This window comes from Acidiphilium sp. JA12-A1 (assembly GCF_000724705.2).
Lineage (GTDB): Bacteria > Pseudomonadota > Alphaproteobacteria > Acetobacterales > Acetobacteraceae > Acidiphilium > Acidiphilium multivorum.
In genome coordinates, this window is the sequence record NZ_JFHO01000004.1 from 57,220 (window position 1) to 261,859 (window position 204,640).

196 protein-coding genes, 3 tRNA genes, 1 other RNA gene, 1 pseudogene and 2 riboswitches (1 of these 203 cut by a window edge) are annotated in these 204,640 nt (G+C 66.9%); of the genes and pseudogenes, 125 read left to right on the forward strand and 76 right to left on the reverse strand.

Translation table 11 applies throughout. From position 1 onward, the window contains the following. The 3 genes from RT91_RS00900 to RT91_RS00910 form a co-directional block, all read right to left on the reverse strand. Positions 1–80, reverse strand: partial view of a molybdopterin cofactor-binding domain-containing protein gene (locus RT91_RS00900; RefSeq protein WP_035185161.1) — the 5' end (the start) only. 2,203 nt of this gene lie to the left of the window's left edge; only the first 80 of its 2,283 coding nucleotides appear in the window; the start codon lies at positions 78–80; the stop codon falls past the left edge of the window. Next, the gene (locus RT91_RS00905) at positions 77–562 is read right to left on the reverse strand and encodes a (2Fe-2S)-binding protein (RefSeq protein ID WP_007424001.1); all 486 of its coding nucleotides are present in this window, start codon (positions 560–562) and stop codon (positions 77–79) included. Before RT91_RS00905 ends, RT91_RS00900 begins: the two co-directional genes overlap by 4 nt. Before the next feature lie 119 nt (positions 563–681). Beyond that, complete coding sequence (locus tag RT91_RS00910; RefSeq protein WP_007424000.1) at positions 682–1,230, reverse strand: MarR family winged helix-turn-helix transcriptional regulator; 549 nt, start codon at positions 1,228–1,230, stop codon at positions 682–684. 247 nt (positions 1,231–1,477) lie between these two features. On the opposite strand from RT91_RS00910, the gene ectA reads away from it, so the two are divergent. From ectA to RT91_RS00940, 6 genes are all read left to right on the forward strand, one after another. After that, entirely contained in the window at positions 1,478–1,987 is a 510-nt protein-coding gene (gene ectA, locus RT91_RS00915; protein WP_012040477.1) for a diaminobutyrate acetyltransferase, read from the forward strand. After that, on the forward strand, positions 1,984–3,288 hold the full coding sequence (gene ectB / locus RT91_RS00920; RefSeq protein ID WP_035185165.1) for a diaminobutyrate--2-oxoglutarate transaminase: 1,305 nt from the start codon (positions 1,984–1,986) through the stop codon (positions 3,286–3,288). Before ectA ends, ectB begins: the two co-directional genes overlap by 4 nt. 31 nt (positions 3,289–3,319) lie before the next feature. Beyond that, complete coding sequence (locus RT91_RS00925; RefSeq protein WP_007423997.1) at positions 3,320–3,718, forward strand: ectoine synthase; 399 nt, start codon at positions 3,320–3,322, stop codon at positions 3,716–3,718. Between the two features lie 40 nt (positions 3,719–3,758). Further along, on the forward strand, positions 3,759–4,679 hold the full coding sequence (gene thpD / locus RT91_RS00930; RefSeq protein ID WP_012040480.1) for an ectoine hydroxylase: 921 nt from the start codon (positions 3,759–3,761) through the stop codon (positions 4,677–4,679). Further along, entirely contained in the window at positions 4,676–6,142 is a 1,467-nt protein-coding gene (locus tag RT91_RS00935) for an aspartate kinase (protein ID WP_035185167.1), read from the forward strand. Before thpD ends, RT91_RS00935 begins: the two co-directional genes overlap by 4 nt. A 237-nt stretch (positions 6,143–6,379) precedes the next feature. After that, positions 6,380–7,609, forward strand: a complete 1,230-nt coding sequence (locus RT91_RS00940) for an MFS transporter (protein WP_007423398.1) — start codon at positions 6,380–6,382, stop codon at positions 7,607–7,609. 10 nt (positions 7,610–7,619) lie between these two features. Here the strand turns inward: RT91_RS00940 and RT91_RS00945 are convergent, their stop codons facing one another. From RT91_RS00945 to RT91_RS00965, 5 genes are read right to left on the reverse strand one after another with little or no spacing between them, the layout of a single operon-like run. Then, on the reverse strand, positions 7,620–8,225 hold the full coding sequence (locus RT91_RS00945) for an ABC-type transport auxiliary lipoprotein family protein (RefSeq protein ID WP_013641160.1): 606 nt from the start codon (positions 8,223–8,225) through the stop codon (positions 7,620–7,622). Beyond that, a complete protein-coding gene (locus RT91_RS00950) occupies positions 8,222–9,211 on the reverse strand; it encodes an MlaD family protein (RefSeq protein ID WP_035185169.1) in 990 nt (329 codons plus the stop codon). The genes RT91_RS00945 and RT91_RS00950 overlap by 4 nt, the downstream gene beginning before the upstream one ends. Positions 9,212–9,233: 22 nt before the next feature. Further along, positions 9,234–9,983 carry an ABC transporter ATP-binding protein gene (locus RT91_RS00955; protein ID WP_035185172.1) on the reverse strand — a complete coding sequence of 250 codons (750 nt, stop codon included), beginning with the start codon at positions 9,981–9,983 and terminating at the stop codon, positions 9,234–9,236. Next, positions 9,980–11,068: an ABC transporter permease gene (locus RT91_RS00960; RefSeq protein WP_035185174.1), complete on the reverse strand. Its 1,089-nt coding sequence runs from the start codon at positions 11,066–11,068 to the stop codon at positions 9,980–9,982. The genes RT91_RS00955 and RT91_RS00960 overlap by 4 nt, the downstream gene beginning before the upstream one ends. After that, a complete protein-coding gene (locus tag RT91_RS00965; RefSeq protein ID WP_035185177.1) occupies positions 11,065–11,703 on the reverse strand; it encodes a YjbE family putative metal transport protein in 639 nt (212 codons plus the stop codon). Before RT91_RS00965 ends, RT91_RS00960 begins: the two co-directional genes overlap by 4 nt. A gap of 71 nt (positions 11,704–11,774) precedes the next feature. Here RT91_RS00965 and purB point away from each other — a divergent pair, with 71 nt between their 5' ends. Then, positions 11,775–13,112, forward strand: a complete 1,338-nt coding sequence (gene purB / locus RT91_RS00970) for an adenylosuccinate lyase (RefSeq protein ID WP_012040486.1) — start codon at positions 11,775–11,777, stop codon at positions 13,110–13,112. Positions 13,113–13,125: 13 nt separating this feature from the next. Continuing rightward, complete coding sequence (locus RT91_RS00975) at positions 13,126–13,845, forward strand: NRDE family protein (protein ID WP_035185179.1); 720 nt, start codon at positions 13,126–13,128, stop codon at positions 13,843–13,845. A 66-nt stretch (positions 13,846–13,911) separates the two neighbouring features. Here the strand turns inward: RT91_RS00975 and RT91_RS00980 are convergent, their stop codons facing one another. Beyond that, positions 13,912–15,405: a CoA-acylating methylmalonate-semialdehyde dehydrogenase gene (locus RT91_RS00980; protein WP_035185181.1), complete on the reverse strand. Its 1,494-nt coding sequence runs from the start codon at positions 15,403–15,405 to the stop codon at positions 13,912–13,914. 29 nt (positions 15,406–15,434) lie between these two features. Here RT91_RS00980 and RT91_RS00985 point away from each other — a divergent pair, with 29 nt between their 5' ends. Beyond that, on the forward strand, positions 15,435–16,763 hold the full coding sequence (locus RT91_RS00985) for a Zn-dependent hydrolase (RefSeq protein WP_012040489.1): 1,329 nt from the start codon (positions 15,435–15,437) through the stop codon (positions 16,761–16,763). A gap of 91 nt (positions 16,764–16,854) precedes the next feature. Beyond that, positions 16,855–17,460, forward strand: a complete 606-nt coding sequence (locus tag RT91_RS00990) for a Spy/CpxP family protein refolding chaperone (protein ID WP_007424267.1) — start codon at positions 16,855–16,857, stop codon at positions 17,458–17,460. A gap of 73 nt (positions 17,461–17,533) precedes the next feature. Here the strand turns inward: RT91_RS00990 and RT91_RS00995 are convergent, their stop codons facing one another. Next, positions 17,534–19,336, reverse strand: a complete 1,803-nt coding sequence (locus tag RT91_RS00995) for an NAD(P)/FAD-dependent oxidoreductase (RefSeq protein ID WP_035185184.1) — start codon at positions 19,334–19,336, stop codon at positions 17,534–17,536. Between the two features lie 165 nt (positions 19,337–19,501). Between RT91_RS00995 and RT91_RS01000 the strand changes: the two genes are divergently transcribed. Continuing rightward, the gene (locus tag RT91_RS01000) at positions 19,502–19,990 is read left to right on the forward strand and encodes a DsrE family protein (RefSeq protein ID WP_035185186.1); all 489 of its coding nucleotides are present in this window, start codon (positions 19,502–19,504) and stop codon (positions 19,988–19,990) included. 71 nt (positions 19,991–20,061) lie between these two features. Here the strand turns inward: RT91_RS01000 and RT91_RS01005 are convergent, their stop codons facing one another. Further along, entirely contained in the window at positions 20,062–20,859 is a 798-nt protein-coding gene (locus RT91_RS01005; RefSeq protein ID WP_240314135.1) for an alpha/beta fold hydrolase, read from the reverse strand. Between the two features lie 204 nt (positions 20,860–21,063). Next, positions 21,064–22,902: a heavy metal translocating P-type ATPase gene (locus tag RT91_RS01010; protein WP_240314136.1), complete on the reverse strand. Its 1,839-nt coding sequence runs from the start codon at positions 22,900–22,902 to the stop codon at positions 21,064–21,066. A 157-nt stretch (positions 22,903–23,059) separates the two neighbouring features. Between RT91_RS01010 and RT91_RS01015 the strand changes: the two genes are divergently transcribed. From RT91_RS01015 to RT91_RS01050, 8 genes are all read left to right on the forward strand, one after another. Continuing rightward, entirely contained in the window at positions 23,060–23,317 is a 258-nt protein-coding gene (locus tag RT91_RS01015; RefSeq protein ID WP_007424272.1) for a hypothetical protein, read from the forward strand. Positions 23,318–23,321: 4 nt separating this feature from the next. Beyond that, positions 23,322–24,098: an enoyl-ACP reductase FabI gene (gene fabI, locus RT91_RS01020; RefSeq protein ID WP_007424273.1), complete on the forward strand. Its 777-nt coding sequence runs from the start codon at positions 23,322–23,324 to the stop codon at positions 24,096–24,098. A 30-nt stretch (positions 24,099–24,128) separates the two neighbouring features. Beyond that, complete coding sequence (locus tag RT91_RS01025; protein WP_007424274.1) at positions 24,129–25,949, forward strand: alpha/beta hydrolase; 1,821 nt, start codon at positions 24,129–24,131, stop codon at positions 25,947–25,949. 12 nt (positions 25,950–25,961) lie between these two features. Beyond that, on the forward strand, positions 25,962–27,377 hold the full coding sequence (locus RT91_RS01030; RefSeq protein ID WP_035185192.1) for a bifunctional enoyl-CoA hydratase/phosphate acetyltransferase: 1,416 nt from the start codon (positions 25,962–25,964) through the stop codon (positions 27,375–27,377). A 14-nt stretch (positions 27,378–27,391) separates the two neighbouring features. Next, positions 27,392–27,742, forward strand: coding sequence for a carboxymuconolactone decarboxylase family protein (locus RT91_RS01035; RefSeq protein ID WP_035185194.1), 351 nt, complete (start codon positions 27,392–27,394; stop codon positions 27,740–27,742). Positions 27,743–27,814: 72 nt separating this feature from the next. After that, a complete protein-coding gene (locus RT91_RS01040) occupies positions 27,815–28,318 on the forward strand; it encodes a prepilin peptidase (protein WP_035185197.1) in 504 nt (167 codons plus the stop codon). A 122-nt stretch (positions 28,319–28,440) separates the two neighbouring features. Next, on the forward strand, positions 28,441–29,787 hold the full coding sequence (locus RT91_RS01045) for a cytosine permease (protein WP_007422486.1): 1,347 nt from the start codon (positions 28,441–28,443) through the stop codon (positions 29,785–29,787). 59 nt (positions 29,788–29,846) lie between these two features. Beyond that, a complete protein-coding gene (locus RT91_RS01050) occupies positions 29,847–30,056 on the forward strand; it encodes a hypothetical protein (RefSeq protein ID WP_012040497.1) in 210 nt (69 codons plus the stop codon). Here RT91_RS01050 and RT91_RS01055 read toward each other — a convergent pair. Continuing rightward, positions 30,031–30,516 carry a DUF4188 domain-containing protein gene (locus RT91_RS01055; RefSeq protein ID WP_012040498.1) on the reverse strand — a complete coding sequence of 162 codons (486 nt, stop codon included), beginning with the start codon at positions 30,514–30,516 and terminating at the stop codon, positions 30,031–30,033. The genes RT91_RS01050 and RT91_RS01055 overlap by 26 nt on opposite strands. 48 nt (positions 30,517–30,564) lie before the next feature. Here RT91_RS01055 and RT91_RS01060 point away from each other — a divergent pair, with 48 nt between their 5' ends. Next, the gene (locus tag RT91_RS01060; RefSeq protein WP_035185199.1) at positions 30,565–31,125 is read left to right on the forward strand and encodes a TetR/AcrR family transcriptional regulator; all 561 of its coding nucleotides are present in this window, start codon (positions 30,565–30,567) and stop codon (positions 31,123–31,125) included. Here RT91_RS01060 and RT91_RS01065 read toward each other — a convergent pair. Then, positions 31,113–31,892 (reverse strand): class II aldolase/adducin family protein, encoded by a 780-nt coding sequence (locus RT91_RS01065; protein WP_012040500.1) that lies wholly within the window; start codon positions 31,890–31,892, stop codon positions 31,113–31,115. The genes RT91_RS01060 and RT91_RS01065 overlap by 13 nt on opposite strands. Before the next feature lie 59 nt (positions 31,893–31,951). After that, positions 31,952–32,545 (reverse strand): isoprenylcysteine carboxylmethyltransferase family protein, encoded by a 594-nt coding sequence (locus tag RT91_RS01070; RefSeq protein WP_035185201.1) that lies wholly within the window; start codon positions 32,543–32,545, stop codon positions 31,952–31,954. A 115-nt stretch (positions 32,546–32,660) separates the two neighbouring features. On the opposite strand from RT91_RS01070, the gene soxC reads away from it, so the two are divergent. The 11 genes from soxC (at position 32,661) to RT91_RS01125 (ending at position 41,713) form a co-directional block, all read left to right on the forward strand. Beyond that, complete coding sequence (soxC, locus tag RT91_RS01075; RefSeq protein ID WP_007422492.1) at positions 32,661–33,905, forward strand: sulfite dehydrogenase; 1,245 nt, start codon at positions 32,661–32,663, stop codon at positions 33,903–33,905. Further along, positions 33,889–34,668 carry a c-type cytochrome gene (locus tag RT91_RS01080; RefSeq protein WP_035185204.1) on the forward strand — a complete coding sequence of 260 codons (780 nt, stop codon included), beginning with the start codon at positions 33,889–33,891 and terminating at the stop codon, positions 34,666–34,668. Before soxC ends, RT91_RS01080 begins: the two co-directional genes overlap by 17 nt. A gap of 10 nt (positions 34,669–34,678) precedes the next feature. Then, positions 34,679–35,023 (forward strand): sulfur oxidation c-type cytochrome SoxX, encoded by a 345-nt coding sequence (gene soxX, locus RT91_RS01085; protein ID WP_007422494.1) that lies wholly within the window; start codon positions 34,679–34,681, stop codon positions 35,021–35,023. A 50-nt stretch (positions 35,024–35,073) separates the two neighbouring features. Continuing rightward, positions 35,074–35,565: a thiosulfate oxidation carrier protein SoxY gene (soxY, locus tag RT91_RS01090; RefSeq protein WP_231844445.1), complete on the forward strand. Its 492-nt coding sequence runs from the start codon at positions 35,074–35,076 to the stop codon at positions 35,563–35,565. Between the two features lie 11 nt (positions 35,566–35,576). Next, a complete protein-coding gene (gene soxZ, locus RT91_RS01095; protein ID WP_035185371.1) occupies positions 35,577–35,888 on the forward strand; it encodes a thiosulfate oxidation carrier complex protein SoxZ in 312 nt (103 codons plus the stop codon). 61 nt (positions 35,889–35,949) lie between these two features. Continuing rightward, positions 35,950–36,783: a sulfur oxidation c-type cytochrome SoxA gene (gene soxA, locus RT91_RS01100; protein WP_035185207.1), complete on the forward strand. Its 834-nt coding sequence runs from the start codon at positions 35,950–35,952 to the stop codon at positions 36,781–36,783. Next, entirely contained in the window at positions 36,780–37,082 is a 303-nt protein-coding gene (locus RT91_RS01105) for a hypothetical protein (protein WP_035185210.1), read from the forward strand. Before soxA ends, RT91_RS01105 begins: the two co-directional genes overlap by 4 nt. Positions 37,083–37,106: 24 nt before the next feature. Further along, positions 37,107–38,843 (forward strand): thiosulfohydrolase SoxB, encoded by a 1,737-nt coding sequence (gene soxB, locus RT91_RS01110; protein WP_035185212.1) that lies wholly within the window; start codon positions 37,107–37,109, stop codon positions 38,841–38,843. Next, entirely contained in the window at positions 38,840–39,277 is a 438-nt protein-coding gene (locus RT91_RS01115; protein WP_007422499.1) for a hypothetical protein, read from the forward strand. Before soxB ends, RT91_RS01115 begins: the two co-directional genes overlap by 4 nt. Positions 39,278–39,376: 99 nt before the next feature. Continuing rightward, positions 39,377–40,162 carry a sulfite exporter TauE/SafE family protein gene (locus tag RT91_RS01120; protein ID WP_035185214.1) on the forward strand — a complete coding sequence of 262 codons (786 nt, stop codon included), beginning with the start codon at positions 39,377–39,379 and terminating at the stop codon, positions 40,160–40,162. 51 nt (positions 40,163–40,213) lie between these two features. Continuing rightward, positions 40,214–41,713, forward strand: a complete 1,500-nt coding sequence (locus RT91_RS01125) for a tetratricopeptide repeat protein (RefSeq protein WP_035185215.1) — start codon at positions 40,214–40,216, stop codon at positions 41,711–41,713. Between the two features lie 28 nt (positions 41,714–41,741). Here RT91_RS01125 and RT91_RS22780 read toward each other — a convergent pair whose 3' ends face one another. From RT91_RS22780 to RT91_RS01160, 8 genes are all read right to left on the reverse strand, one after another. Continuing rightward, complete coding sequence (locus tag RT91_RS22780) at positions 41,742–41,864, reverse strand: hypothetical protein (RefSeq protein WP_256363787.1); 123 nt, start codon at positions 41,862–41,864, stop codon at positions 41,742–41,744. Next, positions 41,855–42,226 (reverse strand): TSUP family transporter, encoded by a 372-nt coding sequence (locus tag RT91_RS01130; RefSeq protein WP_012040508.1) that lies wholly within the window; start codon positions 42,224–42,226, stop codon positions 41,855–41,857. The genes RT91_RS22780 and RT91_RS01130 overlap by 10 nt, the downstream gene beginning before the upstream one ends. Positions 42,227–42,280: 54 nt before the next feature. Beyond that, positions 42,281–42,670 carry a DUF302 domain-containing protein gene (locus tag RT91_RS01135; protein WP_012040509.1) on the reverse strand — a complete coding sequence of 130 codons (390 nt, stop codon included), beginning with the start codon at positions 42,668–42,670 and terminating at the stop codon, positions 42,281–42,283. A 145-nt stretch (positions 42,671–42,815) separates the two neighbouring features. Continuing rightward, positions 42,816–44,792 (reverse strand): phospholipase C, encoded by a 1,977-nt coding sequence (locus RT91_RS01140; RefSeq protein ID WP_012040510.1) that lies wholly within the window; start codon positions 44,790–44,792, stop codon positions 42,816–42,818. A gap of 149 nt (positions 44,793–44,941) precedes the next feature. Further along, the gene (locus RT91_RS01145) at positions 44,942–46,120 is read right to left on the reverse strand and encodes an acetate/propionate family kinase (protein ID WP_035185218.1); all 1,179 of its coding nucleotides are present in this window, start codon (positions 46,118–46,120) and stop codon (positions 44,942–44,944) included. Positions 46,121–46,154: 34 nt separating this feature from the next. After that, positions 46,155–47,087, reverse strand: a complete 933-nt coding sequence (locus RT91_RS01150) for an adenylate/guanylate cyclase domain-containing protein (RefSeq protein ID WP_012040512.1) — start codon at positions 47,085–47,087, stop codon at positions 46,155–46,157. 159 nt (positions 47,088–47,246) lie between these two features. Beyond that, positions 47,247–48,680 carry a type I glutamate--ammonia ligase gene (gene glnA / locus RT91_RS01155; protein ID WP_007422507.1) on the reverse strand — a complete coding sequence of 478 codons (1,434 nt, stop codon included), beginning with the start codon at positions 48,678–48,680 and terminating at the stop codon, positions 47,247–47,249. Between the two features lie 82 nt (positions 48,681–48,762). Continuing rightward, positions 48,763–49,101, reverse strand: coding sequence for a P-II family nitrogen regulator (locus tag RT91_RS01160; protein WP_012040513.1), 339 nt, complete (start codon positions 49,099–49,101; stop codon positions 48,763–48,765). A 281-nt stretch (positions 49,102–49,382) separates the two neighbouring features. On the opposite strand from RT91_RS01160, the gene RT91_RS01165 reads away from it, so the two are divergent. Genes RT91_RS01165 through RT91_RS01175 form a run of 3 tightly spaced genes read left to right on the forward strand, consistent with a single transcriptional unit; the run spans position 49,383 to position 52,208 of the window. Further along, positions 49,383–50,558: an aminotransferase gene (locus RT91_RS01165; RefSeq protein ID WP_007422509.1), complete on the forward strand. Its 1,176-nt coding sequence runs from the start codon at positions 49,383–49,385 to the stop codon at positions 50,556–50,558. 37 nt (positions 50,559–50,595) lie between these two features. Further along, the gene (locus tag RT91_RS01170) at positions 50,596–51,450 is read left to right on the forward strand and encodes a carbon-nitrogen hydrolase family protein (RefSeq protein ID WP_012040515.1); all 855 of its coding nucleotides are present in this window, start codon (positions 50,596–50,598) and stop codon (positions 51,448–51,450) included. Further along, positions 51,447–52,208 (forward strand): NAD kinase, encoded by a 762-nt coding sequence (locus RT91_RS01175; protein WP_007422511.1) that lies wholly within the window; start codon positions 51,447–51,449, stop codon positions 52,206–52,208. The genes RT91_RS01170 and RT91_RS01175 overlap by 4 nt, the downstream gene beginning before the upstream one ends. A 508-nt stretch (positions 52,209–52,716) precedes the next feature. Here the strand turns inward: RT91_RS01175 and RT91_RS01180 are convergent. Both RT91_RS01180 and RT91_RS01185 read right to left on the reverse strand, forming a co-directional pair. Beyond that, positions 52,717–53,229: a GrpB family protein gene (locus tag RT91_RS01180; RefSeq protein ID WP_240314137.1), complete on the reverse strand. Its 513-nt coding sequence runs from the start codon at positions 53,227–53,229 to the stop codon at positions 52,717–52,719. A gap of 36 nt (positions 53,230–53,265) precedes the next feature. Beyond that, the gene (locus RT91_RS01185; RefSeq protein ID WP_035185224.1) at positions 53,266–54,249 is read right to left on the reverse strand and encodes a malate dehydrogenase; all 984 of its coding nucleotides are present in this window, start codon (positions 54,247–54,249) and stop codon (positions 53,266–53,268) included. Positions 54,250–54,345: 96 nt separating this feature from the next. Here RT91_RS01185 and RT91_RS01190 point away from each other — a divergent pair, with 96 nt between their 5' ends. Together RT91_RS01190 and RT91_RS01195 are read left to right on the forward strand one after the other, a co-directional pair. After that, entirely contained in the window at positions 54,346–54,933 is a 588-nt protein-coding gene (locus RT91_RS01190) for a regulatory protein RecX (protein WP_035185226.1), read from the forward strand. Positions 54,934–54,980: 47 nt separating this feature from the next. Beyond that, positions 54,981–55,286 carry a hypothetical protein gene (locus RT91_RS01195; RefSeq protein WP_007422515.1) on the forward strand — a complete coding sequence of 102 codons (306 nt, stop codon included), beginning with the start codon at positions 54,981–54,983 and terminating at the stop codon, positions 55,284–55,286. 38 nt (positions 55,287–55,324) lie between these two features. Here the strand turns inward: RT91_RS01195 and RT91_RS01200 are convergent, their stop codons facing one another. From RT91_RS01200 to tssH, 3 genes are all read right to left on the reverse strand, one after another. Then, positions 55,325–56,266 carry a LysR family transcriptional regulator gene (locus RT91_RS01200; RefSeq protein ID WP_007422516.1) on the reverse strand — a complete coding sequence of 314 codons (942 nt, stop codon included), beginning with the start codon at positions 56,264–56,266 and terminating at the stop codon, positions 55,325–55,327. Between the two features lie 798 nt (positions 56,267–57,064). Beyond that, on the reverse strand, positions 57,065–57,550 hold the full coding sequence (locus RT91_RS01205) for a type VI secretion system tube protein Hcp (RefSeq protein WP_035185228.1): 486 nt from the start codon (positions 57,548–57,550) through the stop codon (positions 57,065–57,067). Between the two features lie 29 nt (positions 57,551–57,579). After that, a complete protein-coding gene (tssH, locus tag RT91_RS01210; RefSeq protein ID WP_035185230.1) occupies positions 57,580–60,228 on the reverse strand; it encodes a type VI secretion system ATPase TssH in 2,649 nt (882 codons plus the stop codon). A gap of 153 nt (positions 60,229–60,381) precedes the next feature. On the opposite strand from tssH, the gene tssA reads away from it, so the two are divergent. Beyond that, on the forward strand, positions 60,382–61,500 hold the full coding sequence (tssA, locus tag RT91_RS01215; protein WP_035185232.1) for a type VI secretion system protein TssA: 1,119 nt from the start codon (positions 60,382–60,384) through the stop codon (positions 61,498–61,500). A gap of 21 nt (positions 61,501–61,521) precedes the next feature. Here tssA and tssC (RT91_RS01220) read toward each other — a convergent pair whose 3' ends face one another. The 3 genes from tssC (RT91_RS01220) to tssB are packed head-to-tail and all read right to left on the reverse strand — an operon-like array spanning position 61,522 to position 65,039. Then, positions 61,522–63,015 carry a type VI secretion system contractile sheath large subunit gene (gene tssC / locus RT91_RS01220; RefSeq protein ID WP_035185235.1) on the reverse strand — a complete coding sequence of 498 codons (1,494 nt, stop codon included), beginning with the start codon at positions 63,013–63,015 and terminating at the stop codon, positions 61,522–61,524. Between the two features lie 20 nt (positions 63,016–63,035). Continuing rightward, positions 63,036–64,529, reverse strand: a complete 1,494-nt coding sequence (gene tssC, locus RT91_RS01225; RefSeq protein WP_007422367.1) for a type VI secretion system contractile sheath large subunit — start codon at positions 64,527–64,529, stop codon at positions 63,036–63,038. Positions 64,530–64,532: 3 nt separating this feature from the next. Beyond that, the gene (gene tssB, locus RT91_RS01230) at positions 64,533–65,039 is read right to left on the reverse strand and encodes a type VI secretion system contractile sheath small subunit (protein ID WP_012040523.1); all 507 of its coding nucleotides are present in this window, start codon (positions 65,037–65,039) and stop codon (positions 64,533–64,535) included. Positions 65,040–65,366: 327 nt separating this feature from the next. On the opposite strand from tssB, the gene RT91_RS01235 reads away from it, so the two are divergent. Genes RT91_RS01235 through RT91_RS01255 form a run of 5 tightly spaced genes read left to right on the forward strand, consistent with a single transcriptional unit; the run spans position 65,367 to position 71,154 of the window. Continuing rightward, on the forward strand, positions 65,367–66,182 hold the full coding sequence (locus RT91_RS01235) for a type VI secretion system accessory protein TagJ (RefSeq protein WP_012040524.1): 816 nt from the start codon (positions 65,367–65,369) through the stop codon (positions 66,180–66,182). Then, positions 66,182–66,703 carry a type VI secretion system baseplate subunit TssE gene (gene tssE, locus RT91_RS01240; RefSeq protein ID WP_007422370.1) on the forward strand — a complete coding sequence of 174 codons (522 nt, stop codon included), beginning with the start codon at positions 66,182–66,184 and terminating at the stop codon, positions 66,701–66,703. The genes RT91_RS01235 and tssE overlap by 1 nt, the downstream gene beginning before the upstream one ends. Then, positions 66,696–68,513 carry a type VI secretion system baseplate subunit TssF gene (gene tssF / locus RT91_RS01245; protein WP_035185237.1) on the forward strand — a complete coding sequence of 606 codons (1,818 nt, stop codon included), beginning with the start codon at positions 66,696–66,698 and terminating at the stop codon, positions 68,511–68,513. Before tssE ends, tssF begins: the two co-directional genes overlap by 8 nt. Positions 68,514–68,557: 44 nt before the next feature. Then, positions 68,558–69,619 (forward strand): type VI secretion system baseplate subunit TssG, encoded by a 1,062-nt coding sequence (gene tssG, locus RT91_RS01250; protein WP_007422372.1) that lies wholly within the window; start codon positions 68,558–68,560, stop codon positions 69,617–69,619. Next, entirely contained in the window at positions 69,616–71,154 is a 1,539-nt protein-coding gene (locus RT91_RS01255) for a class I SAM-dependent methyltransferase (protein WP_035185238.1), read from the forward strand. The genes tssG and RT91_RS01255 overlap by 4 nt, the downstream gene beginning before the upstream one ends. 13 nt (positions 71,155–71,167) lie before the next feature. On the opposite strand, the gene RT91_RS01260 is transcribed toward RT91_RS01255, so the two are convergent. From RT91_RS01260 to ftsE, 6 genes are all read right to left on the reverse strand, one after another. Continuing rightward, the gene (locus RT91_RS01260) at positions 71,168–72,277 is read right to left on the reverse strand and encodes a hypothetical protein (protein ID WP_035185239.1); all 1,110 of its coding nucleotides are present in this window, start codon (positions 72,275–72,277) and stop codon (positions 71,168–71,170) included. Then, positions 72,274–72,867 (reverse strand): DedA family protein, encoded by a 594-nt coding sequence (locus tag RT91_RS01265; protein ID WP_007422375.1) that lies wholly within the window; start codon positions 72,865–72,867, stop codon positions 72,274–72,276. The genes RT91_RS01260 and RT91_RS01265 overlap by 4 nt, the downstream gene beginning before the upstream one ends. A gap of 249 nt (positions 72,868–73,116) precedes the next feature. Beyond that, positions 73,117–73,815: a 1-acyl-sn-glycerol-3-phosphate acyltransferase gene (locus RT91_RS01270; protein ID WP_035185241.1), complete on the reverse strand. Its 699-nt coding sequence runs from the start codon at positions 73,813–73,815 to the stop codon at positions 73,117–73,119. Further along, positions 73,815–74,471 (reverse strand): YdcF family protein, encoded by a 657-nt coding sequence (locus RT91_RS01275; RefSeq protein ID WP_013641190.1) that lies wholly within the window; start codon positions 74,469–74,471, stop codon positions 73,815–73,817. The genes RT91_RS01270 and RT91_RS01275 overlap by 1 nt, the downstream gene beginning before the upstream one ends. Continuing rightward, on the reverse strand, positions 74,468–75,394 hold the full coding sequence (locus RT91_RS01280; RefSeq protein WP_035185243.1) for an ABC transporter permease: 927 nt from the start codon (positions 75,392–75,394) through the stop codon (positions 74,468–74,470). The genes RT91_RS01275 and RT91_RS01280 overlap by 4 nt, the downstream gene beginning before the upstream one ends. A 12-nt stretch (positions 75,395–75,406) precedes the next feature. Continuing rightward, positions 75,407–76,078 (reverse strand): cell division ATP-binding protein FtsE, encoded by a 672-nt coding sequence (ftsE, locus tag RT91_RS01285; protein WP_007422379.1) that lies wholly within the window; start codon positions 76,076–76,078, stop codon positions 75,407–75,409. Positions 76,079–76,163: 85 nt separating this feature from the next. Here ftsE and RT91_RS01290 point away from each other — a divergent pair, with 85 nt between their 5' ends. Together RT91_RS01290 and RT91_RS01295 are read left to right on the forward strand one after the other, a co-directional pair. Further along, positions 76,164–76,676 (forward strand): zinc-ribbon domain-containing protein, encoded by a 513-nt coding sequence (locus tag RT91_RS01290; protein WP_007422380.1) that lies wholly within the window; start codon positions 76,164–76,166, stop codon positions 76,674–76,676. Positions 76,677–76,724: 48 nt separating this feature from the next. After that, a complete protein-coding gene (locus RT91_RS01295) occupies positions 76,725–77,756 on the forward strand; it encodes a dipeptidase (RefSeq protein ID WP_035185245.1) in 1,032 nt (343 codons plus the stop codon). 39 nt (positions 77,757–77,795) lie between these two features. On the opposite strand, the gene htpG is transcribed toward RT91_RS01295, so the two are convergent. Beyond that, positions 77,796–79,616: a molecular chaperone HtpG gene (gene htpG, locus RT91_RS01300; protein ID WP_035185246.1), complete on the reverse strand. Its 1,821-nt coding sequence runs from the start codon at positions 79,614–79,616 to the stop codon at positions 77,796–77,798. 137 nt (positions 79,617–79,753) lie between these two features. Between htpG and RT91_RS01305 the strand changes: the two genes are divergently transcribed. From RT91_RS01305 to RT91_RS01325, 5 genes are all read left to right on the forward strand, one after another. After that, positions 79,754–82,267 (forward strand): helicase-related protein, encoded by a 2,514-nt coding sequence (locus RT91_RS01305; RefSeq protein ID WP_035185247.1) that lies wholly within the window; start codon positions 79,754–79,756, stop codon positions 82,265–82,267. Next, the gene (locus RT91_RS01310; protein ID WP_035185250.1) at positions 82,254–82,550 is read left to right on the forward strand and encodes an RNA-binding S4 domain-containing protein; all 297 of its coding nucleotides are present in this window, start codon (positions 82,254–82,256) and stop codon (positions 82,548–82,550) included. The genes RT91_RS01305 and RT91_RS01310 overlap by 14 nt, the downstream gene beginning before the upstream one ends. Positions 82,551–82,627: 77 nt before the next feature. After that, positions 82,628–82,960, forward strand: a complete 333-nt coding sequence (gene fdxA / locus RT91_RS01315; RefSeq protein ID WP_007421477.1) for a ferredoxin FdxA — start codon at positions 82,628–82,630, stop codon at positions 82,958–82,960. Positions 82,961–83,169: 209 nt separating this feature from the next. Next, positions 83,170–83,883 carry a CarD family transcriptional regulator gene (locus RT91_RS20045; RefSeq protein WP_231295313.1) on the forward strand — a complete coding sequence of 238 codons (714 nt, stop codon included), beginning with the start codon at positions 83,170–83,172 and terminating at the stop codon, positions 83,881–83,883. A gap of 201 nt (positions 83,884–84,084) precedes the next feature. Beyond that, positions 84,085–85,386, forward strand: a complete 1,302-nt coding sequence (locus RT91_RS01325) for an Nramp family divalent metal transporter (RefSeq protein WP_007421479.1) — start codon at positions 84,085–84,087, stop codon at positions 85,384–85,386. Here the strand turns inward: RT91_RS01325 and RT91_RS01330 are convergent. From RT91_RS01330 to RT91_RS01370, 9 genes are all read right to left on the reverse strand, one after another. Continuing rightward, complete coding sequence (locus tag RT91_RS01330) at positions 85,383–86,120, reverse strand: ABC transporter ATP-binding protein (RefSeq protein WP_035185253.1); 738 nt, start codon at positions 86,118–86,120, stop codon at positions 85,383–85,385. The genes RT91_RS01325 and RT91_RS01330 overlap by 4 nt on opposite strands. Next, the gene (locus RT91_RS01335) at positions 86,113–88,095 is read right to left on the reverse strand and encodes an ABC transporter permease subunit (RefSeq protein ID WP_035185255.1); all 1,983 of its coding nucleotides are present in this window, start codon (positions 88,093–88,095) and stop codon (positions 86,113–86,115) included. The genes RT91_RS01330 and RT91_RS01335 overlap by 8 nt, the downstream gene beginning before the upstream one ends. Before the next feature lie 6 nt (positions 88,096–88,101). Beyond that, positions 88,102–89,031, reverse strand: coding sequence for a branched-chain amino acid ABC transporter permease (locus RT91_RS01340; RefSeq protein WP_012040538.1), 930 nt, complete (start codon positions 89,029–89,031; stop codon positions 88,102–88,104). Positions 89,032–89,041: 10 nt separating this feature from the next. Then, the gene (locus tag RT91_RS01345; protein WP_035185259.1) at positions 89,042–90,277 is read right to left on the reverse strand and encodes a branched-chain amino acid ABC transporter substrate-binding protein; all 1,236 of its coding nucleotides are present in this window, start codon (positions 90,275–90,277) and stop codon (positions 89,042–89,044) included. 288 nt (positions 90,278–90,565) lie between these two features. After that, the gene (locus RT91_RS01350; RefSeq protein ID WP_035185261.1) at positions 90,566–92,581 is read right to left on the reverse strand and encodes a TonB-dependent siderophore receptor; all 2,016 of its coding nucleotides are present in this window, start codon (positions 92,579–92,581) and stop codon (positions 90,566–90,568) included. A gap of 105 nt (positions 92,582–92,686) precedes the next feature. Next, positions 92,687–92,895, reverse strand: a riboswitch (cobalamin riboswitch). Between the two features lie 35 nt (positions 92,896–92,930). Beyond that, positions 92,931–93,614: a haloacid dehalogenase type II gene (locus tag RT91_RS01355; RefSeq protein WP_007421486.1), complete on the reverse strand. Its 684-nt coding sequence runs from the start codon at positions 93,612–93,614 to the stop codon at positions 92,931–92,933. 14 nt (positions 93,615–93,628) lie between these two features. Further along, complete coding sequence (locus RT91_RS01360) at positions 93,629–94,327, reverse strand: glutathione S-transferase family protein (RefSeq protein ID WP_007421487.1); 699 nt, start codon at positions 94,325–94,327, stop codon at positions 93,629–93,631. After that, positions 94,320–94,583, reverse strand: a complete 264-nt coding sequence (locus RT91_RS01365) for a hypothetical protein (RefSeq protein ID WP_035185264.1) — start codon at positions 94,581–94,583, stop codon at positions 94,320–94,322. Before RT91_RS01365 ends, RT91_RS01360 begins: the two co-directional genes overlap by 8 nt. Further along, complete coding sequence (locus RT91_RS01370; protein WP_231295314.1) at positions 94,580–95,182, reverse strand: TetR/AcrR family transcriptional regulator; 603 nt, start codon at positions 95,180–95,182, stop codon at positions 94,580–94,582. Before RT91_RS01370 ends, RT91_RS01365 begins: the two co-directional genes overlap by 4 nt. Positions 95,183–95,280: 98 nt before the next feature. On the opposite strand from RT91_RS01370, the gene RT91_RS01375 reads away from it, so the two are divergent. From RT91_RS01375 to dnaA, 4 genes are all read left to right on the forward strand, one after another. Next, on the forward strand, positions 95,281–95,946 hold the full coding sequence (locus RT91_RS01375) for a DsbA family protein (RefSeq protein WP_012040544.1): 666 nt from the start codon (positions 95,281–95,283) through the stop codon (positions 95,944–95,946). A gap of 93 nt (positions 95,947–96,039) precedes the next feature. Beyond that, a complete protein-coding gene (metZ, locus tag RT91_RS01380; protein ID WP_035185266.1) occupies positions 96,040–97,224 on the forward strand; it encodes an O-succinylhomoserine sulfhydrylase in 1,185 nt (394 codons plus the stop codon). Between the two features lie 217 nt (positions 97,225–97,441). Beyond that, on the forward strand, positions 97,442–97,714 hold the full coding sequence (rpsT, locus tag RT91_RS01385; protein ID WP_007421597.1) for a 30S ribosomal protein S20: 273 nt from the start codon (positions 97,442–97,444) through the stop codon (positions 97,712–97,714). A 442-nt stretch (positions 97,715–98,156) separates the two neighbouring features. After that, complete coding sequence (gene dnaA / locus RT91_RS01390; protein ID WP_013639118.1) at positions 98,157–99,629, forward strand: chromosomal replication initiator protein DnaA; 1,473 nt, start codon at positions 98,157–98,159, stop codon at positions 99,627–99,629. A 27-nt stretch (positions 99,630–99,656) separates the two neighbouring features. On the opposite strand, the gene fghA is transcribed toward dnaA, so the two are convergent. Next, complete coding sequence (gene fghA / locus RT91_RS01395; RefSeq protein WP_035185269.1) at positions 99,657–100,508, reverse strand: S-formylglutathione hydrolase; 852 nt, start codon at positions 100,506–100,508, stop codon at positions 99,657–99,659. A gap of 313 nt (positions 100,509–100,821) precedes the next feature. Here fghA and RT91_RS01400 point away from each other — a divergent pair, with 313 nt between their 5' ends. The 6 genes from RT91_RS01400 (at position 100,822) to RT91_RS01420 (ending at position 107,456) form a co-directional block, all read left to right on the forward strand. Next, positions 100,822–101,025, forward strand: coding sequence for a cold-shock protein (locus tag RT91_RS01400; RefSeq protein ID WP_007421600.1), 204 nt, complete (start codon positions 100,822–100,824; stop codon positions 101,023–101,025). Positions 101,026–101,249: 224 nt separating this feature from the next. After that, positions 101,250–101,402, forward strand: coding sequence for a hypothetical protein (locus RT91_RS21905; protein ID WP_160321834.1), 153 nt, complete (start codon positions 101,250–101,252; stop codon positions 101,400–101,402). Between the two features lie 285 nt (positions 101,403–101,687). Beyond that, positions 101,688–102,122 (forward strand): MerR family DNA-binding transcriptional regulator, encoded by a 435-nt coding sequence (locus RT91_RS01405; protein ID WP_007421601.1) that lies wholly within the window; start codon positions 101,688–101,690, stop codon positions 102,120–102,122. 24 nt (positions 102,123–102,146) lie between these two features. Continuing rightward, on the forward strand, positions 102,147–103,283 hold the full coding sequence (locus tag RT91_RS01410; RefSeq protein ID WP_035185272.1) for a thiolase family protein: 1,137 nt from the start codon (positions 102,147–102,149) through the stop codon (positions 103,281–103,283). Next, positions 103,283–105,643: a 3-hydroxyacyl-CoA dehydrogenase/enoyl-CoA hydratase family protein gene (locus RT91_RS01415; protein ID WP_035185275.1), complete on the forward strand. Its 2,361-nt coding sequence runs from the start codon at positions 103,283–103,285 to the stop codon at positions 105,641–105,643. Before RT91_RS01410 ends, RT91_RS01415 begins: the two co-directional genes overlap by 1 nt. Before the next feature lie 22 nt (positions 105,644–105,665). Next, positions 105,666–107,456: an acyl-CoA dehydrogenase C-terminal domain-containing protein gene (locus tag RT91_RS01420; RefSeq protein ID WP_011941207.1), complete on the forward strand. Its 1,791-nt coding sequence runs from the start codon at positions 105,666–105,668 to the stop codon at positions 107,454–107,456. Between the two features lie 19 nt (positions 107,457–107,475). Here RT91_RS01420 and RT91_RS01425 read toward each other — a convergent pair whose 3' ends face one another. Genes RT91_RS01425 through RT91_RS01435 form a run of 3 tightly spaced genes read right to left on the reverse strand, consistent with a single transcriptional unit; the run spans position 107,476 to position 109,708 of the window. Next, the gene (locus RT91_RS01425) at positions 107,476–108,033 is read right to left on the reverse strand and encodes a YbhB/YbcL family Raf kinase inhibitor-like protein (RefSeq protein ID WP_007421957.1); all 558 of its coding nucleotides are present in this window, start codon (positions 108,031–108,033) and stop codon (positions 107,476–107,478) included. An 11-nt stretch (positions 108,034–108,044) separates the two neighbouring features. After that, on the reverse strand, positions 108,045–108,758 hold the full coding sequence (locus RT91_RS01430; RefSeq protein ID WP_013639124.1) for an ABC transporter permease subunit: 714 nt from the start codon (positions 108,756–108,758) through the stop codon (positions 108,045–108,047). A gap of 35 nt (positions 108,759–108,793) precedes the next feature. Then, positions 108,794–109,708: an extracellular solute-binding protein gene (locus RT91_RS01435; RefSeq protein WP_011941210.1), complete on the reverse strand. Its 915-nt coding sequence runs from the start codon at positions 109,706–109,708 to the stop codon at positions 108,794–108,796. 120 nt (positions 109,709–109,828) lie between these two features. Between RT91_RS01435 and RT91_RS01440 the strand changes: the two genes are divergently transcribed. The 18 genes from RT91_RS01440 to RT91_RS01525 all read left to right on the forward strand — a co-directional run bounded on the left by RT91_RS01440 (position 109,829) and on the right by RT91_RS01525 (position 124,205). Beyond that, positions 109,829–110,200: a winged helix-turn-helix domain-containing protein gene (locus RT91_RS01440; RefSeq protein ID WP_231295315.1), complete on the forward strand. Its 372-nt coding sequence runs from the start codon at positions 109,829–109,831 to the stop codon at positions 110,198–110,200. A 79-nt stretch (positions 110,201–110,279) separates the two neighbouring features. Continuing rightward, positions 110,280–110,801, forward strand: a complete 522-nt coding sequence (locus RT91_RS01445) for a TspO/MBR family protein (protein WP_007421953.1) — start codon at positions 110,280–110,282, stop codon at positions 110,799–110,801. A 43-nt stretch (positions 110,802–110,844) separates the two neighbouring features. Beyond that, positions 110,845–111,459, forward strand: a complete 615-nt coding sequence (locus RT91_RS01450; protein ID WP_007421952.1) for an ankyrin repeat domain-containing protein — start codon at positions 110,845–110,847, stop codon at positions 111,457–111,459. A 144-nt stretch (positions 111,460–111,603) separates the two neighbouring features. Next, positions 111,604–112,155: an acetate uptake transporter gene (locus tag RT91_RS01455; RefSeq protein ID WP_007421951.1), complete on the forward strand. Its 552-nt coding sequence runs from the start codon at positions 111,604–111,606 to the stop codon at positions 112,153–112,155. A 253-nt stretch (positions 112,156–112,408) separates the two neighbouring features. Then, positions 112,409–112,636: a twin-arginine translocase TatA/TatE family subunit gene (locus tag RT91_RS01460; RefSeq protein ID WP_035185279.1), complete on the forward strand. Its 228-nt coding sequence runs from the start codon at positions 112,409–112,411 to the stop codon at positions 112,634–112,636. Positions 112,637–112,646: 10 nt separating this feature from the next. Then, the gene (gene tatA / locus RT91_RS01465) at positions 112,647–112,904 is read left to right on the forward strand and encodes a twin-arginine translocase TatA/TatE family subunit (protein WP_007421949.1); all 258 of its coding nucleotides are present in this window, start codon (positions 112,647–112,649) and stop codon (positions 112,902–112,904) included. Positions 112,905–112,920: 16 nt separating this feature from the next. Continuing rightward, positions 112,921–113,562: a methylthioribulose 1-phosphate dehydratase gene (locus RT91_RS01470; RefSeq protein WP_007421948.1), complete on the forward strand. Its 642-nt coding sequence runs from the start codon at positions 112,921–112,923 to the stop codon at positions 113,560–113,562. Next, positions 113,559–114,101, forward strand: coding sequence for an acireductone dioxygenase (locus RT91_RS01475; RefSeq protein ID WP_035185282.1), 543 nt, complete (start codon positions 113,559–113,561; stop codon positions 114,099–114,101). Before RT91_RS01470 ends, RT91_RS01475 begins: the two co-directional genes overlap by 4 nt. Before the next feature lie 16 nt (positions 114,102–114,117). Next, on the forward strand, positions 114,118–114,816 hold the full coding sequence (gene mtnC / locus RT91_RS01480; protein ID WP_007421946.1) for an acireductone synthase: 699 nt from the start codon (positions 114,118–114,120) through the stop codon (positions 114,814–114,816). A 41-nt stretch (positions 114,817–114,857) separates the two neighbouring features. Further along, positions 114,858–116,357: an apolipoprotein N-acyltransferase gene (gene lnt, locus RT91_RS01485; RefSeq protein ID WP_240314138.1), complete on the forward strand. Its 1,500-nt coding sequence runs from the start codon at positions 114,858–114,860 to the stop codon at positions 116,355–116,357. 304 nt (positions 116,358–116,661) lie between these two features. Next, on the forward strand, positions 116,662–117,147 hold the full coding sequence (locus tag RT91_RS01490; protein WP_007421944.1) for a helix-turn-helix domain-containing protein: 486 nt from the start codon (positions 116,662–116,664) through the stop codon (positions 117,145–117,147). A 73-nt stretch (positions 117,148–117,220) separates the two neighbouring features. After that, positions 117,221–117,883, forward strand: coding sequence for a ribulose-phosphate 3-epimerase (gene rpe, locus RT91_RS01495; RefSeq protein ID WP_035185285.1), 663 nt, complete (start codon positions 117,221–117,223; stop codon positions 117,881–117,883). 13 nt (positions 117,884–117,896) lie between these two features. Next, positions 117,897–119,471: a heparinase II/III family protein gene (locus tag RT91_RS01500; protein ID WP_035185378.1), complete on the forward strand. Its 1,575-nt coding sequence runs from the start codon at positions 117,897–117,899 to the stop codon at positions 119,469–119,471. A gap of 4 nt (positions 119,472–119,475) precedes the next feature. Further along, positions 119,476–120,474: a UDP-glucose 4-epimerase GalE gene (galE, locus tag RT91_RS01505; protein WP_007421941.1), complete on the forward strand. Its 999-nt coding sequence runs from the start codon at positions 119,476–119,478 to the stop codon at positions 120,472–120,474. Positions 120,475–120,481: 7 nt separating this feature from the next. Continuing rightward, on the forward strand, positions 120,482–121,606 hold the full coding sequence (locus tag RT91_RS01510) for a glycosyltransferase family 4 protein (protein WP_013639130.1): 1,125 nt from the start codon (positions 120,482–120,484) through the stop codon (positions 121,604–121,606). A gap of 11 nt (positions 121,607–121,617) precedes the next feature. After that, positions 121,618–122,085: a CreA family protein gene (locus tag RT91_RS01515; protein WP_011941217.1), complete on the forward strand. Its 468-nt coding sequence runs from the start codon at positions 121,618–121,620 to the stop codon at positions 122,083–122,085. 15 nt (positions 122,086–122,100) lie between these two features. Continuing rightward, entirely contained in the window at positions 122,101–123,642 is a 1,542-nt protein-coding gene (purH, locus tag RT91_RS01520; protein ID WP_011941218.1) for a bifunctional phosphoribosylaminoimidazolecarboxamide formyltransferase/IMP cyclohydrolase, read from the forward strand. 5 nt (positions 123,643–123,647) lie between these two features. Next, positions 123,648–124,205 carry a carboxymuconolactone decarboxylase family protein gene (locus RT91_RS01525; protein ID WP_035185288.1) on the forward strand — a complete coding sequence of 186 codons (558 nt, stop codon included), beginning with the start codon at positions 123,648–123,650 and terminating at the stop codon, positions 124,203–124,205. A gap of 39 nt (positions 124,206–124,244) precedes the next feature. Here the strand turns inward: RT91_RS01525 and parE are convergent, their stop codons facing one another. Genes parE through aroA form a run of 3 tightly spaced genes read right to left on the reverse strand, consistent with a single transcriptional unit; the run spans position 124,245 to position 128,204 of the window. Beyond that, positions 124,245–126,206 (reverse strand): DNA topoisomerase IV subunit B, encoded by a 1,962-nt coding sequence (gene parE / locus RT91_RS01530; RefSeq protein WP_007424232.1) that lies wholly within the window; start codon positions 126,204–126,206, stop codon positions 124,245–124,247. Positions 126,207–126,231: 25 nt separating this feature from the next. Further along, positions 126,232–126,870: a (d)CMP kinase gene (gene cmk / locus RT91_RS01535; protein WP_011941221.1), complete on the reverse strand. Its 639-nt coding sequence runs from the start codon at positions 126,868–126,870 to the stop codon at positions 126,232–126,234. Continuing rightward, complete coding sequence (gene aroA, locus RT91_RS01540; protein WP_007424234.1) at positions 126,867–128,204, reverse strand: 3-phosphoshikimate 1-carboxyvinyltransferase; 1,338 nt, start codon at positions 128,202–128,204, stop codon at positions 126,867–126,869. Before aroA ends, cmk begins: the two co-directional genes overlap by 4 nt. Positions 128,205–128,342: 138 nt before the next feature. On the opposite strand from aroA, the gene RT91_RS01545 reads away from it, so the two are divergent. The 8 genes from RT91_RS01545 to rpmG all read left to right on the forward strand — a co-directional run bounded on the left by RT91_RS01545 (position 128,343) and on the right by rpmG (position 136,227). After that, positions 128,343–128,666 carry a TIGR02300 family protein gene (locus RT91_RS01545; protein ID WP_007424235.1) on the forward strand — a complete coding sequence of 108 codons (324 nt, stop codon included), beginning with the start codon at positions 128,343–128,345 and terminating at the stop codon, positions 128,664–128,666. A 112-nt stretch (positions 128,667–128,778) separates the two neighbouring features. After that, positions 128,779–128,970, forward strand: a complete 192-nt coding sequence (locus RT91_RS01550; RefSeq protein WP_035185292.1) for a hypothetical protein — start codon at positions 128,779–128,781, stop codon at positions 128,968–128,970. 85 nt (positions 128,971–129,055) lie between these two features. After that, positions 129,056–130,285: a CaiB/BaiF CoA-transferase family protein gene (locus RT91_RS01555; protein WP_051788116.1), complete on the forward strand. Its 1,230-nt coding sequence runs from the start codon at positions 129,056–129,058 to the stop codon at positions 130,283–130,285. 14 nt (positions 130,286–130,299) lie between these two features. Next, positions 130,300–131,139: an alpha/beta fold hydrolase gene (locus tag RT91_RS01560; RefSeq protein WP_007424237.1), complete on the forward strand. Its 840-nt coding sequence runs from the start codon at positions 130,300–130,302 to the stop codon at positions 131,137–131,139. Then, positions 131,139–131,990 carry a YihY/virulence factor BrkB family protein gene (locus tag RT91_RS01565; protein ID WP_011941225.1) on the forward strand — a complete coding sequence of 284 codons (852 nt, stop codon included), beginning with the start codon at positions 131,139–131,141 and terminating at the stop codon, positions 131,988–131,990. Before RT91_RS01560 ends, RT91_RS01565 begins: the two co-directional genes overlap by 1 nt. Positions 131,991–132,175: 185 nt before the next feature. Then, complete coding sequence (gene rnr, locus RT91_RS01570; RefSeq protein WP_035185293.1) at positions 132,176–134,413, forward strand: ribonuclease R; 2,238 nt, start codon at positions 132,176–132,178, stop codon at positions 134,411–134,413. An 8-nt stretch (positions 134,414–134,421) separates the two neighbouring features. Further along, the gene (locus tag RT91_RS01575; RefSeq protein ID WP_035185296.1) at positions 134,422–136,014 is read left to right on the forward strand and encodes a S41 family peptidase; all 1,593 of its coding nucleotides are present in this window, start codon (positions 134,422–134,424) and stop codon (positions 136,012–136,014) included. Between the two features lie 45 nt (positions 136,015–136,059). Beyond that, positions 136,060–136,227, forward strand: a complete 168-nt coding sequence (gene rpmG, locus RT91_RS01580; protein WP_007424241.1) for a 50S ribosomal protein L33 — start codon at positions 136,060–136,062, stop codon at positions 136,225–136,227. Positions 136,228–136,390: 163 nt separating this feature from the next. Here the strand turns inward: rpmG and lpxB are convergent, their stop codons facing one another. From lpxB to RT91_RS01600, 4 genes are all read right to left on the reverse strand, one after another. After that, positions 136,391–137,530, reverse strand: a complete 1,140-nt coding sequence (lpxB, locus tag RT91_RS01585) for a lipid-A-disaccharide synthase (RefSeq protein ID WP_035185298.1) — start codon at positions 137,528–137,530, stop codon at positions 136,391–136,393. Then, the gene (locus RT91_RS01590; protein WP_035185299.1) at positions 137,527–138,402 is read right to left on the reverse strand and encodes a carbon-nitrogen hydrolase family protein; all 876 of its coding nucleotides are present in this window, start codon (positions 138,400–138,402) and stop codon (positions 137,527–137,529) included. The genes lpxB and RT91_RS01590 overlap by 4 nt, the downstream gene beginning before the upstream one ends. Further along, a complete protein-coding gene (locus RT91_RS01595; RefSeq protein ID WP_007424244.1) occupies positions 138,399–138,920 on the reverse strand; it encodes a GNAT family N-acetyltransferase in 522 nt (173 codons plus the stop codon). The genes RT91_RS01590 and RT91_RS01595 overlap by 4 nt, the downstream gene beginning before the upstream one ends. Before the next feature lie 88 nt (positions 138,921–139,008). Next, positions 139,009–140,736 carry a cytochrome c gene (locus RT91_RS01600; protein ID WP_007424245.1) on the reverse strand — a complete coding sequence of 576 codons (1,728 nt, stop codon included), beginning with the start codon at positions 140,734–140,736 and terminating at the stop codon, positions 139,009–139,011. A 168-nt stretch (positions 140,737–140,904) separates the two neighbouring features. On the opposite strand from RT91_RS01600, the gene RT91_RS01605 reads away from it, so the two are divergent. Continuing rightward, positions 140,905–140,980, forward strand: a tRNA-Lys gene (locus tag RT91_RS01605). A gap of 175 nt (positions 140,981–141,155) precedes the next feature. On the opposite strand, the gene RT91_RS01610 is transcribed toward RT91_RS01605, so the two are convergent. The 3 genes from RT91_RS01610 to thyX form a co-directional block, all read right to left on the reverse strand. Continuing rightward, positions 141,156–141,230 (reverse strand) — tRNA-Thr (locus RT91_RS01610). 46 nt (positions 141,231–141,276) lie between these two features. Further along, on the reverse strand, positions 141,277–142,503 hold the full coding sequence (gene hemA / locus RT91_RS01615; RefSeq protein ID WP_007424802.1) for a 5-aminolevulinate synthase: 1,227 nt from the start codon (positions 142,501–142,503) through the stop codon (positions 141,277–141,279). A 139-nt stretch (positions 142,504–142,642) separates the two neighbouring features. Next, positions 142,643–143,575: an FAD-dependent thymidylate synthase gene (gene thyX, locus RT91_RS01620; RefSeq protein ID WP_007424803.1), complete on the reverse strand. Its 933-nt coding sequence runs from the start codon at positions 143,573–143,575 to the stop codon at positions 142,643–142,645. 60 nt (positions 143,576–143,635) lie between these two features. Here thyX and ssrA point away from each other — a divergent pair. Beyond that, positions 143,636–143,978: a transfer-messenger RNA gene (ssrA, locus tag RT91_RS20050) on the forward strand. A gap of 295 nt (positions 143,979–144,273) precedes the next feature. On the opposite strand, the gene RT91_RS01625 is transcribed toward ssrA, so the two are convergent. Both RT91_RS01625 and parA read right to left on the reverse strand, forming a co-directional pair. Continuing rightward, entirely contained in the window at positions 144,274–144,714 is a 441-nt protein-coding gene (locus RT91_RS01625) for a hypothetical protein (RefSeq protein WP_035185304.1), read from the reverse strand. Then, positions 144,711–145,340 carry a ParA family partition ATPase gene (gene parA / locus RT91_RS01630; protein WP_007424805.1) on the reverse strand — a complete coding sequence of 210 codons (630 nt, stop codon included), beginning with the start codon at positions 145,338–145,340 and terminating at the stop codon, positions 144,711–144,713. The genes RT91_RS01625 and parA overlap by 4 nt, the downstream gene beginning before the upstream one ends. A gap of 53 nt (positions 145,341–145,393) precedes the next feature. Here parA and RT91_RS01635 point away from each other — a divergent pair, with 53 nt between their 5' ends. The 24 genes from RT91_RS01635 (at position 145,394) to RT91_RS01755 (ending at position 176,219) form a co-directional block, all read left to right on the forward strand. Beyond that, complete coding sequence (locus RT91_RS01635) at positions 145,394–146,800, forward strand: bifunctional ADP-dependent NAD(P)H-hydrate dehydratase/NAD(P)H-hydrate epimerase (protein WP_035185306.1); 1,407 nt, start codon at positions 145,394–145,396, stop codon at positions 146,798–146,800. Positions 146,801–147,135: 335 nt separating this feature from the next. Further along, a riboswitch (glycine riboswitch) is annotated at positions 147,136–147,243 on the forward strand. Positions 147,244–147,389: 146 nt separating this feature from the next. Continuing rightward, entirely contained in the window at positions 147,390–148,490 is a 1,101-nt protein-coding gene (gene gcvT, locus RT91_RS01645; protein WP_035185311.1) for a glycine cleavage system aminomethyltransferase GcvT, read from the forward strand. 11 nt (positions 148,491–148,501) lie between these two features. Beyond that, positions 148,502–148,876: a glycine cleavage system protein GcvH gene (gene gcvH / locus RT91_RS01650; protein WP_035185313.1), complete on the forward strand. Its 375-nt coding sequence runs from the start codon at positions 148,502–148,504 to the stop codon at positions 148,874–148,876. A 14-nt stretch (positions 148,877–148,890) separates the two neighbouring features. Continuing rightward, positions 148,891–151,773, forward strand: coding sequence for an aminomethyl-transferring glycine dehydrogenase (gene gcvP / locus RT91_RS01655; protein WP_011941238.1), 2,883 nt, complete (start codon positions 148,891–148,893; stop codon positions 151,771–151,773). A gap of 91 nt (positions 151,774–151,864) precedes the next feature. Then, positions 151,865–152,443 carry a lipocalin family protein gene (locus tag RT91_RS01660; RefSeq protein WP_240314140.1) on the forward strand — a complete coding sequence of 193 codons (579 nt, stop codon included), beginning with the start codon at positions 151,865–151,867 and terminating at the stop codon, positions 152,441–152,443. An 83-nt stretch (positions 152,444–152,526) separates the two neighbouring features. Next, on the forward strand, positions 152,527–154,269 hold the full coding sequence (locus RT91_RS01665) for a S49 family peptidase (protein ID WP_007422731.1): 1,743 nt from the start codon (positions 152,527–152,529) through the stop codon (positions 154,267–154,269). 298 nt (positions 154,270–154,567) lie between these two features. Beyond that, positions 154,568–155,026 carry a division/cell wall cluster transcriptional repressor MraZ gene (gene mraZ / locus RT91_RS01670; RefSeq protein ID WP_013639164.1) on the forward strand — a complete coding sequence of 153 codons (459 nt, stop codon included), beginning with the start codon at positions 154,568–154,570 and terminating at the stop codon, positions 155,024–155,026. Continuing rightward, complete coding sequence (gene rsmH / locus RT91_RS01675; RefSeq protein WP_035185317.1) at positions 155,023–155,964, forward strand: 16S rRNA (cytosine(1402)-N(4))-methyltransferase RsmH; 942 nt, start codon at positions 155,023–155,025, stop codon at positions 155,962–155,964. Before mraZ ends, rsmH begins: the two co-directional genes overlap by 4 nt. Further along, positions 155,961–156,830, forward strand: coding sequence for a hypothetical protein (locus RT91_RS01680; protein ID WP_035185319.1), 870 nt, complete (start codon positions 155,961–155,963; stop codon positions 156,828–156,830). Before rsmH ends, RT91_RS01680 begins: the two co-directional genes overlap by 4 nt. Beyond that, the gene (locus RT91_RS01685) at positions 156,827–158,923 is read left to right on the forward strand and encodes a penicillin-binding protein 2 (RefSeq protein WP_035185321.1); all 2,097 of its coding nucleotides are present in this window, start codon (positions 156,827–156,829) and stop codon (positions 158,921–158,923) included. Before RT91_RS01680 ends, RT91_RS01685 begins: the two co-directional genes overlap by 4 nt. Before the next feature lie 4 nt (positions 158,924–158,927). Then, on the forward strand, positions 158,928–160,373 hold the full coding sequence (locus RT91_RS01690) for a UDP-N-acetylmuramoyl-L-alanyl-D-glutamate--2,6-diaminopimelate ligase (RefSeq protein WP_011941244.1): 1,446 nt from the start codon (positions 158,928–158,930) through the stop codon (positions 160,371–160,373). Then, positions 160,370–161,725, forward strand: coding sequence for a UDP-N-acetylmuramoyl-tripeptide--D-alanyl-D-alanine ligase (gene murF / locus RT91_RS01695; RefSeq protein WP_035185323.1), 1,356 nt, complete (start codon positions 160,370–160,372; stop codon positions 161,723–161,725). The genes RT91_RS01690 and murF overlap by 4 nt, the downstream gene beginning before the upstream one ends. After that, positions 161,725–162,813, forward strand: coding sequence for a phospho-N-acetylmuramoyl-pentapeptide-transferase (mraY, locus tag RT91_RS01700; protein WP_007422359.1), 1,089 nt, complete (start codon positions 161,725–161,727; stop codon positions 162,811–162,813). Before murF ends, mraY begins: the two co-directional genes overlap by 1 nt. Beyond that, positions 162,810–164,195, forward strand: coding sequence for a UDP-N-acetylmuramoyl-L-alanine--D-glutamate ligase (gene murD / locus RT91_RS01705; RefSeq protein WP_035185326.1), 1,386 nt, complete (start codon positions 162,810–162,812; stop codon positions 164,193–164,195). Before mraY ends, murD begins: the two co-directional genes overlap by 4 nt. Next, positions 164,195–165,358, forward strand: coding sequence for an FtsW/RodA/SpoVE family cell cycle protein (locus RT91_RS01710; protein ID WP_035185328.1), 1,164 nt, complete (start codon positions 164,195–164,197; stop codon positions 165,356–165,358). Before murD ends, RT91_RS01710 begins: the two co-directional genes overlap by 1 nt. Beyond that, positions 165,355–166,461, forward strand: coding sequence for an undecaprenyldiphospho-muramoylpentapeptide beta-N-acetylglucosaminyltransferase (gene murG / locus RT91_RS01715; RefSeq protein WP_035185330.1), 1,107 nt, complete (start codon positions 165,355–165,357; stop codon positions 166,459–166,461). The genes RT91_RS01710 and murG overlap by 4 nt, the downstream gene beginning before the upstream one ends. Continuing rightward, a complete protein-coding gene (gene murC, locus RT91_RS01720; RefSeq protein WP_011941249.1) occupies positions 166,458–167,897 on the forward strand; it encodes a UDP-N-acetylmuramate--L-alanine ligase in 1,440 nt (479 codons plus the stop codon). Before murG ends, murC begins: the two co-directional genes overlap by 4 nt. Then, a complete protein-coding gene (gene murB / locus RT91_RS01725; protein ID WP_035185332.1) occupies positions 167,894–168,823 on the forward strand; it encodes a UDP-N-acetylmuramate dehydrogenase in 930 nt (309 codons plus the stop codon). Before murC ends, murB begins: the two co-directional genes overlap by 4 nt. Beyond that, a complete protein-coding gene (locus tag RT91_RS01730; protein WP_007424257.1) occupies positions 168,820–169,725 on the forward strand; it encodes a D-alanine--D-alanine ligase in 906 nt (301 codons plus the stop codon). The genes murB and RT91_RS01730 overlap by 4 nt, the downstream gene beginning before the upstream one ends. Continuing rightward, positions 169,713–170,591 carry a cell division protein FtsQ/DivIB gene (locus RT91_RS01735; protein WP_035185335.1) on the forward strand — a complete coding sequence of 293 codons (879 nt, stop codon included), beginning with the start codon at positions 169,713–169,715 and terminating at the stop codon, positions 170,589–170,591. Before RT91_RS01730 ends, RT91_RS01735 begins: the two co-directional genes overlap by 13 nt. A 13-nt stretch (positions 170,592–170,604) precedes the next feature. After that, positions 170,605–171,912 (forward strand): cell division protein FtsA, encoded by a 1,308-nt coding sequence (ftsA, locus tag RT91_RS01740; protein WP_007424255.1) that lies wholly within the window; start codon positions 170,605–170,607, stop codon positions 171,910–171,912. Between the two features lie 64 nt (positions 171,913–171,976). Further along, a complete protein-coding gene (gene ftsZ, locus RT91_RS01745; protein WP_011941254.1) occupies positions 171,977–173,545 on the forward strand; it encodes a cell division protein FtsZ in 1,569 nt (522 codons plus the stop codon). Between the two features lie 140 nt (positions 173,546–173,685). After that, entirely contained in the window at positions 173,686–174,063 is a 378-nt protein-coding gene (locus RT91_RS01750; RefSeq protein WP_013639173.1) for a hypothetical protein, read from the forward strand. 62 nt (positions 174,064–174,125) lie between these two features. Next, positions 174,126–176,219, forward strand: coding sequence for a ComEC/Rec2 family competence protein (locus RT91_RS01755; RefSeq protein WP_035185337.1), 2,094 nt, complete (start codon positions 174,126–174,128; stop codon positions 176,217–176,219). Here the strand turns inward: RT91_RS01755 and RT91_RS01760 are convergent. The 3 genes from RT91_RS01760 to RT91_RS01770 all read right to left on the reverse strand — a co-directional run bounded on the left by RT91_RS01760 (position 176,146) and on the right by RT91_RS01770 (position 179,139). Beyond that, positions 176,146–177,171, reverse strand: coding sequence for a glycosyltransferase family 2 protein (locus tag RT91_RS01760; protein ID WP_011941257.1), 1,026 nt, complete (start codon positions 177,169–177,171; stop codon positions 176,146–176,148). The two genes, RT91_RS01755 and RT91_RS01760, sit on opposite strands and share 74 nt — an antisense overlap. Then, positions 177,161–178,474, reverse strand: a complete 1,314-nt coding sequence (locus RT91_RS01765; protein WP_240314141.1) for an exopolysaccharide biosynthesis polyprenyl glycosylphosphotransferase — start codon at positions 178,472–178,474, stop codon at positions 177,161–177,163. The genes RT91_RS01760 and RT91_RS01765 overlap by 11 nt, the downstream gene beginning before the upstream one ends. Positions 178,475–178,698: 224 nt before the next feature. Further along, positions 178,699–179,139 carry a GtrA family protein gene (locus RT91_RS01770; RefSeq protein WP_007422722.1) on the reverse strand — a complete coding sequence of 147 codons (441 nt, stop codon included), beginning with the start codon at positions 179,137–179,139 and terminating at the stop codon, positions 178,699–178,701. Between the two features lie 188 nt (positions 179,140–179,327). Here RT91_RS01770 and RT91_RS01775 point away from each other — a divergent pair, with 188 nt between their 5' ends. The 8 genes from RT91_RS01775 (at position 179,328) to pqqE (ending at position 186,513) form a co-directional block, all read left to right on the forward strand. Further along, positions 179,328–179,825, forward strand: coding sequence for a (2Fe-2S)-binding protein (locus RT91_RS01775; protein ID WP_007422721.1), 498 nt, complete (start codon positions 179,328–179,330; stop codon positions 179,823–179,825). A gap of 65 nt (positions 179,826–179,890) precedes the next feature. Then, the gene (locus RT91_RS01780; RefSeq protein ID WP_007422720.1) at positions 179,891–182,296 is read left to right on the forward strand and encodes a xanthine dehydrogenase family protein molybdopterin-binding subunit; all 2,406 of its coding nucleotides are present in this window, start codon (positions 179,891–179,893) and stop codon (positions 182,294–182,296) included. Between the two features lie 12 nt (positions 182,297–182,308). After that, a complete protein-coding gene (locus RT91_RS01785) occupies positions 182,309–183,103 on the forward strand; it encodes a xanthine dehydrogenase family protein subunit M (protein ID WP_035185339.1) in 795 nt (264 codons plus the stop codon). Positions 183,104–183,325: 222 nt separating this feature from the next. Further along, on the forward strand, positions 183,326–183,403 hold the full coding sequence (gene pqqA / locus RT91_RS22960; protein WP_013639178.1) for a pyrroloquinoline quinone precursor peptide PqqA: 78 nt from the start codon (positions 183,326–183,328) through the stop codon (positions 183,401–183,403). A gap of 59 nt (positions 183,404–183,462) precedes the next feature. Further along, a complete protein-coding gene (gene pqqB, locus RT91_RS01790; protein WP_011941261.1) occupies positions 183,463–184,386 on the forward strand; it encodes a pyrroloquinoline quinone biosynthesis protein PqqB in 924 nt (307 codons plus the stop codon). After that, complete coding sequence (pqqC, locus tag RT91_RS01795; RefSeq protein ID WP_035185342.1) at positions 184,383–185,123, forward strand: pyrroloquinoline-quinone synthase PqqC; 741 nt, start codon at positions 184,383–184,385, stop codon at positions 185,121–185,123. Before pqqB ends, pqqC begins: the two co-directional genes overlap by 4 nt. Further along, positions 185,120–185,395 carry a pyrroloquinoline quinone biosynthesis peptide chaperone PqqD gene (gene pqqD, locus RT91_RS01800; protein WP_035185344.1) on the forward strand — a complete coding sequence of 92 codons (276 nt, stop codon included), beginning with the start codon at positions 185,120–185,122 and terminating at the stop codon, positions 185,393–185,395. Before pqqC ends, pqqD begins: the two co-directional genes overlap by 4 nt. Next, entirely contained in the window at positions 185,392–186,513 is a 1,122-nt protein-coding gene (gene pqqE / locus RT91_RS01805) for a pyrroloquinoline quinone biosynthesis protein PqqE (RefSeq protein ID WP_035185346.1), read from the forward strand. The genes pqqD and pqqE overlap by 4 nt, the downstream gene beginning before the upstream one ends. Here pqqE and rlmB read toward each other — a convergent pair. After that, positions 186,495–187,325 carry a 23S rRNA (guanosine(2251)-2'-O)-methyltransferase RlmB gene (gene rlmB / locus RT91_RS01810; protein ID WP_035185349.1) on the reverse strand — a complete coding sequence of 277 codons (831 nt, stop codon included), beginning with the start codon at positions 187,323–187,325 and terminating at the stop codon, positions 186,495–186,497. The two genes, pqqE and rlmB, sit on opposite strands and share 19 nt — an antisense overlap. Before the next feature lie 65 nt (positions 187,326–187,390). Between rlmB and RT91_RS01815 the strand changes: the two genes are divergently transcribed. Continuing rightward, positions 187,391–187,476: transfer RNA gene (locus RT91_RS01815), tRNA-Tyr, on the forward strand. A 364-nt stretch (positions 187,477–187,840) separates the two neighbouring features. Beyond that, positions 187,841–188,293 (forward strand): hypothetical protein, encoded by a 453-nt coding sequence (locus RT91_RS21225; RefSeq protein ID WP_152982765.1) that lies wholly within the window; start codon positions 187,841–187,843, stop codon positions 188,291–188,293. A 76-nt stretch (positions 188,294–188,369) separates the two neighbouring features. Here RT91_RS21225 and RT91_RS01820 read toward each other — a convergent pair whose 3' ends face one another. Then, positions 188,370–191,456: an AsmA-like C-terminal region-containing protein gene (locus RT91_RS01820; protein WP_240314142.1), complete on the reverse strand. Its 3,087-nt coding sequence runs from the start codon at positions 191,454–191,456 to the stop codon at positions 188,370–188,372. 13 nt (positions 191,457–191,469) lie between these two features. Then, positions 191,470–192,081 carry a bifunctional nicotinamidase/pyrazinamidase gene (pncA, locus tag RT91_RS01825; protein ID WP_035185355.1) on the reverse strand — a complete coding sequence of 204 codons (612 nt, stop codon included), beginning with the start codon at positions 192,079–192,081 and terminating at the stop codon, positions 191,470–191,472. Positions 192,082–192,210: 129 nt separating this feature from the next. Between pncA and RT91_RS01830 the strand changes: the two genes are divergently transcribed. Both RT91_RS01830 and RT91_RS01835 read left to right on the forward strand, forming a co-directional pair. Then, positions 192,211–192,963 (forward strand): SDR family oxidoreductase, encoded by a 753-nt coding sequence (locus tag RT91_RS01830; RefSeq protein WP_007422711.1) that lies wholly within the window; start codon positions 192,211–192,213, stop codon positions 192,961–192,963. 11 nt (positions 192,964–192,974) lie between these two features. Next, on the forward strand, positions 192,975–194,756 hold the full coding sequence (locus RT91_RS01835; RefSeq protein WP_035185357.1) for an IlvD/Edd family dehydratase: 1,782 nt from the start codon (positions 192,975–192,977) through the stop codon (positions 194,754–194,756). 54 nt (positions 194,757–194,810) lie between these two features. On the opposite strand, the gene RT91_RS01840 is transcribed toward RT91_RS01835, so the two are convergent. The 5 genes from RT91_RS01840 to RT91_RS01860 all read right to left on the reverse strand — a co-directional run bounded on the left by RT91_RS01840 (position 194,811) and on the right by RT91_RS01860 (position 201,952). Further along, a complete protein-coding gene (locus RT91_RS01840; protein WP_013639182.1) occupies positions 194,811–195,605 on the reverse strand; it encodes a YiiX/YebB-like N1pC/P60 family cysteine hydrolase in 795 nt (264 codons plus the stop codon). Between the two features lie 132 nt (positions 195,606–195,737). Continuing rightward, positions 195,738–196,151 carry a Cu(I)-responsive transcriptional regulator gene (cueR, locus tag RT91_RS01845; protein WP_007422708.1) on the reverse strand — a complete coding sequence of 138 codons (414 nt, stop codon included), beginning with the start codon at positions 196,149–196,151 and terminating at the stop codon, positions 195,738–195,740. Positions 196,152–196,175: 24 nt separating this feature from the next. Further along, positions 196,176–199,238, reverse strand: a complete 3,063-nt coding sequence (locus RT91_RS01850; protein ID WP_013639183.1) for an efflux RND transporter permease subunit — start codon at positions 199,236–199,238, stop codon at positions 196,176–196,178. A gap of 9 nt (positions 199,239–199,247) precedes the next feature. After that, positions 199,248–200,327: an efflux RND transporter periplasmic adaptor subunit gene (locus RT91_RS01855; RefSeq protein ID WP_233489974.1), complete on the reverse strand. Its 1,080-nt coding sequence runs from the start codon at positions 200,325–200,327 to the stop codon at positions 199,248–199,250. Positions 200,328–200,428: 101 nt separating this feature from the next. After that, positions 200,429–201,952: an efflux transporter outer membrane subunit gene (locus RT91_RS01860; RefSeq protein WP_035185359.1), complete on the reverse strand. Its 1,524-nt coding sequence runs from the start codon at positions 201,950–201,952 to the stop codon at positions 200,429–200,431. A gap of 152 nt (positions 201,953–202,104) precedes the next feature. Between RT91_RS01860 and RT91_RS01865 the strand changes: the two genes are divergently transcribed. Then, a complete protein-coding gene (locus tag RT91_RS01865) occupies positions 202,105–202,833 on the forward strand; it encodes a TetR/AcrR family transcriptional regulator (RefSeq protein WP_035185362.1) in 729 nt (242 codons plus the stop codon). Here RT91_RS01865 and RT91_RS01870 read toward each other — a convergent pair. Continuing rightward, positions 202,789–203,658 carry a PaaX family transcriptional regulator C-terminal domain-containing protein gene (locus tag RT91_RS01870; protein ID WP_011941273.1) on the reverse strand — a complete coding sequence of 290 codons (870 nt, stop codon included), beginning with the start codon at positions 203,656–203,658 and terminating at the stop codon, positions 202,789–202,791. The genes RT91_RS01865 and RT91_RS01870 overlap by 45 nt on opposite strands. Positions 203,659–203,867: 209 nt before the next feature. Continuing rightward, a pseudogene (locus tag RT91_RS22965) lies at positions 203,868–203,984 on the reverse strand (integrase core domain-containing protein); the annotation flags it as partial. A 52-nt stretch (positions 203,985–204,036) separates the two neighbouring features. Between RT91_RS22965 and RT91_RS01875 the strand changes: the two are divergent. Continuing rightward, positions 204,037–204,640: IS256 family transposase (locus RT91_RS01875; RefSeq protein ID WP_035185364.1), on the forward strand; the 604-nt coding region annotated here is incomplete at its 3' end.

Sequence of the window (204,640 nt, forward strand, 5' to 3'; positions counted from 1 at the left end):
CCGAACAGGCTGAAGGCGATGAACAGCCCGCCGCTGCCCTGCAGGAAGACGCGGCGGCCGACGCCGTTGACAGCGTTCATGGGGTGCCTCCCTGGGCGGCATGACCCGTGGTGACGCGCTCGACCGCGCGCAGGATGCGCATGTGCGTGCCGCAGCGGCAGAGATTGCCTTCGAGCGCGGTCTTGATCTCGTCGCGCGTGGCGTGCGGCTTGCGATCGATCAGGGCCTGCGCGGTCATGATCATGCCGTTGATGCAGTAGCCGCATTGCGCGGCCTGTTCGTCGATGAAAGCCTGCTGCAACTTGTTCGGCTTGCCGTCGGAGGACAGCCCCTCGAGCGTGGTGATCTTCTGGCCGACGGCCGCCTGCAGCGGTGTTACGCAGGAATGCACGGCGTTGCCGTTCAGGATGACGGTGCAGGCGCCGCATTCCGAAAGCCCGCAGCCGAATTTCGGACCGTGCAGGCCGAGATTGTCGCGCAATGCGTAGAGCAGCATGCTGTCGGGCTCCGCCTCGACCATATGCACCTGCCCGTTGACGTGGAGTTCCAGCTTCCGGGTCATGGCCCCTCCTTGGTTGACCGGAGCGGCGCCCGACGAGACCCGGCGCCGCATATCGCACCCTCATCTATGGATTGTATCACCTTGTTTCACCGGCAGGCGCCGGCGGAGACCGAAAAAAGTCAGGACGGATGCCCGATTGCCGGGGCCGCGTCCTGGCGGGGCGCCGGTTCGGCCTCCGCCGGAGGGCCGGCGGCGCGGTCGATCGCACCCGCGGCGATCAGTGGCGCGGCGTCGATTCCGCTGGCGTCGAGCAGCGAGCCGACGCGTTCGAGCGCGGCAAGAATCATCGCCCGCTCCCAGAGCGGCAGGCCCTGGAAGCGGTCGCGGAAGCGCTCCTGCAACAGGTCCGGCGCGCGCCCGAGCGCGGCGCGGCCCGCATCCGTCGCCGCCAGGATCACCTGGCGCTTGTCGCGCTCGCCGCGGCGGCGGGTGATCAGCCCGGCGGCAACGAGGCGGTCGGCGATATTGGTGATGGTCGCCTGGCCGAATTGCAGCGCCGTGGCGATGGTGCCCGGCGTGGCGTCGCCCCGGCGGTCGATTTCCTGCAGCACGAGGAATTGCGAGGTGGTCAGCCCCGTCGCCGCGTAGAGGCGGTGGCTGCCCTGGTCGGTGGCCCGCAGGATGCGGCGGATGGCCCGCAGCGTCGCGCTGGTGAGATCTTCGTCCATGCCCGCATGGAGCCTCAGAACGGCGCCGTTTGCAACGGGAATATATTTCAATAATCGAAAGATATTTCATGGACATTATGGGCGCTTCGGCGAAAACATTCACAAAAAAACTTGATATTTTCAAATATTTTCGTATCTCTGGTTTCACGTCGCTGCCTGTGGTGGCGCGACACGGGACAAATCTGTTTCGGAGGATGAAATAATTCCGGGCCATATCGACAATCTGGCGGCACCGTGCGGCAGCGCGGTGGCGCTGCGTCGGCCGACCGCGGCCGATGGTCCGGCGGTGACCGCGCTGATCGCGGACTGCCCGCCGCTCGATGCCAATTCGGCCTATTGCAACCTGCTGCAATGCACCGATTTCGCCGAAACCTGCGTGCTCGCCGAGCGCGAGGGCGCGGTGGTCGGCTGGATTTCGGGCTACCGCCCGCCGTCAGACCTCTCGCGCATCTTCGTCTGGCAGGTCGCGGTCTCGTCCGCGGCGCGGGGCATCGGCCTCGGCGGGCAGATGCTCGATGCGCTGCTCGACCGTCCCGCCATTGCCGGCGTGCGCGCCCTGACCACCACCATCACCGAGGCGAACACCGCGTCGTGGCGGCTGTTCGAAAGCCTTGCCCGCCGGCGCGGCGGCTCGTTCGCCCGGGCGGTGCGCTTCGACCGCGCCGCCCATTTCGCCGGCCTGCACGACACCGAGTTCGAGGTGACGATCGGCCTTCCCCAGCCCGTCGCCGAACCAGCACGAAAGGACATCTCATGACCGATCTGCCGCGCCCCTCCCGGCGCAAGCCGGATACCGCGATCTACGAGCGCATGGAGTCCCGGGTGCGGAGCTACTGCACCGCGATCCCGCGCCAGTTCACGCGGGCCGAAGGCGCCTGGCTGCATGACAGCCACGGCGGCCGCTACCTGGATTTCCTCGCCGGCTGCTCGTCGCTGAATTACGGCCACAATCATCCGGTGCTGAAACGGGCGCTGATCGACTATATCGCCCGCGACGGCATCGCTCATGGACTCGACTTCCATACCGACGCCAAGGCCGAGTTCCTCGACGCGCTGGAAACCGTGATCCTGAAGCCGCGAGGCATGGATTATCGCGCCATGTTCGTCGGCCCGACCGGAACCAATGCCGTCGAGGCCGCGCTCAAGCTCGCCCGCAAGGTGACCGGCCGGCAGACCGTGATCGCCTTCACCAACGGCTTCCACGGCATGACGCTCGGCGCCCTCGCCTGCACCGGCAACGAGGGCAAGCGCGGCGGCGCCGGCGTGCCGCTCGCCCATGTCAGCCACGAGCCTTATGACGGGTATTACGGCCCGGAGATCGATACCGCCGACCTGCTGGAGCAGCGCCTTGCCGACGGCTCCTCGGGCCTCGACGCGCCGGCGGCGTTCCTGGTCGAGACGGTGCAGGGCGAGGGCGGGCTGAACGCCGCCTCCGCCGGATGGATGCGCAAGATCGCCGCGCTCGCGAAGCGCCACGGCGCGCTGCTGATCGTGGATGACATCCAGGCCGGCTGCGGCCGCACCGGCCGCTTCTTCAGCTTCGAGGAGATGGGCATCCGCCCCGACATCATCACCCTCGCGAAATCGCTCTCCGGCATCGGCGCGCCCTTCGCGCTGACCCTGTTCCGCCCGGAACTCGACCAGTGGAAGCCCGGCGAGCACAACGGCACGTTCCGCGGCAACAACCACGCCTTCGTCACCGCCGCCGCGGCGATCCGCCATTTCTGGAGCGATGACGCCTTCGCCGCCGACATCGCCCGGCGCGGCGACCTGCTCGGCCGCCGGCTCGATGCGATCGCGGCGCGGCATGGGATGGGCACGCGCGGCCGCGGCATGATGCAGGGCATCGATGCCGGCACCGGCGAGATGGCCGAGCGCATCACCGGAATCGCCTTCCGCGAGGGGCTGGTGATCGAGACCAGCGGCGCCGGTGGCGAGATCGTCAAGGTGCTGGCGCCGCTCACCATCGATGATGACCTGCTGGCGGCCGGGCTCGACATTCTCGAACGCGCCGTGAACGAGGCCACCGCGCCCACCTACAGCGTCGCCGCCGAGTGACGGGCCGCGACACGAAGCAAGGAGCAGAAACATGATCATCCGGACTCTGAAGGAGGCGCAGGCCTCGGAGCGAAAGGTCGTCACCGATGGCTGGGACAGCGTGCGCATGCTGCTGCGCGACGACGGCATGGGCTTCTCGTTCCACATCACCACGATGTACGCGGGCAAGGAGCTGCGGATGCACTACAAGCATCATTACGAAGCCGTCTTCGTCCTGAGCGGAGAGGGCACCATCGAGGATCTCGACGCCGGCGAGACGCACCAGCTGAAGCCGGGCGTGCTCTATGTGCTCAACAGGCACGACCGCCATGTGGTGCGCCCGAAGACCGATATCGTCACCGCCTGCGTGTTCAACCCGCCGGTCACCGGGCAGGAGGTGCATGACGCGTCCGGCGCCTATCCGCCCGCCCCGGTCGGCGAGGCGGCCTGAGGTCCCGGTCCGCAACGAACGAAACGTGGGAGAACAGACAATGGACGATCTCTATCCGTCGCGCCGCGAACCCACCCCGTCGCTGCTGCCGCGCCATGATCCGGTGGTGCATGGGCGCTGGGCGCCCGGCGCGCCGCTGAGCGACGAGCAGACGCGGTTCTACGACACCAACGGCTATCTCGTGCTGGAGAACGTGTTCGACCCCGCCGAGATCGCGCTGCTGCAATCGGGGTCGATGGATCTGCTGGCCAACCCCGCCGGGCTCGACCGCGAGACCATCATCACCGAGCGCGGCAGCGACGAGGTGCGCTCGATCTTCGCGATCCACGCGCAGAACGAATTGCTCGGCCGTCTCGCCGCGGATTCGCGGATTGCCGGGGTGGCGCGCTTCCTGCTGGATGACGACGTCTACATCCATCAGTCGCGGCTCAACTACAAGCCGGGCTTCGATGGCAAGGAGTTCTACTGGCACTCCGATTTCGAGACCTGGCATGTCGAGGACGGCATGCCGCGGATGCGCGCGTTGTCGATGTCGATCCTGCTGGCGGAGAATACCGCGAATAACGGGCCGCTGATGGTCATCCCCGGCTCGCACCGCAAATATCTCACCTGCGTCGGCGAGACGCCGGAGAACCATTACCGCTCCTCGCTGAAGAAGCAGGAATACGGCGTGCCCGACCGCGAGATGCTGACCGCGCTCGCCAGCGATCACGGCATCGTCGCGCCGACGGGCAAGGCCGGCACCGTGGTGCTGTTCGACTGCAACACGATGCACGGCTCGAACGGCAACATCACGCCGTTCCCGCGCTCGAACGCGTTCTTCGTGTTCAACGCGAAGGCGAACAGCCTGGTCGAGCCGTTCGGCCCGAAATCGCGGCGGCCGGACTTCATCGCCGACCGCGCGTTCACGACCGTCGACATCGTGAAGGGCCCGCTGGTGCGGCGCGAGCGCGCGGCATGAGCATGGCTCCGAGTGTCGAGAAGATCGGCGGCACGTCGATCGCGGCGACGGACGCGGTTGTCGGCAACGTGCTGATCGCCGGCCGCGCCGGCCGCGATCTCTACCGGCGGATCTTCGTGGTCTCTGCCTATGGCGGGATCACCGACCTGCTGCTGGAGCCGAAAAAGAAGACCGACGCCGCGAAACCGCCCGGGCTGTATGCCAGCTTCGCCGCCGATGGCGAGAAGGGCGACTGGCGCGACGCGCTCGATGCGGTCGCCGCCGCGATGCGCGCCCGCAACGAGGAGGTGTTCGGCACGTCGCCCGAGCGCGCTTTGGCGGATGACTTCGTCGCCGCCCGGATCGGCGAGACCCGCGCCTGCCTCGACGATCTCGACCGCCTGCGCGGCCACGGCCATTTCCGGCTCGACGAACCGCTCGCCACCCTGCGCGAGCTGCTCGCCGGGCTCGGCGAGGCGCACAGCGCGCACAACACCGCCCTGCTGCTGCGTGCCCGCGGCGTCAACGCGGCCTTCGTCGACCTGACCGGCTGGCAGGACGGGCGCAACCTCGATCTCGACGAGCGGATCCGCACCGGGCTCGACGGGATCGACTCAGCGACCACCCTGCCGATCGTCACCGGCTATGTGAAATGCAGCGACGGCATGGTCCGCAAATACGACCGCGGCTACACCGAGATGACCTTCGCCCGGCTCGCCGTGCTCACCGGCGCGCGCGAGGCGATCATCCACAAGGAGTTCCATCTCTCCAGCGCCGATCCGAAGGTCGTCGGCGTCGGCAAGGCGCGCAAGATCGGCCGCACGAATTACGACGTGGCGGACCAGCTCGCCAATCTCGGGGTCGAGGTCATCCATCCCGGTGCGGCGCGCGGCCTGCGCCAGGCGGGCATTCCGCTGCGGGTGCGCAACACCTTCGACCGGCACGACGAGGGCACGCTGATCTGCGCCGACTACGTTTCAGCCGCGCCGCGCATCGAGATCGTCACCGGCATCCGCGAGCTGCGCGCGCTTCAGTTCTTCGAGCAGGACATGGTCGGCAAGAAGGGCTATGACGCGGCGATCCTCGACACGCTGACGAAGCACCGCGCGCGCATCGTCAGCAAGTCGTCCAACGCCAACGCCATCACCCATTACCTCGCCGCCGGCGGGCCGACGGTGCGCCGGGTGATCGCCGATCTGGAGGCGCGATTTCCGAACGCCGAGGTCTCGGCGCCGCGCCTCGCCATGGTCGCGCTGATCGGCAGCGATCTCAGCGCGGAGGGCTGTGTCGGCCGCGCGCTCGACGCGCTCGGCGCGGCGGGAATCGGGGTGAAGGCGATGCAGCACCAGATGCGCAATGTCGACATCCAGTTCATTCTCGATACCGACCGCTTCGACGACGCGATCCGCGCGCTCCACGCCGCCCTGGTCGAATGCCGGGCGGCGCAGGACGGCAAAGGCGGGACGCTGCGCACCGCCGCCTGATCGGGCATGCGGGCGAAGCTGACCCGCACCGGCGGCATTGACCGCAGCCGGCCCACCGCCTAGAGCATCACCCGGTCGGGTGGAGTCATCTGATCGGATGATGCTCTATTTATCAATACAATAGAGCACGGAAGCCGACCCGGAAGGATCGGGAAGTGCTCCAGGCGGTGGGCCGGTCCGGGACGGATCGTCGGTCGCCTTGGCGTCTCCTTTGCCTTGCGGCAGGATGAGGTTCTGATGGTCTCCTCGCTGCTTTCCGTCCGCAGTCTGCTGTTCTCCATCTTCATGCTGATGGCCGGCAGCGGCTTTCTCGCGACGCTGATGAGCCTGCGGCTCGAAGCCGCGGGCACGACGCAGCTGCTCATCGGGCTGATCGGCACCGCCTATTACGCCGGGCTGACGCTGGGCGCGCTGCGCGCCGGGCGGATCATCGAGCGGGTCGGCCATATCCGCGCCTTCACCGCCTTCGTCTCGCTGTTCTCGGCGAGCACGCTGGCCTGCACGGTCTGGCAGGAATTCGGCTTCTGGGCGGTGCTGCGCTTCATCGAGGGCCTGTCGCTTGCCGGCGTCTTCATCTGCATCGAAAGCTGGCTGAACGAGCGGGCGACGCCGCAGACCCGCGGCGCCATCCTCGCCTTCTACATGGTCGCGCTCTATGCCGGGCAGGGGGCGGGACAGTTTTTGCTCGACCTTGGCAACCGCGTCCCGGCGCTGCCGTTCATCGCCGCCTCGATCCTGCTTTCGCTCGCGGTGATCCCGATCGCGCTGACGCGGATCCCCGGCCCCGCGCTGGGGGGGGCGACGCCGCTCTCCTTCGTCCGTCTCTACCGGATCTCGCCGCTCGGCATCATCGGCGCGGCGGTGACCGGCGTGATGCTCGGCGGTTTCTACGCGCTCGGCGCGATCTACGCGCACGGGCTCGGCATGGGCAGGCCGCAGACCGCGCTGTTCATGAGCCTCGTGATCCTGGGCGGCGTGGTGCTGCAAATCCCGATCGGGCGGCTTTCCGACCGGTTCGACCGGCGCAAGGTGATCATCGGCACGTTTGCCGGCACCGGGCTGGTCAGCCTCGTGCTCGGCCTCCTGGCCCGGCGGCCGGACGTCGTGGATACGCTCGGCCTGCTGTTCGGCGGCCTCGTCTTCACCCTCTACCCGCTCTGCGTCGCCCATACGAACGACTTTCTCGAGCCCGACCAGCGGGTGGGGGCCAGCGGCGGCCTCGTGCTGGTCTATTCCATCGGCGCGGCAATCGGCCCGATCATCGCGGCGATGGCGATGACGCGGATCGGCCCCGGCGGGCTGTTCTATTTCCTGGCCCTCGCGGCCGCGGCGGCGGTGGGTTTCGGCGTCTGGCGCCAGCGCGTGCGCGAGCCGGTGCCCAACGAGCAGCAGCAGCCCTACCAGATCCTGCCGCGCACCACGCCCATCGCCGCGACGCTCGATCCCAATACCGCGGAAGAGGGCTGACCGGCCGGGCCTACCGGAACCGCGCGACCAGGGCGACCGCCTGGCGCAGCACGCCGGCAAGGGCGGCACGCTGGGCGGCCACCAGGTCGGCCGGGGCGGCGCCCGCGAGCGGTGCCGTCGCGGTCAGGCGCTTCTGCGCGAGCGGCCGCTCGCCGATGCCGACCGGCTTCGCGACCACCAGGGTCAGCGCCGCCCGCGCCTCGCCCCGCGCGGGTGCCGCGAGCAGCGTGTCGAGCGTGCCGCCGACCGTCAGATCCGAGGTCACCGACGATCCATCCCCCACCACCGCGGCGAAATCGCCCGAGGCCTGCAGCCAGGTCATCAGCGCCGCGGTCGCCGCATCCGCCGGCGCCGTGGCCCAGCGGTTGTAATAGCCGCGATGGATGCTCCCATCGGCTTCGAGCGTGATCAGCCCGCGATCGGTCAGCGCCGGGCCGGCATCGAGGCCATGAACCTTCACCACCTTGCGTGAGGGGCGGGATGCCGGGTGGAGATCCGGCGCCGGGGCGAGCGGCCAGTCGGTGCGCGGGCGATAGGGCTGTTCCGACAGCACCGTGCCGCAGCCGGCAAGGGCCAGCGGGGCGGCGAGGGCGAGGCGGCGGGAGATCGGGGTCATGGCGTCTCTCTCGGCGGTTCCCTGCCGCGCAGCGCGGCGGCGGGATTGCGTTTCAGCGTGTCGGACAGGTCTTCGAGATTGGCCGAGGCCTGCTTCAGCGATTGCAGGATCGGCAGCATCTGCCGCTCGACCATCGCCGTCGCCTCGTTGGCGTGGCGGATCGTCGCCTCCGACTGGGCGATCAGCGCCGGCATCGCCGCACTCGCCTTCGCGAGTGCCGCACTCGTGGTTTCGAGCTGCTGCAGGATCTCGCGGGTCTGCGTGCCGTCGGCCAGGGTGCGCATCGAGCGGGTCGTCGCCGGCAGGTCGGCCTGCCTGACCTGGTGCTTGAGCTCGACCAGCAGCCCGTTGACATTGGCCAGCGCCTCGTGAGCGCTGCCGGTGGTCAGTTCGCGGTTCACGGTGTCGATCATCGAGGTCAGCGTGTCGATCGTCCGGCCGAGCTTCACGTGCCGCATGTTGTTGAGGAAGCCCTGCACCGCGTCCTGCACCTCGGTCAGCGTGCTCGGCACCGAGGGGATGACGAGATGATGCGGCGTCCAGGGCACGGACTGCGGCGGGTTGTTCTGCGGGTTGACGAAGCTGAGTTCGAGATAGGCGAGGCCGGTGATTCCCTGCGGCGCGACCTGCACGCGCAGCCCGTGCTGGATCGCTTCGAGGATGTCGGCATCGCGCCCGAGCTTGCGCGGGTCGATCCGGTACTGGACCACGACCTGGTGATAGACCTTCTCGTTCAGGTTCTTCGGGTCGGGCGGCGGATAGTCCGCCGCGACGAGGCCGATCTCGCTCACCTTGCCGATCGTCACCCCGCGGAACTTCACCGCCGAGCCGACATCGAGCCCCTGCACCGATTCGCGGAAATAGGATTCGTAGATCGCGCCCGGCCGGAACATGTTGCCCGACAGCAGGAAGACGAGCCCGACCAGCACGACGATGGCGCCGATCACGAACAGCCCGGTGCGCAGTGCGGCGCCTCTGGGTTCCATCAGCGCCCTCCCGTGATCCGGCTCATGCGGGATCCTCCTCGCGGTTGAAAAACGCGCGCACGCGCGGATGCGTGGCCGCGGCCTTGAGCTCGCGCGGCACGCCGAGCGCGATCATGCCGCGCGCCTCGCGATCTAGCATCAGGCAGCGGTCGGCGATCGCGAAGATCGAGGCGAGCTCGTGGGTGATCACGACGAAGGTGCAGCCGAGGGCAGCGCGCAGGTCGAGGATCAGCCGGTCGAGCCCGGCGCCCGTTATCGGGTCGAGCCCGGCGGAAGGCTCGTCGAGAAACAGGATCGGCGGGTCGAGCGCCAGCGCGCGGGCGATCGCGGCGCGCTTGGCCATGCCGCCGGAAATCTCCGCCGGCAGCCGGTTCGCCGCTTCCGCGAGGCCGACCAGCGCGAGCTTCACCCGCGCGATCTCGGCGCGGGCGGCGGAAGGCAGGTCGGTGAAAACGGTGAGCGGGAGCATCACGTTCTCCAGCAGGGTCATCGAGCCGAACAGCGCGCCGGACTGGAACATCACCCCGATCTCGCGGCGGACCGCCTCGACCTCGGCCACCGTGTCATGCCCGGCAACGGTGATCCGCCCCTCGGTGGGGCGGAGCAGCCCGATCATCTGCTTGAACAGCGTTGACTTGCCGCAACCCGAGCCGCCGAGCACGACGAACACCTCGCCGCGCGCGACCTCGAAGCTCACGTCCTGGAAGATCACCCGCGCATCGAAGCTCTGCGCAACACCTTCGACGCGGATGGCGGGGGCGTCGCCGCTCACTGGCCGAGCCTGTAGAGGATCACCGCGAACAGCCCGTCGAGCAGGATGGTCGCGACGATGCCGCCCACCACCGCCGAGGTCGCGGCCTCGCCCACCGCGCGCGGCCCGCCGCCGGCCGTCAGCCCGGCGCGGCAGCCGATCAGCCCCACCGCGGCGCCGAAGACGACCGATTTCATCAGCCCGAGCAGCACGTCGTGCGGGCTGGTCGCCATCTGCATCTGCGCGACGATCGCCGAGGGCGGAAAGCCGAGAATGCCCATCACGAAGCCCATGCCGAGCACGCCCGAAACGTCGATCCCGAGGGCGAGGGCCGGCATCACCAGCATCGCCGCCGCCATCCGGGGAATGACGAGCATGGTGCCGGGGTCGATTCCCATCGTCGTCAGTGCCGCGACTTCCTCGTTGACCATCATCGTGCCGAGTTCGGCGGCGAAGGCCGAGCCGGTGCGCCCGGCGAGGATGACGGCGGCGAGCAGCGGGCCGAGCTCGCGGAACAGCGACAGCGAGACCAGGGCGGCGACGTAGATGTCGGCGCCGAACTGGCGCATCGGGATCGCCGACTGGAAGGCGAGGATCATGCCGATGAGAAAGCCGAGCATGATCACCAGCGGCAGCGCCTGCGCGCCGGCGCGCTCGGCGATGCGGAAGAAATTGCCGCCGCGCAGGAAGCGCCGCCGGGCCGGCAGGCCGGTCGTGGCGAGGATAGTCTCGCCGAAGAAGGCGATGCGCACGCCCAGCGTCCGCAGCGGCCCGGGGCCTCGCACCGTGCGCGGCGGCGGCGGCGGCGCGCCGGTCTCGGGCAGGGCGGCGCGCAGCCGGGCGATCAGGCCCTCGGCCGCCGGCGTCAGCCCCTGCCAGCGGGTTTCCCCGTCATGGCCGCGTTCGAGGGCGAGCAGCAGCGCCGCGCCCGAGGTGTCGATCCGCGCCGCGCGCGAGAGGTCGAGCGTCATCACCCCCTGCGCCGCGCGGGCGACGGCGATGGCGCGCGGCCAGGCCTCGGTCAGCGCGGCGGCGGTGAGCAGCCCGGTCAGGGCGATCACCGGCCCGTCCGCGCCGCCCGCGATCTCGACCGCGGCCTCGCTCATCCGAACCAGGCCGGAAGGTGCCAGCCCAGACGCGCCGCTACCTGAAGGATGCCGCCATGGATCATCTCAAGCGCTACATATAGGACGATCGCGAGCCCGACCCAGACCAGCCAGCGCCGTTTCGTGAGCAGGCGCGCGACGAGGTTGGCGGCGATGCCCATCAGCGCCACCGAAACCAGCAGGCCGGCGGCAAGCAGGGCGGGGTGGTCGCGCGCCGCCCCCGCGACCGCCAGCACGTTGTCGAGGCTCATCGAGATATCGGCGATGATGATCCGCAGCGCCGCGTCGCGCAGCTTGCCGGGGGCTTCTCCCGCTGCCTCCTCCGGCTGGTGGTTGAACTCGCGCCAGGATTTCCAGACCACGTAGAGCAGCAGGATGCCGCCCGCGAGCGTCAGCCCGATGATCGCCAGCAGCCGGAGCGCGACCAGCGCGAGGGCGATGCGGATGACGGTGGCCGCCGCGACGCCGATCAGGATCGCCTGTTTCTGCTGCGCCTTGGGCAGCCGCGCCACGGCGAGACCGATGACGATCGCGTTGTCGCCCGCGAGGACGAGGTCGATCATCAGGACCTGCGCGAGCACCAGCGCATCGGCGAGCATGAATTCCATTGCATCGGGTTCGCGGAGCCGGCCCATCTTGTCAACCGGACCGCCCCGGCCCAAAACGGCGCCGCGCCGCCTGCCGGCCTGGAAGATGGGAGAATTCGATGGTTCCGCGTTACGCCCGCCCGCAGATGGTCGCGATCTGGCAGGACTTGAACCGCTACCGGATCTGGTTCGAGATCGAGGCGCTGGCCGCCGAGGCGATGGCCGCCACAGGCGACGTGCCGGCCGAGGCCGCCCGCGCCATCCGCGAGAAGGGCGGCGCGCGGATCGCCGCGATGACCGAGGCCGATGTCGAGCGCATCGCCGAGATCGAGCGCGAGACCCGGCACGACGTGATCGCCTTCCTCACCTGGCTGGCCGAGGGAATCGGGCCGGACTCGCGCTTCGTCCATCTCGGCATGACCTCGTCGGACGTGCTGGATACCTGCCTCGCCGTGCAGCTCACCCAGGCGAGCGATCTTTTGCTGGAGGGGATCGATGCGGTGATGGCGGCGCTCAAGCGCCGGGCGATCGAGCACAAGCTCACGCCGACCATCGGCCGCAGCCACGGCATCCATGCCGAGCCGACCAGCTTCGGCCTCAAGCTCGCCGGTCACTACGCCGAATTCGCCCGCAACCGCGCCCGCCTGCTCGCCGCGCGCGAGGAGATCGCCACCTGCGCGATTTCCGGCGCGGTCGGCACCTTCGCGCATCTCGACCCCGCGATCGAGGCGCATGTGGCGCAGAAGCTCGGCCTGCGGCCCGAGCCGGTCTCGACCCAGGTGATCCCGCGCGACCGCCACGCCGCCTTCTTCGCCGCCCTCGGCGTGATCGCCTCCGGGATCGAGCGGCTGGCGACCGAGGTGCGCCACCTGCAACGCAGCGAGGTGCGCGAGGCCGAGGAATTCTTCCACCCCGGGCAGAAGGGCTCGTCGGCGATGCCGCACAAGCGCAACCCGGTGCTGTCGGAAAACCTCACCGGCCTTGCCCGCATCGTGCGCGGCTACGTGGTGCCGGCGATGGAGAACGTCGCCCTCTGGCATGAGCGCGACATCAGCCACTCCTCGGTCGAGCGGGTGATCGGGCCAGATGCGACGATCACGCTCGATTTCGCCCTGCACCGGCTGGCCGGCATGATCGAGAAGCTGACGGTCTATCCGGAGCGGATGGCCGAAAATATCGAATCGCTCGGCGGCGTCGTGCATTCGGGCGAGGTGCTGCTGCTGCTCGCCCGCGCCGGCATCTCCCGCGAGGATGCCTACCGGATCATCCAGCGCAACGCGATGGCGACCTGGACCGCGCTCGGCAAGCCGGATTTCCGCCGCTTCCGCGACCATCTGCTGGCCGACCCGGACGTGGCCGGCCGGATCAGCCCGGAGGCGATCGACGCGGCGATGGACCCGCGCCTGCATCTCGCCCGGGTCGATTCCATTCTCGACCGGGTGTTCGGCTCGCACTGACCGGCGGCGCGCGATGTGCTCGCTGATCCTGTCGTTCCTGCCGGGCGATGCCTGGCCGGTCGTGATCGGCGCCAATCGCGACGAGATGCTGGCGCGGCCGTGGGACCCGCCGGCCGCGCACTGGCCGGAGCGTCCCGGCGTGATCGCCGGGCGCGACCGCACCGCCGGCGGCACCTGGCTCGGCCTGAACCGCCACGGCGTGGTCGCCGCACTGCTCAACCGCACCGGCAGCCTCGGCCCCACGCCGGACAAGGCAAGCCGGGGCGCGCTGCCGCTGATGGCGCTGGAAGAGCGCTCGGCGGCGGCGGCGGCGGCGCGGCTCGCCCGGCTGGATGCCGGGCGCTACCGCAGCTTCAACCTGCTCGTCGCCGATGCCGCCGGCGGATACGTCCTGCGCGGGCTGGAACGCGGCGCGCCGGAGACGATGCGGCTCGACCCCGGCATCACCATGATCACCGCGCACGACCCGAACGATCCGGACAGCCCGCGCATTGCCCGCTATCGCGGTGCGTTCGAGGCTGCCCCCCGCCCCGATCCCGCCGCCGATGCGTGGGAAGCCTGGCGGGCGCTGCTGGCGGATCGCGCCCCGCCCGCCGACACTGCACTCAATGTCGGCCCGCGTGGCGGGTTCGGCACCGTGTCCTCGGCGCTGATCGGCCTCGGCGGCGAACGCGCGCGCTTCCTTTTTGCTCCCGGTCCGCCTGACCGGACCGATTTCGCGTCGGTCATCTGAGGCTGGTCAAGCCGCGGATGGGCCGGCACCGGGCCGGCCCTGCCACAATCGGATCGATGACCCCGTCTACCGCATGGTCGGGATCGCGAATTCGGCGCCGGCGCGGATGCCGGTCGGCCAGCGCGAGGTCATGGTCTTCAGCTTGGTGTAGAAATGCACGCCTTCATGGCCGTGCATGCCGTGATCGCCGAAGGCCGAGCGCTTCCAGCCGCCGAAGGAATGGAACGCCATCGGCACCGGGATCGGCACGTTGATGCCGACCATGCCGACCTCGATCTGGTCGGCGAAGCTGCGCGCGGCGTCGCCATCGCGGGTGAAGATCGAGGTGCCGTTGCCGAATTCGTGCTCGTTGATGATCCTCACCGCGCCATCGAAATTCGCCTCGCGCACCACCGAGAGCACTGGGCCAAAAATTTCTTCGCGGTGGATCTTCATCCCGGGCCGGACATGGTCGAACAGGGTCGGGCCGACGAAATGCCCTTCCTCGTGGCCCTGCAATCTCAGGCCGCGGCCATCGACGACGAGGCGCGCCCCTTCCGCGATGCCGGCCTCGATATAGGATTCGACCTTCGCCTGGTGTTCCCTGGTGATCAGCGGCCCCATCTCGGCCTCGGGGTCGAGCCCGGGGCCGACTTTCAGGCTGCGCGCCCGGCTCGCGATGCGCTCGACCAGCGGGTCGGCGATGCCGCCCACCGCGACGGCGACCGAGATCGCCATGCAGCGCTCGCCGGCCGAGCCGTAGGCGGCGCCGATCAGCGCGTCGACCGCCTGGTCGAGATCGGCGTCGGGCATGACGATCATGTGGTTCTTGGCGCCGCCCAGCGCCTGCACGCGCTTTCCGTGATGCGAGGCGGTGCGGTAGATGTGCTCGGCAATCGGCGTCGAGCCGACGAAGCTGACGGCGGCGATGCGCGGGTCGGTCAGCAGCGCGTCGACGGCGGTACGGTCGCCGTTGATCACGTTGAACACGCCTGCCGGCAGCCCGGCTTCCTTCAGCAGTTCGGCGAGCAACAGGCCGGGCGAGGGGTCCTTTTCCGAGGGCTTGAGGATGAAGCAGTTGCCGCAGGCGATCGCCATCGGGAACATCCACATCGGCACCATCACCGGGAAGTTGAACGGCGTGATGCCGGCAACGACGCCGAGCGGCGCGCGGAACGAGTAGCTGTCGATGTTGGTGCCGACATTGCGCGAATAATCGCCCTTCAGCAGTTCGGGAATGCCGCAGGCGAATTCCACCACTTCAAGGCCGCGCACCACTTCGCCGCCGGCATCGGCAATGACCTTGCCGTGTTCCAGCGTGATCGCCTTCGCCAGCTCGTCCTTGTGCTGCTCGACGAGTTCCTTGAAGCGGAACATGATCCGCGCCCGGCGCAGCGGCGGGGTGGCGGCCCAGGCGGGGAAGGCGGCGCGCGCCGCGGCGATCGCCGCCTCGATTTCCGCCACTGTCGCCACCGCCACCGCGCCGGTCTGCGCCCCGGTCGCCGGGTTGAAGACGGGCAGACGCTCCGCCCCCGTGCCCGCGACGGTCTCGTTGTTGATGAAATGACCGATTGTTTTCATGGCGTATCCCCGTTTTCCGTTGCGTCATAATGTTCCGTGTCGGCGCGGCTGCGCAAGGGGCGGTCTTGCGCGCGGGCGGCGCCGGAGGCCATCATGCCGGCATGACGCAAGGCACGAATTACCGGATCGATGGCGCCCGCCTCTGGCGCGCGCTGATGGACATGGCCGAGATCGGTGCGACGCCGAAAGGCGGGGTCAACCGCGTGACGCTGACCGAGGTGGACCGCGCGGGACGCGCCCGTTTCGCCGAATGGTGCGCCGCCGCCGGGCTCAGCCTGCGCACCGACACGATGGGCAACATGTTCGCCCGCCGCGAAGGGCGCGATCCGAACCGCTTGCCGGTGATGTTCGGCTCGCATCTCGACAGCCAGCCCACCGGCGGCAAGTTCGACGGCGCGCTCGGCGTTCTTGCCGGGCTCGAGGTGATGCGCACGCTCGATGAGCTCGGCATCGTCACCGAGGCGCCCCTCGAGCTGGTCAACTGGACCGATGAGGAAGGCTGCCGCTTCGGCCGCGCGATGATGGGCAGCGCGGTCTGGGCCGGCGTGCAGCCCGAGGCGGCGATCCGTGCCCTGCGCGACGCTTCGGGCGTGACCGTCGCCGAGGCACTGGCCGCGATCGGCGCCGAGGGAGCGGAACCAGCGACCCATCGCCCGGCCGATGCGTTCTTCGAACTGCACATCGAACAGGGGCCGCTGCTCGAGGCGGGAGGTGAGGCGGTCGGCATCGTCACCGGCGCGCAGGCGCAGGTCTGGTTCGATATCGTGCTGACCGGCCGCGACTCCCATGCCGGCACCACGCCGCCCGCCGCCCGGCGGGATGCGCTGGCCGGAGCCGCGGAGATCGTTCTCCTGGTCGAGCGGCTGATGCGCGAATGCGGTGAGTTGGGGCGCGGCACGGTCGGGCGGCTGAGCGTTCATCCCAACTCGCCCAACGTGGTTCCCGGCGAGGTGCGTTTCGCCGCCGAGTTCCGCAACCCGTCGGATGCCGAGATCGCCCGCCTCGCGCGGGAATTCCCCGAACAGGCGGCGGCGCTCGCCGCGGCGCGCGGGCTCGGGATCGTGGTGACCCCGGTTTTCCGCGTCGAGGCGACGCCGTTCGACGCCGCCTGCGTCGATCTCGTCCGCGAGGCCTGCCGGCGGCGCGGGCTGGCGGCGCGGGAGATGGTCTCCGGGGCGGGGCACGATGCCGTGCATATCGCCCGCGTGGTGCCGAGCGCCATGATCTTCACGCCCTGCAAGGACGGGCTGTCGCACAACGAGGCGGAATCGATCACCGAGGATCAGGCGGAGACCGGCGCGCAGATCCTGTTCGACGTGGTTCTGGCCCGCGCCAACCGCCCGCTCACGGCCGCTTGATCGAGGTCAACGACCGCAAATCATCTTGCTCCTAGCCTGTTCGCGTTGATGGACGCCGTTGGCGTCCCGCATCCGATGAAGGAGCATGTCCATGTTCAAGGTATGGAAGACCATGGCCGCCGCAGGCCTGCTGGCGGCGGGCACGGCGATGGCCGTGGCGCAGGGGCCCGGCGCTGGTCCGGGCGCCGGTTACGGCCCCGGAGGCGGCTACGGACCCGGCATGATGCAGGGCTACGGCTGGGCGCGCGGCGGTTTGAGCGGCAAGGCCGGGCGGCAGTTCGCCGGCGCAAGGCTCGACGTGCTGCGCGAGACGCTCAAGATCACCGATGGCCAGCGCCCCGCCTGGGATGCCTACGCCAAGGCCGTGACCGACGCGCAGCAGAACGTGTGGAACGGCGTGCGGGGGGTGATGCGGCCAGGCATGATGTGGTCGCTCTCGCCGGACCAGCGCCTTGCCTTGATGCAACAGATGTTCGACCTGCGGAAGAAGGCTTATGAACGGGAGCAGGCGGCCGCGAAGGCGTTGTTGCCGCATCTGACCGACTATCAGAAAGGCCAGGCCAGCGTGCTGCTGCCGGGGCTTTCGAACATCGGCTACGGCTTCGGCATGGGGTATGGCCATCCCGGCTTCGGCGGTGGCGGTTGGGGCATGATGGGCGGCTATGGCGGGTATGGTCCGGGCATGATGGGGTATTGACGTCCCGCAAACGGCGCAGCCGGTGAGCCGTCCGGACCCGGTCCGGGCGATTCACCGGTGTGCCGGAGCCGGCTCAGCCCTTGTGGTAGACTTCCTGCAGCCCGTAGACCTTGCCGGCGATCCCTTCCATCCGCGCCTTGATCTGCAGCGCGAGGTAAAGCGAATAGTGGCGCGACTGGTGCAGGTTGCCGCCATGGAACCATAGCGCGTCCTGCTGCGTCGGCTTCCACATGTTGCGCAGCTCGCCCTCCCACGGGCCGGGATCCTTCTTCGTGTCCGAGCCGAAGCCCCAGCACTTGCCGACCTTGTCCGCCACTTCCTGCGAAATCAGCTGAGCGGCCCAGCCGTTCATCGAGCCGTATCCGGTTGCGTAGACGATCAGGTCTGCGGGCAATTCGCTGCCGTCGCTGAACAGGACGGAATGGGGCCGGATTTCCTTCACCGAGACGCCCGATTTCAGTTTGATGCTGCCATTGGCGATCAGTTCCGATGCGCCGACATCGATGTAATACCCGGAGCCGCGGCGCAGGTATTTCATGAACAGGCCCGATCCGTCCTCGCCGAAATCGAGCATGAAGCCGGCCTTCTCCAGCCGTTCGTAGAGGCTGGCGTCGCGCCGCTTCATCTCTGCATAGACCGGCTTCTGGAAGTCGGCCATGATCCGGTACGGGATCGAGGCGAAGATCAGATCGGCCTTGTCCGTGGTGATGCCATTGGCCAGCGCCTGTTCGGAATAAAGGCCGCCGAGGGCGAGATCCATCAGCGTTTCCGAACGCGCGATATGCGTGGAGGAACGCTGGATCATCGTCACGTCCGCGCCGTGTTCCCAGAGATCGGCGCAGATGTCGTGCGCTGAGTTGTTCGAGCCGATGACGATGCATTTCCTGCCGCGCCAGGCCTCGCCGCCGGGATGCTTGCTGGAATGGTGCTGCTGGCCCCTGAACTCGTCCATGCCCGGATAGTCCGGCAGGTTCGGCACGCCGGACATGCCGGTGGCCAGCACGAGCTGTTTCGGCCGCAGCGTGACAGGCTGGCCCTCGCGCATCACCTCGACCACCCATTCGCCCGCCGTCTGGTCATAGCGCGCGGAGGTCGCCTCGGTGCGGGTCCAGTAGTTCAGCTCCATGATCTTGACGTAGCTTTCCAGCCAGTCGCCGATCTTGTCCTTGGGCGAGAAGACCGGCCAGTGATCCGGGAAGGGCAGGTACGGCAGATGGTCGTACCACACCGGATCGTGCAGGCAGAGCGACTTGTAGCGCCGGCGCCAGGAATCGCCGGCGCGTTCGTTCTTCTCGATGATGATCGTCGGCACGCCGAGCCGGCGGAGCCGCGCGCCGAGGGCGATGCCGCCCTGGCCGCCGCCGATGATCAGGGCATAGGGCTGCTCGGTGTAGCCGAGGCTGGCGCGCTCGGCCTCGATCCGGTCGAGCCAGGAACTGCGGTCGCGATGCACGCCGTGCTCGGCGCCCATCGGGCGCGTGCGGCCGTGCCGTTCCTCATGGCCTTTCAGTTCGGTCATGGTGGTCAGCAGCGTCCAGCACTTGCCGCCCTTCAGGCGCAGATGACCCCGCCCGCGCGCCACTGCCGTCTCGAAGGTGAACCAGCCCTCGGTCACGCCGTCCGCCTCGGTCGCGATGTCGTCGATCGCGAAATGCCGTGGCTGCACCTCGCTCAGTTTCGCCTGAAGCATGTCGGCAATGCCGTCATGCCCTTCCATCGTCCTGATGTTCCAGGTGAAACTGACCAGATCCCGCCAGTAGCATTCGGTCCCGAACAGGGCGGCGACCTTGGCCGCATCGCCGCTGGCCAAGGCTGCCTCGAAATCGGCGAGCCAGCCGGAAACCGCGGTTGCAGCGGGTGAAACCATTGCGTCCATGGGCATTCCTCCATTCCGTTCCTGTTTTTGCCGATAAGAAACTGCTCCAGCCGGAGCGTCAATTAAGCTGTTCCCCCGGCGATGTTGCGCCTATGATCCACAACAGAACAGTTTTGCCTCGGCGGAACAGTTCTCCATCAACAAACGGATTGGGAGGAACAGTCCATGAAATCCGCTTTCGGTCTCGTGCTTGCCGTCGCCTGTGCCGTTCTCGCGTCGCACGGCATTGCTCGGGCGAATCCCTCGATGCTGAACAACTTCAACTTCGATCATCCGACTTTCGAACATCCGCACGCCTTTGCCACCCATCACGTGGTGATCCAGGTCAGCCAGGGCGATCTGGCACGCTGGAATCTCGTGCTGAACAATGCACAGAACCTGCTGGAAGCATTCGGTAATGACAAGGTGCAAATCGTCGTGGTCACCTACGGCCCGGGATTGAAGATGCTGTTTCCGCACTCGCCCGTTGCGAAGCGGGTCGCGGCGATGGATCAGGAGGGAATCGAATTCGATGCATGCCACAAGACGATGGAGGCGATGGCGCGCAAGCTTGGTCACATGCCGAAACTGGAGCCCACGGCGATGATTGTTCCGGGCGGTCTTGTCCGGATCATGCAACTGGAAAAGGCCGGCTTTGACTATATCAAGCCCTAATGGACCGCCCCAGTAACGTGTCGATATCATAATGAAAACCGTCGCGCAGCATGGTCGCTGTCGCGGCGGGTTCACCTTTCCGGACGGAAAATCCGCATCAGGAAGCGAACGATCAGGCGCAACGCCTCGTCGCGCTGCGAGAGGTGGGGAGCGTGTCCTGCCCTGGCGATCAGATGGGTCTCGACCGGGCAGCGCGCATTCGCCGCCAGGAGCGCGAGTTGCGCCGGCGTGCCGTATTCGTCGTCGCTGCCCTGGACGGCGAGGACGGGTACCCCGATCGCCGGCACATGATCGTCGATCCGCCAGGCGCGGAATGCCGGGCTCAGCCAGGTGCGGTTCCAGCCGTAAAAGGCGTTGTCCGGGTCGCGATGGTGCCGGGCGAGGCGGTCGCGCAGATCGGTGGTTTCATAGGACCCGCGTGCGGCCTCGATCCGCGCGATCGCGATATCCTCGACGAAGAGATGCGGCGCGATCAGGATCGTTCCGCACAGCCGGCCATCCTGCATGCCCCCGGCATGGATGAGCGCGATCGACGCGCCGTCGGAATGCCCGAGCGTGATTGCGCGTGATATCCCGACGGCGTCGAGCAGGCGCGGCAGCACGCCGAGTGCCTCATCGTGCATGTAGTGCACCGGCCAGGGCAGTGGCGCGGGATCGGAACGGCCATAGCCGAACCGGTCATAGGCGAGCACCGTACAGCCGGTCGCGGCCGCGAGGGCGGGCGGGAAATCGCGCCACAGCGTGATGGCGCCGAGCCCTTCATGCAGCAAGACGATGGACGGCGCGTCGTCACGACCCCGCCAGCGCGCCGCGGCGATGCGCCGTCCGCCGACCCGCAATTCGAGATCCTCGCGCGCGGGCAGGGTCATGGCCCGGCCGGCGTGCCGGCGGCCGCAACGCCGCATCCCATCGCCGAGGATCGCCCCGCATCTGCCGTCACGTCATGTCTCCGCCCAGATCCCGCGATCGGTGCTCCGCCGTTCAGGAGATATCATGATCCACAATTCGGGCGATCGCGCAAAGGATCACGCACCCGAAGGGCGGGCCGGCTGCGCGGCAATCCGGCCCGGCCGCTATCGCCCGCCGCCGCCGAGCGCGCGCAGCGCGTTCAGGATGACCGCCACGTCGATTGCCTCCTGCAGCAACGCGCCGGCAACCGGGGGGAGGTAGCCGGCCGCCGCCACCGTCATCGCCAGCATCGAAAGTCCCATGCCCGCGACGATCGATTGCAGCGCGATGAACCGCGTGCGCCGTGCGATCGACACCGCCTCGGCGACGCGGTCGAGCCGGTCGAGCATCAGCACCACCTCTGCCGCTTCTGCCGCCGCCGCGGCGCCGCGCGCGCCCATGGCGATGCCGATATCCGCCGCTGCCAATGCCGGCGCATCATTGATCCCGTCGCCGATCATCATCGTGATGCCGTGAGCGCGTTCCTCCCGCGCCCTTCCGATCTTCTCCGCCGGCGACAGCGCGGCATAAACGGCATCGAGCCCGAGTTCGGCGCCGACCCGCGCCGCCGGTTCCGGCCGATCGCCGCTCAGCATCACCAGCCGGCGGAAGCCGAGATTGCGGAGCGATGCGATCAGCGGCCGTGCATCCGGCCGAATCGCGTCGGTCAGCGTGATCGCGCCCGCCGGCTGGCCGTTGACGGCGACCCAGGCGGTCGCCTCGGCACCATTGGCCCGCGCCGCGACATGCCCGTCTTGCGGCAGCGATATTCCCGCCGTCTCGAACATCCGGGCGCCGCCCACCATCACCTGGTCGGCGCCGACCAGGCCGGAGAGGCCGAGACCCGGCGTTTCGGTCACGTTGACGGGCGTGACCAGCCGGCCGGCCGCGCGCCCCGCGGTGACGATTCCCTCGGCCACGCCGTGCTGCGAAACCTGTTCGAGCGAGGCTGCGAGGCGGAGCACCTCGGCCGGAGAAAACCCGTCCAGCGCCGCGAGCCCGGTCATCGACGGGGTGCCGGCGGTCAGCGTGCCCGTCTTGTCGAAGAGGGCGATGTCGGCGCGGGCAAGGCGTTCCAGCGCGCCGCCCCCCTTGACGATCACACCTCGCCCGGCCGCCCGCGAAATGCCGCAGATCAGCGCGACGGGCGTGGCCAGGATGAGCGGGCAGGGGGTCGCGACCACCAGCACGGCGAGCGCGCGCACCGGATCGCCGCTCGCCAGCCAGGCGGCGATGCAGACCGTGAGGGTCACGCCGAGAAAGCCGAGCGCCCAGCGATCGGCCAGCCGGGCCATCGGCGGGCGTTCGCGTTCGGCGGCGGCGACGAGCCGGATCACCGCGGCATAGGTGCTGGCATCCGCGGTCGCCGTCGCCCGGAGCGAGAACGGCCCGCCCGCGTTCAGCACGCCGCTGCGCACGGCATCGCCGGCGTGCCGTGTCACCGGCAGCGGCTCGCCGGTCAGCGCCGATTCGTCGAGCGTCGCGGCGTCACCCAGCGCGCCGTCCACCGGCACCACCTCGCCGGGCTTGACCAGCAGATTGTCGCCGATGACGACGGCGCCGGCCGGAATGTCCTCGATCGTGCCATCCGTGTGGCGATGCGCCGTGGTGGGTGTGCGTCCGACCAGGGCGGCAAGTTCGCGCCGGGCGCGCGCCCCGGCATAATCCTCGAGCGCCGCGCCGCCCGCCACCATCCCCGCGATGATCACGCCCGCCAGATTCTGCCCGAGCAGGATCGAGCCGATGATGGCGAGCAGCGCGATCAGGTCGACGCCCAGCCCGCCGCGAAGCAGCCCGGCCGCGAAATCGACGGCGACCTCGGCGGCGACCAGAATGGCCGGCGCGATCCACAGACCGGCCGCAAGCCGTTCCTGTCCCGCGAGCCGTGCCGCGAAGCCGAGCCCGAGACCCAGCCCCACCACGACCGGCGCCAATCGCCGCAGCCCGGCGCGCCACCCCATCATGCCTCCTTTCAGCCGGCCCGCCGGAGCGTCCCGCGGACTCGTGTAACATGACGATATGAACATATCGGGACAGGCCCGTTCCCGGCTTGACCTGCATCAACGACGCCAGCCAGACTGCGTGCCACCAGTGACGCCTCGGGGAAGAAGGAGGTTCACAATGACCAGCACTCTCAACTCGAAGCATGCGAGCGAACCCTCGGGCGCCTTCCTCGCATCGAGCTTTTCGCCCGTCCTGTTCGAGACGATGGCCGGCAGCATGATGCGCGTGGCCGAAGCTGAATTCGCGCTGATGCAGGCGATTTTCCAGGCCCAGTTCGGCGTGATGGAGGCCATGCTCCGCGCCGGCATTCCGTCTTCGGGCGGCCAGCAGCCGCCGGCCGCGGCCCGCCGGGAGACCGACCGGACTGCGGCCTGAGCCGATGGCGCCTCCCGTCGTCGATCTTTCCGGCAAGGTCGGGCTCGTGCTCGGCATCGCCAACGAGCATTCGATCGCCACCGGCTGTGCCCGCGCCTTTGCCGCCGCCGGCGCGCGGTTCTGCGCAACCTATTTGAACGACAAGGCGAAATCCTTCGTCGAGCCGGTCACGCGCGGCCTGCCCTGCGAGATGCTGCTGCCCTGCGACGTGCAACAGGAGGGGGCGCTCGAGACCGTTTTCGACACGATCGCGCGCCGCTGGGGCAAGCTCGATTTCCTTCTTCATTCCATCGCCTTCGCACCGAAGGCCGACCTGCACGCCAGGCTGATCGACTCCTCCACCGCCGGGTTCGCCCAGGCGATGGATGTCTCGTGCCACTCCTTCATCCGCTGCGCGCGCCTCGCCGAGCCGCTGATGCGCGCCGGCGGGGCGCTGCTCTGCGTTTCCTATGAGGGGTCGATCCGCGTGGTCGAGCATTACGACCTGATGGGGCCGGTGAAGGCAGCGCTGGAATCGAGCGTGCGCTATCTCGCTGCTGAACTCGGCCCGCAGGGCATCCGGGTGAACGCCCTCTCGCCAGGTCCGATCGCTACACGCGCGGCCAGCGGCATCGACCATTTCGACGATCTTCTGGCCGAGGCCGCGCGCCTCGCGCCCGAACACCATCTGGTGACGATCGAGGATGTCGGCGGCCTCGCCGCCTTCCTCGCCAGTCCTGCCGCCGGCCGCATCACCGGCACGGTCGTCCCGGTCGATGGCGGCCAGCACATCATGGCCTGATGATCTCCACCCTGCGAGGATACGTGTAAAGTGACCACCGAAACCAGCCGCTCCCGCACCACCGGCCACGCGAAACCGCCGGCCGAAGCCGCCCGGGCCCGGGTCTCGGCCCTGCCGCCGCCGGCGCCGCCCGCCTCGGTGGCGCCGAACGAGCCGGTCTCCACCACCGATGCGCTCGACCGCTCGCTGCATGCGGCCGAAGCACGGCTGACCGCAGGCCTCGCCCCGGCCGGCATCGCGCTCGCCTGGCGCGACTGGGCCGTGCATCTCGCCAACCAGCCGACAAGGCGGATGGACCTTGCCCGCCGCGCGATGGAGGACTGGGCGGCGGTCTGGCGCGTCGCCTTTGGCCTCGAGGAGGCGGTGACGCCGCCCTGCGACAATGACCATCGCTTCGATCATCCCCGCTGGCAGGACATGCCCTACCGGCTCTACAAGGAGTATTTCCTCCGGATGGAGCGCTGGTGGCACGATGCCGCGACCGGCATCGCCGGGGTCGACGCCGCGCATGAACGCATCGTCGATTTCATGATCCGCCAGGCGCTGGATGCGGTCGCCCCCGCCAACCTGCCGATGCTCAACCCCGAGGTCGAGCACGCGGCCCGCGAGAGCCGCGGGGATTCGGTCAGGGCCGGCCTGCGCAACCTGCTCAAGGACACCGAGATCGCGCTGAACCAGGAGAACCGGCTCCCGCTCGCGCCGGGGCGCGACGTGGCGGTGACGCCGGGCAGGGTGGTCTACCGCAACCGGCTGATCGAGCTGATTCAGTACAGCCCGGTGACGGAAACGGTGCGGCCGGAGCCGGTGCTGATCGTTCCGGCCTGGATCATGAAATACTACATCCTCGATCTCTCGCCGGAGAATTCGCTGGTCCGCTACCTGGTCGGGCAGGGCTACACGGTGTTCATGATCTCCTGGCACAATCCGGACAAGGAAGACCGCAACCTTTCGCTCGACGACTACCGCGCCGATGGCGTGATGGCCGCGCTCGACGCCGTCAGCGCCATCACCGGCGCGCGGAAGATCCACGCCACCGGCTACTGCCTCGGCGGCACGCTGCTCTCGATCGCCGCCGCCGCCATGGCCCGCGATCATGACAGCCGCCTCGCCTCCGTCACGCTCTTCGCCGCGCAGACCGATTTCACCGAGGCCGGCGAACTCCAGCTCTTCATCACCGAGGCGCAACTCGCCTTCCTGGAAGACCTGATGTGGCAGCAGGGCTATCTCGACACCAAGCAGATGGCCGGCGCCTTCCAGATGCTGCGCTCGAACGACCTGATCTGGTCGCGCATGATCCGCCGCTACTTCATCGGCGAACAGGAACATCCGAACGACCTGATGTCATGGAACATGGACGCGACGCGCATGCCCTACCGGATGCACGCCGAATATCTGCGCCATCTCTTCCTGCACAACGACCTCGCCGAGGGCCGGCTTTCCGCCGGCGGCCGGCCGGTCGCCATCGGTGACATCGACGTGCCGTTCTTCGTCGTCGGCACCGAGCGCGACCACATCGCGCCATGGCATTCGGTCTACAAGCTTCACCTGCTCAACCGCGGTCCCATCACCTTCGTGCTGACCTCCGGCGGGCACAATGCCGGCATCGTCAGCGAGCCGGGCCACCCGCACCGCCACTACGCGATTCTCGATCGTTCCCCCGGCGAGCCCTATCTCGCGCCGGAGGCGTGGCAGGACGAGGCGCCGAAGCATGACGGTTCCTGGTGGCCGGAATGGGTCGCCTTTCTCGGCGCTCGTTCCGGCCCGCCGGCCGCGCCGCCGCCGCTCGGCCGCGAGGAGGCCGGCTACCCGGTGCTCGGCGCAGCACCCGGGCACTACATCCACGAACGCTGACCGGAGGCCGCCATGAACGATATCGCGCCGGTGCCCGCCTCCCTCGCGGCGCCGATGATCGAGAACCGCACCTTCGACGAGCTGAAGGTCGGCGATACCGCGAGCGTGCGCCGCATTCTGCGGGCCGATGACATTGCGCTGTTCGCCTATATCTCAGGCGACATCAATCCGGCACATCTCGACCCCGACTACGCCCGTGGGGACATGTTCCACCACATCATCGTCCACGGCATGTGGACGGCGGGCCTGATCTCGGCGGTGCTGGGCACCAGGCTGCCCGGGCCGGGCACGATCTATCTCGACCAGAGTCTGCAGTTCCGCGCCCCGGTCGGGCCGGGCGACGAGATCACCGCGACGGTGACGGTCACCGAGCTCGAGCCGGCGCGGCATCGGGTCACCCTCGCGTGCACGGCGGTCAACCAGTCGGGCACCGAGGTTCTGCGCGGCACCGCCCTGGTCGCGGCGCCGACCGAGAAGGTGCGGCGGCCGGCGATGCCGCTGCCGGAAGTGCGGCTCAGCCGGCACGAGCGGTTCAACGCGTTGCTGGGCACGGCCAAGGCGCGCGGCCCGCTGGCAACCGCCGTGGTGCATCCCTGCGACGAGGTCAGCCTGCGCGGCGCGCTCGATGCCGCCGCGGCCGGGCTGATCGTGCCCATCCTGGTCGGGCCGGAAGCGAAGATCCGTGCCGCCGCCGAAAAGGCCGGGCTCGATCTTGCTGACATGCGGATCGAAGCGGTGCCGCACAGCCACGCGGCCGCCGCCCGCGGCGTCCAGCTCGTTCGCGACGGCACAGCGAAGCTGCTGATGAAGGGCGCGCTGCACACCGACGAGCTGATGCACGAGGTGATGCTGGCCGAGAACGGCCTGCGCACCGGACGGCGGCTGTCGCACGTCTATGTCATGGACGTGCCGAGCTATCCGCGCCCATTGCTGGTGACCGATGCGGCGATCAACATTGCCCCTGATCTCGCGACCAAGCGCGATATCGCCCAGAACGCGATCGACCTTTCCCGTGCCATCGGGATCGAGTCGCCGCGCCTCGCCGTGCTGTCGGCGGTGGAGACGGTGAACCCGGCGATGCCCTCGACCCTCGACGCCGCGGCACTCTGCAAGATGGGCCAGCGCGGCCAGATCACCGGCGGCATCATCGACGGCCCCCTCGCGTTCGACAATGCGGTGAACGCGCGCGCCGCGGCCGAGAAGGGAATCGAGTCGCCGGTCGCCGGCCGGGCGGACATCCTGCTGGTGCCGGATATCGAGGCCGGCAACATGGTCGCCAAGCAGCTCACCTTCCTGGCCGGCGCCGATGCCGCCGGCGTCGTCGTCGGCGCGCGCATCCCCATTGTTCTGACCAGCCGGGCCGATGACGCCCGCACCCGCCTGGCCTCCTGCGCCGTGGCGCTGATGCTGGCTGGCACGTCCGACTGAAGGAGCCGATACCGATGATCGAGGACTGGAGCGCGCTGATCGGCGCGATGAATGGCGGTGTCGCCGACCTGCGCAAGGCGGCGCCGGAGGCGATGGCCGGCTTCTCGGCCCTGGCGAAAGCCGCCTGCGCGGGCGATGCGCTCGACCGCAAGACCAAGGAACTGATCGCGCTGGCGATCGGGGTGGCGACGCGCTGCCAGCCCTGCATCGCCTATCATGCGCGCGATGCCGCCCGCGCCGGTGCCACGCGCGCCGAAATCGCCGAAACGCTCGGCATGGCGGTCTATGTGGGCGCCGGTCCCTCGGCGATGTATGCCGCCGAGGCGCTCGAGGCATTCGATCAGCTTTCCGGGCCGCCGCGTTAACCCATCCTTGGTCATCGCCTGCCAATCTGCGCCGCATCAACAGCGGCGCCGCCGCAAGCCTCGGACAGGTGGATGGATCATGTGGTGCAGATCGCGATGCTCGTCCCGCTGGCGTTTGCCTGCTGGCAGGACCTGCTGCTGCGCCGGATTCCCGACGGCGTTCCGGCCACCATGGCCCTCGCCGGAATATTTCTCCGGCTTCGAGACGGTTTTCAGCCCCTCGGCGTGAGCCTTGCCGTGGCCGCGGTGTTGTTCGCGGTGCTGTTCGCCGTCTATCTGCGCCGGTCGATCGGCGGTGGCGACGTGAAACTGATCGTGGCGCTTGCCCTCGGATACGGGCCGCTGGCGCTTGCCGGCTTCCTGTTCGCGACCGTGCTGGCCGGCGGGATTCTGGCGCTGGCCTATCTCGCGCTCCGCGTCGCCGCGCCGCCGCCGCGCCCGGCCGGGCACGACGCCTCTCTGCTCCGCCGCCTCTGGGCGGTCGAGCGGTGGCGGGCGCACCGCTCCGGCCTGCCCTATGGCATCGCGATCGCCGCTGGCGCCGCCTGGACGATGCTGCCCGCCCTGCGGCTGTAGGGGCCAGATCGAAGGCAGGCATTGCCCGCATTTCGGGCAGGCGGCGGCCAATATTCGCTATTTACACCGGCACGGTTTTTGCTGCATCCGGTGCCGGGCAGAAACAACGGGGGCAGGCGGGCATGGCCGAGGCAGGAACTCTCACGGTCGAGACAAAGGGCATATCACAGGTCACGCCGGAGGAGACGCGCGGCAGTCCACGGGCGCTGTTCGGGCTCTGGATGGCCGCGAACGTCGAGTTCGCGACCATCACCACCGGCGCGCTGGCAACCGGTGCCTTCGGACTTTCCGCCACCGACGCGATCGGCGCCATCCTGCTTGGAAACCTGATCGGCGCCGTCATCCTCGGCCTGTTCTCGACCTTCGGCGTCGAATACGGGCTGCCGCAGATGATCCAGGGCGCCGCCTGGTTCGGCCAGTTGGGCAACCGGCTACCGTCGTTCCTGAACTTCTTCGGCGGCTTCTCGTGGTTCGGGGTGAACACGATCATCGGCGGCTACGCGCTGGAATACATGCTCGGCACCGGCCTGATCCCGAACATCATCGCGCTTTGCGTCATCCAGGTCGCCATCGCCGCCATCGGGCATGACCTTATCCATGCGGCGGAAAAATACTTCTTCTTCCTGCTGGTCGCGATCTTCCTCATTCTCAGCGTCTTCGCGGCAACCCATGTCGGCCACCTGCCGCCGGCCAATCCCAAGCTGCTCAAGAACGTGGGCGGCACATCCGGCGCCTTCATTCTGACCACCTCGATCATCGTCGCCTATGTCCTTGGATGGATTCCCTATTCGTCCGACTACACCCGCTACCTTCACCACACCGGCGACCGGGCGGCGACCCGGCGCGCGGTGTTCGCCAACGCGTTCTCGGCGACCTTCCTGTCATGTGTCTGGATGGAAGTGCTGGGCGCGCTGATCGGCGCGACGGTCGCGCTCTCGAAACCTTCGGACCTGTTCACGCCGTGGATGCCGCACTGGTTCCATGCGCCGCTGATCATCGCCATCGTGATCGGCACGATCAGCGCGAACATCCTCAACATCTACTCCGCCACGCTCTCCTCGCTCGCCCTCGGCTTCCGGCTGAAACAGTATCAGGCCGCGCTGCTCAGCGGCGCGATCGGCACGGTGATCTCGGTGCTCGCCGCGACCAACTTCATCAAGAACTACGAGGATTTCCTCTTCTTCCTCGGCTATTGGACCGCGCCGTGGATTGCCGTGACGATGCTCGCCCACTACACGCGCCGGCGTAGCCGGATCGGCAGGGGGAATGCGGGGTTCGTGGCCTGGATCGTCGGGATCGCGGCCAGTGTGCCGTTCTTCAACCAGTATCCTCTGTTCGTTGGTTCCTTTGCGGCGACCCATCCGGGGTTCGGTGACATTTCCTTCGCGGTTTCCGCGGTGGTCGCCGCCTGCGTCTTCCTTGCGCTCACGACCAGTGCCGAAACTGTCGCCGAAGAGGTCGCCGCTTGAATCTCACGATAACGTGATCCATATCAACAAAGTTGAATGTGATCCGTGAGAAGACGAGGATGTCAGTCCGCTTCAATCTGCTCCTGTCGGATGAGCTGGGCCGGCAGATCGAGGAGTTTGCGACCACGACGGAAGACAAGGCCAGGCTGATCCGCAAGGCGCTGGCAATATATCTCGCTGCCGTGCGGGCCCAGCGTGACGAGGGGCTGGGTATAGCGCTGTTCGACCCGGCGACCCGCGAAATCAGGACGGAGATCGTGGGTCTGTAGGACGGAGCGAGGCGTCGCTCCGCCGCCGCGCCGTGGCGTGGAGGCCGGCGCGTGAAATGTGCGGCGCGAAGCTGGCGAAGCCGCCCGGCTCGGGCATGTGAAGATAGATCCCTTCCATGCCTCCCGCCTTGCGGTAGGTTTCATGCCAGAAGCCGGTGCCGCGCGGAGCGGCGGAGAACTCGCGCCACCAGATGCTGTGCGGCGCGCTGCGCGTGAAACATTCCAGGGCATCGAAATCGCGCCAGTATTGACGGATGCCGACGTGATCGATCCGCCAGAGAAACAGGTCCTGATGCAGCAGCCCGTCCGGACGGTTCTGGCCGAGCGCCCGCAACGGACGGCCGAGGCCCAGAAGGGTGGCAACGCCCCGGATTTTCGTTACTTTCATGCCCAGATAGACGACTGTCAGATCGGGAAATCCGGTGAGGTCGACCGTAACCGGTTGCGATGTCCGACTCATCGTGCCATCTCCATGTTTACAACGTAAACATCGGGCGAAATGTTAACGATGTCAACATCACCCTATCATCATGGAGACCTCCGCCGCACGCTGGTTGAGACCGGGATCGGGCGGTTGCGCGCAGCGGGAGTGGATGGGCTCACATTGCGGGGCGTTGCCCGCCTGGCCGGCGTGTCGGCCACGGCGCCCTATCGCCATTTTGCCGACAAGGAAGCACTGCTCGCCGCGATTGCGGCGGAGGGGTTCGAACGGTTGCGCGTCGCGGTCGAAGCGGCTGACGCGAGTTCGCGCGGTATGGAGGCGCTACGCGCGCAGGGCGTGGCCTATGTGCGTTTCGCGCGGGAGGAACCGGCGCTGTTCCGGCTGATGTTCGGGGCTGCGGTGGCGCGCGGCAGTCTTTCCGCCGGTGCCGCGTTCGGTGTGCTTCGCGCGCGGATCACGAGCCTCGTGCCGGCGGACCGCGCCGAGATCGCGGCGCTGTCCGCCTGGTCGATGGTGCATGGACTGGCCAGCCTGCTGATCGACGGGCGGATCGATCCACCCGATCCCGAGGCGCTGGTGCGCGCCGTGCTGGCGCAGTTCGCGCTCGGCGGGGCTCAGCTGCGGTAGTCGCCGTCTCCCTCGATCAGACGCAGGGCCGACGTCCAGGCCATTTCGTAGTGCGCCATGCGATTCGCCTCGTCCATGTTGAACTGGGCGGCGGTGTGCTCGCAGACCTCCCGCGGCGGGATGACCAGTTTCGCGCCGCCCGACATGGCGGCAACCTGCGCCTGGCAGGCGCGTTCCAGGAAGTAGATCTCGTGGAACGCTTCGGGGATGGTGCGCCCGCCGACCAGCAGCCCGTGATTGCGCAGGATCATCGCCTTGTTCTGGCCGAGATCGTGGACGATCCGCTCCCGCTCGTCGAGATCGAGCGCGATTCCCTCGTAGCCATGATAGGACAGGCGGCCGTAGAACTTCATCGCGTGCTGGCTGATCGGCAGCAGCCCCTGTTCCTGGGCGGCGACCGCGATGCCGGCGGCGGTGTGGGTGTGCACCACGCAGGCAAGGTCCGGGCGCGCCATGTGGATAGCGGAATGAATGGTGAAGCCGGCCTGGTTCACCCGCCGGGCCGAAATGCCGGGCGTGTCGATCCGGTTGCCGTGGATGTCGATCTTCACGAGGTCGGAGGCGCGCATCTCGTGGAACATCACGCCGTAATCGTTGATCAGGAAATGATGCTCCGGGCCCGGCACCCGCGCGCTGATGTGGGTGTAGATGAAATCGGTCATTCGGAAATGCGCGACCAGCCGGTAAAGCGCGGCCAGATCGCAGCGTACCTGCCATTCCTCCTCGGAAATGCCGGTCGGCGGGGTGATTTTCGTGGTGACGTTCATGCTCGCGGTCCTCCTTGGCGCAACAGGGTCAGGGCTATTGCCGTTTGCGTCAAGTGAATTCAGCGCGGCCAGAGACGCCGCGGCACCAGCATTGGCACATGGGAGCGGTAGCGACGGTAGGAATCGCCATAGATGCGAAGCAGATTCCGCTCCTCGAAGCGGATGCCGACCAAGAGATAGGCCGTTGCGGCGGCGGCGGTGGCGAGGCGGAACGGCGAGGTCGCGACGCCCCAGATGATCAGCAGCAGGCCGAGATAGAGCGGGTGGCGCACCACGCCGTTCATGCCGCCTGTTGCCAGCGGCTCGGGTGTGGCGGCCTGGTCGGGTGTGCCGGCGCGCAACTGGGCGAGGCCGAGAAAGCGGGCGAGCTCGTAATTCCGCCCGGCAAGGATGAGCACGACGGCTCCCGCCGCCGCCGCCAGCCAGCCGAGGGCGCGCAACGAGTCGGGCAGCGCAAAGGTTTGGTCCGCGAACAGCCTCCGGCCGATCGCCAGCACGAGGGCAAGATGGACTATCGCGATCACGTTGTAGGCGAGGCGGTCGCCGGCGCCGGCGATCCGTCGGAGCAATCCGCGGCCCAGCGGCGCCGCCAGGGCGCTGTGCCCCGCGCCGAAGCTGGCCCAGAGCAGAGCGTAGAGCAGAACTGAAACCATTTTTCCGATCCGATTTTTTTATTTGACATATTCCATTTGCTATATAAATGTAACCTAAAGAAAAATTGGTCCTTCCCGCAGCTCGCGGGAGAGAATATCGCTACTGCGAGGGGATATGTCCAAGACTGATCGAAGAGGCCTTTTCAGGCTAGGCGCCGCATTTGGCGCCACGGCCGTTGCCACCAGCGCGCGCGCCGCGACCGGCGCTCCACCCTCTGACGACCCATGGTCGAATTCGCTCGGCGCGGGCGTCGATTCGCGGCCCTATGGCCGGCCGTCGCGCTTCGAGAAAAACGTCATCCGCCGGTATGTGCCCTGGCTCTCGCCGACCACCGATGCGGATGCTAGCTTCACGCCGTTGCAGGACCATCACGGCATCATCACGCCGAACGGGCTGTTTTTCGAGCGCTACCATTCCGGCCGGCCGAGCATCAATCCGAAGGACTACCGGCTGATGATTTCCGGCCGGGTGAAGCGGCCCTTGCTGCTCACGCTCGACCAGCTGATGCGCTATCCCTCGGTTTCCCGCATCCATTTCATCGAGTGCCCCGCCAATGGCGCGACCGAATGGCCGGCGGCGCAGCTCAATTCGCTGCAGTTCACCCACGGCATGATCGGCTGCGCCGAATGGACGGGAGTCCGGCTGTCGACCTTGCTCGACGAGGCCGGGCTGCTGCCCGACAGCCGCTGGGTGCTCGCCACCGGGTCGGACGGCGCGCATATGGACCGCTCGCTGCCGATGGTGAAATGCCTCGATGACTGCATCGTCGCCTGGGGGCAGAACGGCGAGGCGATCCGCCCCGAGCAGGGCTATCCGGTGCGGCTCGTCGTGCCCGGCTGGCAGGGCAATGTGAACGTGAAATGGCTGCGCCAGCTCCAGGTCGGCACCGAACCCTGGATCACCCGCGAGGAGACCAGCGAATACAGCGAGTTGCTGGGTGATGGAAAATCGCTCGGTTTCACCTGGGTGATGAACGCGAAGTCCGTCATCACATTCCCCTGTCCGGAGAAGAAGCTGACCGGCGGCCCCGGCTTCTACCAGATCCACGGCCTTGCCTGGAGCGGCAACGGGCGGGTGAAGGAGGTTGATATCTCGCTCGACGGCGGCGTGAACTACCATCGCGCCACGCTCGATGGACCGGTGCTGTCACGGTGCCTGACCCGGTTCACCTACAACTGGTGGTGGGACGGGAAGCCGGCGCTCATCCAGTCCCGCGTTACCGACGAGACCGGCTATGTCCAGCCCACGATCCGGCAGAAGCACAAGTTCTGGGGCCATGACCCGGTTTATGAAAACAACTCGATCCAGACATGGCAGGTGCTGGCGGACGGGACGGTGAACAATGTCCAACTTTCGTAGGATCCTGCTGGCTGCCGCCGGGGTTGCGGCGGCAATTGCGGTGGCCTGGGCAGGCGATGCGCCGGCTCCGTCCTACAAGGGGATCGTGCCGGCGGCGACGCTGAAGGTGTGGCGCGACCTTGGCACCGGCAATGGCGCGCTGGCCCGCTACAAGCCGGCGACGCCGCCGGGTCATTACGGTATTGGCACCGCGCCGACTGAGCAGCAGATCGCCGGCTGGACCATCGCCGTGCTGCCCGACGGGGCCAATCTGCCGCCCGGCAGTGGCACGGTAGCCGCCGGCGAAAAACTCTTCTCGACCGATTGCGCGATGTGTCATGGCGGCTTCGGCGAAGGCGCGCACGGCTACCCGGCGCTTGCCGGCGGCGTGGGATCGCTCGCCGGGTCGGAGCCGCAGAAGACGGTGGGCAGCTACTGGCCCTACGCGACGACGCTGTGGGACTACATCAACCGCGCGATGCCGTTCTACGCCCCGCATACGCTCAAGCCCGATCAGGTTTATGCGCTGACCGCCTATATCCTGAACCTGAACGGGATCGTGAAGGGAAAGTTCGTCGCCGACGCGCAGAGCGTGCCGCGCGTCAAAATGCCCAACCGCGACTCTTTCAACTGGAAAGATCCGCGTCCGGTCACGCATAATACCGCCTGCATGAAGGATTGCGTGCCGGCCGGCTCCGTCAGGATCACCTCGAGCGCGGCAAAGATGGGGCTGACCCCGCGCACCACCGGTCCGGTGGACAACATGAAGGGCAGCAGCAAATGAGGAGGAGGAGATGAAACGCACCAGCATCCTGCTCGGTCTTGCCGTGGCGGCGCTGCCCGGCGGGGTTCTGGCGGCAACGCCGCAGCAGATTGCCGCGGGTGAAAAAATCGCCACCACGAAGGCGCTCGGCAACTGCGTCGCCTGTCACAGTTTTGCCGGCGCGGTCGAACCCGGCGATGTGGGGCCCGCGCTGAAGAACGTGAAGGCGATGATTCCGGATCGCAAGACGTTCTATGCGATCGTGTTCGACGAGCAGGCGCGCAACCCGCAGACCGTCATGCCGGCCTTTGGGAAAAACCTGATCCTGACGCCGACGCAGATCAACGAAGTGATCGACTTTCTCTACACCAAATGAAAACGGACCGCGTTAAGGCGGGAATTCGGAAATTGGGGGAACCAAAGATGATGACCGAACCAGAAACCACCGGACCCGCGCGGCGAACCGTGCTGCTCGGCGCCGCCGGCGCTGCCGCGGCGCTGGCGCTGCCGCGATCGGGCCGTGCCGCCGCTGTTGCCGCGCCGAAGGCGTCGCTGTGGCCGGAGGCGGCGTTCAAGGCGACGACGCCCGATCCGGCGCTCAAGGCGCTCTGGGGCAGTTCCAGCCTCACGCCGACCACGCAAGTGAAGATGGACGCGCCGGACATTGCCGAGAATGGCGCGGTGGTGCCGATTTCGGTTGATGCGAACGAGCCGAAGATTACCGGCGTGGCGCTGCTGGCCCGGCACAACCCCTATTCGCTTGCCTGCGCCTATGAAATTCCGGAGGGCACCAGCCCGGCGATCTCGAGCCGGCTGAAACTCGCCAAGACCACGGAGGTCATCGCGGTCGTGAAGTCGGGCGGCAAGCTCTACAGCACGTCGAAAAGGGTCAAGGTCACGCTGGGCGGTTGCGGCTGAGGAGACGAATGATGGCACATCAGATTCTGGTTCACGCGACCACTTCGGGCGGGGTCACGACGGTCGAGGCGCTGATCAAGCACCCGATGGATTCCGGCTTCGTGAAAGGCAAGGACGGCAAGCTCATCCCGCCGCACTACATCGAGGTGGTCGAGTTCACCCACAAGGGCAAGCTCGTGCTGCGAGGGTTCTGGGGACCCGCGGTTTCGAAGAACCCGTTCATCCGGTTCTCGTTCAAGGGCGGCGCCTCGGGCGATCCGATCGGCGTCTCGTGGGTCGACAACAAGGGCGAGACCGCGAGCATGTCGGCGGCCATCATGTGAGCGATGCGCGCCGGTGTGAACCGCGCCGGCGCGCGCATGGCTTGGGGGGGAGGACAAGACGATGAAACGCGTGTGGCTGATGATCGCGGCCTTCGCGGCGCTGGGGCTGGCGCGGCCGGCAAAAGCCGATCCGGCGGCCGATCTCAAGGCGTTCCAGGGGTATTTCCAGACACGTTTCCCGAAGCTCGAGCTGAAGGATTACGTGAACGGGCCTTATAATTTCAGCGCGAATGACCGGGCGCAGTGGAAGCAGATCCTCGAATTTCCGCCCTATTCCTTCGCGGTGGACGCCGGGAAGAAGGCGTTCGACACGAAGTTTCCCGACGGTGCGAGCTATGCCTCATGTTTTCCGCATGGCGGGATCGGCATTGCGCAGGATTATCCGAAGTTCGATGAAAAGACCGGCAAGGTCGTCACAATCGGCATCGCCGTCAACGAATGCCGCACACGGCACGGGCTGAAGGCGCTGAGCCTGACAAAGGGCGAACTCGCCGACATCGTCGCCTACATGACCTCGACCTCGGACGGCAAGCCGATCCATGTCGTCATCCCCAACGACAAGAGGGCGCTCGCGGCCTATGAGGCGGGCAAGGAATATTTCTACTCGCGCCGCGGGCAGTTGAATTTTTCCTGTGCCAGTTGCCATGTGCAGGCGGCGGGCAAGCGGCTGCGGGGGCAGTATCTGGCGCCGGCGCTCGGCATCACGGCATCTTTCCCCGTCTACCGTTCGAAATGGGGCAATGTCGGCACGCTGGTGCGGCGGTTCATCGGTTGCAACAAGAAGGTGCGTTCGGTGCCGGCGAAGCCGGATTCGGCGGCCTATCGCGACCTTGCCTACTTCCTCACCTACATGAGCAACGGCCTGCCGATCGCGGGCCCGGGGGCGCGGTCATGAAGCGGATGGCTTGGGTGCTGGCGGCAACGGTTCTGGGGCTCGGCATTGCGCATGCCGCCGGGAAGGACGACGCGGCGCGGGCGATCGCCGCTGCCGCGGCGAAGATGAAGACGGCCGCGGCCCTCGAAGACCAGTGGACGCCGACGGTCGCCGCTTTCAAGGCGGCCAAAGCGGCGGATGCGGCAGGGGATTACGCGAAAGCCGAAGCCTCCGCGAAGCGGGCCGAGGCGCTGGCGGCGGCCTCGATCGCCCAGGCACGCAGCCAGAAGCATCTCTGGCGGAACGAAGTGCCGCGCTGAGCCGGCCAGGCGGGGAATGAACAAATGACGATTGCACGACGCGCGCTTCTCACCGCGGCGGCCAGCACGGCGCTGCTGCCGCGGCTCGCCTGGTCGGCCAGCGATCCTTACGATGTGAAGATGAGCGGCGATGTCCGCATCATCCACCAGACCGACACGCATGCGAATGCCAGGCCGGTGCATTTTCGCGAGCCGACGCAGAATATCGGCGTCGGCAGCGCGGAGGGGCGTCCGCCGCATCTGGTGGGCACCGCGTTCCTCGATTTCTACCACATGAAGCCGGGCACGCGGGACGCCTACGCCTTCACCTTCCTCGACTTCGAGGCGCTGGCGCACCGCTACGGGCGGCTCGGCGGGTTCGCCAGCCTCAAGACGGTGATCGACAGCCTCCGCGCCGGCGCCGGACCGGGGCGGTCGGTGCTGCTCGATGGCGGCGATCTCTGCCAGGGCACGGGGATGGCCAATCTCACCCGCGGGCAGAACATGGTGGCGCTCGGCAACCTGCTCGGCATCGATGCGATGACCGGGCATTGGGAGTTCACCTACGGGCAGGACGGGATCGAGGCGATCATCAAGGCGCTGCACGGGCGCTTCATCGCGCAAAACGTGTTTCTCTCGGCGGAATCGCAGATGATGGGCGCGCCGGCCTTCGACCAGAAGACCGGGCGCGTGTTCCAGCCCTATGTCATCCGCGAACTTGGCGGCTACCGCGTTGGCGTGATCGGCCAGGCCTTTCCCTATGTGCCGATCGCGCATCCACGCCGGTTCACGCCGGACTGGCGGTTCGGCATCCATCCGGGCCGGATGCAGAAGGTTGTCGACGAGTTGCGCGAGGTGAAGAAGGTCGATGCCGTGCTGCTGCTCTCCCATAACGGCATGCCGGTCGATCTCAAACTGGCTTCCCAGGTGCGCGGGATCGACGTCATTCTCGGCGGCCATACGCACGATGCGGTGCCGCATCCTGTGCCGGTGAAGAATCCCGGCGGGATCACACTGGTGACGAATGCCGGCACGGCCGGCAAGTTCATCGCGGTGCTCGACCTTGAACTGGCGAAAGGCCAGGTGAAGGACGTGCATTACCGGTTGCTGCCAATCTATGCTGACCAGGTGAAGCAGGACGCGGCGGTGGCAGCGGCGGTGGAGGCGCAGGAGGCGCCGCATCGCGCGATGCTCGACGAAAAGCTGGCCGAGACCGAAACGCTGCTGTACCGGCGCAATAATTTCTACGGCTCGGTGGATCAGGTGATCATGGATGCGCTGCGGGCCGAAACCAGCGCGCAGATCGCCTTCTCGCCGGGTTTCCGCTGGGGCAATACGGTTCTCGGTGGCGCAGCATTGACGATGGGCGACCTGCTGGCGGAAACTGCCATCACCTATCCGATGGTGTACAAGCAGACCATGACGGGCGCGCAGATCAAGGCGATGATGGAGGATGTCTGCGATAATCTTTTTAATCGCAATCCGTATTACCAGCAGGGCGGCGACATGATCCGCGTCGGCGGCATGAACTATGCCTGCGCGCCGGCAAAATCGATCGGGCACCGGATTTCCGGGATGGAGCTCGATGACGGCACCAAGGTCGAGGCGGCGAAAAACTATACCATCGCGAGCTGGGCCTCGGTGTCGCTGCCGCAGACCGGCACGCCGGTCTGGGACGTCGTGGCCCGGCATCTGCGCCAGGTGAAGACGGTGAAGCTGACACGGCCCAACCGGGTGAAGGTACTCGGGATCGCCGGTAATCCGGGTTACGCGGCTTCATGAGTTCGCGCCGGCGGCTGTTCGGCGGGCTCGGTATTGCGGCGGCGGCGATGGGGGTGGGGCGCGCCGCCGCCGACAATCCTTTCGCCACCCACCTGCTGGCGCTGCAACTCTCCGACTCGGCGATGGAAAAGCAGCGCGAGGTTCTCAACAACGCCAACACGGTGCTGAAGGTCTGGCCCGATACCGCCTCGATCGTCGTGGTCGCCTTCGGGCCGGGCGTGGAACTTACCTTCGCCGATTCGCCGCTGCGCCAGCGGGTCGACAGCCTGATTGCACAGAACGTCGAGTTCGACGTGTGCATGAACACGATCGAGACGCTGAAGCGCGACACCGGTCATGCGCCGGTGCTGAACCCCAGGGTGAAGCCCGTGCCCTTTGGCGTGCCCCGGCTGATGGAACTTGCGGGCAAAAGATACGTCATCATCCGGCCGTGACTGGTCCGGCATCGTATTCTTGAATCAAAATATATCCTGGCCTAGACATATTCGCGAATCTGAATGTTCTACGGCGGGAGCCGCCTGGGGAGGTTTGGCATGATCGAGACGGTTCTCGCCCTTTTGTCTGGTGGTACGGTCGGTTTCACCCTCGGGCTGATCGGCGGGGGCGGGTCGATCCTGGCGACGCCGCTTATGCTTTACGTCATCGGCCTCGCCCCCCATGTCGCGATCGGGACCAGCGCGCTCGCAGTGTCGGCCAACGCGTTCGCGAATTTCGGCGGTCATGCGCGCAAGGGGAATGTGCGGTGGCGGAGCGCGGCCATCTTCGCCGTTCTCGGCATCGTCGGGGCCGCGGCGGGTTCCACGCTCGGCAAGGCGTTTGACGGCAAGAAGCTGCTGTTTCTCTTTGCAATCCTGATGATCACGGTGGGGTTGCTGATGCTGCGGCCGCGCCGCGTGGCGGATGGCACGGCGAGCCAGGCCGAGCGGCTGAACGCGGCAACGCTGCTGGCTGTCGCCGCCGCGGCGCTCACGGTTGGCGCGTTGTCGGGCTTTTTCGGCATCGGCGGTGGGTTCCTGATCGTGCCCGGCCTGCTGTTCTCGACCGGGATGCCGATGATTTTCGCGATCGGTTCGTCGTTGCTGTCGGTTGGCAGCTTCGGGTTGACCACCGCGGTGAACTACGCGGCTTCCGGCCTTGTGAATTGGCCGGTTGCGGTGGAGTTCATCGTGGGCGGCGTGATCGGCGGGCTGATCGGCACGCGGCTGGCGATCCATCTGGCCGGGCGGCGCGCCGCTCTGAACCGGATTTTTGCGGGGCTCGTCTTCGTCGTCGCGGTCTACATGCTCTACAAGAACGCGGCGTCGTTCGGCCTCGCCTGATCCGTTCCGGAGATTAACTCCGCCTTCATTCCGGGATGGCAGGATCGGATCATGAACCCTGCCCTAGCAGATTGTGGGCCTGATCTCATCGGCTTCTATCGCGACCTGCTGGCTGCCGATCCCGGCCAGCAAGGCATTGCCGCCCCGTGCGCGGCGGCGTTGCTCGATGCGGGTGAACCCGAGGCGGCGCTTGCTGTCGCCGAGGCGGCGGCCGATGCGGACGATCCGGGCGTGCTGCTGGCCCGCGCGCGGGCGTTGCGCATGCTCGGGCGGTTCGAGCCGGCGACAGAGGCTTTCGCAAACGCGATCGCTCATGGCGCGACGGGAGCGCCAGTACTCGTCGCGCTGGGCAACTGCCTCGCCGAGCTGGGGCGCCTCGAAGAGGCGGCGGCCTGGTTCGACCGTGCCGCGCCAGGCGACCCGAGCGGCCGGGCGCTGGCCAATCTCGGCTCCACACGCGCGCGGCTTGGCCAGACGATCGAGGCGATCGCCGCCGCGAGGGCCGCGCTGTGCCGGGATCCCGGCCTGATCGATGCCCACCGGACGCTCGCCGTGCTGCTGGCGGCCAGCGAGCCGGACGCCGCTGCCCTGCACCGCGAAACCGCGTTCCGTCACAATCCCGTCTTTCTCCATCCGGGGCCACCAGATGCGCCGAGGGTGCTGGTGCTTACCTGCGTCGCCGAGGCGAGCCTGCCGACGGAACACCTCCTGCCACACGGGCGCTACGCGCTGGCCGAGTGGTTCATCGATCACGCCAACGACACGGAACCGGATCTGCCGCCGCACGATCTGATCTTCAATGCGATCGGCGAAGCGGATCTGATGCCGCCACTGGGTGAGGCGGTGCATCGGGCGCTCGCTGCCGGGCGACCTGTCCTGAACCGGCCAGAAGCCGTGGCACGCACCGGGCGGACGGCGCTGGCTGCCCTGCTGAACGGGATCGAGAGGACCGTGGTGCCGCCGGTGTTGCGAATTGCGGCTGGCGAGGTTGCCGTGAGCACCGGTCTGCCGGCGCTGATCCGGCCCGTGGGCACCCATGGCGGCAAGGGCCTGCGCTGCGTGCGGACGGCAGGCGAACTCGAAGACGCGGCGGGCGAGCAGGGCGAAAAGTATCTGAGCCGGTTCATCGATTATCGCAGCGCTGACGGGTATTATCGCAAATACCGCATGATCTTCGTGGATCGGGTCGCCTATCCCTATCATCTCGCCATCGGGCCGCACTGGATGGTGCATTACTGGACCGCCGGGATGGACCTCGATCCGGTGCGGCGGGCCGAGGAGGCCCGGTTCCTGGACGATCCTGTGGCGGCGATCGGCGACGCCGCGTTGGAGGCGATCGGCGCGATCGGGCGCCGGCTCGACCTCGATTATGCCGGGATCGATTTTTCGATTCTGCCGGACGGGCGGGTACTCGTCTTCGAGGCCAACGCTGCGATGCTCGTGCACCCGGAGCATGAACCCGTGTTTGCGTATCGCAATCCGGCGGTGCATCGAATTCTCGATGCGTTCGCCGACATGCTGATGCAGCGCATGCTAGCCACTTCAGGCTGATCCCGGTCTCGGTCCGGACGGCGCGGGCTCAGGCGGCGCCGGAAGCCGCGTGCCGGACGATGAAGGCGCCAAGGACGATCAGTCCGTAGAGGAACAGGCGACGAAACCGGTCCGGATGGGCCTTGCGGCGCAGCGGTCCGCCTAGCGCCAAGCCCGCCAGCGCAGGTGCGAGGGCGAGCGCCAACATGGCCAGCGAGCCGCCGGTAGCGTGCTGTGCCAGGCCAGACTCGCGCCGAGAGCCGCGGCGGCGGGGCGGGCGTCATGTCCGGCGAGCAGATCGCTGCCAACCGATGCGACAACGAGAACGCCGGCCATCATCGGCCAGAATCGTGCCATTGCCTTCCCGGCGTCACGATGGTCGAGGAACTGCCAGAGATCTGTCGCGAAGGAAGGCACGAGCAGCAGCGAGGCCGCTTCCGCCGGGCTCAGGATGACGCCCGGTACGCCCATCGTGATCACCGGCATGCCGAGGCCGAGCACACCCTTGATGATGCCAGCCAGGAAGAATGTCACGATACCCAGCCCCGGGTGGGGCAGATCGAGATCCTCGATGCAAAGGCGTCGGATTCAGGCGATGCGGTTCACCACGCTGCGCAGCATATCGCGCACCGTACCGGCAAGGCGGGCGAGTTCGGGGTTGTCGATCCCCTGCATCGAAGTCACCGGATCGATCGCCGAAACTTCCACCGAGCCGTCATCGTGCTGCTGGACGACGACATTGCAGGGCAGCATGGTGCCGACCTTGTCTTCCAGCTTCAGCGCCTCGTGCGCCATGCGGGGATTGCAGGCGCCAAGGATGCGGTAGGGGCGGAACGCGACGCCGAGTTTCTTCTGCATGGTGGCTGCCACGTCGATGTCTGTCAGCACGCCGAACCCTTCCGCCTGGAGGGCGGCGATGGTGGCGTCGACCGCGGCATCGAAGCCCAGGCCGACCATTTTCGACAGGTGGTAGCTCATCGACAATCTCCCCGGACGGAACGTGTCTCACCGGACATATGGGGCGGCGGCCCTGGATGTTGCAAGCACGCCGGCCGCCGCGTCCGATGCCCGATCGAATGATGCCATCCGATCGGGGAGGTCGCGCCGGGACTGCCAAAGGCGTTCAGGCGGACGGATTGGTCTTCGGCAGCGGGTTGAAGTCGGCCGGGATTTTCGTGTGGATGCCCTTTGCGACATCGGTCGGGACGATGCCGTCGGCCTGGCAGCCCTTGCCCCCGAATTGCGGCAGGGTGGTGATGTCGTGATCAGGGATGATGGCGTAGCTCGGCGGCAGCGGGCGGGCCTTGCCGTCGAGGCGCGCGGGGTCGAAGGCGGTCATCAGGTCCGTCGTGTCCGGTGTGATCGCGTCGGCCGGGCCGACATTCGCCTCGCCGAATTCCTTCAGGCCCAGGCGGCGGCCCTTCATCTCGTCCGGCAGAAGGGCGAGCGGGGTGAGACCGAATACCTTGTCGACGAATTTCACCACTGAGGCCTGACTGCCAACGGCATGGGAGATCTGGTGCACCCGCGCATAGGGCGAAATGACGATCAGCGGCACGCGCGGGCCGAAGGTGAGGGGCTCGTGGTCCGGCCCCTTCACCACGATCGGTGGCGGCACATGGTCGTAATCGCCTTCCGAATCGTCCCAGGTGATGATGATTGCCGCGTGTTTCCAGTAGCGGCTGCGGGCGATCGCATTCACCGCCCTGGCGACGAAGGCCTCGCTGATCTGCGAGTCCGAGTAGGCCGGATGATCGTCGTCACCGCGGAAATTCCTGCGCGCCTTGGCGCTCGGGTTGTCCGGCGTCAGGCCCATGTCGTTGAGATAGCCGCCCTTGAGATAGAACACGCCGCCCGTGGCCGGCAGGCCGCCCGTCTTCAGCGCCGTGAAGAAGGCGGAGGCGCCGTGCAGGTGATCACGTTCCGCCGGATTGTTGGCGACGTAGCCGAAATACTGCGGACCGTTGTGGTGGGTGATGTAGGCGGCGTGCACGCCGTCGGCATCGGTCGGGCCCTCGTGCGCGGCGCTGACAGCTTTGCCGTAGCCTTCCTCGTACCAGCCCCAGTCGACCGGCTTCTGGCCGTGTGCGGCGAGATAGGCGATGTCCTGCCGCACATCGGCGAGGTCGAGCCGCGGATTTTCGTCATGCGCGGTTTCGCGCCGGATTTCGTGGCCCGCGGTGGTCAGGGCCAGCGAGGCATAGGTCTGGTTGATCTGCACATGCGCGCCGTGCGGGCTTGTGAAGTCGTGAGGATTGACCGGCACCTTCGGGTCGGGATCGAGCGGCGAGCCCCAGAACGGGTCGTCGTCCGTGACCACCGGGACACCGGCGCCTGCCTCGCTGATCCGCCCGCCGGCGGCGTTGGTGGTTTCCGGCCCTCCCTTGAAGGTCCCGGTCGCCTCATTCGGGTGGAACGCCCATTGGGTCAGGCCGGTCTGGGCGGCGAAGATCGAGAGATTGCCGGGCGTCGAGGGGCCGGCAATGTCCTGGAAGACATGGTCGAACAGGACGAAGCGATCGGCGTAGCGCCACAGAAAAGGCACCGTGTCGCAGTCCTCGTAAGCCATGGAGAGTTCGCCGAACTGTTTGGCTTCGAGCGAAGGATCGCCATGCGGAGAATATTTTTTCTCCTCGGTGATCGCGAAACGGTCCATGCGGGCGGTGCCGTTCACGACATGCATCTTGGCGACGATGCGGGCGTGGGAGTGATCGATGTCGTCGGTATCCCAGGCGTATTGCTTCGGGCCGATGCGGAATGGCGAAATCGTGGTCCGGCTGCCGTTGGTGTTGATCAGCGTCTGCACGAAGCCGGGGGTTTTCGAGGCCGGCTGCGAATAAAGCCCGTCGGCGCCGGGGAAGGTGCCGAAATACGAGTCGAAGGAACGGTTTTCCTGATAGAGCACGAAGACGTATTTGATCTTGCGACGGACCATGGCCGTCATTTCCGCGTCGCTCGGCATGGGCTGCGGTGCGTCCATCATCTTCCGGACGATGCCGCGGGCATCGGGCTGGGTGACGACCTCATGCCCGGTTGCGGCGAGAGCCGCGACACTAACGGCGGAGAGCGCCGAACAGGCGATGATGAGTGCGCGTTTCATTCAGGAACTCCCTTGTTGCCGTGACCCACCGCATGCGGACACGCGTGCCTGTCAGCCGGACCGGGCAGGTCGCGGCCGCCGGGCATGGCTTTAGAGCAGCGCATTGCCCGCGTGGATGATGTTTTGGTGGCAATTCGCAATCCGGGCGGTCAGCCGGAGAGGAGGGCGATGGTGTGCCGGGCGATCATCGCCTCCTCGTCGGTCGGGATCACCCGCACCTCGATCGTGGACGCGGAGGCGGAAATTACCGGGGCATGCCGTTCGTTCGAAGCGTCATCGAGCACGATGCCAAGATGGGCGAGGCGGGCGCAGATCATCCGCCGCACCGGCGCGGCGTGTTCGCCGATGCCGGCGGTGAAGACCAGGGTTTCAAGCCCGCCGAGGGCGACGGTCAGCGCGGCGATCTCGCGGGCCGCGCGATGGCAGAACAGGTCGACCGCCAGGCGGGACTCCGGGCGGTCGCTGACAAGCAGCGTCCGCATGTCCGATGCCTCGCCGGAAACACCGAGCAGGCCGGATTCGCTGTAGAGACAGCGGCTGATGGCCTTGGCGTCGAGCTGTTCCTGTTCGACCATGTAGAGCACCACGCCCGGATCGAGCGTGCCGGGGCGAGTGCCCATCATCAGCCCGTCGAGCGCGGTGAAGCCCATGCTCGATTCCACCGATCGGCCGGCCAGCATCGCGCAGGCACTGGCACCGTTGCCGAGATGAGCGGCAATGACCTTGCCGGCCGCCCGTGCGGGGTCGGCCGCCGCGAGGGCATGGGCGATGTATTCATAGGAAATGCCGTGGAAACCATATCGCCGCACACCGGCTTCGTGATAACGCGCAGGCAGGGGCAGCCGGGTTGCGACGTCGGTCATGGTGCGGTGAAACCCGGTGTCGAAACAGCCGATCTGAGGCAGGTTCGGGCGCAGGCGGGCGATGGCGCGCACCGCGGCGAGGTTGTGCGGCTGGTGCAGCGGGGCGAGCGGAGTGAGTGCCGCGAGTGCGGCGATGACCGCCTCGTCGAGCCGGACTGGCGCCGCGAAATTTTGGCCGCCGTGGACGATTCGGTGCCCGACAGCAACGAGGTGGTCGCTGTCGAGATGATCATCGGCCCAGTCAAGCAGCGGGCCGAGCAGATCCTCGTGCGTCATGGCCGCGCCAGTCTCCCAGCGCCGTTCGGTGACGGGCCGGCCTTCGGCATCGAAGCCCTGGAAATGCGGCGCCTCGCCGATCCGCTCGATCATGCCGTGCGCGCGCCGGGGCTGGCCGTCTTCGGTATCGAAAATGCCGAATTTGAGGCTCGACGAACCGGCGTTGAGAACCAGGACGGCGTTGCTCATGCTCGATGGTCTCCCTTCGGATGCGGGCCGGTCGTCAGGGCGGGGGGTCGGGCGCGCCGATCGCCTGCGGGGCAGAACTGAGCGGCGTGGCACCGCCGTTATGGTAGATGAGCTCCTGGTTGCCGAGGCGGATGACCGCACCATGCGCCAGCAGAGCCGGGCCGGAGAGGCGATTGCCATCGAGAAACGTGCCGTTGGACGAGTCGAGATCGGTCAGCCAGACTTCGTCATTGCGGAGTTCCAGTTGGCAGTGCTGCCGCGAAACCTCGCGGTCGCGCAGAACCACCGGGCAGGGAGGTGTCCTGCCGATCGTGAGCGGTTCGGGGCCAATCGGGATTTCGCGGATCGCTCGTCCTTCCGCCGGGATAAGCAGATAGTGGCGCGACGGAGCCATCCGAACGAAAGTGCGCTCCGACTCCGGGTCGTCGTGTTCCTGCCAGGGTAACGCCACGCGGAACACGTTCACGCTGCGGGCGATGTTGCGCAGACGATGCGGGCCAAGATCGACCAGGCGCAGCGGGATCTTGCCGGTGGCATCCTCCTGCACGCGGGCGGAGATGCAAATTCCTCCAGGTTCCGCAAGACGTTCAAGGCGGGCGGCAACATTCACGCCGTCGCCCAGCAGATCATCGCCATCGATGACAACCTCGCCCTGATGCACGGCGATGCGGAACCGGAGAGGTGCGGGCGCGTTGTCTTCACCGTCGAGCTCGTGCAGGCGTGTCTGGATCTCGATGGCGCAGCGCAGGCCCAGCACCGCACTCGGGAATTCGGCGAGAGCGCCATCCCCGGTCGCCTTGAACACGCGACCATGATGGGTATGGACTGCCGGATCGATCACTTCGGCACGCGCTTTGGCGAGGCGTCGCAGCGTGCCGGGCTCATCCTGGCCGAGCAGCCGCGAGAATCCGACCATATCGACCGCCATGATCGCGGCCAGCTTGCGTTCCGCGAATTCGAAACTCAACGGGAACCCCCGGCGGGCGCTAACGCCCCTTCACAATTTCCGACTGGAATTCCTAGATGAAATGCGATGGGCAGGCAACAAATCGACCCGCACCACAATCGGGGGAGACCGGTCCGGCATGCCGGACCGGTCTCCGATGATCATTCGTATCCGACCGGATCAGGCCGAGTAATACATTTCGAACTCGACCGGGTGCGGCGTATGCTCGAAGCGGTACACTTCTTCCCACTTCAGCGCGATATAGCTCTCGATCTGTTCCTTGCTGAACACGTCGCCGGCGAGCAGGAAGTCATGGTCGGCGGCAAGGGATTCCAGCGCCTCGCGGAGCGAGCCGCAGACGGTGGGAATGCCCTGGAGTTCTTCGGGGGGCAGGTCGTAGAGGTTCTTGTCCATCGGGTCGCCCGGATGGATCTTGTTCTTGATGCCGTCGAGCCCGGCCATCGCCATCGCGGCGAAGGCCAGATAGGGGTTCGCGGTCGGATCGGGGAAGCGGACTTCGACGCGCTTGGCCTTCGGGTTCGTGGTGTAGGGAATGCGGCAGGAGGCCGAGCGGTTCCGGGACGAGTAGGCCAGCAGCACCGGCGCCTCGAAGCCCGGAATCAGCCGCTTGTAGCTGTTCGTGCTCGGGTTGGTGAAGGCGTTCAGCGCCTTGGCGTGCTTGATGATGCCGCCGATGTAGTAAAGGCAGAGCTCGGACAGATCCGCATAGCCATTGCCGGCGAAAAGGGGCTTGCCGTTCTTCCAGATCGACTGGTGGGTGTGCATGCCGGAGCCATTGTCGCCATAGATCGGCTTCGGCATGAACGTCGCCGTCTTGCCGTAGCTGTGGGCGACGTTGTGGACGCAGTATTTGTAGATCTGCATCTGGTCGGCCATCTGCACCAGCGTGCCGAACTTGGTGCCGAGCTCGTGCTGGCTCTGCGCCACCTCGTGGTGGTGCTTCTCGATCGGCAGGCCCATCTCGCCCATCGTCGAGAGCATTTCGGCGCGCAGGTCGCTCTCGGAGTCGACCGGCGGAACCGGGAAATAGCCGCCCTTCACCACCGGGCGGTGGCCCATGTTGCCTTCCGGGTAGTCTTTCAGCGAGGAGCCGGGGCCTTCGATGCTGTCGAGTTGGTAGGTGCCGAAATTGCCGCCGGTGCCGAAGCGCACGGAGTCGAAGATGAAGAACTCGGCTTCCGCGCCAAACAGGATGGAGTCACCGACGCCCGAAGCGCGGACATAGGCTTCGACCTTCTTGGCGGTCGAGCGCGGGTCGCGCGAGTAGGGCAGGCCCGTCGAAGGCTCCAGGATGTCGCAGAAAATGACCATGCTCGGCTTCGCCGCGAACGGGTCCATCACCGCGGTTTCAGGATCCGGCATCAGGATCATGTCGCTCTCGTTGATGACCTTCCAGCCGGCGATCGAGGAACCGTCGAACATGATGCCGTCACGGAACGCGTCCTCGCCCATCGTCGAGATGTGCTGGGCGGTGTGATGCCACTTGCCGCGCGGGTCGGTGAACCGCAGGTCGACATACTCGACCCCGTTCTCCTTCATCATGGCCATCACCTTGCTGATCGCATCGCCGCTACCGGCGGGCTTCTTCGCCATTGTCGTCCTCACTGCTGGTCATTGTGCGGGCCCGCCCCATGCGGTTCCGCTCTCGTTGGGTTTGAAGGAAGGTTTGAAAGAGTCAGATCGCCGCTTCGCCCTTTTCGCCGGTGCGGATGCGGATGACTTCCTCGATCGTCGAGACGAAAATCTTGCCGTCACCGATGCGGCCCGTGCGCGCGGCATTGGTGATGGCCTCGATCGCGCGTTCGGCAACGGCATCCTCGCAGATCACCTCGATCTTCACCTTCGGCAGGAAATCCACAACATATTCGGCACCGCGATAGAGTTCGGTGTGGCCCTTCTGCCGCCCGAATCCCTTCGCCTCCATCACCGTGATGCCCTGAAGCCCGACCTCGTGCAAGGCTTCCTTGACCTCGTCCAGCTTGAACGGCTTGATGATCGCTTCGATTTTCTTCATCCGGTTCACGCCCGATCCGAGACGGGCACCCTCCTTGTTGCGGTTTATCCCGGCGAGCAGATGCGCGCACCGGCCATCCCGGCCGGCACGAAATTTTGATGCATGCACCGTGCCAATATCGCTTGGCCATTGCTGCACGTGCATTGCCTACCGGGGCGGCAGAAGTCGTGCCTAAGGAAACAGCAATTACTGCCCACGAATCAAGCCCGGTCCGCTAAACCCCTTGCCCTTCCGCCCGGCGTCGCGATAGTGCGGAGGCCCAGTCGTACGGAGTGAGACGCGTGAAGTTGCCCAACCAGCTGCTCGACAATATCGGCACGACCATCTTCACCATCATGTCCGCGCTCGCGGTCGAGCATGGGGCGATCAATCTCGGCCAGGGATTTCCCGATACTGATGGCCCGGCAGACGTGATCGAGGCCGCTGCCGCGGCGCTGCGTGACGGGCGCAACCAGTATCCGCCGCTGACCGGCGTGGCCGAACTGCGCGAAGCGGTGGCGGCGGCGAACAGGCGTTTCTATGGAATCGAGGCCGATCCGGCGCGCGAGGTGGTGGTGACCTCCGGCGCGACCGAAGCGATTACCGCAAGCCTGCTCGCCCTGCTCGATCCCGGTGATGAGGTCGTGCTGATCGAACCGCTCTACGATACCTATCTGCCGGTGGTGCAACTGGTGGGGGCGACGGCCAGGCTCGTGCGGCTCAACCCGCCGGACTGGGCGCTGCCGCGGGCCGAACTGGCGGCCGCGTTCGGGCCGAAGACAAAGCTGCTGCTGCTCAATTCGCCGATGAACCCGACGGGCAAGGTATTCACTCGCGAAGAGCTCGGCTTCATCGCCGACCTTCTCGTCAAGCATGACTGCTATGCGGTTTGCGACGAAGTTTACGAGCATCTCGTTTTCGATGGACTGCAGCATATCCCGCTGATGAGCCTGCCCGGCCTGCGCGAGCGCTGCGTGCGCATCGGCAGCGCCGGCAAGACGTTCAGCCTGACGGGCTGGAAGATTGGCTATGTCACTGCGCCGGCGCGGCTGGCGGGGGTGATCGCGCGGGCGCACCAGAACCTTACCTTCACCACGCCGCCCAACCTGCAGCGCGCGGTGGCGGTGGGGCTCGCCAAGGACGATGCCTATTTCGCCTCGCTCGCGTCCGATCTCGCGGCGAAGCGCGACCGGCTTTCGGAAGGATTGCGGCGGATCGGCTTCGGCGTGCTGCCGAGCCACGGCTCCTATTTCGTCACGGCCGATTTCGCGCCGCTCGGTTTCAACGGCGACGATGCCGATTTCTGCCGGCACATCACCGAACACGCGAAGGTGGCTGCCATTCCGGTTTCCGCGTTCTATCCGGGCGAGGCGCCACGGCATTACGCGCGGTTCGCCTTCTGCAAGCGCGAGGCGGTGCTGGATGAGGCCGTGGAACGGCTCGCGGCCCATTTTGCGGCACGACGGGCGGCCGAATAGTGCGCTTGCCTGCGCTCGGCACCTGGCGCACGATAGAGTGATGCAGGACGATACGCTTCGCCTCTCCGTCATCCAGATGACGCCGGGCGCCGAAAAGGGCGCCAATATCGCCCAGGCGCGAGGGCTGATCGACGCGGCCGTTGCCGCCGACCGGCCTGGCCTCGTGTCGTTGCCGGAGGTCTGGAGTTGCCTTGGTGGCGACCGGGCGGCCAAGACAGAGGCCGCCGAGGTGCTTCCCGCGGCGGGATCGGGCGAGACGGGCGGCGACGCCTATGAATTCCTGCGCGAGACCGCCAGGCGTCACCGCATTCATGTCCATGGCGGTTCGATTGGCGAGCAGGGTGGCGACCGGCTTTACAACACGACCCTTGTATTCGACCCGGACGGGCGGGAAATCGCGCGTTACCGCAAGATTCACCTGTTCGACATCACGACGCCGGACGGGCAGGGCTATCGCGAGAGCGCGACCTATGGCGCTGGTGATGCGGTGGTCACATGCCGCATCGGCGGGCTCACCGTCGGCCTGTCGATCTGTTACGATATGCGCTTTCCTGAACTTTATCTCGCCCTGCACCGTGCTGGGGCGGATCTGATCATGGTGCCGGCGGCTTTCACCTTGCAGACCGGCAAGGATCACTGGGACGTTCTGCTCCGTGCCCGCGCCATCGAGACCCAGTGCTGGATCGCGGCGGCGGCCTGCGTCGGCCCCCATCGCGACGGCCGCGGCGAGACACGGTTCACCTATGGCAATTCGCTGATCGCCGATCCTTGGGGCAGCATCGTCGCCCGCGTTTCCGACGGACCCGGTTTCGCCACCGCGCGGATCGATCCCGCCCGGGGTGCGAAAGTGCGGCGCGACATGCCGGTTCTCGAACACCGCAAGCTCGCTTGACCCGTATTCATTTCACCGCAGCCTCGACCGAACAGGCCCAGGACGCGCGGGAGCGGCTGGTCGCGTTATACGGCGATTCCGGCCCTGAGGCGGCCGAAGTGGTCGTGGCGCTTGGCGGGGACGGGCTGATGCTCGAGACCATTCACCGGATGATCGACCGCGAACTGCCGGTCTATGGCATGAATTGCGGCTCGGTCGGCTTCCTGATGAACGATTTCGCCGAGGCCGACCTGCCGGCGCGCATTGCGCGCGCGCAGAGCAACGACATCCATCCGTTGCGGATGCATGCCGTGACCTCGACCGGCGCCGTCGAGGAAGCGCTCGCCTTCAACGAGGTGAGCCTGCTGCGCCAGTTGCGCCAGGCGGCGAAGATCCGGATCTCGATCGATGGCAGGGTGCGCCTCGCGGAACTGATCTGCGATGGCGTGCTGGTCTCTACCCCGGCGGGTTCGACCGCCTATAATCTTTCCGCCCACGGGCCGATCGTGCCGCTCACCGCCAATCTGCTGCCGCTCACACCGATTTCGGCCTTCCGGCCGCGCCGGTGGCGAGGGGCGCTGCTGCCGTCGAACAGCGAGATCCTGTTCGAGATTCTCGAATCGGAAAAGCGGCCGGTGGCTGCCGTGGCCGACTTCACCGAGGTGCGGCGGGTCATATCAGTGGCGGCGAGCGAGGATCGCTCTGTCTGCGCAAGGATCCTCTCCGATCCGGATCGGGCCCTGTCGGAACGGATCATCCGCGAACAATTCACCGTCTGATCGTCGGGTCCCGGGCCGAGGGAACCAGCGTGCCGAGTTCACGCGAATTGGGGCACCCCTCGTGCAGCATTCGCCATGATCGGTGTCGGCTATGGCGAAATCAAGGCAGTAATTGGACAATGGTGTCAAATTGATAGGCTTTATCGTAATCAAATTTTAAGTAGAACTAAAAGGCGGTCAGTCATACCTCATCTCGGCAGGCAAATTATTGTTGTATTATCAAAAGGAGAATTCCATGCCGCTTTACGGAAAGAGGATTCTGTTCATGCGTAATCCAGGCTGCCGGCTTGTGGCCATTGCAGGTCTTGCCGCCGCAGGGGTAACGCTGGCCGGCTGCGGCGGCCCACCTCCGGTTCGGTCCACGACCACGACCACCGAACAGACCACGACAGCACCGCCATCGCCGATGGCGCCGCCCGGCGCGGCGACGACCACGACAATAAGGCGGTCCGTTACGACGACTCATGAATGACCGCCTCACGCGGCGGCACGGCCGTCGCGCCGGCGCTCAACGGCTGACGTTCATTCGTGCCCGCTGCATGGCGGCCTGGATGTGTTCGGACTTCGCGGCGGTGTAGCCGTTCCGGTCGTCGCGGAAGCGGATCGCAAGATCGCGCTTCAGAGTTTCGTAGGCGACGCGCTCGGCGGCATCTGCGCGCAGCAGTTCACGGAAGACGAGGGTATCCCACATGGCGCCATCGAGGAGAGCCATGTGCAGGTGGTGTGTTCGCCGAACGGCGGCGGGCGGCAGACCCTTGATGAACATGATCCGGTCGGTGAAGGGATTGCCGGTCCAGATCGTGTAACCGTGGGGTGCGAGCAGGGGAGACGCGATGGTCCTCGCCTCTTCGACATCCCGAACGCCGGCGAGGATGTCGATGACTGGTTTCGCGGCGATACCGGGCACCGCGGTGCTGCCGATATGCTCCATGCGCACGATGAATCCGGGAGGCAGCACCCTTTTCAGCAGTCGGGCCTCGGTCTCGAACATGCCGGGCCAGGCCGGATCGTATTCGGCCATTTCGACATGATCCATGCGCCGAGGCCCGGCGGTGGTTCAGGCCAGGAGGTGCGCGATCGCCTCGCGTTCTTCCTTGAGTTCGTTCAGCGTGATGTCGAGCCTGGACTGTGCGAACGCGTCGATCGCGAGGTTCGGCACCCGGGTAACGACACCTCCCTGGGTGGTCACGGGCACGCCGAACATGATGCCTTCGGGGATGCCATAGCTGCCGTCGGAGGGAATCGCCATCGAGACCCAGCGGCCATCCGAACCGACCACCCAGTCGCGCACCTGGTCGATGGCGGCATTCGCGGCGGACGCCGCCGAGGACGCGCCGCGGGCTTCAATCACCGCGGCGCCGCGCTTGCCGACGGTGGGAATGAAGACGTCGCGGTTCCAGGCCTCGTCGTTGATGGCTTCGGCGAGCTTGCGGCCGCCGGCTTCAGCGAAGCGGTAGTCCGGATACATGGTTGGGGAATGGTTGCCCCAGACGATCAGCTTGCCGACATCACCGACATTGACGCCCGCCTTGGCCGAGAGCATCGAGGCGGCGCGGTTGTGGTCGAGCCGGATCATCGCCGAGAAGCAGTCCGGCGAAAGGTCAGGCGCGGATTTCATCGCGATATAGGCATTGGTGTTGGCCGGATTGCCGACGACCAGCACGCGCGCGGAGCGCTTCGCAACCTCGTTGAGGGCGCGGCCCTGAACCGTGAAGATCTCGGCGTTGGCGCCGAGCAGGTCCTTGCGCTCCATGCCCTTGCCGCGCGGGCGGGCACCGACCAGGAAGCCGATGTCGATATCCTTGAAGGCGACCTTCGGATCATCGGTCGCGACCATGCCGGCGAGCAGGGGGAAGGCGCAGTCCTCCAGCTCCATCATGACGCCGCCGAGCGCGCCCTGCATCTGCGGCAGGTCGAGAAGGTGGAGGATCACCGGCTGATCGGGGCCGAGCAGCGCGCCGCTGGCGATGCGGAAGACGAGCGCGTAGGCGATCTGCCCTGCTGCGCCGGTGACAGCGATGCGGACGGGGGACTTGGCCATTGATTCACTCCTTGCTGTTGCGCCGCACTATCTCCCGCTGGTGCCCCTGGTCAAGCAGGCTTCCGGTCTGACCGTGCTGCATGGCAGGATGGGGCCATGCAGCGCCACGCCCGCAAGGCCGAAAAATCACTTCCGAAGCCGCCGGATGAGGCGGCATTGCGTGAAACTGCGCTGGCCCATCTTGCGCGGTTCGCGGCGACCGAGGCCGGTCTTTCCCGGGTGCTTTCCCGGCGGATCGACCGCTGGGCGAGGGCGGCGGGAGAGGCGGGACTCGCGCCGGAGATTATCGATTCCGCGTTGCGCGCGGCCCGTGAAGCGGTGCCTCGCGTGGTGGCGGCGATGCGCGGTGCGGGAGCGGTGGATGACGCGGCCTTCGCCGAGTCCCGCGCGCGACGGCTGATCCGGCAGGGCAAATCGCGGCGGGCGGCGCTTGCCCATCTTGCCGGCAAGGGAGTTGATGCCGCTCTGGCGGCACGCCTGCTGCCGGCTGATCCGGCGAGCGATCTCGCCGCCGCCTGTGCCTATCTGCGCCGCCGCCGTCTGCCGCCCTTTGGGCAGGGCGGCAGGGACCGTGCTCTTGCTTCCCTCGCGCGCGGCGGCTTCTCCCGCGACGTTGCCGAACGCGCTCTCGATCTTGAACAAGCCCAGGCGGAAGCATTGGTCGAGGGGCTGCGCCGCGGCTGAAGGTTACGCCGAGGGCGCAATTCATCCGGTCGAATTATGAAAGAAATGTGAAAATCAGCATGGCTGATTTGGGCTGGCTGCGCCATATCGCACTGCAGCATGGGCGGGCACCAAGCCGCCTGCCTTCGTCGTTTGCCAGTATTCGGAGTTTGATCGTGCAGAAACTGATTGCCGTCGCATCCTTTGCGGTTGCGCTGCTGGCCGGCTTCGGGTCCGCGTTCGGCGGGGTTCGTCTGGCAAGGGCGTTGCCTGCGTTGCCGGGTCAGCCATCGCTGGCCCTGACCACGACCTACGGGCCGGTTGAGCCCGTTCTCATGCATTCGGCCCGGCGGCAGGGTGTGGTCGGCCACTGAATGCGACTATCCGTGCCCGATGGGCAGGCCGCGACCCATCAGTCGAAAATAGGTGCCTGAGGCACCCCGGCGAGACCGGATGTGGACTGCAGGAACGGTGTGTGCTCGAATTCCTCGCGCAGGAAATCGAGGATGGCGCGGGTGCGTGCCGGCACATAGCGGCGTGACGGCAGAATTGCATGGATTTTCACCTGCATCGGCACGAAGGCGTCGAGGACGGTAATGAGACGGCCGGCGGCGACATCGTCGATCGTGGTCAGGCGCGGCAGCAGTGCGATTCCAAGACCGGCGCGCGCGGCGCGGCGCACCGCCTCGCTCGAGTCGACATGGAACCGTCCCTGCACATTCACGCTTTCCTCGACCCCATCGCGCGCGAAACGCCATTCCCGGTCAGCCCCCGGCCGGGTGTAGACGATGCATTCGTGCTTCAGCAAATCCCGCGGGGTTTCCGGTGCGCCGCGCGCGGCGACATAGGCGGGCGAGGCGACAAGAACCGAGGTTGCCGTGCCGAGAACCCGGGTGATCACGCTGGCTTGGGTCGCTTCGGCGATGGAGATCACCAGATCGAGTCCTTCCTCGATCAGGTCGAATGCCCCGTCGCGCATCTTCAGGTCGAGCGAGATTTCCGGGTGCCGGGCGAAGAATTCGGGCAGGCGGGCGGCGAGGTAGAGGCCAACGGCGGTGGGCACGCCGAGGCGGACCTGCCCGGTCGGGGTCTTGCGCGCGCTGCCCACACTGGCATTCGCCGCGTCCATGGCGTCCACGACCGCCTTCGCATGTTCGAGATAGGTCTGTCCGTCCTCGGTCAGTGACAGCCGGCGCGTTGTCCGCTGGATCAGCCGGACACCGAGTTGGTCCTCCAGAGCGGCGATCTGCCTGGAGATTACCGGTTGCGACGTGTTGAAGTCCCGGGCCACGGCCGAAAACGACCCCCGCTCGGCAACCCGGATGAAAGTGTTGATCAGGGAAAGCTGGTCCATCGCCGGGGCCTCTGCTCGAATCAGTACTATTTTTGTATGAGATAAAGTCCGGCGCAGGAATAACCACTTGCGACTGACATGAATATTTACATCACGTCATGGAAGCCCCTCGTTTTCCGCGTTTCGCCGCCGTGGCGCTCGATCGCCCAATCGATGCCGCCTTCGCATTACGCATGGAGCTCGCGGCCTGCTGGCTCTCTATGTGGCATCGCGCTCGATTCCGACACGCACCGCTGGGCCGCCTGGACGGTCCTGGCGGTCAGTAATCCCGTTGCTCGATAATGCCTTCGTCAACGGCTTGCCACATGGCCGGCACGGGCATGATCGCCAGCATGCAGGGCAAGATTTGAGATCATGCCCATGCCGGCAATGCGGCGATGAGTGTGCCTGATGCGGCGGAGACGGGTGGCCGCCTATTTTTGAGGAAACCGGGCTCAGAAGCATCCGCCGCGGGGTGCCGGTGCGCGTCGCACTATGGCCGGACCCGGCCAGGTTCCACACGGGTACTCGAGGCGATCGGTCCGGGAATCGCGGTCACCGATGCGCGGGGCACGGGGGCTGCCGCGCGCCGATCCAATGTATTCGTGGGTGCGACTTTCGCTGCGCATTCCGGTCCATATCGCGTTGGACCGCATTCCGCCGGGCAGATTTCTTGCGGCGGGTATGATCGCCACGGTGACAGTCGGGAAGAAGGACGGCGGGGCGAAAGAACCTGCCCGTCAGGCAATCGGAACAGGGCCGATTCCATTTGGCAACAACCGCTGCCCGGCGCTTGCAGGCCGGGCAGCGGCAAGCGGTTCAGCTCATGACCATCGTGCCGAGGTTGAAGTTCACCACGCTCTGCGGGCCGGCCGTGCCGTCATCCTTCATCGGATTGTTGGTGAAGGAGATCTCCGAGTAGTTCAGCGACAGCGATTCCATCGGCTTGCCGTCGCCACCCGCGGACATCGAGAGGCCGGAGAGGATGACATCCTTCATGCTGATCTTCATGTATTGCTGCGCGCCCGAGCCGCTCGTGCCGGTGCGGGTGAAGACGATATCGACATTTTGCACGTTGCCGCTCAGCGCTTCCTTCAGCAGGTCGCCGCTCGCGACGTCGTAATCCTTGGAGACGGTGATTTCCGACAGGCTCGGCAGGCTTGCCTCGCGGCCCTGCTTGCTGCCCGACTGCATCGAGATGCCGCGGCCGACACCCCACTGGCAAGACCCCAGCTCGATGTAATTCTCGAAACCCTGGGTCGTGACGTCGCCGTTGATAGAGCCGTATTTCATGTAGATAGCCATTGGTCCTGCTCCTGGTGCTGGGTTGGTCGTTAAGCCTGATTGATGGTGTAGCGGAACATCCCGTCTTCGGATGTGCCCACCGTCACGCGGGAAATCATCTCGCCTTCGGCAAGCCTGGCCAGAACCTCGGCCGAGAGTTCGGGCAGCAGCGTGCGGGAGAGGATGTTTTCCACGTTGCGCGCGCCCGAGGCCGATTCCTTGCAGCGTGCGGCAATGGTTTCGACGAGCGCGGGCTCGTAGGTGAATTCGGCCTTGTAGCCCTCGCGCACGCGCTTCGCGATCTTGTTGAGCTGGAGCACCACGATCTGGCGGATCACCTCGTCGGAGAGCGGGAAATAGGGGACGATGGTGACGCGGCCGAGAAAGGCGGGCTTGAAATATTTCAGCAGCTCCGGCCGCAGCGCCTCGGCGAGGGCGGCGGCGTCCGGCGCGGTTTCGGGATCGGCGAAGAGCTTCTCGATCAGGTCGGTGCCGGCATTCGACGTCATGATGATGATGGTGTTCTTGAAGTCGATGTCGCGGCCCTCGCCGTCCTTCATGTTGCCCTTGTCGAACACCTGGAAGAAGACGTCCTGCACGCCGGGATGGGCCTTTTCCATCTCGTCGAGCAGCACCACCGAATAGGGGCGCCGGCGCACCGCCTCGGTCAGCACGCCGCCCTCGCCATAGCCGACATAGCCGGGCGGGCTGCCCATCAGCAGGCTGACCTTATGCTCTTCCTTGAACTCGGTCATGTTGATGGTGGTCATGTTCTGCTCGCCGCCATAGAGCAGGTTGGCGAGGGTAAGCGCCGTTTCGGTCTTGCCGGTGCCGGAGGTGCCGACCATCATGAAGACGCCGATCGGCTTGCGCGGGTCGGTGAGTTTCGCGCGCGAGGTGCGGATCGCCTGGGCGACCGCCTCGAGCGCATGGGGCTGGCCGACGATGCGCTGCTCCATCGCCTCCTTCAGCTTCAGCACCGTGTTGATCTCGTCGGACTGCATGCGCCCGGCGGGAATGCCGGTCCAGCTCTCGACGATCTCGGCGACGGCCTGGCCGTCGACCACCGGGAAGATCAGCGGGTTCTCGCCCTGCGAGGCCTTCAGCGCCGCGGTCTTTTCGGCGAGGCTGGCGCGCAGCGCGTCCTTGTCCTCCGCGTTCGCGTCGTCTTCCAGCCGGGTGCGCAGCTCGGCGATGTCGCCGGCGAGCTGCTTCTCGGTCGCGAAGCGGGCCTCGAGCTCGGCGAGTTCGGCGACCAGCCGCGCACGCTCCTCGATCAGTTCGGCCTCGCGGGCGGCGTGATCGCCGCCGCTGGCCATCTCACGGCGGAGGATGCCGGTTTCGGTGTCGATCAGGTCGATCCGGCGGCGGCGATCCTCGATCGGGGCGGGTTCGGTCGCCTGGCTCATGCCAACGCGGGCGCAGGCCGTGTCGATCAGCGAGATCGCCTTGTCCGGCAGCTGGCGTGAGGGAATATAACGCGCCGACAGCCTGACGGCCTCGCTCACCGCCTCGTCGAGGATGCGGACCTTGTGGTGCTTCTCGAGCGTGCCGACGAGGCCGCGGATCATCGCGGTGGCCATCGCCTCGGACGGCTCCTCGACCTTGACCACCTGGAAGCGGCGGGTCAGGGCGGCGTCGCGCTCGAAATATTTCTTGTATTCGGCCCAGGTCGTCGCCGCGATGGTGCGCAGCTCGCCGCGGGCGAGGGCGGGCTTGAGCAGGTTCGCCGCGTCGTTCTGGCCGGCCTGGCCGCCGGCGCCGATCAGCGTGTGCGCCTCGTCGATGAACAGGATGATCGGCTTCGGCGAGGCCTTCACCTCGTCGATCACCGATTTCAGCCGGTTCTCGAACTCGCCCTTCATGCCCGCCCCGGCCTGGAGCAGCGCCATGTCGAGCGTGCGCAGCGTGACGTTCTTCAGCGCCTCCGGCACGTCGCCCTGGGCGATCTTCAGCGCGATGCCCTCGACCACCGCGGTCTTGCCCACACCTGCCTCGCCGGTGAAGATCGGGTTGTTCTGCCGGCGGCGGGTGAGGATGTCGATCGCCTGGCGGATTTCGAAGTCGCGGCCGAGGATCGGGTCGATCCGGCCGGCGCGCGCGCGGGCGGTCAGATCTTCGGTGAACTGGTCCAGCGCCGCCGAGCCGCCGGGACGGGGCGTGCCGTCATCGGTGCCGCCCGCAGCCGGCGCGCCATCGGTCGCGCGGGTCGCGGTCTGCGCCTCGATGGAATTGGCGGTGATGGCGTTGAAGTCGCGCTTCAGTGCGTCCGGCTGGATTTTTGCGAAATGGCTGGAGGCCTCGCGGGCGTGGCGGGCCAGGGTCTCGTCGGCCAGCAGGGCCCAAAGCAGGTGACCCGAGCGCGTGCGGCTCAGCCCGTGTTCGACCGATGCCAGCAGCCAAGCCTGTTTCGCGAGCTCGACGACTTCCGGTGACAGGGCCGGGGCGCGGGCGTTGCCGGTCTTCATCCGGTCGAGCGCGCGGTTGAGATCGATCAAGAAACGACCGATATCGATCTCGTAATGTCGAAGAATAAGCGGAATGTCGGTGTCGGTGCCATCGGCGAGCTTGAGCAGCCAATGTTCGATTTCGACGTTGTAATGGCTTCGCGACAGCGTTAGGCCGGCTGCGGCCTCGAGGCTGCGGCGGCAGTGGTCGTCGAGGCGGGCGATCAGAGATTTGAGATCGATAGCAGCCATGACGCTCCCCGGCATTGTTCGGCACGGCAGGCCGTTGTTTGTGAATATAATCGAATATTTCCCAATCGTATGGTGTATCCGCTGTTGTGTCCAGTTGGGTAAGGGTGCATGTCATCGATTGTATGACCTTTGTCACAGTGGAGCCCCGCGGTCATGATTCTCGACATCGACGCCTTGCTTGCCCCGATTGAAGGGGATTCGCCGGTCGGGCAGGACTTGCGTGCCGACTATACCGCGGGCTCGATTTACTATCGCTTGCGCGATGCGCGCTCGGACGCGCGCGCCGCCGAGCGCGCGGCGGATTCGGATCCGACGCTCGAGGCCGACGCGGGACAGCATTGGCGCAGCGTGCTGCAACTGGCGCAAACCGCGCTCGGCAAGTCGCACGACCTGGAGGTTGCCGCCTGGATGACCGAGGCGATGGTGCGCGAGAACGGGCTTGCCGGTCTTGCCGAGGGGGCTCGGCTGATGGCGGGCCTTGTCCATGGGTTCTGGGAGGCGCTTTACCCGTTGCCCGACGAGGACGGCATGGAAACGCGCGTCGCGCCCGTGGCCGGCCTGAACGGGACGGGAAGCGATGGCACGCTGATCCAGCCGCTGCGCAAGCTGACGCTATTCAACGCCGCTGACGGGTCGCCGGTGCCCGTCTTCTTGTATCTCCAGGCGGAGGAGACGGCAGGGCTCGGCGACGAGAAACGCAAGGCGGCGCGGATCGCCGCTGGCGTGCCGGCCTTCGCACAGCTGGAGACACAGGCGCGGGTGGCGGGTACGGGCCATTTCACCGCGCTCGCGCGCGGCGCGGCGGCAGCACTCGAGGCCTGGCAGGCGATGGGGGCGGCCTTCGATGAGGTGGCTGGGTATGACGCACCGCCGACCTCGCGGGTACGGGAGGTGCTCGAGCAGATCATCGCCATTTCACAACGATATGCGCCCGGCGCGCTGGCCGCGCCCGGCGGCGCGGCGGAGAACGCTGACGCAGCCGCCGGAGCGGAGGCGGCCGGAGCCGCCGAGGATGCCGTCGCCGTTGACGGCCCGGCGCCGGCGCAGGCCGCGAAGAAGCCCTATACGCGTGAGGATGCGCTGCGCCAGCTTGGCGAGATCGCCGAATTCTTCCGCCGCACCGAACCGCAATCGCCGATTGCGCTGACCCTCGATGAGGCGATCCGCCGTGCGCGGCTCACCTGGCCGGAACTGATCGAGGATATTCTGGCCGACGCCGGCGTGCGCCAGGCGATGCTGACGGCGCTCGGCATCAAGCCGCCGGCGGACTGACCGGGGCGGTACGGGCGCCGTTCAGCGATTGCCCGGCGCCGATATCTCGGTCACCAACCGGAACGAGGCCGCAATGTCGTCCAACTGGTATTGCGGCTGGAGGTGGATGACGCATCCGAACGAACCCGGCTTTGCCGGCAGTTCGCGTACCTGGACCGATGCGTCGAGCAGGGGGTACCGTGCCCGTGTTTCCGGGCCGGCATCGCGGTTGCTGTTGGTGAAGCGGCGCAGCCAGTCGCCGAGCGTGCGCTCGATTTCGGCTGCGGTGCGAAAGGCGCCCGTCATGTCCCGACCCATGACCTTGAGGAAATGAGCGAAGCGGGAGACGCAGATCATCGTGTTGAACTGAGCGGATAGACGGGCATTGGCATCGGCGGCCTCGGTGTTCGGCCCGCCGAAGCGGCGCGGCATCTGCAGGCTGCGGGCGGCACCAATCACCGTTTCCCCACCGTAGCCAAGAGGCGTTAGCGGCATGAGCCCGGCATCGACCAGACCGCGTTCCTGCCGGTCGGTCAGGGCGATTTCCAGTTCGAACCGGTCAAGCCCGTCATACGGGTCGGCGGAGAAGACAGCTGCGGTGCCGGCGGTGAACAGGCCGCCACCCGGCCAGTCCTCGAGATAGCCGCGCATGTCCGCCGGCCATTCATAGGTTGCCATCGCACGGGCAACGACGAACGCCACCGCGTAGCCAGGCGCGAACCAGACCATGTCTTCGCTGTCCTCGATCCGCTCGCAATAGGGAAAGGGGCTGGGGGCGCCTGGTGCGTCAGTCCATGGGGCGCGCGCACGAAGGCGCGGCAGAGCGAGCCCGATGAAGCGCATGTCGTCGCGAAGGCCGAGATTGCGGAAACGGCGATATTCCAGTCCGGTGAACAGACTCGCCGGATCGGCAACGCCCGAAAGTTCCTCCATCCGGTCAACGCCGAAGAGTGTCGGTGAGGCGCTGAAAATCATCGGGGCGAAGGATGCGGCCGCGACAGCGGAAAGCGCCGCCAGTGCCGAAACGTCGTCGCTCGGTGAGTCGGCCGATGGGCGATGGCGGATCATGTAGTCCATCACCAGAAGACCATAGGGCTCACCGCCGGGCGTGCCGAATTCGTCTTCGTAGATGCGGCGGAAGGTCTCGCTCTGGTCGAATTCCGGCGCGCGTTCGAGATCGCGGCAGATTTCGCTCCAGGATGCGTGCAGCACGCGCAGCTTGATGGTCCTGCCCGGTTCGATATGCGAGGCCAGCCAGAACAGCCCGCGCCAGCTGCCTTCGAGCCGGGTCAGGCGCGGATTGTGCAGGATCGTGTCGAGTTGATCCGAGAGAAGGGCATCTATGGCGGCGATGTCCCGATCGATCCGGGCGGCGAGCGCCTTGGGATTGCGGAGAAGATCGAGCGTGGCTGCCTCGCCGAACCAGGCTTGCAGCGCCTGGCCCGGCTTCGCCACGAGGAAGGAGGCGAGTTCCGAAGCTGCGCCACGGTGGCGCTCGCCAAAAAAGTGACCGGCGAGAACCGCCTCTCGCAGCATTGCGGAACTCGTTTGCTGGTTCAGGCCTTCTGCGGGATCCGAGCGACCATCCGCATCGAGGTCGTCAGTTCCTCCATCTGCAGCCAGGGACGCAGATAGGCCACCGCGTTGTAGGAGCCGGGCTTACCCGGGATCTCCTTGACCTCGACCTTGGCCTCGCGCAGCGGATATCGGGCCTTCATTTCCTGGCCGGCATCGGGGTTGGCGTTGACATAGTTGCCGATCCAACGGTTCAGCCAATTCTCGCAGTCCTTCGCCTCCATGAAGGAGCCGATCTTGTCGCGCGCCATCACCTTGAGGAAATGCGCGAAGCGGGAGGAGGCCATGATGTAGGGCAGGCGAGCGGAGATCGCGGCGTTAGCGGTGGCGTCCGGCCGGTCGTATTTCTTCGGCTTCTGCACCGACTGGGCGCCGAAGAACACGGCATAGTCGGTGTTCTTGTAGTGGCAGAGCGGCAGGAAGCCGAGATTGGAAAGCTCGAACTCGCGCCGGTCGGTGATGCCGATTTCGGTCGGGCATTTCGCATCGGTGTCGCCGTCATCGGACTGGAAGACGTGGAAGGGCAGGTTCTCGACCTTGCCGCCGCCCTCGGCGCCGCGGATCGCGACGCAGAAGCCCGAGGAGGCGAAGCTCGCGGTCAGCCGCTCGCCCATCATGTAGGCCGCGTTCATCCAGCAATAGTCGTGATGGTCCATCGGCCGGGCGGCGCCGCTCGCATCGAACGGCGCTTCCTCGTAGTTGAAGCTCTCCACCGGCGAGGTGCTAGCGCCGTAGGGCACGCGGGCGAGGGTGCGCGGCATCACCAGCGAGACGAAGCGCGCATCCTCGGTTTCGCGGAAGCCGCGCCATTTCGCGTATTCGGCGGTGTCGAAGATCTTGGCGAGGTCGCGCGGCTTTGAGAGTTCCGTCCAGTCCTGGAAGCCGAACATGCCCGCACCAGCCGCCGAGATGAACGGCGCGAAGGCCGCCGCAGCGACGTTGGAGACGAGGCGCAGAGTCTCGATGTCGTCCGGATGGTTCGACCATTCGTAGTCGCCGATCAGCGCGCCATAGGGCTCGCCGCCGGGAGTGCCGAACTCGTTCTCGTAGATCTTCTTGAAGAGCTGGCTCTGGTCGAACTCGACGGCCTTGGTGAGATCCTTGTTCAGATCCCGCTTCGACATGTTGATGACCTTGAGCTTGAGCGACGTGCCCGTCTCGGAGTTCATCACCAGGTGATGCAGGCCGCGCCAGCTGCCCTCGAGCTTGAGGAATTTCGCGTCGTGCATGATCGCGTTGAGCTGGCGGGACATCCGCGCGTCGATCGCGGCGATGGCGCGGTCGATCGTGCGGGTGAGGTTCTTGTCGAAGGTGACGGTGCCGGAGAGGGCTTCCTGGACGAGCGTCTTGACGAGTTCCTGGGCATGATCGGGCTCGGTCTGCTTGGTTGCGCCGACGACCTGGTCGAGCAGCGAGACGGCTTCCCCGGTTTGCGTTGCGCCGGCTGCCGCCGTTTCGGATTGGCTCTGTGACATCGGTCAGCCCTCCTTGCCGAGGCCGAGTTCGCCCGAGAGCGATTTCAGTTCGGCTTCATTCTGAAGAACCTGTTCAAGCAGCGACTCAAGTTCTTCCGATCGATCGGCCTTGCTCATCAGGTCGCGCAGCTTGTTGCGCGTCTCCAGCAAGGATTTGAGGGCAGGAACCTGCTCGACGACACGCTCGGGATCGAAATCCTCGATGCTGTTGAATTTCAGGTCAACCGCCATCTGCGTGCCGTCATCGGCCAGGGTGTTGTCCACCTTCAGCTTCAGGCCGGGCGCCATGCGGGCCATGACATCGTTGAAGTTGTCGCGGTCGATCTGGACGAATTTCCGCTCCGACAGCGGCTTCAGCGGCTGCGTCGGGTCGCCGGAGAAATCGCCCATCACGCCCATCACGAATGGCAGTTCGCGTGCGATCTGCGCGCCGTCGGTTTCGACATCGTAGGTAATGTGCACGCGCGGCTTCCGTACGCGGTTGAGTTTCTCGTGGATACTGCCACTCATCGTCCGATCTCCCAAAATAATCACAAAAAGTCGTGAATCAGTCTCATGAGTTCCAAGGGGCGCTGCCGGCACCTGTATTTTTTATAATGGTAGGCCCGGTCTTAACCGATGGTCAACTGGAAACGGATGTAACAGAGTGTGCGCTGGCCATCTAGTGGACTTGCCCGGTCATGAGGTTCACACCGCACGAAAGTGGGTTTTTCGTGTCGCGAGCGTGACGGTGATCACAGGCCGAAGCGCGGGATGTCGCCCGGACGCTTCCATTGCGTGGCATTCCCTGATTGAATAACATAATTCACCATCAGAAAATTCGAGGAGGACAAGACCATGGCGGATGGCGCAGCAAAGAGCGACGATTCCGGCGTGGGCGCGCTGTTCCGTGCCGGGCGCCTCGATGATGCGATCGCGGCTGCAACGGCGAAGGTGAAGTCCAGCCCGTCGGATCTGTCGGCGCGGGTGCTGCTCGCCGAACTCCTTGTCTTCGCCGGCAATATCGAGCGCGCCGATGTCCTGCTCGATGCCGCGGGCCAGCTTGACCCGAGTGCAAGCATCGTTGTTGCCGAATTCCGCCAGCTTCTCCGTGCCGAGACGGCGCGCCGGCAGTTGTATCGCGACGGGCGAGTGCCTGAGTTCCTCGGCGGACCGGGCGATGTCGAAACAGCACTTCTGGCGGCCCTGGTCGCGTTGCGTGACGGCGATGCCGAGGCGGCGAGGCGCGCGGCGGAGACAGCCGAGGCCGGACGCGGCGCGCGGGCCGGAACTGCCGACGGGAGCGCCTTCGCGGATTTCCGCGATGCCAGCGACATCTGCGGCGGGATTTTCGAAGTCCTGACCACGACCGGGAAATATTTCTGGATCCCGATTTCGCGCGTGACGGAGGTGACCTTTCATCCGCCGGAGCGGCCGCGCGACCTGATCTGGCGGCGCGCGACGCTTGCGGTGCATGACGGGCCCGATGGCGACGTCTACATGCCGGTGACCTATGCGGCTGGCGATGCGTCGCTCGCCCCCGAATTCCGGCTTGGACGGGCGACGGACTGGATCGAACAGGGCGGCCTTGTGACCGGTGTTGGTCAGCGTGAGTTCCTGGTCGGCGAGGCGGCCGTGCCCGTAATGGAGCTTGGCGAGATCGTGTTCTCCTGATGAGCGGCCCGATCGGCTTCAGCGACCGGGTGCGCGACGCGGGCGCGCGGGTACAACTGTCGCTGCTCGACCGATTGCTGGACGATGAACCCGATCGCGATCGGGATCGGCCGCTGTCCGCCGGCGAAGCGCTCAACATGCTGCGCCGGTCGGTACGCCGCGACCTTGAGGCGCTGTTGAATGCGAAGCGCCGCTGGCGTGCATTGCCGCCGGCGCTGGCAGAGCTGCGCAACTCGATCGCAGGCTACGGACTGCCGGACTATACCGCCGGCAGCATGAGCGCCACAGGCGCGCGCGAGGCGTTCCGCGCGGAAGTCGAACGCACGATCCGCCAGTTCGAGCCGCGATTTGCCCGCGTCTCGGTGACGCTCGTCAAGGCCGAGAACCCATTGGACCCCACGCTCTACATGCGGATCGAGGGGCTGCTGCATGCCGAGCCGGCACCTGAGCCGATCAGTTTCAACACTGTGGTCGACTCAACCTCGGCCGAGATCGAGGTGAAGGGGGAAGGCGGTGTCTGACCGGCTGCTGCCGTATTTCAACCGCGAACTGGTGGCGATCCGCAAGCTGGCCGGCGAGTTCGCGGATGCGCACCCCAAGATCGCCGGCCGCTTGCGGCTTTCGCCCGACGCGATCGACGACCCCCATGTGGCGCGGCTGCTCGACGGCGTCGCCTATCTCTCAGCGAGGGTGCATCAGCGGCTCGACGACGAGTTCCCCGAACTGACCGATGCGCTGCTTTCCGCCCTGTATCCGGGCTTCCTTGCGCCCGTGCCATCGAGCGCGATCGTCCAGTTCACTCCCAAGGCGGATCTGCAGGGCGGAGCGGAGATCGACGCTGGCTTTGCGATCGAGACCGAGCGGGTTCGCGGCCATCCCTGCCGGTTCCGTACCGCCTATCCGGTGACGCTATGGCCGGTGCGGATTGCCCAGGCGCGCCTTTCGGGACAGCCTTTCGTGGCGCCCGCCAATCCGCTCGCCGCCGGCGCTGCCTCGGTTCTGCGGATCGTGGTCGAGACGATGGCGCCGGACATGACCTTCGCGAAGCTGGGGATGGACCGGCTGCGCCTGTTCCTCCGCGGCGGCCCGGCGATTGCGCCGCATCTGCATGAAATGCTCGCCGCGCACGTGATCGGCGTCGCGCTTGCCGAGGCGCCGGGCGATCCGGCGTCGGTGCTGCTCGATCCGGCTTCGGTGCGCCCGGTCGGCTTTGCCGATGACGAGGCGCTGTTGCCCTGGCCGGCGCGCGGCTTCGCCGGATTCCGGCTGCTAACCGAATATTTCGCCTTCTCCGACAAGTTCCGCTTTTTCGACATCGATGGTCTCGATCGGCGCACACTCGTGCTTGATCGGAACAGACTCGAAATCTTCATCTATTTTGATCGCTCGATGACCGAACTGGAACGAGCGTTGGGCACCGAACATCTCGCGCTCGGTTGCACGCCGATGGTCAATATCTTTCCACAGCGCTGCGAACCGATCCGGCTCGACCAGACCGAGACGGAATATCGGGTGATTCCGGATGCCAGGGGGGTTGGTGCCTTCGAGGTGTGGGGAATCACCGCGGTGACCCAAACCGATGCTGCCGGCAACACCGCGCCGTGGTTGCCATTCTATCGCGTCGGGCGGGTCGAGGACAGCGAGGTGGGTGGTCAGTATCTGGAGGCGCGGCGGCCGGCACCGGTCGCGGTGGGCGGTACCGAGACGTTTATCGCGCCGTTCGGCGCCGATTTCGATGCGCATGCGCCGGGCGACAAGGTGCTTTCGGTCGAGGCGATGTGCCTGAACCGCGACCTGCCGGCGGCCCTGCCGTTCGGCGGCGGCCATCCCGTGCTGACGGCATTGTCGCCACATGACGGCATCGCGGGCATCGCCTGTCTGACGCCGCCTGGCGCGACGCTTCGGCCGGACCTCGCCGAACGCGGCGCGTGGCGGCTGATTTCGCACCTGTCGCTCGGCCATCTTTCGGTCGTCGGCGGCGCCGAAGGAGCGGCTGCGTTGCGTGACGTGCTGCGCCTCTACGACCGGGCAGGCACCGCCGAGACGCGCGGTGCGATCGAAGCGCTGGTCGCGGTAACGGCGCGGCCTGGCACGGCCCGGGTGCCGGGTGGCCGGGCAGGCAGTTTCTGCCGCGGGCTTGATATCGCGCTCGAATTCGAGTCGAAAGCGTATCACGACAATGGGCTGTTCCTGCTCGGAGCCGTTCTTGAGCGGTTCCTCGCGCTGCATGGCACGATCAATTCCTTCGTCCGCACCACCCTGCGCTTGCGCGGGCGGATCGATCCGGTGAAGTGCTTTCCGCCCCGCGCCGGCTACCGGACGCTGCTGTGAACCGACCGGCGGACAGCCACCGGCGCCGGCGGACGCCAATCGGCGTGCTCGACCGGCTGACTGCCGAGCCCTGGCACTTTCGTTTCGGCGCTGCGGTCCGGCTGCTTTGGCTGGCCTCGGGGCGAAGCGATCCTGGCGACGCGATACGCTTCACCACCCCACTGTCCCTCGGCCATCCGGCCGCCGAAATCGATGAGGCCGAGGCGCCCGCTCCCGACGAGCCGCGAGGCCGGATTGCGACACGGCTCATCGGCCTGCTGGGCGCATCGAGCCCCTTGCCCCGCTGGTATACCGAACTCGTCGCCGGCGCGAACCGCGCCCGCTCACCGGCGACGGCAGCCTTCTTCGACCTTCTCTCGCAGCGCATCATCTCGGCTTTCGCGGTCGCCGGAACAAAGTATCGCCCGCATCTTGCCGCCGAGGTCGCGCGGCACACCGGGGCAGCGGACCATGGGTCGGCCGATCCGGCTGAGCGCGCGCTGCTTGCGCTGACCGGCTATGGTTCGCCGGACCTGGTCGGCCGGCTGACGGCGGGTCGGGGTTCGATCCTGCATTATGCAGGTTTTTTCGCAACCTGGCCGCGTTCGGCCAGCCGGCTTGAGGCGATGCTGAGCGATTGGCTGGAACGGCCGGTCGAGATCATCGAATTTGCCGGCGCATGGCTCAGGATCGGGCCTGATGAGCAGAGCCGGATGCCGCGTGGCAGGCTTCCCGGCCAGTTCAACCGCCTGGGTATGGACTGCGCCGCCGGCGCCAGGGCCTATGACCAGCAGGCACGTTTCGTTATCCGCATTGGCCCGCTGTCGCGCGCTGCCTTCGCGGCGCTGCTGCCCGACCGGCCGCTGCTGCGCGAGCTTGTGTCGCTGGTGCGGGCGTATGTCGGCATGGAGGTGGATTTTGCCGTGAATCTTGTACTGGATCCTGCTGACGTTCCGTCATTACGGCTTGGCGGCCCCGATGCGCCACGCCTGTCCTGGACCGGGTGGCTGCCCGCACCCGCCGCAGCGATGAGCGGGGGCCGAAAGGCCGATCAGGCGATGTTCGCGGCCGGATCGATCGAGGCCTTGCCGGCGCTCGACCCCGCTTTGGCGCGGAGAGCCGCATGAGTTGGGGCAGCGGATATGTGACCGACATCGCCTATGCCCCCGGCTATTATGTGGAGCAGTCGCCGCGGCTCATGGCCCTCGTGGCGTTGCTGACCGGCCGCGCCGCGCGCATGGCAGCTCCGGATGAGTCCTTTCATTTCCTCGATATCGGGTCGGGACGGGGCTTTACGGCACTCGTCCTTGCCGCGACCAATCCTGGATGGACGGTGACCGGGATTGACTTCAATCCGGGCCATGTCGCTGCGGCGCGCGATCTGGCCGCCCGTGCCGGCATCGGCAATTGCCGTTTCATCGAGGCCGATCTGGCGAGGTTCGATGGCGCCGACCTTGCCCCGGTGGATGCGGCAAGCCTGCATGGCGTCTGGACTTGGGTGGACGATCAGGTGCGCGCGGGGATCGTCCGTCTGCTGGCCGAACGGCTTGTGCCGGGCGGGTTTTGCCATGTCAGCTACAATGTCCAGCCGGGCTGGGGCGGGATGATCGGGTTGCAGCGGCTCATGCGCGAGGCGGGGCGTCGCCTTGCCTTTCGGGCGGACCGGCAGGCGGAGCGCGGTTTCGAGATTGTCCGCCGGCTGGTGGGGCAGGACGGGGAACGCGCCGACGAAAAGGCCCAGGCCATATTGCGCGCGCTAGCCGACAAGCCAGGCGCCTATCTCGCGCACGAATTCATGAATGCGAACTGGCGCCCCTGCTTCCATGCGGATGTCGTCGAGGCGTTCGCGGAGGCGAAGTTCAGCTACGTGGGATCGCCCCATCTGCTGGATAATTTTGTCGAGCTCGTCCTGCCGCCGGTGGCGCTCGATTTGGCGCGGGAGTTCGAAGATCCTGCGATGACCGAGCTGGTCAAGGACCTCACGCTCGGCCGGCCGTTGCGGCACGACATCTATGTTCGCGGCGAAAGGCGTCTTGCAACGGGCGCGCGCGATCAGGCCCTGAAGGATCTCGCGCTTGGGCTTTCGGTGCCAAGTACGCATCGCTCGCTGAAATTTCAGACCGCGTCGGGCGAGGCGACGATGAACGCGTCGTTCTATGAACCTGTGTTTGCCAGGCTGGCGCAAGGCGTCGCGCGGGTCGGCGAACTGCTCGACGTGGCCCGGCCACCCGGTCGCTCGCCTGCGGCCGATAACCCGGCCGAACTCGTCGCCATGCTGGTCGGCACCGGCCAGGCGGTGATGGTTGCGTCACCTGGCCTGCCGATGACCCGCCAGGCGGTTGCGCTGAACGCAGCGATGTTTGCCGAGCAGATCGGGGCTGGCCCGTGGAACCGGAATATCGGGCTGGCGGTGCCCGCGCTGGGCGGTGCGTTCAATCTGCCGGCGGTGGGGGCCTTCGCGGTGCTGCGGCAGCACGACTGGTTGAGCGACGCCACGGTGGGGCAAGCGCTTCCGACGCCGGATCGCGCGACCATCGAATGTTGGTTGGAGGCGGCGCTGCCTAATCAGGAGCAGGACTTGCGGCAGGCGATGGCCGACGGGGTGGAGGGGTTCCTGCGTAACAGCCGGGCGACGCTGGCGGCGCTCGGCCTGCCCTGCTGAAGTCGCGCTGCGGTCAGTCGTTGGCTGGGTAGAGCGCCATCAGCGCCTTCTGGCGGCGCCAGGCCTGGAACAGCCGACGTACCCCGTAACGTGGCACGCCACGGGCACGCATCGCGGCGCCGATGCGGAACGCCGCGCCATAATGGAAGAACTGCGTCCGATAGGCCTCGACGATCGAGGTTTCCGGGTCCCAGATATGGGTGGCTTCGGACCCGGCGCCGTTGATCTCGATGATGGTGAAGCCCTCGCCGCGGCGCAGCCCGCTGGCCGAGGCGTAGCGCAGGTCGAAGCGGCCGAAATGGAAATCCGGGATGTCGCGCGCGATCGCGTCGATCCGGTCGGTGAGTTCCTGGGTGATGAGATGCCGGCCGTCCTTGAAGGTAGAGCCGCGGCAGTGATTGCCGACGAAGACAAGCCGGACGCGTTCGCCAGCCACTGGCACGCGCGCTGCTTCGGTGCCGAGTTTGGCGAGCAACAATGACGAAACGGCGTTCAGCCGCGGGTCGGCCTCGATCAGGTCGCGGATGCGGGCGCGGCCATCGCCGGTGACCACGGGGGCGTATTTCAGCGTGATCGAGGTGATGCGGCCGCGGGCGGCGCCGGGCTCGCGGATGTAGAAGATGCCGGCCTCTCCTTCATGCGGGACCAGCGCCTGGATCTGCAGGCGGGTCGCGCGCGGGAATTCGGTGAGATAGCGGGCGAGGGCGGCGCCATCCTCGACGAGGCGCACACCGGCACCGTTGCAACTCATGTCCGGCTTCACGACCACGGGATAGGCGAGGCCCGCCTCGTTCATCGCGGCCTCGGCCATGGCGAGGTCGCCGCCCGGATGCGCGGGGGTCGTGATGCCGACATGGGGAGCAATCCAGCGCCGGGCCTCGGGGCCGGCGAGATCGAGGATATCATTCTTCGACTCGCCGCAAATTCCGCCGGCTTCGATTCGCGGGTTGGTCAGTGCGGGAAGGGTCACGCTGCGATGACGGATCGTCTGAAACGCCCAGAACAACGCAACCGGGGCATAAAACACGAAGCCCGGCCAATACTCGAAGAACGATACGGGCTTGGCGCCGCTTCGCCCCGCAGGGCCCGCCGAGAGACTCGATGCGGGGGAGACATCGCTCATGAGGCGTCCTTTCCGATCCGGCCAGCATGCCACCGTGCAGCGATCCTGCCTATCATGATCAGGATCAGAACGAAAACCGCCAATCCGGCCCAGCGCCAGGGGCCGAGATAGCGCAGCATCAGCACGCCGAGCTTCAGGCTGATGAAGAAAAGCAGACTCGTCCAGGCCAGCGTCGCGAGGATCGCCGCCGCAACGAAGGCAAGGAAGGGAGCGCGCAGGAAGCCGCAGGTGGTGTAGGTCGGCAGCCGGAGCCCCGGAACGAAACGGCTGACCAGCACGACGGGAATGATCCGGACGCTTACCCAGTCCCGCCCGATGTCGCGTCGGCGCTGCGGCACGAGGCGATGCGCCCAGGGATGCCGTCCCGACAGGCGGCCCAGCCAGTAGAGCCCGATATCGCCGAGCACGATGCCGGCGTAGAGCGAGCCCAGAGCGATCGGCAGCGATACGGCGCCCGCGGCGACCTGCATCGCGGCAAGCAGGGTCGCGGCATCCTCAAGAATAAAGGTGCCGAGGATGATCGTCGTGATCTCGAGCGGCGGACTGCCTGCCGCCGAGCCGAGCAAGGTGCTGAAGTCGGTTAACCACATGAGACATTCACATAAGGGAAACGGAAGATTTTACCAATTCCGGCTTTCGCGGCGGTTGGGCCCCTTCCGGGCGAGGCAAGGCATTCAGCCTTCATGGCCGAAACCGGCGGCTTTTCGCCGGCAATTATCCCCACTGATGAGGGCATGGTCGAGTCCGAGAGAACATAAGGAGATTTTCATTTTTAAACAATAACTTATGAAAATATACTCACAAAGTTCCTCAGACTCATCCGATAATTGCGCACAGATTTATCCACAGGGTGTCGAAGGATAGTACACATTTTCGAGGGCGCCGAGCATCGTCGCTCGATCAAGCCCCGGTGGTAGAGGCGGATGAACCCGCACATGCACCGTTCCCGGGTGCTTGCGGATGGCGTTCCGGCCCCAGCACAGTCCCGAGTCGGTCGATATGGGTATCACCGGCAGACCGGTTGCGCGGGCAATCGCGACGATGCCGGGCTGCAGATGTCCCCTTGTCCCTGGCGCGACACGGGTGCCTTCGGGGAAGATGATGATCTGGCGTCCGGCCGCGGCGGCGGCACGCACGCGTTCGGTGAGTTCGCGCAAGGCCTTCGCGCCGCCGGCACGGTCAAGCGGGATTTGGCCCGAGGGGATGAGCAGCGGCCCGAGAACCGGCAAGCGGGAAAGTTCCTGCTTCATGACGTAGGCGGGCTTGGGCAGGCGCGTGAACCAGATCATCGTGTCGAGCGCAGACTGGTGCTGCGCGGCGAGGATGACCGGTCCGTCCGGAATGTTCTCTAGCCCTTCGTAGGCGATCCTGATGCCGCAAAGCACGCGCAGCGCGCCAAGGGCCAGCCGCGCCCAGGCCTGGCCGAAGGGAAGCACTTTCTCGGGAGCAACGCGCAACATGATGTGCGCCCAGAGTCCGGCGGTAATTCCGGACAGGATGATGAAAGCATGGAACAGCAGCGAGCCGGCCAGAAACATCAGCCGTGGGCCTTGATGCTGTGCGCCGCGATTCCGCCGAGACGGAGCCGCACGACGATGTATTTGCAGAATTCGGTCACGAGGATCTTCAGCATGTGGGGTTGCCCCGGATTGGTCATCGCCGGCGGGCGAACCGGCTCGGGGATCAGTGTCACACCTGGCAAGGCGCGGTGCAGTTCGAGCAGCGCGCGGGGCATGTGGTAGTCCGCGGTCACCACGACGAGCGAGCCGATATGGTGCCGGCTGGCCCAGGCGGCGGTTTCCCGCGCATTGCCCCGCGTGGTGGCGGCGGCGTGGCCAACGGTGATATCGGTGGCCTTGGCGTTCGCGTCGATCCCGTCGCGAGCCGTGAAATCGCCGAGATAGGTCCCGTTGCCGGCGCCCGAGATCAGCAGCCGCGGCGCGGCGCCTGCCATCAGCAATTCCAGGCCAGCCTTTACCCGATCCGCCCCGCCGGTAAGCACGACGATTCCCCCCGCATGTGGCATGGGGTTGATCGGGCGTTCCTCGGCAATATCGCCGAGGAACCAGGCGAAACCGACCAGCCAGAGGACGACCAGCGCGAGCACGGCACGCAACGGCCACCGCCAGAGCCCGAGGCGCCGGCGGGTAGGGCGGCGGCGGCGGCCAAGGCCCATGTCGTCCGAAGCACTCATGTCAGCCGCCTGAGCCAGCCGCGTACGGTCACTTGCGCGGCGATCCAGCCGATCAGCGCGGCGGCAAGTGTGAAGATCACCGGCGTTGCGACCAGCAGCGGCGGTAGCCCCGCCAGCCCGCCGGACCCACCGGCCGAAGGCGGCGCCGCAATGATCAGACCCGCGGCGAGATGGCCGAGCCAGGCCAGCACAGGCGGCGCGGCGAGTCCGCCGATCAGCCCGCCCACCGCTGCGAGGCGCATGGCACGGCCGGCGAACTGGTTGGCGATGTCGGAATCGAGCGCTCCGAGGCCGTGGATGATCTCGATGGCCTCGCGCCGCTGGGCAAGGCCGGCACGCACCGCGACGGCGACAACCGAGGCGGCGACCAGCGCCACGATCACGAGGATCGCCGCGGCGGAGGCGCGGATGCTGGCCGTGAGTTCCGCAAGACGATCGGCCCAGCGCGATCCGGAATCGACCAAAGTGCCCGGTGCGGCTCGGTCCAGCACCGTCGCGATGGATGCGGGGTCGGCAGCGCCGGTTGTGGCATGCACCACGATTATCGCTGGCAGCGCGATGGGCAGGCTGCCGTCGTCGGCGGCTGCCCCAAGCCATGGCTTCAGCAGGCCCGCCAATTCCGTGTCTGACAGCCGGCGTGCATCGGCGAGGCCCGGCATGGCCCTGACCAGCTGGAGCACGGCATCCACGCGTGAAGCGCCTGCGGCTGCGGCCGGCGCCGATGGGTTGGAAACCTCGATGGTCATCAGTCCCTGCGCGCCGCTGAGCCAGCGCGTGGCCAGCGTGCCGGCGGCGATGCTGCCGGCCAGCGCCAGCGCCGCGAGGAAGGACATGGCCGCCACCACGAAGGGCAGCAGCCGGTCCGCCATCGCGGCGCGCAGGCCGATCCGGTCGGCGCGCGAGGCATGGCGCCGCCTAGCCATGCCGGGGTGTGCCTAGCCGTGCCATGTCATTCTTCCGTCCTGCAGCTCGATCATCGGCGCCGGGTGGCGGGCGACCAGGCCGAGATTGTGGGTGGCGACGATCACCGTGGTGCCGAGCCGGTTCAGCGAGCGGATGAGATGCATCAGCCGCTCGGCCTGGTCGTCGTCGAGATTGCCGGTGGGTTCGTCGGCGACGAGCAGGGAGGGCTTGGCGATCACCGCGCGGGCGATCGCGACCCGCTGCTGTTCGCCGCCGGACATCTCGTCCGGCCGGTGGTCGAGCCGGCCGGACAGGCCGACCCAGCGGAGCAGTTCGGTGACATCGGCGCGGACCTGCGCCTCCTTGCGCCGGGCGAGGCGCAGCGGCAGTGCCACGTTGTCGAACGCGGTGAGGTGCTGGAGCAGGCGGAAATCCTGATACACCACGCCGATCCGCCGGCGCAGCAGCGCGGTGCCCCGCCGGTCGAGCCGGGCGGTGGGGGTGCCGAACAGGTCGATCCGCCCCTCGCTCGGGTGCAGGGCCAGATAGGTCAGCTTGAGAAGGCTGGTCTTACCGGCGCCCGACGGGCCGGTGAGCCAGCGGAACCCGCCTTCCGGGATCTCGAAATCAATGTTCTCGAGCGCGACGGACGCGGTGCCCGCCGACTTGCCATAGCGCAGCCCGACATGGGTGAAGCGGATCATGGTCCTTCAATGCCCCGCCTCCCGGCCGCGATCAACCGGCGCGCAACGATCGCCCGGACGGTTGCGCGGCCGGAGCGAAGCTGCCATGAAAATCGTCATGCGCGCCGCCTGTCCGAAATGCGAGGCTGTCTACGAGCTGCCGGCCGAGATGGCGGCGCGGCTACCCGCCGCCGTGCGGTGCGCGACGTGCGGGCATGTCTGGGACCTGTCGCCGGAAGCGGCGGTTGACGAGGCCGGCGCGCCCGCTGCCCCTGATGCGACGGAGGCGGACGCGGCGCCGGTGGGTGACGCTGCCGGCCCCACGGCCGAAGCGACGCCCGGACCGGAGGCGTCCGACCCTGAAGGAGGCGAACCGGAGGGAGGCGAAACGGAGGCGTCGCGGGCGATGTCCGCGCCGGCCCTGCTCGCGGTCCCCGATTCGGCGCTGGTCTCTGCGGCCCGGGCGCCGGCTGTGCCCTGGCCGTCGCTGCGGGTGCAGTGGATGGTTTCGGCCGGGGTGCTGGCGGTGCTCATTCTCCTGCTGTTCGCGCTGCATGGCCCGATCGGCCGCGCCTGGCCGCCCAGCCTGCGGCTCTACGGGCTGTTCGGCCTCGGCTGAGCGGCGCCGGGGCTTGACCGCGCGCGCCGGGTGCGGCGAGGTTGGGGCATGACACATCAGGACCTCGCCGATCTTCTCGTCATCGATACCCATGTCGACATCCCCTGGCCGGAGGGGCCGGATTTCCTGAGCGACGGGCCACGCTGCGTCGATCTGCCGAAGGTGCGGCGCGGCGGGGTCGGGGCGGTGTGCTTCGCCGCCTATGTGCCGCAGGGGCGGCGCGATGCCGCCGGCCATGGTGCGGCGAAGGGGCGGGCGCTGGCGATGCTCGATGCGATCGCCGCGATGGGCAACGCACCCGGCGCCGTGCTCGCCACCACTGCCGATGCGATTGCGGCGGCGCATCGCGACGACTGTTTCGCCGTGGTGCCGGTGGTGGAGAACGGAGCGGCGCTGGGCGGCGATCTCGTAACCCTCGATGACTTTGCCGCGCGCGGCGTGCGCTACATGACGATGACCCATAACGGCCACAACGACCTCGCCGATGCCGCGATCCCGCGCGCCGAATTCGGCGATGCGGCGGTGCTGCATGGCGGGCTTTCCGAGCTTGGGCGGGCGGCGGTGGCGCGGATGAACGAGCTCGGCATTCTCGTCGATGTCAGCCATGCCGCGAAATCGACAATGATGCAGGCGGCGCGGCTCTCGCGCACGCCGGTGATCGCCACTCATTCCTGCGCGCGGGCGCTCTGCGACCACCCGCGCAATCTCGACGACGAGCAGCTCGACATGCTGGCCGCGACCGGCGGGCTGATCCAGATCACCATGGTGTCGGCGTTTCTCAAGCGCGGCGCGAAACCCTCCGAGATCGGGGTGGAGGCGATCGCCGATCATGTCGACTATGTCGTGCGCCGGATCGGGGTCGAGCATGTCGGTATCGGCACCGATTTCGATGGTGGCGGCGGCGTTGCCGGCTACATGAACGCGGCGGAAACCCCGGCGCTGACGGCGGAACTGGTGCGCCGCGGCTACGACCGCCCGGCGCTGGAGAAGATCTGGGGCGGCAATTTTCTCCGCCTGCTGCGCGAGGCGGAACGGGTGCGGCGGGAAGCGTCCGCCGGAGTTGTGGCGCTGGATCGGTAGGGGAGGGCGCCGGCCCAAGCAGACCGGCGCCGCTATGCCTCAGCCGGGCGTGCCGGTCATCCTGTCCGCCACCAGGCGGGCGAAGCGGGCGGGATCGACCGGGGATTCGCCATCCTGGATGCGGGCGAGGTCGAGCAGCAGGGCCGCCCAGTCGTCCATCGCCTCGCCGGCGGCGGCACGGGCGACGAGCCTCTCGATCAGCCGGTGCGCGGGGTTGAGTTCAAGAGCCGGCGGCGGCGCGAAGCTCGGTCGGCCGGCGCGGCGCAGCAGGCGTTGCAAGGCGAGGTCGGGCTGCGCCTCGCCGGCGGCGAGGGCGGCGGGGCTGTCGGTCAGGCGGGTCGAGGCGCGGACCTCGCCGACCTGCTCGCCAAGGGCGGATTTCAGCGCGTCGATCAGTGCCTTGAGCGCCTCCGGCGTCTCCGCGACGTCGAACATCTCGCGGGCCTGGCCGGCATGGACGAGCTTGTGCCCCTCATAAGTGCCGAGCCGCTCGGGCCAGAAGAAATCGATCTGGTCGGAGAGCAGCAGCACCTCGTAGCCCTTTGCCCGCAAGCCCTCGATCTGCGGCGAGGCGGAGAGGCGTGCGGGGTCTTCGCCGGTGATGTAGTAGATGTCCTTCTGCCCCTCCTGCATCCGCGTGACATAGTCATCGAGCGAGGTCAGCTCCTCGCCATGGGTGCTGCGGAAGCGGGCGAGGGCGGCGATTTCGTTCCGGTGGTCGGCGTCGTCATAGATGCCTTCCTTCAGCATCGGGCCATGCTGCTCGATGAAGCCGCGATAGGTCTCGGCCTCCTTCGCGCGGGTCTTGAGCTCGCCCAGCACACGGTTGACCAGTGCCTTGCGGATGCGGGCGAGGACCGGGGTGGATTGCAGCATCTCGCGCGAGACGTTGAGCGGCAGATCCTCAGTGTCGACCACGCCCTCGACGAAGCGCAGCCAGGTGGGCAGGAGCTTCGCGTCGTCGGTGATGAACATCCGCTTCACGTGCAGGCGGACATGGGATTCGCGGTCGTCCTCGGTCACCGGGAAGGGCGAGCGGCCGGGGATGAAGAGCAGGGCGGAGAATTCGACCGTGCCCTCGGCACTCCAGTGGATCGTCGCCCAGGGCTCGTCGAACATGTGGCCGAGATGGCGGTAGAAATCGGTGTAGTCCTTCTCGGCGATGTCGGCCTTGCGCCGCCGCCAGAGCGCGGTGCCCTCGTTCGCCTTCTGGAACTTGCCGTCGCGCTCGATCTCGACCGGGACGGAGATATGGTCGGCCCATTTGCGCAGGATCGTCTCGAGGCGGACGGGTACGAGGAATTCGTCGGCATCGGACTTGACGTGGAGCACGATGTCGGTGCCCGGGGTCTCGCGGGTGGCGGCCTCGATGCGGTAGCCGCCGGTGCCCTCGGAGGACCATTTGTGCGCGGCATCGGTGCCGGCGCGGAGGGAGGTCACCTCGACGCGGTCGGCCACCATGAAGGCGGAATAGAAGCCGACGCCGAACTGGCCGATCAGGTTCGGCCGGTCCTCGGGCTTGGCCTCGGCGAGGGACACGGTGAAGGCCCTGGTGCCGGAGCGGGCGATGGTGCCGAGATGGCTCGCCAGGTCTTCCGCCGTCATGCCGATGCCGTCATCGGCAATGGTGATGGTTCGCGCCGGCTTGTCGATGCTGATGCGGATGGCAGCGCCCTCGGGCAGTGCCAGGCTCTCGTCCGACAGGGCGAGGAAGCGGCGCCGGTCGGTCGCGTCGGCGGCGTTGGCGACGAGTTCGCGGAGAAAGATCTCGCGTTCGGAGTAGAGCGAATGAACCACCAGATCGAGCAGGCGGCCCACTTCGGCGTCGAACGGACGGTCGGTCGCGGTTGCGGTGTTCATCTGAAGTTCCTCTCGGCAAAATCCCTTGCGGGAAGGTCGGATTGCGCCGTGCGAGATAGGGGAGGTGCGTCACTTCTGCAATCACCTGGCGCGGCGGCGCGCCTTGCATTTGGCGGCGGAAGCGCCACACTTGCGGCATGTCCGGATTCGCCCCGCGTGTGAAGGCGGTGCTTGGCCCGACCAACACGGGCAAGACCCATCTCGCCATCGAACGGCTGCTGGCCCATTCCTCCGGCATCATCGGCTTTCCGCTCCGTTTGCTCGCGCGCGAGAATTACGACCGGATGGTGGCCGCGAAGGGCGCGCGGCATGTCGCGCTGATCACCGGCGAGGAAAAGATCGTGCCGGCCGAGGCGCGCTGGTTCAGCTGCACCGTCGAGGCCATGCCGCTGGACCGGAAGGTGGAATTCGTCGCGGTGGACGAAATCCAGCTTTGCGCCGATCCGGATCGCGGCCACGTCTTCACCGACCGGCTGCTGCACGCGCGCGGCATGGTGGAGACCATGTTCCTCGGCGCCGAGACGATCCGCCGGCTGCTCCGCCGCCTCGTGCCCGAGGCCGAGATCGAGACGCGGCCGCGGCTGTCGCAGCTGTCGCATGCGGGGCCCGCCAAGCTTTCCCGCCTGCCGCCGCGCTCGGCCATCGTCGCCTTCTCGGCCGCCGAGGTCTACGCGATCGCCGAGGCGGTGCGCACCCGGCGCGGCGGCTGCGCGGTGGTCATGGGACGGCTCTCGCCGCGCACGCGCAACGCACAGGTGGCGCTGTATCAGGAAAAGGAAGTCGATTTCCTCGTCGCGACCGATGCGATCGGCATGGGGTTGAACATGGATGTCGACCATGTCGCCTTTGCCGGGCTGTCGAAATTCGACGGACACCGCCCGCGCCTGCTCACCGCGAGCGAGGTGGCGCAGATCGCCGGCCGCGCCGGGCGGGGAATGCGCGATGGCACGTTCGGCACCACCGGCACCTGCCCGCCACTAACCGAGGAACTGGTCGGCGCCGTCGAGGCGCATGCCTTCGAGCCGCTGGAACAGCTCGCCTGGCGAAACGCGGCGCTGGATTTCGCCTCGCCCGACGCGCTGCTGGCCAGCCTGCTCGCGCCGCCCGACCGCGCCGGGCTCGTGCGCGGCAACGATGCGTCCGACGTTCTGGTGCTGTCGGCGCTGGCGCATGACCCGGCGATCCGCGAGGCCGCGCGTGGCCGCCGGGCCGTGCGGCTGCTCTGGGAGGCGTGCCAGATTCCGGATTTCCGCAAGCTCGCCACCGACCATCACACGCGGCTCTGCGCGCGGGTCTTCACCCATCTGCTGCGCGATGGCGGGTTGCCGCAGGACTGGGTAGCCGGGCAGATCGGCGGGCTCGGCCGTACCGACGGCGATATCGATACGCTGATGCAGCGGCTGACCGAGGTGCGGATCTGGGCCTATATCGCCGCCCGTGCCGACTGGGTGCGCGATGCCGCGCACTGGCAGGGCCGCGCGCGCGAGGCGGAGGACCTGCTCTCGGACGCGCTCCACGAGAAGCTGATGGCCCGCTTCGTCGATCGCCGGGCGGCGCGGCTGACCCGGCGGCTGGAACAGGCCGAGACCGCCGAGCTGCTTTCCGCCGTGACGCGGGCGGGCGATGTGGTGGTCGAGGGGCATCCGGTCGGGCGGATCGACGGATTCCGCTTCGAGCCGGACGCCTCGGTGGGCGGGGCAGACAAGCGGATCGTGCTGCGGGCGGCGCGGCGCGCCCTGGCCGGCGAGATGCCGCGCCGCGTCGCCCGGCTGGAGGCGGCGGCGGATGGCGATTTCGCGCTGGGGCCGGCGGGCGTGATCGCCTGGCAGGGAACGCCCGTCGCCCGGCTGCGGCGCGGTGCCACGCTGCTGGCGCCGGCGGTCGAGGTGATTGACAGCGAGTTTCTCGACGGATCGCAGCGCGAGGCCGTGCGCGCGCGGCTGGCCCGCTTCGTCGATGGCGTGATCGCCGAGGGGCTGGCGCCGCTCTTCGTCGCGGCGAAGGCCGCCGAGGCGGACCCGGCGCTGCGCGGCGTGCTGCACCGGCTGACCGAGCAGGCCGGCGTGCTGGTGCCGGGCGGGGCCGAGGGCGAGCTGCGGGCGAAGCTGCGCCGGATCGGCGTGCGGGATGGCGCCTTCGCGCTCTACATGCCGGCACTGCTGAAGCCGCGGGCGGCGGCGCTGCGTGCCATGCTGTGGTCCGCCTGGCACCGCCGGACGCTGCCGGACCTGCCGGCGCCGGGTCTTGTCTCGCTTCCGGCGCCGGACTGGCCGGCGGGGCTCGCGGCCTATCTCGGCTGGGTAGCGGCCGGTCCGCGGGCGATCCGGCTCGATATCGCCGAGCGGCTGGCCGGCGAACTGCGCCATGCGGCGCGCCGCCGGCCGGCGCCGGCGCCGCAGATGCTTGCCCCGCGGCTGGGCGTGGGCCACGAGGATCTGCCGGCGGTGCTGCGCGGCCTCGGCCTGCGGCTCATTCCCGGCGAGGCGATGGAGCCGGGCATGTTCGGCCCGCCGCGCCCGCCGATGGTCGAACTGCGGCGCCCGAGGCGCGGGCCGGCGCCGCCACCGCGCAAGGCCGCACGCCCGGCTCCGCCGCCCAATCCCGATCATCCGTTCGCGGCGCTGGCCGCGCTGCGGCGTGCCGCCTCCTGAGCCTTTGGGCGGCGAGGATGCCGCCTGGCAGCGGCTTGACAAGTTCCTGTTCCATGCGCGCTTCGTCAAAACCCGCGGCGTTGCGGCGCGACTGGTCGCGGCCGGCGGGGTGCGGATCAACCGCCAGATCACCGAAAAGCCACACGCGCGGCTGCGCCCCGGTGATGTGCTGACCCTCGCCCTGCCGCAGGGCGTTCAGGTCGTGCGCGTGGTCGCGCTCGGCGCGCGGCGCGGCCCGGCCGCCGAGGCGCGCCGGCTCTACGAGGTTGTTGCAGAGGACTGATGCGGGCTGGCGCCTTGCGCTGGCCGGCCGTTGGGGGCATATCGCCGGTCGATCCATCCCATGCTCAGGAGTGCCCGATGACCTATGTGGTCACCGAAAACTGCATCAAGTGCAAGTACATGGACTGCGTCGAGGTCTGTCCGGTCGACTGCTTCTACGCAGGCGAGAACATGCTGGTGATCCATCCGGACGAATGCATCGACTGCGGCGTGTGCGAACCGGAATGCCCGGCCGAGGCGATCGTGCCGGATTCGGACGGCAAGGCATCCGCCTGGATCGAGAAGAACCGCGAATTTGCCACCCTCTGGCCGAACATGACCCGCAAGGGCACGCCGCCGGCGGATGCCGATGAGTGGAAGGATCGCGACGGCAAGGCCGAACTGTTCTCGCCTGAACCGCACAAGGACTGAAGCCGTCCGCGCCGCCGGCGTTCACGCCGGGGCGGATTTGTGGTATGAATGTTGATCCGGCATCCCCGCCGGCGCTTGAGTGGCGCAACGCGCCCCCGATCGCTTCGCTATCGAGGTTCAGCATGAAACGACCCGCTTCAACCGATCCGGCCGGAGCCGGTGCGGACGTCAGAAGCAGTGCCAAGGCGACGACCCGCGCGAAGACGGCCATGAAGGCCGCCGCCGCGTCCGGCTCGCCGTCCGACAGCCCGGCGCCGCGCCGCGCCGCCAGAACCGCCGCCGAACCCCAGGCGGCCAAGACCGAGAAGGACTCACAGCCCGATATGGCCAGCCCGAATACCGCCCAGACCGCCCCCCAGCCCGCCGAAGCCGAACGCGACACCCTGCCGCCGCCAGGGCCGCGCCCCGTGCTGCCGCAGCGCGCGATCGCCAAGGCCGAGACCTTCAAGCCCGGCGATCACGTCGTCTACCCGACCCATGGCGTGGGCAAGGTGGAGCGCATCGCCGCCGAGGAGATTGCCGGACAGAAGCTGGAACTGATCCACATCACCTTCGATGAGAACCGCATGACGCTGCGTGTGCCGGTAAACAAGGCGCGCACGGCGGGTCTGCGCAAGCTCTCCAGCCGCAAGCAGTTCGACGAGGTGCTCGCCACCCTCAAGGGCCGCGCCCGGGTGAAGCGCACCATGTGGTCGCGCCGGGCGCAGGAATACGAGGCGAAGATCAATTCCGGCGACCCGATGGCGATTGCCGAGGTGGTGCGCGACCTGCACCGCAATGCCGGCCAGCCGGACCAGAGCTTCTCCGAACGGCAGATCTTCGAGCAGGCGCTCGACCGGCTTGCCGCCGAATACGGCGCGCTCGAGGGGCTCGACAAGCAGGGCGCCATCGACAAGCTGCTCGACTTCCTGAAGACCGAGTGAGCCGAGCCGGCCGGTCCCGACACCGGCCGGAGCGCAATTAGGACTGATTTTCAGAAAAATCCCGACACGGCGCCGGCCGGAGTTTTGCTCCGGCCGGCGCTTTGTTTAAGGGCGCTCGCGCGAACGCACGCCTCTTCAAAATTTTGCCTGCTGCCCTATATATAGCCTTGGCTACATTTTCATGGGTGGGCTTCGATTGCGGTGAGCGACCTTGTTTCCCGGCCTGGGCTGAGCGAACGAACGGCACGCGCCGTCGCGGACCGGCTGGCCGGGCGCGCCGGATGGCGTAACCCGCTGATCTTTGCCGGGCCCGCGGTCGTCGCCTCGATCGCGTATATGGATCCCGGCAATTTCGCGACGAACATCCAGGCGGGCGCGCGCTATGGCTATGACCTGCTCTGGGTCGTGCTGCTCGCCAGCCTGATCGCGATGCTGTTCCAGGGCCTGTCCGCCCGGCTCGGGATCGTCACCGGGCGGAATCTCGCCGAACTCTGCCGCGACACGCTGCCGCCGGCGCTGACCATCCCGATGTGGATCATCAGCGAGATCGCCGCCATGGCGACCGATCTTGCCGAATTTCTTGGCGGTGCCATCGGCATAGCGCTGCTCGCGCATTTGCCGCTGATGGCGGGCATGGCGATTACAGGGATCGTGACCTACGGTATTTTGCTCCTCGACCGGCGCGGCTTTCGGCCGATGGAACTGGTGATCGGCGCGCTCGTGGGCGTCATCGCGCTCTGCTATCTCGCCGAGTTGCTGATCGTGCCGGTTCACTGGCGGCAGGCAGCGCTGCATACGGTGCTGCCCTCCCTGCCGGATGCCGAGGCGCTGACGATCGCGGTCGGCATCGTCGGCGCCACGGTAATGCCGCACGCGCTGTTCCTGCATTCCGGCCTCTCCGGCGCGCGGGTGGCGCCGCAGGATGCGGCGCAGCGCCGGCGGCTGGTGCGTTATTCCAATATCGAGGTGCTCGCGGCGCTCGGGGTCGCCGGGCTGGTGAACATGGCGATGGTGGCGATGGCCGCCGGCGCCTTCCATCCGGCGCATCAGGGGATCGCCGAGATCGGCGAGGCCTATCGCACGCTCTCGCCGCTGCTCGGCGCCGGTGCCGCCGTGATCTTCCTGATCTCGCTGCTGGCCTCCGGCGTGTCGTCCTCCGTAGTGGGCACGCTGGCGGGGCAGATGGTGATGCAGGGATTTGTCGGGTTTTCGATCCCGATCTGGCTTCGCCGGGCGCTGACCATGATCCCCGGCTTCGTGGTGATCGGCCTCGGCGTGAACCCGACACGAGCGCTGGTGCTCAGCCAGGTGGTGCTGAGCCTGGCGCTGCCGGTGCCGATGCTGGCATTGCTGTGGTTTTCCACACGGCGGGCGCTGATGGGCGCGCTCGCGGTGCGCGGGATCACCGCCATCGCCGCGATCGGTGGCGCCATCGTGATCCTCGGACTCAACGTCATTCTGCTCCTGCAGATCTTCGGCGTGAACGTGCCGCTGCCGGGCTAGTTTTCCTCCACCTGCAGTTCGCCGAGATAGGCCTCCCGGATCGCCGGGTTGGCGGCGAGGTCTGCGGCGGGGCCTGAGAGCACGACCCGCCCGGTCTGCAGCACGTAGCCGCGGCTGGCGATTTGCAGCGCCATGTGGGCGTTCTGCTCGACCATGAAGATGGCCACACCCTGGCGGTTGATGGTCTGGATGATGCCGAACACGATCTCGACGAAGCGCGGCGAGAGGCCCATCGAGGGTTCGTCCATGCAGATCAGCGCCGGGCGGGCCATCAATGCGCGGCCGATCGCGACCATCTGTTGCTCGCCGCCCGACAGCGTGCCGGCGAGCTGGTGGCGGCGTTCCTTCACGCGGGGGAACAGCTCATAGACACGTTCGAGATCCTCGTCGAATTTCGGGCCGCGCTTGCGCGTATAGGCGCCCATTTCGAGATTCTCGTAGACCGTCATGCGCGGGAACAGTCGCCGCGCCTCCAGCACCGGGGCGATGCCGCGCCTGACCCGCTCCGAGGTGCTGAGCCGGTTGATCGGCGCGCCGCGGAAGCGCACCTCGCCTTGGGAAGGGGTGACCGTGCCCATGATCGTCTTCATCGTGGTCGACTTGCCGCTGGCATTGCCGCCGAGCAGCACCACGATGTCGTCCGGCGCGACCGAATAGTCGACGCCCTTGAGCACGTGCAGGTCGCCGTAATGGGTGTGCACACCGGCGAATTCGAGCAGGGTTTCCTCAGGCATCGACCACGCCCCGGCCGATATAGGCCTCGATCACCGCCTCGTTCCGCCGCACCTCGTCGGCCCGTCCCTCGGCGAGTTTCTCGCCATGGTCGAGGACGATCACGTTGTCGGCGAGGCGGGTGACGACATCGAGCTTGTGCTCCACCAGCAGGACAGTGAGGCCGAAATCGCGGAAGGCGGCGATCTGTTCGGCGAGTTCGAGGCTTTCCGCCGGGTTCATGCCCGCCGTCGGCTCGTCGAGCATCAGCAGGCGCGGGCGGGAGGCGAGCGCGCGGGCGATCTCGACACGGCGGCGATTGGCGTAGGAGAGTTGCGCCACGCCTTGGTCGATCCGCGGCACCAGGCGGTTGCCGAACATCGCCAGCAGTTCGAGCACGAATTCGCGCGCTTCGCGTTCCTCGGCGCGCACGCGGGGCAGGCCGAGCACCGCCCCGGCCGCGCCGGAGGAGAGATGCGTGTGCTGGCCGATCAGCACGTTTTCCATCACCGTGAGGTTGGGGAACAGGCGGATGTTCTGGAAGGTGCGGGCGACGCCGGCGCGCAGCACCTGGTCTGGCCGCAGGCCAAGCAGGTCGCGCCCGGCGAAGCGCACTACGCCGGCGGAGGGTTTCACGAGGCCGGTGATGCTGTTGAACAGGGTGGATTTGCCCGAGCCGTTGGGCCCGATCACGGCGACGATGCTGCCGGGCGGGACATCGAGCGAGACCGATTTCAGCGCGGTCAGCCCGCCGAATTTCACGGTGAGGTCGCGGATTTCGAGCGCGGCGGGCCGTGCGTCGGCGGTGGCTTCGGCGAGCCCGGCGCGCAGCCTGGCCACGGCCGGGGCGGCGCCGCGGGAGACGGCGGCGTCCTGCTGCTCATAGCTCAGCCGCACCTCGTTCCGGCCGACCGGAACGAGGCCGTCGCGCCGGTAGAGCATCATGGTCACCAGAATGATGCCGAAGATCAGTTCCGAGGCCGAGGTGAGCTCGAGATTTTGCAGGAAAGGCGAATGGATCGCGTTGCCGAGCCCCTGCACCCAGCCGGACAGGGCGGGCAGGAACCAGGCCTGCAGCAGTTCGAGCAGCACCGCGCCGAGAATGGCGCCCCAGACGCTCGCGAGGCCGCCAAGCACGATCATCACCAGCACCATGATCGAGACCGGCAGGTCGAACATGTCCGGCGTCGCGGTCTGCAGCTTGGCGATGTAGAACGTGCCGGTCATGCCGGCGAACCCGGCGCCCATGGCGAAGGCGAGCAGCTTCAGCCGCGTGGTGTGCACGCCCATTGCGCTGGCGGCGATCTCGTCCTCGCGCACCGCCATCCAGGCCCGGCCGATCCGCGAGGGTTTCAGCCGCAGCGAGATGAAGAGCAGCAGCAGCACGAGGCCAAGGCCGACGTAATAATAAGGTGTCGCGTTAATGCCGAAGCGGTAGCCGAACAGCACCGGCGGGCCGACGCCGTTCAGCCCCTCGGCGCCGTTGGTGAGCGAGGACCAGTTGCGCGCGACGATCGGCACGATCTCGCCGAAGCCGAGGGTGACGATGGCGAGATAGTCGCCCTTCAGCCGCAGGGTCGGCGCGCCGAACGCCATGCCGAAACAGGCGGCGATGACGGCGGAGGCCGGCAGCATCAGCCAGAAGGGGAAGGTGAAATGCACCGTCGCCGCCGCACCCGCGCCGAGTTTCGCGACGAAGCCGATCGCCGCGAGCGGCGCCCAGGCCGCGCTCCAGTGCGGGTGGAGCTGGAACGAGTTCAGGATGCCATAGGCATAGGCGCCAATGGCGAAGAAGGCGGCGTAGCCGAGATCGAGCAGGCCGGTGAAACCGACCACGATGTTCAGCCCGAGCGCCAGTGCGGCATAGGCGCAGCTATTGGCCGCGACGTCGATATTCGCCTGGCCGATGCCAAGGAAGGGCAGCAGCAGAAGCACCATCAGCAGGGCGGCGAACAGCGCCTGGCGCTGGCGGGGCGAGAGCAGGGCGAGGCGCTTCATCGCCGACTACGAGCGGTTGGGCGCCTGCGCGCCGAGCAGGCCGGCCGGGCGGAAGACCAGCGTGAGGATCAGGATCGAGAAGATGATCACATCGGCCCATTTCGCGGCGATGTACTGGCTGCCGATCGTCTCGATCAGGCCGATGAGGAGGCCGCCGACCATCGCCCCCGGCACGTTGCCGATGCCGCCGAGCACGGCGGCGGTAAAGGCGCGCAGACCTGCGGTGTAGCCGATGCTGTACTGGGTGAAATTGTAGTACAGGCCAAAGATCATCCCGGCGGCGCCGGCCAGGGCGGAGCCGGCGAAGAAGGCGATCATCACCACCTGGTCGACCTCCACACCCATCATCCGCGCGGCCTCGGCGTCCTGGGCGACGGCGCGCATCGCCTTGCCGAGGCGCGAACGCCTGACGAACAGGTTCAGCCCCCACATCAGCACTGCCGCGACGATCCAGATGATCACCGCCTTGAGGCGGATCGTCACCCCGCCGAGATGGTAGTCGATGCTCGGCATCGGGTCGGGGTAGTTCAGCGCCTGGGCGTTGGTCAGCAGCAGCACGACGTTGAACAGGATGTAGGAGACGCCGATCGTGGTGATCATCGCCATCGGCCCGCGCACGTTGCGCATCGGCCGCAGCGTGTAGCGCTCGATCGCGACGCCGAGCACGCCGGAGGTCACCATCGTCACCGCGAGGGCGGCGAGCAGCGAGAGCACCAGCGGGGCGCCGTGCAGCACCACCGCCTGGCCCTGCAGGCCGAACCATTGCAGCACGATGAGGCCAACGAACGCTCCCACCATGAAGACGTTGAAATGCGCGAAATTGATCAGCTCGAGAATGCCGTAGACAAGGGTGAACCCGAGTGCCAGCAGCGCGTACATCGCCCCCAGGCTCAGCCCGTTGACGAGCTGCTGGAGAAAAACCGCCATTCCGGTCATGGGCGCCGCGTCAGTGCTGCGGCGCCACGCCGACGTATCGCATCTGCTTGTTCAGGTCCCCGAGCGGGGCGGACTTGTCCTGGTGGAACTGGAACACGGCAACGATGTGGCTGGTCATGTCGCCATACTTGTCGAAGCTGATCGGCCCCTGCAAGCCGTTGACATGCACGGTCGCGATCGCGTCGCGGACATTGGCGGCGGTGAGCGGCTTGCCTGCCTTTTGCACCGCCTTGATGCCGGTGATGGCGACGAGGGCGGCGTCATAGGCGGTGATGGCGTAATCGTCCGGCGCGACGCCGTAGGTTTTCGTATAGAGCTTGACCCAGTTCGCCAGCTTCGGGTCATCGACCACATGCGGCGAGGCGTTGGTGCCATACCAGCCCTCGGCGGCGGGGAAACCGGCGGCCGTCATCATTTCGGGGCTCAGGATGCCGTCGCCGCCGCCTTTGATCACGTGCGGAATGATCTGGTAGCTCTGCTTCACGAGCTTCACGCCGGCCTGCATCGTGCCGCCGTAATAGAGCGAGGCGGTCTTGGTCGCGGCAATCTTGGTGAGCACGGCGGAATAGTCGGCGGCCTTGGGGTCGAGCCGGTCGCGGCCGAGGACCTTGATGCCCTTCTTCTTCGCCTGGGCTTCGAAGGCGTTGGCGAGGCCGACGCCGTAGGCGCCGCTGTCATCGAGGATGTAGACGCTCTTCACCTTCAGGACCTCGGCGTAGAAATTCGCCATGTTCGGGCCCTGATAGGCATCGGTCGTCACGGTGCGGAAATAGATCGGCTTGCCGCCCGGATCGAACTCGCCGGCATAGGCCGGATTGGTGATGTCGGGCGCGGTGGACGAGGGGGTGATGGTCGCGAGATTGGCCATCGAGAGGATCGGCGCCATCGCCTTGCCGGAGCCGCTCATCTCGGGGCCGACATTGGCAAGCACCGTGCGCGTGCCGGCCAGTTTGCGCGCGTTGGTGGCGGCCTGGGCCGGGTCGTACTGGCCGGCAGTCGCGGTCGCGTTGTTCAGGATCATCGGCTCGAGGCGGATGTCGCCGAGTTCGCCGCTCTGGTTGGCGAGCTTGATGGCGAGCTGTGCGCCGTGAAGAATGAGGTGCGCGGCCTCGGCATCTGCGCCGGTCAGGGGCAGCGTAATCCCGATGTGATAGACCTTGTCCGCCGCCAGGGCGATGGGACTTGCCGAGGCGAGGATGAATGTTCCCGCCGCTCCACGCAGAGCTTTGCGCCTTGATAGTGCCATTGGTCCCGTCCTTCTTGCTTTTGTGAGATAGCTGCCATGCGCAAGGTAAACAGCTCGTGAGCGAAGGCAAGTGTTTTTTGGCTCCTCCACCGCGTCGCCGGCAACTGCCGCAAAAAAAAATGGCGGCCACGAGGCCGCCAAGTTTAGGGAGGAAACGTCCAAGAAAGCAGACAAACGACTGATCGTTTGCTGCGTCGCACTATATGGCGGAATCGCTTTCCCGTTCAAGAATTTTGTGCGCCGCAGCATATGTATTTCATGAATATGTCTTATGCGGTGAGCAAAGGTTCAGCCGCCGATGGTTCCCCGCAAGCCGAAAAGGAAGTTCTGCCCCGGAATCTGCAATCCATTCACGGGTTCGAATGCCGAGTTGGTAAGGTTGCGACCGATCGCGAAGAGGGTGAGCGCGCGGCTGATCCGGTAGTTCACCGCGAGATTGACGATCGTGCCGGGCTGGGCGAGGCCGACGCCGCTCGGATTGCCGGAGGTGATCGGATAGCCGGAATTGGCGTAGAGGAAATCCGAGAAGCGGCCGACATAGCGGATGGCGGGCTCGATCGACAGCGCCGGGATTGGGCGGATCGAGAGGGTGAGCGATCCGGCGTTTTCCGGCCGACGCAGGAGGGCGGTGCCGGTCGCAGCATCGCGGGCGATGGTGCGGGTATAGTCGATCTGGCCGGAGAGCCAGGGGGCCGGCGCGAAGCCGATGCCCGCCTCGATGCCGTGAATCCGGGCGCGGGCGACGTTTTCCTCCGTGCTGGTGCCGTCAGGCAGGGAGGTGTACTCGAACAGGTTCGAGATGTCCTGGTGGAAATAGCTCATCCGCAGCGTGATCGCTTCGGGCATGCCGAAGGCGGGCAGCACGGTCTCGAAGCCGAACCGATAGCCAACCGAGTGTTCGGGGTGGAGGTTCGGGTTGCCGTGATAGCCGTAGCTGTCGATGCCGTGCAGGTCGTAGAGCGAGGGGGCGAGAAAGCCGCTGCCCGCCGAGGCTTTCAGCCGCGTGTCGATTGCGGGTGCGGCGAGCACGAGGCCGCCGCGCTCCGTCACCACGGTGCCGTAGCCGCTGACCGAATCCGCACGGACAGCGCCCTGCACCGACAGGTGGCGCGCTATGGTGGCCTGCGCGCCGAAATGCCCCGCGGTGGTGGATTGCGAGGCAGCGAGGCTCTGGAGGTAGGGATAGCCGCCAAAGCTGGCGTTGTAGTTTTCGACCGCCGTATCGTGTGTGGTCTCGATGCCGGCGACGAGCGTCGGGTCGGTCATCGGGCCAAAATCCGGCAGGCGGATCACGTTGTTCCACTGGATCACAGTGCGATCGCCGCGATAGCCGCTGTCGCCGGCGAACTGGTTGGGGTCGGCGGGATCGAGCAAAGTCAGGTAGCGGCGGTCGTCCTGGATGTGGGCGATGTCGAGTTCGGTGATCAGCCGGTTGTCGAACAGGTGCGACTTCACGCCGAAGCGGAAAAAGACATTCGAATCGAAGCTGTTTTCATAGGGATCGTCGAAGATCGGATAGCCGAGATCGGGATATTGGCTCCCGGTCTGCCGCGCGCGGACGATCAGCGAGATCCGCGTGCCGGCGACCGGCGTGTAGCCGAGATTGATGGCGCCGAGCTTGTAGCGGAACGGATCGCGATGCGCGGCGTAGACGGCGAGGCGCCGCGCCGTCGCGTCGAACCCGGCTTGCTCGATGACTGAGCCGGTGATCGCGTAATCGAATTTGCCGCTCTGGCCGGAGAGTGTGACGCTGCCTTCACCCTGGCCGGGAAAGCCGCCGGCGAGGTCGTAATCGACATGCGGCGCGCCGTGCCCGCGCTTGCTGATCAGGTTGATGACGCCGCCGATCGCGCCCGAGCCGTAGAGGCTGGACATCGGGCCGCTGACCACCACGATCCGCGCAATATCGCCGATGCCGGAATTGCCGAAATTGAACGCGCCGTTGGCCACCGAGGGATCGTTTACCGGCACGCCGTCGCGCAGCACCAGCACGTCTTCGGAATTCGTGCCGTCGATGAAGACGGAGGTCTGCGCGCCCGGCCCACCCGATTGCACAACGTTCAGGCCGGGAACCGCCTCGAGCGCCTGGGCCAGGGTCGTCACGCCGCGCCGGCGAAGTTGCGCCGCCGTGATGACCGTGACCGATGCGGGGGTGTCGGCAATGGGTGTCCGCACATAGGAGGCGGTGACGGTCTCGATCGGCACGGTGCCGGCGGGAAGCCGTGCGCTCTGGGCGCGGGCGCCGACGAGCGCCCCGCACAAAGCGAGGGGGACGAAAAAGATGTGTCGCGCGAACTCGCGCATGGAAAAACTCCGGTCCGGCACCCGGCGAGGCGGGTGTTGCCATCAGGGCGACCGAAGGCTTCGGGACTTCACCCTTCGCACCCGGTTCACCCCGCCCGGACGCGCGCGCATGGTCTCGGGACCGGCCGGTCTCCTGGCTCGCGGGTCATGGGCGCGTTCGGCCTTCTCGCGGACGGTCTGCGCCGCCTCGCAATGGCCGGGATGAACGCGCCTCGCCGCTCACAGTTGCGGGGGCAGCCGCAGCCGGGGCACGATCTCGCCCTTCTGCGTTCCCGTTTCAGCCCTTGCGGGCCACCGATTCCTATCCAGATCATTATGCCGCCGGATCGGGCGGCGCAAGCGCGCCGGCTTAGCCGAGGCCGAGCAGGCCGGGCAGGGCCGAGAGATCGCTGATCGCCGCATCGGGCGCGCCAGGCAGCCGCTCCGCCGGCTGCCGCGCCCGGTTGCACCAGGCGACGCGGAAGCCGAAGGCCGAGGCACCGTAGGCATCCCAGCCATTCGAGGAAACAAAGCAGACTTCCTTGCGCTGGACCCCGAGCCGCGCCGGCACCAACTGGTAGACGCGCGGATCGGTCTTAAACACGCCGACCGCCTCGACCGACAGCACATGGTCGAGCACGTCGCCGAGCCCGGCATGGGCGATGGCGGCGGCGAGCATCGCCGGGGTGCCGTTCGAGAGTATCGCCGTAGCAATCCCCTTCGCCTTCAGTGTGCCCAGCGTCGCCTTGACCTCCGGATAGGCCGAGACGATGCGGTAGAGAGCCAGCAGCGCGGCGCGCCGCTTGGGGTCGGCGAGGCCGGTCGCCTCCAGCGCGAAATCGAGCGCGTCGGCGGTGACGGTCTCGAAATCGGTGTAGAGGTTCTGCAGGCTGCGCAGCCAGGTGTATTGCAGCTGCTTGTCCCGCCAGAGTGTCACCAGCGCCGCGCGGCGGTCATCCGGCACATCCGGACAGCGGGTGACGGCGGAGCCGAAATCGAAGAGCGTGCCATAGGCGTCGAACACGCAGGCGCGGATACCCTCGATGGCGGACATCGGCTTCCTCCCGTTCAGGCGGCGACTGGCAGGAGCCGAGCCAGGCCGTCATAGGCGTCGAACATGCGCCCGCACCAGGCGTGCAGCGTGTCATCGGCGGCGAGGATCTTCACCGGGGACGAGGCGTGCGCCCAGAGGAAGGCGCTGAAGGCGACATGGTCGGCATAGTTCGGGGCGTCGCCGGCGAGAAATTTCTGGTCCGCCAGCGTGCTGCGCAACGGCCGCAATGTGGTACGGAGCGCGTTCACGTTGTCCTCGCGCGCCGCCCGCAGCGCCCCGACCGTCGTGCCGAACGCGGCCTCGCGCGTCGAGCGGTAATAGTCGCGGTCGCCCTCGTGCAGGATGTCGACGAGGTCGGGCAGGACCACCTTCGCAATGGCGGGATGAAGCACCTCGCTGGTCCACTGGTTGACGAAGCGGGCGAGGCCGCGGCCGGCAGCGCCGCCGAACAGGCTCGGCCGGTCGGGATAGGTATCCTCGAGATAAAGAGCGATGGTCCAGCTGTCATGCACGTGGCGGGTGCCATCGACCAGCACGGGCACCTTGCCCTGGCCGGAGAAGGCGATGGCGTCCTTTTCCATGAAGCGCCAGACCACGGTCTCGCAGGGCAGGCCCTTGTGCGCCAGCGCGAAGCGGGTGCGCCAGCAATTCGGGCTGAACCGGACGCGTTCGTCGGCGCCGGCGAGATCGTAGAGCTTCAGGGGTTCACGCATCAGGGCCTCCTTGCCCGCGGGCCGAACGAGTGCGCCCGCGTGTCGCGGATACGGTCGGCGTGTTGTTGATCGTCTGCGCCAGATCGCAGGCGCGCCGCGCGGCAATTGCCGTGAACCGGCGCTTCAGGTTGGGAAAATCGTCGAGGGGGTGCCGATGCCGCGCTCGCGGCTCGATCCGGAAATCGAGCCCGGCCTCTTCGAGCAGGATCGCGGTCTGGCGGCCGTTCGGCGTGGTCCGGCAGTGAAGACCGCTCATGGAGTCCCGGATCCGCCGGGATGAAGGCGGCTCATCGCGTCGGCGACCAGCCGGTCGAGCCGGCCGGGGTCTGGATCGAGGCGCGCCAGGGTGCGCAAGGCGAGAACGGTCGCGAGGAGGAGTTCCGCCTGCGCCGGAGGTTCGATCCCGGCGGGCAGGCGCCCCTGGTCCCGTGCGTGTTCAAGCCGATCGCGAAAGAATGCTTCCAGCTGGCTCAGCCGGGCATGGACCTGAGCGCGGGCCTCAGCCGAAATCGGTCCGCCATCCATCGCGCTGTTGACCAGCAGGCACCCCATCCGATGCGGGTCCTGCGCCGAAACATGGCTCAGATGCGCGAGAAGCCCGGCGATCGCCGCGATCGGATCGTCTTCGGCGGCAAACCGTTCAAGAAGCGGCACCATCATGTCATCGGCATAACGGTCGATAGCGGCGCGGAACAGGCCGTTCTTGTCGCCATACCGATGATAAAGCGCAGCGGCACTGAGCCCCGTGGCCTCTGTCAGGTCGCGCAACGAAGCCCCGGCATAGCCCTTGCCGAGAAAGATCGGGATGGCCCGATCGAGCAGGTCTTCGTTTGTCAGACTGCGTGGGCGCGGCATCGGGCAGCTGTACTGGTTTGAATCATCGTCCACCATGATATAATGTAACGTTTGCTACAAAACAACGTGTCTCGGGACCGCACTAGAAGCCAGCCAACATGATGACTCAACCGCATCTCGTCTACTTTGCAGACCCTATGTGCTCCTGGTGCTGGGGTTTCGCGCCGGTGATCAACGCCATCCGCGGGAGGTATGGCGAACGCCTGCCGGTTCGTCTGATCGTTGGCGGGCTGCGGCCCGGCACGACCGAGCCGATGGACGAGGCCGCCAAGGCCCGCACCCGCGGGCATTGGGAGCATGTGCGGAACGCGTCTGGTCAGCCTTTCGATTTCTCGTTTTTCGACCGCGCCCGCTTCGTCTACGACACCGAGCCGGCTTGCCGTGCGCTGGTGGTGGCCCGTCGCCGCTCGATGGCGGATGCATTCGACCTTCTCGCCGCCATCCAGCGTGCTTTCTACACCGGGAACGAGGACGTCACGAATCCGGTTGTGCTTGCCGGAATCGCAGCACGGCTCGGCTTCAACGCGAACCAGTTCCGCGATACGCTCTGTTCCGACGAACTCGGTGCCGAAACCTGGCAGGATTTTGCGATTACCCAGCAGGCCGGCATCACCGGGTTTCCCACCCTCATCGCGAGTTCCGGCACCGAACACGAGTATGCCCTCGTGACCGAAGGCTTTCAGCCCGCGGCTCGGCTGGTTCCAGCACTTGGCCGCTGGCTGGGGGATACGTCGCTCTCTGGCGCCGCCGCCCTGGCGGGCTGATCGGGGCGGCCCGCCTGCCGCCGGCGAAGGGCCGCGCGACAGCGTTCTGCCGGTGTGGGTTGCCGTCCGGCGCGGGCAGGATATAGACGGAACATGACCTCACGCATCTATCGTCCCGCGACCAACCTGGTTCATGCTGGCCAGGTCAGGTCCAACTTCGCCGAGAACGCCGAAGCGCTCTACCTCACCTCCGGCTTCGTCTACGATAATGCCGAGCAGGCGGAAGCGACCTTCAAGGGTGAGATCTCCCATTATCAGTATTCACGCTTCGGCAACCCGACCGTGAGCATGCTGGAGGCCCGGCTCGCGACCCTGGAGGGGGCGGAAGCCTGCCGTGCCACGGCGACGGGAATGGCCGCGGTCAATGCCGCCCTGCTCGCCCATCTCAAGGCGGGAGACCGCGTGGTCGCCTCGCGCGCGCTGTTCGGCTCGTGCTCGTGGATCGTCTCCACGCTGCTGCCGCGCTACGGGATCGAGAGCGTCTTCGTCGATGGCGGCGACCTTGCGGCGTGGGAGGCCGCGCTGGCGCCGGGAGCGGCGCTGGTGCTGCTCGAAACCCCGTCGAATCCGATGCTCGAGATCATCGACATGCGGGCCGTGGCGGATCTTGCTCACAAGGCCGGCGCGATCGTGGTGGTCGATAACGTTTTCGCGACCCCGCTGCTGCAGCGGCCGCTTGAATTCGGCGCTGATGTGGTGGTCTATTCCGCGACGAAGCACATGGACGGCCAGGGCCGCGTGCTCGGCGGCGCCGTGCTTGGCAGCAAGGACTGGATCGACAACACGCTCCAGCCCTTCACCCGCAATACCGGCCCGGCGATCTCGCCGTTCAATGCCTGGGTGATCCTGAAGGGGCTGGAGACAATGGCGCTCCGCGTCGGCCAGGCCTCGCGTTCGGCCGCGGCCATCGCCGACCATCTTGCCGGCCAGCGGCAGGTCATCCGCGCGCTCTACCCTTTCCGGGCCGATCATCCGCAGGTCGATCTCGCAAGGCAGCAGATGAGTGCCGGCGGCACACTCGTGACCTTTGAACTCGACGGCGGCAAGGACGCGGCGTTCCGCTTCATGAACGCGCTCGAGCTCATTGCGATTTCCAACAATCTCGGTGACTCGAAATCGATGGTGACGCACCCGGAAACCACCACCCATTCGCGCATCGCGCCGGCCGAGCGGGCGCGCCTCGGGATCAATGGCGGCACGATCCGCTTCTCGGTGGGGCTCGAGGATGTCGCCGACCTGATTGATGACCTTGATCGGGCGCTGGCGGCGCTGAAATGAGGCGTCGGCGGATTGAGCGCGGTCCGGTCGCTCGGCAGGGCCGCCGTCCGCTACAAGTGACTTGCCCGGATGCCTATGAGCGGCAAGGGCAGCGGCTTCGCGTCTTGATGCTTGACGCCCGCTTCACGCGGCGATAAGCACTCTCCCACACGGGCCGCGGCAAATTTCGCTGCGGCCTGTGGTTTTTGTTCCGTTTACAGGAAGAGACAGTTCGCCCATGGCCAACATCGCATCGGCGCAGAAGCGCATCCGTCAGACCCTTGTGCGCACCGCTCGCAACAAGGCCCGTCGGTCGCGCGTGCACAGCTTTATCCGCAAGGTGGAGGAGGCGATCGCGACGGGCAATCACATCGAGGCGCGGACGGCATTCATTGCCGCGCAGCCCGAACTGCAGCGCGCCGTAACGAAGGGTGTGTTGAAGGCCAACACGGCTTCGCGCAAGCTGTCCCGCCTGTCGGCGCGTGTGAAGGCCCTTTCGGCTTCGGCCTGAGGTCTGTTGCGCGCCTCGCTGGCGCGTCATACAATCGTAACAATTCGAGTGTCTTGGCGGCTGTTCCTTGCGGCCGCCCGCGCTCGTTTGTCCCGGTTCGGTTTTATTGTGATAGCGTCTCGCAACAGCGAATATAATGTCGCTGCAACTTTTGCTTGTGAGATGTTTTCGAGATTTTACCGTGGAATGATATTCCCTCACTTCAAATGGGTTGGTCAATCATCTGATTTAATGGGCAAATTTTTAAAGATGCACATTATATCAGCAAAAAATCGAACCTGTTGGGTCTTGCGCAGGGTGCCGGACTTGGCCTAGTTTTGGGCCTCAAGATGACGATCAAATGACGAAAGCTTGCCTGGTCGAGGGTTTTTTCAACCGTCGATTGCGGGAGCGGGGTTGTGCGGCCGTATGGCGGAAATCGCTATTCGGTTGAGCTGGGACGATGGCAGGACGGGGAGCGGTGCGCTTGGACACGCAAACTTGGCAGGAACAGGGGCTCGAAACCCGGTCTCCGGGACGCACGCGCGGTGAAATCAGCCAGGATGAACTGGCGCACCAGTGGAGCCGTGTTCGCGGCCGACTTCAGGAAGAAATCGGCGAGGTCGAGTACCGCAACTGGTTGCGGCAAGCCGTGCTGCATGGGCTCGACGGCGATGAAGTGACTGTCATGCTGCCGACCCGCTTCCTGCGTGACTGGGTGAACAAGGAATATGGCAACCTGCTGACCGCGTTCTGGCAGGCCGAGAACCCGGCGGTACGGCGCGTGGATATCCGGACCCGGCCGGCCGGCACCAGCGAGCGCGCGCCCGACCTCGCCGAGGTGGAGCCGAAGACCGCGATCGCGCGGCCCGCCGCCGCGGCGCGCCGCGAGGCCGAGGAACGCCCGGACATGAGCGCGCCGCTCGACCCGCGCTTCACCTTTGATACATTCGTGGTCGGCAAGCCGAACGAATTCGCCTATGCCTGCGCGCGCCGCGTCGCCGACGGGCACGCGTCGCCGGGGTTCAATCCGCTGTTCCTCTACGGCGGTGTCGGTCTCGGCAAGACCCATCTGATGCACGCGATTGCCTGGGAACTGTCGCAGCGCTCGGACGAGGTCACGGTCGCCTACATGTCGGCCGAGAAGTTCATGCACAAATTCGTCAGCGCCCTGCGCCGGCAATCGACCATCGAATTCAAGAACGAGTTGCGCAGCGTCGATGTGCTGATGGTGGACGACCTGCAGTTCCTGATCGGCAAGGATGGCACGCAGGAGGAATTCTTCCACACCTTCAATGCGCTGGTCGATTCCGGCAAGCAGATCATCGTCTCGGCCGACAAGTCGCCGTCGGACCTGTCCGGCATCGAGGATCGGCTGCGCACGCGGCTCGGCTGCGGCATGGTCGCCGATGTCCATGCCACGACCTATGAGCTGCGCCTCGCGATCCTGGAGGCCAAGGCCGCGCGGGCTGGCGTCGTCGTGCCGGGGCGGGTGATGGAGTTCCTCGCGCAGAAGATCACCGCCAATGTCCGCGAGCTCGAAGGGGCGCTGAACCGGCTGATCGCCCATGCCAACCTGTTCGAGCGCCCGGTGACCCTCGAGACGGCGCATGAGGTGCTGCACGACCTGCTCCGCGCCTATGACCGCAAGATCACGATCGAGGAGATCCAGAAGCAGGTCGCCGAGCATTACAATATCCGGGTCAGCGAGATGTCCTCCGCCCGGCGCGCGCGCAACATCGCCCGGCCTCGGCAGATCGCCATGTATCTCGCCAAGCAGCTGACCAGCCGCAGCCTGCCCGAGATCGGCCGGAAATTCGGCAACCGCGACCATACCACCGTCATGCACGCGGTCTCCAAGGTGACCGAACTGATCGAGGCCGATCCCGATTTCGCCGAGGATGTCGAACTGCTGCGCCGGATCCTGACCGTCTGAGCCGGATCCGGGCAGCGTCGCCGCCTGTCAGAGATGGCGGGCGTGATGGCGCAGATGGTCTTCCACGAAGGTCTCGATGAAGAAGTAGGAGTGGTCGTACCCCTCCTGCATCCGCAGATCGAGCTTCACGCCCTTCGCCGCGCAGGCCTCGCGGAGCAGTTCCGGTTTCAGCTCGCGTTCGAGAAACGGATCGGCGGTGCCCTGGTCGACGAGGATGGCCGGCCCTGCCCAGCCGCGGTCCTCGATCAGCGCCGTCGCGTCATAGGCGCGCCAGTTCGCACGGTCGACGCCGAGATAGCCGGTCAGCGCCTTTTCACCCCAGGGGCAGCGCATCGGCGAGACGATCGGCGCGAAGGCCGAGACCGAGCGGTAGGCGCCAGGGTTCTTCAGCGCGATCGTCAGCGCGCCATGCCCACCCATCGAATGGCCGAAAATGCCCACGCGCGCGGGATCGACCGGAAAGGACGCGTTGATGAGGGCAGGGAGTTCCCTCGTGATGTAGGAATACATCCGGTAGCCGTCCCGCCACGGCGTTTCCGTCGCATCGACATAGAAACCGGCGCCGGTGCCGAAATCATAGGCGTCGTCCTCGCCAGGATAACCGAGGCCTCGCGGGGAGGTATCCGGCGCGATCAGGGCGATGCCGAGTTCCGCGGCCACGCGCTGCGCCCCGGCCTTCACCGTGAAATTCTCCTCGGTGCAGGTCAGCCCGGCCAGATAATAGAGCGCAGGAACCGTTCCCGCCGCGGCCTGCGGCGGCAGGAAAACGGCGAATCGCATTGTGCAGCCGGTCTCCTTTGCCTCATGCCGATAAACGCCCTGCATGCCGCCAAAACATTTCTGGGTCGAAACCGTCTCAAGAACGGTGGCGCTGGTCATGTATCGATCTCCCTTTGAATCATGCGCACAACTATCCCGCGCAGGTGGATGGAAGGCAATCAGTCTGCGCCGATATGCGCTTTATCGAATTTAAACGCATGATTTACGAAATCTTTCTGAAACCCGACAGGAGGAGACTTATTCGCGTTGACAGTTCCTGCGGTTTCTGCGTCATTAAACGCGCAATCGACTTTGGCTTGCCTTGTTGCACGAGACGGGTTTCCGTACGGCCAAGACGTCCAAAACCCGGTTGTCCCTCTGGAGCCGTGCGGCGGTCGCACGGTGGGTCTGTCTTAGGAGCGACGACGCGACAATGGCGATCGGCACTGTCAAGTGGTTCAACACCACGAAGGGCTTCGGCTTCATCGTGCCGCAGGATGGCGGCAAGGACGTTTTCGTCCACATCACTGCAGTTCAGGCGGCCGGCATGCGCGGCCTCAACGAAGGGCAGAAGATTTCCTACGAGGTGACGCAGGAACGCGGCAAGGCAGCGGCGACAAACCTCAAGGCCGTCTGACCTCACGGTCCGGCGCGACGAAAGGCGGGGCCCCTCCGGGGCCCCGTTTTTTATTGCGCGACCGTACGTGCTGATCGACCAAAAGGAGATGTCTGCAAAATTGCAGGCACCCAATGGACCAGACCCGCCTTGTCCTACCGAATTCGGTTGATTGCGGCTGTACGACTCGAGGCGAGAGCCGGCAGGAGCGTGATCCCGCGCCCTGCCGGACAAGGAGACTCGTCATGCCGGTGAGATGGAACGCCACATCCGATCTAGATCGGTTCGGCTGGTGGTCGGTGGTCACCGCGCCCATTCCTCCTGACCAGACGATCTGCGGCGAGTGGCCGGCCTGCGGGACTGTTGTGCTCGGCAGACCAAACTCGCCGCGCATCTGACATTTTCGTGACCGAAGGCCCGTCGCCGGGCCGTTGCGATTGCCGCCAGCGGGCCACCGTGCCGCAAATTTCAATACGTTGAACCCGGACCCGCTTCCGTTTGCGCGGCAAATTTCGCATTCGGGCCCGAGATATGGCTCGACATATTACCGTGCATGCCCTATACGTAATGATCATTCGCTTATCGTTAACGACGGGAATCGGTCATTTATGGTATTGTCCCCATCCGGCTTTTATAATTCGACAGGACGACCAATGACCACTCGAACAAGCACTGGCCCCGCGATGGCGGCGCTGCACGAACGTCACCAACGTGAGGACGAGGCTGCGGGACAGCACGGCAACGCGCTCTACTCGGTCAGCCAGCTCGCCCGCCAGCTGGGCGTGACCGCGCGAACCATCCGGTTCTATGAAGACAAGGGGCTGGTAAATCCAAGTCGCGCCGGCACTACCCGCGTCTACACCTCGCGTGACCGCGCGCGGCTCATGCTGATCCTGCGCGGCAAGCGCCTTGGATTCTCGCTGCGTGAGATCAAGGACTACCTCGACCTCTATGACGTCGATCCTACCCAGCATACCCAGTTGCGCCAGCTGCTTGCCGGCGTGCGAAAGCGTATCGCCAAGCTTCAGGAACAGCGTGCGGCGCTCGAGCAGAGCCTCGCCGAACTGGCGGATATCGAGCGCCAGTCCGAAAATGCCCTGAAGCAGGCCGCCAAATAGACAGAGAACAGGAGTCCTTTGCCCATGCCAAGCGCCGTCATCGCCGCCTATGCCCGCTCGCCATTCGCCCTTGCGCGGAAAGGGGGGCTTTCGCGGGTCCGGCCCGACGAGATGGCCGCCGCCGTCGTTCGCGAACTGGTGAACCGCAGCGGCATCGCGGCGGGCGACGTCGAGGATCTCATCGTCGGCTGTGCCTTTCCGGAGGCCGAGCAGGGGCTGAATGTCGCCCGTCTGATCGGGCTGATGGCCGACCTGCCGATCAGCGTTGCCGGGGCGACGGTGAACCGGTTCTGCGGCTCGTCGATGTATTCGATCCACATGGCGGCGGGCGCCATCGCGATGGGCGCGGGAGAGGCTTTCATCGCCGCGGGCGTCGAGAGCATGACCAGGGTGCCGATGGGCGGGTTCAACCCGATGCCGTCGCCGACCCTCTTCGCCAAGATGCCGGCCGCCTACATGGGCATGGGCGACACGGCCGAGAACGTCGCGAAACGCTGGCAGATTCCACGCGAGGCGCAGGAGGAATTCGCCCTCGCCAGCCATATCAAGGCGGCGGCGGCGCAGAAGGCGGGGAAACTGGCCGGCGAGATCGTGCCGATCTCGCTTTCGGGCGCCATGGTGTCGGAGGACGGCTGCATCCGCCACGATGCCTCGCGTGAAGCCCTGGCCGGGCTGAAGCCAGCCTTCGATGCCGAGGGTACGGTCACCGCCGGAACCTCCTCGCCGCTGACCGATGGCGCCTCCGCCGTGCTGGTCTGCTCGGAGGATTATGCCGCGAAGCACGGCCTCGCGCCGCTCGCGCGCATTCGCTCGGTTGCCGTGGCCGGCTGCGCGCCGGACATCATGGGCATGGGCCCGGTCGCCGCCTCGCGCAAGGCGCTCGCTCGCGCCGGCATCGAGGCCTCGGCGCTCGACGTGGTCGAACTCAACGAGGCCTTTGCCTCCCAGGCGCTCGCCTGCATCGGCGAACTCGGTCTCGATCCGGCGCGCGTCAATCTCGATGGCGGGGCCATCGCGCTTGGCCATCCGCTCGGGGCGACGGGTGCCCGCATCACCGGCAAGGCGGCGCAGCTGCTCCAGCGCGAAGGCGGCAAATTCGCCCTCGCGACCCAGTGCATCGGCGGCGGGCAGGGTATCGCGACGGTTCTGGAGGCGCTCTGATGGGTGCCATCCAATCCGTCGCCGTCATCGGCGCCGGCGTGATGGGGGCCGCGATCGCCGCCCAGATCGCCAATGCCGGCATCAAGGTCCGCCTGCTCGACATCGTGCCGAAGGAGGGTGATGACCGCAACGCCATCGCCCGGCGAGCGATCGAGCGGCTGAAGAAGACCCAGCCGGCGCCGCTAATGTCCTCCCGCGCCGCGCGGCTGATCACGCCCGGCAATACCGAGGACGATTTCGCTGCCCTCGCCGACTGCGACTGGATCGTCGAGGCGGTGATCGAGCGGCTCGACATCAAGCAGGCGCTCTATCGGCGCCTCGCGGAGGTGCGCAAGCCCGGTTCGGTGGTGTCGTCCAACACCTCCACCATTCCGCTTGCCGAACTGATGACGGACATGCCGGAGAGCCTCCGCCCGAATTTCGTCATCACCCACTTCTTCAATCCGCCCCGCTACATGCGGCTGCTCGAACTGGTCACCGGCCCGGCGACGAGTGCGGACGCCATCGCCCGCATCACCGAATTCTGCGACGTCGTGCTCGGCAAGTCGGTGATTCCCTGCCGCGACACGCCGGGCTTCATCGCCAACCGGATCGGCACGTACTGGATCCAGACGGCCCTCGTGCTCGCACTCGAAATGGGGATCGAGATCGAGGAAGCGGATGCGATCATGGGCAAGCCGATGGGCTTTCCCTCGACCGGCGTGTTCGGCCTGATGGACCTGGTGGGCATCGATCTCGGCCCGCACGTCAATGCCTCGCTCGCCCGGCTGCTGCCGAAAACCGACGCGTTCCACATGATGAATCGCGAGGCGCCGTTCCTCGCGACCATGATCGCCGAGGGCTATACCGGCAAGAAGGGGAAGGGCGGCTTCTACCGCTCGGCCGGGCGCGGCAAGGATCGCGTGAAGGAGACCCTCTCGCTCGCCGCGGCGGCGCAGGGCCGGCTGGAATGGCGGCCCTCCATCCGCCCGGACATTGCCGAGGTGAAGGACGCCAAGAAGGATCTCAAGCGCCTGGTCGGCGCGAAGTCGAAATACGGGCGCTATGCCTGGGGCGTGCTTGGCCGCGTGCTTGCCTATGCAGCCTCGCTCATTCCGGAGATCGGTGACGATATCGCCGCCGTCGATGCCGCGATGCGGTTGGGCTACACGTGGAAATACGGTCCGTTCGAGCTGATCGACCGGCTCGGCGCCGACTGGGTTTCGTCGCACCTCGCCGACCTCGACGAGCCGATCCCGCCGCTGCTCGCCAAACTCGGCAAGGGCGCATTCTACCGCGAGGACGGCGCCACGCTGCTCCGCTTCATGCCCGATGGCGGCTACCGGGCCGTCGAGCGCGCCCCCGGCGTGCTGCTGCTCGAGGATGCGAAGCGCGGCCGCAAGCCGGTGCTCTCGAACAAGTCCGCCTCGGTCTGGGACATCGGCGACGGCGTGCTCTGCGTCGAGTTCCATTCGATCATGAACTCGATCGATGGCGACATTCTCGCTCTTCTCGGCAAGGCCATCGCGCTCGTGCAGAAATCCTACAAGGCGATGGTGATCTACAGCGAGAACCTGCGCGCCGGGCCGGGCAAGGAGAATTTCTCGGTCGGCGCCAATCTCGGCCTCGCCATGTTCGCCGCTAATCTGCGCATGTGGGGCAAGATCGAGGGCACGGTGAAGGAGGGGCAGAAGGCGTTGCAGGCGCTACGCGAGGCGCCGTTCCCGGTGGTGGGCGCGCCGGCCGGCCGGGCGCTGGGCGGCGGCTGCGAGATCCTGCTGCATTGCGACGCCGTTCAGGCCCATGCCGAGACCTATATGGGGCTTGTCGAGGTCGGCGTTGGCCTTGTGCCGGGCTGGGGTGGCTGTGCCACGATGCTGGCGCGCTGGCAGGGCGCGAAGGATGCGCCACGCGGCCCGATGCCCGCCGTCTCGAAGGTCTTCGAGATGATTTCCACGGCAAAGGTCGCGACCTCGGCCGCCGAGGCGAAGGAGCTGAAATTCCTCCGCCCCGGCGATGGCATCACCATGAACCGCGAGCGCGTGCTGGCCGACGCCAAGGCCCGGGCGCTCGCCATGGTGGCGGGATATGCGCCCGCCGAGCCGGAAACGCTTCAACTGCCGGGCGCTTCCGGCCGCGTCGCCCTCGGCATGGCGGTGGACGAATTCCGCAAGAAGGGAGTCGCCACCCCGCATGACGTGACGGTATCGTCCCACCTTGCCCGCGTGCTCACCGGCGGCGATACCGACATGACCGATCCGGTGCCGGTCGCCGCGGTGAAGGACCTCGAACGCGAGGCCTTCATGGCCCTGTTCCGTACCAAGGAAAGCCAGGCGCGGATCAAGCATATCCTGGATACCGGCAAACCCCTGCGCAACTGAACCGAGACAAGGGAGATACGACATGCCCGTCTACAAGGCGCCGCTCAAGGACATGCGCTTCGTCCTGCACGAGCTCTATGACAGCACCGCCATCGCCGAGCTTCCCGGCAATGCCGACTTCACCCCCGAACTGATCGACAGCGTGCTGGAGGAAGCCGCGAAGATCAGCGAGGAGGTGCTGTTCCCGCTCAATCAGGTGGGCGACCGCGAGGGCTGCACCTATGAAAACGGCGTCGTCCGCACGCCGACCGGCTATCGCGAGGCGTACCACACTTTCTGCGAGGGCGGCTGGACCTCGATTTCCGCTGACCCGGATTATGGCGGGCAGGGCATGCCGCTGACCGCGGCGATGATGGTCGAGGAGATGTTCTGCTCCGCCAATGTCGCGTTCGGCCTCTACCCCGGGCTGAGCCACGGCGCCTATGTCGCGCTGAAGCATTCGGGGTCGGACGAGCAGAAGAAGGCCTGGCTTCCCAACATCGTCTCCGGCAAGTGGACCGGCACGATGTGCCTGACCGAGCCGCATTGCGGCACCGATCTCGGCATGCTCCGCACCAAGGCGGTGCCGAACGATGACGGCACCTACAGCATCACCGGCAACAAGATCTTCATCAGTGCCGGCGAGCACGACCTTGCGGAAAACATCGTCCATCTCGTCCTCGCCCGCCTGCCGGACGCGCCGGCCGGAGTGAAGGGCATCTCGATGTTCCTGGTGCCCAAGTTCCTGCCGCGCGAGGATGGCACGCTGGGCCCGCGCAACGGCATGCAGTGCACCGCGATCGAGCACAAGATGGGGCTGAACGGCTCCGCCACCTGTGCGATGAGCTTCGACGGCGCGACCGGCTGGCTCGTCGGCGAGCCGAACAAGGGCCTCGCCGCGATGTTCAAGATGATGAACACCGAGCGTCTCTCCGTCGGCATCCAGGGGCTCGGCATCGCCGAGGTCGCTTATCAGAACGCCGTGGCCTATGCGCGCGAGCGCATCCAGGGCCGCTCGCTCACCGGCACCAAGGCGCCGGAGAAGCAGGCGGACCCGATCCTCGTCCACCCCGATGTGCGGCGGATGCTGCTGACCAGCCGCGCCTATATCGAGGGCTGCCGGGCGCTGGCCGGCTGGGTCGCGCGCGAGCTGGAAATCCTCGAGAAGTCGGATGACGGTGATGCGAAGCAGGCGGCCGACGATTTCGCCTCGCTGATGACGCCGGTGGTCAAGGCGATGTTCACCGATCTCGGTTTCGAGATCGCCTCGCTCGCGGTGCAGACCTATGGCGGCCATGGCTATATCCGCGATCACGGCATCGAGCAGTATGTGCGCGATGCGCGGATCGCAATGCTCTACGAGGGGACCAACGGCATCCAGGCGCTCGACCTCGTCGGCCGCAAGCTGCCGCAGGATGGCGGGAGACTGCTGACCCGCTTCCTCGATCCGGTCCTCGAATTCATCGACGCGCATCAGGATAACGACGCCCTCGCCGAGTTCCTGCCCGCGCTGTCGCAGGCGCTGGAGCATGTGCAGGAAGCGACTGGCCTCATCATGGAAGGTGCGATGACCAATCGCGACGAGGTGGGGGCGGCGTCGGTCGACTATCTCCGCCTGTTCGGCCTCGCGTCACTCGCCTTCGTCTGGGCCCGCATGGTCGCGGTGGCTGCCCCCAAGGCCGGGGAGGACGGCGAGGCCGCGCAGTTCTACCGCGCCAAGGTGCAGACCGCGAAATTCTTCATGGAACGCCTCCTGCCGCAGACCGGCGCGCTGCTCGCCGCGATCCGGTCGGGCGCTGCGACCATGATGGAATTCGAGGACGCCGCGTTCTGATCGGCTCGCTGCCGCCCGGTCACCTGGCCGGGCGGCCATAAAGCCCCGTTATCGTGGCGCTGGCCAGCGCGTCCCGCGCCAGCGCCCGGCGGAGCGCGCCATAGGACGCCAGGGCCGCCGCCGGCAGCCGGTTAACCCGCAGCGCGTAGACTGTCAGATGATAGTGATGCGGCGGATCGCCGACCGGCGGGCAGGGCCCCTGGTAGCCATGAATGTTGCCGCTGCCGATGCCCTGAACCGCGCCGCGCGGCAGCGCGCCGCCCCGGCTCCCGGAACCCGCCGGCAATGAAGTGACGCGCGCCGGAATATCCGCCACGATCCAGTGCCAGTAGCCTTTGCCCTGCCGGGCATCGGAATCGAACAGCGTGACGGCGTAGCTCCGCGTGCCCGCTGGCGCGCCGCTCCAGGCGAGGGCGGGGCTGACATCGTCGCCAGTGCAGCCGAAGCGGTTGAAGACCTGGGCGGCCGCGATGGTTCCGCCATCGCGAAACGCGCCCGATCGCAGGGAAAATCCGCTGGCGCGCGCCGTTCCGGCCAGGGCCATCAGCGCCAGTGCGAACGAAACCGGCCGTTTCATCGGCATCATCCTCAGCGTTTCGAGCCCCGCCGCAGTAGCCAGAGCGGCAACGGCAGGGCGGCGAGCAGGAACAGCCAGAGCAACGGGAATGTGGCCGAAAGCCCGCCGTCTTCAAGATCCACCCACAGGCGCACCGGCATGCCCTGCGGGAAGTAGGCGAAGATCAGCACGATGCCGAGTTCGCCCACCCCGCGCACCCAGGCCAGCGCGAGGGCGGCGCCGAGCCCGTCGCGCGCCATCGGCAGGGTGATGTGGCGGAAGATCTGCCGGCGGGAGACGCCGAGGGTCAGCGCAGATTCGGCCAGTTCGGCGGGTATCTCGGCGAACGCGCCGCGTGCCGCGACCACATAGGTCGGCAGGCCGGCATAGATCCCCGCGATCAGCAGCGCCGGCGGATTGTTGGTGATGATCCCGCCGAACCGTTCGAGTAGGATGCCGACCGGGCCGATCGGGCCGTAGAATGCGGCGAGCAGGATGCCGAGCGCGAGCGGCGGGGTAAGCAGCGGCAGCAGCAGGAAGACTTGCGCCCCGTCGCGCATCCGTCCCTTGCCGGTCGCCAGCCAGTAGGCGAGTGGCGTTCCCAGCACCGCAATCACGGCCAGGGCCGCCAGCCCGTAGGCCAGCGAAATCGCCACCGATCTGCCATCCGCGCTGGACAGGGCGAATTTGCGCCAGTCGGTCATGATGAACAGACCAGCGAAGGGGCAAGCGAGCAGCAGCAGCACCAAGCCGCGCAGCAGGGCCCCGAGGCGTGCTCCGGTCAGACCGGCCCGCCCAGCGGCGGGTTGTAGCCGTATCGTGCGAACAGTTCCTGTCCCTTGCGGCTTTGCAGCAGTGAAACGAAGGCCCGTCCCGCCTCCGGGTTCCGGGCGTTGCGCGGCACGCACGCATAGAAGACGAGTGGCTGCGTGTGCAAGGTCTGCCTGCGGCCCTTTACCGTCAGCGAGATCGCGGCGCGGGAATACCAGTCCGCCACCATCGCCGGATCGCTGAGGTTGATCTGCCGGGGCAGTGCGAGGAACGGCAGCTTGAGCGACTTCACGCCGCTTTCGTAGCCGATCGTGGCATCCACCGCGCCGCTGTCGATTCGCGAGAGAAGCGATGGTTCGGGGAAGATCTGCGCGGGGTTCACCGGCCTGCCGAGCACGCGCCGGATCAGGTCCGGCTTGTGATAGTAGCGCTGGGCGAGATCGAAGGTGAACAGCACGTTGCGGCCCTGCGGGTCGGTGCGCGGGTCGGTGCGGCCGAAGCGCAGGCCGGGCTTTTCGAGGATGTCGAACCAGTGCGCTCCGGCATCGGCCGCCTCGAAATCCTTGCGGAAGCGCGAGTGGGGCGACCAGGCCAGCACCATCGCCGTGCTCGCCACCGGCACCGCATGCCCGACCAGCCCGGCCTTTTGCAGCACCTCGATCGGCCCGCTCGTGATCGAAATGAAGGCGTCAGCCTGCAGCGTCTTCGCGGCGATGAGGTGGGCGAGGCCAAACGCGCCCCGCCCGATGCCGTGAAACCGCTCGCTGGTCTCAGCCGTGAAGGCGGGCCCGAGCGCCCGGTCCATCAGCAGCCCCATCGAACCCGCATAGGCGATGGTTGCCGCGCGCCCCGCGGCGCGGCCGGTGACCGGCGCCAGCGCGGCCGCGCCCGCGAGCCGGGTGAATGCGCGTCGGGAAATCGCCATGTGCTGCTTCCTTCGGGGACGTAATTCCAGAATTCGGACTATCGATATGTTCATTAAGCGATATCGTCAATCCGCCATATCGGCACGCGGCAGTTTTCGTGGTGAAGTCGGGCGATGCAGATGCACGGAAAGACCGAACCGCTCACACTCCGCATCCGGGTGGTGCAGGGTGAGGATCTTCTCCTCGGCCCCGGTAGGGCGGACCTTCTCGCCTTCATCCGGGAAACCGGGTCGATCGCCGCCGCCGGACGGCGCATGGGGATGAGCTACAAGCGTGCCTGGCAACTGGCCGAGTCGATGAACTCCACCTTCCATGCCCCGTTGATCCTCGCAGCAAAGGGGGGGGTGGCGGGCGGCGGAGCCCAGCTCACGGAGCTTGGTGACGCCGTTCTGGCGGCCTATCGCGCGCTTGAGGCCGCGTCGCGCGCCGGTGGCGCCGCAGCATTGGCCATCCTTGCCGAGGCTCGGGCGCCGCTCTCGCAAGACCGTTAAGCATACGTAGCCGGCCGGAAATCTCGATCGGGTCCCTTTTCACCCGGCCGGGATTTACCTAAACTTTCATCGGAAAGGAGTGCGTGTCTTCCGCCTGCCCGAACGCCCCGAACAGCACCGTACCTCCGGCGCCCAGATCCTGGCGCTGCTGGGGTTTCTCGCGCTGGCGCTTCTGGTTGGTGCGGTCGGCGGCACGGCCACAGTGCCCAATGTGCACAGCTGGTACGATGTCCTGCCGCATCCCCCGGGCACGCCACCCGATTGGGTGTTCGGCCCGGTATGGACGCTGCTCTACATCGCCATGGCGGTCGCCGCCTGGCTGATCTGGCGTGGCCCGGACATCCTGACCCGCCAGCGTCGCGCACTACGTCTCTGGGGCTGGCAGCTTGCCGCCAACGCGCTCTGGTCGCCCGTCTTTTTCGCCCTTCATCGGCCGGATATCTCGTTTTTCGTAATACTCGTGCTCGACGGCCTGATCGTCATGACCATTGCCGTCTTTCGTCCGGTCAGCCGAATTGCCGCCGCATTGATGGTGCCCTATCTCGCCTGGTGTCTGTATGCGACCTATCTGAACGCCGGCTTCTGGTTTCTCAACCGATGATCGGCTAGACCGTCGGCCTGACCGCGAGGGAACCACGCCCGCCATGACCTATCGTTCTCAGCTTCATCTAGCCGCACTTGCCGTTCTGATGGCAGGGCTTGGTTTCGCCGCGCCTGCCAAGGCGCAGATGGCCGGTGGCGGCCTTGCCGGCGGTCTCGGTCCGATCGGCGGCGTCCCTCAGCCCCGCCATGAATCCCAATCGATCGCGCCGCCGGCTCTTCCGGGCGCATCGGCAGCGGGTAATGTTTCCGCCGGCCCGGTGACCGATACCGGCGGCGACCCGACCACGCTGCTGTTCAAGGCGATCAACCATGGCGACTATGCGCAGGCCCGCGCAGCGGTCAGCCGTGGCGCCAATCTCGATGCCCGGAACGCCCTCGGCGAAACGCCGATCGAACTTTCGGTTGAGCTGAATCGAAACCGCATCACCTTCATGCTGCTCTCGGCGCGGGCAGAGGAGCATCCGATGAGCGTTTCCGTCGCCTCCGCGCCGGTGGCCGCAGTCCCGCCGACGACGAGCAAAGGTTCGGCGCATGCGAAATCTCCGCCTTTTCACAAGGTTGAAGCAAAGCCCGCCGTCAGGCCCCTGACCATTTCCGGGGATCCTGGCCGGCCGGATCCGAGTGCCGGGTTCCTCGGCTTCGGCGGCAGCAACTGATCTGATCCGTCATATCCCGTTACATCGCGGGCACGTTTCGTTTACGCGCTCGTGAAAAGCTGTTAATCGGCTTGGGGGAGCTATGCACGATGATGCATGCATCCGCTCAATGACGGCGAGTGCAATAATTTTTAGGGAGATGACATGAACACCTTCAACCCGGCGCCTCTGGGCCTGTTCGGTTTTGCGCTTACCACATGGCTATTGTCGATGATCAATGCCGGGCTTCTCCCCGGAGCCGGTCTTGGCATGGTCCTCGCCATGGCCTTCGCCTTTGGCGGCTCGGCCCAGTTCGTGGCCGGCCTCGGCGAGATGAAAGTGGGCAATACCTTCGGCTTCGTGGCGTTCTGCTCGTACGGGGCTTTCTGGTGGTCCTTCGCGCTGTTCGTCGAAATCTTCGCCAAGGGCGTGCCGGGGGTGATGGTCGGCTGGTACCTGCTGGTCTGGGGCGCCTTCAGCTTCGTGATGTTCATCGGCACTTTCGCGCTGAACAAGGCCCTGCAGCTGATCTTCGGCTTTTTGACCGCGACCTTCATCCTGCTCGCGCTGAACGACCTGCTCGGTGCGGCGGCGCTGGGCGAGTTCGGCGGCTATCTGGGCCTCGTCACCGCGGTACTCGCCTTCTATCTCGGTGCGGCAGGCATCATCAATGGCGCGCATGGCAAGGAAATCCTGCCGATCGGCGCCAAGGCCTGACGATCGACATCCTTGGCCCTGTCAGCGGAGCCGGCGCAAGCCGGCTCCGCTTTTCGTATCTGCTCGACTGACCACGAATCGGTGACTTCGCGGCCATTGGCGCGGCAGGGCGTTTGGAGTATTCATAAACTGGACGGGTATCGATAGCTCCGGGCGAGAGATCTCCACCGATCTGTCGTCCGCCATTGATCGTTCTGATCCGATGGAACCAGTCCCTTGGCGGGGATCGCCATAGCGAGGAAGGATACGGATTATGGGTGGTTTGAGCATCTGGCACTGGCTGATCGTCCTGGCGGTCGTGCTGCTCCTGTTCGGAACGGGCCGGGTCGGCAACCTGATGGGTGAGCTCGGCAAGGGCATGAAGGCGTTCAAGAACAACATCGCCGATGACCAGCCGGCGAAGGATGCCTCGATGCTGGAGCAGCGGACCCGCGCGCCGGAGGCCAATGCCGGCCAGAAGGCCGGGCAGGGCAAGGTCTGAGGCGCGGGACATGGGATTCGATTCGCCCGTTCACTGGCTGATCGTCATCGCCGTCATCGCGCTCCTGTTCGGCGGGTCGCGCGTCGGCAACCTGATGGGCGAGCTCGGCAAGGGCATCAAGGCCTTCAAGCAGAACATGAGCGACGCCGATTCGGCGAAGCCCGCCCCGGCCGCGAAGTCCGAGCCTGACGTCCAGAACCGGATCGCCGACTCGTCCGCGCCGGCGGCCGAAAAGGCCCCCGAGCCGGCCGATACCGCGCGGCACTGACCGGAACCGCACAGGCATGACGGTGACCCTGGCCGCCGGGCCGGCCGAAGCCGGCGATGTCCTCGCGTCCCGCGCGCGTGAACTGGTCGCCATCGGGGCGCGGATGGATGCCAGGGGTTGGGTGCCCGCGTCCGCCGGCAATCTCTCGGCACGATGCACCGCCGACAGCATCGCGATCACCCGCAGTGGCGTTCACAAGGGACGGCTCGAAGCCGCCGACATCATCGAGGTCTGGCTCGACGGCACGCCGCTTCGCGCCGGCGACCGGCCCAGCGCCGAAACCCAGCTGCATTGCCAGGTTTACGAGCGGCTCCCGGCGGCCGGGGCGGTGCTGCATGGCCATTCGGTCGCCGCAACCGCTCTCACCCTCGCGGACAATTCCCCAGGGATCGTTCTTGAAGGCTACGAGATCCTGAAGGCTTTCCCGGGCATTGCGACCCACGAGACCCGGATCGTCTTGCCGGTTTTCGATAACGACCAGGACATGCGTCGGCTTGCCGCGGCAATCGCGCCCGCCTTCGCGGCGCCGCCGATTGGGTATGTCCTGCGTGGCCACGGCATCTACGCCTGGGGCGAGGATGTCGAGCGCTGTTTCTGGCGGCTCGAAGCCCTGGAGTTCCTGCTGTCCTGCGAATGCGAACGGAGACGGATGAGATGAGCACGCTGCGGATTTTCGACGACGCGAACCCCGATGCGCCCCTGGTTGCCACGTCGGACGCGGCGCGGATGACGGCTGAACTCAAGTCCATCGGTGTGCGCTTCGAGCGGTGGGAAAGCCCCGTCGCCATCGCGGCGGACGCCTCGCCCGAGGAAATCCTTGAGGCGTATCGCCCGTATCTCGATCGGCTGATGGGCGAAACCGGCGCCGGCTCGGCCGACGTCATCAAGATGACGCCGGACCACCCGCAGGCCGGCACCCTTCGGGAGAAGTTCCTCAACGAGCACATCCACACCGAGGATGAAGTCCGCTTCTTCGTGCGCGGCTCCGGCCATTTCGTCATGCACCTCGACGGCAAGGTCTACGACGCATACTGCACCGAGGGCGATCTGATCTCGGTCCCCGCCAACACCCGCCACTGGTTTGATGCCGGTTCCACGCCGGACTTCATCGCGCTTCGGATTTTCACCGACACCTCCGGCTGGGTGGCGCATTTCACCGGCGACCAGATCAGCGCCCGCTTTCCGGTTGCCGCCTGAACCGGCCATTCTCACCGTGACCACAAGGCCCGAACTCGTGCTCCTCGACATCGAGGGCACGATCGCCCCAATCAGCTTTGTCCATGATGTGCTGTTCCCCTATGCGCGCGCGCGGCTTGCCGGTTTCGTTGCGGCACATGGCGACGAGCCCGAGATCGCGGCGGCGCTGGCCGAACTCGACGCCATCGCGCCGGGTGCGCCGCCAGTGGAAACACTGCTCGCGCTGATGGACCGCGATGCCAAGGTCGGCCCGCTGAAACTGATCCAGGGGCGGATCTGGGCCGAAGGTTTTGCCGAGGGAGCGCTGACCAGCCGTCTCTACCCGGATGTCGCGCCCGTTCTGCGCGCCTGGCACGGCAGCGGACTCCGGCTCGCCATCTATTCCTCGGGGTCCGAGGAGGCGCAGAGGTTGCTGCTCGGCCACACGCCGGATGGTGGCCTGACCGCGCTGTTCGAGCGGTTTTTCGACACGCGGATGGGCGGCAAGCGCGATGCCGCCAGCTATGCGGCCATCGCCCGGTCCATGGCCGTGGCGCCCGCTCACGTGCTGTTTCTCTCGGATGTCGCGGACGAACTTGCCGCCGCCGCGACCGCCGGCATCCAGGTCTGCCAGATCGTTCGCCCCGAGGATGGCACGATCGCGTCGGCCGATTACCCGACCGCGCCCGATCTTGCCGCGGTGGCCGCCGCCTTCGACCGTCCCGACCCCGCCTAGGAGCCGTGTAGATGAGCCCGATCGACCAACTCGCCGCCCGCGTGCCGAGGCGGCTGCGCGGTGAGGCTTGGCAATGCTTTGCTCTGGGCCTGCTCGCCGCTGTTGCGCTGCCGCCATTCTACCTCCTGCCGGTGCTCTGGTTCGTCGTGCCGGCACTCCTGACCCGTCTCGCCCGTGCCGGCGGCTGGCGCCGCGCCGCCTGGCTCGGTTGGTGCTTCGGCTTCGGCTTCAACCTGCTCGGCCTGTTCTGGGTGACCGAGCCGATGCTGATCATGGCATCGAATTTCTGGTGGGCGGTGCCCTTTGCCGCGCCGGCGCTCGCTTTCGCAACCGCGTTCTACATGATCCTGCCGGCCCTTGCCGTCTTTGCCGTGCCGCAACGCAACCAGGCGGGCCGCCTCGCTGCCGTGCTGCTCTTCGCGGGGGCGCTGGTGCTATCCAATCTTGCGCAGGAATTCCTGTTCACCGGGTTCCCCTGGAACTATTGGGGAGCCGACTGGGCTTTTGCCGGCAGGCTGGGCCTTGCGATGATCCAGCCCGCCGCGATCGGCGGCATTTTTCTCCTGACCCTGCTGACGGCGCTCGCCGCCGGGCTGCCGTTGCTCGGACGGCGCGGCTGGGCGGCGAGTGCGGTGCTGCTGGCTCTCTGGGCCGGCTTCGGCTTCGCGCGCACCTCTGCGGGCCCCGCGCCGCTGACCAGATACACCGTTGCATTGCTCCAGCCCGATTTCGCGGTCCCGGGAAGCTTCACCCAGCCCGCCCTGCAGGCCCGCTGGCGGCGTGACCTTGCGCTGACCCGCGAAGCCTTGGACAAGGCGGGCAAGGGACCGAACATTGTCGTCTGGCCCGAGACGGCGAGCCCCGCTCTGCTGCAGACCGACGCCGCGGCGCGCGCCGCGATTGCGGCCGTGGCCGGCAACACGCCCGTCCTTGCCGGCTCGTTCCGCCTGGCGGCTGATGGCAGCATGCGCAACTCGCTGGTCGCCGTGGAAGGAAAAGGGCCGGCCGTAGCGTGGTATGACAAGTGGAAGCTGGTGCCATTCGGCGAGTACACGCCAGCCTGGATTCCGCTAAAGGTCACGCCCGGCGGCGGATTCACGCCTGGCCCTGGTCCGCGCACATTGCATGTGCCCGGCATTCCATCGGTCGGACCGCTGATTTGCTACGAGTCGATCTTCCCGGGCATCATCACGGATCCCAAGGATCGTCCCGCCTGGTTGCTGAACATTAGCGACAACGCCTGGTTCGGTGACACAACCGGCCCGTACCAGGATTTTGCAACCACCCGCCTGCGGGCGGTGGAGGAGGGACTTCCGATCGTCGTGGACACCAATTCCGGCATTTCCGCGGTGATCGGCCCGCATGGTCGGGTCGCGGGCACACTCGGGCTCGACCGCGCCGGGATTCTGATTGGTAAACTTCCGGTTGCGCTTCCTGTCACACCCTTCGGCCGGTTCAGCGTGACCATGTCGGGCATTCTTGGCTTTTACACGATGGTTTTGGGTGTTGTGTGCTTGATTGTTTCAATAACCTTGATGTAAGTGACGGTTCGTAAACGCGTCTTAAAAATAATTCGAGCTTGTGTAATTGAGGCGTGGCCACTATTGTAGATAGTGGTTGTAGGGACGTGCCGCCGACCTCTGGTAGCGAAGTTCCGAAAATCAGAGTTTTTCTTAATTTTTGTACTTTAACCGGATTTGGCCAATCTTATGAGACGGCCCTGCGCTCTGAGATCGGTCATCAAACCCGACAGCGGCGAAAATGATGCACGGCGGCGTCGGTCATCATGTCCGCCCTGCCTTGTGCCCGGGGGCGGTGCCGGTTGATGTCGCTGAGGAATGAGACATGAATGCAAACGGTGGCGCCTCGAACGACCGCAGCGACCGGGATGGCCGGCCCAGCCCGATCGACGTGCATGTCGGGTCGCGAATCCGGCTCCGGCGCACGCTGCTCGGGATGTCGCAGGAAAAGCTCGGCGATGCGCTCGGCCTGACCTTCCAGCAGGTGCAGAAATACGAGCGCGGGGTGAACCGGGTCGGTGCGTCCCGCCTGTTCGATATTTCCCGCGTGCTCGATGTGCCAATCAGCTTCTTCTTCGACGACATGCCGGAGGGGATGAACGAAATGCCGATGTCCGGCCCGCGCGGGCGCAGCAACGGGCTGTCCGAGGCGCAGGAGCCGTTCGGCGTCGGCCTCGACGATCACATGACCAAGCGCGAGACGCTCGAACTGGTGCGCGCCTATTACCGGATCACCGAGCCCACCGTGCGCAAGCGCATGTTCGACCTGATCAAGTCGCTGGCCCCGGCCGATTCCTTCCCCACCGAATGAACCGGCCCCCGGTGGCGGCGCGTGCGCTTGTGAAGGCGCGAGTCTCTTCGCTACATTGCCACTCATGAGTGCAATGTCCCGCCCGTCGCCGATCATCGCCCCCAGCCTGCTTGCCGCCGATTTCGGACGCCTTCGCGAAGAGGTCGCCGCGGTGGAGCGTGCCGGGGCGCACTGGCTTCATCTCGACGTGATGGACGGCCATTTCGTGCCGAACATCAGTTTCGGCGCGCTGGTTCTCAATGCGCTCCGTCCGCACACGCGCCTCGCCTTCGACGTTCACCTGATGATCGCCCCGGCCGATCCGTATCTGGCCGATTTCGCGAAGGCCGGCGCGGATCACATCACTGTCCATGCCGAGGCCGGGCCGCATTTGCACCGCTCGCTGCAGACGATCCGCGCCCTCGGCCTGAAGGCCGGCGTCGCCATCAACCCCGCGACCCCGGCCGAGGCGGTGCGGCATGTGCTCGACCTCGTCGACATCATCAACGTGATGACCGTCAATCCCGGCTTCGGCGGCCAGTCGTTCCTCGCGGGCCAGTTGCCCAAGATCGCCGAACTGCGCCGCATGGTCACTGAAGCCGGGCGCGACATCCGCATCGAGACGGATGGCGGCATCGATGCCGCCTCGGCGCCTCGCGCGCTCGAAGCAGGCGCCGATGTCCTCATTGCCGGCAGCGCGATCTTCGGCAAGCCGGACTATGCCGCGGCCATCGCCGCGCTAGGAACGGGCGATTGAAGCGGAGGGAATGATGCGCGGCGCGAGACAATGGGTTGCCCGGCTCGCCGCCCTCCGCGGTGGCAACGTTCCCGATGCCCCTTCGGTCGCCCTGCGAGATCCCTGGCCCGGCGAGCCTGCCCGCGGCGCGCGCATCATCAAGGGGGAAATCGAATACCAGAACGTCGTACGGCCGCTCCGGCCCGGCCTCTTTCACGAGAACGACGGCTCGCCGGTTTTCATCGCCCATATCCAGGGTTTCGTGTGGCTGCGCGATTTGCGGGCGCTCGGTACCGACGCTGCCCGAAGCCGCGCGCGGGCCCTGATCGCCGACTGGATCGATTGTGAAGCCCTCCCGCCGGTGGCCTCGGCCCCCGAGGTTTCCGGCGCGCGCATCGCGGCGTGGCTCGGCCATTACGATTTCTTCGCCGCCTCGGCGGATGACGACTTCCGGCAGATGCTGATGGCCCGCCTCGTCGCCGATGCGAGGATCCTCTCGGCCAACCTCCCCGCCGAGGTGCGCGACGGCCGTGCCTTCACCGCGATCAAGGGACTGATCGCCGCGGCGGTCGCGCTGCCCGAGCACGGAGCGTTCATGCAGCGGGCCCTGCGCTTCCTCGTGCCGGAGATCGAGCGGCAGATCCTGCCCGACGGCGCGCATGTCGAGCGCAGCCCCGCCGCCCACTTTGCCGTGCTGCAGGACCTGACCGAAATCCGCGCCTTGCTGCAACTTGCGCGCGCCGAAGTGCCGCCGCAGCTTCCCGGCGCCATCGAGCGGATGGCGGTCGGGCTGCGGGCGCTGCGGCATGGCGATGGCGGCCTCGCCCTCTTCAACGGCACCAGCGAGGACTGGCCCAACCTGATCGACCTCGTGCTGAGCCAGGCCGGGCGCACCGGCCGCAGCGCCTCGGCCCTGGCCGGCGTGGGGTTTCACCGGCTTGCCGCCGGCCGGTCACTCGTCCTTGTCGATGCGGGGCCGCCGCCAGGGCCGGGCGTCGACCGCTTTGCCCATGCAGGCACGCTCTCCTTCGAATTCTCGGTCGGGCGCGACCGGCTGATCGTGAATTGCGGCGCCGCCCCCGCGGCGTCGGGCGAGTGGCGCGATGCCCTGCGCAACACCGCCGCCCATTCGACGCTCGTCGTCGCCGACGTGTCCTCGTCCGAATTGCGTGACGAGGGACTTGGCCGCCGTCCCGCCCATGTCGAGGTGCAGCGCCAGGAGGCGAACGGCGCCCACTGGCTGGAGGCGAGCCATGACGGCTGGCAGAAACTGTTCGGCGCGGTGCATCGCCGCCGCCTCTATCTCGCGGAGAGCGGCGACGATCTGCGCGGCGAGGACAGTATCGAGGCCGACCAGCCGCAGCCCTTCACCCTGCGCTTTCACCTGCACCCGAACGTGACGGCGAGCATCCAGCAGGACGGGGAGGGGGCATTGTTGCGCCTGTCCTCGGGCCAGGGCTGGCGCCTGCGTGCCGGCGGCGCCACGCTGAGCATCGAGGACAGCATCTATTTCGGCGGCCCCGAGCCGCGCCGCGCCGAGCAGATCGTGCTGACCGGAACGCCCGACGGTCCGCAACAGGTGAAATGGGCGCTGACCAGGATGGGCTGATTTCATGGCGCGCATCATGCTCACCGGCGGGGCCGGCTTCATCGGCTCGCATACCGCCGTCGTGTTGCTCGAACGCGGCTACGACATCGTCCTGCTCGACGATTTCTCCAACGCCGCGCGCGATGTGCCGGACCGGCTGCGCCAGATCACCGGCATCGCCATGCCGGTGATCGAGGCGGATATCCGCGATCCCGAGGCCATGCGCGCCGCCTTCGCCGCCTTCCCCGTCGATGCTGTCGTGCATTTCGCGGCGAAGAAGGCGGTCGGCGAGAGCGAGGCCGACCCGCTGCTCTATTTCGACGTCAACATCCTCGGCACGATCCGCCTGCTCGCCGCGATGCGCGATGCCGGGGTCGGCCGGCTGGTGTTTTCCTCTTCGGCCACCGTCTATGGCGAGCCGGACACCTGCCCGATTTCCGAAACCGCCTCCCTGCGCGTCACCAATGTCTATGGCCGCACCAAGATGGTGATGGAGGGGATGATCGAGGATCTCTCGCGCACCGGCGTGCTCGCCGCCTCGGCGATCCTGCGCTATTTCAACCCGGTCGGCGCGCATCCCTCCGGCCTGATCGGCGAGAATCCGCGTGGAGTTCCCGCCAACCTGATGCCCTACCTCTGCCAGGTCGCGGCCGGGCAGCGGCCATACCTGACCGTGTTCGGCAACGATTACCCGACGCATGACGGCACCGGCGTGCGCGACTTCATCCACGTGATGGACCTCGCCGAGGCCCATGCCGCCGCGGTCGATCGCATCCTCGCGCAGGATGGTGGCTTCACCGTCAATCTCGGCACCGGCACCGGCTATTCCGTGCTCGACCTCGTGCATGCCTTCAAGGCGGCGACGGGGATCGACGTTCCCTATCAGGTCGGCCCGCGCCGGCCCGGCGATGTCGCCGCCTGCTATGCCGACCCCGGCCTGGCCGCCAGCCTGCTCGGCTGGCGCGCCAGCCGCGGCGTGCAGGACATGTGCCGCGACGCCTGGCGCTGGCAGAGCCGGCACTGAGCCCGCGATGAGCCGCCACGTCGTCTTCCTCATCGGGGAAGACTGGTTCTTCGCATCGCATTTCCGGGTTCGTGCCCTGGCCGCGCGGGCGGCGGGCTGGCGCGTCACCATCCTCACCCGCACCGGCCGCGCCGCCGATGCGCTGCGCGCCGAGGGTTTCGAGGTGATCGACGTCGATTTCCGCCGCGCCCGCCTCAATCCCCTGGCCGAGTTCCGGCTCCTGCGCTCGATCGCCGGCCATTACCGGGCGCTCAAGCCCGATCTCGCGCATCATGTCGCGCTGAAACCCATCCTGCTAGGCAGTCTTGCCGCCGCTCTCGCGCGCGTTCCGGCCGTCATCAACGCGCCGGTTGGCCAGGGCTTCGTCTTTACATCGGCAACCCTGAAGGCGCGCCTGCTCCGTCCGGCGGTCAGTCTCGGGTTGCGGCTGGCGGTGGGGGCTCGCGGAGCGCTGGCCGTGTTCGAAAATCATGATGATCTGACGGCGATGACCGCCTCGGGCGCGATCCCGTCCGAACGGGCGTATCTGATCCGGGGCGCGGGCGTCGACCTCGTGTTGTATTGTCCCCATACCCCACCCGCTGGCAAGGTGCGCATCGTGCTCGGCGCGCGCATGCTGGCGGACAAGGGGGTCAGGGAATTCATCGAGGCGGCACGGCTGCTGCGTCTGCGCGGTGTTGTTGCCGAATGTCTTCTGGCCGGCGGTCCTGATCCGCAGAATCCGGCCAGTCTCGAAGCGGCAGAGCTGCAGCGCGCCACTGAGGCAACCTGGCTGGGGCCGGTCACTGACATGGCCAGCCTTCTGGCGTCCTGTCACATTGCCTGCCTGCCCTCCTATCGCGAGGGGCTGCCGAAATTCCTGCTGGAGGCGATGGCGTCGGGCCTTCCTTGCGTGGCAACGGATGTCGTAGGCTGCCGCGAGGCGGTGGCCGATAGCGAAAGCGGCGTGCTGGTCCCGCCGCGCGATCCGGCGGCGCTGGCCGATGCGCTGGAGCGCCTCGTCGCCGATCCCGAGCTGCGGGCCCGCATGGGGGCGGCGGGCCGTGCGCGGGCGGAAACCCTGTTCGCCGACGAGGTGGTTTGCGCGGCGACGCTCGCGGTCTATGAACGCGCCATCCGACACGACGTTTGACAGGGGATGGCATGATCAGGCGGCTCGCACTTCTCGGCATCATGGCCGGGGCCTGGGCGTTTGCGGTGGCAACGGCGCAGGCGGAGACGCGGATCGGCGCGGTCTCGACGAATTTCCGCCTGCTCGGCGCGAATGACAAGGTGGTGGTCGAGCGGCTCGACGATCCGAAGATCCCCGATATCGCCTGCTATGCGAGCTTCGCGAAGACCGGCGGAGTCAAGGGCAGCCTGGGTGTGGCAACCGATCCGTCGCGCTTTGCCCTCTCCTGCATTGCCACCGGGCCGGTCACGCTGCCGGCCGGCCTGCCGGCGAAGCAGCAGATCGCCGCGATCTCGGCGTCCTTCCTGGTCAAGCATTTCAATCTTTATCGCCTGGTCGATCCCGATCGCAAGGCGGTCGTCTACCTGCTGATCAGCACGAAAATCATCCACGGCTCGCCGGCCAACGCCGTCTCCGCCGTTCCCGTTTCCGGCCACTGACAGACGAGATTTGCCATGAACGACAGAGTCAACATCCGACGGGCCCTCATCTCGGTGTCCGACAAGGCGGGGCTGGTCGAGCTCGGCCGCGCGCTGGCGGCAGCGGGCGTGGAAATCCTCTCGACCGGCGGTTCCGCCCGCGCGCTGCGCGAGGCCGGGATCGCCGTTGTCGAGGTGGCGGATTACACGGGTGTTCCCGAAATGCTGGATGGGCGGGTCAAGACGCTGGTGCCCAAGATCCATGGCGGCCTGCTCGGCCGGCGCGACCTGCCGGAGCATCTGGCGCAGATGCAGCGGCACGACATCCCGCCGATCGACCTGCTCGCGGTCAATCTCTACCCGTTCGAGGAAACGGTCGCGAAGGGCTCGGATTTCGAAACCTGCGTCGAGAACATCGATATCGGCGGCCCGGCGCTGATCCGCGCGGCGGCGAAGAACCACGATTCGGTGGCGGTTCTCACCAGCCCGGCGCAGTATGACGACCTCATCGCGGCGCTAGCCGCCGGCGGAACGACGCTGGAGCAGCGCCGCCGCCTCGCCGCCGCCGCCTATGCCCGCACCGCCGCCTACGACGCCGCGATTTCCGCCTGGTTCGCGCAGCAGACCGGCGAGATGTTCCCGGCGCACCTCGCCCTGGCCGGCGCGCGGCAGCAGATGCTGCGCTACGGCGAGAACCCGCACCAGTCCGCTGCGTTCTATCGCACCGGCAACCGCCCCGGCGTTGCCACCGCGCGGCAGTTGCAGGGCAAGGAACTCTCCTACAACAACATCAACGACACCGATGCCGCTTTCGAATGCGTCGCCGAGTTCGACCGGCCGGCGGTGGTGATCGTCAAGCACGCCAATCCGTGCGGCGTCGCCCTCGGCGCCGATCTTGCCGAGGCCTGGGACCGCGCGCTGGACTGCGACCCGGTTTCGGCGTTTGGCGGCATCATCGCGGTCAACCGCCCGCTCGATGTTGCGGCAGCCGAGAAGATGGCGAGCATCTTCTCCGAGGTGATCATCGCGCCGGACGCCGCACCTGACGCGGTTGAACTGCTTGCCCGCAAGAAGAATCTCCGCCTGCTGCTCACCGGCGGCCTGCCCGACCCGGCGGAACCGGGCCTTGCCTGGCGCAGCGTTGCCGGTGGTTTCCTGGCCCAGACCCGCGACGCCGGGAGGATTGGCCGCGACGATCTGAAGGTCGTCACCCAGCGCGCGCCGACCAACGCCGAGTTCGCCGATCTGCTGTTCGCCTTCCGTGTGGCCAAGCATGTGAAGTCGAACGCGATCATCTACGCGAAAGCAGGGGCGACCACGGGCATCGGCGCGGGGCAAATGAGCCGCGTCGATTCTTCGCGCATCGCCGCACAGAAGGGCGGGGAGAAGATTCCGGGCTCGGTCGTCGCGTCCGACGCGTTCTTCCCCTTCGCCGACGGTCTTGTGGCCGCGATCGAGGCAGGGGCGACGGCGGTGATCCAGCCCGGCGGCTCGATCCGCGACAACGAGGTGATCGAGGCGGCAGATGCCGCCGGGATTGCCATGGTGTTCACCGGCATGCGCCATTTCAGGCATTGATCGCCATGACCCACACACCCCGCCTTGGCCTGCCCGACCTCGCCCGGATGAGCGAGGCCCAGCGCGCCGCGCACGATGCCATCGCGTCCGGCCCGCGCGGCCGGGTCGAGGGGCCGCTCGCAGTGTGGCTGCACAGCGCCGAACTCGCGAACAACGCGCAGGCCCTCGGCGCCTTCTGCCGTTTTGGCTCCTCGCTGCCGCCGCGCCTGTCGGAACTCGCGATCCTGGTGATGGGCTCTTATTGGCGTGCCGGGTTCGAATGGTACATCCATGCGCCGATCGCCGCGAAAGCCGGCGTGCCCGAGGCGGTCATCGCCGCGATCAAGGCGGGCGGAACGCCCGTCTTCGCCGAACCGGACGCCAGGGCGGTGCACGATTTCGCCCGGGAGCTACTCACTGCGCACGAGGTGTCGGACGAGACATACGCCTTTGCCCGCCGCCAGCTGGGCGACCGAGCCCTCGTCGATCTGGTAGGGATCCTCGGCTATTACGGGCTGATTTCCATGACCATCAAGGCCTTCCGGGTGCCCGTGCCGGACGGCGAGACCGAGCCCTTCGCCTGACGGCGAACAGTGTGCTCATGAAGAGCATGATGAACTGAGTCAGACGTCGAGTTCCTGCACGCTCGAGGCATGGTCCTGGATGAAGCGGAAGCGCAGCTCGGGCTTCCGCCCCATCAGGCTCTCGACGATTTCCGCCGTTTCAGCTCGTGCCTCGGGCGGGGCGAGAACGCGCAGCAGCACGCGGCGCTTCGGGTCCATCGTGGTTTCCTTGAGAATTGCCGGCGGCATCTCGCCAAGCCCCTTGAAGCGGCTGATCTCGACCTTGGCGTTCGCCTTGAACGCCGTCTTCACCAGCCGGTCGCGCTCGCCATCGTCCATCGCATAGACCGACTTGCCGCCCTGGGTGAGGCGGTAGAGCGGCGGCTGGGCGAGATAGACATGGCCACCGCGGATCAGTTCCGGCAACTCGCGGTAGAAGAACGTCATCAGCAGCGACGCGATGTGAGCACCGTCAACATCGGCGTCGGTCATGATGATGATCCGGCCGTAGCGTAGCGCGTCGATCTGGAACCGGTCGCCGACGCCGCAGCCCAGCGCCTCGATCAGGTCTTTCAGTTCCTGGTTCTGCCGGAGCTTCTCGGTGGAGGCGGAGGCGACGTTGAGGATCTTGCCGCGCAGCGGCAGCACCGCCTGGGTCTCGCGGTTGCGCGCCTGCTTGGCCGAGCCGCCAGCCGAATCGCCCTCGACCAGAAAGATCTCGGTATCCTCGCGGCTCTCGCGCGAGCAATCGGTCAGCTTGCCGGGCAGGCGAAGGCGTCGCGTGGCGGATTTGCGCGGCGTGTCCTTCTGCTCGCGGCGGCGGATGCGTTCCTCCGCCCGCTCGATCACGAAGGCGAGAAGATTGTCGGCGTTCGCCGGATCGCCGGTGAGAAAATGCTCGAACCGGTCGCGCAGCGCCGCCTCGGTCAGTTTCTGCGCCTCGGGCGAGGTCAGCTTTTCCTTGGTCTGGCCCTGGAATTGCGGGTCGCGGATGAACAGCGAGAGCTTGGCGGCGAGCGCGCCGGTCGCATCCTCGGCGGTGATCACCGCGGCGCGCTTGTTGCCGCGCTGCTCGCCGAAGCCGCGCAGGCCCTTGAGCAGGGCGGCGCGGAACCCCGCCTCATGCGTGCCGCCGAGCGTCGTCGGGATCGTGTTGCAATAGGTCGAGAGCGTGGCCTCGCCGGCTTCCAGCCAGGCGCAGGCCCACTCGATCCGCCCGGCATCGTCCGGCAGGTCGGCCTGCCCGGCCCAGACCGGGGCGACGAGCTTCGGCGCGGCGCCCAGTTCCTCCGCCAGCGAATCGGCGAGGCCGCCGGGGAAATGCAGTTCCGCCTGCGCCGGCACATCGGCACCCGCCGCGATCAGCGCCGCATCGCACGTCCAGCGGATCCGCACGCCGCGGAACAGATAGGCCTTCGAGCGGCACATGCGGTAGAGCCGCGCCGGGCTGAACTTCTTGTCGCCGAAAATCTCGGGATCGGGGACGAAGCGGATCAGCGTGCCGCGCCGGTTCGGCGTCGCCCCGGCATTGACCAGCTTGGTCAGCGGCTTGCCGCGGGCATAATCCTGTTTCCAGAGGGTTTTCTCGCGGGCGACCTCGACCTCCAGCCGCTCGGCCAGCGCGTTCACCACCGAAGAGCCGACGCCGTGCAGACCGCCCGAGGTGGCATAGGCCTTGCCGGCGAACTTGCCGCCGGAATGCAGGGTGGTGAGAATCACCTCGAGTGCCGACTTGTCGCGGAATTTCGGGTGCGGATCGACCGGGATGCCGCGCCCGTTATCGCGCACCGTGAGCAGGTTGCCGGGCGCAAGCGTCATCTCGATGATCGAGGCGTGGCCGGCTACGGCCTCGTCCATCGCGTTGTCGAGCAGTTCGGCGGCGAGGTGGTGCATCGCCGCATCGTCGGTGCCGCCGATATACATGCCGGGGCGCCGGCGAACCGGTTCCAGCCCTTCGAGAACCTCGATGTCCTTGGCGGAATAGCTCGCCTGGCCGGCGGCCTGCTCGAACAGATCGGTCACGCTGTCTCCTCTGGTCCGGGCGGGGTTACCCCCGCGCGAGTACCTTGTTCACCAGATCGGCCGCCGCGGTAAAGGCATGATTGGCATCCATTTGGCTCGTGTCGAGCAGCAAGGCGTCCTTCGCCTGCACTAGCGGGGCGGCGGCGCGGGTGCGGTCGGCCTCGTCGCGGGCGGCAAGTTCGGCGCGCACCGAGTCGAAGCCGGGATCGATTCCGTGGGCGAGGCGCTCCAGATGCCGGCGTTTCGCCCGCACATCCAGCGAGGCGGTGACGAAGAGTTTCACATCGGCCTCGGGAAACACGATCGTGCCGATGTCCCGCCCGTCCAGCACCGCGCCGGAGGCGTCGGCGAATCGGCGCTGGAAGTCGAGCAGCGCGGCGCGCACCGGCTTGATCGAGGCGACGGCGCTGGCCGCGCGGTCGACCTCAGGGGTGCGCAGATCGCCGCGTTCGAGATCGAGCCGGCTGAGTGAGCGGGCCTGTTCCTCGCTGGCCGCCGGATCGGCCGGATCGCCGCCACGGTCGAGCACGCGGCGCGCCACGGCGCGGTAGAGCAGGCCGGTATCGAGATAGGGCAGGTTGAAGGCGGCGGCGAGGCGGCGCGCGAGCGTGCCCTTGCCGGAGGCGGCCGGCCCGTCGATCGCGATGACGATCGGCCGCGTCACGCCGCCGCCTCGATCGCCGCGCCGATTCCGCGCATCAGCGGCAGGAAGCCGGGGAAGCTCGTATCGATAAAGCGCGCATCGTCGATGGTCACCGGGGTCTCGGTCGCGAGGCCCATGACGAGCGCGCTCATTGCCAGGCGGTGATCCATATGCGTCGCCACCGTGGCGCCGCCGCGCGCGCCGCCGCCCTCGATGATCAGGTCGTCGCCGTCCACCTGCGCCTTGACGCCATTGGCGGTGATCATGGCGAGCGTCGCGGCCAGCCGGTCGCTTTCCTTCACCCGCAGCTCCGCGAGGCCACGCAGCCGCGAGCTGCCGCGCGCCATCGCGCAGGCGACGGCGAGAATCGGGTATTCGTCGATCATCGAGGGGGCGCGTTCCGCCGGCACATCGACGGCGCGCAGATCCGAGGCGGTGACGATGAGATCGCCCACGGGCTCGCCGCCGGCCTCGCGGGCATTTACGATCTCGATCGCTGCTCCCATCTCGCGCAGGGTGAGGAACAGCCCGGTCCGCAGCGGGTTCAGCCCGACGCCCCCGATCGTGACGCGCGAGCCCGGCACGATCAGCGCGGCGACGATCGGGAAGGCGGCCGACGACGGATCGCCCGGCACGACGACATCCGCGCCGCGCAGCTCCGGCTGTCCCCGCAGGCGGATCAGCTTGCCCGTGCCATGCGCGGCCACCTCCACCTCGGCGCCGAAATGGCGGAGCATGTTCTCGGAATGGTCGCGGGTCGGCTCCGGTTCCTCGATCTCGGTGATGCCGCGGGCGTTCAGCCCGGCGAGCAGCAGCGCCGACTTCACCTGCGCGGAGGCGACCGGCAGCCGGTAGGAGAGCGGCATCGCCTCGGCGGCACCGCGCACCGAAAGCGGCAGGCGCCCGCCCTCTCGCGCGGCGAAGACGGCGCCTGTCGCGCCCAGCGGATCGATCACCCGGCGCATCGGCCGGCGGCGGAGCGAGGCATCGCCGGTCATCACGGCGAAAATGTCGTGGCTCGCGAGAATGCCGCAGAGCAGCCGCGCGGCGGTGCCGGAATTGCCCATGTCGAGCACGTCGTCCGGGCTCTGCAACCCGCCGATGCCGGGGCCGGAGGCGCGCCAGGCACCCGGGCCGGTACGCTCCACCGTCGCGCCCAGCGCGCGCATCGCGGCGGCGGTCCGCAGCACGTCCTCGCCTTCCAGCAGGCCGGAAATCCGGGTTTCACCGACCGCGAGGCCGGCGAACATCAGCGCGCGATGCGAAATCGACTTGTCGCCCGGAACGGTGATCGTGCCGGTGAGCGGCGTGGCAGGGCGGCGTGAGGTCTGGGGCAGCGTTGCGGCGTGTTCCATGGCGCGGCGCTTACCACGAGTGGACGATTTTGCCAGCCATCATTGTCGGCGGCCGTCAGGGTTTGACAAGCAGGGCGATGGGTGGCATGGCGCCCGCCCTGACGGACTCCACCGCTCACCCTGGAATGCGAGGCTCTCATGGCGAAGCCTGAACTTGGCGACAAACATACCTGTGTGTCCTGCGGCGCGCGCTTTTTCGACCTCGGCAAGGTTCCGGCCGTCTGCCCGAAATGCGGCACCGAACAGCCGGCCGAGCAGCCGAAGCTCAAGCGCAGCGTACCAATGCCCGACGACGCCAAGAAGCCGGCCAAGGCGCAGACCACCGAGGACGACGTCGACACGGACGACGTGGAGGATACCGGCGACGACGATATCCTGACGGATGCCGATGATCTCGAGGACGACGATGCGATCGATGCCGATATCGAGGTCGAGCGCGACAGTGACGAGAACGAAAGATAATTTTCCTTTCCGGGTCGAATTTGTTTACCGGATTGTAATCTGGAGCGGGTCATGTTCGGGCGCAGCCAAAAACGGCTGTTCCTGAAGGACACTCCTGAGAAGGAAACCCGCGATGACCCAGTTCGCCCCGGCGAAAATCGCCGACCATCACGAGCCGATCGTCAGCCCGCTCATTCTTGTCGACCGCCTGATTTCGCTGGCGCAGGATGCCGAGCGCGCCGGGTTGCCGGCCGTCGCCAACCGGCTGGTTCGCCTTGCCCTGCGCAGCTGCGTTCCGCCCGCCGGCGGCACGCATCGCCACTGATCCGCCGTCGTCGCGTTCCGACCTCCCGTTTTTGACCTGACTTCACAGGCTCGCTATTGCGGGTCGCGTTGACGGGAGGTCATGAATGTCTGAACAGCCATCCGCTGGAACCGCGTCGCCCTCGGGCCCGCTAGCCGGACTGACGGTATTCGATCTGACGCGAGTGCTCGCCGGTCCCACCTGCGTGCAGATGCTGGCCGATCTCGGGGCCGAGGTGATCAAGATCGAGAAGCCGGGCAGCGGCGACGATACCCGTGGATTCGCGCCTCCCGCGCTGCCGGGCACCGAGCAGAGCGCCTATTTCGCCGGCGCCAATCGCAACAAACGGTCCGTGACGCTCGATATCGCAAAGCCCGAGGGCCAGAAGCTGGCGCGCGCGCTGATCGCGAAGAGCGATATCCTGGTCGAGAACTTCAAGGTCGGCACGCTGCCGCGCTACGGCCTCGGCTATGACGATCTCAGGGCCGACAATCCGGGGCTGATCTATTGCTCGATCACCGGATTCGGCCAGACCGGCCCCTATGCGTCCCGCCCCGGCTACGACAGCCTGATCCAGGCCATGGGTGGCATCATGTCGCTTACCGGCGTGCCGGATGGCCAGCCGATGAAGGTGGGCGTGCCGGTCGCCGACCTTTTTGCCGGGCTCTACGGCGCGATCGGCGTGCTCGCCGCGCTGCGCCACCGGGAAATCACCGGGCAGGGCCAGCACATCGATATCGGCATGCTGGACACGCATGTCGCCTGGCTCGCAAATCAGGGCATGAACTACCTCGCCACCGGCAAGAATCCCCCGCGCCTCGGCAATGAGCACCCGAATATCGTTCCCTATCAGGTTTTCGCGACCGAAGACGGCCATATCGTCCTCTCGATCGGTAACGACCCGACCTTCGCGCGTTTCTGCAACGCATTCGGACTGGAGCATCTGCTGGCTGACGAGCGGTTCGCCACGAATGCCGCCCGCGTCGCCAATCGCGCCTTTGTGACCGACACCCTCGCCGCGGTTCTGGCGCGGCATCCGTCCGCCTGGTGGCTGGAACGGCTGGAAGACCTGAAGATCGGCTGCGGCCCGATCAACACGCTGGAGCAGGTCTTCGCCGATCCGCACGTGATCGCGCGCGGCAACCTGATCGAAATGACCAGAAGCGATGGCGTGCCGGTGAAGCTCGTCGCCAATCCGGTCCGCCTGTCGGAAACGCCGGTGGATTATCGCCTCGCACCTCCCATGTTGGGAGAGCATACCGACGAGGTGCTGACCAACATGCTGGGACTCGACGAACCGGCCCGCGCCGCGCTGCGCCGGGACGGCATCATCTGAAGGACGGCCGGATCGTGGCGCGGCAGGGTTTCGTTCCCTATCTGCTCGGCAACGATTTCCACCGGCTCGCCTTCGTGGAATTCGGCAACCCGGCCGCGCCGGCCGTGCTCTGCGTGCATGGCCTGACCCGCAACGGGCGCGATTTCGACATTCTCGCGGACAGCCTGGCCGATCGCTATCATGTGATCTGCCCCGACCTACCGGGCCGCGGACGATCGGAATGGCTGCGCGACGGGGCGCTCTATCAGCCCCCTTCCTACGTCATCGCGCTGGCGCATCTGCTCGCCTGGCTGAACAAGCCGGTTGCCTGGGTCGGCACGTCGCTGGGCGGGATCTGCGGCATGATGGTCGCCGCCGCGGCGCACACGCCGATCACCCGCCTCGTGCTCAACGATATCGGCCCGCATATTCCCGCCGCGGCGCTCGGCCGGATCCGCGACTACATGGGCGAGGCACCCGCTGCCTTTCCCGATCTTGCGGCGCTCGAAGCCCATCTGCGCACCGTGCATGCGCCGTTCGGCCCGCTGACCGATCCGCAATGGGCCGCTCTCGCGCTTCACTCGGCACGGCCCGTCGAGGGCGGCGGGCTCGCGTTGCATTACGATCCCGCGATCGCCGAACCGATCCGCGCCTCGGTGCCCATGGATGCCGATCTCGGCGCGATCTGGACGGCGATCCGCGTGCCGGTGCTTGCCCTTCGCGGCGCCACCAGCGACCTGCTGACCGAAGCGACCCTCGCGCGCATGGAGGAGGATGGCGCCGCCACGCATACCGTGCCGGCATGCGGCCACGCGCCGGCGCTGATGGACGGGCCGACCATCGCGGTGATCCGGCGGTTTCTGGATGGCGCCTGATGCGCTGGCGGACGCGCCTCGACCTTTGGTTCAGGGCGCTGCGCGCGGCCGCGATCGAAGTGATGAGCGGGGAGATGTCGCTCGTCGCCGCCGGTTGCGCCTTTTACGCCACCCTGGCCCTGTTCCCGGCGATGACGGCGCTGATTTCGCTCTACGGCCTCGCATTCAACCCGGTAACGGTCGAACCGCAGCTTCTCTATCTGAAACATCTGATGCCGCCGGCCGCCTTCGCGCTGATCGGCGGGCGGATCCAGCAACTGGTTTCCGGCGGCAAGACGACGCTCGGCATCGGCCTCGTCATCTCGCTGGGCTTCACGCTCTATTCCTCGGCTTCCGGCATCAAGTCGCTGATCTACGCGCTGAACGTGATCCACAAGCGGCAGGAAACGCGCGGCTTCTTCGAGTTTCAGGCGGTGACCCTGGCGATGACGCTGATTGCCATGCTCGGCGCCGTCATCGCTATCGCCGTGCTGGTCGGCATGCCACTGGTGCTTGCCTTCCTGGGCCTTGCCAAGGCGCCGGCGGTGCTGACGGTGCTGCCCGGATTCGCCCTGCTGATCGGGTCGATGGGTCTGGCGCTCGGCCTGCTCTACCGATTCGGGCCGGCCTTCGGGCGCGATGCGGGGCACCCGGTCGTACCCGGCGCGCTGGTCGCGATTCTGGTCTGGCTCGTCGTGTCCTATGGCTTTGCGGTCTATGTTGGCCAATTCGCGGCCTATAGCCGCACCTACGGGCCCCTGGCGACGATCATCGGTCTGATGATGTGGTTCTATCTGAGCGCCTATGCCGTGCTGTTCGGGGCGCTGTTCAACGCCACGCTCGACCGCGCGTCTGTGGCATTCCGGCCATAGTTGGAAAACTTGCCGCGCCACCATACGGGAAACACTGCATCAGCGTTGTCGGCCAGCCACATAGGGTCTATGCGGTTAACATTGGACAAAACTTCTGATGTGTGGGGCGCTGCCGTGCACCGATTCCAGGCGGTATTCCGGGTTTCGGGCGAGAGGATCGTGATGATGCGCCGCCGCGGTGGCGCATGACCCGGAAGCCCGTCCGCCGATCCGCCGAACTGCCGACCGAGGCTGTGCTGCGCGAGTTCATCGCCGAAGCTGGAACCCGGCTGCGCAAGGGCGACATTGCCCGCGCCTTCGGCCTCGGCCCCGACCAGAAACCGGCGCTGCGGGCGATGCTGCGGAATCTCGAACGCGATGGCATGCTGGTCCGCGCCGGCGGGCGGCAGGTGCGCGCGGCCGAGGCGCTGCCGGAACGCTGCGTCGTCGAGATCACCGGCACCGATCGTGACGGCGACCCGCTTGCCCGGCCGGTCGGCTGGGATCGGCCGGGCAAGCCGCCGATCATCTTCATGCTGCCCGAAAAGCGCGGCCACGCTGCGCTCGCGCCCGGCGCGCGGGTGCTGGCCCGGCTGCGACGGATCGACGACGACCGTTACGAAGGCCGCACGGTCCGGCGGCTCGACGAGGAGCCGGCCAGCATCATCGGCGTGTTCCGCGCCGAGGGAGAGGGCGGCTGGATCGAGCCGGTCGACCGCAAGAGCCGCGCCGAATGGAAGGTGCCGCCGGGCGAAACCGCCGGTGCCGAAAGCGGCGACGTGGTGCGCGCCATGCCCTTGCCGGCCTTCGGCTACGGGCCGAAGCCGGCGCGGATCGCCGAGCATCTCGGCCGGATGGGCGATGCGCGCTCGATCAGCCTGATCGCCATCGCGGCACTGGGGATTCCGGCCGACTTCCCGGAGACCGCGATCGACGAGGCGAAGCGCGCCCGCGGCGTCCGCCCCGGCCGGCGGACCGATCTGCGCGAAGTGCCGCTGGTGACGATCGACGGCGCCGATGCGCGCGACTTCGATGACGCCGTCTTCGCCGAACCCGCCGGGCCGGGGCATCGCATCGTCGTCGCCATCGCCGATGTCGCGCATTACGTGCGCCCCGGCTCGGCGCTCGACCGCGAGGCGCTCAAGCGCGGCAACTCGGTCTATTTCCCCGACCGCGTGGTGCCGATGCTGCCCGAGGCGCTCTCCAACGGCTGGTGCAGCCTGCGGCCGGGCGAGGACAGGGGATGCCTGTTCGTCGAGATGATCGTCGACGCCGAGGGCCGCAAGCTGAGCCACAAATTCGGCCGCGGCCTGATGCGCAGCTTCGCCCGCCTCACCTACGAGGAGGTGCAGGGCGCCTTCGAGTCCGGCTGGGAAGCCGATCTGCCGGACGGGACGATCGGCCATCTCTACGCCGCCTATCGCACGCTGCTGGCGGCGCGGCAGGCCCGCGGCACGCTCGATCTCGACCTGCCGGAGCGCAAGATCACGCTCGACGAGGCTGGCCGGGTGACGGACGTGGCGCCGCGCCCGCGGCTCGACAGCCACCGGCTGATCGAGGAGTTCATGATCCTCGCCAATGTCGCGGCGGCGGAGGAGCTGGAACGGCTGCGCCAGCCGTGCATGTATCGCGTGCACGCCCCGCCCTCGCCGGAAAAGCTCGATTCGCTGCGCAATCTGCTGGCGACGTTCGAGATTTCGCTCAAGCCCGGCGACCAGCTCCACCCGCGCGACCTTGATCATGTGCTGCGCCTTGTTGCCGGTAGCGATGCGGCGCCGCTGGTGAACGAGGCGGTGCTGCGCAGCCAGAGCCAGGCGGAATACGCGCCGGAGAATATCGGCCATTTCGGCCTGGCGCTGAACAGCTACGCGCATTTCACCTCGCCGATCCGCCGGTATGCCGATCTTCTGGTCCATCGCGCGCTCATCGCCGGACTGAAGCTCGGCACAGACGGGCTGCGCCCCGAACACGCCGACGGATTCGAAACCATCGCGGCGGCGATCACCTCGACCGAGCGCCGCGCCACCGATGCCGAGCGGCAATCGGCCGACCGCTATCTTGCCGCCTATCTGGCCGACCGGATCGGCGAGGATTTCAGCGCGCGGGTCAGCGGGGTGACGCGGTTCGGCCTGTTCGTCACGCTCGATGCGACCGGCGCGTCCGGTTTCGTGCCGATGGCGCTGCTGCCCGACGATTTCTGGCATTTCGACGAGGCCGATGGCACGCTGTCCGGCACCCGCTCGCGCGTGGTGTTCCGCCTGGCCGATCCGGTGCTGGTGCGGCTGCGCGAGGCGAAGCCGGTGACCGGCGGGCTGCTGTTCACCCTGATCGAGGGCGGCAGCGCGCCGGGCGAGGGCGGTGGACAACATCGCCGGTTGCCTGCCCGCAAGGGCGGCAGGAAGCCGGGCCGCGCGCCCGCCAGGCACAAGCGCAGCCGCCGATGAAACGCCGGATGGCCCGTTCGCTCGCTCGTCGTTCCCGGGCGCACCGCGCCCGCCGGCCGGCGCTCGTGCGGCCGATCCGCCGGATTGTCACAGTGCTGTGCGTGATGCTGCCGATCTGCGGCGCCCAGGCGGGCCAGCGTGGCTTCGACTCGACTCACGCCGCCGCCGTCTGGGGCGCTGCCCTCGCCTTCATGGCGCCCCGCACGTTGCAGCCGCTCGGCATTCCGCGCATGGCGGTATGGGGATTGTCCGGCATTACCGCGCTGGACCCCGATCTCACCGTGCAGGAACAATCGGGAAAGTTGCTGCTCTTCGGACCCAATCGGGTGATTTTCGCAACCTTGGCGCCGCCGGTCGGCGACGCGGCGAAATGGGGCGTGGCCTGCGCTGCTGTCGCCGCGCATGCCTTCGCGGCTTCGCCCACGATCGAGCGCGCCGGCACCGGCGGCATGATCCGCAGCTTCTTCGACGAGCTGTTCAATCATTTCGACCCTTATTCCCGCTATGTCGCGCCGCGCGAGGCCGCGACGGAGCGCGCGCTGCGGCTGGGCCTTGGCGGAATCGGCATGACCCTGGCGCGGCACGACCGCATCGTGACGATCACCGGCGTCACGCCGTCGAGCCCGGCCGACCGGGCCGGGATCGCGCCGGGCATGCAGCTTCTGGCGATCGACGGGCGGGATGCAGCCGCGCAACCGGTCGCCCAGCTGCAACAGGAACTTGCCGGCCCGATCGGCAGCATGATCGATCTGACGATCCGGCCCGGGCACAGCCTGCCGCAGACGATCACCCTGGCCCGGGCCCTGGTGCCGACGCAGAGCGTCGCCGGGCAGATCGACGATGGCATCGCCCATATCCGCGTTCTCGGCTTCGACCACGGCACGGCGCGGCAGTTCGCCGCGGTTCTCGCGCAACTCGTGCAGGCGCAGCCCGCCCCGAAGGGAATCGTGATCGATCTCCGCGGCAATCGCGGCGGTGTCCTGCGGCAGTCGGTGCTCAGCCTCGACACGCTGCTCTCGCAAGGCACGATCATCCACACGATCGGCCGCGATCCGGCGGCCAACAAGGTATGGCATGCCGAGGGGGCCGATATCGCGCACGGCCTGCCGGTGGTCGTGCTGGTCGATGGCGGCACCGCGAGCGCCGCCGAGGTGTTCTCGGCCGCGATCGCCGACAACGACCGCGGCGTCGTTCTCGGCAGTGCGACACTCGGCAAGGGGCTGGTGCAGAGCGTCACCGAACTTCCGGGCGGGGGCGAGCTGTTTGTCACTTGGAGCAGGATGATCGCCCCACGCGGCTGGCCGCTGCAAAGTCTTGGCGTGTTTCCGCAGGTCTGCACCAGCCTTGGCACCGACCAGCTCGCGAAGCAGATCAACGCGCTGCGGCATGGCGTCGACCTGCTGGCAAAGCCGCTGGCCGAAACCCGTGCGGCCAGGGCGCCGATGCCGCTCGCCGAGGTGCTGGCCCTGCGAGAAGCCTGCCCGGCCGCGATCGGCGGCAACGGCTACGAACGGGCGGCGGCCGCGCTGATCGATCATCCGGCCGCGTATCGCGCCGCCCTGATCCGCCCGCTGCTCCCGCATGCCCGCGCCGGGGGTTGACCAGGCCGGCAAGGTCGATCATATCGGCGCGATCGGAGAATACGCATGGCCAAGACGAACACTGTTCAGATCAAACTGGTTTCCACCGCCGACACCGGCTTCTTCTACGTGACGAAGAAGAACGCGAAGGCGCAGACGGGCAAGCTCGAATTCCGGAAATACGATCCGGTCGCGCGCAAGCACGTGACCTTCAAGGAAGCCAAGATCAAGTAATCAACCGCGGAGCTTTGGCTCCGCGCCGTTGACACGCTTCGCTTGCTGATCGGCCCGAGCAATGCTTCGGGCCTTTTGGCGTTGTGGGGCGCGGAGAATCGCTTGTTCCTTGCGCCTATAGGCGGGCGCCGCGGCTTTTTGCGTGTGCAGGCCGGAACGCCGCTCAGAGCAGGTCGAGCACGGCCGTTGCCGCGGCTTCGCTGGGAGACGCCGATCCCGCGATGGCGAGCGTGGATAGGGCCGCGCTGAAGCCGGCCCGTTGCGCCGCAGCCCGCTCAGGGTCGCCGAGCAGCGAGGCGATTTCGGCGGAGAGGCGCTCTGGCGTACAGGCATCCTGCAACAGTTCCGGCACCAGTTCTTGCCCGGCGAGCAGGTTGATCATGGCGACGTGCGGCACCTTGATCAGCCGCCGGGCCAGCATCGCGCTGATCGGATTGACCCGGTAGGTGACCGCCATCGGCACGCCGGCCAGAGCCAGTTCCAGCGTCGAGGTGCCGGATTTCGTCAGCGCGGCTTCGGCGCCGGCGAAGGCGTCATACCGCTCGGCCACATTGGTGACGATCAGCGGCGGGCGCGGCCAGGCGGCCGCCTGCGCCTGCAACTCGTCGGCGAGTGCCGGCGCCGCGGCCAGCACCGGCACGAGATCCGGAAATCGTGGGCGGAGGCGTTCCACCGCCGCGCCGAAAACCGGCATCAGCCGGGCCGTTTCCGTGCGGCGGCTGCCAGGCATCAGGATCAGGGAACGCGCTGACTCCGCCAGGCCGAACCGGGCACGGAAGCGCGCAGGATCGCCGGCATCGGCACCGGATTCCAGCACCGGATGGCCGACAAAGACCGGGTTCAGCCCATGCGGTGCAAAGAAATCCGGCTCGAAGGGCAGGAGGCAGAGCAGCCGGTCCCACAGGCCGGGGAAGTGCTTTACCCGCCCCTGTCGCCAGGCCCAGACCTGGGGGGCGACGTAATGCACGCGGCGGAGTCCGAGCGGGGCGATTCGCCGGAGCAGGCGGAGCGTGAAGCCCGGACTGTCGATGGTCACGACGATGTCCGGCCGCCTCGCGGCAATGTCCGCTTCCGTCTGCTCGAGCCGGCGGCGCAGCCGGAAGAGCTTGGGCAGGACTTCCGCGAGGCCCATGAGCGCCAGTTCCTGCATCGGGAACAGCGAGGCAACACCCTGTTCGGCCATCCTCGCGCCGCCGATGCCGGCAACTTCGATGCCGCTGGCCCGCGCGCGCATGGCCGCGATCAGCCGCGCACCCAGCACGTCGCCGCTTGCTTCACCGGCGACGACATAAACCAGCGTCATGTCAGGCGGACGATTCGGGCCGGCGCCGGATCGTCCGGCCAGTCGGTCCGGTTGCGGACGGCTGGGTCGTCGCGCGTGGCGGCGAGGTGGGCGGGATCGAGCGTTGCGAACAGCAGGTCCGCCGCATCCAGCGCGCCGCGGGCCAGCAGCCCGTCTTCCGGAAACCCGCGATCGACCGGGCCGAAGACGCAGGCATAGCCGCGATTTTCATCCACGGCGGCGGACCAGGGCGCCATTCCGGTGGTTGGCGCGACGGCGGTGAAGCACTGGTTCTCCAGCGCCCGCGCGCGGGCCGACAGACGCACCCGGTTGAAGCCGTGCAGGGAGTCGGTGCAGGCCGGAATCAGGATCGTGTCCGCCCCGGCGAGCGCCTGTGCGCGCACCAGCAGGGGGAATTCCGAGTCGTAGCAGATGGCGATGCCAAGCCGGCCGAAATCGGTTTCGAACACCGAAGGGGGCCCGCCCGGCGTGATGCCCCAGCGCTCGGATTCGAAGCGCGTCATCACCCGCTTGTCCTGGAAGGCGATACGGCCGTCCCCGTCGATCAACGGCGCCCTGTTGCGGATATTGCCATCGGCGCCGCGCATCGGCACCGAGCCGGGCAGCAGCAGCAGGCGGTGGGTGCGGGCAATGGCGCGGAAACCCTCCACCAGGGTATCGGCGCGACTGACCACGGCGTCGAGTTCGGCGGCGACGTCCGGCGCGGCGACAAAAGCGCCGGCGAGCGCCATCGAGGCATATTCCGGCAGGATGAGCAGGTCGGCGCCGCCGGATTTCGCCTCATCCGCGAGGCGATCCACCCGATCGAGAAAATCGTCCAGCCCGGTCGGGCGGTGGATCGGGAAGGGGGAGAGAGCAACCCGCATGATCATGCGCCGCCGAGTGGCTTCATCCACACCTGGAGGCGGTTTTCCACCTCATGCGCGGCACCGATCTCGCGCCAGCGCATGCGGCAGACGAGACCGGACACCGGCGCGTAGCCGCGCTTGCGCCAGAAGACGTCGAGTGTGGTGGCATCCGTCGGGCGGCGCGGATCGGCGTTGTCGCGGATCACCGCGCAGAAGGCGGCCTGCGCGGCGTCGGAAACCGCCCGCGCGTGCGCCTCGCGTTCGCGGAAAAAGGCCACGCCGACGCCGCGGCCGCGATAGGCCGGCAGCAGGACCGACTCACCGAAATAGAAGACCGAGGCGGGATCGATCCCGGCGGCGCGGAACGGCGCCTGCATCGCCTCGTCCTCGTCGGTGAGCGGCAGGCAGGTGGAGGCGCCGACGATCGCATCGCCATCCCGCGCGATCACGATGGCGGCGCGCTCGCTCGCGGCATAGGTCGCGACATAGTCGCGCTCGTAAGCCTCGTTGCCCTCGTAGAGATAGGGCCAGGCGCGGAACACCTCGATCCGCAGCCGGGCGAGCGCCGCGAGATGCGGCAGGATCGCCGCACCCCGGAGAGTTTCGGTGGGAAGCAGCGGCTGAATGGCCTCAGCTCCCCTTCCTGGCGGCCGTGTCCATCGACGCCGCCTCGGAGAGGAAGCGCTGGATCGCCTTCTTCTTCTCCCCGAGCGACAGGCCGCGTTCCTGCGCCACGACCGGGCAATAGGCCGCCGTCAGGAATTCCGCCATGCGCTTCTGGGTAATGTCCGGATAGGCCTTGCGGATCGCGGCGACCAGCATGCGGGTGCGGTTGCCGAGCGTTGCCGGCGTGACGCCCTGCATAATCTCCATCGTGCCGTGGCCGGGCGAGACGAGGTCCTTCGTCAGCAGCGGGCAGTTCATCCTGCGCGCGGCGGCGGAGGCGATCGGCGGCAGGTCGAGATAGTCGGCGTCGGCCAGCGCGATGTCGTGCGGCGGGGTCGATGCGCGGATGCCCAGCACCTTGGCGGCATCGGCATCGGTCACGCCCTTGTTACCCCAGGCGGTGCGCACGTAGTTGGCGATCGCGGCGATCTGGGCGTCGTTCAGCATCGAACCGAAGGCGGGCATGGCCGGGCCGTTGGCGTGCCAGGGGATCATTCCGCCGAGCACGATGCCGATCACGTTGTCCGACGGGCCGTTGGTCACCGCGTCATTCCCGGCGAGATTCGGGAACACGTCCTTCACGCCCTTGCCGTCCGCTTGGTGGCAGGCGGCGCAGTTGTCGTCGTAGAGCGCCTTGCCCTGCGCGAGCTCGCCCGGGGCAAGCGCCACCTTCTTCACCGGGTTCTCGCGCGGCGGCGTCGCGGTCTGCAGATAGGCGGCAAGATCGTCGACATCCTGCCGCGGGAGCTGGCTCAGGCTGTAATCCACAACCGACTGCATCGGCCCGAATGCCGAGCCACGGTTCATGTTGCCGCCCTCATGCAGGTAGTCGACCAGGTCCTTCCGGCTCCACCCGCCGACGCCATAGGTCTTCGAGGAGGATATGTTCGGCGCATACCAGGGCTCGCCGAGGATCTGCGCTCCGGCCAGCGTATCGCCCGACTTGATGGCGAACAGCAGGTTGCGCGGCGAATGACACTCGCTGCAATGGCCGAGGGCTTCGGCGAGATAGGCGCCGTTGCGCACCGCGGGCGACCAGTCCTTCTTGTAATGGACCGGCGCGGTGCTGAAGAACATGATGCGCCAGCCGAGCAGCATCGCGCGGATGTTGAACGGGAAGCCGAGCCGGTTCGGTGCATGCGGTGCGTGCACGGCAGGTATGGCGTCGAGATAGGCCTTGATGGCCATCACATCCGGCCTCGTCAGCTTTGCATAGGATGTGTAGGGCATCGCCGGATAGAGATATTTCGGAAACACGCCCAGCGAACTGCCGGGCGAGACGCCGTAATGCAGGGCATTGTAGAATTGCCGCGGCGTCCATTTGCCGATGCCGGTCGTCTTGGCCGGGGTGATGTTGGGTGAGTAGAGCGTGCCGAACGGGGTGACGAAGGACAGTCCGCCGGAGAAAGGCTTTGCTCCCGGTGCCGTGTGGCAGGGCATGCAGTCCGCCGCGGCAGTGAGATATTCGCCGCGCCGCACCTGCGCGATCTCCGCCTGGCTCATGCCCTTGGTCACGGGTTCGGGCAGCGCCGGAAACGCCTCTGGCTTCGCCGCCGTCGGCGTCGGCATGTAGCCGCCCGCCTCCTGGCCGAACGCAGCCTCAATGCCGACGGCGCCGCTGGTCAATGCAATGAGAAGTGTGGCGGCCCAGAGCGGAGCGCGGCGAAAAATCGTCTTTTTTGAATGCGGCATCGGATTCTACCTGTGATCTGCATGGCGGGAGCGGGCGTGTCCGGTCAGATTTCTAATTCGCCATATCTACTGATTGATCAAGTAGGCCCGGCGCCTCTTCACAGACCGAACCGATCTTGCTAGACGCCCTGTGTCGACGCGATCTGCTTCGGATCGCGACGCCGGAATGGGCGCATAGCTCAGTTGGTAGAGCAGCTGACTCTTAATCAGCGGGTCCAAGGTTCGAGTCCTTGTGCGCCCACCATTCCAAATAAAGAAATTGCGAGATGAAGATGCCGCCGGGCAAACCGGCGTGCACGGCCCGTGCTTCACGTATGCTTCACTTTCCCCGGATAAGGTGAGACAAAGTGAGGCATTTGGCCGCCGGCTCGCGCTGGAAGCCAGCGACGTCATTCATCGCACAAGTCATTGATTTGAAATGGTGCCGACACCCAGGATTGAACTGGGGACCTACTGATTACGAATCAGTTGCTCTACCGCTGAGCTATGTCGGCGCTGCGCGAGGCTATAGCGAGGCTCGTCGCTGGCTGCAAGACCGGGTCAGGCCGCCACCGTTCCGGTTTCGCCGGAAAGAATATGACGCAAGGCGGCGACGAGCTGGTCCATCATCGCTTCCGTATGTTTGGGGCCCGGTGTGAAACGTAGCCGTTCGGTGCCAGCCGGTACCGTCGGGTAGTTGATCGGAGTTGCGTACATGCCGAATTCGCGGATCAGCCGCATCGAGACTTCGGTTGCCCGTGTCGCGTTGCCGATCATCAGCGGGACGATGTGGCTCTCTGTCGGCAGGCGCGGCAGGCCGGCCTGGTCGAATTTCGATTTCAGCAGATTTGCCCGTTCGAACAGTGTATCGCGCCGCGCCTGGTCGACCTTCAGCCGGCGGATCGAGGCAAGCGCCGCCGCGACGGTGGGCGGGGGCAGGGCGGTGGTGAAGATGAAGCCGGCCGCAACCGAGCGGATATAGTCGATCACGCTGGCATCGCCGGCGATGTAGCCGCCGTGGCAGCCATAGGCCTTGGCCAGCGTGCCCTCGATGATGGTGAGCCGATGGGCAACGCCGTCGCGCTCGGAGACGCCGGCACCGTGCGGCCCATACATGCCGACGGCGTGAACCTCGTCGAGATAGGTGATGGCGTTATACTTGTCGGCGAGGTCGCAGATCGCGCCGATCGGGGCGATGTCGCCGTCCATCGAATAGACGCTCTCGAAGGCGATCATCTTCGGCGCATCCGCCGGCGCCGCCGCAAGACGGGCTTCGAGATCGGCGAGGTCGTTATGGGCGAAGACATGCACAGTCGCCGCCTTGCCGCCCTTGATGCCGACGATCATCGAATTGTGGTTCTGCGCGTCGGAAAACACGTGCCAGCCGGGCATCGAGTTGAGGATCGCGGTCAGAGTCGCCTGGTTCGAGACATAGCCGGAGGTGAAGAGCAGGGCCGCATCCTTGCCGTGCAGGGCGGCGAGTTCGGCCTCGAGCGCGACGTGGATGGGGGAGGAGCCGGCGATGTTGCGCGTGCCGCCGGCGCCGGCGCCCATGGTGCGCGCGGCCTCGATCGAGGCTTCGATCACCTCGGGGTCGGTGCCCATGGCCAGATAGTCGTTTGAGGACCACACCAGAATGTCCTGGGTGCGGCCTTCCATCGTCACCTTGTAATAGGGGAAACGATCTGCCAGCTTTTCCAGCGCCACGAAGCGGCGGTAGCGGCCGGCGGCGCGGATGTCGGCCAGGGCCTTGTCGCATTGGGCGATGAACGGATGGTCGCGATTCATACGATGCTCCTCGTAGTCTCTCGGAGCCGGCGACGTGGCCGTGCCCGAACGTTGACTATTGCGGGGAAAGCGGCATCGCTCGTCAAGGACATAAGTTCAACCGGCGGACATATTTCGGAAAAATTTGACCGTACGCAGATCAGCCTGGCGTGGGCGGGGTGAGTGCGGCCATCATTTCCGCCCATTCGCGCTTCGACAGGCCGGATTGCGCTTGGTCGACGGGTTCGCCGGCCAGCATCCGGCGCAGGGCGGCGAGCATCGTGGCCGAGAAGGTCGCGGCCCCCATGCGGTAATCCTCGAAGGCGCGGCAACTGGCCGGAACCCAGGCGCGGGCGATATCGAGGATTGCCTCGGCATAGGCGCGGATCTCGTACTGGGCGTGGGGATCGGCGCGCAGGGACAGGAAGTGGAAGAGGTTGTGCAGGTCGGTCTTCCAGTACCACTGGGTGTAGGTGTTGAGGGTCAGGTTCATCCTGGCCAGTTCGCGCGCGAGGCCGCGGCGAGAGGGATCGGCGCCGCCTTCGTTCAGCATGCGCTCATAATGATTGTAATTCCGCTCGGCATCCGCGCGCAGCATGGCAAGCACCTCGGACGCCTCGTCGCCCTCGATCAGGTCTCCCCGACCTTGCCGGTTGCTGGCCGACTGGGCGGCGAGATTGGCCGGGGAGGGGATGTAGAATTCGCGGTCCATCACCGAATAGCGCGCGGAATATTCGTTCACGTTCGCGGTGCGATGGCGGATCCACTGGCGCGCGACGAAGATCGGCAGCTTCACGTGCAGCTTGATCTCGCACATTTCGAAGGGTGTGGAATGCCGGTGGCGCATGAGGTAGCGGATCAGTCCCTCGTCCTCGCTGACCTTGCGGGTGCCTCGGCCATAGGAGACGCGTGCCGCCTGCACGACGGCGGCATCATCGCCCATATAGTCGACGACGCGGACAAAACCGTGATCGAGCACCGGAATCGCGCTGAAAAGCATGGCCTCGAGCGTGGGTACGGTGGCGCGGCGGGTCGGCGTGGTTTCGGCGCGCGCGGCCTCGATCTCGGTCCGGTCGGAATCGCTGAGCGGCATGACGGCAGTCCCTGGTTGAGCGATCGTCCTATGCCCGTCCGGCGCCATCGGCAAGAACAGGATCTTTCACAGCCGGTGTCCTTCACCTATATAGAGCGTGTCGGGCAACCGACTATGGCGATAAACGATGCGTGGAATAAGCGTAGTGGACCCGGGGGCAGTACCCGGCGCCTCCACCAGTTTCCCCGCCGGTCCGGTTCGCATTGCGCAAATCGAACCGCCGGCGGTTTCATGGGGGCGAAACAGGCTCGACACGCGTGGTAAAGACCCATCTTTCGCTCGGCATGGTTCCGCCGTCATCGGGCCGTATCACAAGTGCCAACGATAACTTCGAGGCGCTCGCTGTCGCTGCATAAGCGATAAGCGCGGCACGGGGGGCGCCGGGCAACAGAAGCCCCCCACCTTGCCTTTTCCATATCCAGCAGAGCGCAAAAAAAACGGCCGGTCTTTGACCGGCCGGCATCACGTTGATCCAACTTAAAGAGGCTCCCTAAACTTGGCGGCTGGCGCCCGAACTCTTCACGCTCGCAGTCGAACCGTGTTCGGTTGCGATCTTCGAAAATTTCGTAACGCCACAGTCAATAAATGGCCGAGATTCCCGGCGTGGGCAAGACCCTTTCGTGTCGCATATGGGCTGTTGAAAGAAAAAATGTGTTACATGCGGTGCGACAGGCGTGTTTTTTATGAAACATTGCCCGTCAGCCGTAGCGACCGGCCACCGCGACTGACAGAATCACCCCGGAAATTGCAAGGTCCGCCGCAAAGAGGCGGGCGAGGCGGCGATACGCCGCTGCTTTTGCTTCCTCATCCGGCCCTGAGTCCTTTTCTTCCCAGAGAAACAGCGCACCGAATCGCGCAACCAAGAGCACGGCGGCCATCACGATGCCGAGAGCCTGCATCGCGTTCACCGTCCAGTTCCAGTGCTCCGGTGGTCCCTGTTCTGCAAACGCCAGGGCCCAGCCGGTGGCGAGCGTCACCGCCATGAACGGCACCGCCGCGTCGAGCTGGCGCCGGATCGCCACGGCGCCCGGCCCCGGCCCGGCCAGGAGAAGGCCGAGCAGCAAACCGCTCCACATGGCAAAGCCGCCAAGATGAACGGCCAACAGCACGCCGATCGTCGTGAAGCCGGACAGGGTCACTCTAGGATCGAGGCAAGCCGGGTGGCGAGGGCGGCGATTTCGGTACCGGCCAGCGTTGATGGACCGGTTTCGGCGACGCCCAGGCCCTCGGCGAAGCTGTTCGCATAGGCGGCGCGGTTGCCGAGCGCCTCGTCGATCAGTCGCAGTCGCCGTGCCGCGATCTCGGCTTCGAGGCGTCTTCGCAGTTTCGAGGCGGCCGGTGCGCGGTTGAACACCAGCGCGACGGGGCGGCGTTCCTCGGCCGCCAATGTCAGTGTGCCTTCCGCCGCCCAGAGATCGGGCGGTGAGGGGTTCAGCGGCACCAGTACGAGGTCGGCGCCGCGGATCGCCCGCCGCGCGTCGGAATCGAGCACCGGCGGCGTGTCGATGACGAGCAGGTCGCAATCGCGGCGCATCGCGTCGAGCGTGTTGGCGAGCCGCCATCCGGACACCGATTCGACCGCGAGATCGGCACGGGCCTTCGCATTGGCCGCGCGCAGCCGCGCCCAGGCGCCGAGCGAGCCCTGCGGATCGATGTCGAGCAGGCCGACCCGCCGCGTCATTCCGAGGGCGACGCCGAGCTGGGTCGCCAGCATCGTCTTGCCCGCGCCGCCTTTCTGTTGCGCCACCGCGATTACCTGCGCCATCCGAGCCTCCACTTTCGACGGAAGACTAGCAAAGACGGCGCCTTCTGTCCCACATGGGCGGCATGGACGCTTTATATACGCCACAGGAAATGGGTTTGATCGATACGGCGGCGCTGTCATGCGGCGTCTCCGGGCTCATGCTGATGGAGAATGCCGGTACCGCGGTCGCGCGGGCGATCGTGCGGCGATTCCGCCCCTGCCGGGTGCTGGTGCTCGCCGGGCCGGGCAACAATGGCGGGGATGGCTATGTCGCGGCGCGGCGACTTGCCGAACGCGGCTGGCCGGTGGCCGTCGCGCCGCTCGCGCCGCCGCGCCCGGCGAGCGATGCCGCCGCGGCGGCGGCGCTCTGGCGCGGCCCGGTCGTCGCGGCGGACGAGGGGCGGGTGCAATCGGCTGAACTCGTGATCGATGCCGTTTTCGGAGCCGGGCTCGCGCGCGATGTCGACCCGGGGACCGTCGCGCTGCTCGGCGCGGCGCGGCGTCTCGTGGCGATCGATGTGCCGAGCGGCGTCGACGGGGCGACCGGCGCCGTGCGCGGGGCCGCCCCGCGGGCCGATCTCACGGTCACCTTCGCCGGATTGAAGCCGGGCCATCTCCTGTTTCCCGGCCGGGCGCTCTGCGGCGAGACGGTCTGCGCGGAGATCGGCATGCCGGCGGCGGCGTTCGCCCGTGTTGAAACGAAAACATGGCGTAATACGCCGGCGCTCTGGCACCTGCCGGCGCCTGCGGCGACCGGGCATAAATACGAACGGGGCCATCTGACGATCCTGGCCGGCCCGATGAGCGGCGCGGCGATCCTGGCGGCGGCGGCGGCGCGGCGGATTGGTGCCGGGCTTGTCACCCTTGCGGGCCCCGACCCTGCGGGCGTGCCGCCGGGCATCATCGTCAGCCGCGCCGCCCTCGACGAACTGGTGACCGATCCGCGCCGTCGCGTCTGGCTCTGCGGGCCGGGGCTGGGGGTGGAAGCGGCGGGCCAGACACTGGCGCACCTGGTCGCGGCGGGCCGCGCTATCGTGGCCGATGCCGATGCGTTGACCTCCGCCGCGGGAGAGGCGGAGCGTCTGCGTGGCGTCGCGGCGATCACCCCGCATGAGGGCGAGTTTGCCAGGGTGTTTCCCGACCTTCAGGCTGATCGGCTGTCGCGCGCCCGAGCGGCGGCAGCGCGGATTGGTGCCGTGGTCGTGCTCAAAGGGCCCGATACGGTGATCGCGGCGCCGGACGGGCGTGCGGCGATCAACGCCAATGCACCGCCCTTTCTGGCAACGGCCGGTTCCGGTGACACGCTCGCCGGCATCGCCGCCGGACTCCTGGTGCAAGGGATGCCGGCGTTCGAGGCGTGCTGTGCGGCGGTTTGGCTGCATGGCGCGGCGGCGACGCGGGCGGGAGGCGGACTGATCGCCGAGGATCTGGCGGATCACTTACCCATGGTTGTAGAGAACATTAAAAAATTCAATTTTTGAACAAATTCTAGCAAAATTACACCTTAAGATCGGTGGCGGACGTCGATGCGTTAACCTATTGTTAACGCATGCTGGTTATAGTGCTCGTCATGATCACTCTCGCGTCGTTGTCCGCGTTCGCTGCGCCGATCGGCCCGACTTCGCTCGGCACCCCGCCGCTGCGCGTGTCACCTGTCCCGTCCGCGCCGGCCCAGCCGTCCTCGACCGTCAACCCCGCAACACGCCCCGGCCCTGCACCTGCCGGCGCGCCACGGGGGACGTTGCTCAACATTACGATTTGAGCCGGGGTCGGCGCTTGCGTTTGCGCGCGATCTGAGCCTAAGAACCGTTATTCGCACCTCCCCGCGGGAGAGAGCGGCGAGGCCGGTCTGACCGGCTCCCGCCGCCGCCGAAGGCGCAACCGGCCCCCGGAAACGCTCAGGCAAAAGGACCGCGGCGGAGCAAGGATCTCTGGAAAGCCGGCGCGTCGCGCCGCACCGAAGGCGTAAGGCAAGGGGTAACCCGGGCCGAATCTCTCAGGTTCCGTGACAGAGGGGGGTCAGACTGGGCGGTTCTGCACCCGCCCGCTGCTGCCGCGGGAGATCCGGTCTTGGCCGAATCAGCATTGCTCACCGTGCCGCTCGACGCGCTGCATCGCAGCCTGGGCGCGCGTATGGTCGATTTCGCCGGCTACGATATGCCGGTGCAGTATGAAGGCATCATCGCCGAGCATCTGCACTGCCGGGCCCAAGCCGCGCTGTTTGACGTCTCGCATATGGGCCAGGCGGTGCTTGAAGGCCCCGACGCGGCCGCCGCGCTGGAACGCGTGGTGACCGGCGACATCCGGGGGCTGAAGCCAGGCCGCCAGCGCTACACGCTGCTGATGAACGCGCAAGGCGGGATTGTGGACGATCTCATGGTCGCCAATCTGGGCGACCGCCTGCTCCTCGTGCTCAATGCCGGGCGCAAGAATGTTGACGTTGCTCACATTCGCGCCCACCTGCCCGCGACCGTTTCGCTGACCCCGCAATTCGACCGCGCGCTGCTCGCCCTGCAGGGGCCCGAGGCCGGCGCGGTGCTGGCTTCGCTGGCGCCGGAGGTGGCCGCGATGCGCTTCATGGAAGCGCGCGAGATGGCATTGTCCGGCATTTCCGTCACGATCACCCGCTCGGGCTATACCGGCGAGGACGGGTTCGAGATCGGCCTTCCCGCGGCGGAGGCCGAGGGTCTGGCGCGCGCCCTGCTGGCCGATGCGCGGGTGAAGCCGGCCGGCCTCGGTGCGCGGGATTCGCTCAGGCTCGAGGCCGGTCTACCGCTCTATGGCAACGATATCGACGAGACGCGCGACCCGATTGCCGCCGGGCTCGGCTTCGCGATCGGCAAGACGCGCAAGATGGGCTGGGATTTCCTCGGCGGCGACGCCGTGCGGGCGGTGCACGATGCCGGCCCGCGCGAGCGCCTGGTCGGGCTGCGCGCCGAAGGTCGGGCTCCTGTGCGCGCCGGCGCCGAGCTTCGCGATGCCGCCGGGCAACCGGCCGGGCGCGTCACCTCCGGCACCTTCGGGCCGAGCGTCAACGGGCCGGTGGCGCTCGGCTATGTCCGCGCCGATTGCGCCGGGGACGGTTCGACCCTGATCGCCGGGCTGCGCGGCCGCGATATCGGCATCACCGTCGTGCCGCTGCCTTTCGTTCCGCATCGTTATCATCGCTGAAAGAGGACCAGATGACCGAGACCCGATTCTCCAAGGACCATGAATGGGTGCGGCTCGACGGCGCCGTCGCGACCGTGGGGATCACCGATCACGCGCAGTCGGCGCTCGGCGATGTCGTGTTCGTCGAACTGCCCGAGGCGGGGCGGCATGTGGATGCCGGCGAGGCCTGCGCGGTGGTGGAAAGCGTCAAGGCTGCCTCGGATGTCTATGCCCCGCTGGCCGGCACGGTGACGGAGGCGAACGGCGCGCTGGCCGATGATCCCGGCATGGTCAATGCGCAGGCCGAATCCGGCGCCTGGTTCTTCCGCATGACCCTGGACGACCGCGCCGCCTTCGACGCCCTGCTGACCGCCGACGATTACCAGGCCTTTCTCGCAACGCTCTGACCGGAGCCGCCGCCATGCCGGATACCGCGCCCCAGACCATCGACGATTTCACCGCCCTGCTGGCCGAGGAGCGCTTCGCCCTGCGCCATATCGGCCCCGGACCAGCCGAGCGCGCGGCGATGCTGCGCGCGCTGGGCGCGGCGGATCTCGACGCGCTGATCGCCCGCACCGTGCCGGAGACGATCCGCAGCGCGGCACCGCTCGACCTGCCGGCGGCGCTGACCGAGGGTGAGATCCTCGACGATCTGCGCCGCTACGCCGCGGACAACGAGGTGAAGCGCAGCCTGATCGGGCTTGGCTATCACGGCACCGTCACGCCGCCGGTCATCCTGCGCAACGTGCTGGAAAATCCCGGCTGGTACACCGCCTACACGCCGTATCAGGCCGAAATCGCGCAGGGACGGCTGGAGGCGCTGCTGAATTTCCAGACGATGATGGCGGAGCTTGCCGGGCTCGACCTCGCCAATGCCTCGCTGCTGGACGAGGGCACGGCGGCGGCGGAGGGCGTCTCGCTCGCCCATGCGGTGCACAAGGGCGGATCGACGGTGATCGCCGTCGCGGCCGACCTGCACCCGCAGAGCCGGGCGGTGATCGCGACCCGTGCCGCGCCGCTCGGCTGGACGCTTGAAGATGTCGCGCCGGGGGATGCCGGGGCGATCGAGCAGGCGAAGCCCTTCGCCGTGGTGCTGCAATATCCGGGCACGACGGGCGCGGTCCGCGACCTGTCGGACGAGATCGCGGCGGCGCATCGCGCCGGGGCGCTCGCCATTGTCGCGGCCGATCCGCTGGCGCTGACGCTGCTGCGGCCGCCGGGCGAGATGGGGGCGGATATCGTGGTCGGCTCGGCGCAGCGCTTCGGCGTGCCGATGGGTTTCGGCGGCCCGCACGCGGCCTATTTCGCCACCCGCGATTCGCTGAAGCGGCATATGGCCGGCCGGCTGGTCGGCGTTTCGGTCGATGCGGCGGGGAGCCCGGCGCTGCGGCTCGCGCTGCAGACGCGCGAGCAGCACATCAGGCGCGAGAAGGCGACCTCGAATATCTGCACCGCTCAGGTGCTTCTGGCGGTGATCGCCGGATTCTATGGCGTGTGGCACGGGCCGGAAGGGCTGGCGCGGATCGCCCGGCGGGTGCATCTCGCGGCCAGGCTGCTGGCCGGCGCGGCGCGGGCGGCGGGGCTTTCGATCCGCCATGACGTGTTCTTCGACACGATCGCGATCGAGGCGGGCGCCGGTGCCGACTCGCTGATGCAGCGGGCGCTGGGCGCGGGGTTCAACCTGCGGCGCGTCGATGACGGTTGCGTCGCCATCGCGCTCGACGAGACGGTGACGGCGGCGGAGATTGCCACTCTGGCCGGCGTGATCGGCGGCGCGGCGGATGCTGCGGCCTCGCCACTCGACGCGTTGGGGCGGCAGAGCGCCTTCATGGTCGAGCCGGTGTTCCACGCGCATCGCTCGGAGCACGCGATGCTGCGCTATCTCAAGCAGCTCGAGGACAAGGATGTCGCGCTCAACCGCAGCATGATCCCGCTCGGCTCCTGCACGATGAAGCTGAACGCGACGGCGGAGATGATTCCAATCACCTGGCGTGCCTTCGCCGACATCCACCCCTTCGCGCCGATGGAGCAGACCCGGGGGTATCGGGCGCTGATCACGCGGCTGTCGGAGGATCTCGCGCGGATCACCGGCTTCGCGGCGGTCTCGCTGCAGCCGAATTCCGGCGCGCAGGGGGAATATGCGGGGCTGCTGGCGATCCGCGCCTTCCACGCCGCGCGCGAGGAGGGGCATCGCGACATCTGCCTGATCCCCTCCTCGGCGCATGGCACCAACCCAGCCTCGGCGACGATGGCGGGTTATCGGGTGGTGGTCATCGGGTGCGACCGGGCGGGGAATATCGACCTCGCCGATCTCGAGGCTAAGATCGCCGCGCATGCGGGGAAGATCGCGGCGCTGATGATCACCTATCCCTCGACCCATGGCGTGTTCGAGGCGAGCGTGCGGGATATCTGCGCTCGCGTGCATGCGGCGGGCGGCCAGGTCTATATGGACGGGGCGAACATGAACGCGCAGGTGGGGCTGACCTCGCCGGCGGCGATCGGCGCCGATGTCTGCCATCTCAACCTGCACAAGACGTTCTGCATTCCGCATGGCGGCGGGGGGCCTGGCGTGGGGCCGATCGCCGTGGCCGCACATCTCGCGCCGCATCTGCCGAACCATCCGCTACGCCCGGATGCAGGACCCTCGACCGGCTATGGCCCGGTGAGCGCGGCTCCCTTCGGCTCGGCCTCGATCCTGCCGATTCCTTACGCCTATATCCGCATGATGGGGCCGGACGGGCTGCGCGAGGCAACGGCGGTGGCGATCCTCAATGCCAACTACATCGCCCATCGGCTCGCGCCGCATTACCCGATCCTCTACACAGGCGCGAACGGCATGGTCGCGCATGAATGCATCATCGACTGCCGGCACTTCCAGGCAGAGGCCGGCATCTTGGTCGAGGACATCGCCAAGCGGTTGCAGGATTACGGGTTCCACGCGCCGACCATGTCCTGGCCGGTGCCGGGCACTCTGATGATCGAGCCGACCGAGAGCGAGACGAAGGCGGAACTCGACCGGTTTTGCGATGCGATGATCGCGATCCGCGGCGAGATCGCCGATGTCGCGGCCGGCGCGCTCGACCGGGTGGACAACCCGCTGAAGAACGCGCCGCATACCGCCGCCGAGGTGATGGCGGCGACATGGACGCATGGCTATGGCCGCGACCGCGCTGCCTTCCCGCTGCCCCATGTGCGCGCTGCGAAATACTGGCCGCCGGTCAAGCGGGTGGACAACGTGTATGGCGACCGCAACCTCGTCTGCTCCTGCGCGCCGCTGTCGGCCTATGCCGAGGCAGCGGACTGAGCGGGGCGCGGTTTCGCAAATCCCGGCCGGGCCCACATCCAGAGCCGTGCGGGGCGCGTAACCCCGGCACGGCTTTGCATGGAGGACCCGCATGATGACACTTGCCCGCCGCTCGCTGCTGGCGGCAGCTCCGGCGCTGCTCGCCGGCTGCACGTTCGATACCAGCCCCTATCCCCAGCCTCCGCTGCGCCATGCGCGCGTCGATCTCGACCGGTTCATGGGGCGCTGGTACATCATTGGCCACATCCCGTATTTCGCCGAGGCGGGTTATGTCGGCTCCTATGCCGTCTATACGCGCCGTCCCGACGGGGCGATCGACGACCAGTATAATGGCTATCCGAAGAGCTTTGCCGCGAAACGGTTCCAGTTCACCTCGGTCGACCAGGTGGAACCCGGGACTGACAATGCGGTCTGGCGCGTGACCCTGCTGAACGGTCTGGTTGGCGTGCCGTATGTGATCATGCATGTCGAGCCCGACTATTCGGTGTTCCTCGGCGGATTTCCGAACCGTTCGCTGGGCTGGATCTTCGCGCGCGAGAAACGGATGGACGAGGCGACCTATCGCGCGATGCTCGACCGTTTCTATCGCCAGGGCTACGACGCGCGGCAGTTCAGGCGGGTGGCGCAGTTTCCCGACCAGATCGGACGGCCGGGTTTCGAGCGCGTCTGAACGGCGGGGACATGGCGTTTTGGGGGCCTTGCCGCCGACGCGGCGCGTCGGCATATCATGATTCATGAGGTCAAGCGCCGCCCATGAGTGAGTCTGCCGCGCCGCTGCGCCGCCTGGCGAGGCTGCTGTGGCGCGCGGCGCGCGCGATCGTGTTCGCCATCGGGCTGGTGACGATCCTTCTCGCCGGCGCAGGGCTGTGGGGGCTTCACCGCCTCGCGGGCCGCCCAACGGCGCTGCCGGAACATTTCATCCTCTCGCTCAATCTTCAGACGGCGCCGCCGGACGTCGCCGCGCCGTCGGCGCTGCTGAGGCGGGCGACGGGCGCGACGCCGACGCTTGAGCAGACGATCGCGGCGATCGACCGCGCCGCCACCGATCCGCGCGTGCGCGGCATCGATATCCTTCTCGGCGGCGGATGCTGCGGCCTGACCACGGCCGAGGAACTGCATGACGCGCTCGCCCGGTTCCGGGCCATTTCGCACCGGCAGGTGGTTGCGCGCGCGATGTCCTTCGACGGGGCGGAAGGGCTGGGTGCCTATATCGTCGCGACGGCGGCGAACCGGATCGAACTTTCCGATGCCGGCGATTTCGGGGTCACCGGGCTCGCCCTGCAAAGCCCGTTCGCGGCGGACCTGCTCAAGATGGCCGGGGTCGAGGCGCAGTTCGAGCATATCGGCAAATACAAGACCTACCCGGAACTGTTCACCCGCTCCGGCCCATCGGCGGCGGCGACCGAGATGATGAACAGCCTGGCCGGCTCGCTCTACGACTCGGCTCTGGTGCCGATCGCAGCGCGGTTGAAGCGCAGCCCGGACCAGGTGAAGGCCCTGTTCGACCAGGCGCCGTTCAGCGCCGCGCAGGCGAAACAGGACGGGCTGGTCGACACCGTGCTGCCGCTTTCGGCAGAGGTCGCGCATGTGCGCGGCGTACATGTGTCGCTCGCCGATTATGTCGCCGACGCAGCGCCGGCGCCCGCGGGCGCGCCGAAGGTCGCCCTGATCGTCGCCCATGGCGATATTAACGCGCCTGACGCGCCGGGGCGGCGCAGCGGGATCGATCCGGCCCGCCTGGCGCATGAAATCGCGACGGCGGTCGCGGATCCGTCGATCCGCGCCATCGTGCTGCGGCTCGACACGCCGGGCGGAACGGTGACCGGCTCGGCCATGGTCGGCGCCGAGGTTGCGCGCGCCGCTCGCCTGCACAAGCCGCTGATCGTGTCGATGGGTGCGCTCGACGCCTCTGGCGGCTACTGGATTTCGAGCCACGGCGCCGTGCTGGTGGCCGATCCGGCGACGCTGACGGGGTCGATCGGCGTGCTTGGTGGCAAATTCAGCTTCGGCGGGCTGCTGGCCCGCCTGGGCGTCAGCGTCAGCACGGCCTCGCGCGGAGCGAACGCGCTGTTCGACAGCGCGGTGACGCCGTGGACCCAGGCGCAACTCGCCAGCCTGCAAGGGCAGCTCGATCTCGACTATCAGAAATTCGTCGGCTGGGTGGCTGCCGGCCGGCGGATGAGTCCCGCGCAGGTGAACGCGGTGGGGCAGGGGCGTGTGTGGACCGGCGCGCAGGCCCGCAGCCGAGGCCTGGTCGACCGGCTGGGCGGCTACCATGAAGCCTTCATGACCGTACGCGCGGCGCTGCATCTGCCGGCCGATGCCGCGCTCGATATCGTCCCCGGCAACGAACAGCCGGGTCTGGCCGCGCTGCTCGCGACCCTCGCGCGGCAGGCGAATCCCCTTGAGGCCGCCGCGTTGCCGGAACCGCTGCGCGGACTCTTCGCGCTGACGCGGCTGCATCGATTGTCGATGGTGCCCGTCGAGCTTCGGTGATATCCAAAAAACTAACGATTGGTTAACGAATCGGGTTCGGCTGGGCCGCTTCGAGAACAAAATAGAAACATGGGCAAATGGCCCCTGTCTCGCTGTGTCGCTTCGCGGGCGATTCCGATTTGTTGCGGTCGCGGAGAGGAAATTTTGCGAGTGATCGGTGGAAATCCCTTTGACGCCCATGATCGCCCATGTTATCCCATGACAACCCATAGCGAATCCGACCGGCGTGACGCGTGTGCGTCGGAATGTTTGCAGCGAGGCATATCAACGGCGAGACGAAAGGGCCGCGACAGCGCCGATGAGCCAGTTTCTCGGCACCCACAGGAACAGGCTGGACGCCAAGGGCCGCGTATCGGTTCCGGCGGCGTTCCGTGCCGCCCTGCGCCGGGAGGGTGACTCGCAAGGGCTGATCCTGCGGCCATCCCACAAGCACCGCTGCATCGAAGTCTGGCCGGCGCCGGTGTTTGAGGCGCTGGCGACGCGTTTGCAGGGACTCGACCTGTTCAGCGATACGCATGACGACATGGCGGCGGCGCTCTACGCGGATGCCTGGCCGCTCGAGGCCGACAAGGAGGGCCGGATCCTTTTGCCGGAACCGCTCGTGGAGCATGCGGGATTGCGCGACAGCGTGGTGTTCATGGGTCTGGGCCGGACATTCCAGATCTGGGAGCCGGAAGCGGCCGACCGCCGCCGTGCCGAGGCGCGGGAGCGTGCGCGGATCGGCGGACTTACCCTGCCGGCGGGGGCTTCGGCATGAGCGGCGGGCTTTCCCATGTGCCGGTGCTGCGCGAGGAGGCGGTGGCGATGCTCGCGCCCCGCGCGGACGGGGTCTATCTCGACGGGACATTCGGCGGCGGCGGCTATAGCGCTTCGATGCTGGAGGCAGCGTCCTGCACGGTCTGGGCGATTGACCGCGATCCGGCGGCGATCGCGCGCGGCGCGGCACTCGCCGCCCGGTATCCCGACCGGTTGCACCTGATCGAGGGACGGTTCGGCGACCTGCTCGCTCTGCTGCGCGACCGCGGGGTGACGGCACTCGACGGCGCGGTGTTCGATTTCGGGGTGTCGTCCTACCAGCTCGACGATCCGTCGCGCGGTTTTTCCTTCCGGACCGACGGCCCGCTCGACATGCGCATGGGCGCGGCCGGGCCGACGGCGGCCGATATCGTGAACGGCTATGCCGAGGCGGAACTGGCCGACATTCTCTTTCATTTCGGAGAGGAGCGGGCGTCGCGGCGGATTGCCGCCGCGATCGTCCGGCGCCGTGCCGCTGAGCCCTTTGAGACGACGGCCGATCTTGCGGCGGTGATCCGCACGGTGGTGCGGCCCGACCGCTCGGGCATTGATCCGGCGACACGTAGTTTCCAGGCGCTGAGGATCGAGGTGAACCAGGAACTCGCCGAGATCGAACGCGCGTTGGAGGCCGCCGCGTCGCTGCTGGCGCCGGGCGGGCGTCTCGTCGCCGTGTCGTTCCATTCGCTGGAGGATCGCATCGTCAAACGCTTCATGAACGCTGCGACCGGCCATGTCGCCGCGCCCTCGCGGCACGATCCCTCCGGCCTCGCGCGGCAAGCCGCGGCGCCGCGCTTCCGGGCTCTGACCCGCGGTGTCGTTACGCCCGGAGAGGCGGAGACCGCCGCCAATCCGCGCGCCCGGTCGGCGCGGCTGCGTGGAATCGAGAGGCTCGCGGCATGATCCGCCCGGTGACCCTCGTGACCGGGCTGCTGATGCTGGGCTCGGGTGCCTGGCTGTTCGTGGTGAAGCACCGCGCCGGCACGCTCGAGCACAAGATTGGCGGGGTCACCGCGCAGATCCGCAGTTCGGAGCAGCGCATCCGCGTGCTGCGCGCCGAATGGGCGCTCGAAACCGATCCGAACCGGCTGGCGCGGCTCGCCGCCATGTTCATGCCGCAGCTCAGGCCGATGAAGCCGGATCAGCTGGTATCCTGGCAGCAACTGGCGGATGCCCTTCCGCCGCCGGGTGCGGAACTGCCGCATCTGCCGTTGCCGCCGCCCTTGCCGGGCGACCTGTCCGGTGCGCCGTCATCTGCCGCCGTTGCCGCGGCGGCTGCGCCGGAGACCGTCGCCCTGGCCACGATTCCGCTGCCCGTCCCGCCGCGGAGCCTGCCGGCGCCAAGGTTCGCGGCGGCGACGTCGCAAACTGCTCTGGCGGCGCCCCAAGCGCATCTCGCCGTGCCGCATCCGGCTGTGCGCCCTGTTGCGGTTCGCCGCTCCGTGGTGGCGCCGGCGCAGCATGCCGTCGTCGTGCACCGGCCTGCAAACCAGCGGCATGACGTTGTCGCGCGTGCCCACAGCCCCGCCATTGCCGCCGCGCGCCGCCCGCAGACGCTCGGCGCCTCGGTCCTCGCGCCACGCCCGGCCCCCCGGCCCACAGAGCCGCCGGTCAGGTCGATCACGGCGAGCGACGCGGTGCCGGCGCGGCCCCAGGCTCCGGCGCCGCCCGCCCGCATCGTGGCGCCCGCCGCACGCGGGACGTCGGTATTCGGGGATTACGGCGCGAGCCTGGCGCCGCCGCGTCCCGCTGGCGGAGTGGCGCCATGACCGCGCCGCCGCCACGCGACAGTCTCTCACCGCGCGTTCCTGGCCGCGGCGGCCGGGATGCGGCGCGACGCGCCGGTGCACCCGAGCGCGGCGCGGTACCGCGGATGGAGCATGTCCGCGTCACTTCGCCCGATCTGGCGCGACGCGCCGCCATCGGTGTGCTGCACAGCCGGCTCGCCGCCGGATTTGCCGGCTTCGTGCTCATTTATCTGCTGCTTGCCGCGCGGGTCGTCTATGTCACGGTGGTCCATCCGGTCCCGCCGGACAAGGCGGCGATTGCGGCGCAGACGCCATCGACCACCGTCGTCCTGCCGCCACCCGCGCGCGCCGAGATCACCGACCGGAACGGCGAGATCCTTGCCGTCTCGCTGCCGGCGGCGGCATTGTATGCCAATCCGAAGCAGGTCGAGGATCCGGGTGTCGCGGCGCGCGAGATCGCCGCGGTGATCCCGGGGCTCGATCCCGGATTCCTCGAGGCGCGGCTCGCCGATCGGTCGCGCGACTTCGTGTATCTCGACCGCAAGCTGACCGCCTCGCAGGAACTGGCGGTCAATCGGCTCGGGATTCCGGGGGTGTATTTCGAGAATACCGAGCGTCGGCATTATCCCGAGGGGAACCTCGCGGCGCATATCCTGGGCGGGGTGACGCCGGACCAGCGCGGGATCGCCGGGGTCGAGGACTGGTTTAACAAGCGGCTGACCAGCGCGCCTGGCAAGCCGCTTCGCCTGTCGATCGATATCGGTGCGGAAGGGATCGTGCGCCAGGCGATCTGGCAGGCAATGAGCGATTATGATGCCAAGGGCGCCTGCGGCATCGTGATCTCGGCGCGGACCGGCAGGGTGCTGGCGATGGCCAGCGTGCCCGACTATAACGCCGATGATCTCGGGTCTGCGCCCGCCGATGCGCGCTTCAACCGCTGCGTGTCCGGCGACTATGAACCGGGCAGCGTGTTCAAGCTGCAGACGCTGTCGATGGCGATCAATTCCGGCATGATCCAGCCCTGGGACCGGTTCAACACGACGCATCCGCTGCATGTCGGCCGGTTCACCGTGACCGACTTCGAGCCGGCGCATATCTGGATGGCGGTGCCGCATATCCTCGCTGTGTCGTCGAATATCGGCGCCTCGCGGATCGCGACCATTCTCGGGCCGCAGATCCAGCGCGCATGGCTGCGCAAGCTCGGCTTCTTCCGTCGTCCGCCGATCCAGCTGCCGGAAGCCACGCCGCCGATGTATCACCCGAAATCAAGCTGGAAGCTGCTGACGACGATGACGGTGAGTTTCGGCAACGGCATCGCGATGTCGCCACTGCAGCTGATTTCGGCGGTCGTGCCGGTCGTCAATGGCGGGATCTGGTATCCGCCCACTCTGCTGGACCATGGGAAGCGGTCCGCCGGGGTGCGGGTGATGAGCGAGCGGACGTCGCTGATCATGCGCAAGATGATGCGCAATGTCGTCACCGCCCCGGATGGCACCGGCGTCTATGCCCGGGTGCCGGGGTATCTCGTCGGCGGCAAGACCGGCACGGCGCAGGTCGTCGGGCCGAACGGGCGCTATCTGCAACATCTCAACAACGCCTCGTTCATGGCCGCGTTCCCGATGAACGATCCGCGCTATGTGGTCTATGTCGTCGTGCTGCAGCCGCATGCGACGAAGCAGATGCTGCCGTTTTGCCATGGGTTTACCACGGGCGGCTATGTCGCCGCGCCGGCCGTCGCCCAGATCATCTCGCGGATCGGGCCGATGCTCGGGATCATGCCTTTATCCGGCCAGACGCTTGCCGAGGCGCAGGCGGCACTGTCGATCCCGCTCGATCCGCCAGCGCCGCCGGGTCGGCTCGCGCTGGGGCCGGGGCGACCTGTTCCCGCCGSGCCGGGGGCGAGCAAATACGCCTATATCCTCGCGCATCAGACCCCGCCGGCGAACATGGACGTCGCGGCGCATGACCAGGCGCTCGCACGGACCGAGATGTGGCAGCCCCTGGCGCCGGCGGCACAAACGGTGAGCCTGCCCCCGGCGCCCGCTTCCAGCGCCCATACGCTGGGGCACCGGATCATGAATATCGCCCTGCCGGTGACGCGTGCGGGGGGGTGAACTGATGGACGGTCTTTCACGTTACGGTGCCCCGCCAGGCTGGATCCTGCCGCCGGAGACGGTGTTTTCCGGAATCACCGCTGACAGCCGCGCCGTGCGCAAGGGCATGATCTTCGCCGCCTTGCCGGGCGCGCGCGCCGATGGGCGAGATTTCATCGCCCAGGCCGTGGCACAGGGGGCCGCCGCGGTGCTGGCGCCTTCGGGCACCCGCTGGCCGCCTGGCGTGCCGCCACGCCCGCTGATCGAGGACCCGGAGCCGCGGCGCCGCCTGGCCGAGATCGCGGCGACGCTGGCAGGACCGCTGCCGGAGACGATTCTCGGCGTGACAGGCACCAATGGGAAGACCTCGACGGTGGATTTCATCCGCCAGATGGCAGTGGCCAGCGGGAGACCGGCCGCCTCGCTCGGCACGCTCGGGCTGATCGCGCCGGGCTTCGCGCCGGGGGCAAGCCTGACCACGCCGGATCCGGTGACCCTCTCCGATATCCTTGCCGCGTTGCGGGCGGCCGGAATCGGGACCGTTGCGCTCGAGGCCTCCTCGCATGGGCTCGACCAGTTCCGCCTGCATGGGCTGCGCCTTGCCGCTGGCGGGTTCAGCAACCTGACACGCGATCATCTCGATTATCACGGGGACATGGCGTCCTACCGTCGGGCCAAGTTGCGGCTGTTCCAGGACCTGCTGCTTCCCGGCGCGCCGGCGGTGGCAATGGCCGATCTTGAGCCGGATACGCTGGCGGCACTGCGCGACATCGCGCAGGCGCGGCGGCTCGATCTGGCGACGGTGGGCGCGGGCGGTGACCTGTTTGACCTGCGCGGCATCATCGCGACGCCGTCTAGCCAAGTGCTGACGATCGCGTGCGGTGGCGTGTCGCGCGAGATCGAACTGCCGCTTCCGGGCCGGTTCCAGGTGGATAATGCGTTGCTTGCGGCAGGCCTCGCGCGTGCGGCAGGCGTGTCCGATCCGCTGGACAGGCTGCCAGGCCTCGCGCCGGTGCGCGGGAGGCTGGAGCGCGCGGCGGTGCTGCCGAATGGCGCTGCCGCCTATGTCGATTACGCGCACACGCCGGATGCGCTGGAGCGGTTGCTGATGGCGCTGCGCCCGCACGCGGCCGGACGGCTGGTGCTGGTGTTCGGCGCGGGCGGCGATCGGGATCGCGGCAAGCGGAAGCTGATGGGTGATGTGGCCGCGAGACTCGCGGATGTCGCGATCGTCACCGACGACAATCCGCGGAGCGAGGACCCGGCATCGATCCGCGCGGCAATCCTCGCGGCCTGCCCCGGCGCGCGGGAGATCGGCGACCGGCGTGCCGCGATCGCTGCCGGACTCGATGCGCTGCGGGCGGGCGACGTGCTGGCCGTGGCTGGCAAGGGACATGAGAGCGGGCAGATCGTCGGTGATGCGGTGCTGCCCTTCGACGATGCGGCGGTGATCAGGGAACTTGCGGCATGAGCGGTCTCTGGAGCGCGCGCGACCTTGCCGTCGCCACCAACGGCACCTGGCTGCGCGGCGAGGCTGATGCCACAGGTGTTTCGATCGACAGCCGGACGATCGCGCCGGGCGAGTTGTTCGTCGCCCTGGCGGACGCTCGCGACGGGCATGATTTCGTTCCTGATGCCGAGGCGAAAGGGGGGACCTGCGTGCTGGTTTCGCGCGATGTCGGCGCCGGGCCGGCGCTGCTCGTCGAGGATGTGCAGGCCGCGCTCACCCGGCTCGGCGAATTCGGTCGGGCGCGCAGCCGCGCCCGCGTCGTCGCGGTCACGGGCTCGGTCGGCAAGTCCACCACCAAGGAAATGCTGCGCCGGATCCTCTCCGCATTTGGCGCGACGCATGCGGCGGAAGCCTCCTTCAACAACCATATCGGCGTGCCGCTGACCCTCGCGCGGTTGCCGGCCGAGGCCGATTTTGCGGTGGTCGAGATCGGCATGAACCATCCAGGCGAGATCGCGCCGCTCTCCGCCATCACGCGGCCGCATGTCGGCGTGATCACCGCGATCGGCTCGGCGCATCTGGGGTTGATGGGTTCGGTCGAGGCGATTGCCGATGAAAAGGCGGAATTGTTGCGCGGCGTGGTGCCGGGCGGGGCGGCGGTGCTGCCGCGTGGGCCGTTCCTTTCGCGCCTTGCGCGCCGGGCGCGGGACGGGGTTCGGGTGGTCAGTTTCGGCGCGCAGGATCTTGCGGAGGCAAGGCTGATCGAAGCCGAGAGCGATGCCGACGGAGTCGCGGTGACGGCGAATATCCTGCGCATGGTGGTCCGTTGCCGTCTCGCTGCGCCGGGAACGCATATGGCGATGAACGCGGTGGCGGCGCTGGCGGCGGCGGCGGCACTCGGGCTCGATCCGGCGCAGGCCGCGGCGGCGCTCGATGGTTTTGCACCGCTGGCCGGGCGCGGCGCCCGACGCCGCGTGAATGTGGACGGCGTCGAGATCACGCTGCTCGACGAGAGTTACAATGCTTCTGGCAACTCGGTGCGTGCGGCGCTCGAGGTTCTGTCACTGCTGCCGGGGCGGCGCATCGCCGTGCTGGGCGACATGCTCGAACTCGGTGACTATGCCGATGACGAGCATCGCGATCTTGCGGATGCGGTTTCCGGCGTGGCCGATCTGGTTTTCGCCTGCGGGCCGCATATGCGCGTGATGTTCGATGAACTGCCGGAACGTCAGCGGGGCGCATGGGCGGTGGATGCCGCATCCCTCGCACCGGCGGTGCGCGCCGCACTCGCGGTGGGTGACGTCGTGCTGGTGAAAGGGAGCTACGGGTCGCGGATGCGTGACGTGGTCGCGGCGATCGAGGACAAGGCCTGATGCTCTACGCTCTGCTCCTTCCCCATGTCGCCGCGTTCCACGCGTTCAATCTGATCCGCTACATCACATTCCGCGCGGGTGGCGCGTGCCTGACGGCGCTTGTCGTCAGTTTCCTGCTCGGCCCCAGGCTGATCCGCTGGCTCAAGTCGCTCCAGAAGCAGGGGCAGCCGATCCGGGCCGACGGGCCGGAACGGCATCTGATCGAGAAGAAGGGCACGCCCACGATGGGCGGCTTCCTGATCCTGATCGCTCTGACCGTTTCGACACTGCTCTGGGCAGACCTGCGGAACGGCTATGTCTGGGCCGTGCTGATGATCACGATTGGCTATGGCGCGCTCGGCTTCGCCGATGATTTCCTCAAGCTGACGAAGCGCAACACCAAGGGCGTGCCCGGGCGGATCAAGCTCGTTGTGCAGGCGGTGCTCGGGCTTGGCGCGGCTGTATGGATCACGCAGCTGATGCCCGGCTCGATCGCCGATTCGCTCGCCGTGCCGGTATTCAAGCATCTCATGATCCCGTTCGGCCCGCTGTTTCCGCTGGTCGCGATGTTCGTGATGATGGGCGCCTCGAACGCGGTGAACCTGACCGACGGGCTCGATGGCCTTGCTATCGTGCCGACGATCATCGCCGCCGGCGTGTTCACGCTGATTGCCTATCTCGTCGGCAACAGGATTTTTTCGCATTACCTCGAAATCAATTTCGTTCCCGGAACGGGTGAGCTGGCCGTGTTCTGCTCGGCACTGATCGGCGCCGGCATGGGATTCCTGTGGTTCAACGCGCCGCCCGCCGCCGTGTTCATGGGCGATACCGGTTCGCTTGCGCTTGGGGGTGCACTCGGTTCGGTCGCCGTGGCGACGAAGAACGAGATCGTGCTGGCAATTACCGGCGGGCTGTTCGTCGTCGAGACCGTTTCGGTCATCGTGCAGGTGTTCTGGTACAAACGCACCGGGCGGCGCGTATTCCTGATGGCGCCGCTGCATCATCACTTCGAGAAGAAGGGCTGGGCCGAGCCGACCGTGGTGATCCGCTTCTGGATCGTTGCGATGATACTTGCGTTGCTGGGCCTGGCGACCCTGAAAATCCGATGAGCGCGCCGGTGGAAAACTGGAGCCACGTGTTCGCGGGGCGGCGTTACGCAGTGCTGGGTCTCGGAGTGAACGGCTTGCCAGCAGCGCAAGCGCTCGTGGCCATGGGCGCGTCGGTCATCGCCTGGGACGACAACGAGGCACGGCGCGGCGCGGCTGCTGCTGTGGGGATTACGATCGGCCGGCCCAGCGATGCTTCCAAACTCGACGGACTGATCCTGTCGCCGGGCATTCCCCATGCGCTGCCTGTGCCTCATCCCGAGGCAGCGGCGGTGATGGCGCGCGGCGTGCCGATTTTCACCGATGCAGAACTGCTGTTCCGCGCGGTCCGCGACTCGGGCAGTTCTGCGCGGTTCGTTGGAATCACCGGCACCAACGGCAAGTCCACCACGACGGCGCTGCTGGCGCATATCCTTGCCGATGCCGGCATCGAGGTTGCGGCGGGCGGCAATCTGGGGCCGGCCGCGCTCGCCTTGCCGCGCCTTGGTGATGACGGCGTGTATGTGCTCGAAATGTCGAGCTACATGTTGGAGCGAATCGTAAACATGCGCTTCAGTGCTGGGGCAATGCTGAATCTGACCCCGGATCACCTCGACCGCCATGGTAACATGGCCGGATATGAAGCTGCAAAGTCTCGGCTTTTTGTCGGACAGGAAGCTGGCGATGTCGCCGTGTTTGGGATCGATGACGCCGCGACGGCGGCGATGGCGACCCGATTCGAGGATGGCAAGAGACGAATCGTGCGAATTTCCGGCTGCCAGCGGGCCGATATTTTCGCGCGCGGCCGCAAGCTGGTCGATCATTCCGGCGTGATTGCCGATCTCGACGCGGCGGCGGCGTTGCCCGGCACGCACAACGCGCAAAACGCGGCGGCCGCGGCTGCCCTTGCGCTCGCGCTCGGTGTTCCGCGCGAGGTCATTGGCCGGGCGATGGTGTCCTTTCCCGGACTGCCGCACCGGCAGCGCGTGGTCGCATCGGTTGCAGGCGTAACCTTCATCGATGACAGCAAGGCAACCAATGCCGATTCGGCCGCGCGAGCGCTGGATTGCCATGAGCGCCTGGTCTGGATTGCCGGGGGGATCGGGAAGGACGGCGGCATCACGCCGCTGGCGCCGTGGTTTTCCCGCGTTGCCCATGCGGTGCTGATTGGCCGCGATGCGCCGGAATTCGCCGCGACGCTCGCCAGCGCGGGCGTCTCCTGCGAGATCGCGGGGACGATCGAGAACGCCGTTCCGTCTGCTTTCGCGGCGGCCCGGCGAATTGGGGTCGATACCGTGCTGCTCTCGCCGGCGGCGGCGAGTTTCGACCAGTTCGCCGATTACGCCGCGCGCGGACGACGTTTCGCCGAACTGGCCGCCCGCCTCGTTTCGATGGAGGCCAGGTGATGCCGGTCCTTTCGCGCGCGGATGATTCAGTCGTCGGACGGTGGTGGTGGAGCGTCGACCGGGTGATGCTCACCGCCCTGCTGCTGCTGGTGGGCCTGGGCTATGTGCTTGCGCTCGCGGCCACGCCGGCGACCAATCTTTCGCTGAACGATCCCAACACGATCGTGATGATCCGGCAGATCGTCTACCTGCTGACGGCGGGAATTCTGATGGTCGGGGTTTCGATGCTTGACCTGCATTACGTCAAGCTCGCCGCGCTCGCGACCGGGGTGGTCTTCCTTGTGCTCACCGGGTTCACTCTCGTGCATGGCGTCGTCGTCGATGGCGGACGGCGCTGGATCGCGCTGCCGGGCTTCACCATTCAGCCTTCGGAATTCCTCAAGCCCGCGCTGATCATCGCGACCGCATGGCTGCTGGCGGAGCGGCGGCGCACGCCGGGATTTCCGGGCATGTTCGCGGCGATCGGTCTCAACAGCCTGGTGGTGCTGATTCTTCTGCGCCAGCCCGATGTCGGTTCAACCGCCCTGGTGCTGGCGACATTTTTCGTCCAGCTTTTTCTCGACGGCCTGAACACGTTTTTCGTGGGGCTTGGCGTGGCCGGATTTGGCGCCGCCGGATTCGCAGCATTCGAGCTGATCGCTCACGTGCACAAGCGCGTGATGCTGTTCCTCCATCCGACCAAGGACAAGGCGTATCAGGCGCTCACGGCGCTTTCCGCCTTCGCCAATGGCGGGCTCTGGGGACGTGGGCCGGGCGAGGGGCAGGTGAAGCACTACCTGCCTGACGCGCGCGCCGATTTCGTCTTCGCGGTGGCTGGCGAGGAATTCGGCATGTTTCTTTGCCTCGGCATCATCGCGCTCTACGCGGTGATCGTGCTGCGTGGGTTCATGCGGGTGCTGCGCGAGACGGATTCGTTCGTGGCCCTCGCCTCTGCCGGGCTGCTGACCAGTTTCGGACTGCAGGCCTTCATCAACATGGCGTCTTCATTGTCGATGATCCCGACCAAGGGCATGACACTGCCGTTCCTGTCGTATGGCGGCTCGGCTGTTCTGGCGACCGGGTTGCACATGGGGTTCCTGCTGGCGCTGACGCGACGGCGCACCCATGCCGAGCGCGTGACGGACGGGCTGTTCGGCCTCGGCATGCAGGATCGGGCGGTATGAGAGGCGCGATGCTGAACCCGATTGTCATCGCAGCCGGCGGCACGGGCGGGCACATGGTTCCCGCGGAATCTGTGGCAGACGAACTGATGCGGCGTGGCCAGCGGATCGTGCTGATGACGGACGCGCGCTCGGCGGGGCAGAAATCGGCGGTATTTGCCGGCTGCGAGCGCCATGTTCTGGCCGGTGCGGGGCTGGCCGGACGCAGTCTTGGGCGGCGACTTCTTGGCGTGGCACAGCTTGCGCGCGGCACCGTCGCGGCCCGGCACATCCTTGCAAAGCTCGATGCTGCCGCTGTGGTCGGCTTCGGCGGCTACCCCTCGGTGCCGCCCGTGCTCGCGGCGGCTACGCTGCGGCGGCGACCCGCCATCGTGTTGCACGACCAGAACGCGGTGCTCGGCGGCGCGAACCGCTTCCTCGCGCGCTTCGCCGACCATCTCGCGCTGAGCTTCGAGGGCACCGCGGGGTTGCCCGGCCGGGCGCGCGCGACAGTGACCGGCAACCCGGTGCGTGCCGCGATTTCGGTGCTGGCTGCGTCGCCCTATGAACCGCCGGCGGAGACGATCCGGCTGCTGGTGCTCGGCGGCTCGCTCGGGGCGCGGATTTTCGCCACCCTGGTACCCGAGGCGCTGGCCCGGCTGCCGGAGGGGCTGCGCCGGCGGATCGCACTGACCATGCAATGCCCGGGGGAGGCTATCGGGGCGGCACGCGGCGCGCTCGATGCCGCCGGGATCACACATGAACTGGCGCCGTTCTTCAGCGATGTGGCGCCGCGCATGGCGGCGGCGCATCTGCTGGTCGCGCGGTCCGGCGGGTCGACCGTCGCCGAGGTGGCGACGATCGGGCGGCCGGCGATCTTCATTCCGCTCGCGATCAATACCGACCAGCGGCACAATGCCGATGTCCTGGCGCGGCGGGGCGGCGCATTCCGGCTCGACCAGGCGACGACGACACCGGACCGGCTGGCCGGCGTACTCGAATCCCTGCTCGATGATCCGCTGCGGCTGGCTGCGATGGCCGAGGCGGCGGCGAGCGCGCGGATCGAGGAGGCTGCCGCGCGGCTCGCCGATCTCGTCCTGTCGGCCATTGCGGAGCGTGTGCGATGAGGGCGATGCCGCTGTCGATCGGGACGATCCATTTCGTCGGCATTGCCGGGATCGGCATGTCGGGCATTGCCGAGGTGCTGCACAATCTCGGCTATTCCGTGCAGGGATCCGACCTTTCCGAAAACGCCAATGTCGCCCGCCTGCGCGCCGCGGGCATTCCGGTCGCGATCGGGCATGACGCGGCGAATCTGGGCAACGCGCAGGTGGTCGTGGTGTCGACCGCGGTGCCGCGCGACAATCCCGAGGTGCAGGCGGCGCGCAAGCGGATGATCCCGGTGGTGCGGCGCGCCGAGATGCTGGGCGAACTGATGCGGCTGCGCTGGTCCGTCGCGATCGGCGGCACGCATGGCAAGACGACGACGACGAGCCTCGTCGCGGCCGTGCTCGAAGGGGCGGGGCTCGATCCGACCGTGATCAATGGTGGGATCATCAACGCCTACGGCACCAATGCGCGGCTTGGCGGCGGCGACTGGATGGTGGTCGAGGCCGATGAGAGCGATGGCAGCTTCCTCCGCCTGCCGGCGGTGATCGCCGTCGTCACCAACATGGACCCCGAGCATCTCGACCATTGGGGCTCCGCCGAGGCGATGGAGGCGGGATATCGCCAGTTCGTCTCGAACATCCCGTTCTACGGGTTCGCGGTTCTGTGCATCGATCATCCCGGCGTGCAGCGGATGATCCCGGACCTGTCGGATCACCGGCTGATCACCTATGGCCTGTCGCCGCAGGCGGATGTCCGGGCCGAGCGGATCATGTCCGACCGTAATGGCGCGACGTTCGAGGTGCGCCTGTCCGAACGGGTGGCCGGGCGCGAGCGCGTGTTGGCGCCGATGCGCCTGCCGATGCTGGGCAACCACAATGTCCAGAACGCGCTGGCCGCGATCGCGATCGGCATCGAGATGGAGGTGCCGGAGGTCGACCTGCGCGCGGCGCTGGCGAGTTTCCGGGGCGTGAAGCGGCGTTTCACCAAGACCGGCGAGGTCGCCGGCATCACCGTGATCGACGATTACGGACATCACCCGGTCGAGATCGCGGCGGTGCTGCGGGCGGCGCGCCAGGCCGGTGCGCGGGACGTGATCGCCGTGGTGCAGCCGCACCGCTACACGCGGCTGGCGACGCTGTTCGAGGATTTCTGCACCTGCATGAACGATGCGGGAAAGGTGATCGTCGCCGACGTCTATCCGGCGGGCGAGGAGCCGATCCCGGGTATCGATCGCGACGCGCTGGTCGAGGGGCTGCGGGCGCGCGGCCACAAATCGGTTGTTTCGCTCGGTAGCCCCGATCATCTGGCCGAGATGATCAACGCGATGGCCCGCGCCGGCGATTACGTCGTCTGCCTCGGCGCCGGGTCGATTACCAACTGGGCGCAGGCGCTGCCCAACCAGTTGCAGGCGCTGATCGAGACCACCCGCCGCGGTGCCGGGGGGATGCGATGATGGCCGCTCCGGTCATGGCCGACTGGCGTGCCGCGCTGCCGGAAGTGCGCGGACGCATCGGGTTCGATGTTCCGCTCGGGCCGGTGACGTGGTTCCGCGTCGGCGGGCCGGCGGAGGTGATGTTCCGCCCCGCCGATATCGAGGATCTGAGCCGTTTTCTCGCCGCGCTGGCGCCGGAAGTGCCGGTGCTGCCGATCGGCGCCGCCTCCAACCTGATCGTGCGGGATGGCGGGATCGCGGGTGTGGTCGTGCGGTTGGTGCGCGGGTTCGCGGATATCGAAGTCCAGCCGGACGGCATCGTGGCGGGGGCGGCGGCGCTGGATGCGACGATCGCCGAACACGCGGCGGCGGCGGGGCTCACCGGGCTCGAATTCCTCTCGGGCATTCCGGGCTCGCTCGGCGGCGCCGTGGCGATGAATGCCGGCGCTTATGGCGCGGAGATCCGCGATGTTCTGGACTGGGCCGAGATCGTCGGGCGGGACGGGACGGTGGCGCGCTATGCCGCCGGTGATCTCGCGCTGACCTATCGTCACGCGCGGCTGCCCGAGGGCGGGATCGTCGTGCGGGCGCGGCTGCACGCGCGGCCGGGCGAGGCGGCGGCGATCGCGGCGCGGATGGCTGATATCCGCGCGAGCCGCGAGGCAACGCAGCCGGTGCGGGCGCGGACCGGCGGCTCGACCTTCCGCAACCCCGAGGGCGACAAGGCCTGGCGGCTGATCGACGAGGCAGGCTGCCGCGGGCTCATCCACGGCGGCGCCCAGGTTTCGGAAAAGCACTGCAATTTCCTCATCAATCTCGGCGAGGCGACCGCCGCCGACATCGAGGGCCTGGGCGAGGCGGTGCGCCGGCGCGTGCGCGAGCGCACCGGCGTCGAGCTGATCTGGGAAATCCGCCGGGTCGGCCTGCCGTGCCGGGGTGCGGCATGAAGCGCGTCGCGGTCCTGCTCGGTGGCATTTCGGAGGAGCGTGAGGTCAGCCTCGCCTCCGGCCGGCAGGTTGCGGCGGCACTGCGCAAGGCGGGGTATGACGTGTTCGAGATCGAGGTCGGCGCCGATCTCGGCGCGGTGATCGCGGCGCTGACGCCGGCGCCGGATGCGGTATTCAACGCGCTGCACGGCCGTTTCGGCGAGGATGGGACGATCCAGGGCGTGCTCGACTACATGGGCATCCCCTATACCCATTCCGGCGTGCGGGCATCGTCGATGGCGATGGACAAGGGCGCGGCGAAGGCGGTTTTCGCCTCTGCCGGCCTGCCGCTGGCGCAGCACCGCATCGTGCCGCTGGACGAACTCGCGGAGGCCGATCCGCTGCCGCGGCCCTATGTCATCAAGCCGGTCAACGAGGGCTCCTCGGTCGGCGTGTTCATCCTGCGCGAGGGCGACAACCGCCGCGCCGATATCGCGCGCGCCTGGCGCCACGGATCGGTGGCGATGACCGAGGAATATGTTCCCGGGCGGGAACTTACCGTGTCGGTGCTCGAGGACCGGGCGCTGGCGGTCACCGAAATTCGTGCGGAGGGCTTCTATGACTACACGGCGAAATATGCCGCCGGTGCCTCTCGGCACGAGATTCCGGCGGACGTGCCGCCTTCGGTGAGCGCGCGGGCCAGGGATGTCGCGGTTGCGGCGCATCGCGCGCTTGGCTGCCGTGGAGCGACACGCTCGGATTTCCGCTACGACGATGAAACGGACCGGCTGGTGTTGCTGGAGGTGAACACCCAGCCGGGCATGACGCCAACCTCGCTGTTGCCCGAACAGGCGGCTCATTGCGGAATCGATTTCCCCGCGCTGTGCGCCTGGATGGTGGAGAACGCTGCATGCCGCGTGTGAAGCAGCGCAAGGCGACCGTCCAGGACCGTCCGAGTCCGCGCACGCTGTTGTTGCGCCGTTTGCGTCGGGCCGGACGGCCGACGGCGGTGCTCGGCGTCGTGGCATTGCTGTTGATCGCGGTGCCGCTTGGTCTGCGGGGCGTTCTGGCGGTGTTTCGGCCGGTGCGCGCCGCGGCGGCGACCGTGGCGGCCGATGCGGGATTCCGGATTGCCCATATTGAACTGAGCGGCGTTACGCCGGGATCGCGCGCCGTTGTCGAGCGCGCGCTCGATGTCGAGCGCGGCAAGGCGATCTTCGCTTTATCGCCGGCGGCCGTGGCAGCCCGGGTCGGAGCGCTGGGCCTGGTGCGCAGCGCCGTTGTCGAGCGCGTGCTGCCTGACACGTTGCGGGTCGAGGTCACCGAACGCCGCGCCGTTGCGATCTGGCAGCGGCCGGATGGGCGCTTCGCGCTGGTCGGCGCTGGTGGCGCGGTGCTGGAGGATCGCGATGCAGGGGCAGCCCGGGCGCATGATCCGAATCTGAGGCTGCTGGTCGGCGCTGGTGCGCCGAAGCATGCCCAGGACCTGCTCGACCTGCTCGCCCGGTTTCCCGCGATCGATTCGAAGGTGGTTGCCGCCGAGCGGATCGATCGGCTGCGCTGGAACCTGATCCTGCGCGATCACACGGTGGTGGAACTGCCGGATTCCCATCCAGCTCGTGCGCTGACCGTGTTGATGCAGGCCGAGCGGAAGATTCGCCTTCTGGATCGGCCGGTGCGCCGGATCGACCTGCGGCTTGCCGACCGCCTGGTGGTGCGCCCCTACCCGAAAGGTTTCGTGACCGACGCCGCTACGCCGTCCGCAGCATCCGGGAACCACAAGTCATGAGGGAGGCACGGGCATGAACGATCTGTCCCGCCGCGCGACGCTGACCGCGACACGGGCCGAACCGCGCCAGCAGGAAACGCGCCGCCAGCCCGCGCGATCTGGCCCGTTCGGCGTGCTGGATATCGGTTCGACCAAGATTTCCTGCCTGATCGGCCGCGCCGAGAGCGATGGACGGCTGCGCGCCCTCGGCTTCGGCTGGCAACGTGGGCGAGGGGTAAAATCGGGCGGCATCGTCGATCTGGAAGACGCGGAGAAGGCGATCCGTGCTGCTGTGGGCGCGGCGGAGGACCAGGCCGATATGCGGCTGAAATCGGTCACGGTGAACCTGTCATGCGGGCAGCCGGAGAGCCGGCTGTTCAACGTGCAGTGGCCGATCGACGGCCGCGCCGTGACCGAGGATGACATCCGCCGCGTGGTGCGCGAGGCGCGGGCCCGTGCGGCGTCCGAGGGGCGCGGCACGATTCATGCCCTGCCGCTCAATTTCTCCACGGACGAGACCGGCGGCGTCGCCGATCCGCGCGGACTTTATTGCGATACGCTGACCGCGCAGCTTCATGTGGTCGATGCCGCCACCACGGCGATCAAGAGCGTCACCGCCTGCCTCGAACGATGCGAGCTCGAGATTGCCTCGATGGTGTCGGCGCCGTTTGCCTCGGGCCTCGCAACATTGGTGGAGGACGAGCGGGAACTCGGCGCCACCGTGATCGACATGGGCGGCGGCACGACGACGATCGCGGTCTTCGCCGAAGGGCAGATGCTGCACACGGCGCAACTGCCGGTCGGCGGCAATCACGTCACCAACGACGTCGCCCGGCTGCTTTCCACCCAGGTGGCGCATGCCGAGCGGCTCAAGACGCTCTATGGCACCTGCCAGGAAAGCCCGGACGATGCGCGCGAGCTGCTGCCAGTGCCCCTCGTGGGCGAGGCCGAGCACCAGATCGCCAAGGTGCCGCGCAGCGCGCTGGTTTCGATCATCCGCCCGCGGCTCGAGGAGATCTTCGAGCTGGTGCGCGACCGGATCGAGACCTCCGGGCTCGGCCGGGCGGCAGGGGCGCGCGTGGTGCTGACCGGCGGCGCGTCGCAACTGGTCGGTGCCCGCGAACTGGCGGCACAGATCCTCGACCGCCAGGTGCGGATCGGCAAGCCCATCGGCGTCATCGGCCTGCCCGACGCCGCCACCGGGCCGAATTTCGCCACGATGATCGGCCTGCTCGCCTTCGCCAGCGGCGACGGCCAGACGATGCATGACATCGATCTGACCGCTGCCGCGCCGCAGGGCCGCCTCGCCCGTTTCATGAACTTGCTCATGCGGCGGATGTGATGAGCGAACGCCATCGCATCCTTGCTGCCCATCGTTTCACGCCCGCCTGCCAGGAGACGCAGACATGACCCTGAACCTGATCCGACAGACCACGACACAGACAGATTTCACGCCGCGAATCACGGTGATCGGCGTTGGCGGTGGGGGCACCAACGCGGTCAACAACATGATCGCGCTGAACCTGCCGGGCGTGGAATTCGTCGTCGCCAATACCGATGCACAACAGTTGATGCTCTCGCGTGCCGAGCGGAGGATCCAGCTTGGGCCCCATATCACCCAGGGTAACGGTGCGGGCGGACGGCCGGAAATCGGCAAGGCGTCGGCTGAGGAAGCGTCGGAAGACCTGGCCCGCCATCTCGACGGCGCGCATATGGTGTTCATCACCGCGGGCATGGGTGGCGGCACGGGCACGGGGGCCGCGCCGGTCATCGCGCGGATGGCGCGCGAGCGCGGCATCCTGACCGTCGGCGTGGTGACCAAGCCTTTCGCCTTCGAGGGGCGCCGCCGCCTGCGCTCCGCCGAGGAGGGGATCAACGAGCTGCAGCAGTTCGTCGATACGCTGATCGTGATTCCGAACCAGAACCTCTTCAAGGTGGCCAACGAGCGGACAGGCTGGAAAGAAGCCTTCGAGATGGCCGACCATGTGCTCTACATGGGCGTGCGCGGCGTCACCGACCTGATGGTGGTTCCGGGCCTCGTGAACCTCGACTATGCCGACATCCGCTCGGTGATGTCGGTGATGGGCAAGGCGATGATGGGCACAGGCGAAGCCGAGGGCGAGGATCGCGCGATCCGCGCCGCGGAGGCGGCGATTTCCAATCCGCTGCTGGAAGACACCAACATGAAGGGCGCGCGCGGGCTGCTGATCAACATCACCGGCAGTTCCGACTTCTCGCTGCATGAACTCGACCAGGCGGCGAACCGGATCGCCGAGGAAGTCGACGAGGATGCGAACATCATGGTCGGCATGGCGCTGGATGAGAGCCTGGGAGGCCGGGTGCGGATTTCGGTGGTGGCGACCGGGATCGACACGCCAGTGCCGGCACAGGCCGAGCGGCCGCGCCTGGCCGCGGTTTCGGGCGACAGCGTGATGGTGGAGGCGAACGCGACAGTGGCGGCGCAGCCGCATATGACCGCGGCGCCCGCCGCGGCTTCGCATCCGGCACACTTCCAGCCGCAGTCCGCTCCAGCGCAGCACCAGGCGGCTCAGGCAATGCATCCGCAGCCGGCGCCGGGTCCGGTGCCGGCGCGTCCGCAGTTCCAGGCCGAGGGGCCGGTGCGGGCGCCGATCTCGGCTCCGGCCGCCTTCCGGGAGACGCCGCGCGCCGCCGAGCCGCCGCGCAAGCAGAGCCTGTTCGGCCGGATGACCAGCAGCTTCCGCAATGCGGCCGCCCCGCAGCCAATGCCGCAGGCGGAACCTCGTGCGGCCGCTCCGTCCTGGCCCGCGCGGGAGGAGCCTTCCTACCAGGCGCCGCAGCATCTCGACCGCGAGATGCCTCAGGCCCCGGCGGCCGAGCATGCCTCGTACCATGTGCCGCCGCAGCATCATGAGCCGCGTGCGGCGGTTCGGCTGACGCAGAACGAGGAAATCGGCATCGACATTCCGGCTTTCCTGCGCCGCCAGCAATCCTGACGGCAAGGCGCCCGGCCGGCGGCGGCTTAGCCCGCCGCCGGCGCGCCGAGCCCGATCAAATCTGCGTTCTCCGCGCCCCCCGGCGCCGCACATGCGGGTTTCGCTCTTGATGCCCATTGCGGGAGCGTCATTGTGTGCGAATGACGATTCCTCTCTCATTGCTTCTGCTAGCCGCCTCACTCGGTGCGTGGCTCGGCGTGCGCGCAATGCAGCAGGGTGGGGTGAATGGTGGCGGCGTCTTCGGCCGGCTGCTTGGCCCGCTGCATGGCGTTCTGGGGGCCATGGGACTGACCGCGTTGGTCATCGCGCTGGCCCGCCATCCGGTGCCGGCACGGATGGGGCTGGGTGGCTTCGGCGCGGGGGCGGAAATTCTGCTCGGTCTCGCCCTGCTGCTCGGCTTGTTCGTCGTCATCGCGGCCTGGCGCCAACGGCGCCCTGCGGGGCTGCTGCTCGGCACGCATGCGACGCTGGCGATCGCGGGTATTACCCTTGTGCTTGCCATCGCATCGCTGACCTGATGTCGAGCTTTCATCCATTCGGGAAATGAAATAGGGTAAATCAACTTATAGTTGAGGTTTCGGTGGATGTGGCGCTGATCGCGGTCAGAGCAGCGAAACCGGCGGCGCCGCCGCCGCCGGGTGCCCTGCGTTCGTCGGCCGCCTACGCGGGGCGGATTGTGCTGTTCCTCCCGGTAGCGATGATGGCCGGCATCCTCCTTTATTTTGATCTCAGGGCGGAACCGCCGGCGTGGCTGGCGCCGGTGGCGATCGTGCTGGCGGCCGGTGTGCTCACCGTCCTCTGGCGGCGGCCGGTGGGTCGCCGGCTGGCAGCGCTGGCGCTGTTTGCCCTACTCGGTCTCGGCCGGGCGCAATGGCAGGCGATGCTGATGCCGCCGCCGATCGTCGTGCCGCACGGCGTCGTGACGGTAACAGGACGGGTGAGCTCGATCGACTTGCTGGCGACCGGCCGACGGGTGCGGATTGCGGCATCGCGCCTCAATGGCGGGCCGGCGCTGGGCCGGGCAGTGAGGATCAAGTTACGCCGCGGCGACGATGTCCGCCTCGCGGCAGGCGACAGTGTGCGGGTGCGCGCCTTTCTCTTCGCTCCGTCTCGCCCGGCCTATCCGGGAGGGTGGTCGTTCGGGCGGGATCAGTTTTTTTCGGGGCTCGGCGCGGTTGGGTTCGCGGTCGGGAAGCTCGACGTGACGCGCGTTGCCGCGCCGGGGTGGGGCGGCGCACTGCGGCGGTTGCGCGAAACGATTGCCGCACGGGTGCTGGCCGCCATGCCGCCCACTACGGGGCCAATCGCCGCCACGCTGCTGACCGGCTTCGAGGAATCGATTCCGGCACGTGAGCGCCAGGCGTTCATCACCGCCGGACTGGCTCATATCCTTGCCGTCGCCGGGCTGCATATCGGCATCGTGATGGGGGCGCTGTTCGCGCTGGCGCGATTCTGCGTCGGGTGGTCCGAGTTTCTGCTGCTCCGCGTGCCGGCGAAGGTCATTGCCTCGGCCGTGGCTTTTGCGGGTGGGGTGGTCTATGCGGCGCTGACCGGTTTTCACGTGCCGATCGAGCGGAGTCTCGCCATGGCCGCGCTGGTTCTGCTCGGCATTGTCGCCGGGCGACGGGCGCTGTCGCTGCGCGGGCTGGCGGTGGCGGCGTTCGTGTTGATGCTGATCGAGCCGCAGGCGGTGCCGGGGCCGAGTTTCCAGATGAGCTTTTCCGCCGTTTTGGCACTGATCGCGGGCTATGAGGCGGTTGGACGCCGGTTCGATACCGAGGGGGCGGGATGGCGAGGACGGCTGGGTCGGCATATCGCCGCGCTGGCCTTCACCTCGCTGCTGGCGGGTGGGGCGTCGATGCCGTTCGCGGCCTACCAGTTCCAGCAGGTGCAGCCGTATTACATCCTGGCAAACCTGATCGCGGTGCCGCTGACGGCGCTCGTCGTGTTGCCGGCCGGCATGGTGGCGCTGGTCCTGATGCCGTTGCATCTCGAGGTGCTGGCGCTCGCGCCGATGGGGTGGGGGATCGCGGCGATGCTGGCCGTGGCGCGGTTCGTCGGGCAGTTGCCGCACGCGCTGATCGTGATCGGGCCAAGCCCGGGCTGGCCGGTTGCGCTGCTGGGCCTCGGCATGGCGCTGCTCGGACTGCTGCGGGGGCGGGTACGCCTTGCCGGCCTGGCGCCTGTCGTGATCGGTCTGGCGGGGATGATGCTGGGCCGCGCGCCGGATGTGCTGGTCTCGCCCACGGCTTCGCTCGTTGCGGTGCGCGACGGCGCGGTGGTGCGGATACTCGAGACGCGGCGGCCGGATCAATACACCCTGGCGCAATGGCGGCCGGTCTTCGCGCATGACCGTGTGGCGGTGGCCCGTGCCGCCGACATTTGTGCCGGCGGGCGATGCCGGTTCGACCATGGGCGGGTGCTGTATCTTGCCGATGCCACGGCGGCGGAGAACGGATGCGGCGATGCGCGGGTGGTGATCTCGCCTGAACCGTTGCGCGGCGCGTGCCGGGCCCGGGGGCGCTACGTGATCGATCGGTTCAGCGTGTGGCGCGATGGCGCGATCGCGCTGCGGTTCGCGGGCGGCCGCGTGAGGCTGACTACGGACCGGTGGGTGCAGGGGGTGCGGCCGTGGGTGGCCGCCTGGCCGAAGCGGTGGCACCGGCGCCAATAAGGCGCGCGCCGCCCGGCAGCCGGTGGCGGATTTCGTTACGGAAGACGTAGTGGCGGGCCTCTGCCGTTTCTTGGTGGCGGGGGCGGGTGCGTGCGAGGGCATGGGCCTCGGCAATGGCGTCGAGTGTCGGACGCAGGCGGCACGCGTTGATGCCACGCGCGAGATAAATGCCGGCGCGGAACAGGAAGCCGGACAGACCGTTCCAGTCATGGGCGATCAGCAGACGGTTGCGAACGTATTGGTGCCAGCGTCCGGCATTCCAGTTCACCCGCGCTTCGGGAGAAACTTCATGGATGACGGCGAGGTCGCCGTGATGCTCGATGCGCCAGCCCGCGGCAATGGCGCGGCGGGCGAATTCGTATTCCTCCCAGGTGAAGAACAGGCTCTCGTCATAGCCGCCGAGACGCTCGAAGCAGGCGCGCGACAGGGCGTGGCCGCAGCCGACGAAGGTGGTCGCCGCGAAAAATCCGTCGGCCCGGGGCAAAAGCCGCTTCGGATAGCCCCAGCTCGTCAGGTCGAGGCTGCGCCCGTCGGCTGCAAGGATGCGGAACCCGATGGCGGCGAGATCCGCCGTTCCGGCGATGCGGATGGCGGCGCGGGCCGCGGTATCGCGGGCGGCGAAGACGGCATCGTTGTCGAGCGCGATGATCGTGCGGCCGTGGCCGAGGGCGCTTACACGGTTGCGGCCACCGGGCACGCCGAAATTCTGCCCGACGCCGTAGAGCGCGACATGGGGGAATTCGGTCGCCACCGTCGCCAGGGCGGCGCGCATGCCGGGCGGTGAGTTCTGGTCGAGCACGATGACATGGCTGTCCAGCCCGGTTTGCGCGGCCGCCGAACGGATCGCGGCGATGGTTTCACGCGGGCGGTGATGGCTCAGGATGACAATGTCGGCATCATAGGCGTGGCCAGGGGGCGGCGTCCCGGCCAGCAGGCGCGGCTCAGATGGCATTGCGGCCGATCAGCACAGCGGGGATCGTGCGCAGCAGGATGGCGAGGTCGAGCCAGGGGGACCAGCGCTCGATATAGTCGAGATCGGCGGCGACTCGGGCCGCCACGAGGTCGCGCCGGTCGGTCGGGCCGCGCAGGCCGCGCACCTGGGCGAGGCCGGTCAACCCCGGCTTCACGCGGTGGCGCACGCCGTAGAAGGCGATCGCCTGTTCGAAGGTGAAGTCGCCGGCGGTGGTGTGCGGCGCGTGCGGGCGGGGGCCGACCAGCGACATCTCGCCGCGCAGCACGTTGAATAGTTGGGGTAATTCGTCGAGCGAAAGGCGGCGGAGAATGGCGCCGAGCCGGGTGATCCGCCGATCGCCAGGCTGGGCCTGAGACACCGGGCCTGCGGCTTGTCTGGGTGGCTGCGGGCGCATCGTGCGGAACTTGAAGACCGTGAACGGCGCGCCGTCGAGCCCGATGCGGCGCTGGCGGAACAGGACGGGTCCGGTCATCCGTAGGGCGAGGGCGATCAGGGCCAGAAGCGGGCCGAGCAGGATGATCAGCAAGGCGGCGCCGCCCACGTCCATGCTCCGCTTTGCCATGGCGCCGAACGGACGGATCGGCCGGTCGAGCACCGTGACGAGACGCAGGCTCCGGCCGGTCGCGAGGTCGCACGCGCCGATCTCGGCCACCGCGTCGAAGGCGAGGCGGATCCGTACCGGCTGATCGGCAAGGCGGGCAAGCAGTGCATCGATTTTGCTGCGGGCTTCGGGCCCATCGCCGCGCTGGACGAAGACGACGAGATCGCCGATCTGGCCAGAGCGGATCATGGCTTCCAGGGTCGCCGCATCGGCGATGGTGCGCAGGCCTGATGTCGGGGCGAGCCCCCAGCAGAAGACATAGCCAAGCCGGTGGTCGGTCATGCGGTCGAGACGAGTGCAGAGCATACGGTCGCACGGAGTTGCGGCAACGAGGGCGGATGCTCCTCGCGGGATGCCGATTCCGTGGCGGCGCCAGAACGCGGCAACCATTGCGCGCTCGCCGAGCATCAGCACGGCAGTGAACGTGAAGGCACCGACGGCCCATGCAATTGATCTGTCGAGCGGCAATATGGCTGGCACAGGGCGCAACAGTGCGATCCGCAGCAGGGCAAGCACGTCCGCCGCCACGAGGGCGCGCAGCATGGCTCCGATATGGACGAGCGGCGCGCGCGCGGGGCCGACTGCGTAAAGACCGGCAGCGAACAGGGCGAGCAATGTCAGGCCACCAAAGACGAGTTCGTTGAACGGCCCGGCGGCCATGGTGGGGGCAGGCGCCAACACTCGGGTGGCAAGACGCGGGCCAATGAGAACGGTCGCGGCATCCGCGACCAGGAGAAATGCGATTCCGCTACTCGGGCCGAGGTGCGGACGGAATCGGTGCGCCCGCTTGACCGGGATTGCCGCCATACGGCGGACTGGTTCGGCCAAAGGCTCGAGAATCGTCTGAGACATCCGGTTCGCCTCCACCTAGAGTTGCTTGACCGCAATCCAAGGTTGATTTTTGGTTAACCGAAAACGAGGCGGCGGGAAAGCAGAAAATTGATGAGGAAGCCCGACGCCGCCCCGGCGGCGACGGCCAACACCGGATAGTGACGCGGCAGGACAAAGCTTGCGATCAGAGCGGAATACGCGCCGCGATTGACCATGAAGCCAGCGAGGTTGACCATGAGAAAGCGCAACCACTGGGTGTGGGCCGGGCGCTGGGCGCGGGCGCGGAACGTCCACAGCCGGTGTAGCACCCAATTGCAACTGGCAGCGATCAGATAGGCTGCCATGCCGGCGCCGTAGAGGCCGAGGCTTGGGATCAGCGCATAGACGGCGGCGATATCGACCAGCAGGCCGAACACGCCGACCAGGCCGAAGCGCAGGAACTCGCCCGCCGCCGCGCGGTGGCGGGCCGGCAGTCGGTTGGTGACCAGCTCGATCGGCGAGGGCAGGGCGGGCATCGGGCAGGAGGGTTAGCAGGCCGGCGGCGGCGCGCAAGCGGAACTGTGTCAAATTCTGCCAAATTCGTGTGCCGCTGCAGGAAAGCGCGGCGGTTCTCTTGACCAATGCGGAAGAGCCCCATCATCATGTGATCAGGAAGCGGTCCGCCCTGGCGGAGGGGCGCGCGTGATCATGAACGGAGGAATCAATGCCCCAGGTTAAACTCACGGTGAACGGCAAGCCGGCGACCGCTGACGTCGAGGCGCGCACGCTGCTGGTCGAGATGCTGCGCGAGAACCTGCACCTGACCGGCACGCATGTCGGCTGCGACACGAGCCAGTGCGGTGCCTGTGTGGTCAAGGTCGACGGCAAGTCGGTCAAGTCGTGCACCATGCTCGCGGTGCAGGCGGATGGTGCTGAGGTGACCACGATCGAAGGGCTCGCGGCCGCGGACGGCACGCTGCATCCGATGCAGGAAATGTTTCGCGAGCATCATGGCCTGCAATGCGGCTTCTGCACGCCGGGCATGGTGATGAGCGCGATCGATCTTGTCGAAAGCCATCCGGAAGGTCTGACCGAACAACAGATCCGCGATGGGCTGGAAGGCAATATCTGCCGCTGCACCGGCTACCACAACATCGTCAAGGCGATCGCTGCGGCGTGGCCGCTGATGCATGGGCGGGAATTGCCGCAGGCTGCGGAGTGAGGCTCGGATCATAAAAGATACCGCGCCGGTATCGTCCGGCGCGGCAAAAATTCGGGAGATCATCCATGAACGACATGACGCAGCCGCACATCGTGAAGGGCGGCATTGGCGATTCGCCGAAGCGCGTGGAGGACCGCCGGTTTCTGTCGGGCCGCGGCCATTACACCGATGACATCAACCGCCCGGGGCAGGCCTATGCCGTGTTCCGGCGATCCGACGTGGCGCACGGCAACATCCGCTCGATTGACGCCGGCGCGGCGCGCGCGATGCCCGGCGTGGTGGCGATCTTTACCGGCGAGGATATCGCAAAGGCCGGGATCGGCGGCGTGCCCTGCGGCTGGCAAATCCATAGCAAGGACGGTTCCCCTATGGTCGAGCCGCCGCATCCGGTGCTCGCGCAGGGCAAGGTGCGGTATGTCGGCGATGCGGTCGCGATGGTGATCGCCGAGACCGTCGACCAGGCAAAGGATGCCGCCGAGGCGCTGGTGGTCAACATCGACCCGCTGCCCGCCGTCTCCAACATGGTCGCGGCGACCGCCGCGGGCGCGCCGCTGGTGCATGACGACGCCAAGGGCAACGTCTGCTTCGACTGGCATATCGGCGACAAGGACGCGGTGGATGCCGCCTTCGCCAAGGCCTTCAAGGTGGCGAAGATCGATGTGGTGAACAACCGGCTGGTGCCCAACCCGATCGAGCCGCGTGCGGCGATCGGCGATTTCGACCAGGCGACCGGCGAACACACGCTCTACACCACCAGCCAGAACCCCCATGTGATCCGCCTGCTGATGGGCGCCTTCGTGCTGCAGATTCCCGAGCACAAGCTGCGCGTCGTGGCGCCGGATGTCGGTGGCGGGTTCGGGGCGAAGATTTTCCACTATATCGAGGAAGCGGCGGTAACCTGGGCGGCCGCGCAGGTGAACCGTCCGGTGAAATGGACCTGCGAACGCAGCGAATCCTTCATCACCGACGCCCACGGCCGCGACCATATCACCCACGCCGAGCTGGCGTTGGCCGAGGACGGCGCATTCCTCGGGCTGAGAGTGAAGACGATGGCCAATCTCGGCGCCTATCTCTCGACCTTCGCGCCATCGGTCCCGACCTATCTGTCGGCGACGCTGCTTGCCGGCGTCTATACCACGCCCGCGATCTATTCCGAGGTGAAGGCGATCTTCACCAATACCGTTCCGGTCGATGCCTATCGCGGCGCCGGCCGTCCGGAGACCACGTTCCTGCTCGAACGCCTTGTCGACGTTGCGGCGAAGACGATGGGGATGGATCGTGTCGCCATCCGCCGGCGCAACTTCATCCCGCCCGATGCCTACCCCTATCAGACGCCGGTCGCACTGCAATATGACAGCGGCAATCACGAGGCGACGCTTGTCCGCTGCATGGAACTGGCCGACTGGAACGGCTTCGAGGCACGGCGCGCGGAATCGGCGAAGCGCGGCAAGCTGCGCGGCATCGGCATGTCGACCTATCTCGAGGCCTGCGGCATCGCGCCGTCTGCGGTTGCCGGTGCGCTTGGCGCCAGGGCCGGTCTTTACGAGGTCGCCAACGTCAAGGTGCACCCGACCGGATCGGTAACGCTCTATACTGGCACGCACAGCCACGGTCAGGGCCATGAGACGACTTTCGCCCAGCTCGTTGCCGACCAGCTCGGCGTGCCGTTCGAGCAGGTCGAGATCGTGCATGGCGATACCAGCAAGATCCCGTTCGGCATGGGCACCTATGGCAGCCGCTCGCTTGCCGTGGGCGGATCGGCAATCGTCAAGGCAGTCGACAAGATCATTGCCAAGGGCAAGAAGATCGCCGCTCACCTGATGGAAGCCTCGGTTGACGACATCGAATTCAAGGACGGCAAGTTCACCGTGGCCGGCACCGACAAGTCGAAAGCCTTCGGCGAGATTGCGCTGACCGCCTATGTGCCGCACAACTATCCGCATGACGAACTCGAGCCCGGCCTCGACGAGACGGCATTCTACGACCCGAAGAACTTCACCTTCCCCGGCGGGTGCCATATCTGCGAGGTGGAGGTTGATCCCGATACGGGTGTTGTCACCTTGCTCAACTTCACTGCCGTCGATGATATCGGCCGTGTGATCAACCCGATGATCGTTCATGGCCAGGTGCATGGCGGCGTTGCTCAGGGTATCGGGCAGGCGCTGCTCGAACATGCGATCTATGACGAAGCGGGTCAGCTGCTGTCCGGTTCGCTGATGGATTATACGATGCCGCGGGCAGACAATCTCGTGAGCATCCATGTCGGCACCGAATCGACGATGTGCACGCATAACCCGCTTGGCGCGAAGGGAGTGGGCGAGGTGGGGGCAATCGGCAGTCCGCCGGCCGTCATCAATGCCGTGGTCGACGCGTTGCGTGATTACGGGGTAACGCATGTGGACATGCCGGCCACAGCGCAGAAGATCTGGTCGATCATCAATGCGGCGTCGCCGCGGATGGCCGCCGAGTAACGGAGAGAAGAGATGTACGATTTCAAGTATCAGAAACCGGCTGCCGTGGATGACGCGGTAAAGGCGCTGGCGGCCGATCCCGAGGCCAAGGCGCTCGCCGGCGGCATGACCTTCATCCCCGTGCTCAAGCAGCGCCTGGCGAAGCCGAGCGCGGTGGTGGATCTCGCAGGACTGGGGCTGTCCGGCATCCGCCGCGAAGGTAATACGCTGGTTATCAAGGCGATGACCACGCATCGCGAGGTCGCGACATCGAAAGACGTGGCCGATGCGATTCCCGCGCTCGCGCACCTTGCCAGCCATATCGGCGACCGCCAGGTCCGTTACCGCGGTACGATCGGTGGGTCGCTCGCCAACAACGATCCCTCTGCCTGCTATCCCTCGGCTGTGCTGGCGCTTGCCGCAACCATCCGTACCACGAAGCGCGAGATCGCGGCGGACGACTATTTCCAGGGCATGTTCACCACCGCGTTGGAGCCGGACGAACTGATCACCGAGGTCTCGTTCCCGATCCCCGAGAAGGCGGCTTATGAGAAGTTCCCGAACCCGGCGTCGCGCTACGCGATGGTCGGCGTGTTTGTGGCAAAGAACGCGGGCGGCGTACGGGTTGCCGTGACCGGCGCCGGGAATAATGGTGTTTTTCGCCATACCGCGATGGAGCAGGCGCTGTCGGCGCATTTCGCTCCCGACGCGATCAGCGGCGTGAAGACACCGGAAGAGGATATGAGCAGCGACATCCATGCCAGCGCCGCGTATCGGGCGCATCTTGTGGGCGTGATGGCGCGGCGGGCTGTTGCGGCCTGCGGCTAGCCGGTTCAGGTTGGTATCCGGGAAAGGGCGGCATCAAGCCGCCCTTTTTCGTGATGTAGGGATTGTGACCGTAACGCTGTCCCGTTTTGTTACAACCGGGAATGTGGCGCCCAATTCGCACTTGCGTCAGGACCGACATGTCGTATTGTCGGCATACTTCGCATGTTGCGGAGAGAAAAGCGGAAAACGCGTTTGAACCACAACGTTCCAGGAGATACATCCATGTGGACCAAGCCGAAGCTCGTCGAAATCGCCGTTGGCACCGAAATCAACTGCTACGCCTGCGCTGATCTCGACTGATCTGAACACAAGGTGCCGGAGCCGGTGCCTCGCGCCGGTTCCGGCGATCTATCAAATCCATGAAGATCATCATTCTCGGCGCCGCCGCCGGAGGCGGCTTTCCGCAGTGGAATTGTGCCTGCGGCAATTGCGCGCGGGCGCGTTGTGGCGATCCGGCAGCGAAGCCGCGGACCCAAGCCGCGCTGGCCGTGAGCGTCAACGACTCGGATTATGTGATCTTTAACGCCTCTCCGGATCTGCGCGGGCAGATCCTTGCGACCCCCGCACTTCAGCCTCGTTCCGGACTGCGCGACAGTCCCATTGCGGCAGCGGTACTGACGGGAGGGGATGTCGACTTCACGGCCGGTCTGCTCAATCTGCGCGAGGGGCATCGGTTCGGCCTGTATGCGGGCCGGCGGATTTTTGACTTGCTCGGTGACAGCCAGATTTTCCGCGTGCTGGATGCCGGCCTGGTACCGCGCCGCGAGCTTCCGGTCGATGTGCCGACGCGGCTTGCCAACGGCGCGGGGCAGGATCTCGGAATCACCGTGGAAGCCTTCGTGGTACCAGGCAAGGTGGCACTTTATGCCGAGGATGTGAGCCGCGCGGATTTCGGCTCATCCGAGGGCGACACGATCGGGCTGCGCATTGCCGACGATCATGGCAGGGCGTTCTTCTATATCCCCAGCTGCGCCAGGGTTTCGGAGGATGTGGCAAGACGGGTGCGCGGTGCGGCGCTCGTCCTGTTCGACGGCACGCTTTGGCACGACAATGAAATGATCGAGGCGGGTCTGATGCCCAAGACAGGTGCGCGGATGGGGCATATCAGCGTCAGCGGGCCTGAGGGATCGATCGCTGCGTTCGCCGGGCTCGATGTCGCGCGGAAGGTGTTTGTTCATGTCAATAACAGCAATCCGATGATTCTTGACGACACGCCGGAGCGCGCCGAGGCGGAGCGCGCAGGGTGGATCGTTGCCCATGACGGGATGGAGATCGTGCTATGACGGTGCTGATGAGTCCGGACGAACTGGAAGCCGCGCTCCGCGCAGTGGGTGCGGCGCGGTACCACAACCGCCATCCGTTCCATCAGCTTCTGCACGGCGGGAAACTGGATAAGCGGCAGGTTCAGGCTTGGGCGCTCAATCGCTACTGTTATCAGGCGGCGATTCCGATCAAGGATGCCACGCTGATCGCCCGCACTGATGATTCCGAGTTGCGCCGGATCTGGCGCCAGCGCCTTGTCGATCACGACGGCACGCAACCGGGAGAGGGCGGCATCGTCCGCTGGCTGGCTCTCGCCGAGGGGCTGGGACTCGATCGCGACATGGTCATCAGCGAGCGCCGTGCCCTCCCGGCGACGCGGTTCGCCGTGCGCGCCTATGTCGATTTCGTGCGCGACCGCTCGTTGCTGGAGGCCGTGGCGTCGTCGCTGACGGAAATGTTCTCGCCGACGATCATTTCCGAGCGCGTTTCCGGCATGCTTGCCAATTACGACTTCATCACGAGGGAAACGCTGGCCTACTTCAATGCGCGTCTCGACCAGGCGCCGCGCGACGCCGATTTCGCGCTCGACTACGTCAAGCACCATGCCCGCACGCCGGAGCAGCAGCAGGCGGCCATCGCGGCGCTGACATTCAAGTGCGATGTGCTCTGGGCGCAACTCGACGCGTTGCACCATGCCTATGTCAGCCCGGGGCTGATCCCGCCGGGGGCGTTCGGCCATGATGGTATCTGGTCGTGACACTCACTGCTGACAGCGTGCCGCATCTGCCGCGGCACGTCAGGTTTCGCTTCGATGCAGCACGCAACTGCCACGTCCTGCTCGCCCCCGAGATGGTCATCATGCCGGATGCGATTGCGGTAGCGGTTCTCGATGCGGTTGATGGCATAGCCAGCGTCGGCGCGATCGCCGATACGCTTGCCGCGCGCTATGAGGCGCCGCGCGAGGCGGTGCTGGCGGATTGCATCGAGATGCTTAACGATCTCGCGAGGAAAGGGATGATCGCGTCATGAACGATCTCGCACCCGCCACGGTGAATGCAGCACGGCATGCACCCGCGCCGCCGCTCGCGATGCTGATGGAACTCACGCATCGTTGTCCGCTCAAATGCCCGTATTGCTCGAACCCGCTCGCCATGGACCGCGCGCGCGACGAGATGAGCACCGAAACATGGAAGCGGGTGATTAGCGAGGCGGCGGCGCTTGGCGCGCTGCAAGGGCATTTCTCGGGTGGCGAACCCATGGTGCGGGACGATCTGGTGGAGCTGGTCCGCCATGCGCATCGCGAGGGACTTTATACCAATCTGATCACCTCGGCGGTGCTGCTCGACAAGCGCCGGATGGATGAACTGGCCGAGGCCGGACTGGATCATGTGCAAATCAGCTTCCAGGGATCGGAGACTGCGTTAGCTGACCATATTGCAGGGTTGAGACATGCACATGTGAAGAAGCTCGCCGCGGCGCGGCTGGTGCGGGGCGCAGGCCTGGCCCTGACGGTGAACGCCGTGATGCACCGGCGCAACCTGCACCAGTTGCCGGCGATGCTCGACCTTGCGGTCGAGGCCGGGGCGCAGCGGATAGAGGTCGCGCATGTACAGTACTACGGCTGGGCGTTGAAGAACCGCGCGGCCCTGATTCCGACCCGTGCGCAGCTCGACGAGGCGACGCGCATCGTCGAGGTCGCGCGTCAGAAGCTCGAAGGCGTGCTGAACATCGACTATGTCGTGCCCGACTATTACGCATCTCGCCCCAAGGCCTGCATGGGCGGCTGGGCGCGGCGGTTCTTCAATGTGACGCCGTCGGGAAAGGTGCTGCCGTGTCATGCTGCGGAAACCATCGGTCATCTGCATTTCGAAACGGTTCAGGAGAAGTCGCTTGCCGAGATCTGGGCGCATTCCGAGGCGTTCAACGTCTATCGCGGCACGGAGTGGATGCCCGAGCCATGCAAGGGCTGCGATCGCGCGGAGATCGACTGGGGTGGATGCCGCTGCCAAGCGCTGGCCCTGACGGGTGATGCCGCGGCAACGGACCCTGCCTGCGGCCTCTCGCCGCATCATGCGATGATGAAGGAACTCGCTGTAGCGGAAAGCGCAGCGGGTGCCGAGGATTTCGCCTACCGGATGATTTCGTAGAGCGCCACGGCCGCGGCTGCTGACACATTAAGGCTTTCCATTCCGCCCGGCATCGGCAGCGAGACAAGTTCGTCGCAGGTTTCGCGGGTCAGGCGGCGCAGCCCTTCGCCCTCGGCCCCGAGCACCAGGGCGGCACGACGGTTGCCGATCGCGTCGCGCGACAGATGCGACAATCCTGCCGCATCGAGCCCCATGACCCACAGACCCGCCGCCTTTAGCGCGATCAGCGCCCGAGCGATGTTCACTGTGCGTAGCAGCGGTATCCGTTCCAGCGCGCCGGAAGCTGCCTTGGCGAGTGCACCGCCCTCCTCTGGGGCATTGCGTTCCTGCGCAATGACCATTGCCGCGCCGAAGGCCTGGGCTGAGCGCAGGATCGCCCCGACATTGCGCGGGTCGGTGATCTGATCGAGCACGAGAACCGGGCCCGGACGTTTGAGTGCGTCGTTCAGCGATGGCGGCACCAGGGGATCGGCCTGCAGGGCAACGCCCTGATGCACGATACCGCGGCCAAGCATCTGGTCGAGTCGATCGCGCTCGATCCGCTCGGGTTGAATCGGCCATGGATGCGGCAGGCGCCCGGCGAGTGCGGCTTCGCCTTCCTCGGTAACAACGAGGCGGCGCAGCCTGCGGGCGGGATTCGCAAGCGCCGCCTCGACGGAATGCAATCCATAGAGCCAAAGCCCACCGGCGGATGATGCGGGTCGCCGGTCACGCGGCGCATCGCCTTGTGGCCGCCTGTGAGGATGCGGGCCGCGAGGAAGTTTGTGGCGGCCGCCGTTGCCGGCCTTTCCGTGAGAGTGGCGCTTGTCCATGGCGGCTCTCTAGCCTGCGACCACCGATGTTGACAACGCCGGCGCGATCGAAGATTACGGGCGGCGGAGAGGTGCCCGAGTGGCTAAAGGGGGCGGACTGTAAATCCGCTGGCGCACGCCTACGTTGGTTCGAATCCAACCCTCTCCACCATCTCCCGATGAACTGAACCGGATGGATGCCTTGCAGCTTGCATGGCAAATCGTTCGGTCGTCAATTGTATGCGCGGAAACCCATATATTTCTGGGGTAAAATATCAATCATTATGAAATATAATCGTCAAAAATATTTCATAATGATTGTATTCGATGCGTAATAAAAAATAATTCTGAAAAATTATTCAACAAATTGAATAATCGGAGTTACTCTACGACGCTATAACGCGTTCGCCTTTCGAGGGGAGCTGCGGATGTCTGAGATTCTTGATCCTCGATACTACAGGCTCGTCGCGCCGGTTAACGTATGGGTATGCATAGGCCGGGCACGAGCGGAGCGCTCCGGCGGGCGTGCGGGGGCCATGCATCCAATCTACCTGGCTGCGGGCCTGTTGCCCGGTGATGAACTCGTTGAATACTGGCGTGAGGCCTTCGTGGTCTTCGCCGAGGGGATGGAGCGCTGGCCCGTTCAGTTTGAAACCCCTTTCGATCGCGATGAGGGCATCCGTAATCAACCGACTGTTGGAAAATCGGTTCCAGAGGGAATCCGGCAGTTTTGTCTGCGACCGTTGCCAGGGGGGCCGCGTCACCGGGCACAGGAGCAGGCCCCCGCCGATCAGAACCGGCACCCGGTGCAGGCAAGTCGCGTGGTGCGGCTAGATCCCGACGTGGAAGGTAATCAAGCCCGCATGTTTCGAAGCCCGGTAATGGCGACCCAGTATCTTGCCGGTACGCTGCTGGGCCTCCGTCTGACCGGGCAGTTTCGGCCAGACGTTGCCCACTATGCTCCCAAACGGTGGCTTGCCGCTTCATGATCGGCACTGTTCCGGCTCACGACCACAGTCGTTGAGACATGACGGCGTCAACTTTGGATAATGATCCGGGCGATGGTCAATGCATCGCCGAACTGGTCTCCGTGGTGGCGAGCATATCGTGGATCCAGCTAATCGCGGCAGCCACATCGATGCGGCTGCCGGGGTGTGCGGCAGGGCCAGCGATGGTCATGGAAAGGCTTGGCACGGTCTTGGCCTGAGAGACGGCAGGGCGGGCTGCCAGAGTCAGGTTCAGGTGGTCCTGCGCGAGATTGAGGTCGCCAGCCGCGGCCAGTTCGCCGGCCGGGCCACTGAGAGCGGCATGGTCGAGCCGCACAGTGCGCTGGCCAATCGTCGCCGTCAGATCAAGCAGATTGAAGGTGGTCGTTCCCTTGCCAAGCAAGCCGCGAAGAGCGTGGGCCGTCGCGATCGGACCAACGGGATGCGGCGCCTGGATGGCCGCGCCGAGTGTCTGTCCGACGCCGGCAAGATCAAGCCCTGAGATCGTGATGCCGTGACTCGACGCGGTGAGACTGCCTGCGAGCGAGCGCTGCCATGCCCGCCCGGAATCGCCCTGGGCCATGAGATTGGCACCGAGATCGACCGTGCCTCCGAAGAGCGGAAGCGCAAGGCCGTGGGTGGCAGCGATTGACGCAACGGCTGAGGCCCGTGCCCCGGTCAGGCTGGCCTGCAGGCTGAGCGTGGCCGGCGTGCTTCCCGCCGCGCCGGTGAGGATCGCGCGGCCCGAAAGCCTGCCGCCAACGACTTCCGCGCGGTTGAGCGTGACCGCGATGCGTGGCGCCAGCTTTCCCTGGTCGAGGGCAAGGCTGAACGACGCGTGCCGTGCCACCGTTTCGCCGAACCGTTCGACCCGTGCCGCGCTGAGGATGGGGAAATTGACGCGTAACCCGCTGCCAAGGGCGGCTCTGGCAGCTCCCTCCAATGCCGGCGGGGCGGGAACCGCCAGCGTATCGGCGGCAATTCTCCCGGAGATCTGTGGAGGACCGTCGGCCAGATCGGCGTTGATCCTGCCTGAAATCGTCAGCGCGCCGAGCGAGGCAACGAAATCGGAGAGGCCCATGTGGCCACCCACGAAGAAACCGGCAGCGCGTAGACTGGCCGACCCAGGGCCGGGCCAGCCGAGTCCGGCATGTTCGCCGAGCAGGTTGGCGCCGCCGAGGCTGCGTATCAACGCCACAGCATTCGGTGCCCGAAGCGTGATCGGACCTGCTGCGGAACGATTCGTGAGGTCGATCACCGGCGCGGCAGCGGCGTGAAGTGAGCCGAGACGGAGAGCCCACGTCGTCGCCAGCGCCTTCTCGGCGCCATCGGCAGCGATCGCAAGCGAAAAAGGTTGACGGAGCGCCTGGTGCGTTGCCCAGCGGTCCGGCAGACCGAGAATGCGTGCGAGTGCCGTCATTGTGTTCTGTGCGTCCGGCCCGGCCAGAAACAATCGGGCGCCGATCACATCGCCGTTGGCTTTGCGCAGTCCACGACCGAGGAGCAGCCCCCGGCCGAGATGCGCGCTGGCGAGGCGGATATGAACGCCTCCTCCGATGGCAGCATCGTGCAGGCTGGCGTCGACAAGCAGGTCGGTGGCTTCGATTTCAGGCTTTGCGCCTTTTGTGGCGGCAGGAACCGCGAGTTGACGCGCAGTGATCTGCACCGAGCCATCATAGCGTGGCTTTGCGCTCGAAAGGGCAACGGCCAGATGATCGAGCAGCAGATGATCGAGTGTCAGACGGGTCAGATCAAGACGAGCAACTATATGGGCCCGATCGCCTGCGGGGGTGATACGCGCGGCGCCAGTAAAGGCGGGGATCGCGGCGGTCGCGGCTTCCTTGCCCTGCAGATCATCGAGGCTGATCGTGCCGTCTGGTCCCAGGGTCATCCGTCCGTCAACATCGAGCGGACCGGCCCTGGCCGGCCATGACGGCAGGAACGGCAGCAGCGGCCGAAGTGCCGCCACTGTCGCCGCGGGATCGGGGGCGCGAAGGCTGAAATGTCCCGCTGCTGCCGGGCCGAGGGCGCCGGCGAAGCCGAGTTCGGCGTTACCGGGTAGTGTGGCTGTCAACGACTGGGCGCGCAGCGACCGGTCGTCTGCGAGGACCAAAGCGTTGGCTTTGGCGATCGGCACGCCGGCAACGGTGCCCGAAACGTCGAGGTTGGCGGCTACCGGCACGACGGAGCGTATCCGGGCGAGCAGGGCAGCGGCGATTCCGAGGTCGAGCCCATCGCCTTTCGCGGTGATTCGCAGCAGTGGCGCCGGGACGAGGGCCAATGCGCCCTGACCTTCCACCTGAGCCGAGCCGAATTGCGCGGAGACGTTTTCGAACGCGGCCAGGTGCCCGGTTGCCGCAAGCCGGCCGGTGACGTGCAGCGGAGCCGATGATTTTTGCAGTTCGGGCAGAAGCTCCGAAACGGCCTTCTTGTCCGCCGCTATATCGATAACGCCTTCGAGACGGCTATCGTGGCCGAGCGCGCCGTGGAAGGAGAGAGTGGTGAGGGCATCCTTGCCAAGTTTGAGTTCCGCCGTCATCGGGGCGGGGCCATCACTGCCGGTATCATCGACCCTGAGCGCGATCGCGGCCGGGGTTTTGCCGAGCATCGTGGTGCCGCTGGCGGAAATCACGGCCTGCGGGCCGCCGGTGAAGATCGAAAGGTTGGCGTGGTCGAGGCGCAGCGGGCCTATCCTGAAGGTGCCGTCATGCAGCGTCGCGTGCAGAGACCCGAGCCACGGCGGCGGTGCGAGGGCCTCCGCGCCGCCGGGCAGGGGCCAGGGCAGGGTAATGTATGGGTGTTGCAGGGCGAGGCGGGTTGCGCGAAGCCGGCCAAGCAGGAGGGGGCCCGGAGCGAGATCGAGTTTCAGGACGGCTGTCGTTACCTGCGCGCCATGCGGTCCGCCAATGATGACGTTCTCGGCGACCAGTTGGGGATCCGGCAGCAGAGATAGCGTGATCGGCCCCTCGATATAAACCGGCCGGCCGACAACTCCGCTCGCCAGTCGCTCGATCGCGCCTCGATGATAATCGCCGGAGATCAGCCTGGGCCCGTAAAGCGCGGCAGCGCCGATCAGCATGGCAAGACCCAGCAAACCGGCAATGAGAGTGGCACGCCTGCGCGAGGCCCTCTGCCTAGTCCGCTGCTGCTCGCCGTCGCCGGTCATGAAGCCGCTGGTATCAGACCGCGGCGATCCGCGCCACGCCTGCCGCGGTCATCGCCTGCCACGCTGCCGCCAGCGATCCATCCAGATCGATGCCCCGGCAGGCCGGCTCGATCACACGTGCTTCCAGACCGAAGCGCCTCGCATCCTGTGCCGACCAGGCGACACAATAGTCAGTCGCGAGGCCGCAGAGATCGACCCGCTCGATGCCGCGGGCGGCGAGCCAGCCGTCGAGACCCGTGCGGGTTGTCCGATCGGCTTCCAGGAAGGCGGAATAGGAATCGATCAGGCGATTCAATCCCTTGCGCTGGATCACTGCGGCATGGGGAATATGGAGGTCGCGGTGCAGCGCTGCGCCGGGGCTGTCCATCACGCAGTGATCCGGCCAGAGCACCTGCGTTCCGTAGACGAGGGGTATGGTTTCGAACGGAGACCGTCCCGGATGCTGGCTGGCGAAGGAGACATGGTCGGCCGGGTGCCAGTCCTGCGTGATGACGACCGTCTGGTAGTGCCGCGCAAGAGCGTTGATCACCGGCACCACCACGTCGCCATCCGGTACGGCAAGGGCACCTCCGGCGCAAAAATCTGTCTGGACATCGATGACGAGAAGCGCGGTGCGGCTGTCCATATCGTGAAGATAGTCCGCATCGGACCGGCGAGATAGGGGGGCGGACGGTTGCCGAAGATGTCCGTTATCGGTAATAATCACAGTTGTTGCCTGCGACGCGGGCGGCGGCGCAGGAGAGGCAGCGACAAGATGGCACATTTCGGGCGAGTAGCGGGAAAGACCGCGCTGGTGAGCGCCGCGGGGCAGGGTATCGGCCGCGCGATTGCCGAGGCGCTGATACGCGAAGGGGCACAGGTGATCGCGACCGATCGTGATCCGAAGCTACTCGACGGGCTGACTGGTGCCGAGACCGTGCAGCTGGACGTGCTGGAGGATACCTCAATCAGAGCGCTTGCGTCCTCGCTGGGCAAGATTCACATTCTGGTGAATGCCGCAGGTTTTGTCGCGCACGGCTCCGTGCTGGAGTGTTCCGAGCGCGATTGGGCCTTTTCCTTCGATCTAAACGTTACCGCCATGTTCCACATGATCCGTGCCTTTCTGCCGGGGATGCTGGAGGGCGGCGGAGGATCGATCATCAACGTCGCTTCGGCCGCCGGGTCCATCAAGGGTGTACCAAACCGTTTTGCCTATGGCGCGTCGAAGGCCGCCGTTGTCGGGCTGACCAAATCGGTCGCGGCGGATTACGTGACGCAGGGCGTGCGCTGCAATGCCATCTGCCCCGGTACGGTGGAGAGCCCGTCACTGCGCGGACGTATCGCGGCCCTTGCCGCGGCTCGCAAAGTCGATGAAGCCGTTATCGAGGCCGAATTCATCGCCCGCCAGCCCATGGGGCGGCTCGGCATGCCGGAGGAGATCGCTTCTCTCGCGCTTTATCTCGCATCCGACGAGTCCCGATTTACCACAGGCGTCGCCCATGTGATCGACGGCGGCTGGTCGAACTGAAGGAACCCGCCATGAGCAGTACCCCGAAACGTCTCCGCTCCACCCAATGGTTCGATAACCCGGATAATCCCGGCATGACGGCGCTCTATCTCGAGCGCTACCTCAATTACGGGCTGACGCGCGAGGAACTGCAATCCGGCAAGCCGATCATCGGCATCGCGCAGACGGGCAGTGACCTGTCGCCCTGCAACCGGCATCATCTCGAACTCGCCAAGCGCGTGTCGGATGGAATCCGTGCTGCGGGCGGCGTGCCGATCGAGTTTCCGGTGCATCCGATCCAGGAAACCGGCAAGCGGCCGACTGCGGCGCTCGACCGCAATCTTGCCTATCTCGGACTGGTCGAGGTGCTCTACGGCTATCCGCTGGACGGCGTGGTGCTCACCACCGGCTGCGACAAGACCACGCCGGCGATGCTGATGGGGGCGGCAACGGTGGATCTGCCGTCCATCGTGCTGTCTGGCGGGCCGATGCTGGATGGGCATTTCGAGGGCGAACTGGTGGGCTCCGGCACCGTCGTGTGGGAAGCGCGGCGGCGGCTCGCTGCTGGCCAGCTCGACTACGACAAGTTCATCGACATGGTGGCCGGCTCGGCGCCAAGCGTTGGCCATTGCAACACGATGGGCACGGCATCCTCGATGAACGCGATGGCCGAGGCCCTTGGCATGTCGCTGCCCGGCTGCGCCGCCATCCCGGGGCCCTACCGCGAACGCGCGCAGATCGCCTACGAGACAGGCAAGCGGATTGTCGCGATGGTCCACGAGGATTTGCGGCCGTCGAAGATCCTGACGCGCAAGGCGTTCGAAAACGCGATCGTCTGCGCCTCGGCGATCGGTGCCTCGACAAACTGCCCGCCGCACGTCATCGCCATCGCACGGCATATCGGCGTCGAACTCGACATCAAGGACTGGGACCGGATCGGCTACGAGATTCCGCTTCTGGTCAACATGATGCCGGCGGGCAAGTATCTTGGCGAGTCCTACTACCGTGCGGGCGGGCTGCCGGCGGTGATCGGCGAGCTGATCCGCCAGGGCAAATTCCACGCCGACGCACTGACCGTGAGCGGCCGCAGCATGGGCGAGGAGAACGCCGGGAAGCGCAGCATTGATGCCGACGTGATCCGCAGCTTCGACGATCCGCTGGCCGAACATGCCGGCTTCGCCGTGCTGAGCGGCAACCTGTTTTCCAGCGCGATCATGAAGACCTCAGTGATTTCAGAGGAATTCCGTGACCGCTACATGCGCCGGCCCGGTGATGAGGACGCTTTCGAGGGACGCGCGATCGTCTTCGAGGGGCCGGAAGATTATCACCACCGGATCAACGATCCCACGCTGAACATTGATGAAAACTGCATCCTGGTGATCCGCAATTGCGGACCCATCGGCTATCCGGGTTCGGCCGAAGTGGTGAACATGCTGCCGCCGGACGCACTGGTGCGTCAGGGCGTGAACCAGTTGCCCTGCATTGGTGATGGCCGGCAGTCCGGCACTTCGGGAAGCCCCTCGATCCTGAATGCCTCGCCGGAATCGGCGGTGGGCGGCGGCCTTGCACTGCTCAAGACCGGCGATGTTATCCGCGTCGATCTCAAGGATCGCAGCGCCAACATCCTGATCGACGAGGCCGAGCTTGCGGCGCGGCGGGCGGCGTTGACCTTGCCGGACCTGGTCAACCAGACGCCCTGGCAGGAAATCCATCGCCGTTTCACCGGCCAGCTCGAAACCGGTGCTGTGCTGGAGAATGCTCCGCAATATCAGCGCGTCGCCGAGCGTTTTGGTGTGCCGCGCGACAACCACTGATCTTGACCTTGCTGCCGCCCGGAGCTGGCTCCGGGCGGCAGCAAGCCGATTTGCCTAACGCCAGAGGCGGCGGCCGGTGCCATCCGGCCCACGGAGTGCGTCGCGCGCCGCCTCGATCGCGCCGGGGTTGCCGACGAGCGAGGGCTTCACCACCTCGAAATAGGGCGAGACATCGAAGTCGCGTGGCACGAAGAGTTGATGATCGCGCACGCGGAGAATTTCGGCGACGCAGATATCGCAATCATGTGCGTGCGAGTCGTTTGGGCCGATCATCGGCAGGATCGGATAAAGTACCGACTGGAAGGCCTGTGCGACGAGTGTCGAGCAGATCGCGCGCGTGGGGTCACCGGCGCCGAAGGCGATGAGGCGGCGGCGCAGATGCACCGGCACCGGCGGGGTCGGGATCATGTAGCGTAGAAGATCGAATACGTTCCGCAGATCGTAGCGGGCGCCGCGGCGGGATAGTGCGAAATCGATCACGCGCTGTCGTTCGCTTTCCGACAGGCCGACCGCGCGGCAGATGCGCAGATGATAATCTCTGAATGCTTCGAGCCCCACCATCCGCACGCCCTCGACCACATCGGCTTCGATAAAGCACGGTTCGGGAGGCGTATCCGGCAGGCGCCGCCGCAGGCCGACATAAAGCGCGACGTGCGACCAGGTGGACTGGGTCAGATACTTGATGGCGATGCTGAACCGGCTGTGACCCTCTACCAGCACCACGTCGGCGGGTTGGAGACAGGCAACAAGCTGGCCGATATCCGTTGCCGGGGCGATGGCGTGGCCGTGCGTGGGAGCGGACAGAAAGCGTGCAAGCCGGGTACCGATCCAGCCGGCAACGCGGTTCATCAGTGGCGCTGACCTTGCGCGCCGTATCGCGCCATGTGCGCTCCTCCCGGTGTCGTATTCCGACGGATTATCCAGAGCAAATCATAAGCCGCAGCGAAGGCTTGAATCAAAGGAAAGAATGACCGGCGGCGTTCAACTTCCGGGGTTTGCCAGTTCTTCGAGAATGGGGCAGTCCGGCCTGTCACTGCCATGGCAGCTTTCAACGAGGCGCCTCAGCTCCGCGCTCATGGAATGTAGCGCCGCTGCTTTCGCCTCGAGTTCGGCGATATGGGCAACGGCGATGGCCTTCACGTCGCGAGAGGGGCGGTTACGGTCGCGCCAGAGCGAAAGCAATGCCCGGATATCGACGATGGCAAAGCCGAGGTCACGGGCGCGGTGAATGAAGCGCAACTCGTGCACCAACCGCTCATCGTAAAAACGGTAATTGTTGGCTTCGCCGCGCAGCGGCGGCGTGATCAGGCCGATCCGTTCGTAATGGCGGATCATCTTGGCCGAAACGCCGCTCCGCGCCGCGGCCTCGCCGATCGTGATCTCCGTCCGGGTCATGCTGCCGCCTCACGCTACATGAGGTCAGCCATGGCTGACCTCATCCTCCGTACGATGCTTCTGACCTACCACCATATAAACCGCGGGCAGCACGAACAACGTGAAAAGTGTGCCTATCGAAAGGCCTGCGGCGATCACCATGCCCATATTGAACCGGGCGGCCGCGCCGGCGCCGCTGGCGATGATCAGCGGCAGTACGCCCAGCACCATGGCTGCCGTGGTCATCAGGATCGGCCGCAGCCGGATGCCGACCGCGTGCTCGATCGCCTCGCGCTTGGTCATGCCGGCGAGTTGCGCTTCGTTCGCGACCTCGACGATCAGGATGCCGTGCTTGCTGATCAGTCCCATCAGCGTGACCAGACCCACCTCGGTATAGATGTTCAGGCTGAGCCCGAAGCCGAGATAGATAAAGATCAACGCGCCGACGATGGCCATCGGCACCGAAACCAGAATGATGAGCGGATCGCGGAACGAATTGAACAGTGCCGCGAGCGCAAGGAAAATCACGATCACCGCGAAGCCGAATGTCGCGACGAAGCCGCCCTGTTGCTGGATGAACTGACGCATCGGGCCGCCGTAATCCACCTCGTACCCGCTCGGAAGATCCTTCGCCGCGATCTGCTGCAATACCTTCACCGCCTCGCCGGTGGAGACGCCCGGCGCTGCGACACCCTGGATCGTTGCGGCGTTCAACTGCTGAAAGTGGTTGACGGATTCCGGGATGACCTCATTGCGGATGGTTGCGATCGCGCCAAGCGGGATCGGGACGCCGTTGATGTTGGCGACCGGATAGTCGAGCAACTGTGACACGTTCAGCCGGCTTGCCTGGGTGACCTGCGGGATCACCTTGTAAGAGCGGTTGTCGAGGCTGAAATAATTCACGTAAAGCCCGCCAAGCGCCTGTGCCATCGCGGCGCCAACCTGACTCATGTCGAGCCCGAGAGTGGCCGCCTTGGCACGGTTGATCACGACGGTGGCCTGCGGCTGATCGATCTTCAGGTCGCTTTGCAGGAAGATGAACTTGCCGGTTTTCAGCGCTCCGGCCAGCACTTTCTGCGCCACGCCGTTGAGGGCGCTGAACGGATCGGTCGTCTTGATCACGAACTGCACCGGCAGACCCTGCGAGCCAGGAAGCGGTGGGGGCTGGAATGCGACAATCTGTTGGCCGGCGACACCCTCTGCCGCCTGCTTCTGGATTTCGTTCTGCAATGCAGTTGCCGACTTCGTCCGTTCCGTCCAGGGTTTGAGGACCATGCCGGCGATCGCGAAGGTCGGCGTTTCGAACTGGAAGGTATGGCCGACCGACTTGTGCGACATCATCAGCCGGTTCAACTCCCGGTCCCAGAGCAGCTTCTGCTGGAGGGTGGCGTTCGGCGCCGAGGTCGAGGAGAGGATCACCACGCCCTGGTCTTCCTGCGGCGCGAGTTCGCTCTTCGCCCCGGCGGCGAGGAAATAGATGCTGCCGAGCACGATGGCGCCGAAGACGAGCGTGACCGGCAGGGTGCGCAGACTGCTGCGAAGCATCCGCATGTAGCGCCGATGCACCGTGTTGAAGAGTTTGTCGATGAAGTGAACGAGGCGGGCTTCCCAGTCGGTGCCGTCGCGCGGAATGTGATGCAGCAGGCGGGAGGAGAGCATCGGCGAGAGGGTGAGCGCGATGATCGCCGACACCGTCACCGCCGAGACCAGGGTAAAGGCGAACTCGGTGAACAGGGCGCCGGTCAGGCCGGACTGGAAGCCGATCGGCACATAGACCGCGGCGAGAACGACGGTCATCGCAATGATCGGGTTGGCGAGTTCGGCGGCGGCGTTGATCGCGGCGTGCAGTTTCGTTTCGCCGTTGTCGAGATGGCGGTTGACGTTCTCGACAACGATGATCGCATCGTCCACCACCAGGCCGATTGCCAGCACGAGGGCCAACAGCGTCAGCAGATTGATCGAGAAGCCGAGCATCAGCATTGCCGCGAATGTGCCGATCAGCGAAAGCGGAATCGCGATCACGGGGATAAACACCGATCGCGGCGTGCCAAGGAAGGCGAAAACCACGAGCACGACAATCAGCAGAGCCTCGATCAGTGCCGCGACCACCTCATGGATCGAGGCGTTCACGAAGGCCGCCGAGTTGTAGACAATCGCGCCGTCGAGCCCTGCCGGCAACTGCTTCTGGATTTCCGGGAAGCGCTTCTCGACGCCGCTGATTACCGAGAGCAGGTTGGCGGCGGGTGCGACCTGGATGCCGATATAGACACCCGGCTTGCCGTCGAAGGCGACTTCGGCATCATAGCTGTCGGAGCCGAGCTTCACCCGCGCCACATCGCCGAGCCGCACGATTGCGCCACCCGACTGCTTGACGATCAGACGGCGGAACGCGGCGGCGCTGTGCAGCGAGGTCGATGCCGTCAGCGTATCCTGGGTCATCGTGCCCTTGGTGTTGCCAAGCGCGCTGATAAAATCGTTGCCGGCAAGCGCATCGTATACATTGGTCGCGGTCAGGCCATAGGCCGCGAGCTTCGCGGGCTCCAGCCAGATCCGCATCGCAAAGTTCTGCGCGCCAAGAATCTCCGCCGTCTGCACTCCCGGCACCGACTGCAACTGCGGTTGCACGACTCGGGTGAGATAGTCCGTGATCTGGTTCGGTGACAGGACGTTGCTCTTGAAGCCGATATACATGGCATCGAGCTGCTGGCCCACCTGCAGCTTGAGCTGGGGTTGCTGTGTACCCGACGGCAACTGGTTCAAAACCGACTGGATCTGAGCCTGGATCTCGGTCAGCGCCTTGTCCGGATTGTAGTTGAGGATGAGGAAGACCTTGATCGTGCTGGTCGAGGTCTGGCTCTGCGAGGTCATGTAGTCGATGCCGTTGACCTGTGCGATCGCATGTTCGATCGGCGTCGTCACGAAGCCGGCAATGGTGTTCGGGTCGGCGCCCGGATAGGTGGTGGTGATCGTGATCGTCGCGTTCTCTGTCTTCGGATATTCGAGGACAGGAAGCCCGGCGAGCGCGCGCAGACCGAGCACGAGGATCGCAGCGCTGACCACGATCGACAGCACAGGCCGCCGGATGAATAGGGTCGTGAGATTTTTCATGGCGTGCGCTTATTCGTTCGGCACGGAGGGATTGGGCAGGTTCTGCGGCAGGATCTTGTTGTTGATCGCGACAGGTGTGCCGTTTTTCAGCTTCATCTGGCCCGCGACCACGACCTCGTCGCCCGATTTGAGGCCCTTGAGCACGGCGACCTGATCGCCGCGCGTCTGTCCCAGGGTCACGAAAACCTGTTCGGCAGACTTGTGCGTCTTGCTCCGCTTGTCGGGTTTCACGAGAAATACAGTATCGCCGTAAGGATTGTAGGCAATTGCCGTCTTCGGCAAGGTGATTTCGTTTTGCGGCGCGCCGACATCAATGCTGACCCGCGCGAACATGCCGGGTCGGAGTTCCTCATGCGGATTGGTCAGCACCGCACGGATTTGGATCATGCGCGTTGCTGTCCCGACGGCGGAATCGAGCGCCGTAATCTTTCCTTTGAACTCGATGCCGGGGAATCCGTCCACGGAAATGTCGGCCTTCATGCCCGGCCGAATCGTCCGCAATGCGGTCTGCGGCAGGTAGAAATCGACGGCGATCGGGTTGAGCTGCTCAAGCGTGGCGATGGTTGTGCCAGCGGCGAGGAACTCACCGATATCGACGGCGCGAATGCCGATTCTGCCGGAGAATGGCGCGTAAATCCTTTTCTCCTGCATCAGCGCCTTCTGGCTGCGCACCTGCGCTTCGGCGCTGGCGAGATTGGCCCGGTCAGTATCGACAGTCTGCGCGCTCACCGCCCGTGCCTGATACTGGGCGAGATCACGCCGATAGGTGATCGCGTCGAGTTTTGCCGTCGCTTCCAGCTGTGCGAGCACGGCATCGTCGTTGTTCGGACGAAGGGTGAGCAGGAGCTGGCCTTTGTTCACGTCCTGGCCCGATCTGAAGTCGATCGTGTTGACGATGCCAGCGACCTGTGCCGAGAGAGCGGCTCCCTGAAGCGCCACGAGGCTGCCGGTGGCCGTCTCGGTATTCTGGAACGGTGTTTCCTTCGCGACCATGGTCGCGACCGTCTGCGGCGGGTTCTTCAGCGTGGCGATAAATTTCGCGATCATCACGTCGCGGAACGCGCCGAAGCCGAAGATCGCGCCGAGCACGAGGGCCGCAAGCACGAGCATCACGATCATGCGCAGCAGGATCGAGGGTTTCTTCGTCTTGTGCTCGGGTGTTTCGCTGGCGGTTCCGGGGGCGGGCGCCGTCATGGCAATACTCCACAGCAGGTTTCGACTTGCTTCTTCACGTCATGCCGGTGCCACCAGCCGCCACCGAGAGCCTGGAACAGCGCCGCCGTATCGGCATAGCGCTGGGCAGTGGCCTTGATGCGGGTGATGACGGCCGATTCGTAGGTTTGCTCGGCGGTCAGCACCGAGGTGTAGGGCACGCCGCCGAGGCGGAACTGACGCTCGATGAGATTGAGGCTGCGCTGCGCGTCGTGCTCGGCCGCAGTGTCCGCCGCAAGCGCGATGGCGTCGTAATGCAGGGCTTCCAGTGCGTCCGCCACGTTCTGGAAGGCGAGTACGACCGTGTTCTCATAGGTCTCGGCAGCTGCCTTCATGGTCGCAACAGCGGCGCGGCGCTTGTAGAACAGCGTGCCACCCTCGAAGAAGGGCTGGGTGATGCCGGCGGCAAGATTCCACAACAGGGTCTGCGGAGCGAACAGGGCCTGGCCGTCCAGCGCTTCATGGCCGATGCCGGCGGAAAGGGTGATTTGCGGCAGCATGTTCGCGGTGGCGACGCCGACCTGCGCCGTGTCCTGGTGCAAGACCGCTGCCGCCTCGCGAATGTCTGGGCGCTGGCGTACCAGCGCGGAGGGGAGGCTCACCGGCAGGCTTTCCGGCAGCGCGAGATCGGCCAGGGTGAAATCGGCTGCGTGGAAGCGGCTCGGAGGAACTCCTTCATAGGCTGCGAGCTGGTCCCGTGTCTGCGCGAGCTGCTTGCGCAGAGGCGGTAGTGTTGCTTCTGTCTGGGCCAGCTGGGTGCGTTGGGTGATCGCGTTGGTTTCGGGAATGCCTCCAAGCGCCACCTGACGGTCGAGAATGTCGAGCAGTCCTTTCTCCGCGCGGATGATCCGCTCCGTCGCCTCGATCTGGGCGGTCAGCGAAGCTTCGGTAACCGAGGCGGTGACGATGTTGGCAGTGAGCGAGAGATAGGTAGCCTCAAGTGCGAATCGCTGCTGTTCGGCCTGAGCATGCAGGCTTTCGACTTGCCTCCGTGTGCCGCCAAACACGTCGGGCGCATAGGATACCGCGACGGAGGCGTTGCGCAGCGAATAGGTGAGGCCGGCGCCGGCAGAGCCGAGGCCCGTCGTTCCCAGTCCGCTGCGCACTCGTTCGGCCTGGAAACTTCCAGAGATTGAAGGGAAAAACCCGCCTTCGGCTGCTCGGGCGGTGTCGCGTGCGGCCAGCAGGGTGTACTGGGCCGATTTCAGGCTCGGATTGTTCGCCAGAGCCTTACGGATCAGCGTATCAAGTGGTTTCGAATGGTAGAGCGTCCACCATTCGCCAGCGATTTTCTGGCCGATCACGAGATGCTGCGCAGTTCCTCCTGCGCCGGAGGTCGAAGCCGTGCTGTTGGGCAGTCGGCTTGTGGTGTAGCTATGCAGCTTCGGGGCCGCGGGCTGGTGATAGTTCGGGCCGACCGCGCAACCCGCGAGCAGCGTGGTGCCGAGCAGAACCGTTGCCAGCCGGACGCGGCGATGAAGCAGGATATCGGAAAAGTTCATGATATGCAGTACCTGGCGTGCCTGAACTGAACGCGGACAGAACCGCCAGCCTGCACGCGGGAGCCTCCTCAGTGGACAAGTGGAAACTACAGAGTTTTCTGCCGATGCGTCAAGATATCGAAAAGAGGCCGATTTAATATTGAAATTCATGAATGTTCCTGCGATGGGAGAAGAAGGCGAGGAACTGGCTGATGGGTATTGTCACACGAGTTTGCCGCCGGCGCGACGCCGCAGATGCGGCGCGGCAACGGCGCGATGCGCTGATCGAGACGGCGGAACGGGTGTTCCTTCGCAAGGGGTATCATGCCGCGACGATGGACGATATTGCCGCGGAGGCCGGCATGTCGAAGCGAACGCTTTATCAGCTTGTGGACTCCAAGGAAGACCTGTTCACCGCTCTGCTCGAGCGCCGCCGTCGCCCTCTTGATGTTTCCGGCATTGAGACCGAGGGGCGGCCGGTGGACGACGTATTGAACGATATGCTCCGCTTGTGGGCGCACCACGTGTTGAGCCCGTCGATTATCGCACTTGCCCGGCTGATCATGGCGGAATACATGCATGGCCGGACGCTCTCCCGCCTGCTGGATCGGGAGGGGGCAAAGCCGTGCCGTGATGCGCTGCGGGATTATTTTTCCGCCAGTGCCGCCAGCGGATCCCTCGCCATCGACGATCCCGAAGAGGCGGCACACATGCTTTACGGGATGGCGATCGGTAATATCCACATCGAAATGCTTTTGGGCATCGGAAAGGCCCGTAGCCGTGCCGAAATCGATGCCCGGATTGCCCGTGCTGTCGGCTTGTTCCTCGGTGGGGCCAGGCCAAGCGGGCGGGTGGGATCAGACGTGCCCGCGCAGGTCCGCGAAACGATGGCGCAGAGTTGAATCTGCCGTCGGTAACGCGCCTGTCTCGGTCGCGCCGTTATGGCTCAGCCAGAGCTCCGATGCATCGAGTAGCGCCTCGTAGAGTTGGGCACAGAGTCGGCGCGCCCCGTCGCCGGCCCACTCTTCCGGTAGGAAAGTAGCCGGCAGACGCGGGTCCCGCAGCACAATCCGCCGGTAGTCATGGATCAGCAGCAGCCGGGCCAGCAGCGCATCGCGCGGATCGAAAGCCGGGGCGTCGGCCGTAAGCCCGCCGAAAATGGCAAGAAATCCCTTGTAGTGATCGCACAAGGCATCCAGTCGCCAGGCCCGCGCCGCCAGTCGGCGCAGTGATTCCGGGCCGCCGGTTGCTCGAAGAACGATGCTCCCAGCTTCGAGCGAGCGTGGCAACGGCCGGTCCGGAGCGAGCAGTATGCCTTGCCATGAGGCAAAGCCGAGTCGGTTGAACCGCTCGCGTGCAGGTTCCCGGCCCGGTCCTGGCTCGGGGAGGGCGATGATCAGGCTCCGAGCTGCTGTGCCACGAGGCCGACCGTAGATATGTCGCGCGGCGCGGATGAACTCACCGCGGCGTGACGGGCCGATCCGGTAGTAACTCGAACGGCCACGGCGGCTCGCCACCAGCCAGCCATCAGCGGCAAGCCTCGAGATAGCGGTACGTATTACACCCGGGCCAATGCCAAGGGACTCGAACAGGTCGAGTATGGTAGCGAGAGCAATGGCGCTGCCGCGTGGTAGCAGAGCATCCCCGAACAGCGTTACGATAAGCGATCCGGTATGGGAGGGTTGCTCATGCAATCGGGCCACAAGAGCGGCGACATGATGGTTCATGGTCGGATAAGACCTTAATCCGCCCAGCTTCGCCAGTGCTGCGTTAACCGAACCGTGACAATGGCCAAGACGACCTGCTCCCCCGATTGTTGCCGACCAAGGGTAGAGTCTTGTTCCTTCATGATGGTTGTTTGAGGTGAATGCAACGCGTCTGGGGGCATGCCTCCAAATACGTTGGCCGATGATCTTGGCGGGGGCCTTTCCGCCCAGTTTCGAGTACGGCCTCCGGTATTGTAGCCGTGTTGCCAGACAATGAGGACGAGCCGTGCATGGGATAGCGAGGTGAACAGCGCCTCGCTGAGACATTGGTCCCGCAGGCGTCGGCACTATCCTGAATTTGGTGTGTGGTTTGGATAATGGGCAGAAAGGAAGGCCCATATGGCACGACGGACGGCACCGGCGATCCCGGGCGATTTGCTGGACCAGCTTCTGGCTGGTGGTGACGCGGCGGCAGCGCTGAATTCTGGGGACCTGGTGAACGCGCTGAAGAAAGCCCTGGCGGAGCGGGTCTTGAGCGCGGAGATGGATTACCATCTGAGTGACGAAGCGGAGGCGGAGAACAGCCGCAACGGCTATGGCCGCAAGTCGGTGTCGACCGGCACGGGGAAGATCGAGATTGCGATCCCGCGAGACCGTGCGGGTAGCTTTGATCCGCAGTTGATCGCCAAATACCAGCGCCGGTTTCCAGGCTTCGATGACAAGATCATCTCGATGTATGCGCGGGGGATGAGCACCCGGGAGATCGCGGAACATCTGCGCGAGATCTACGGCATGGATGCTTCGGCGGAGCTGATCAGCACGATCACCGATGCGGTTCTGGACGAGGTGACATCCTGGCAGCAGCGTCCGCTGGACCCGGTCTATCCGCTGGTATTCTTCGATGCCATCCGGGTGAAGATCCGCGACGAGGGCGTGGTCCGCAACAAGGCGATCCATATCGCGCTGAGCGTCATGGCCGACGGGACGAAGGTCGTGCTCAGAT

Coding starts and splice junctions, on each gene's coding strand:
- RT91_RS00905 (WP_007424001.1), bottom strand. CDS start 562: ATGACCCGGAAGCTGGAACTCCACGTCAACGGGCAGGTGCATATGGTC.
- RT91_RS00910 (WP_007424000.1), bottom strand. CDS start 1,230: ATGGACGAAGATCTCACCAGCGCGACGCTGCGGGCCATCCGCCGCATC.
- ectB (WP_035185165.1), top strand. CDS start 1,984: ATGACCGATCTGCCGCGCCCCTCCCGGCGCAAGCCGGATACCGCGATC.
- RT91_RS00925 (WP_007423997.1), top strand. CDS start 3,320: ATGATCATCCGGACTCTGAAGGAGGCGCAGGCCTCGGAGCGAAAGGTC.
- thpD (WP_012040480.1), top strand. CDS start 3,759: ATGGACGATCTCTATCCGTCGCGCCGCGAACCCACCCCGTCGCTGCTG.
- RT91_RS00935 (WP_035185167.1), top strand. CDS start 4,676: ATGAGCATGGCTCCGAGTGTCGAGAAGATCGGCGGCACGTCGATCGCG.
- RT91_RS00940 (WP_007423398.1), top strand. CDS start 6,380: ATGGTCTCCTCGCTGCTTTCCGTCCGCAGTCTGCTGTTCTCCATCTTC.
- RT91_RS00945 (WP_013641160.1), bottom strand. CDS start 8,225: ATGACCCCGATCTCCCGCCGCCTCGCCCTCGCCGCCCCGCTGGCCCTT.
- RT91_RS00950 (WP_035185169.1), bottom strand. CDS start 9,211: ATGGAACCCAGAGGCGCCGCACTGCGCACCGGGCTGTTCGTGATCGGC.
- RT91_RS00960 (WP_035185174.1), bottom strand. CDS start 11,068: ATGAGCGAGGCCGCGGTCGAGATCGCGGGCGGCGCGGACGGGCCGGTG.
- RT91_RS00965 (WP_035185177.1), bottom strand. CDS start 11,703: ATGGGCCGGCTCCGCGAACCCGATGCAATGGAATTCATGCTCGCCGAT.
- purB (WP_012040486.1), top strand. CDS start 11,775: ATGGTTCCGCGTTACGCCCGCCCGCAGATGGTCGCGATCTGGCAGGAC.
- RT91_RS00975 (WP_035185179.1), top strand. CDS start 13,126: ATGTGCTCGCTGATCCTGTCGTTCCTGCCGGGCGATGCCTGGCCGGTC.
- RT91_RS00980 (WP_035185181.1), bottom strand. CDS start 15,405: ATGAAAACAATCGGTCATTTCATCAACAACGAGACCGTCGCGGGCACG.
- RT91_RS00985 (WP_012040489.1), top strand. CDS start 15,435: ATGTTCCGTGTCGGCGCGGCTGCGCAAGGGGCGGTCTTGCGCGCGGGC.
- RT91_RS00990 (WP_007424267.1), top strand. CDS start 16,855: ATGTTCAAGGTATGGAAGACCATGGCCGCCGCAGGCCTGCTGGCGGCG.
- RT91_RS00995 (WP_035185184.1), bottom strand. CDS start 19,336: ATGGACGCAATGGTTTCACCCGCTGCAACCGCGGTTTCCGGCTGGCTC.
- RT91_RS01000 (WP_035185186.1), top strand. CDS start 19,502: ATGAAATCCGCTTTCGGTCTCGTGCTTGCCGTCGCCTGTGCCGTTCTC.
- RT91_RS01005 (WP_240314135.1), bottom strand. CDS start 20,859: ATGACCCTGCCCGCGCGCGAGGATCTCGAATTGCGGGTCGGCGGACGG.
- RT91_RS01010 (WP_240314136.1), bottom strand. CDS start 22,902: ATGATGGGGTGGCGCGCCGGGCTGCGGCGATTGGCGCCGGTCGTGGTG.
- RT91_RS01015 (WP_007424272.1), top strand. CDS start 23,060: ATGACCAGCACTCTCAACTCGAAGCATGCGAGCGAACCCTCGGGCGCC.
- fabI (WP_007424273.1), top strand. CDS start 23,322: ATGGCGCCTCCCGTCGTCGATCTTTCCGGCAAGGTCGGGCTCGTGCTC.
- RT91_RS01030 (WP_035185192.1), top strand. CDS start 25,962: ATGAACGATATCGCGCCGGTGCCCGCCTCCCTCGCGGCGCCGATGATC.
- RT91_RS01035 (WP_035185194.1), top strand. CDS start 27,392: ATGATCGAGGACTGGAGCGCGCTGATCGGCGCGATGAATGGCGGTGTC.
- RT91_RS01040 (WP_035185197.1), top strand. CDS start 27,815: ATGGATCATGTGGTGCAGATCGCGATGCTCGTCCCGCTGGCGTTTGCC.
- RT91_RS01045 (WP_007422486.1), top strand. CDS start 28,441: ATGGCCGAGGCAGGAACTCTCACGGTCGAGACAAAGGGCATATCACAG.
- RT91_RS01050 (WP_012040497.1), top strand. CDS start 29,847: ATGTCAGTCCGCTTCAATCTGCTCCTGTCGGATGAGCTGGGCCGGCAG.
- RT91_RS01055 (WP_012040498.1), bottom strand. CDS start 30,516: ATGAGTCGGACATCGCAACCGGTTACGGTCGACCTCACCGGATTTCCC.
- RT91_RS01060 (WP_035185199.1), top strand. CDS start 30,565: ATGTCAACATCACCCTATCATCATGGAGACCTCCGCCGCACGCTGGTT.
- RT91_RS01065 (WP_012040500.1), bottom strand. CDS start 31,892: ATGAACGTCACCACGAAAATCACCCCGCCGACCGGCATTTCCGAGGAG.
- RT91_RS01070 (WP_035185201.1), bottom strand. CDS start 32,545: ATGGTTTCAGTTCTGCTCTACGCTCTGCTCTGGGCCAGCTTCGGCGCG.
- soxC (WP_007422492.1), top strand. CDS start 32,661: ATGTCCAAGACTGATCGAAGAGGCCTTTTCAGGCTAGGCGCCGCATTT.
- RT91_RS01080 (WP_035185204.1), top strand. CDS start 33,889: ATGTCCAACTTTCGTAGGATCCTGCTGGCTGCCGCCGGGGTTGCGGCG.
- soxX (WP_007422494.1), top strand. CDS start 34,679: ATGAAACGCACCAGCATCCTGCTCGGTCTTGCCGTGGCGGCGCTGCCC.
- soxY (WP_231844445.1), top strand. CDS start 35,074: ATGACCGAACCAGAAACCACCGGACCCGCGCGGCGAACCGTGCTGCTC.
- soxZ (WP_035185371.1), top strand. CDS start 35,577: ATGGCACATCAGATTCTGGTTCACGCGACCACTTCGGGCGGGGTCACG.
- soxA (WP_035185207.1), top strand. CDS start 35,950: ATGAAACGCGTGTGGCTGATGATCGCGGCCTTCGCGGCGCTGGGGCTG.
- RT91_RS01105 (WP_035185210.1), top strand. CDS start 36,780: ATGAAGCGGATGGCTTGGGTGCTGGCGGCAACGGTTCTGGGGCTCGGC.
- soxB (WP_035185212.1), top strand. CDS start 37,107: ATGACGATTGCACGACGCGCGCTTCTCACCGCGGCGGCCAGCACGGCG.
- RT91_RS01115 (WP_007422499.1), top strand. CDS start 38,840: ATGAGTTCGCGCCGGCGGCTGTTCGGCGGGCTCGGTATTGCGGCGGCG.
- RT91_RS01120 (WP_035185214.1), top strand. CDS start 39,377: ATGATCGAGACGGTTCTCGCCCTTTTGTCTGGTGGTACGGTCGGTTTC.
- RT91_RS01125 (WP_035185215.1), top strand. CDS start 40,214: ATGAACCCTGCCCTAGCAGATTGTGGGCCTGATCTCATCGGCTTCTAT.
- RT91_RS01135 (WP_012040509.1), bottom strand. CDS start 42,670: ATGAGCTACCACCTGTCGAAAATGGTCGGCCTGGGCTTCGATGCCGCG.
- RT91_RS01140 (WP_012040510.1), bottom strand. CDS start 44,792: ATGAAACGCGCACTCATCATCGCCTGTTCGGCGCTCTCCGCCGTTAGT.
- RT91_RS01145 (WP_035185218.1), bottom strand. CDS start 46,120: ATGAGCAACGCCGTCCTGGTTCTCAACGCCGGTTCGTCGAGCCTCAAA.
- glnA (WP_007422507.1), bottom strand. CDS start 48,680: ATGGCGAAGAAGCCCGCCGGTAGCGGCGATGCGATCAGCAAGGTGATG.
- RT91_RS01160 (WP_012040513.1), bottom strand. CDS start 49,101: ATGAAGAAAATCGAAGCGATCATCAAGCCGTTCAAGCTGGACGAGGTC.
- RT91_RS01180 (WP_240314137.1), bottom strand. CDS start 53,229: ATGGCCGAATACGATCCGGCCTGGCCCGGCATGTTCGAGACCGAGGCC.
- RT91_RS01185 (WP_035185224.1), bottom strand. CDS start 54,249: ATGGCCAAGTCCCCCGTCCGCATCGCTGTCACCGGCGCAGCAGGGCAG.
- RT91_RS01190 (WP_035185226.1), top strand. CDS start 54,346: ATGCAGCGCCACGCCCGCAAGGCCGAAAAATCACTTCCGAAGCCGCCG.
- RT91_RS01200 (WP_007422516.1), bottom strand. CDS start 56,266: ATGGACCAGCTTTCCCTGATCAACACTTTCATCCGGGTTGCCGAGCGG.
- RT91_RS01205 (WP_035185228.1), bottom strand. CDS start 57,550: ATGGCTATCTACATGAAATACGGCTCTATCAACGGCGACGTCACGACC.
- tssH (WP_035185230.1), bottom strand. CDS start 60,228: ATGGCTGCTATCGATCTCAAATCTCTGATCGCCCGCCTCGACGACCAC.
- tssA (WP_035185232.1), top strand. CDS start 60,382: ATGATTCTCGACATCGACGCCTTGCTTGCCCCGATTGAAGGGGATTCG.
- tssC (WP_035185235.1), bottom strand. CDS start 63,015: ATGCTGCGAGAGGCGGTTCTCGCCGGTCACTTTTTTGGCGAGCGCCAC.
- tssC (WP_007422367.1), bottom strand. CDS start 64,529: ATGTCACAGAGCCAATCCGAAACGGCGGCAGCCGGCGCAACGCAAACC.
- tssB (WP_012040523.1), bottom strand. CDS start 65,039: ATGAGTGGCAGTATCCACGAGAAACTCAACCGCGTACGGAAGCCGCGC.
- RT91_RS01235 (WP_012040524.1), top strand. CDS start 65,367: ATGGCGGATGGCGCAGCAAAGAGCGACGATTCCGGCGTGGGCGCGCTG.
- tssE (WP_007422370.1), top strand. CDS start 66,182: ATGAGCGGCCCGATCGGCTTCAGCGACCGGGTGCGCGACGCGGGCGCG.
- RT91_RS01255 (WP_035185238.1), top strand. CDS start 69,616: ATGAGTTGGGGCAGCGGATATGTGACCGACATCGCCTATGCCCCCGGC.
- RT91_RS01260 (WP_035185239.1), bottom strand. CDS start 72,277: ATGAGCGATGTCTCCCCCGCATCGAGTCTCTCGGCGGGCCCTGCGGGG.
- RT91_RS01265 (WP_007422375.1), bottom strand. CDS start 72,867: ATGTGGTTAACCGACTTCAGCACCTTGCTCGGCTCGGCGGCAGGCAGT.
- RT91_RS01270 (WP_035185241.1), bottom strand. CDS start 73,815: ATGTTTCTGGCCGGCTCGCTGCTGTTCCATGCTTTCATCATCCTGTCC.
- RT91_RS01275 (WP_013641190.1), bottom strand. CDS start 74,471: ATGAGTGCTTCGGACGACATGGGCCTTGGCCGCCGCCGCCGCCCTACC.
- RT91_RS01280 (WP_035185243.1), bottom strand. CDS start 75,394: ATGGCTAGGCGGCGCCATGCCTCGCGCGCCGACCGGATCGGCCTGCGC.
- ftsE (WP_007422379.1), bottom strand. CDS start 76,078: ATGATCCGCTTCACCCATGTCGGGCTGCGCTATGGCAAGTCGGCGGGC.
- RT91_RS01290 (WP_007422380.1), top strand. CDS start 76,164: ATGAAAATCGTCATGCGCGCCGCCTGTCCGAAATGCGAGGCTGTCTAC.
- RT91_RS01295 (WP_035185245.1), top strand. CDS start 76,725: ATGACACATCAGGACCTCGCCGATCTTCTCGTCATCGATACCCATGTC.
- htpG (WP_035185246.1), bottom strand. CDS start 79,616: ATGAACACCGCAACCGCGACCGACCGTCCGTTCGACGCCGAAGTGGGC.
- RT91_RS01305 (WP_035185247.1), top strand. CDS start 79,754: ATGTCCGGATTCGCCCCGCGTGTGAAGGCGGTGCTTGGCCCGACCAAC.
- fdxA (WP_007421477.1), top strand. CDS start 82,628: ATGACCTATGTGGTCACCGAAAACTGCATCAAGTGCAAGTACATGGAC.
- RT91_RS20045 (WP_231295313.1), top strand. CDS start 83,170: ATGAAGGCCGCCGCCGCGTCCGGCTCGCCGTCCGACAGCCCGGCGCCG.
- RT91_RS01330 (WP_035185253.1), bottom strand. CDS start 86,120: ATGCCTGAGGAAACCCTGCTCGAATTCGCCGGTGTGCACACCCATTAC.
- RT91_RS01335 (WP_035185255.1), bottom strand. CDS start 88,095: ATGAAGCGCCTCGCCCTGCTCTCGCCCCGCCAGCGCCAGGCGCTGTTC.
- RT91_RS01340 (WP_012040538.1), bottom strand. CDS start 89,031: ATGACCGGAATGGCGGTTTTTCTCCAGCAGCTCGTCAACGGGCTGAGC.
- RT91_RS01345 (WP_035185259.1), bottom strand. CDS start 90,277: ATGGCACTATCAAGGCGCAAAGCTCTGCGTGGAGCGGCGGGAACATTC.
- RT91_RS01350 (WP_035185261.1), bottom strand. CDS start 92,581: ATGCGCGAGTTCGCGCGACACATCTTTTTCGTCCCCCTCGCTTTGTGC.
- RT91_RS01355 (WP_007421486.1), bottom strand. CDS start 93,614: ATGTCCGCCATCGAGGGTATCCGCGCCTGCGTGTTCGACGCCTATGGC.
- RT91_RS01360 (WP_007421487.1), bottom strand. CDS start 94,327: ATGCGTGAACCCCTGAAGCTCTACGATCTCGCCGGCGCCGACGAACGC.
- RT91_RS01365 (WP_035185264.1), bottom strand. CDS start 94,583: ATGAGCGGTCTTCACTGCCGGACCACGCCGAACGGCCGCCAGACCGCG.
- RT91_RS01370 (WP_231295314.1), bottom strand. CDS start 95,182: ATGCCGCGCCCACGCAGTCTGACAAACGAAGACCTGCTCGATCGGGCC.
- RT91_RS01375 (WP_012040544.1), top strand. CDS start 95,281: ATGATGACTCAACCGCATCTCGTCTACTTTGCAGACCCTATGTGCTCC.
- metZ (WP_035185266.1), top strand. CDS start 96,040: ATGACCTCACGCATCTATCGTCCCGCGACCAACCTGGTTCATGCTGGC.
- rpsT (WP_007421597.1), top strand. CDS start 97,442: ATGGCCAACATCGCATCGGCGCAGAAGCGCATCCGTCAGACCCTTGTG.
- dnaA (WP_013639118.1), top strand. CDS start 98,157: ATGGCAGGACGGGGAGCGGTGCGCTTGGACACGCAAACTTGGCAGGAA.
- fghA (WP_035185269.1), bottom strand. CDS start 100,508: ATGACCAGCGCCACCGTTCTTGAGACGGTTTCGACCCAGAAATGTTTT.
- RT91_RS01400 (WP_007421600.1), top strand. CDS start 100,822: ATGGCGATCGGCACTGTCAAGTGGTTCAACACCACGAAGGGCTTCGGC.
- RT91_RS21905 (WP_160321834.1), top strand. CDS start 101,250: ATGCCGGTGAGATGGAACGCCACATCCGATCTAGATCGGTTCGGCTGG.
- RT91_RS01405 (WP_007421601.1), top strand. CDS start 101,688: ATGGCGGCGCTGCACGAACGTCACCAACGTGAGGACGAGGCTGCGGGA.
- RT91_RS01410 (WP_035185272.1), top strand. CDS start 102,147: ATGCCAAGCGCCGTCATCGCCGCCTATGCCCGCTCGCCATTCGCCCTT.
- RT91_RS01415 (WP_035185275.1), top strand. CDS start 103,283: ATGGGTGCCATCCAATCCGTCGCCGTCATCGGCGCCGGCGTGATGGGG.
- RT91_RS01420 (WP_011941207.1), top strand. CDS start 105,666: ATGCCCGTCTACAAGGCGCCGCTCAAGGACATGCGCTTCGTCCTGCAC.
- RT91_RS01425 (WP_007421957.1), bottom strand. CDS start 108,033: ATGAAACGGCCGGTTTCGTTCGCACTGGCGCTGATGGCCCTGGCCGGA.
- RT91_RS01435 (WP_011941210.1), bottom strand. CDS start 109,708: ATGGCGATTTCCCGACGCGCATTCACCCGGCTCGCGGGCGCGGCCGCG.
- RT91_RS01440 (WP_231295315.1), top strand. CDS start 109,829: ATGCACGGAAAGACCGAACCGCTCACACTCCGCATCCGGGTGGTGCAG.
- RT91_RS01450 (WP_007421952.1), top strand. CDS start 110,845: ATGACCTATCGTTCTCAGCTTCATCTAGCCGCACTTGCCGTTCTGATG.
- RT91_RS01455 (WP_007421951.1), top strand. CDS start 111,604: ATGAACACCTTCAACCCGGCGCCTCTGGGCCTGTTCGGTTTTGCGCTT.
- RT91_RS01460 (WP_035185279.1), top strand. CDS start 112,409: ATGGGTGGTTTGAGCATCTGGCACTGGCTGATCGTCCTGGCGGTCGTG.
- tatA (WP_007421949.1), top strand. CDS start 112,647: ATGGGATTCGATTCGCCCGTTCACTGGCTGATCGTCATCGCCGTCATC.
- RT91_RS01470 (WP_007421948.1), top strand. CDS start 112,921: ATGACGGTGACCCTGGCCGCCGGGCCGGCCGAAGCCGGCGATGTCCTC.
- RT91_RS01475 (WP_035185282.1), top strand. CDS start 113,559: ATGAGCACGCTGCGGATTTTCGACGACGCGAACCCCGATGCGCCCCTG.
- RT91_RS01490 (WP_007421944.1), top strand. CDS start 116,662: ATGAATGCAAACGGTGGCGCCTCGAACGACCGCAGCGACCGGGATGGC.
- rpe (WP_035185285.1), top strand. CDS start 117,221: ATGTCCCGCCCGTCGCCGATCATCGCCCCCAGCCTGCTTGCCGCCGAT.
- RT91_RS01500 (WP_035185378.1), top strand. CDS start 117,897: ATGCGCGGCGCGAGACAATGGGTTGCCCGGCTCGCCGCCCTCCGCGGT.
- galE (WP_007421941.1), top strand. CDS start 119,476: ATGGCGCGCATCATGCTCACCGGCGGGGCCGGCTTCATCGGCTCGCAT.
- RT91_RS01510 (WP_013639130.1), top strand. CDS start 120,482: ATGAGCCGCCACGTCGTCTTCCTCATCGGGGAAGACTGGTTCTTCGCA.
- RT91_RS01515 (WP_011941217.1), top strand. CDS start 121,618: ATGATCAGGCGGCTCGCACTTCTCGGCATCATGGCCGGGGCCTGGGCG.
- purH (WP_011941218.1), top strand. CDS start 122,101: ATGAACGACAGAGTCAACATCCGACGGGCCCTCATCTCGGTGTCCGAC.
- RT91_RS01525 (WP_035185288.1), top strand. CDS start 123,648: ATGACCCACACACCCCGCCTTGGCCTGCCCGACCTCGCCCGGATGAGC.
- aroA (WP_007424234.1), bottom strand. CDS start 128,204: ATGGAACACGCCGCAACGCTGCCCCAGACCTCACGCCGCCCTGCCACG.
- RT91_RS01545 (WP_007424235.1), top strand. CDS start 128,343: ATGGCGAAGCCTGAACTTGGCGACAAACATACCTGTGTGTCCTGCGGC.
- RT91_RS01550 (WP_035185292.1), top strand. CDS start 128,779: ATGACCCAGTTCGCCCCGGCGAAAATCGCCGACCATCACGAGCCGATC.
- RT91_RS01555 (WP_051788116.1), top strand. CDS start 129,056: ATGTCTGAACAGCCATCCGCTGGAACCGCGTCGCCCTCGGGCCCGCTA.
- RT91_RS01565 (WP_011941225.1), top strand. CDS start 131,139: ATGCGCTGGCGGACGCGCCTCGACCTTTGGTTCAGGGCGCTGCGCGCG.
- rnr (WP_035185293.1), top strand. CDS start 132,176: ATGACCCGGAAGCCCGTCCGCCGATCCGCCGAACTGCCGACCGAGGCT.
- RT91_RS01575 (WP_035185296.1), top strand. CDS start 134,422: ATGGCCCGTTCGCTCGCTCGTCGTTCCCGGGCGCACCGCGCCCGCCGG.
- rpmG (WP_007424241.1), top strand. CDS start 136,060: ATGGCCAAGACGAACACTGTTCAGATCAAACTGGTTTCCACCGCCGAC.
- lpxB (WP_035185298.1), bottom strand. CDS start 137,530: ATGACGCTGGTTTATGTCGTCGCCGGTGAAGCAAGCGGCGACGTGCTG.
- RT91_RS01590 (WP_035185299.1), bottom strand. CDS start 138,402: ATGATCATGCGGGTTGCTCTCTCCCCCTTCCCGATCCACCGCCCGACC.
- RT91_RS01600 (WP_007424245.1), bottom strand. CDS start 140,736: ATGCCGCATTCAAAAAAGACGATTTTTCGCCGCGCTCCGCTCTGGGCC.
- hemA (WP_007424802.1), bottom strand. CDS start 142,503: ATGAATCGCGACCATCCGTTCATCGCCCAATGCGACAAGGCCCTGGCC.
- thyX (WP_007424803.1), bottom strand. CDS start 143,575: ATGCCGCTCAGCGATTCCGACCGGACCGAGATCGAGGCCGCGCGCGCC.
- parA (WP_007424805.1), bottom strand. CDS start 145,340: ATGGCGCAGGTAATCGCGGTGGCGCAACAGAAAGGCGGCGCGGGCAAG.
- RT91_RS01635 (WP_035185306.1), top strand. CDS start 145,394: ATGGGCGGCATGGACGCTTTATATACGCCACAGGAAATGGGTTTGATC.
- gcvH (WP_035185313.1), top strand. CDS start 148,502: ATGACCGAGACCCGATTCTCCAAGGACCATGAATGGGTGCGGCTCGAC.
- gcvP (WP_011941238.1), top strand. CDS start 148,891: ATGCCGGATACCGCGCCCCAGACCATCGACGATTTCACCGCCCTGCTG.
- RT91_RS01660 (WP_240314140.1), top strand. CDS start 151,865: ATGATGACACTTGCCCGCCGCTCGCTGCTGGCGGCAGCTCCGGCGCTG.
- RT91_RS01665 (WP_007422731.1), top strand. CDS start 152,527: ATGAGTGAGTCTGCCGCGCCGCTGCGCCGCCTGGCGAGGCTGCTGTGG.
- mraZ (WP_013639164.1), top strand. CDS start 154,568: ATGAGCCAGTTTCTCGGCACCCACAGGAACAGGCTGGACGCCAAGGGC.
- rsmH (WP_035185317.1), top strand. CDS start 155,023: ATGAGCGGCGGGCTTTCCCATGTGCCGGTGCTGCGCGAGGAGGCGGTG.
- RT91_RS01680 (WP_035185319.1), top strand. CDS start 155,961: ATGATCCGCCCGGTGACCCTCGTGACCGGGCTGCTGATGCTGGGCTCG.
- RT91_RS01690 (WP_011941244.1), top strand. CDS start 158,928: ATGGACGGTCTTTCACGTTACGGTGCCCCGCCAGGCTGGATCCTGCCG.
- murF (WP_035185323.1), top strand. CDS start 160,370: ATGAGCGGTCTCTGGAGCGCGCGCGACCTTGCCGTCGCCACCAACGGC.
- mraY (WP_007422359.1), top strand. CDS start 161,725: ATGCTCTACGCTCTGCTCCTTCCCCATGTCGCCGCGTTCCACGCGTTC.
- murD (WP_035185326.1), top strand. CDS start 162,810: ATGAGCGCGCCGGTGGAAAACTGGAGCCACGTGTTCGCGGGGCGGCGT.
- RT91_RS01710 (WP_035185328.1), top strand. CDS start 164,195: ATGCCGGTCCTTTCGCGCGCGGATGATTCAGTCGTCGGACGGTGGTGG.
- murG (WP_035185330.1), top strand. CDS start 165,355: ATGAGAGGCGCGATGCTGAACCCGATTGTCATCGCAGCCGGCGGCACG.
- murC (WP_011941249.1), top strand. CDS start 166,458: ATGAGGGCGATGCCGCTGTCGATCGGGACGATCCATTTCGTCGGCATT.
- murB (WP_035185332.1), top strand. CDS start 167,894: ATGATGGCCGCTCCGGTCATGGCCGACTGGCGTGCCGCGCTGCCGGAA.
- RT91_RS01730 (WP_007424257.1), top strand. CDS start 168,820: ATGAAGCGCGTCGCGGTCCTGCTCGGTGGCATTTCGGAGGAGCGTGAG.
- RT91_RS01735 (WP_035185335.1), top strand. CDS start 169,713: ATGCCGCGTGTGAAGCAGCGCAAGGCGACCGTCCAGGACCGTCCGAGT.
- ftsA (WP_007424255.1), top strand. CDS start 170,605: ATGAACGATCTGTCCCGCCGCGCGACGCTGACCGCGACACGGGCCGAA.
- ftsZ (WP_011941254.1), top strand. CDS start 171,977: ATGACCCTGAACCTGATCCGACAGACCACGACACAGACAGATTTCACG.
- RT91_RS01750 (WP_013639173.1), top strand. CDS start 173,686: ATGACGATTCCTCTCTCATTGCTTCTGCTAGCCGCCTCACTCGGTGCG.
- RT91_RS01760 (WP_011941257.1), bottom strand. CDS start 177,171: ATGCCATCTGAGCCGCGCCTGCTGGCCGGGACGCCGCCCCCTGGCCAC.
- RT91_RS01770 (WP_007422722.1), bottom strand. CDS start 179,139: ATGCCCGCCCTGCCCTCGCCGATCGAGCTGGTCACCAACCGACTGCCG.
- RT91_RS01775 (WP_007422721.1), top strand. CDS start 179,328: ATGCCCCAGGTTAAACTCACGGTGAACGGCAAGCCGGCGACCGCTGAC.
- RT91_RS01780 (WP_007422720.1), top strand. CDS start 179,891: ATGAACGACATGACGCAGCCGCACATCGTGAAGGGCGGCATTGGCGAT.
- RT91_RS01785 (WP_035185339.1), top strand. CDS start 182,309: ATGTACGATTTCAAGTATCAGAAACCGGCTGCCGTGGATGACGCGGTA.
- pqqA (WP_013639178.1), top strand. CDS start 183,326: ATGTGGACCAAGCCGAAGCTCGTCGAAATCGCCGTTGGCACCGAAATC.
- pqqB (WP_011941261.1), top strand. CDS start 183,463: ATGAAGATCATCATTCTCGGCGCCGCCGCCGGAGGCGGCTTTCCGCAG.
- pqqC (WP_035185342.1), top strand. CDS start 184,383: ATGACGGTGCTGATGAGTCCGGACGAACTGGAAGCCGCGCTCCGCGCA.
- pqqE (WP_035185346.1), top strand. CDS start 185,392: ATGAACGATCTCGCACCCGCCACGGTGAATGCAGCACGGCATGCACCC.
- rlmB (WP_035185349.1), bottom strand. CDS start 187,325: ATGGACAAGCGCCACTCTCACGGAAAGGCCGGCAACGGCGGCCGCCAC.
- RT91_RS21225 (WP_152982765.1), top strand. CDS start 187,841: ATGCATCCAATCTACCTGGCTGCGGGCCTGTTGCCCGGTGATGAACTC.
- RT91_RS01820 (WP_240314142.1), bottom strand. CDS start 191,456: ATGACCGGCGACGGCGAGCAGCAGCGGACTAGGCAGAGGGCCTCGCGC.
- pncA (WP_035185355.1), bottom strand. CDS start 192,081: ATGGACAGCCGCACCGCGCTTCTCGTCATCGATGTCCAGACAGATTTT.
- RT91_RS01830 (WP_007422711.1), top strand. CDS start 192,211: ATGGCACATTTCGGGCGAGTAGCGGGAAAGACCGCGCTGGTGAGCGCC.
- RT91_RS01835 (WP_035185357.1), top strand. CDS start 192,975: ATGAGCAGTACCCCGAAACGTCTCCGCTCCACCCAATGGTTCGATAAC.
- RT91_RS01840 (WP_013639182.1), bottom strand. CDS start 195,605: ATGAACCGCGTTGCCGGCTGGATCGGTACCCGGCTTGCACGCTTTCTG.
- cueR (WP_007422708.1), bottom strand. CDS start 196,151: ATGACCCGGACGGAGATCACGATCGGCGAGGCCGCGGCGCGGAGCGGC.
- RT91_RS01850 (WP_013639183.1), bottom strand. CDS start 199,238: ATGAAAAATCTCACGACCCTATTCATCCGGCGGCCTGTGCTGTCGATC.
- RT91_RS01860 (WP_035185359.1), bottom strand. CDS start 201,952: ATGAACTTTTCCGATATCCTGCTTCATCGCCGCGTCCGGCTGGCAACG.
- RT91_RS01865 (WP_035185362.1), top strand. CDS start 202,105: ATGTTCCTGCGATGGGAGAAGAAGGCGAGGAACTGGCTGATGGGTATT.
- RT91_RS01870 (WP_011941273.1), bottom strand. CDS start 203,658: ATGAACCATCATGTCGCCGCTCTTGTGGCCCGATTGCATGAGCAACCC.